Below are 230,686 nucleotides of genomic sequence, written 5' to 3'. Positions count from 1 at the left end.
CATCGATATTAACGCGCACGTTGGCAAGGACATCCGCGCGCGTGTCGCGGCCACGCTGGACGCCATGCGTCAGGGCTACGATGTCATCTACCAGGCAGCATTTCTCGACGCAAACCTTCTCGGCTACGCAGACTTCCTCGTAAAGGTTCCGACGCCCTCGGAGCTCGGCGACTTCAGCTATGAAGCCGTCGACACGAAACTCGCGCTTTCTCCTCGCAGCAAGTTTCTCGTACAGCTCGCCTTCTATTCGCACCTGCTCGCACAGGCACAGGGCCACTATCCAGAGCGCATGCGTGTCGTCCTCGGTTCGAACCGGGAAGCAACATACCGGTGCGCGGATTACCGATACTACTTCGACACCGCGCTCGCTCGGTTCCTCGCGCGCGTTGCAACTGATGCCGCCACGACCGAAACCTACCCGAACCCGTGCGACAAGTGCTCCCAGTGCCACTGGAGCCAGTTGTGCGATGCGCAACGCGTGAAGGACGACCACCTATCGCAGGTCGCTGGCATCGCGCGCGTTCAGGTCCGCAAGCTCGTCGGCGCCGGCGTGCCGACGCTTGAGGCGCTGGCGAAGATGCCGGCCGGTACTGCCGTCCCGAAGATTGCGCCCGGCACCGTTGAGCGGCTGCGCTCGCAGGCAGAGCTTCAGTACCAGTTCCGGGTGGACGGCCAGCGGCGTAAGGTGCTGCTCCAGAAAGACCCGAACGACCAACGCCTGCGCGGCTTCGAACGTCTGCCCGAGCCGAACCCGGGTGATATGTTTTTCGACATGGAAGGCAATCCGCTTGAGAACGGGGGCCTGTAATACCTTTTCGGCGTCTGGGAAGTTGACCTGGGGCAGGGCAATTTCCGCACGTTCTGGGCACACAACCGTGTGCAGGAAAAGCTTGCTTTCGAGCAGTTCATGGATTACGTGGACGCGCGCCTGGTGATTTACCCGGACGCGCACATCTACCACTATGCGCCTTACGAGCCGACAGCGCTGAAGAAGCTGATGTCGGTGCATGGGACGCGCGAGGAGTCGGTCGATAATCTCCTGCGCCGCGGCAAGCTCATCGACCTGTATGCGGTCGTGCGCGAGGCGCTGCGCGTGTCCGAGCCGAGCTACTCCATCAAGTACATTGAGCGCTTCTACCGCGGTGCACGCGCGGGTGACGTCACCAACGCTGGCGCAAGCATCGTTTTCTACGAGCGCTGGAAGGCCCTCGTCGGCGAGCCGGGCAAGGCCGCCGAAGCAGCCCGTCTGCTGCAGGACATCGCTGACTACAACGAAGATGACGTCGTATCCACGTATCAGTTGCGGGAATGGCTGCTCACGCTGCGACCGGTGGCGATGACGTGGTCGAATCGTCTTGCGCCGACTGCTGCCGCACCTGCGGCTGCATCCACCCCGAAGCCACAAACGCTTCGGGCGCAGGCATTGGTAGCGGCGATTCTGAAGCCGTTGCCACTGAAGGAAGAGCACTGGACGCCTGTCGACCAGTATCGTGCGCTTGTCGCGCACCTTGTGTTTTTCCATCAACGTGAGGCGAAGCCTGACTGGTGGGCCGTGTTCAAACGCATGGAAATGACGGACACCGAGCTCATCGAAGATGCCGAGTGCCTGGGCGAGTTGAAGCCTGACACTTCGCGCCCGCCGAAGCCAGAAGCGCAGTCCTTCCGTTACTTCTATAAGGTTCCGGAGCAGGAGACCAAGCTGCGCACTGGGGTTGCCGCGACGAACGCCAGCACGGGCAAGTCTCTGTCCAAATTCCATGTCGATATGCACGGGTTGAGCGTTTCGTTCACCGTGAAGGGAGCGTTCAACCCCAATGATGTGACGTCTATCGGACCGGGAATGCCTATCGCAACGACGGCGCATCGTGAGGCGCTGGAACACTTCGCGACCTGCATGCATGGCCATATCCCTGGCTACCGCGCCGTGGAGGCACTCCTTCGTCGAGAAATGCCCCGCATCAAAGGCATTCAGCCCGGGACCGCGCTTGTCGACGAAAACGCCGAGTTGCTGCCGCAGGTGATTCAGGTGGTCAAGGGTATGGACGAGACCTGCCTGTTCATCCAGGGGCCACCAGGAGCTGGCAAGACGTACACGGGCTCGCACGTCATCGTCGAGCTGCTGCGTCAGGGCAAACGCGTCGGCGTGACGTCCAACAGCCACCACGCCATCAACAACCTTCTGCAGGCGGTCGAGAAGCGTGCGGCAACCGCGAAATTCGTCTTTTCGGGGATGAAGAAATCCAACGGCGAGGATACAGAGCTGAAAGGCAGCATGATTGTTGATGTCACCAAGGACGATGAAATCTTCCACGGCCTGCCTCAGCTTGTCGCCGGTACGTCCTGGCTGTTCTCCAAGGAAGAGATGCGCGAGCAGCTGGATTATCTGTTCGTCGACGAAGCAGGACAGATGGCGCTCGCCAACCTCGTCGCAGTCGGCATGAGCGCGAAAAACATCGTTCTTCTGGGCGACCAGATGCAGCTGGCACAGCCGAGCAAGGGCATGCACCCGGGGCGTTCGGGCGATTCGACGCTCGAATATCTACTCGATGGCGTTGCAACCATCCCGGCGGACAAGGGCATCTTCCTGAAGACAACCTACCGGATGCACGGAGATGTGTGCGAGTTCATCTCCGACGCCGTGTACGAAGGCCGCCTGAAGCCGGCGCCGGGCACCGCCGCGCGCGTGGTGGACGTACCCTTCGAAGGTCGCGGGGCGGCGCCGATGACTGGTATCCGCTACGTGCCGGTCCTGCATGACGGCAACTCGCAGTCGAGCGAAGAAGAAGTCGAGAAGGTTGTCAGCATTGTGTGCGACCTTCTCAAGGGCACGCGCGACGACGGGCAGCGCATGGTTCCGATGGCGCTCGATGACATCCTGGTCGTGGCACCGTACAACGTGCAGGTCAACGAACTGAAGCGTGCGCTACCTGACGGTGCCCGCGTGGGCACCGTGGACAAGTTCCAGGGGCAGGAGGCGCACGTCGTCATCATGTCGATGGCCACGTCCAACGCTGATTACCTGCCGCGAGACATTGAGTTCCTGTTCAGCAAGAACCGCCTGAACGTGGCCATCTCGCGCGCGAAGGCGCTCGCCATTCTGGTCGCGAGCCCCGACCTGCTGACCGTGCCATGCTCAAGGCCCGAGGAGATGGCGCTCGTCAACACGCTGTGCGCTCTCGTGCATTACTCGAAGCGCAGTCAGCCAGCGCCGCAGCCCGTATTGATGCCAACAAATCCCTGAAATGACCCGGGCGTGGTGGGGAAGGGGACCGAAAGTGTCCCCGCTCTGTGGGTAGTGGACAACCACCGACACGAGAGGGCCGAAAATGGGGATTTCTGCACACTGTCGACTGGCAGATTGGAACGCAGTTTGGGCAATTTACGCCGTAAGAGGCTGCGCATCTGACTGAAGCGCAGCTCGAGACGGTCCTCCGCCTGTCATGCTGTTCCTGGAGTCGCTGGGCCTGCTGTCCTGCGAGGGCTTTGGCGCATTGCCGTCGGACGGGTTAGTGTCGACGTTGGCATCCAGATGAGCGGAGCGCTGCGGGGTTTGAGCGGCGGCGAGGCTTTATGACCGCAGTGGCCACGCTTCTTCGGCGCGCTAACCGCGGTCCTTCAAAGGCTGCTTTGAAATTCTCTGCGCGATGCTAGGCGTAGCGCTAGCTGCGAGCTTCGTTGTTCTGCTTATCATGCTCTTCGTCGGCGCCGTTATTGGCGGCATCACCGGGGACGGGAATGCCGCAGCCTGAACAGACGCGGCTTATTTTTCTCCGCGTGCCCGAGCCCAAGCCTCGTCGTGGAAGGCTTGGCCCCAGGTACAGGCCTTCTCGAGTGCGTCTTCGAAGGTGAGTGCGTAAAACCACTGGTCGCGACTCACTTCCCAGGAATAACCGAGTCGCTCGCCATCTATCTGGAAGTAAGGCTGGCGCGCCTTGACGAGGAAGCCGAGCACCTGCACCCGGTCGAATACGCTGTTATGCAGGATTTCCTCGAAGTTGTCGATGGTGTTTGCCGCTTCAAGGCCGGGCAGTTGCAAGCCGCCGGCGAGAAGGGCATCTCGCGCATCGGACAGTTCTGCTTCGATTTCCGAACGCGTCGGGTCGAAGAAGTGCCAGTCGACGAGCATGGAATCGAGATGCATGATGCGCTCGAGGCGCACCGAGAGGGCGTTGCAACGGATGAAGCATTCGATGGGCGTGCCGGTCATCTGGTCTCCTCTTGTCAAAAAACAGAATTGTCGGGCATAAATGAGACAAATTCTGTCCCTTTTCGCAGGCATTGTTGCTGGTTAGCGACCGCGACCGCGACCGCGACCGGTCAAGCGGTTCAGGCTTCGTCGTCCTCCGTCTCGCCCCAGACTTCTCGCGAATACTGTTCTGCCCACTCGAGCGCCGCGCGTTGTGCGGCCTCGTAGCTCGGTGCGTGAAACCAGGCGGTGCGCACCGGCGCCCATGAATAGTGAACTTCACCATTGCCGACTACGACGAACTCGCGCTGCCGGGCCTTGACCAGCCAGCCAAGCTCTCCGTTCTCGTCCTCGATAAAGGCTTCAATCTTCTGGCGCAACTGCTCCGCGTCGGCGGGTTGGTCTGCCTGTCCTTCGAGGAAATCGCGGCGCAGCGCGAGCATCACCGAGTCGAAATCATCCGTGAATGCCTTCCTGATATCCGCAGGCAGGCGCCCGTCGTCGAGCATCGCGTCGACGTGAAAGACGCTCTCGAATCGAAAGGCCAGACGACTGAACTCTGCGCTTAGGGCGGGGGTGTCGTTCAAGCTCGGTCCTCCTCGATGTGCAATGTTGTTGCCACTATTGTGCCCGTTCCGACGCCGCGAATGCCCGCGACGTCGAGACCGATATCGGTGTTTTCGTTGGCCGGGTTGCGGTGCCACGCCTCGAGTGCGGGCAGCACATTTGCATACTGAGTAGCGAGTTCCTGGTCTAACGCCATCAAGAATGGTCTCCTATCGTGGGCAAGACGCCAGTGTGCGCTGGGGTTGAGACATTCAGTGGCTCGATTCTTTTAATTTTCGTGTTTCAGGGCGAATGGCCGCTTTAAACATGCCGGCCACCAGAAGTGGGTCTGGCCGGGTTCCATACCGTCAAGTATGGGTTGGGCCTTTCGAATATACGATACTGACAACTTGCTGCGGGACTTCAGGAGGGTGTCCGCCATTCCGCATTACGGGCCACTGCCCAAGTGTCGAACTCTCAATCAATTAGCTACTTGCAGCCGGAAGCTCAGACCTGGCGGTGTGAGGAAAAAGGTACCTAAAAGTGGTAGCGTCTATCTTTCGGCGAAGCTAGAAACGGACGAGGGCAGCGTCGCACGCTGCGCACCGAGCTGCGCCGGGGGGCACCGCGCTCCGGCATGCAGAGCAAGTTTCCCTCTCGCCGAGTCCGCGTATTGCCAGTGCTTGGCCGGTTCCGTGAGAGCGCACCGTATGTTGAGTCCTGGCTGATACCTCCATACCCTGAAGGTTACTAACAACGCTCGAATCGGAACGAGGATTTGAATGGATGCCTTTCGTTATACGCCCGGTGCGGACTCGGGCCGTGCACTTCTCTTCTTCCAGTGCCTGTACCGCGATTCGTTGCAAGGTGAAGATGGCCAAATTTGCCGAGCACTGCAGCCAGCCCATCGTACCCGGACAGTAGCGCAATTCATACCACGTGCGGCGAGAAACCTCCGCTGGCCGCCCCGCGATAATATGAAAAAGCACCTGGCAACGTGGGTTCACTGCGTCGTCGAGTGCGGCATCTGTAGGCGATGGCATGTCCCCAAACGCGATTATTTTGAGATGACCCGCCAGCCAAGGGTGGCTCACGACAGACACTCTACCGCTCATTAAGACTTCCTCGAATCCACGCACGGTCAAGAAAAGAAAAGGATGCGTCGCATCCCAACGAGTGCTCGTGCTGCCTTTGCCAGCACTGGCAAAGGGCTTGCAAGCAAACCCGTAAGTATCCTGATTTCGACGAGTATCCTGTTTTAGAAAAGCGTTGCCTTAGCAACTCGGGGAATGTCGTTAGCCGGTTCAAGATTCGCGGCAGCCTTCGAGACGTCCGCGAGCAGGTCCAGCAGATGCTGTAGCCGCGCCCGGTGCGAGTGCCATAGTCCAGGCGTCGCGCTTATCTGTATAACTCGCATGTGCCAGTAAGTCCGACCGAACAAAGAATCAAGTCCTTCCAGCGATAACACTCGCTCGAGGTGAGCGAGTGCGCCGTCAACGTTTTGGGCGGTGTAAGAACTTCTGACGGCGCCGACTCCTTTTGTACTGGGTTTCATCTCGTTCTCTCAGGTTCTTATGTTTTGTTCGAACGCCCTCCGATGGGGTACCCGTCGGCTGTCAGACGATAGTGCACGGCGACGACAATAAGTCGCTCGTATTTGAGTTGCGTGCAGCAGCAATCAGTGTGGGCATAGCGCTTCCGAAACGTCCGAGCGGTATGACGACTGCTGATAACGTATTGTCCTTGTGTATTGCGACATTTGATGTCTCGATATGCAGGTCACCCTCGTTTGGTCAAAAACAACGGTGAAAATCTGATATGGAAGTCCTTCGCTCGCCTGTAGCGAGAGAACATCCCTACGAGACACGGATTGTCCTGATGCAGTTGCAGGATGTTGACAGGCATCCGGCGCCCGGTGCGGCGCATCGGACCGGTTCACTTATCAGGTGGTATCGGGAAGGAATATCATGCGACGCCATTTTGCAGGGGGGAGTCCATGTGAGGTTAGAACTACCGGAGACCTCACTTGCATGTCATCCCGCGTTCAGACGGGCCGTACACGCTTTTCGACCGCAATGGGAGCGTCTGGAGTTACTCCACAAAGGCGCGAGTCGTGAAAGCGCAGGGGGACACCAACGGCTTTGCTCGCAGCTTGAGCGCAACCGCCCCGGCTCTGTCCAGCAATGGCTGGCGCAGTCATCGGTCGCCTCGGTGTTCACGTTTCCCACCTGGATGCGCACGCGGTTTCTGCTGCTCAATACCGTTGGCCTGCCGCTTGCCCCGGAGGATTTCGCGGAGTTCTCGCCGCGTCAGCGGTCGCGCGTTCAGTGCAGCTATGGTGTTCAATACCAGGGAAGCAATTGCCGTGGTGGAGACGGGTACCGCCGGATGTGCACTGCGGCGGAACTGCGACTCAATGCGCTTGTCGTCTTCGAAGACGGCGAGGTTCCCGCGCGACCGTGTCGAAGCGGCAGAAACTTGCCCCACAGCTGGGACCTCGTGGGTCGTTCGTTTGAACGGAACTGGAAGCGCAACCGGAAGACGCAGTATCGGTCGGGCTGACCGCGCTCGCGTCGAACGTTACAATCGGTCGATTTCAGGGGCACACACACCGCTTGCGCACCTAGGCATCAAACAGCGGCGACTGGAAGATTTGAAAACCGTTGTTAACCCAACTCTGTTGTGACCTTGCTGGCGGCGCGCCGATACGCAGCCGATTCGCCCGCACCTCGGCGCTTGGGAGATATATGGAACGACTCATTTTCAAGGCTGGCGGAAGATTGGAATATTTGAGCCGCGTCGACCTTGACGATGCGGAGAACCCATTCACGCCGACATCCCATGCGCGGGCGTGTCGCGGCTTCTGTTGGCACCCGCCAGAAGCGTGGTTGCGAGCAGAAGTTAGCCAATATGGGCGACACAGCACAAGACTAGGAGCGCCGTGCCGCTTCCTTTCGGGTGTTTTCAATCGAAGTAGACGGGGAACTATTCTAGCCAGCTTATTTCCTTGGCGAAGCACGTGAGCGCAGGAGGCTCAAATCGATTTGGAAGGAGTTAGGTGCGTTGGAAGGAGCAAGGAAGTGTCAGGTTTTTAAGGGTCTCAAGGGCTCGCTCTGACCGGGCGTGACGCCATTCGACGCGCTGGGGCGAGCTGCAATAGCGTTCCGCGATTAAGTGGCATGAGAAACCGTCTGGATTAGGTGAGGACCACGTGTTCGTGTTGCACTCAGTTCTCCCCGCATTTAAAGAATTCACAATTAATGCCGCTAACCAGTTGAACGACAATTTTTCACGTATGTGGCTAATCAGCGGCCAACAAACGGCCTTTGCTGCACGATTTCCGGCCACCCTGCGGGTGGTCTTTTTCCAGCGTCCGTATTATTTTCAAAAAATTTATGTCCCAGAATAAAGAACTGTTTGCGGTCATCCGCCGCATCGTGGCGCACATAGACACCTTCCGCGAGGAGCCCAACTTCACGAACGAGCTCATCAGGCGGCGCAATCGCGTCGTCACGCCGCTGGTCAGCAACAGCGACTTCCTGCGGAATCTGGCGCACATCATCGCATATGCACATGCCGATTCCTCCCGGGTCACGAACATGATTGACAGCAACGGGTACGATGAGGTCTGGTTTGACTATGACGTTGACGCGGTTGCGGCCCTCAATCCGTGTGACGTCGTCGAAGAACACTGGGAAACGACGCTCAGCCCTATCATGAATGGCAGCAAAGCCTACTTCGTCGTGATGGCCGCCCGAGCCATCCAGCGTGTGGGAGCCATCTCGACCTTGTTCAATGACAGCATTCCGACCCGCATCCAAACCGGTGCAGACATTCCCGCATTCTGGAAGGGGTTCGCTGGGCTGAAAAATCAGATGAAGGAGCACGGCGTTCCTTATCTTAGCAGCGTCACTTCCCTGTCGCACATGCTTCTGCATTTGGGCTACGACTGCGTGAAGCCTGACGTCATCGTTATGCGCGTTGCCATGAAGCTCGGCATTGTCACGGAGAAGGAGGCGAAGACGGACAAAGGCTTGAAGAAGGTCGCCCGTCTACTACAGGAGTACGCGCTCGAATATGAAATTCGCCCGTCGGAAATCGACATGTACTTTCTGATTCAGGAGGGGCAATCCGAGGCCATGACGTGGGTCAGGCCAAACTTCGCCCCGGTCTATGACTTGGCAAGTCTTCCGGCGCTGCCCGAAATTCGTTCGTCCGTCAGCCTCGAGCCTGAGCCGGCAATGTAATAGGCGGTCCGTGTTGATTAAGTCATCGAGTTGAGCGTCCGTCGAAGTTTTGGACTGGATGACCGATACAAAACTATGGTCACGCTCGACAATAGCAAGTATTGTTAGCGGCCCGGCGCAGAACGGGCGGATATCTGCAGGGCGAATCGCCAAGCACGTTCCGCACGCGTGACGAGGTGTCTAGCCTAGCCGTCGACATTTTTGGCGAATCGAACATGCACAAGACGTCTCACGGGACGAGGTATTCAGCAACCGACCTTGTCTCTTTTCTCGAATGTGAACACTCCACAACGCTGGACGTCCGCAGTCTCTACGCGCCCATGTCGCGTACAGAATCAGATGACGAAGCCATACTCATTCAGGAAAAAGGCCACGCCCACGAAGCCGCCTACCTTGAGCGCTTGAAAAGGCAGTATCCCGACGGGGAAGTCGTCGACATCACCCAGCACGGCCGAAGCGCGAAAGGCCGCGAGCGGGCCACGCTGCTGGCCATGCAGGCAGGCGCTGACATCATCTATCAGGGCGTGCTTACGGACGGCCCGTTTGTGGGCTACATCGACTTCATGCGCAAGGTCGGAAAACGCTCGGCATTGGGTTCTTTCAGCTATGAGCCTCTCGACACGAAGCTCGGGCGCAGCACCCGGGCGAAATTTATCGTTCAGCTGGCGCTGTATTCCGCGCTCATTCGGCGGACTCAGGGCGTGCCGCCCGACTATCTGCACGTCGTGCTGGGCACAAACGACGAAGTGGCCTACCGTTGCGCCGACTATGCTCACTACTTCGACGTGCTTCGCGAGCGTTTTCTGGCCCATGCGGCTAGCGCCGATACCGCCGGGACGTATCCGGAACCCTGCTCCCGTTGCAACTTGTGCCACTGGCGGGATGGCTGCGAAAAGCAGCGACTCGACGACGACCATCTGAGTCAGGTCGCCAATCTCTCCAGACTTCACGCCAAGCGGCTCACCGCCGGCGGAGTTTCAACGATGGCGCAGTTGGCGACCAGCGCGACGCCGCCAGACGGCGTCAGGATGGCGCTTCCGACTTATCTGAAGCTGCACCGGCAGGCGGAGCTCCAGCATCGCGCACGGGCCACGGGTGAGCGCTACGTCGAGCACCTTCCGCTCGACCCGCAGGGCCTCCGGGGTTTCTACCGGCTTCCAGAGCCGTCGCGCCATGACCTCTATTTCGACATGGAGGGTGACCCGCTGGTTCCCGGCGGCCTCGAGTACCTGTTTGGCGTCTATCTGTGGGACGATGCGGGAGAGCCGAAGTTCGTCGCCTTCTGGGCGCATAGTCGCGCGGCTGAGAAGTGCGCGTTCGAAAACTTCGTCGACTTCGTCACGGCGCACCTGGTGAAGCATCCGGACGCCTACATCTACCACTACGCCGACTACGAGCGCACCGCCCTTCAGCGGCTCATGATGGTTCACGGCACCCGCGAGGCGCAGGTCGATGACCTGCTGCGTCAGCACCGCCTTGTGGACCTTTACAAGGTCGTCCGCGAAAGCATCGTCGTGAGTGAGCCAAACTACAGCATCAAGAGCATCGAGCACTTCTATTTTGACAAGCGTACCGTCGAAGTGAAGAGCGCTGGCGCGAGCATCGTGTATTACGAGGAGTGGCTCAAGACTCAGGAGCAGAAGCTCCTTGACGACATCGAGGCATATAACCTTGACGACGTAAAGTCGACCGCCGAATTGCATAAGTGGATGCTGGCGCAACGCCCCTCCATCGGCTGGGCGCGCTTCGGTGACACGGAGAAGGAGTCCACGACGAACCGGACTGCGCTGGAAGCGCGTCTTGCGCCGATGCGGCAGGCTCTCGTCGACAGCCTACCTCTCGACCCGAAGACCTGGAGCGCTGAAGAGCGCGTGCGTGAACTCGTCTATCAGTTGCTCAGCTTTCACCGGCGCGCCGCGAAGCCCGAGTACTGGGACTACTTCCGACGCAAGGAAGCGACCGTGACGGAGCTGATTGACGATGCCGAATGTCTGGGCGCGCTTGAGCGCGATTATTCGCGCAAGCCGGAAGTGGCTGACCGCTCGAGGCGCTACTTTTATACCTATCCGCCTCAGGAGACGAAGTTGCGCAATGATTCGCCCTGCCAGCGCACGGATGGATTCAACTCAGCAGGCGGCCTCGTTGTTGACACGTTGACACGAACCGTCAGCTTTAAGGTCGGAAATTCACAGCCGGCGCCCGCAGACAAGCTGAGCGTGATTCCCCCGGGACCGATTGACACAGAAGTCCAGCAGGCCGCGCTTCTGCGCTTTGCCCAATCGTTCGTTGCGGGCGATAAGACCTACCCCGCACTCGAGGCGTTTCTGCGCCATGAGCTGCCGCGTGTCGACTGCGTAACGCAGGGCGCAGCGCTGGTGCCCGATGTCGAGAATCCTCTGTCTCACATCATCGAGACGGTCACTGCTCTGCAAAACAGCGTGCTTTTCCTGCAGGGGCCGCCGGGCGCCGGCAAGACGTACACGGGCTCGCACCTCATCGTCGAGCTGCTCAAGGCCGGCAAGCGGGTGGCCATCAGCTCCAACAGCCATCACGCTATCAACAACCTTCTCGGCGGCGTCGAGAAGGTTGCCAAAGAAAAGGATTTCTTCGTTTACGGCGCGAAGCGCTCGGACAAGGGCCACGAATTCGGTGGGCAATCTATCGTTGATGTCCGCACGAACGACGACATTGTCGCGGGCGAATACGACCTCGTAGCAGGCACGTCATGGCTTTTTTCGCGACCCGAATTCGACCAGGCGTTCGATTACCTTTTTGTCGACGAAGCAGGTCAGGTTGCACTCGCCAACCTCATTGCGCTTGGTACTTGTGCGAAAAATGTGGTGCTGCTGGGCGACCAGATGCAGTTGAGCCAGCCTGTTAAGGGGGTTCACCCTGGCCGTTCGGGCGAATCGTCGCTGGATTACCTGCTCAACGGCAAGGCGACCATTCCGCCAGAACAGGGCATTTTCCTGAAGATAACGTATCGCATGCACTCGGACATCTGCCGCTTCATCTCGGACGCCATTTACGACGGACGCCTGGTCTCCGACCCGTCGACGTACGTGCAGGCGCTCGTGCTGGGGCCCGACGCGCACCCTGCGCTCAAGCCGACTGGCATCCAGTTCGTGCCAGTTGTGCACGACGGTTGTTCGCAGGATAGCGAAGAGGAAGCGAAGGTCATCCTTCAGCTGTTTAACAGCCTGCTAAAGCAGAAGTTCCGGGACAAGGACGGCGTCGAGCGCCGCATGTCGGTTGACGACATCCTGGTGGTCGCGCCGTTCAACGTGCAAGTGAACCGGCTGCGTGCAACGCTACCGACTGGTGCGCGCGTGGGGACTGTTGACGCTTTCCAGGGGCAGGAAGCGCAGGCGGTACTTGTCTCCATGACGACATCGAGCGGCGACTATGCCCCGCGTAACATCGAGTTCCTCTTCAGCAAGAATCGACTCAATGTGGCCATCTCGCGCGCTAAAAGTCTCACGGTGGTCGTTGCAAGTCCTGCTCTGCAAGGCATTCGCTGTTCAACGCCCGAGGAGATGAGCCTCGTCAATACGCTATGCTTTCTAGCGGCGTATGTGAACCACACAGACGTCGTTGAGGGCCCCAGGGCCCCGTTGACAAGTGCACTACCTGCGTGAAGGGCGAACTCCGAAAGGCCACGGCAGCTACAACCATTCAGTGAGCACCGGCCCTACGGCCTGCGGGCATGTCAACAGAACCTTACGCGGCTATGCCCGACTTCGCGAGATGCTCTTTACGTGCAATAGTATCGAAGATAACCGGAGTAGTCCCACGCTCTTTACAGAACTGCCGTATAGCACTTTGGGCAGCCGAATATTTTTGCCATGCTTGTACGTGGTTATCGGCATCGTCTTATACACAAGTCAGCCCTCCGCAACCGTAGGCCGGAACAAACCGTCGTCGGGCAATGAGATCGACGGGGGCTTGTAAACTTTCGGCGCATCGCGTTTACTCTCGCTTTTTGCGTGAACGCCTTGGCCCTGGAAGCACCGTGCTGGACGCAAACCGAATTTGCTGACCTCGACCTTGGCGACGCGCGCTTGAACAAGCGAGCGAGGACATTGATGGAACGATTGGCGGCCAAGCCGACGGCTGGCGTGCCGCAGGCGTGTCGGGGCTGGGGCGAGACGATGGCGGCGTACCGCTTCTTCGACAACGGCGAGGTCGAGTGGAGTGCGATTCTGGAACCGCACTGGCGGCAGACCGAGCAACGAATGGCCGCTCAGTCGGTCGTGTTGTGCCTGCAGGACACCACGGAACTGGATTTCAACGGCCGGCAGGCCGCGGGCCTTGGGCCACTGTCTTATGAGATGCAGCGCGGGATGTATTTGCATCCGACCTATGCGGTGACGCCTGAGCGGGTGCCGCTGGGTGTACTCGACGCATGGATGTGGGCGCGTGAGCCCAAGGACGCGCAGGGCCAGCGCGGCGGCCTCAAGGAAAGCCTGCGCTGGATCGAGGGTTACGAGCGCGTAGCGGAAACGGCATCGAGCCTGCCACACACGCGACTGGTGTACGTCGCTGATCGCGAGGCAGACATGCTCGCGCTGATGGTGCGGGCGCAGGAGTTGGGCACGCCGGCGGATTGGCTGATTCGCTCGACCCACGACCGCGCGCTGCCCGAGGGAGCCAAGCTATGGACAGCGACGACAGAAGGCACACCGCTGGGCGAGATTGCCTTCACGATGGGCTCGCGTCACGGCGTGAAGGCGCGCCAGGTGCGTCAGCACGTATGGTTGCGGCGCATCGAACTGCCGGCAGGCGTTGGTCAGAGCGTTGCGGCCACGTGTCTGGTGGCGCGTGAGTTTGATGCACCAGGCGGCGTCAAGCCGATCGAATGGCGCTTGCTGACCAACCGCGAAGCCACGACGTTGCAGGAAGCGATTGAACTGATCGACTGGTATCGGGCGCGCTGGGAAATCGAGATCTTGTTCAACGTGCTGAAGAACGGTTGCCGGGTCGAGGCGCTGCAACTGGGCGCGATCGAACGGCTCGAACGCGCGCTGGCGCTGTTTCTGGTCGTGGCTTGGCGAATCGTCCGTCTGATGCACATGGGTCGCAGTTGCCCCGATCTGGATGCCGAACTGTTCTTCGATGTCGATGAAATTCGTGGCGCGTATTTGCTGACCGACGTCAAGCAGCCGGACAAGCCCAAGCTCAACGAGGTGCTGCGCCTGATCGCGCGCCTGGGCGGATTCCTCGGCCGCAAGGGCGATGGCGAACCCGGCACGAAAGCTATTTGGCTGGGACTCAAAGAGGTTCATGTCGCTGCCAAGACATTGCAGAAGTTACGTGCCGGCGGTCACGCTGGAAATTGTGTATAAGCCGATGGGTTATCGGTCCCGCCAATCCTGTATCCTGGAAAAGCCATTTCGCCGCTTGCCGGCATCAATTTTGGGGCTAAATCGAGGACGGGTCCGTTAAGCGTGGCGTCGCCATAGTCGTGAATTGCCTTGGCGAGCTGCTCGCCGCCGACTGCCCACGCGCGAAGCGATTTGACGGACATGTTCATCAATCGGCGCGCGGAGTGCACGGAGAGGCGCACAGTTCCGGGCTCTTTGCGACTGTCCCAAAATTGGTGAAGTGCGGTTTCCTGCGCCGTTAGCGCTTCCCCGAACCCACCGCGACTTTCGCACATTGTTTCTATGCTGATGCACCCCGATTGTAATTCTTCCTTGAAGCCCTTGAGCCAGTCCTAGTGGACCCACTTAGCAGCGTTGGGATGCGGATACCGATATCCAGTACTGACCCGCAGTGACTTATAGTCAACCCCGGTTGCCGTCTTTTCGGTAGTCGGGTCGAAAAAGCCACTCAGTCGAGGTTGCAATCTCGTCCTTGAACTCTTCCAGATTCATTTCGCCGTCGCCTTTGTTTGTTTCGGGAGTATTATCGATTGATGGGTCGAAAATGTAAATTATGTCTCTGAGGATACAGCACCGAACTCGATGCGCGAGGCATTTCGTTCGCTATACCTATGTTCGCGGGAATGCGCTTGCCAAGCGCCCCGTCTTTCAACGACGCGTCGGATGCCTTTTGTGATTTTTGAGACAACGCCCAATCTCGACGGGTGCTCCCCGGGTAACAGGCTTGTTGCCACGTCAACCTTCTGCGTCGCAGCCGACTGAAATAGCTTTGCGCAGTAGGCCTTCCCAAGGTTGCCCCCAGACGTTCAACATGTTCCGTACTGTTGGGCGATAAGTCGCGCTTCCTCCGCGAACTCCGCACGTAGCTTTGCGGGCGCGAGAACTTCCACAGCCGGACCCAATGACCGTAACCACCACCGCAATTTGAGGCTTAGCATAACTGTGCCCGATGCCTTCAATCTGCCGTCTCGCATCTTCGTGAGAGTTTGGTCTGCTGACAGCCCAGTTTCCTTCAAATGCTCGCCCGCGTTTCCTCGAAATGCTATCTCCAATCGAATATGCCCTTGTGGTAGAAAGTCAAACTCACGTCGCTTACCAATGTATTCGGCGAGCTTGAAATCTCTTGGATAGCTAAACCTCTCAGGTAGTACCTCAAAATCTACAATGCGGTCCAGGCGATAGAGGGTCGGCTGGTCGAGGTATTTTTATATCGCAGCTACCATATAGAAGAGACGGCCCGATTCGACCATGGCCAACGGCATGACCGTCTTCGCCCCTGGCTTCTTGTCTGAATTACACCAGTACCCGGGGCGATATTTAACGCGGAGCAGTTGTTCATGAAACAGCGCATGCGTTACTTTTTCAAAAACTTCGGGCTGCAATTGCGGCCGGATGAGAGCAAAGCCACTGTCGACCACATCGGTTTTGTCCGCCCACGATAGGTACTTCAGGGTCCCTGATGCGCGCCTGTGTGAGACAGTCGTCGGCCGTCTCGAAAAGTGGGTCAATCACTTTTTGGACAGACCGGGAATCCGGTCTGTCGCAAATCGTTCCAAGACCTTGAACGCGAGTGCTTCATCGGATGTCATCATGCCGCTGCCTTTGGAAGCGATACCCGCGACCCCGAACTTGCGCTGCCACTGAAGTTCCCGGCCTGACTGCTGACAGACGACGACGTTGCCTTTGCCAGCGCCTCCAGTCTTCGCTGAACCGTTTTGGTATGGTTGACTTGGTGGTTGTCTGCCTCTAGTGCTCGGCGCACGCCAGGTGTCGATGGCCATGGCTGCGGAGACTGGCGCATATTGGGACATTTCATGTCTCAATATGCGGGGGCCATGATTTGACAACAAGAATAGCTGCCACTGATGCGACAGTACGGGTGACGTGGCTGAGACCTGAAATTGCCACAGTTGACGTATCATTGGATTGCGACACGAATTGTCTCGATAAGAGGCTGAGCCTACTTCGCCTGCGTAGTGCCGGCGTTCAGGTCCTTCAGGCCATAGAAGTCTCGTCGCTCTCAGAGCGGAGAGCCGATACGACAACTGGGAGACGCAGCGCATCAGAAGAGCCAATCCGACCTCGTGGCAATGCACGTGCCAGACGGTATCGAGGCATTGTGCACGGCGCTTGCGCAGGCGCTGGTGAGTCTCAGCTCCCGTCAGGAACGCCTGGTGAATTGCGCGAGGGTGGGACAGGGGCATCGAATTGCGACGGGAAACGTCTCGATAAGTGGTTAAGCTTGTATCCGTTCCGGAGTGCCGGCTACTACACTGCGACTATGTGCTTATTCGCTTCCAACGAGCAGTGCGGTAGCTTTTTGCCTAACGTGCCGCGGTAACTGGGTGGGTTTCGCTTCAAGGCTGCCGGAGGCTTTGGGGGCGAATTAATCCAGTAACTTGCGAGGAACAGAGTGAGCGCGCGTTCGCCGGAGTTCTACGGAAGAGTGACGCGCGTAGAGCGAATGTTGAGAAGTTATTGGTGTAAGGTAGAGCGTTGACAAACTCCTTCCTAGCAACATGCTGTCCGCAACGCACGCAGGCGGCCCACGCGTTAAAGGTTCTGTCAGTTCGGCCGATATACCAGCGTGGTTCGCGATTTAATCATGTACGGCTCCCGGTTATCGACCGAGACTCCGCCAGCGCGCTTTCATCTCTTGGGTGAAGGAGATTTGGAACTCGCCGAGAATTCAGACCTCGCTGTAGGTTTCGCGTGAGGTTTTCCGCTGAAAGAGTCGCGGGCACAGAGCGAACATGGCAACTTCTTATTTTGAATTTTTTGGGGAAAATATGCCGATTGATGAAGGTATTGCTAACGCTTACGAAGCGTTCGTGCCGGAGGGCGAGCAATGGCTCGCGTCCTACCCTGATGCTACGTATGGCGGTGTCGATAATTTTCAAGGCGTGTCAACGGGGATGGCAAAGGGAACCAAGGCGGCACACGAGCTTTGGATTTTCCGACTTATTAAGCAGTTTTGCAATGGTGTTTGGGATTTTAACGAACTCAATTCATTCGATGGTTTTGAAAAATTCCATGCTGCACAGGTTAAATCATACAAAGAATATTGGGTCAGTGAATATCAAAAGACCCTGAGTCATCACACTGCGTTGCGCCTTGTTGATTTGAGTATTAAGTGGTTTCGCCGAACGAACGATGAGCGTGTTCGCGCACTTGACAGCACGGGTCTTGCAGCCGCCGTTCGAAAGTACGGCCATACGGTTCTGAACGAGCCAGGACAGGGCCTGCTTAAATTACTCTTTATTGACGAGCCGCGATACCGTGAGACAGGAACAACCGAAGAAATCGAGGCATCGTATCAGGCGATGCAGGCCCGAATTCGGGAGTTCTGCGCGCTTTACGGGGGAAGTCCCTTGGTCGTTGATGTCTTCGCGCGCGCCCGTCACGTCCGCTGAGCGTCTGTTTTAACCAGCCGCCAGGACAGTCTCTCCGTGCGAATGCTGTCCACAGTCGGAGAGTCTGCCCGGATTCCGTTGTCGATAAAAATCTACCGCGGTGCACGTGCGGGTGACGTCACCAACGCTGGCGCAAGCATCGTTTTCTACGAGCGCTGGAAGGCTTTCGTCGGCGAGCCAGGTAAGGCCGCAGAAGCAGTCCGTCTGCTGCAGGACATCGCTGACTACAACGAAGATGACGTCGTATCCACGTATCAGTCGCGGGAATGGCTGCTCACGCTGCGACCGGCGGCGATGCCGTGGTCGAATCGTCTTAAGCTGACTGCTGCCGGACCCGCTGCTGCATCCGCCCCGAAGCAGCAAACGCTTCGGGCGCAGGCATTGGTAGAGGCGATTCTGAAGCCGCTGCCACCGAAGGAAGAGCACTGGACGCTTGTCGACCAGTATCGTGCCCTTGTCGCGCGCCTGGTGTTTTTCCATCAACGCGAGGCGAAGCCTGACTGGTGGGCCGTGTTCCATCGCATGAAAATGACCGACACCGAGCGCATCGAAGACGCCGAGTGCCTGGGCGAGTTGAAGCCTGACATTTCGCGCCCGCCGCAGTCAGATGCGCAGTCCTTCCGTTACTTCTATAAGGTTCCGGACTAGGAAACCAAGCTGCGCACCTGGGTTGCCGCGACGAACGCCCGCACGGGGAAGTCTGTGTCCAAACTCGAGGTCGATATGCGCGGGTTGAGCGTTTCGTTCACCGTGATGGGAGCGTTCACCCCGATGATGTGACGTCTATCGGACCAGGAATGGCTATCGCAACGACGGCGCATAGTGACGCGCTGGAGCACTTCGCGACCTGCATGCAGGGCAGTATCCCTGGCTACCGCGCCGTGGGGGCGCTCCGGCATGACGGCAACTCCCGCGACGACGGCGAGCGCATGGTCCCGATGACGCTCGACGACATCCTGGTCGTGGCGTCGTACAACGTGCAGGTCAATGAGCTCAAGCGCGCTGCCCAAAGGCGCACGCGTGGGCACCGTGGACAAGTTCCAGGGACAGGAAGCGCACGTCGTCATCATGTCGATGGCGACGTCCAACGCGGACTACCTACCGCGCGATATCGAGTTCCTGTTCAGCAAGAATCGCCTGAACGTGGCCATCTCGCGCGCGAAGGCGCTCGCCATTCTGGTCGCGAGCCCGGACCTGCTGACCGTGCCGTGTTCGAAGCCTGAGCAGATGGCGCTCGTCAACACCCTGTGCGCCCTCGTGCACTACTCCGGCCGCATCGCAAGCAGGGAGATGCCCGCCAGCGCCCGGGTGGTGGCTTGAAGGACGGCCGGCACAGGGAGCTAAAGCCACCCATTTCGGGTGGCTTTTTTTATTACCGCCTTCCGGCGTTCATGGTGTTAGGGGCATCGGGAGCGGAGGGGGGCACAAAACGTCCCCTGTTCAAAAATAGTCGAGGGCTCCAGGTCGGTATCTCCTGAAGCCGTCACGTGAGCCGGGCAGAATCAAACGACAGACTCCGACAAAAATGCAGAGGGCATAAACAATGAGAATACTGCACACAGCCGACTGGCAGATTGGCACCCAGTTCGGTCAGTTCACACTCTAAGAGGCCGCGCATCTGACTAAAGCGCGCTTCGAGACGGTTCCGACTGCAAAGAAAGCGGCGGTGAAGAAGGCCGTAGCAGCGAAAAAGTCGGCGGTCCGAGCAAAGAAGGTTACTTCGAAAAGAGTGCGGCCACCCGAGTTCGACAGCTTAAACCGATTTTCGGGGCAGTTTGCGGGCAAAGGCGCTGACAAATCAAACACTTGATGCGCGGACCTTGAATAACTCTGTAGTGGCACGCCGATACCACAATACAGCTTGAAACAAGCCATATTCGTGACTACAGTTGTGGCATGTTTATCAAAGTCACGTCTTCGGGTCCACGCCAGTACGTCCAGCTCATGGAATCCTTTCGCGATGAGCTGGGTGTGTCGCGTCAGCGCGTGATTGCTACCTTGGGACGACTGGAGAGCGTACAGGCCGGCGGTAACGATGCACTGATCAACGGGTTGCTGCGTGCGGCGGGCAAACCGACGCTCAATGAGGGCACCGGCGAGGCCGCCTTTACGTCGGGCCTGTCGGTTGGCGACACCTGGATGCTCACGGCGCTGTGGGAAGAACTGGGCTTTGCCGATGCGTTCCGTCGCGTGCTGCGACCGCATCACCAGTTCGACGCCGAGCGCCTGCTGCGCGTGATGGTGTTCAACCGGCTGTGCGATCCGGAATCGAAGCTGGGCATCACGCGATGGCTCGAAGCGACCATGGTGCCGGACGTTGCACCTGAGACGGTCACGCATCAACGGCTGCTGCGCACCATGGATACGCTGGTCGAGTGCGCCGATGCACTGGAGGAGGTGTCTGCCGCGCTGCTGCGCCCGCTGATCGACCAGGAACTCTCGATCGTGTTCTACGACCTGACGACGATCCGTACCGAAGGCCACTCGGAAATGGCAGGCGAGATCCGTCAGTACGGGCTTGCGAAGGAAGGGGACATCGCGCGCCAGGTGATGCTCGGCGTCGTGCAGACCGCCGACGGCCTGCCGATCCATCACGAAGTGTTTGCCGGCAACGCGGCAGAGACGCACACGCTCGTGCCAACGATCACCAAGGTGCTGGCGCGCTATCCGGTTCGCCGCGTCGTGCTGGTGGCCGATCGCGGCCTGCTGTCGCTGGATAACCTGGAAGCGATCCAGTCCATCAAGGTCCATGACCAGCCACTGGAATTCATCCTGGCCGTCGCGGCGCGACGCTATAGCGATTTCGACGAACTGCTCGCCAGCTTCCATAACGACACCTGCCTGAAGGCCAGCACCGAAGTCATCGGAGAATTCAAGTGGCAGGGTCACCGGCTGATCGTCGCGCACCGGCCGGACTTCGCCGCAGAAATGGGTGCCCGGCGCGATAAGCATATTGCCGAACTTGAACGGGACGCAGCGCGCTGGGCCGACAAGCTCGATGGACAGGACGGCGGGCGCAAGCACAAGGGCCGCAAGCTCTCCGACAGCGGTGCCAAGGCGCGTCTTTATCAGGCAGTCTGCGAAGCGAAGCTCGCATCGATCGTCAGGGTTGATCTGAAATCGGACCTGTTCACCTACGACATCGATGAGCGTGCACTGACCCGCGCCCGCATGATGGACGGCAAGCTGATCCTCGTGACCAACGTGCCGGAGCTCACCCCGATCGACGTCGTGAAGCGCTACAAGTCGCTGGCTGACATCGAGCGGGGCTTCCGCGTACTGAAGTCCGAAATCGAGATCGGCCCGGTGTTCCATCGCCTGCCCGACCGGATTCGCGCACACGCGATGATCTGCTTTCTGGCGCTCGTGCTGTATCGCGTGATGCGCATGCGTCTGAAGGCCCGCGACAAAGCCTGCTCGCCCGAGCGTGCGCTGGAAATCGTCCGGCGCATCCAGTTTCATCAGGTCGTCCTTCATCGGCGCCAAAGCGCAACCGGCCTGTCCACACTGACTCCTGAACAGAAGGAACTCTTCGATGCCCTAAACCTGCCGATACCGACAATCCGTAGCTTGTAGTGGCAAATTTGCACCCCCGGGTTCAGCAAAATCAATCACTTACACGAAAATCTGTCGAACTCGGGCGGCCAAGACGGCGGGTGCTAAACCGAACGCTGTCGTGAGCAAGAGCTTGCCGGTTGCGGCCAAGAGGATGGCGGCGAAGAAATCGACAATGCAAAAGGCCGCATCGACGAAGGCCATGTTGCCTGCAAGTTCGCAGGGGCGCCCCCGAAAGTTCTGGCCGCTCACGCCTCGTAGTGAGATAGGCGGCGCGGCTTTGAAGAGTTTGGCAGGGTCGCTTCTCCCATGTCGGTTCCGCCGCCGGCAAGCGGGCCCACGGTCAGTGCGGCCTATGCCGTTGGAAGCCCGCTTGTTGACCCAAGGGCACAGATGCGCGCGCGGAATCGCTAACCGGCACGCTCCTCTGATTCGGAGTTAGGATTTGTTATCGTCGACGTCACACTGACTTCAATAGCATTGGCTGCTTCGGACAGTACGCCATGAACCACGATAGGCCGGTCGTCTGCAAGCGCCGATTCCACAAGCGGTTGGGGCAACGACTTTGACGGCTTTACTCCCAGGTCGCGCAACATCTCGGCTTGACGGATGACATTGCCTCTCCCGCCGGAAAGCTTGCTGCGTGCAGCTTCGAAGGCTTGTTGAGCTTGGCCGATTCGATTGCCAACCGACTCCAAGTCGGCGACAAAGCCGGAGAGCTTGTCATAAAGCTCGGCACCGCGGCGAGCGATTTCCTGGGAATTCCGGTTTTGTGCTTCCTGCCGCCACAGATGGGCGACGGTACGAACGACGAAGAGCAGCGTGGACGGGCTTACGAGAAGTACGTTGCGACGCCACGCCTCCATGAATAGGTCGTTGTCGTTCGTTACTGCCAACATGAAAGCCGGCTCAATCGGTACGAAGGCGAGAACGAAGTCGAGCGACTTTCCATACAGGTCGTGATACTTCTTGTCAGAAAGAGATTTGATGTGGTTGCGAACTGAGTCCACGTGTTGGCGAAGGGCGAGGGCTCTTTCTTGTTCCGACTCGGAAGACGCATACCTTTCGTAAGCGAGAAGTGACACCTTGGAGTCGACGACGAGCTTTCTTTCTTCGGGCAGGTTAATGACGACATCCGGCTGCACACGAGAGCCATCTTCGCGGGTCTGACTGTCTTGGACGACGTATTCTTCGCCCTTCCGAAGACCGGATGCCTCGAGAACGCGTTCAAGAATCAACTCGCCCCAGTTACCTTGCGTCTTGGACGACCCCTTCAACGCGGAAGTTAGATTTTTCGCGTCTTCGCTTAGAACCTGGTTCATTGCAACGAGTTGCTTTACCTGCTCGGAGAGCGCCGAACGGTCCTTGCCTTCCTGAACATAGACCTCCTCAACCTTGCCTTGGAATTCCGTCAGGCGCGTCTTGAGAGGTTCGAGCAACTGGCCCAGATTAACCTGATTCTGTTCGGCGAATCGCTTCGACTTTTCTTCCAGGATTTCCGTCGCGAGAGATTTAAACTGGTCGCCGAGTGCCTCCTTCGCTTGCATCAAAAGGTGGAGCTTCTCCTCGGCATTCACGCGGTCTGCGTCCGCTTGAGTCCGGAGCTGTGTCAATTCACTGGTCAGTTGGCTTACTGTCCTCTCAGCCGCAATTCGTGCGCTCTTCTCAGTTGCGAGCTGGTTTCGAACCAACGTGGCAGCCTCTTGCTCAGCAGCAAGTTCGGCCGCAAGCTTTCCGTTTTGGCGACCACTTGATTCACGAAGCTCCGTCAGTTGGCCGCTGATGCTGGAGAGGTGCTCCTGTGTGGACGCTAGTTTGTGCTCCAGTTCCGGAATGCGGGATGCTTGCTCTTCCAAAGCAGCCTTGCGCTCGTTTGCGTCTTGGAGTGTGGCCACCGTTACCTTGAGTTTCTCCGAGAGGGAACGGCATTCGCTTCCCAATTGGTCTACCTGCGACGTTAGGGACTCGGCGAGTTGTTGTTTTTGTGCTTCGCTGGTGGACAAGCGACGCAGTTCTTCCTCTCCTCTTCGGACCTGTTCTTCAAGCTTGGAAATGCTGCTCTCAAGCGCAGGGAGGCGAGCGGCCTGTTCTTCCAATGCCGCTCTCCGCTCGTTGGCCTCCTGAAGAGCGGACGTGCACGACGCCAGCCGTCCAGTCAACTCACGAGCCTCTGTTTCAACTTGTGCCACCTGGCTGGTCAAGGATGCCACCAGTTGCTGTTTTTGAGCTTCGCTCGTTGCGACGGTCCGAAGCTCTTCTTCTTTGCCGTGGACTAGCTCATTGAGTTTTTGAATCTCAGCCTGAAGACCTGGAACGTGCGACGAGCGCTCTTCGAGTCGCGCCTGCTCGTCTCTCTTCTTGTCGAATTCCGCTCGGAGACTGCTGTACTCGCGTTCTGCAAGCTCACGAGAGTCACGCAGTGATTTCAACTCGTCAGTGGTGGCTCGCAGGCGCTCTTCCAACTGCGCAGTTTGAACCTGTGAAGCAGCCAGTGTCTGGGAAACAGCCGCCTGGACTTGTAGTGCTATACGTCCACGAGCCCAAATCCAGGATATGAACCCACCGAGAATCAATCCAACTACCAGAATTGCAGAGCCGACCAGTAGGTCCATTTTATATCCTTTGGAGTGAAACGTGAGAAACCCCAGCGAGCAATGCTGCTGATACCGGATATTGCTAGGGTAGCTGAGAAACGAATTCCAAGCAGCGTTGGAAATCGAGTTTCTTTTTCGAACCGCCTCGTGGCCGCCAAACAGGGAAACAATGCGTATCATTGTCTGCTGGGATTCGTTGATACAATGGGCATCGGAGATGTCGAAGACACCTCCGTAAGCTGCATAGGCGACAATTGAACCTGGTCGTTGATGCTCGCTGGCTTACCTCTTCTCCAGGTGCTGAAAGTCGAATGTCTTCCGAATCAGATGCAGAGCCGTCGGGCCGGACCGTTTTCAGGCTGGCGTCTTCGAAAGAGTGACCTAGTGTCTGCGTTATCGAGAAGGTCAAGCAGTCGCTGCAGACGCACGCGCTGAGAATGCATGAGCCCCGGTGTCACACTGAACCGAAAGCACGCGTTCGAGGTGTGCGATTGCGCCGTCGACGTTCTTGCACGTGTATGGCGCTCGATGAGCGCCGCTGTTCAGCCGCCCCTTTTTTCCTGTTGCCCGGCCCGGGTTTATGGCTCTTTTCCATGATTGCCTCTCCGTTCTTCTTTTCGTTCGCAATCCGGTGAGCTCAGGTTAAAATAAAATAAAGACCTATCACAATTAAGGGGCGAGAGTGAATATCGACGAATTCGAAGCTCAAATTGAGCCGGCTACCAGGTGGTTCTTCGACCCGACTGCCATTAAGCTCTCAACAAAAAGTGAATCTGTAGTCTGCCCCGAATCCCTGAAGGATTACATCGACATCGGCTTCAAGGGTTTGGGTATCGCGGGCCTTGAAGGCCAGCCACTCGTATTTCATCTTGTGCCAGAGCTTCTCGATGCGATTGAGCTCCGGGCTGTACGGTGGCAGGAAGTACAACGTCAAGCCTTTCGTTTGTAGCAGTCGGAGATAAGGCCGCAGTGCGCGGGCCGTGTGGACCGATGCATTGTCGAGAATCACGGTCAGCGGCTTGCCGACGTGTTCGACCAGCAGGCCGAGAAATCCGACGAACAGCATCGAGGTCATCGTCTCCCACAACTTCACTGCAAACAGCCCTCCCGAGGACAGCAGTGCTCCGACCACGTTCAGACGCTTACCGCGCCGGGCGTCAATCATGTGTTGCTCCCCGACTGGTGTCCAGGCACTTCGATTCGGCTGCGCTTGCGCGAAGCCCGCTTCGTCTACGTAGGCGAGTTCGATTTCGCCACGCTGGGCTTGCTGGACCAATGCCCCGATTTCAGATTGGGCTTGTCGGAACCGTTGTTCGTCCCGCTTTTTTTAGGCTATGCCGGGTTCGCTTCCATACCAGCCCCGCTCGCTTGAGAACCCCTGTCAGCGTATTGCGATGAACCCGAATCCCGAACTTTTCTTCGAGTCGTGCCAGCAGTTCCGGTGCCGTCAGCGCCTCCTGCGTCGCCCACACCTTCAACTGCTCAACCTGCTGCGGCGACAGCTTCGACGGCGCACCGCTACGCGGCGCGTCCGACAGCACTGCCATGCCTTTCTCCAACCAACGATAGCGCCTCTCGTACACCGCCTCCAACGTCAACTCCTGCCGCCTGGCTATCTCCTTGGCTGGCACGCCGTTGCTAAACATCAGAATCGTCCGGGACCTGTCTCGTGTTCTCCAATCACGGCGGCTTCTCGCCAGAACCTCAAGCTCGCTACGTTCTTCCTTCGTCAGTTCCAGCGGTTTCAATACGGCCATCGTTTATGTCGCGGTTCTTGTTCGGCCCGGGAGTATAGAGATACTTCTCATGAGGCGCTTAAGGCATTTTGTGCCAAGCATGGAACGAAGGCGGTGATTTTCGACGTCATCGCCCGCGCGGAACATCTCGCGAAGGCCGCGTAAGCAGTCCAGACGAGCGGAGCGCTGCGGGCTTTGAGCGGCGGAGAGGATTCGTGACCGCACTGGCCACGCTTCTTCGGCGTGCTGACCGCGGTCCTTCAAAGGCTGCTTTGAAATTCTCGGCGCGATGCTGGGCGTAGCGGTAGCTGCGAGCTTCGTTGTTCTGCTTATCATGCTCTTCGTCGGCGCCGTTATTGGCGGCATCACTGGGGACGGGAATGCCGCAGCCTGAACAGACGCGGCTTATTTCTCTCCACGCGCCCGAGCCCAAGCCTCGCCGTGGAAGGCTTGGCCCCAAGTACAGGCTTTCTCAAGTGCGTCTTCGAAGGTAAGTGCGTGGAACCACTGGTCGCGACTCACCTCCCAAGAATAGCCGAGCCGCTTGCCATCTATCTGGAAGTACGGCTGGCGCGCCTTGACGAGGAAGCCGAGCACCTGCACCGGGTCGAATACGCTGTTATGCAGGATTTCCTCGATGTCGTCGATGGTGTTTGCCGTTTCAAGGCCGGGCAGTTGCAAGCCGCCAGCGAGCAGGGCATCTCGCGCATCGGACAGTTCGGCTTCGATTTCCGAACGCGTCGGGTCGAAGAAGTGCCAGTCAACGAGCATGGAATCGAGATGCATGATGCGCTCGAGGCGCACCGAGAGGGCGTTGCAACGGATGAAGCATTGGATGGGCGTGCCGGTCATCTGGTCTCCTCTTGTCAATAAACAGAATTGTCGGGCACAAATGAGACAAAATCTGTCTCTTTTTTGCAGGTATCGTTGCTGATTAGCGACCGCGACGGGTCAAGCGGCTCATGCTTCGTCGTCCTCCGTCTCGCCCCAGACTTCTCGCGAATACTGTTCTGCCCAGTCGAGCGCCGCGCGTTGCGCGGCCTCGTAACTCGGTGCGTGAAACCAGGCGGTGCGCACCGGCGCCCATGAATAGTGAACTTCACCATTGCCGACTACGACGAACTCGCGCTGCCGGGCCTTGACCAGCCAGCCAAGCTCTCCGTTCTCGTCCTCGATAAAGGCTTCAATCTTCTGGCGCAACTGCTCCGCGTCGGCGGGTTGGTCTGCCTGTCCTTCGAGGAAATCGCGGCGCAGCGCGAGCATCACCGAGTCGAAATCATCCGTGAATGCCTTCCTGATATCCGCAGGCAGGCGCCCGTCGTCGAGCATCGCGTCGACGTGAAAGACGCTCTCGAATCGAAAGGCCAGACGACTGAACTCTGCGCTTAGGGCGGGGGTGTCGTTCAAGCTCGGTCCTCCTCGATGTGCAATGTTGTTGCCACTATTGAGCCCGTTCCGACGCCGCGAATGCCCGCGACGTCGAGACCGATATCGGTGTTTTCGTTGGCCGGATTGCGGTACCACGCTTCGAGTGCGGGCAGCACATTTGCATATTGAGTAGCGAGTTCCTGGTCGAGCGGCATCAAGAATGTTCTCCTATCGTGGGCAAGACGTTAGTGTGCGCTGGGGTTGAGACATTCGGTGGCTCGATTTTTTTGATTTTCGTGTTTCAGGGCGAAAGACCGCTTTGAACATACCGGCCACCAGAAGTGGGTCTGGCCGGATTCAATATCGTCAAGTATGGGTTGGCCCTTTCGAACATACGTTACTGACAACTCGCTGCGGGACTTCAGGAGGGTGTTCGCCATCCTGCATGATGGGCCACCGCCCAAGTGTCGAATTCTCAATCAATTAGGTACTTGCAGCCGGAAGCTCAGACCTGTCGGTGGGAGGAAAAGGTTACCTAAAACTGGTAGCGTCTACCTTTCGGCGAAGCTAGAAACGGACGAGGGCAACGTCGCACGCAGCGCACCGAGCTGCGCCGGGGGGCACTGCGCTTCGGCATGCAGAGCAAGTTTCCCTCTCGCCGAGTCCGCGTATTGCCAGTGCTTGGCCGGTGCCGTGAGCGCGCACCATATGGTGAGTCCTGGCTGATACCTCCATACCGTGAAGGTTACTAACAACGCTCGAATCGGAACGAGATTTCGAATGGATGCCTTTCGTTATACGCCCGGTGCGGACTCTGGCCGTGCACTTTTCTTCTTCCAGTGCCTGCACCGCGATTCGTTGTAAGGTGAAGATGGCCAAATCCGCCGAGCATTGCAGCCAGCTCATCGTACCCGGACAGTAGCGCAATTCATACCAAGTGCGGCGAGAAACCTCCGCTGGCCGCCCCACGATAATATGAAAAAGCACACGGCAACGCGGCTCCGCCGCGTCGTCGAGCGCGGCATCTGTAGGCGATGGCATGTCCCCAAACGCGATTATTTTGAGATGACCTGCCAGCCAGGGGTGGCTCACGACAGACACTCTACCGCTCATTAAGACTTCCTCGAATCCCCGCACGGTCAAGAAAAGGAAAGGACGCGTACCCGTCGGCTGTCAGGCGATAGTGCACGGCGACGACAATAAGTTGCTCATATTTTGATTTGCGTGCAGCAGCAATTAGTGTGGGCATGGCGGTTCCGAAACGTCCGAACGGTATGTTGCCTGCTGATAACGTATTGTACTTTTTTATCAGGACACGTTATGTCTCAATAAGAGGGTCGCGGTGGGGCGGCCGAAACGGTGTATTGCGTCGCTGTGACCAGCGTCAGCCTCCGGCCCAGAGAGTTCAGGAGAGGGCGAACTGCATGCTTGAGTTGGCGAACGCGGCGTATGGCTACGGATTTGAACAGCCAGATTGCGCTCAACAAGGCGGAAATCGACCGGCTGCGAGCGGCCATCGAAAAAACGGAGACCGCCAGCCGGGCCGCGCTTAAGGGAAGCCGGCATTAGATTCTGGTTTTCACGTGCCACCCGGAGTTATGGAGCGACTTGGGCATCAAACAGCGGCAACTAGCGGATTTAAAAGCCGCTGCGTAACCGAACGCTGTCCTGACCTCGCAGGCGGTGCGCCGATGCGAAGTTTAATGACAAATCGAAATCCACGCCCTATGGGCGTGGTCATCGCCTAACTGGCTATGCCTGTTAGAGCACCTGCCCATGCAGCTACCTTTCTGTGTGTTGTCCCCACAACGGGTAAAAAGGAAAACAAGCATGAGCAGGTTCAAGAGAGCATCGCATGTCATATGGCATTGCAATACCACATTGTGTGGGTGCCGAAGTATCGGTTCCGTGTGTTGTAAGGTCCGGTCGGCAAAGAAGTCTACAAATGTGTGATGGTGTTTAGTCAGCAACTGGGCTGCGAGGTTGTAGAACTCAATGTTCATCCGGACCATGTGCATCTTTTGGTGAGCATTCCGCCGAAGCTGTCGGTACCATGTTCGTGTGAGTGTTGTGGCGCGTTAACACGATAGACGCAGTGCTCTCGATATGACCAAATTCGTCGAGCCTGACGGGGTTACCCCGGGCGAGATATCGCAAGACAGCGACCATTGCGAGCGTATCTGATTTACAGTAACGAAGTAGGCCCGCGCGTATTTCTCCCGCTCCCTTGTCATCGCACGCCGGGTCGGCAAGGTCCCACCACGCGCGCTGAGCCGCGCCGCCATCGGCAACCCCGTCGAGTGCTCCGTAGTCGAGTTCCGCACACATCGTAGGCACGACGGCCTTTATCGAGAACGACCCCTTCATCGCGGGATGGTAATAGTATTTACGCACGAGAGGCAGCAGGTCTACGATTCGGTCAAGTAACGCGGTCAACTGTGCACTGTGCTCGGGAAGCAGTCCGGCTAGCTCACGGATGCGACTTGCCTCAAAACTCGCGTTGTAAACGAGAATAGGGCCCGTGCGACCCAAACTGGATAGCAGACTGCGAGCAAACTCCTCGACCGGCGAATTGCCTGAGACATCCAGGAATTCCTGATGCGTTAGCGTTCCCGCTTGGCTTTCGGTGTGACATGACCACTGAAAGGGGACCTGCTGATAAGGTCGAATCCCCGCCCAAAGCGGCACTGGCGAAGAGACGGTCTCAAAGTCCAGGAAGTACCGGGGATACGCGAGTGTTTTGATTTCCCTCTGTATGTCGGCATCGTAATAGACTTCGTTCAACCGAGTGGCACGCCAGATAACGCGCTGGCTTGCGCTCGGGATGGCTGCAGCCGGCACGGTGAGAAGGTCGTCGTAGCCGTCAGCACGCAGACGTCTTGCCGTGTTGCCGTGTAATATCTCGACAGGATGGTCGGGTGATACGGGCTCTTGAGCTGAGCAATAGTGCTTGAACGGACATTCGAAAGGTGCTCCGCAATGGTCACCGGTTTGAATGTCAGGTTCTGCTCCCGACAACATGACACGGAAATCCGTGACGCGGCTTTCTACGCCGCTCTTATAACTTTGGATTCGCTGCGTAACATCGACGAGTGTCAACAGACCTCGGTAGTCTCCATTGCCCCGATAGACGAACTGGTTGTTCAGATGCGCGAGATGCACTTCGCGTAAGGGGTAGCCGGCACCCTCGGCGACCCAGGACTGGACAGCACAGTCCTGCAGGTAATATTCCTTGATTGAAGTCGATGCTTTGACCTCGACCATACACCAGCCGTCCTCGAGCTTGACGAACCCGTCGGCACGCGAGACTACCCCCTTATACGAAAATGCCGCTTCGTACACGAAGGTCCGGCTCGCTGCGTTGCGTTCAAGGACGTGCGGTGTTTCAGACAGGGCTTGCGCAATCTCGGTCTCGTGTCGGATAAGTTCGCCAGGACCAAGGATTTCACGAGCCTTATCTCCCAGCACGTGGCCGAGTCGAAATATGTGTTCGCTCGCAGGTGACACTTGCGCAAGGTCCCGCCTATGCATCTCGAGCCACAGGCGTTTTGGACATTGGAGTCCGGAAAGGATTTTCGATTTGGACAGGCGATAGGGTTGATTCATTCGCGCTCGTAGATTGGTGGTGACTTGGTGGCGGGTAAGCTCACATTCCGAGTGTGCTAGCGGAGCTGCACTTTCCAATGCGTGGGGGCTGTCTTGGTCGGCACGCCATTCGCGTCACATCTCACCACCTTGTGATAGGCGGCTTCCATGGGTATCGGCAACCAGTCGAAGGAGCCGAAGTCTTCAAAGTCAGTGAGGACCTTCCGAAGCGCTCCGTTCTGGCGGTTCTCCACCCTTGGGTCGATGGGTGACATGAGAAGCAATTTGGTGCGGACGTCCGGGTTCGCCTTGAAGGCTGCTTGCATCGTACGGAAACGAGCAAGTTTCGACGCGAGTTGCGGCGTTCCCCAGTTCGTTACGCCTTTTGCCTCAATGAGAACGAGGTATGTGACAGGTTGGACGGCGTCTACCGACTTCTCGTCGACGGAGAAGCAGACCAGGAAGTCGATGTCTTCTTGCGAGCCTGTGACCGGCCCACAACCGTCTTCATCAAGGACGAGTGGCATTGGGCTGCCGACTTCTGGATTCAGAAGCGCTGCGTACAACCAGTCCAGATGGTAGTCCATCGCTCCATAGATGTCATACGGCTCGGAACTCACGCCGTATAGTTCTGTGATGTTCCTCATGAAACCGACGGCGGGTTCGAAGTGCGCATTCCCAAGAATGTGGCTGACGAGAGCGAAGCGTTCTTTCGCGTTGAAAAGTTTGAGGCGGCTTTGAAGGGTGCTCATCGAAAGATGGGTGAGTTTAGTGAGGTGTACTGTCAACAGCAGACACTCTTTTCTTAAGCCGCCTGTTGTTGTTTGCTGAACGCTTCGGCAAACAACGCTGGCGGAACATTGCCTAGGCGTGAGTGGCGCCGTTGGCGGTTATAAAAGCTTTCGATGTACTCCTGAATTGCCGCCTTCGCGTCGGCACGCGTGGCGTAGCGATGGTGATGTATCAGTTCGTTTTTTAGACTGCCCCAGAAGCTTTCCATCGGAGCATTGTCAAAGCAATTGCCCTTACGCGACATTGAGGCCTGCATGCCGAATTGTTCAACCAGCTTCCGATAGTCATGAGCACAGTATTGACTCCCACGGTCCGAATGATGAATCAAGCCTTTCTCGGGGCGTTTGTTGCGCACAGCACGCCACAGAGCTTGCGCCGTGAGTCCTTGTGTCATGCGCTCACCCATGGCGTATCCAACCAACTCACAGGTGAAGACGTCCTTAATACCGGCGACGTAGAGCCATCCCTCGTCGGTGGCACAATAGGTGATGTCTGTCACCCAGGCTTCGTTTGGCCGCGTTGGCGCGAACGTCTGGTTCAGCAGATTGTCGGCGACAGGCAAGTTGTGATTCGAATTCGTCGTGGCTTTGAATTTGCGCTTCTGCTTACACCGCAGATTGAGCTCTCGGCGCAGGCGAGCGATGCGGTCGCGGCCGGCTATAAAGCCTTGTGCCTCAAGCTCAGGCTTCACGCGTCGCGTGCCATAGGTCTCGCGGCTCTGCTTGTGCACAGCCTTGATGGCGACTTTCAGGCGTTCATCAACCTGCGCACGTGGAGACAGCTTACCTTTAGACCAGACATAGAAGCCGCTGCGCGAAACCTTAAAGGCACGGCACAGGACAGCAATTGGATAATCGAGTCGCATCGTATTCATGACCGCGTATTTGGCAGCGACTCCTGCGCAAAATACGCTGCCGCTTTTTTTACGATATCTCGCTCCATCTTGGTCTCCGCCAGTTCCCTACGTAGTCTGGCTACCTCGGCTTCTAATTCGGCAACCGTACGACTGCCTGGCGCCGTCACGGCGCCATTGCCACGCTTGGCTGCTTTGACCCACGTGGCCAAAGTCCCCATCGGAATGGCAATTCGCTTCGCCGCTTCATCCAGCGTCAGGCCCTGTGCAAGCACAAGCTTTACAGCTTCTTCACGAAGCTCTGGCGTGTATGTTCTTGGTTTCGTCATCTGTGCTCCCATTGATAAAGTTTATCAAAAAGGAGTGTCTTAAAAAGTCAGGCTACCTCATAGTGGTAGTGGCAGTTGCGGCGCCGTTTGGCCCGGCAGCCCGTTTGTACAATGGGGTGCGCGGTTTATGAAGCGCGCCTGGATTGAATCCGCGATGGCTTGCTCCGGCTTACCCGTTGCGTCTCTCTCGATAACAAGACCGATAGTAAGCACAAAAAGAGACAAATGGCGTCTTGATTTAAACGGCGCGCGGCATCGTTTTGAGCATTGCAGCTGTGACGGATGGCTACATGCTGAGCAGGCGTTCTCATTGCCGTTTGTCGCCGACGACTTCTATGACCGAAGGGCCCTGCCCGGCCTATGCGTCCTTGCCGGCATCTCGAAGTTAATGCAAGTGATTTTCCTAAGCCACTATGACCACATGGTTGGTCTCGTAAAAGAGGTCTTTGTGGCGGAAGCCAACATACGACACCTGAGCTAGTCCTGTTCGGCACCGATAGGTCTTTCGTGCTGCGGCCGAGCCGTCCAGGACTACTCCTCGTCGCAACAGACGGCGACCATAGCCTGGCCAAGGCCAGCAGTCGGGACGGGCGCGTACGGGTGACCGAAGCTTCGACTCCAGTGTCAATGAAAGTTGCCCGCAGCCAGCTGGCTGGCGTGGCAAATCAAGATAGCGTGCGACGCATTCGATATCCGTTTCGAGCGTTGAAGAAAATTTCGGCAGATTCTGCAATCTCGGGCGCACGGGCGAGTTCGGTGAATGTCAGGATGCGCGCGTCTTGCCAAAAAGTTGATGCCGCCAGTGCCTGAGCGAGCAAGTCGGGATACCCGGCAAAAAACCGTCGAAGGTCTTCTTCGTTCAGCCCAGGAAGGTACAACGGAGCAAATTTTTTATTGACGTCGAAGCCTTCTGTTCCGAGGAATCGTCCTATTGACTGAAGCAAGGCGGCTGGTACACGCTCGATGTCCTTGTGCTCACGGGCGTCCGAGACAGAGCAGACCACGACTGTATCTTCCATACCGAGGTCCACTTCCCAAACTTCGTAAGCTGCTCCGAATCTCGAAGAGGCGTTCTTTAGCGCAAGCTCAGGAGTAGGGCTCGCATAGGCGGCGTGCCGTCGCGAGGGCGCTGCGGTGGGCCGCAGATACTCCCAAACATTGTCGACGACGTACGGGACGTTGCGCGGAATACGGCGCGTGAGCTGTCCCTCGACCACGAGGGAAGCATTAGTTTGACCCGGATTCGCGGGAATGGCACGAAACAATTTCATCAATGTCTCTGTGTGAGGTTCAGATTCTATGTTCGTCTGACTTGGCGGACGGGGCGAGTCTGGACGCGTGGCGATAAGCAGAAGCATATCCTCTCGGTGGTCACCTGCTCGCTTCCGACGTTCAACTAAACTCAAATTGTATTCCGGACGCACCGTTCGAACGTGGCCTTCCAAATTCCGACCCTGCCCTGGCGTAAAGGCGGTCGTCAACACGCTTTGTGTGCTCGACCGATGCCTCGTTTTGACGCCAGAGCGACTCGCGGGCCTTGACGACTTGTGGCGCAGGACTCAGGTCGTACGGAGGCGCCCTTCGCATGTTGCGGCGTTCCGGTAGTTACGGGAATGCGGTAATTGGCGACAATTTTGTACGGGAGGGGGCAGGGTTGGGTTGCGACACGAAATGTCTCGATGAGCGCTTGCTCTCGTATTCGCATCGGCGATGCTGCCGGCATCTCGGCGACTATGTGCTTATTCGCTTCCAGCAACCAGCTGTTTCGCCGGCGCCCCGGCATTTGGGAGATATATGGAAAGACTAGTTTTCAAGCCTGGCGGCAGACTGGAATGCGTGGGGCGTGTTTAGAACGAGGAAACCGAGAGCGGCGAGGACGTCCGTTGCGACGTTACCGAAAGTGCGGCTGCCTACTTGTTTGAGCCGGTGTGCTTCGACGGCGAAATTTACGTGAAGAACGTATTTTCGCTTCCAGAGGCCAATCCTGTCCTGCTTGAGGTATTCGAGCGGCAGCGGGCGGTTGCATACCTGAAGGAAGCAAAAAGGGAATTTCGGTACCTTACACCGGCGAACACGACCCGGCGGGAAGAGAATATCTCGAGCTTTTCCACGATTGGAAGAACAACAGTCTCACTGGAGAACTTGCCGGAGGCCACCGCCTCTGGATTCGCGGTGTCGGCTACGAGTTGCGAGACGATGTCAAACGGGATGGCTGGGTTGAGTACAGGAAAGGAACCCGAAATCAATGGGCTTTCAAGTTTTCTCCGCTCAAGCAACTCATGAACGACCGACGCTCGCTCAAGTCATCCACGCCGTGCTGTGGGAACTGTCCTACGGCGGGGACCCTGAGCAGGCAGCCGAACTCGTGCAGACGGTGCTGGACTCGGCAAGCTGAATGAGCTATCCCATGAATATGGAAAGCTTCCGTATATGGCTGTTTTCGGGGAAGAAGGCCTAAGCCATTGTCGGCAAAGTATTATCCGGACGCCCGAGGGCGCGTGCGGGCAACACACGACTGACTCAGTTAAAGAAACGGCCTTCGTTGGCCGATAACCATCTAGACACGACACGCGGGGAATTTCTCGCAGCCACTTTGGGCGGCTACTTTGCCGCCCGCTGCTTTTCTTAGTCGAGGACGAGCCACATGAATCTGCAGGACAAAGTGAAACTTTACAGGTGTTTGCGTAAGCGGGTCTATGAAGACGCGACAGCGGGAGCTAACGCCAGGGAACACAAGGTCAACCAGAGCCAGCTTGAAAATAGGGTCCTCAATATCTGCAACGGTGCCTCCATCGCCAACTATCAGCGAAACACTCCGGCCGTGCAGTCAGCTGTCTGGGCGCACATGTGGCAGAAAATCCAATACGCGGGGATTAGGACCGGACTGGCGTCCAGCACTATTGCCTCAGTTGGCTTCTATTTCAACGACTGGACGAATTTTGACAATCCCGCGTGGGATGTTGGCGAGTCGCTTCATAAGAACTTTATGGAAAGAACAGGCGTCTTCAGCAATGTGGGACGTTACGTTGCGAACGAAGTGAAGCTGAACAAGACCGTCAAGCTCGCCCGAAAGTATGCAATGCATCTTCAGTCGCAGGCCCCTCTGTCGTTCGTGACCGGGAATCACCCAGCAGCCAACGTATGGGACATCCATGCTCACCTGTTAGACATCGGATATACCCGAGACATCACGGCGCTCCATCTGATGATGGACCTCGGATTCAAGGTCATCAAGCCGGATATCGTGGTCACGACGCTCTTCTTCAAACTCGGCTGGCTGCATCAGCACATCCCGGGTCTGCCGGCCAACCTCACAGTCGACGACCTGACGGGCGAAGGAAACTACGGTGGCATGTACGTCTACAACACGAAACAAACAATCTACAAGGCGGTAATTGACATCGCTTTGCAGATTGCAAACGCTGCTTCGCAGCAGGACCTGCGCAATGACATTGACTGGGTGTCGAACAATCCGACGCGTGAGCTGGACATCTTCTTCGTGAAGTTCGACCAGTCCCTGGAAACCGATTGGGGGCTCACTAGAACCCTGAGCAAGGAAGCGGAAGCAGGAGGCCGCAAGTTGCGGGACTACTTTGATTGCGACTTTTGCCTCCCCGCCGCTGCGTAAGGTGCGATTCCCGGCCGACGTCAAGTCTTCAGCGACTGGCGCAGCGGGAAAAGACGGTGCTCTTGTTCAAGGCCAGTCGGAGTCTGATTTGCGAAACTCGCTGGTGCGCTTGTGCGCACCAGCCGTTTGAGTGTGAGTCGTTCCGAGATTTTGCAGTAGGTTATTGTCGAAAGGACTCCAAGCCGCAGTATTCAGACAGAGGGGCGCGACAGTTCGGCGCAGTTGCATGCATCTGAAGGCAAGCTAAAGTTCCGGATGTGCTCGGGGCGCAATCTACTGGGCCTGCGGGGGGCTGGTTGAGGCGTTCCTGGATGCTCCATACTGCTCGGCGATAAGTCGAGCCTCCTCCGCGAACTCGGCGCGAAGCTTGGCCGGAGCGAGGACTTCGACGGCCGGACCCAATGACCGTAGCCACCGCCGCAATTTGAGGCTTAGCATAACCGTGCCCGATGCCTTCAATCTGCCGTCTTGCATCCTCTTGAGCGTCTGGTCTGCTGACAGCGGTGTTTCCTTCAAGTGCTCGCCCGCGTTTCCTCGAAATGCTACCTCCAATCGGATAAGTCCTTGGGGGAAAAAATCAAACTCGCGTCGCGTACCGATGTATTCGCCGAGCTTGAAATCTCTTGGATAACTAAACCGCTCAGGAAGCACCTCCAAATCTACAATACGGTCTAGACGATAGAGCGTCGGCTCGGCCAGATATTTCTCCATCGCAGCTACCATATATACGAGACCTCCCGATTCAACCATTGCTAATGGCATGACCGGTTTCGCCTCGGGTTTCCTGTCTGAGTCGCCCCAGTAGCCCGGCCGGTATTGAATACGCAGTAGCTGTTCATAGAACAGGGCGTGTGTCACTTTCCCAAGCACCTCGGGCGCCAAATCGGGCTTTAGGAGGGCGAAACCGCTGTCAACCACGTCGGTCTTGTCAGCCCAGGAGAGATATCTTGGGTCTCGAAAGCGCGCTTGTTTGAGACAGTCTTCGGCGGCCCCGAAAAGTGGCTCAATCACTTTTTGAACCAGACCGGGAATCCGGTCTGCCGCAAATCGTTCCAGGACCTTGAAAGCGAGTGCTTCATCGGACGTCATCATGCCGCTGCCTTTGGAAGCGACACCCTCGACCCCGCGCTTGCGCTGCCACTGAAGTTCGCGTCCCGCCTGCCGACATATCACTAGCTCAGCCTTTCTCAGCACCTCCAGCCTTCGCTGAACGGTCTTGGTATGGTTAACCTGTTGGTTTTTGGCCTCTAGTGCCCGGCGCACGCCAGGTGTCGAAAGCCACGGCTGCGGCGACTGGCTGGTGGCAGTACCGTAAGGATTGGGGAATCGAGTTCGGACACGGAAATTTATGGCAGATAGTCGGTTGCAGTCAGCGACCCTGTGGCTCGTTAGGGAGCCCCTAGCGAATATGACTAAGCTCAGTCGTTCGCTATTATCGCGGGCTGGCACAGCGATGCAAGCCTTGCGCTTGCCCTGACAGTCCGCAGCGTCAGAGCGACGTGTGGAGACGCCGGGAACGAGTTGTGAAATTATCCTTTGCCCTGGGGAAGGCACGGTTGACCGGGCGTATCAAAAGCAACAACCTTGAACATGCTCCGATTAGCAAGCGGTGTGGCTGGAGCACCGTTCTCTCGGACGTATCGCATTGCGTCAAACCCCTCCAGCGCGCGGAATACGTAAGCCTTTTGACGGCGCGATGCCTCTGCCACCGGCCCAAGTTTGCGAACAGCGGCAACCCACGCTCCCAAGACCTCCCGCCAGTACAGGTTGCTGCGTGATTGGATGGAAAGCGGGGCAAGCTCATCAGGGAGCACGGGTTTCATGGCGTGAATGACGCGATTTGCGCAAAACAGCGCCTGCTCATATCTTCCCGCTTCGATTGCCGATGAGCATGCGATTGCACCTGCCGCCAATAGGTCGTCACGATGGGCGAGGTGATGCATTGCGATGTCGGCACGCCTGTCCGCATCCCAAAAGGCTGTTTCCGCCTCAATTTCTTCTTCGGCAATCAATGCGGCAGCACTTGGCTCGAGGAATGCGACAGTTCCGTCGACGTTGACGCGCTCGCGATACTGGTAGAGCGGCGTGGCCGGACACATGACGACACGCGGTCCCGTCAGTGTGAACCAGTCCGGTACTCCGTACAGTCGCGCCGTGAGGTCGTGAGCAGCCGGCGCTTCGAGCCGGAGTGCTGCCTGCATGCCGGATGCGAAATCGCGGATGATAATGCGGCGCATCGCATTCAGCGGGATGTCTTCGGGCCTAGGTTCAAACGTTGCCGGCAGACTGCTGATGACGTCCCACGCTCCGTTGACCAGGTCCTGCTGATTGCGAATTGCTCCGTACGCCCTGGTCAACCGTGCCCAGTGAATGGACTGACAGGCTGCGGCCACTGCATCCCGGGCGCCCTCAAAGCTGAGACCTTCGACTTCCTGAGAGAGGCGCTCGCTCTTAATGAGAAGACGTGCTTCGATTATTGCTATCAACTTGCGGGCCTTGACGGTGCCGGGCGCAGGAAGGCCAACGACGTCACAGAGTGCACAGAATCGCTTGTAGCTCACGTTGTTCACTTCCTCCGTCTCGTGTCGATACTGAATCATAAGCTGAGAACGAGACAAGCTGTGTCTCAAATGCTAGGCGTTTGGTCAGCAGGGGCGTTCCTTGTGATGCGAACCACTGGCCCCCAGTCTCGCTTCTCGGGAGCCTTGGCGGATTGGCCATTTTGTTTGCTTTTGTCAATCACACTGCTCGAACCACGTTCCGCCAAAGTCCCTCATAAGCTCTTCGTCTGTTCTGTTTGTCCAATCGACGATGTCGGTCCCGCTTTCGGATAGCTTCACCTCGACTATGTCCCCGGGCTCGCTCGCACGAATGTCAGCCACGAGATATTGTCGTGGATTTGGGCCGACCATCGCCTCATGAGCAGATTGATTCTCTAGTTGGTATCGCACGCGATAGCGCGGGGTGCGATGGCTCTCGGTTTGGCGTCGCGTGCGATACTGCGCGGTGCGAACATACTCGACGCTAAGGAAAATCAGCTTGCCGGCGGTTACTGTCATGCTGCTCTCCATGTCGCGCCCTGCATCACAGGCACGTGGTTGCTTGCGGCCAAAGCCCCTGCGCTGGCCTATATTCGGCGAGCCACTGCGCTACCAACGCCTCGCCTGTCGCGCCTGCCTCGATGAGTTTTGCAACCAATTCAACTTTTTCATCGTCGGCATCGTCAAACCGCTCCAGCTGTCTCAGCGCGATGACTCGGGCGCAACGCAGTCTCCAGTATTCGATGTTCGCGGGGCTGCACGCATCAAGGCGTGCAGAGGTTGGGATGATGCTTCCCGATACGGCGCGCAATGTGCGATTCCCGCAGTCCAACGCTTCCTGGTCCGCCTCCTGTTCGATAAGCGCGTCCACGGCGATGCGTGCGGCGGTCAGAAAATCCGGCCTTCGGGTGAGTGCATGGCGCGCCGCGTGCGCTCTGGCTTCCGGGTGTGCAAGGTACGTGAGCGCTGTTAGCTCTGCAGCCAGTCGTACACATCCCCTCGAAGGGTGCAGTGCGGCCCTCGCATCTGTCCCGGGTTCAGTCTTTTGGTACGTGTATAGCGGTTCATCAGGAGCGAGGAACGGAATATTCCCGGCCAGAGCCAGCCAGCTTTCTGCTCCGTAAAGGCGCGCGGCCAGGTCGTGGGCAGCGGGCTGTTCGAGAGCAAGTGCCTTCGCAAGTCTCATGGCGAAGTGCCGCGCATAAAGTCGCTGACCGTCGTTCAACGGAAGTTCGATGCTGTCGACGTCGACGGCGGCCGGTAGAACGTCCGCGACAGACCAGCGCCCGCTTGGGAACCTCGTAAAGCATGCAGGTTCGGCGAGCTCGTGTATGAGTAGCCGCCATTTCGGAATGGCGCAAGCTCGCGCGATAGTCGCCTCACTCGCGGAAAATGTGAGACCGGGCAATTCATTGCGCAAGCGTTGGCATTTCTCCTCAAGTCTGCATAACAGTAGTTCCGTCAGGCCTCGCTCGCCGTCTCCTTCTGGCGGACGTAATCCGAGAAGGTCGGCCAGGAAGGCGATGCGGGGATGGAGTTGGGTCATTCTCTCAGGCTCCGGCGTGTGTCTTGAAAGTTATACTGGCCGCGTCGCGGCCAGCGGCGTTCTCTCGCGCCCTAACAACTATACGAGGACGTTTTCTTGCGCGGCGGCGAGGCGGGTACCTTCGTTTCGTGCGAAGACATCAAACAGCAGCGGCGTCCCGCCATACTGACTGCAAAATTCCCGCACGAGCCGCTGAATCAGGCGGTAGGCAGCGGTCGCATCGACGCGCGTCATCTGCATTGACCTGGTCGGTACCGTGTTGCACAGTGGGCGAAGCGTGTCCAGGCTCGGGCCATTTACGATGACGTGGCCGTGTTCCAGGATGGCCTGCCCCAATACGGGCCGGCGACCTGTGCATGTCCGCATCCATTTGATGAGCGAGTCGACGAGTCGGTACGCCTGATGGCGCGGCAGTTTCGGGAAACCCCGGCTTTGCCAGTACGCTTCAACGGATTCGACCAAAAGCGCATGCCACGTCTCAAAGCCTGCGAACGACGGGATGTTCCATACGCCGCGAATGAGATTGACCAACTATGCGTTTGCCCACGTGTTATAGGCGGCCAGCGGCCCGTTAATCTCGCCACGGTGGCCGGTGCCGACGCCGCGAATGCCCGCAACGTCGAGACCGATATGGGTTTTTTCTTTCGTCGGGTTGCGATACCACGCTTGCAGGGAAGGCAGGGCATCAGCATACTGGGCGGCGAGTTCCTGGTTGGCCGCCATTGAGAATGTCCTTCTTACGTGGGCGAGGTCGACAGTATTCATGCGGATTGAGACATCTGGTGTCGCAATTGCTGAATGTTTCTTCTTGGTAATGGTGTCGGTACGACCCGATGCGGCGCCGGAAGTTTATGTGGTCGACCGCAGGCGGCAAGGGCGATGCATGGTGGGGCATTCGAGCAGGGCGTTCTGCGCCTGACGCATTGGTCCGGGCGAGAGACAGCCACTGGCGCACCTGTCCGTCCGAGGCTATTTAGGCAGACCGATGCCGCAGCGGCTTTCGCTACCGCTATCAAGACATGAAATGTCTCAAACCCGTCTCATAATGCGTCAACTGGCCGCTGAAGCCTCCCTTCGTTTGCGTCAGGTGACGTCGGTCTCGCCAAAAGGATAGACGTGTGTCGCGCACACGATTGCATAACAGCGTGCGCGACGCCATCAGTCGTGGGCTCCAGTGAGCGTAACTATATAGAGACCATAGAGTCCGGATGCCGGAAGCTCAAATTCATACGGCGGTGAGCTAACCAACTGTGTAACCAGGAAATTTTCACGGGGGAAAGAGACAATGTCGGCTAATAACGTCGCAAGCTACGCCATCTGGTTTTCGATAACGGACGACATTCCCAAGACCCGCGCATCCAAGATGGAAGCGGCACTTCAGGCTTTGTGGGAGGCCACCCTGAAGTACTACACAGTCGAGCCGTCTCGCGCTCGCGCGACAGCGCGGTTTGAGCCGTACGTTCATGTCGAGGCGAACTTCTATCTGCTTCACACCGAAACCCATTTTTCGCCAGGCGACATTGGCGGATTTCTAAAGCACAATAAGCTGCTTGGACCCGAGGATGACGTAGTCGCCATCCGAATCGACCCCGGCTGGTACATTCCGCATCATGGCTTTGCCGACCAAAAGCGGGGAGAAGAACTGAATACCTGGAAACGTCAGGCTGATGACTTCTACTTCGAAAGTCGCGCCCGTAGTTGACCCGGTCGGCTATGCACCTTGCAGCTTTGCGTGCGGGGATGCGTGGAAGCTCAGCTGGGCTGCGCGACCACTTGGGATGCAAACTGCTCGGACCTGAAACTGTTTCGGGATGGGCAATAACGGAGGACCGGATTGTACGAACGCTTTTGTCTGCTCGCCACCGCGTTGAAGCTGCCAACGTGGAAGGCTGATGCAACGCACGATTTTCTTGGGGAGCTGAAACGGCGACTGGAAAGGAAGGCGTTGCGCCTGCAGAATTTGCTGCCAGGCCTCAGCCGAGAATCCAGTCTCGATGCCATCAGTGCAACATGTGTCATGCGGACCTGGAGCGAAACAGAGAAAGCGCTCGGAGCAGTCAGGACGCAACAAGACCTCGAAGACTACGCATGGGAGCTCATCGACGTGTTGCCGGGGTGCTTTGAGCCCGACCCGCGCGATTTGCCGGTAGCACCGGTGCCAAGAGTCAGCATTCGGACCTTCGCCAGACGCCTTGAGATAGCGCTGAGGATTGACGCGCCTACGGCCTGTCAACTGGTTGCAAAGCTCTTCGGGGCGACGCACTGGGAGGCCTTGATGGGGCCGAGCCGATTCTTGCCCATTGCAGAGCCGATATATAGCTATCGGACCGATACAGTCGAAGGTGAGCGCTATGCCTATCTGGAGCCGTGCCACGCGGCCTGTCTGGCTGACGAGGATTTCGAGGCGTTTAGCCTCTTGCGTCAGGACATATTCCAGTTTGACGCGGCCAATGACGAATTCATCGACCGGCCTGGCTTGCTTGCAGCGGCGGCATTCGGGGCTGCCGGACATATGATTGCTGGCGAGTACGACATCGCGGAATCAAAGGCGCGGTTGACGCTCAGTGCAAGCGGCGCCAGTTATCCGGAAGATTCCCGCCTGCCGCTGGCTCCCGATAGCAAGACGCACCTGCTATACATCCGGGTGAGGACGGCACTGTACGCTGCACTCATGTACGCTGGCAAGGACGATGAAGCCAAGGTCGAGCGCGAATGCCTCATTGCGCGTGGGCGCGAGTATCGGGCCGACTACGAGCAGCTTCTCAAAGAATGGGCGCCGCGAAACGCAACGGTCCGGCACAAGACTGTGCTTAAGCTTGTAAGCTGACTCGGGTTCCGGTGGGTCCATTGCAACTCGATTTCATCCAACCGCGACGGCACGCGAATCTTCCCGACTGACGCGTCTATATTTCAGGTTCTCGAAAACTGTCCTGCGGCGACACGTTCGCACTAGGGCCGTGTCTTCCTGAGCGGTCTTCATGCTTGCTGCCTACGGTGCTGAGGGCGGGGCATGGCTCGGCTTCCGGTTCCGTAGCACTTGAGGCGGTCCTGAGGGAGACAGATGCGCTGTTTGTATGAGACACGAAGTGTCCGAAATCCGCAGTACGATAAATCTTTGTCAAGGCGGGAGGTTGCGTTGGGTACAAACGAAAAGGTTATCGTCGCGGTTTCTGCAAGAGCGCTCTTCGATTTCGAAGAAGAGAACCTGGCTTTTCGGGAAGATGACCCGGCCGCGTACTGTGCGCTGCAGGAGAAGAAGCTCGACTTTCCCGCCCAGCCAGGCGCCGCTTTTCCGCTTGTGCGAAAGCTCCTTGCATTCAATGGCGAAGGACGAAATGATGTCGAAGTGGCCATTCTTTCCCGCAACGACCCGGTTACCGGCCTGCGGGTCTTCGGCTCTGCCCGTCATCATGGGTTGGCCATCGGCCGCGCAATTTTCACCAGCGGTGCCCCACCGCATCGCTACCTGCGTCCGCTCGGCGCGAATCTGTTTCTGTCGGTCAATGCTCTTGACGTGCGGGCCGCGATGGCGGCGGGGTTTCCGGCGGCGCGAGTCTATCCCGCGTCGGTGGCAACGGCCGTCCGCAATCCGGGTGAGCTGCGTATTGCATTCGATGGCGATTCCGTGCTGTTTAGTGATGAGGCGGAGCGAATCTTCAAATTGATGCAGTTGGAGCAATTTATCGACCATGAAATCCGCAACGCACGCACGCCTTTGCCGCCGGGGCCGCTGAAGCCTTTCCTCGATGCGCTTTGCTGGCTCCGGAGTGCGCAGAAGGCACCGGTCGCCGTGCGGACTGCGCTTGTCACAGCTCGAAGCGCGCCCGCGCATGAGCGCGCAATCCGCACGTTGATGGCGTGGGGCGTCACGGTCGATGAGGCGATGTTTCTCGGCGGTCGGCCGAAAACCCCGTTCCTGGCCGAGTTTGAGCCGGACATCTTTTTTGATGACCACTTGCAAAATTGCGAATCCGCATCAAGGCACGTCGCAACCGGTCATGTCCCGTACGGAATCAACAATGAACTCGGAGCCGTTGCCTGATGACGTCGCAAACTGAAGCGTTGAATCGAGCTGCGGGGTGGCTGCGCAAGGCGGATGGGTTGCTCATCACGGCCGGAGCCGGCATGGGCGTCGACTCCGGTTTGCCTGATTTTCGCGGCACGCAAGGCTTGTGGGCCGCGTATCCCGCGCTTGGTCATGCAAAAATCCCGTTCGAATCCATCGCCAACCCGAAGGCGTTCGCACAAGACCCGGCGCTGGCCTGGGGTTTCTATGGTCACCGACTCGCGTTATACCGAACAATCGAGCCGCATGAAGGGTTCACTATCCTGAAGCGCTGGGCGGACAGGATGGCGAAGGGCTCATTCGTCTACACGAGTAACGTGGACGGACAATTTCAGAAGGCAGGGTTCAGTGAAAACAGCATCGTTGAATGCCACGGGTCCATCCACTATTTGCAGTGTCTGCAGGCGTGCTCGGCGGATATCTGGTCAGCAGCCGGATTCTTCCTAGAGGTCGACGAACACGCGTGTCGGCTCACGAATCCGTTTCCGCGCTGTTCGCGCTGTAGTGCGCTGGCACGGCCAAACGTTCTCATGTTCGGCGACTGGGCCTGGCTCGAAAGCCGTACTGAGCGGCAACAGGCGCGATTGAAGTATTGGCTTGGAAGCATCGAGCGACTTGTTGTCGTCGAAATCGGAGCTGGAACCGGGCTGTCGACGGTGAGGCGCTTCAGCGAGCGCCATGGCCCGCGCGTTATCCGCATCAATGCGCGGGAACCAGCCATTGATGGCCCGAAGGGTGTCGGCATTCAGGGGCGCGCGGTCGAGGTCCTCTCGGCATTAAATCGGCTATGGGATATTTAGCGACAAGGGCGGCTTGCGGTCCAGTATGCGTATCATCTCGGATTTCCAGGACTACTATGACTCGGCACTCGCACTTGGGAGTGATGGTACGCGTATCTATCATCGTCGTTCCAGCACCGAAGAGCTGAAGACAGACAAAGCACCGGAGCCATGGTCCGGCCTTATCGCCTACGACATGCACGCGCCGGTAATTTTTTTCGAAGTACCTTTCCGTTCCATCTTTGTCTGCTTCTGCGGCAAGGTATATCCTGCTTTGCAGATGCCCGGCAGTACTCCAGATGCAGTGGGCAGGGAAGAAATTGGATATTCAACTTTCTATGACTTTCAATCTGCCTATGACGCTATCCGAGCGCGCGCAGTCGAGGAGCTGAAAACTGGTCTCTTGTCGCTGCGCAGGGAAAAGACACTGAAACAGCGTCTTACGAAGTTTTTCTCACTGCGCGGTTCCTCTATCATCGAGCGGCGCCTCGTAGAAAACAAGATAGCGGTCGCGATATTGATGCCGGGCTACTTCCGCTCAACACTGGTCGTCAATGCCCGGCTCGCAGACGTCCAGTTCTACAAGGCCATCGATGCCTGGACGGCATTTCAGGAACTCGAGATGTTTTGGGGTGGCGTTCTCGCACCAGAGTCAAAGCCGGCCCCGCCAGTCGCGGAGAAGGACCGCCTGTTTAAGCATGGGTTTGACCAGAAGAGCTTCCGAAAGCTGCCGTCAAAAAGGCGGCGGTAGGCCGCCACCTCGGCAACGGTACTACGGCCACGCTTGAGACGAGTCGGTGAGAACCAGACGTTTTCAGTTCGAATTGGCCTCTTGGTTGGTCCAGTCGTCAGCGTTCAGGCCGTGGACTAGCGTCGCGTCGGTCGACTGCATCGCGCCGGTGCAACGCATTGCCGTACGTCGGCCGGCTCAACGGCCGATGCGGTGACGAACGTTTTCAATCAAACCGCCATGAACAACAACGGGAGTTTTGTGATTTCCTCGATGCCTGACTATTCAGAATTACTCGCCAATGCGGAGGCCAACGTCGCGCGCGTTTCGGACGCCGTCAAGCTGACCCACCTGCAAACACTTGCTGACACGTCGGATGAGCGCTATTTTCGCGCGCTGATGGAATCGACCATGAGGCAGGACCCGCACTGGCCCGGGTACTCCTTCGAAACATCCCTCGGGAGCCAGTGGCGGTGTCGAATCATCGAAGTCCGCCTGGACAGGCTGCTGCCGCTCATGAAAGACATGTGGCAAGTCGCCACGTACTGCGAGTCTGACCGGAAGCGTATTTTCCGGCTGGCTGGCATGCCTCAGCGATTCAAATACGACTTCACAAGATGCGTCCAGTTCGCCCGTACGGCGGTGGATATTGTCAAAAACGGGGGAGTTGGCAGCCTTCACGCGCTTTTCAGCCGATTCATCCGCGTTGACGGCTGGGACCAGCAGCCGGAACTGCGGGCGGCGCTTGTGGGAACGTTCAAAGGTTTGGACAGCGAGCAGGCCGACTCGATTATCCGGGAGCTCGGCTTGACTTGCGACGTTACCCCGCCGGGGGTACTCATTCTGCAGCGCCTCGGAGTGGTCAGCGGTGGCGACACGCTGCGACTCCCGTCCGAAGCGGAATGCCGTGAGGCGGTGACTTTTTATGACAAAGTCTCCGTCGCGACAGGGAAGCCGTTTCGTTATGTTGAGGCCGTCTTCTCGTCGAACTTCACGTGGTCCCATCTCGACGCCTTGCGATGGTCCTCGCGGAAAGCACTGTGCGTCGGCGACGCCCCTGCGTGCAACGTCTGCGCGCACGCGAGTTACTGTGCAAAAAACGGTGTTGCGGAGCTCGTCGAGAGTGGGTGCGGTTGGTTGAGCCAATATTCGGATTTCTATGGCAACTTGGCAGGAAGCGGTTCAACGCTCGGTCGCTTGCCCAGCACGGCCAGTGAAGCGGTCCTGTTGGCTCTCCGTCATCAAAACGCCATCTGGTGGCAAGCGCCTGTCGCCATGCCTCGTGAAGAAAAGTTCTCTTCTGCCCGAGCATCGCTCGTCGACATCCCCGTCGATGCATTGCTTGAAGCCTATGCACGCAGAGCGGGTACAGGTTTGCCCGTTGACCACGCACTGGAGGAGTGTATGCCGGAGACGTGGCCAGTCGGCGAACTCGTCGGGCGAAGGGTTCCGTGTCTGCTGGACAGCCCTCCAACAATGCTTCTGGCGGGCGAAGGTGATGCATTGCTGGCGGAATATGTTCGACGTGGACATGCAACGGTGCCGCTGCTAGCAGTCAATTGGCGGGATGTTGCAGACGCAGTGGACAGGTGATGGCATCTCGCCGCTTCGAGTACGCATCCGAAGTCAAGAGTGAGCCTCTTCAACCTGAATCTATATAAAATGGGTTAAATTGAGCAATGCGTAATCGGCATCGGGTATCCATCGCTTGGGCTGTCGCTATGGCCCAGGCGGCAACCTGCTTTGCAACTGGCATCGACATTAGGCCGGTGCCTTTCCCCGTGGCAAACTCCCCGGCGAAAAGCGAACTGGTTGCAGCAGTGGAGGATTTAAACCAGAAACTCACGACGGATGCGAGCGAGTGTGGCGGTGATTACTGGTCGCGTGCCGCGGTTTTGTTCGACACAGCATCGATTTTTTCGGTCGAGGTGTCGGTCAGCGAGTACTGTGGTGGGCCGTATCCGGTGGATGACATTAGTCCGGTTGTGTTCGACGCTATTACCGGAAAGCGTTACTCGCCGCTATCGCTCTATCGCGCTGGGTGGCAGGAGAGTATCGATGGACCGGTGAAATGGCGCACGGACATTCGTAATGCAATTAAACGGCGTCTCGTTCTGAGTGCCAAGGCGATACACGGTGGTGGCGAGTGTTCATCGGTCATTCAGGGTGACAAAGCGGGAGACTCCGCGAGCGCAATAGACGCGGCCAAGGTCGGGTTGGGCCACGACGGGCTTTACGTCTACCCTGAACCCGCGCACGTTGTGCAAGCGTGCTACAAGACCGTTGTGCTGCCCTACGCCTCGGTTCGCCAGTACTTGAATCGGGCGGAAGCATCACGTATTGGCTGGATGGAGCCGTAATACAGGGGCAGCCGTCCATATTGCGGCCGAGCGCACCTTCGCTGACTGCTGGTTCGGCGCACGCATCCGCGCATCAGGAATAGTTGTGTCCGCGCCGACGAGACGTCTTGGCGCAACCCAGGAACGAATGAAACAGGAGGAACCGGTGGGCGAACTGACGTTGACGACGGGTGGCAAACTCGAATATTTTCATTGGGTCAGCGATGAGGTCACGGGCGATGGTGCATACGTCCCGTCCGACGTGACCGACACCGCCGATGCGTACATGATGGAGCCAGTACGATTCGGTAGCGAAATTTACGTGCGCGACATTTTTTCGCTGCTTGACCGTAACCCCGTGCTGGTTGGAATATTCAAACGCGTATATGCGGCAGAATATCTGGGCGAGTCGAAAAAGGGAAACGCTGTCCCGTACACGGGCGAATATGACCCTGAAGACATCGAATACCTGGAGTTGTTCTGCAATTGGGAAAAGGACAGCGGAACAAACGAAATTACCGGAATTCATCAGTTGTCGCTTCGCGGGGTGGGCTATGAGTTGCGCGATAACATCGTGAGCGGCGGAGACAAATATGTAAAGGGAACTCGCATCGACTGGGGGGTCGCATTTTCACCGCTCGGTCAAATTTTCAATCTGCCATTGCGCTTCAACTCTGAGGTTTCTGTTGCCGATAGTCGGAACCTCTCGCATTCGCTGCACAATTTTCGAGTTCCGAGTCCGACGCTCGCGCAGGTCATCCATGCTGTGCTGTGGGAGCTCGCGTGGGCCGGCAATCCCGACCAAACGGTCGAATTCGTGGAAAGGATTCACGAGGCCGCTGAAAACATGTCTGGGCCGACGACTACACAAGAATTTAGCTGTTTGCTTGGGCTGTCTGAAGAGCAAATGAATCGTGGACCCAAAAAATCCGAATCGCCTTGATTGGTTGTGTCAGGTGATTCGGAGGTCTCCCCTTGAACGGAAGCTCATTATCCTCGAAATCAGACTTTTTATTCGCGTGACCGGCTTGGAACGACCAAATTTGAGGGGGCGGCGGTCAGGGTCAACGTTACTTTTAAAGTTCGTAGCTTAAACACAACAGAGCAATCGACGAGGGAGGCCATTTGAAGCAACTCACGCTGAAGACGGGGGGCAAGCTCGAATATTCTCGATGGGTGAGCCATGAGGTTTCGGGCGCCGGTGTATATGTGCCGTCAGACGTGACCGATGACGCCGTCGCGTATGTGATGGAGCCGGTAAGCATTGTCGGAGAGATTTATGTCCGTGACATCTTTTCGCTGCTTGACTGCAATCCTTTGCTCATCGAGATGTTCAAAAGGGCGTATGCGGCAGAATACCTGCAGGAGACAAAAAAAGCCATTGCAGAGGCCTACACGGGCCAGTATGACCCGACGGGTATCGAATACCTCGAACTGTTCTACGACTGGGAAAAGGAATGGGAGACGGAGGAGCTGCGCGGAGTTCATCGGCTGTGGGTTGGCGGGGTGGGTTATGAACTGCGCGACGACGTGGTGGAGGATGGTTATCTTCGATACGAGAAGGGAACCCGCATCCGGTGGGCCATCAAGTTCGCACCGGTCGGACATATTTTTAACCTTCCGCTGCGGTTGAACCCCGAAGTGACCGTTGCCGACAGTCGGGACATCACGCGCACGCTCCATACATTTCAGTTGCCGAGCCCGACGCTCGCATAGGTCATCCATGCCGTGCGGTGGGAACTGTCGTGGGCGGGGAATCCTCAAGATACGGACGAGCTCGTAGAAGTGATTCACGATGCTGCAGACGATGCGAACTTGTCGGAGCCGGTGACTGCGCGCGAATTCATTCGAATGCTCGAGGAGCATGACGAAGCCATGAATAAGTTGACATCGAAAGTCGACGCAACACCGGAGGGGCCGGAAGATGCGTGAATCCCGTGCCGAGGACGAAGCCCCACTGAGTCGCTGAGACTTATCTCTCCGCTCAATGACGGAAGCAACGTCATCTCTCCGTTGGGGACGGCCATGGCGACCGAGTACGGACCATGCAGGCATCAGCTGGCGAAGGTTCGTTCGGGCGCTTGAGGCTAACGGGCTTCGCGTCGTCGTCCGGCTGGCGATGGTAAATGGCGCACATTCACCACTCGCCTCTCGTGGCTTGGTCAAGCCGAACTCGCTTCGCCGGCGGGAATTTGGACGCGGGGCGCTATGCGCCCTCCTCAGCTTACATCCTTTACAGTAATAAAGTACACGCCTTGTCTGACATCTGCGGCTTGAGTTTTCGAGGAGGGCTTCGGTCGGCTTGCCACACCTGTCCGGCCCACGGATAACCGGCAAGCTATCGACCTTCAGATTTCCTTCGACTTGCCGATAAGCTGAGGTCGGGAGCTTCGCAAACGAATTCATGACGACGCGATTGAGGTCGTCAAAATGTATTCAAATTTAATGGCCCGGCCAATAAAACTTGGTGCAACCGAAGGACACGCTAAACGGGGACTGCGATGAGCAAAATTGAACGATATTGGGACGCGGTTAGGAAACGGATTGAAGCCGATGAACCAATCGATGGTGATGTAGAGTTTTCGGTCGAGCACAAGAAAGAAACTGGTGCACGTGAAGACAACGGTGCAGGGACCTCTACGCATGGCGGGGGGCCAGGCACGGCATCGCGGCCGAACTACTACTTCTATCGGTCGATTCGATACCGGGACCGGGACCGGGAGCACGAGAAGAAGTGGGGCATCTATATTGTGCGGGGCGGTCGCAACATTGTCGCGGCACGGTTTGCCCGCTATTTCGACACTAGCGAGGAAGCCCAGGATGCGGCGGTTGAATTTCTCAAGACCTGCGGTCAGGCTCACTACGAGTTCGATATATACGCGATGTCTTGTGAGGCCATCCTGGGTCGCTGGATTTACGCCGCGTTTCAGAGCCAGTCAAGGCAGCCCCAAACCTTGAGACTCGAGGATGCTTTCGTTGTGCAGCGCGCCCGGCAATGGGCGTCACGTCACGGGCTGGTGGACGCCGTGTCGAGCGTTCTCAATGAGTTGTGGGCGGTCGAGAATCAGGCGAGCCGCTTACCTGCGCGCCGACTCGGCGCGTACCTTGCGACGGCCCTTCTTGAGGGCTACGGCAAGGTTGCGACTACCCTGCGGTTCGACCACGCCGAATGGGTGGCAACGGTTCCTGACGAGTTGAAAAATGAATGTCCGGGGCCGCATTTGATTGGCGACGATATACTCCCGGTACGCCCAGAGGCGTGTGAGGCTGAGGAACTGACGCACGAGCAGAAGCTCGAGTGGCTGACACAGCGAGGTATCCGCGTCCTCAGTTCGGCGAACGACGGCATTGTGGTCGGAAGCGTGCTGCTGTGTGGCGAGGAATTTCCTGGAGGGCAATTTCCGGTGAAGCTAGCTCAAGTGACGGGCACTTTCACCTGCACGCACTCCAATCTCAAGAAGGTCGAGGGTTTGCCCGAGGTCGTGACCGGGCATGTAGACCTTTCGTGGAATCCGCAACTCCAGTCACTTGGACGGATAAACAAGTATGTTACAAAAATCGATGGTTGCTTGCGACTCAGCGGAGACCTCGTTACATCAAATGTTCTAGGTTTGCTCTGGATAGGCGGGCTAGAGGCTGTGATAGATGCTTCACAAGATATGTCGAAGCCCGTTGACTGGGTTAAAACCGTGAATGAGTTTATGCCGAGTGGTAAGAAGGGGATGATGCAGTGCCAGACAGCGCTGATAAAAGCAGGGCTCAAAGACCACGCGAAACTTTAAGTAAAGAGTGGGGCGCGACCTAACCATCCTAGAATGGATTTTCGCTTCCTCGCTGAGTAACCAACGTGCGTTGTTCAACGGCCGGAGGAGCACGTGGCGTCTGCCGGGCGGTCGCTGAAGCAGGTCAGGGCGGGTCTCCTCAGACCCCGCAAATTCCTAATTCAGCTAACAACACCTGTCTAGTCAGCGCGTCGTCATCATGCTGGTGATGTGACTTGCCAGATTGCGCAGGCCAACAGTGGCATTCTGCCGCTCCACAACCCCAAAGAGCTCTGTTCGCCTTGGCGCCGGGTCAATCAGGAAATTCCTCTCATGCTGGCCCTGCCGCCCCCAAGGCAGCATACTTTCAGGCGAGACGACCTCGAACGCCGTCCCAATCGCGACGAACAAGTCGCTTTCGGTCATTTCCACCCTCATGCGATGCAGGTTCAGATATTCGGGGGCTGGCTCGTTGAAGAATACGACGCCGGGCTTGACTGCGTCCACTTCGCCGCACTTTGGGCAGGCTGCGTCCGAACGGAACTCATCACAATCCTTGGGGAATCGGAAGTCGCACGAGGTGCATCGCAGAGAGTGTATGTCGCCATGAAGATGCACAACGTGCTGCGCACCTGCCTTCTCAAGCAGGTCATCTATATTCTGGGTGACAAGCTGAACGCGCTCTGTGCCCCAGGTTCTTTGCCATTCGGCGAGAATCTGATGCGCTTCGTTGGGACGTGCGTCTCGCTTCTCCGCAATTCTTTCGTTATAGAAGCGGAAGACTGCTTCGCGGTTGCGTCGCCATGTCGTGAAGTTACAGACTTCGTCGATGCTCGCTTGGGTCCAGATGCCGTCTCCGGTGCGAAAGGTCGATATGCCGCTTTCTGCGGACAGTCCGGCGCCAGAAAATACATACAGTCGCGGACCATGAATGCGTTGAGCAGTAGACACTCTTCATCCTCTGATAAGACAACAGTTTCGTTGCGCGCAAATGCGCGGCAGCAGCCTTGTTACCAAGCTCGGAATAGCCGCCGATGGTTTGCCATCTTTCCGCTCAGCAGTCCCAGAAGCCCGGCTCGTCATGGTGCGCTTTTCTCACGGCGACACTAAGCTACAAGGCGAGGAGGGCTACCCCCGGCAAGCCACTATTTCCCCGGGAGTCCTTTTTCTGACTTTGGCGGAGCGGCAATGGTGCCCCTGTCGTCTGAGCAGCGCGGAAAAATGAATGGTGACAAATGGACGTTTTGTGACGCTCACAGGCTCTGCTCTGAAAGACAACATGGGTCTCGTTCTATCGGTACCGGTTCGCGAGATTAAGGTAGTCCGCGGCGAATTCTTCACGGAGCGATTTCGGCGCGAGGATTTCCACAGCGGCGCCAATCGAGCGCAGCCACCACCGGAGTTTCAAGCTCGGAATCACGGTGCCTGATACCTTCAGGCGACCATCCAGGAGGGTCTCGACTTCCTGGTCCTTGGCCATCGGTGATTCTTTGAGATGATTGCCGGCATTGCCGTCGAACGCCAGTTCCAGCCGCAAAGGTGGTTCCGTGAGGAAGTTAAACGCCTGTTCCGTCTCAATGTACTGGCGCAGTTTAAAATCATCCGGATAGTTGAACGTCTTTCCCGACTCAACGGCCGACCCCATTCGGTCAAGTCGATAGAGTGTGCGCAGCCAATCGTTCTTTCCCTTCTCCGGCTGCGGCGCACGAGTCGGGTCCTGCGCCACCATGTACATCACACCGCCCGATTCCACGAGCGCCAAAGGCCATAATGGTTTGGACTTCGGCTCTTCTGCCTGCTCACCCTTGTAAGCAGCGCGGTATTTGACAAGCAGCTCCCGTTCGAAGAACGTTGCAGTTACAACGGCCTGGAAGATTTCCGGACGCAGCTTCGGGCGAATCAGCGTGAACGTCCCATCCACCGAGTCGATTTTGTCTGGCCACGCGCGGTACACCCGGCTATCCGCCCTTTCCTGCGAAAGCCGAACCTCCGCAGCCTTGAAAAGTGGCTCGATGTCCTTGGTGACCGCATCGGGAAGCTTGTTGCCGGCAAACTGCTGCAGGATGTGAAAGGCAACCGCTTCGGACGCGCTCATCAGACTCACACCTTCGCGCGCTCCCTGTAGCCAAGGCTTGCGCTGCCAGAGCAGCTCGCGCCCGTTCTCGGTCGAGAGGACCAGATGGTCCTTATCTTCCAGCCTGGTCAGATGCCGCTGCACCTTCTTCGTGTATCCCACACGATGTCCACGCTCTTCGAGCTGTCGGTGTACTTCCGGTGTGGACATCCAGGGCACCGCGTCCTTTTCCGTGGGTAGGACTCGCAAGATTGCTTCATCGAGACTGGAGGGCATTGTCTTCGTGTCGTGTGGGTTGGCCGGGCGAAAAGCTGTGGGGGCGTGAAGGCTCCCTCACGTCGGCGCAGAAACGGGCTGCCTTAAAAGTCGCTTGACGGCACGGGGGGTACCGGTCCGCCCGGTGGGCATGGCGGTACATTCCCAATGGAAATCTGATAAATTTGGTTTCCGTGAACAGGGCCGCCTGGGAACGGCGTCGATAGGGTCGTGGAAAAAAACGCAGCGTATTGTTATGGCGTTCTCCAATTACCAAGCCGTAGACGCAATCGTCCGGATAGTATTGGAGGTGATTCGCCACCAATGAGCGCCACTTAGACAGTTGAGCTGCTGCATGACCGCCGTGCGACCAATGGTCTGACCACTCATCGCAGATAATCAAGACCTTCAGGCGCCCTGTGAGTGCGCAGAGCTTCCTAACCTCATGATAGGCGCTCCGAGCGTCGTTCTCAGACTCTACGTGAACAATGGGTACGAGACTGCATTTGTCATCCGTTTCGCCGATGCAAAACGTGGAGTCGACTCGGAATAATTCGTAGACGTCGGTCAGTCCAAGGCAACTGGTGACACGGGGGAGGAGAATGTTGCGATAGAAAGCTGTTCTGTTCGCTTGTGTCTGCCATGCCCATGCAAACTGACATTGCTGCGTCGAGTTTAAACCCGCTACAAAACATTCCAGAAATCGACTCCACAAACGTTCGCTCTGCTGCTTTGGCGAAGAATACGTCCACTGTGAGGGATTGGTCATTCTGTTCCGTAGTGTTGTTGTAAACGGGTTGATAAGCCGACATCGATTGAGTGTCTGGTTCGCTTGTCAATCCATTGCGATATTGTGCCTGTTTTGACTCGTGGCACCCGCCAAGGAGCATTCGACGGCAAAGCTGCCTTGCTTTCGCGGCTACTGCCGAAGGATTGTACGGAAAATTCAGGACACTTTGCGTCTTACTTGGCACACGTGGCGGAGCGTGAAGATTCCAGCGGAATGCTGGGAGAAGTGAGACGAAAACTGTCTCGTTTGCCTGCAATCATTCGCGGTCGCAGGCATCGTCAGCGCCAAGCCAAGCCAAGCCAAGCCAAGCCAAACCAAACCAAATCCGGTCGGAAGCAGACGGGTAGGGTGGGGCCGAAAGCAAACAACGGAAACGACCTCAGCCATGAACCTTGACCTTGAAAAATCTATTCTGATAGAGCATCCGACCATCTATCGGCTGCTTGAGCCGCGCTTCGGAGATGGGCAGCGCTTCGAGTGCGGCGACGGCTGGTACAACCTCATCGCGCAGCTGTCCAGCAGGCTTGAGGGCGAAGCGCGTAGGTCGGGCAACGCCGACCTTGTTGTGGTCCAGGTCAAAGAGAAGTTTGGGGCGCTGCGCGTTTATTGTCGAGGCTCGGTGACGGCCAACGTCCCGGACGGGGTTGCCGACGCCGAACGGCAAAGCGTACGCACATGTGAATTGTGCGGCTCCCTAGGAACCTTGCGCGAGGGCGCGGGTAGCCAATACCTCCGAACGCTCTGTGCTTCCTGCGCCCAAGCAGCAGGTTATTTGCACAACATGACGAACATGCGACACACAAGACTTGAGCCATAACAAGCGAGGTGAAGAGGAATGCCGGCGTTGCTTGAACACATCGATGCTATCGCAAGGAAGCTTCAGCGAGACGTGCTCTACCTCGCTTTTGTGCGGGGGTCCCGTCCGTTCTACGAGAATTACGAGAGTCTGGACAGTAGAAAACGCATTCTGCAATGGTTTGACGATGAGTCAATACCGTGGCGGGAGTGTGGCCGGTATGCGTCTGAAACGACGATGCGGTCGTACGCCGGGAAGGTTTTCATCGATGTTCCGTTCGACGAAACCAACCCGCAGTATCAGAAAGTACAGGCATTTCTCGAGCACTCAGCTGGCAGCATGCGCTTCGACGACGTGAAGTTCTACGTCGTGCCCCTTCAGGACGCGATGAAGAACGCGCACCACGACGAACCGGGCTTCTGGGAGCGGTGGGCCGAGAGTTTCTGATTCAACTTGTTTCGAGACATTAAGTGTCTCGACTGAGACATAGACTGGCTTGGGTGCGCGAAAGGGTCTCGGTTTGGGACCAACGCGAACGCAACGATACCTGACCAACTACGGGGGATTGCAATGAGCAAGGAATATCTGCGGGATGACCACTTCAAGGTTATTGGCAGCATCGAAACCGATTCGAGCGGCAAGCAGGTCGGGCGGGACGCCCACTTTAACCGCGTCGGCGAGTACGACTCGAGGACTGATAAGACCCGGGACAGCCATTTCCGGATTGTCGGCACGGGCAACCAGCTCGCCGCGTTGATTTGGCGAACGGTCAAATAGTCGCATACGCAACGTTATCAATCATCCCACGAGACCCGACATGAACACTCTAATCAGCGCCATTGCCTTCGCTGCGGACAAGCACCGCAATCAGCGACGCAAGGACCATGAGGCATCTCCATACATTAACCACCCGATTGCTCTCGCGAATGTGCTGGCCAATGAGGCCGGCGTCGAGGACGAGCGCGTTCTGATAGCTGCGGTCCTGCACGACACCATCGAAGACACGGAGACCACCGAGCAGGAACTGTTGCGCCTGTTCGGCAAGGACGTGGCGGACATCGTCATGGAAGTCACGGACGACAAAACTCTACCGAAAGCAGAGCGCAAGCGCCTGCAGGTCGAACACGCCGCTCATATCAGCCGCCGTGCCAAGCTCGTCAAGCTCGCCGACAAGATTTGCAATCTGCGGGACATCGCGACGAATCCCCCGGCGGACTGGTCTCTTGAACGGAAGCAGGAATACTTCGACTGGGCGAAGGCTGTCGTCGATGCGCTGCGCGGCGCTCATCCGGGGCTGGAAGCGTTGTTCGACGAGGTGTATCGCGCCGGCAAAGAGGCACTGGCCAAGTAAATTCGTGCCCACCGCAGCCAACAGGACAAAGATGATTGAGAGAACTGACTGCAAGTGCATGACTTTGCCGCTTGATTACGGCATCAGAATTCTGCTGCCCGGAGGCGACAGGTTGAATACTGACGTGACGGCTGGCGACGTTGAGCTGTTCGGCTGCTCAATGTGTGGCATGAAATGGCTGCGGCATTACGACGAGTGGCCGGCATTTAGCGAGTCCGGCCGTTGGCATCTGGCGCCGGTAACTGACGCTGAGCTTGCTCAGCTTCATTCAACCAAGGATGTTTTGGAGTTCCTTCATTCACGGCCGTGGCACTTCTATGGGGGGAGCTACTTCAGGACCGCTGGAGCTCTTGCTGAGCGCAAGGAATAAGGAGAGTCATGCAATTGGGCCGTTGCCACGTCTGCGGGGAGCAACTGGGCTCCCGCATTCACAATTTCTACACCCGTACCCAAAAGGTATCGCTCGACGGCGAGACGAAAACCATTACTGTCCTGTATGAACTACAGGAGATGACCTTCTGCGGACAAGAATGTTGGGAGGCCATGGAGGAGCCGATTACAGCGGGGCTCCATCCGCTTTACCAGCCGCTGCACTTGGTCGCAACGTGCTGTGATTGCCGGAAGCCGGTGGACCGAACCCAGCCGCATTACACGCTCTACATTGGCGAGCTGGAGGATGTGTCGCAGCCGTGGCTGGCATCAATGCGCATACTCGATGAGAAGGAAATCGCCGTCTTTTGCCCGGAGTGTCGGGTGCCGGAAGGGGATTTGACAGCAGGGTTGGGGCTGCTTGAACAAGAGGATGCGAGCGTAGCTGGGGCGGAACCGGAAAGGACGAAAGAGTCAGAGCCGCAGTCGTGACACGTGAAGTAACCATGAAGTCAATACAAGAGGCCGCATGACGGTACTTATTAGAAAAGATGCCCGCGACGGGGCGAGGCGAATCCATCTGCCACACCGGGGCCAATGTTCCCCTTCCCCACGCAGTAACAATGGAGACCAGCATGACCAATCGTAATCTAGAGCGTTCGGAACGCATCCGCGGCGGCCTCTACGGCTTGTTGGTTGGCGACGCGCTCGGAGTTCCGTACGAGTTTCACGACGCTTCCGAAATACCGGACGAGCACGAAATCGAGATGGAGCCACCGAAAGGGTTTCGACGTGCGCATTCAGGTGTTCCCATTGGTACCTGGAGTGATGACGGCGCGCAAGCGTTGTGTTTGTTGGACAGCCTGCGTCGGGATGCATCCTTGAACCTCGCGGATTTCGCCAGTCAACTGCTTGCATGGTACGAAACTGGGCACATGACCCCTGACGGCAAGGTGTTCGATGTCGGCATCCAGACGCGACGTGCCCTCGGCGCGTTGCAAAAAAGCGTCGATGCAAGCAAGGCCGGTCCGAGCGGTGAACGAGATAACGGGAATGGTGCGCTTATGCGATGCTTGCCCGTCATATTCGCTGCTAGCTCGCTGGATGAGGTCGTCGAGTTGGCGATGCGTCAGGGCGTGGTGACACACGGACATATACGTTCGCAGCTGTGTTGTGCGCTCTATGCTGTCGTTGGCGCCGGCATCCTCGGCGGCCTGTCTGCAATGGAAGCAGTAGGTCGCGCAGAGGAAGAACTCTTTCGGCGGTTCGCCGACACCGAGCATGACGACGAATTGCGGCTGGTGCTTGGTGCTCGTTCCGAGCCGTCTCGCGGGTCGGGCTACGTTGTGGACAGCCTGTGGTCAGCGATAGACTGCCTGCTGACGACAACGGACTATGAGTCATGTGTGCGCCGGGCAATCATGCTCGGCAACGACACGGATACTACTGCCTGCATTGCTGGAGGCCTGGCCGGCGTCCTGTACGGGTACGACTCCATCCCGAAGCGATGGCGGGATGCATTAGAGGGCGAGGAACTCGTGGAACGGCTTTTTGCAAATGCCTAGCGAGCGGCGAATTCTTTGCAACGCCCAACCCGGATACTGGCGTGCACTTCGTCCGCGGCTGGATAGACTAGCTAGAGCTTCAAGTTCCTATCTGCGGCGCCGTTATCCCGAGAAGGCCATAAATTGTCGTGCGGGGCGCCGCCCGTTCACCGAGACCACACGCCTGCTTGGAACGGTGTATCGCGTTAAGCGAGCTTGAACTCGCGCCCAGTGCGCGCTGGCATTCTAGGTCGTGCGAGGCTAGCTAACCATGATAGCAATCTCAGGTTTTGGTTTCGCGCGCTGCGCTGGCGAAATCGGTTTTGAAAAAATAGGGAAGTGTCCGCATGCTCACTGGTGAAATTCGTAGTCAAATCAATGCCATCTGGGACTCGTTCTGGTCCGGTGTGCGCGCGCGGTATCGCCCGGGCAAGCATCAGGCGACGAAATGAAAGCCGCCAGGTTCGGACTGCGCTCCGAACCGTACAATATCGGCCTTCAAGAGTCATATGGAATAACCGATGTCAGATGCCTCATCAAGCAACGCCAAAAGCGCCGAGCTGCTCGCCGCGTTCGCGGGTGACGTTTCACCGGAACAGCGACGCGATGCCCTGACAGGCCTGATTGCCGTGAAGTTTCTGCCGAAGGAGGCGGAGCATCCGGCTGTCATCGCGGGGCGGGACCGGCTGCTTCACGATGCCTGCCGGCATCCGGATGACCGGCTCCGCCTTGTCGCGATTGCCGAGTCGATTCGGCTCGCCCAGGTCGTCAAGCGATGGCTGCCCGACGTCACTAAGGCGCTCGAGCCTGCTTTTGCCAACGAGTTGCCAGCGCTGTCGCTCCTGCAGGACGCGGACGCCCGGCTCAACGTTGCTCGTGCCTGTGCACTCTTTGACCGAACGTGGTTGCCGGACTATCTGGCCCGCTCCGTTGCTGACGAGGAGCAGGGTGAAAAGGCACGCACGGAGCTCATTGGCGCATTGCTGTCCCGTTCGCGCACGCTGGCCGACGCGCTGATTGCGCTGTCGCAGCCGTTCGTGCGAGTGAAGCCCGTGACCGAATCTCCGGGCGACTCATTGGCGAGGAGACTGACCCGAACCCTTTCCAGCCTTCGTATGGCGCTGGTCGAATCGGACCTGGAGGCGGGAGCAGACCCCGGACAGGCTCTTACATCGCTGGTCACGGGGCCATTGAACGCCACTGGCAAGCCGCAGGATGACAAGGCGAAGACCGAGCTCACCCGAGAGGTGCTGCTAACCGTTCATGACATCGTGAGAACCCGCTTTTCGGTCGTGGCGGAGCCGACGATGTACCAGGTTGTCAGCTATTGTCGGCGGCTCTTCGGTGGAAGCGGTTGGCCAGACGACCTGGCGACGCCGCTTGAGCGCCTAGTGACGGATGTCACCGAAGCACTCCTGCTGCTCGGGCGGCAGGGGAAACGGAACCAGCCTTTGCGTGAGCAGCTCGACGTGTTGTGCAAATACCCGGAACGTGCCCGCGTCATCGCAAAGAACCTGGCAGCGCGGCATCCAGAGCTCGATGAAGATGTGCGTGTCTGGCTGGACACCGGACGCGTCCGACTCGAGCGTGACTTACGCGTTGCGGCTGTCGAGGTCGAGGCTGGCAGCGCGGATGCTGCCATTGGACTCGCCCTTGAGGCAGCAAGGCTGGCGCGTCATGCCAGTGACGGGGTGCGTGGGCAACTACTTTCGGGTCTGGAGATTTTCGAACCCTCGCTCGTGTCTCCCACACAGGGCCTACTCGACCGTGTCAAACAGGTGGCCGTGCAGGTGGAGCAGGTCGCTGCCCTGCGCAACGTTCAGTTGCTCGGCACGCCCGGAGAGGAGGTGGAGGTGTCGCCCAAGTTCTTTGAGGTGGTCGGCGACAGCCCTAGGGCGCGTATGGTGGTCCGGCAGCCAGCCGTCGTCAGGACGCGCGGGGATGGTGCGGTCGGGGACGTACTGCTCAAGGGCCTTGTCGAATAAATCGTTGTTTTGCAAAAAGAGGAAGGGGACCAGATGGACAAGAAGATTGCTGGCTATCTGCTGGCGAGTTTGCTGGACCGGACGAAGAACCAGCAGGTCGGGACCATCTCCGGTCCCGAAAGCGACGCACTGGCTCTTGCGGTCCACTACCTTATCGGGGAGTTGGCGCCCGCCGCGGCGGATGCGCCCGCAGAAGAAGCGCGTGCGACTTCACCGGAGCGTCCCGCTTCATCTGGGCCAAGCGGAACGACGCAGGATTGGGGTGCGTCCGGACAAGCGGCGGCAGCCGGTACCGCGTCCGTCCCGTCCTACGCTTCCCCGCCTGAGGTGGAGCTGGTGCTCGATTCCCTGCAGCACAAAGCGCCCAGCGGGCGCGATGTATTGCTCTGCCTGGATTTCGGCACCGCGATGTCCAAGGCCTTCGCTACGTCTAGCGGGGGCGACCATCTGGACCTTGAACTGGGAAAGGCCGCGGGAAAGGAGGGCTACACCTTGCCTTCATCGGTTTTTATTGGCGATGACGGGCAGGCGTACTTCGGTTACGAGGCAATCGAGAAGAGTATCAACGCACAGGAGGCCGGTCGTGAGCGGCTTGATTCAATCAAGAGCTGGTTGAGTTTCCGCGAGGACGGCAATCTGGATGCGGAATTGTTGCCGAAGACGTATAACCCGACGGATGTGAGGTTGACGGAAGGCGATTTGCTGCGCGCCTATCTGGCCTTTCTGACGGACATGACGGGCGTCAGCCTTGTCGCGCGGGACGTCGAAGGCAAGGCGGACGCCCGCTACGTCCGCCGGAGATTTGCGCGCCCCTGCGGCAAGGACCAGCAGCAGGCGCAATGGGTTGATAGCCTGATGAAGGGTCTCCTAGCTGAGGCCCAGGTACTCGCCGATACCTTTTCCGGGCAGTGGGCCGGTGGCATACCCGTTTCACGGCTGAAGGCTGCGATTGATGCGTTGAAGCGTCACGGTGAGCGCCCCGACCATCTGGTGGCTGAGGGCGTGCCCGAGCCTGTCGCCGTTGCTGCGACGCCGATTGAGGTCAGTGAGAATCGCATTGACGCCTACATGGTGGTGGATGCCGGTGCAGGAACAACTGACTTTGGCCTGTTCTTCGCGCTCCGCAATCAGAGCCTCGATGAACCAAAGGTATTTCAGGTCGCGGCATCCGTGCGGGGGCTCAATTACGCGGGCGACAAGATTGACCAACTGCTGCAGAAGTTCATCATGGACCGGGACTCGATTGATGCGACCACCCTGCAGGGCAGAATAGTTGCGCTCGACCTGCGCCGCCGTATTCGCGTGCTTAAGGAACTGCTATTCAAAACCGGGAAACTCGAATACAGGCTCTCCGACAGCACGTCTGGGATTATCACGCGAGAGGAATTTTGCAGTTGGGGGCCGGTGCTCAAATTCGCGGAGCGTCTGGAACAGGGATTCCGCGAAGCACTTGATGCAGTGGACGACACCTACCTCGACTACCTCACCATGGACCCCGTGCGCCTGCAGGTCATTCTGACCGGTGGTAGCTCCAGCTTACCGATGCTAGCCGCGCTGGGGCGCGGCTATGTCGAAGTCCGGGGGCGCAAGATTCAGCGCATGCCAGTGGATGCGACACCGGAATGGATTAGCCGGGATGCCGAGGAAATGCGTCCGGTGTATCCCCAACTGGCAGTCGCGATTGGTGGGGCCGCGGAAGAACTTCCCTCGACCGACGATGCACCGGAGCAGTGGATTCGCGCGACCCGCCCGTCTTACGTCGCCGGGCGGTTACAGATTACGGGAGCATGAGCACCGGCAAGCGGCTTGCGATGTACTCTAAACTGGCATTGCGGTCGGGCGCGTGTCGGCTGCCGTATTCTGGGCATCGCATAGACGCAAAGGCGACGCTTGTTCTCACACGAGTGGGGCGGGTCTGTATCGCCGCCCCGGAAGTGACAGTGGAGCGCGCAAAGCTTGACTATAACTGGTAGCCGTCGCAGGGCTCCGCGAAGAAACCCGCCACGGATGTGGCGGGTTCGTCGTCCCGGCTGGCTCTGCACCCTGATTGCGCGATTTCATCGCAGGTACGGGCTGGGCGGCGGTGGAGGGCTGCGTGTTCTTGTCCAGCCACAGGGTAACGAATGTAACGAAACGTTTGGCTAAGGCGGCGCGAGCCGCCAAAGCGAGACCACATCATGCCTGCGCGCGCCGGAACGGAAGGACGTTCGCCTGTGTCGGCGCTTCCGTATCGTCACTGCCATCGACCAATACTGACGCGGACTGCTGGTCAAAATCTCCGGCAATCGCCGCCAGCGTGAGCCCACTTCCGGTACGGAGGCGGCGGCGCCCGCGATGCACGACCGTCAGGTCCGAGGACTTTGCCTTCACTCCAAATGCGGCGTCGAGCCTCGGCGAGCTGCCTTGTGCACAGGTGCGCGTTGCGCAGCAGCATGCGCATGTCGCGGTGCCGTGGAAATGCCTGCAAATCCACTAGCGAAAACTTTCCCGTCGCCGCGACGCGCGAAATCCTGTCGTGCCGCATGTCGTGAATATGCAACTCGTCCAGTCGCGACCGCGCCGTCATCCGCGCCCATGCATGCTTGAGCGCATCCTCGCCGAGCGGGAAGAGGCGTGCGTCGTCGCGCCCCCATGCGTCTACAGGCAAAAGACGTTCGCTACTAGCCTTGGCCACGCCTTCCGCAACCGTGCCGGCACTATGTATGGAGCCCCCGGCAGCTCGCCGTCGTCCATCTTTAGCGCCGTTTGCTCCGGCTGATGCCAAAGCTGTCGTTCTAGTCCCACATGTTCGTAAAGCAGCGCCCATCGCCCATGCAACAGCTCTGGGGAGCAATTCGCGACATCTGCAAAAAGGTCGGCAGCTTGAACTGACCACGGCGCCGCGCCCTCGGGGTGGTCGTCGGCAATCAGACTGGCGACAGCGCGGTCCAGCCATTCGCGCAGGCCGAGGCCGCATTTTTGTGCGGACATGACAGCTGCCGCCATGACCGCTGGCGACATGTGCAGCACCGTGCGCACGCCGGGAGAGTTGGTGTCAAGGCAGGTTGTATTGATATCGGAGGACAGGGCTTCTTCTCGTGCCGTCTTTGCAATCAAACAAGCGGCGAAGCCGCTGAGGACAGCCACACACGGGAGGGGCTTGCTTGCGCACTGAAGAGGCCCACCATTGCGTGCAATTTGGGTGTGCACGTAGCGCAGGAGCGAGCGAAGCGAGGGGGACTGTCCGTTGCGCGATACGGAGGCTCTTGGCTGCGCCTGTTGATATCAAATCAAAAGCAAAGGCGGCCGGGTTTAACCCGCCGACGGGTGTCGTACGCTTGGCCGCCACCCGTTTGGTACCGGCGACAACCGCAGCACCCTGTTCGACAGCCTCGGCATCACGTCTGACCTCAATTGGACAGGCCATCGCGCGCCTCGACACTGCCCGCAGTGGCTGCATCGCAGACGCCGAGCTGAGCGCCGCCGATTTTCGCAAGCTGTGCAGCAACTTTACCGGCGAGCTGGACTTCGCCCGCCCGGCTAAGGGTGTCACTCCTGCACGGCACGCACGCGCGCTGCTGCGCGCCACTCAAGGACGAGCTGACCGCGCTCGAACTGCTCTCCGCTGAGTCTGAGCTGCGCGCCGGCGTGGACGTCGACTGAGCACAGGCGCAGCCGGAGCTGCGCAAGCAGCTTGCCCTGACGCAGGGATTCGCTAGGTGCGCATTGCGAGCTTTTTCTGCTGCATGCAGAACGCGGAATATGTGCAGGAGAGGGGGCAACACCGGGAGGGTGGTTTTTTGGAGGTGCCTATAGGCTATCTGCGGGGAGTGAACGCAGCGCGTGAACGCCGGCACGCCACAACCACACACTCCCTCGAGGTAACAAAATGCCCGCGCTGAAACAATTCACAGATTGAGCAGTACTGCGTCTTTTACGCACAGGCCTATCAAACGCCAGTGGAACGTGGCGAGCTGATAGAGGAGGTGCTGCGCGCATTCTTTGATGCCGACGCCGACTTCATCAAGTTTTCGAAGCGCATGTCGACGACCGACAAGGCTGCCGTCGACAAAGCGCTCGGCCTGAGCCGTCGGCCGGGCGGCGTCAGCGACACGCTCATCGACCAGGCTTGAGCATTGGCTGTACCAGCCCGACACAAAAACGGCCCAACGGGGCCGTTTTTACTTGCGGCAGATGACTGTCACGCCAACTGCTTAGGCAGCCCACCGAGACGCTCCGCGATGTCATGTGCCGTGTCCGCGTTGAGCGCCATTTGCGGCGCCTGAGCGACGAACTCGAGCCATCGCTCGGTCGAAAAACCACTCTCCAGCTGAAAGTCCTGGTCGACACGGAACACGGATTTGACTTTCGTGTTCCACAAGTCGAGTTGATACGGCGACATGTCGCGCTCCTTCAGCCGCCCGGCAAGCATCAGCAGCGCATCGCCATACGCCTCAATGAACGGCCGCCATGCTTCGCTGGGGTCAGCCCAGGCTTTCCGCACTTGCGCCGAGGCCTCGAACGAGCGCGGCAGCGCCGACACGTACAAAAGCCCCACGTTTTGGGCAGATACATTAGTGCCCTCGACACGATGGTCGAGCAGCTTTTCGGTAATCATATTTTTACCAAAGAGTGCCATCGAATAACTGCCGCACGTGTCTCGGAAGTCATTGTTGCGCAACTCGGGCATCCCCGTCAGCTCGCGCAGGCGGTCCAGCGAGCCGTTGTAGTGATATACGTATCCGCGCTTTGACCGTGCGTTTTTCGTCACTTCGGTGGTATCCCGTGACGACAGCGACGGAAACAGGTATTGAGAGCCAAAACCGCGCTTCGAGTGGTATTCCCGCAGTTTGCGAAGTTCTTCTGCAAGGAAGGGGTGCAGCGGATACTCCCAGCCTCCCCCTTTTTTAAAACCAACAGCCTCTGCCATTAACTGATACGTCGAGCCATCCGGCTTCAGCTTTAACAGATGCCACTCCATAGCCCGTGCACCTTCGCTTCGAAACCCTGTAAACAGGAGCGTGTAGAAGTAGGCTCGGGGGTAGGGGTCAAGCATGTCAATTGCATCAAAGAGGCTGCGCAGCGAACCTGCAAATAGCGGTCGCGCCCCCTCGACTTTTGACTGCTTCACGCGCTTGCGCATCCCAGCGGCCGGATTTGACGGCAGTTTTGCGTGATTCGCGAGCGCGCGGATGGTCTGAAACAGGTGGTCAGACTGCCGAGGTGCCTGGCGGTCTTCGGCGATACGCCTGCAAGCTGCCGTTAGCCATTCCCGTGTCAGCAGGCGCAACGGCTTGTGCAGCCATTCCGTCGCGTGCGTTTTAAGGACGCGCTCGTATGTGCGCAGCGTCGAATCCTTCGGGTGCGTTGTATTGCGCCAGTCCTCCAGAATTTGAAGGAGCGTCTTTCGGGAAAGGTCCGACACGCCTTCGGCACCCTCGGCGGCAATATCGGCGCTGACCCGTACGCATTCGCGGCGCGCGGTCGGCAGGTCCATTTGCGGATAGGCGCCAATCCGGCGCTGTACGCGCGTTCCGAGCGCATTGTCGCACTCGGCCAGCCAGGTTCGGGTTCCGGTTGCCATCACGCGCAGCAGCAGTTCGTTTTTGAGTGCGGCATCGTAGTAAATGGTCATACGCTTGCCGGCGTCGCACTTGAAAGCCGCAACGTCATCGGGAGTCATCGTTATAACGGGCATGGTCTCGCTCGCGAAGGTGTCTATGTTTTAGGTGTCTCGCAGCCTGTAAACTGTCTGAATTCAGGCCGTCTCGCAGCCGTACGAGACGAGGTGCAATTTTGGGGGCAAAATGGGTGTATCGCAAGGCGTCTCGTGCGATACATGCTGCGAGATGTGATTGCACTCACAAACGACCGTCAAATGGCCCTTGGATTCATCAATTAAAGTTGGTGTCCCGCTTCGTCTCGCAAGCGAAAGTTGGCGAAAATATAAAAAGAGCCTTGCTGGATAAGGGATTCAGGCCATACGTCTCACAGCGAGGAATTTGCACTGACCTGTTTATATTTCGGTAGCTGTTTTAGGTCCTGACGCCCGCAAGGGTGTAGGGGTTCGAGTCCCCTCCCTCGCACCATTCCTATGTAGCAGAGAACCCCGTTAAGTCTTTGGACTGACGGGGTTTTTTGTTTTTCAAGTGATTTGCGTCAGGCCGCGCGGGCCCGGCCGTGCTCAGGCGCCCGGCGCCGGCGATTGTTGATCCGCTTGTGTGCCTGGCAACTCGGCTTGCGCGGCGCCTTCCAGAAACCGGCGGGTCGATTCGAACGCCTGCAGCATCTGATCGGGCCACGGTGTTTGCAGCATGACCGCCTGATGGTTCTCGAACGCCGACGACAACAGTTTTACCAGTTCAGGCGAGCGCAGATGACGCAGCAGCACACTGACGGCGATCGCGGTTGCCTGGCTCGCGCCGGCGGTTTGAAGTTCTGAGGCGGTGAGAGCCGCTACCTGTTTGTTGATGTCCACTGATACTTCCTTGGTGAAATGTGGGAGATTGAAGGCTCGGTGGCCGATCCCGAATTTTGACACGGTTGACGGGTTGCCGCGAACGCTGCTGCCTCGCGCAGCGGCGTGGACGCAAAGCGCGGTGATGGTTTTCAGCACAGTTAATCCGTTAAGCGATATGCCGGCAAAATCATCGGCGGTGGATTGCTGGCGGCGGCCGTCGTCAAGCTGTTCCTGTTCGACTTGTCTCACGTGACGGGTATCGAGCGGATCGTGTCGTTCATCGGTAGCGGCTTGATGTTGCTGCTGATTGGCTACTTTTCGTCGTTGCCGCCCAAGGCGGCGGTTTTGGAAACCGGGCAATGAAACGTGTCTTCAGCGTGACGGGGTGGTGCCTTGCGATCGCCGCCGTGTGGGTGTCGACGGTAGCCGTGGCGGCCGATCATTTTTCGCAGCGCTTTGCGCTCGAACTTGAAAGCGGTGCGGCCCATTACACCGTGACGCTTCCGGCTGCCGTCTATGCGGCCAGCCAGCGCAGCGATCTTGGCGACGTGCGCGTGCTCAATGGCGACGGCGAACCCGTACCGTATTCGCTCGAGACGCCGCACGAGCCCGCCCGGACATCGCCCACGCTGCGTCCAGTGGGTTGGTTTCCGCTGCCGGCCACGGCTGCCGGCCGCACCGGGGTGCCACTCGGCGTAACGATTGCAGCCGACGGTTCGTTACGTGCGACGTCGGCCCCGCCGTCCCGGGCGCAACATGACGTGGACCTGGTCGACGTCGGGCGCGAGACGCGAGGGGAAACTCAGGTGGACGCATTGGTCGTACATGTGCGCGACGACAATTACCAGGGGCGTGTCAGCGTCGAAGCGAGCGACGATTTGCGCAACTGGCGACCCGCCGGCGAGGCGCAACTGCTCAAGGTCAACTACAACGGCAGCACGCTGAGCCAGGACCGCATCGAACTGAACGGCATGCGCGCGCGTTACCTGCGTTTGCGCTGGCTTGACGGCTCGCCGTACATCGAGTCGATCGACGCTCAGGTGCAGGCGGCCAGCACCGGCGCCGCGCAACGCGCGAATAGCCAACGGGAATGGCGCGAAGGCATCGCCGCACACGCGGGGCCGAAACCCGGCGAGTATTTTTTCGCGACTGGCGGGCCCTATCCTGTCGATCGATTGCGCCTGGATTTGCCACAGCCGAATACCGTGGCGCCCGCCGTCGTTTACTCGCGTGCGGGGTTGGAGGCGGCGTGGCGGCAAGTATCGGGCGCGACGCTATTCCGGTTGCACAACGGCACGGCGGAGCAAAGCAATCCATCGCTTGAACTGGCACCTGACACGGATCGTCAGTGGCGCGTGGTGGTGGACACGCGCAACGGCGGGCTGGGAAGCGGCACGTTGACCATTGCCGCGGGCTGGCGTCCGGCGACACTTACTTTCGTCGCGCGCGGGGCCACGCCTTTCACGCTGGCGGTGGGGAGTGCGGCCGCGGTGTCGTCGGCGGTGAGTCGGGCGGATCTGCTGATGGGCGCTTCGTCGGTTGCCGTGGCGGCGCGCCTGGGTGAGGCACTGCCCGTTGGCCAGGAGGCCGGCGCGCAGTCGCCCGGCAACGACCCCGATGCGATGCGGCGCTACATGTTGTGGGCGGCCTTGTTGCTGGCGGTCGGCTCGCTTGGGGCGATCGCCTGGCGGCTTGCGCGTGGCGCTCGGGTCCAGCCGCGGGCTGGTGGGGTGGCTAGGGGATTGGCCGCCGGGAGCGATACGAGTGGTGACGCGGGTGGCACGAATGGTGGCGTAGGCGAAGCGGATGGATTGGCCGGTGGTGTGCCCGGCGGATCAGGCACAGCGGGCGCTACGGTGAAAGATGCAGGCATTGCCGGTGCTGACGGTCAGGGCTCCGGAAAGAACTGATTTCGGCGCGGTGGTTTTTCGGCGCGAGACTGCACAGAACGACAGTTTGGGACGCGCCGGGCATGCGTGCTTCAAGGCACAGGAAGAGCTGACTTCGGCCGCAGGGGTATCTCGGCGGAACGGATTGCACGGAATCGAAAAATTGGGACGTGCCGAGAGATTGATTTGCATTGCGGGAATGTGCTCTCGTGGGCATGACCGGCGCAATGACCGGCGGGGCCGAATCGCAAGATGCGGTCCGCAGCGAGGATCGAAGCGAGCAATCGCGCAGCGCGGAAGATGCGCCCCGAGCCGGGATGCCATTGCTTACTCCTCGCGCTCCGCCATTGTGTTGATGATCTTGTCGAGCGCCTGGCCGAACGCGAGCTTCTCCTGTTCGTCGAGGCAGTGGAACATATCCCCGTTCCACTTACGGGCGATCGGCATCACCTTGCGATAGAGCGCGCGGCCCTCCGGGGTGAGCGATACCAGCACGACGCGGCCGTCTTCGGCGCTCGGATCGCGTTTCACGAGTCCTTGCTTGATCAATGCCTCGGCCGCACGGCTGGCCTGGCTCTTGTCCAGGTTGGCATGCCGCGCCAATTCCATGATCGAAAACGGTCCGAACGAGCCCACTGACGCAATTACCCGCGCCTCAGGCAACGTCACGCCGAGCTTGTCCTGATAGCGCTCGCCGATGCCACGCTCGGCGAGTTTGTTCAGGACATGCAAACGGTACGTCAGGAACTGCTCGAGTCCTGCTTTGGCGGAGGCCTTCATGGTCTTCCCGTGATGAGTGAAGCGGTTGTGGCGCTGTGATTGTTGCCGCAACCGTCCCGCCGGTCAACGCGCGCCGTATTTCAGGCGCGTCAATTGTTCGGCCTCGTCCGCCAGCAAACGCGCCGCGTCGCGAATCGCCACTTCGAGCGTGATCGGCCCGGGGGCCGGCGAAAAGCAGCCACTGAAGTGTTCGGCGAGGCGCGGCAGCGCCGCTGAATCGACCGCGCCGGACAGCAGCGTGGCCGGCACGCCCACTGCCTGCGCATGACGGCAAGCGATGAACGGCGCTTTGCCGTGTAGTGTTTGCACGTCCGAGCGGCCTTCGCCGGTGATCAGCCAGGTCGCGCCTTCAAGCGCCGCGTCCAGGCCGATCTGACGCGCGACGGTTTCCGCGCCCGGCTCGAACTGCGCGCCCAGCATGTGCAGCGCGAAGCCGAGACCACCGGCCGCGCCCGCGCCGGGTTGGTCGCGTGCCGTGCGCCCGAGCGCCGCCTCCAACAGATCGGCGAAGCGGCCGAGGACGGTATCGATAGCGGCAATCTGTTCCGGCTTCACACCCTTTTGCGGGCCGAACACCGCGGTCGCGCCGTGATCCCCGGTGAGTGGGTTATCCACATCCGACATGCCGACGAACTGAGTGTCCGCGAGGCGGGCGTCCAGCTGCGACACGTCGAGACGCGCGAGCCGGGCAAGCTGTTCGGGCGTCGCGTCGAGTTCCTGGTCTTGCGCGTCGAAAAGTTTCAGGCCGAGGCCGGCCAGCAAGCCGGCGCCACCGTCGTTCGTGCTGCTGCCGCCGAGTGCGACGAAAAAGCGCCGTACGCCGACGTCGAGCAATGCGCGAATCGCTTCGCCCATGCCACGCGTGCTGCGCGCCTCGACCGGCACGCCCATGCCCACCGGATCGGTGATGCCGACGATTTCCGCCGTTTCGATGATCGCGCTGCCGTCCGCAAGCAGGCCGGTGAGTGCCTCCCGCACCGGACCAGCCGCGCCGCGCACGCTCAGTTTGCGGCGCTCGCCGCCGCTCGTGAGCATCGCGTCGAGCGTGCCTTCGCCGCCGTCGGCCATCGGGCAGATGCGCACCTCGGCATCCAGCCGGGCGCGCAGGATGCCGGATGCAATCGCCTGCGCGACCTGTTCGGCGCTGAGCGAACCTTTGAAGGAATCTGGAGCAATGACGACGACGGGCGAGGACAGCGAATTCGGCATGGTGTCTCTGAATGGTTGGAGTCGTTACGAGGGCGGGTGACATGAATAGATGCAGGCGCAGCCCCGAGCACGTCCGTTAGCTTATCAGCATGGGCGCGCCGACTGAATATGTCGAACGGCATAGCCGGGATCGTCCGCAGCGGGGCGCGCGGAAATCATGGCGAGAACGCGCGCGGCGAACGCGGCGCTCTTGCCTGCGCGCGCTTGCGGCGGCAGCGGCACCGATGAAGGGCGTGTTACCAAATTAACTAACCTGACGCAGAACGCTGCAAACCGGCAGGGACTGATTGGAAAGCAGCCACTGAACAGCCACGGGCGAGCTGCAAAACAGGCGAAAAACAGCGCGGAAAGCGGCCCGAACACCGACAAAAATGCACGCAATCATCGAATCCCGGCTAAGCGCGCAAATAGTTTGCTAAAATATTCGGCTCTTTGGACCCAACCGTGCTGTCGGCGGCCTGCAAGCCCGCGGCGCAGGCGCGCAATCGATGCTAAACGAACGTCAACGTGACATCGAAAAGCGGCACGAGAAGATAACTGATTCGCTCGAATAATTTTAGGACGATTGAAGCCATGGCTAACGTTGTTGAAAACCTCGGCAAGCTCGAACGCCGCGTAACGATTTCCCTGCCGAAGGACGCCGTGCAGAAGGAAGTGGACTCGCGTATCCGTCAACTCGCGAAGAACGTGCGCATGCCGGGTTTCCGCCCGGGCAAGGTGCCGCTCAAGATGGTGACGCAACAGTATTCGGGTCAGGTGGAAGCTGAAGTCCTGAGCGACAGGGTCGGCAAGGAATTTTTCGACATCAGCCGCGCCGAAAACCTGCGTGTTGCCGGCCAGCCGAGCTTCGCGCCGAAGGCCGATGCTACTGAAGGCGACTACGCGTTCGACGCGACGTTCGAGGTCTATCCGGAAGTGAAGCTGGGCGACGTCGCCACGGCTGAAATCGAACGCACCACGACCACGATCAGCGAAGCGGAAATCGACCGCACGCTGGACATCCTGCGCAAGCAGCGCGTGCACTTCCACGCTCGCGGCGAAGCCGGCGAGCACGGTGACGGCGGCGCGGACGTGGCGGCGAAAGACGGCGACCGCGTAACGGTCGACTTCGTCGGCAAGATCGAAGGTGAAGTGTTCCAGGGCGGCAGCGCAGAAGATTTCGCATTCGTGCTGGGCGAAGGCCGCATGCTGCCGGAATTCGAAAAAGCAGCACTGGGCCTGAAAGTCGGCGAGTCGAAGGAATTCGATCTGGCATTCCCTGAGGACTATCACGGCAAAGAAGTCGCCGGCAAGACCGCGCAATTCACGATCACCATGAAGAAGATCGAGTGGCCGCATCTGCCGGAAATCGACGCTGAATTCGCGAAGTCGCTGGGTATCGAAGACGGCGATCTGGTCAAGATGCGCGCCGAGATCAAAGACAACCTGGAACGGGAAGCCAAGCGCCGTACGCAAGCCATCGTCAAGAACCAGGTCATGGACGCGCTCTTGAGGATTTCGGAGCTGGACGTGCCGAACGCGCTGATCGAGCAGGATCAGGAGCGCCTCGTCGGTATGGCGCGTCAGGATCTGGAGCAGCGCGGCGTGCCGAACGCCAAAGACGCACCGATCCCGGCTGAAATGTTCAAGGAACAAGCTGAGCGCCGCGTGAAGCTGGGCCTCGTGCTGGCCGAGCTGGTCAAGGCCAATGAGCTGCAAGCGAAGCCGGAGCAGATTCGTGCCGAAGTCGACGAATTCGCGAAAAGCTACGAAGACCCGAAGGAAGTCGTCCGCTGGTATTATTCCAACCAGCAACGTCTTGCCGAAATGGAAGCGTACGTCGTTGAAGCCAACGTCGTCGATTTCGTCCTCAGCAAGGCCAAGGTGACGGACAAGGAAGTAAGCTTCGAAGAACTGGCAAGCGCAACGGCGCAAGCATAAGCGTCGCTGCAACGGCGTGCCGGCTGTCGGAGCGACGGCCCGCACGCCGTTTTTTTGTGTTGTGAATGTGTATTGCGTTTTGCGTGATGTTGCATCGCGCGCGTGCACTGATCGCGCACTTGAATACGGGCTCGTCGACCACACCTGTCTAGCATCTAATATTTAGAATATTTCCAGACAAGGATCCATTGCATGACCTTTCGCGCCCAAATGCTGGACACGTTGACCTCCCAGTCGTCCCGGGATCTCGAAGCGCAGGCGCTCGGACTGGTGCCGATCGTCGTGGAAACGAGCGGCCGGGGCGAGCGCTCGTATGACATCTATTCGCGTCTGTTGAAGGAACGTATCGTGTTCCTGGTCGGCGAAGTGAACGACCAGACGGCTAACCTGGTGGTCGCGCAGATGTTGTTCCTTGAAAGTGAAAACCCGGACAAGGACATCAGCTTCTACATCAACAGCCCGGGCGGTTCGGTTTCGGCCGGGATGGCGATCTACGATACGATGCAGTTCATCAAGCCGGATGTGTCGACGCTGTGCATGGGGCTCGCCGCCAGCATGGGCGCGTTCCTGCTGGCAGCCGGCGCGAAGGGCAAGCGCTTTGCATTACCGAATTCGCGCGTGATGATTCACCAGCCGCTGGGCGGCGCGCGTGGCCAGGCGTCAGACATCGAAATCCAGGCGCGCGAAATCCTGTACCTGAAGGAACGGCTGAATCATCTGCTCGCACACCACACCGGCCAACCAGTCGAACGTATCGCACGCGACACCGATCGGGACAATTTCATGTCCGGCGACGATGCGCAAGCTTACGGTCTGGTTGACCAGGTAGCGCACAAGCGTCCTTGATCCGGTGCGGTCTTGCCCCAAAAAGGGGCGAGGCCGTCGTCGGATCGGTTGTGAAATAATCAAGACTCGTCCGAGCGCCTGCGGCAAACGCCGTCTTCGTGGCTCAAGCCCTGCCGCGCCCAAACTGCGAGGCTAGGGCAAACGGCGTATCATGTAATCGAGTGCCCGGAGGCTCACACATCTATGGCGGACAAGAAAGGTTCTAACAGCGAGAAGCTGTTGTATTGCTCGTTCTGCGGCAAGAGCCAGCATGAAGTCAAAAAACTGATTGCCGGCCCGTCGGTGTTCATCTGTGATGAATGTATCGACCTGTGCAACGAAATCATCCGCGATGAGGCTGCAGGTGCGGGCATCGAGGCGGGCTTGTCCAAGTCCGATCTGCCGAGTCCGCAGGAAATCCGTGAAATTCTCGACCAGTATGTGATCGGTCAGGAACGCGCGAAGAAGATTCTCGCGGTCGCGGTGTACAACCACTACAAACGCCTTAAGCACCTCGACAAGAAGGATGAGATCGAGCTGTCCAAGAGCAACATCCTGCTGATCGGCCCGACCGGTTCCGGCAAGACCTTGCTCGCGCAGACGCTTGCGCGCCTTCTCAACGTGCCATTCGTCATTGCCGACGCAACCACGCTGACGGAGGCCGGCTACGTCGGCGAAGACGTCGAGAACATCATTCAGAAGCTGCTGCAGAATTGCAATTACGAAGTCGATAAGGCCCAGCGGGGCATTGTCTACATCGACGAAATCGACAAGATCAGCCGCAAGTCCGACAACCCGTCGATCACCCGTGATGTATCAGGTGAGGGCGTCCAGCAGGCCTTGCTGAAACTGGTTGAAGGCACGATGGCGTCGGTGCCGCCGCAAGGTGGCCGTAAGCATCCGAATCAGGACTTCATCCAGGTCGACACCACCAACATCCTGTTCATTTGCGGTGGAGCGTTTGACGGCCTCGAGAAGGTCATCGTCGACCGGACCGAGAAGACCGGTATCGGCTTCGGCGCAAGTGTGAAGAGCAAGCAGGATCGCGACGCCGGCGAAGTGCTGCGGGAAGTCGAACCGGAAGATCTGATCAAGTTCGGGCTGATTCCTGAACTGATCGGCCGTCTGCCGGTGGTGGCTACGCTCGGCAAGCTCGACGAAACGGCGTTGATGAAGATCCTCGTCGAACCGAAGAATGCCTTGGTGAAGCAATACCACAAGCTGTTCAACATGGAACGCGTCGAGCTCGAAATTCGCCCGGCTGCGTTGCAAGCTGTTGCACGTAAGGCGATCCGTCGCAAGACGGGCGCCCGCGGTCTGCGTTCGATCCTGGAACAGGCGTTGCTTGATGTGATGTACGACCTGCCGCAAATGAAAGGTGTTAGCAAGGTTATCATTGACGACAACGTAATTGACGGCGACGGCAAACCACTACTGATCTACGAAGACGCCCCTAAAGTGGCGGGTTCGAACTGATCGGCTTTCGGGTTCTGCAAAAAAAGCCGTTCATGGCAACGTGAACGGCTTTTTTCGTTTATCGTGTGGTCAGCCTGGTTGTTTTCACTATGGAGTCACTGAACCTTCGGAGTCACTGAACTTTTCCCACACGCGCAGGCTTGCAATCTTTTTTGCTGGCCTCACCTATCGAACGAACTGATTCCACTCATGGGGAAATGAAATGTCAGGAACCCAACTCCTTCCGCCGGAACGCATTACGCTCCCGCTGCTCCCGCTGCGTGACGTAGTCGTCTTCCCGCACATGGTGATTCCGCTCTTCGTAGGCCGCCCGAAGTCGATCAAGGCTCTCGAAGCAGCGATGGAAGGCGGCAAGCACATCATGCTCGTCGCCCAGAAAACGGCTGCGAAAGATGAGCCGACCGAAAAGGACATGTACGAAGTAGGGTGTATCGCCAACATCCTGCAAATGCTGAAGCTGCCCGATGGCACCGTTAAGGTGCTCGTCGAAGGCTTGCAGCGCGCGAAAACGCTTTCCATCGAAGAACAGGAAACGCAGTTCTCGTGCGAAGTCATGCCGCTCGAACCCGACCACGCCGACAGCGCTGAAACTGAAGCGCTGCGCCGCGCGATCGTGTCGCAGTTCGACCAGTATGTGAAGCTGAACAAGAAGATCCCGCCGGAGATCCTGACGTCGTTGTCGGGTATCGACGAGGCTGGCCGTCTGGCCGACACGATCGCGGCACACCTGCCGCTCAAGCTTGACCAGAAGCAGCACATCCTCGAAATGTTCCCGGTCATCGAGCGCCTCGAGCATCTGCTCGCGCAACTCGAAGCCGAGATCGACATCCTGCAGGTCGAAAAGCGCATCCGCGGGCGTGTCAAACGCCAGATGGAGAAGAGCCAGCGCGAGTACTACCTGAACGAACAGGTCAAGGCGATCCAGAAGGAACTGGGCGAAGGCGAAGAAGGTGCGGATCTCGAGGAACTCGAGAAGCGCATCACGGCTGCCCGCATGCCGAAAGAAGCCAAGAAGAAGGCCGACGCCGAGCTGAAGAAGCTCAAGCTGATGTCGCCGATGTCGGCTGAAGCGACGGTCGTGCGCAACTACATTGACACGCTGATCGGCTTGCCGTGGCGCAAGAAGAGCAAGGTCAACAACGACCTCTCGAATGCGGAACGCGTGCTCGACGAAGACCACTTCGGTCTCGAGAAAGTGAAGGAACGCATTCTCGAGTATCTCGCGGTCCAGCAACGTGTCGACAAGGTCAAGGCGCCGATCCTGTGCCTCGTTGGGCCTCCGGGTGTCGGTAAGACGTCGCTGGGTCAGTCGATCGCTCGCGCTACGAACCGCAAGTTTGTACGTATGGCGCTCGGTGGCGTGCGTGACGAAGCAGAGATTCGCGGTCACCGTCGTACGTACATTGGTTCGATGCCCGGCAAGATTCTGCAAAGCCTGACCAAGGTCGGCGTGCGCAATCCGCTCTTCCTGCTCGACGAAGTCGACAAGATGGGTCAGGATTTCCGCGGCGATCCGTCGTCGGCTTTGCTGGAAGTGCTCGATCCGGAACAGAACCATACGTTCGCCGATCACTACGTCGAAGTCGACTTCGATCTATCGGATGTGATGTTCGTGGCGACGTCGAACTCGCTGAACATTCCGCCGCCGTTGCTCGACCGGATGGAAGTGATCCGTCTGTCGGGTTACACGGAAGACGAGAAGGTCAGCATCGCGCAACGTTATCTTTTGCCCAAGCAGAAGAAGAACAACGGCCTCAAGGATGGCGAGGTCGATGTGACGGAAACCGCGATCCGCGACATCATTCGTTACTACACGCGTGAAGCGGGCGTCCGTTCGCTCGAGCGTGAGATTTCGAAGATCTGCCGCAAGGTCGTGAAGATGCTTCTGCTGAAGAAGGCGGAAGGCGCGGTGAAGGTCGACGGCAGCAATATCGACACCTTCCTCGGCGTGCGCAAGTACGACTTCGGTTTGGCTGCGAAGGAAAATCAGGTTGGCCAGGTCACGGGTCTTGCGTGGACGGAAGTCGGCGGCGATTTGCTGACCATTGAAGCCGCGGTGATGCCGGGTAAGGGCAATGTGATCCGTACCGGTTCGCTCGGCGACGTGATGAAGGAATCCGTCGAAGCTGCGCGCTCGGTGGTTCGCTCGCGTTCGCGCCGTCTCGGTATTAAGGACGAAGCGTTCGAGAAGCAGGACATTCACATTCACGTGCCGGAAGGCGCTACGCCCAAGGACGGTCCTTCGGCGGGTATCGCGATGACAACCGCGCTGGTGTCGGTGTTGACCGGTATTCCGGTGCGGGCCGATGTCGCGATGACGGGCGAAATCACGTTGCGTGGCGAAGTTCTGCCGATCGGCGGCCTGAAGGAAAAACTGCTGGCAGCGCATCGCGGCGGTATCAAACTGGTGCTGATTCCGGAAGAAAACGTCAAGGACTTGACGGAGATTCCGGACAACGTGAAGAACGCAATCGAAATCGTGCCGGTCCGATGGGTCGACAAGGTGCTCGAGTTGGCGCTCGAACGTGTGCCTCAGGCATTGCCGGACGAAGAGCCGAAGCCGGCGGCGCCTGTCGCAGCGGCTGAGCCCGGCAAGGACGGCGCGGCGACGGACGTCGTGAAGCACTAAGGTAGTCAGCAGCGAACGCTGTTTGCTGTATAAAAACCCGCGACCCTGGTCGCGGGTTTTTTATTGTCGGCGAGCTACCGAAGAGTGCGTTTGAAACGCAGATAATCCCAACTTTTGAGCAATAGACATTCCGCGTTGCCGACTGATCATGCGCGCAGCGATTCGCGGCAAGATTTGGTTATAGAACCGCCCCTCAGAATCTTTCGAATCAGGCTCAACCCCGGTTGACACAAGGGTTTCGGCCAATTCTAATGAGTCGGCTCGGCGTTGCCCGCAGCCGCGTGATGTCAGGCGCTATAGAGCGTCGTCACGATTGCCATAATCAGCCATAAACATTCTCGGGGGTTGGAATGAATAAAACGGAATTGATCGATCACATTGCACATGAAGCCGATATTTCGAAGGCCGCGGCGGGCCGCGCATTGGATGCGGTGATCGGTGGCGTCAAAGGTACGTTGAAAAAAGGCGGGTCGGTGACTTTGGTGGGTTTCGGAACGTTTGCCGTCGGCAAGCGTTCCGCGCGTACGGGACGCAATCCGCGCACGGGCGACGCGATCAAGATCAAGGCGGCAAAGGTTCCTAAATTTAGGCCTGGCAAAGCTCTGAAGGATGCGCTAAACTAATGGGCTTGCTGCTTGAGGAATTGCGGATTCACTAAAGAAGTGCGGTGAATTCGGCGTGACCTGGTGTCGCATCGGTTGGATGCAGTTGAGGCACCCAGTTGATAAATCAGGCAGCAAAGGCAGAAGCACACTGAATCTTGAAACGGGTGCTTAGCTCAGTTGGTAGAGCGGCGCCCTTACAAGGCGTAGGTCGGGAGTTCGAGCCTCTCAGCACCCACCAGTTTCAGATTCGTTAAGTGTTTCAGCGTAGTTGCAGTATAAGGAGTGGTAGTTCAGTCGGTTAGAATACCGGCCTGTCACGCCGGGGGTCGCGGGTTCGAGTCCCGTCCACTCCGCCAGTATCCTCGAAAGGCGAACTACGGTTCGCCTTTTTTATTGCCCGCTGTTGTAAGATCGGGCGTTCTGTTTTTGGCACCCCTCACGCATGCTCGATTTTTTCCGCAATCACAAACGCCTGATGATGTTCATGCTCATCCTCGTCATTGTGCCGGGGTTGGGTTTTGTGGGTATTCAAGGCTTCCGCGGCTTCTTTGACGAAAGTGCAAACGTCGCCAGCGTCAACGGTCACAAGATTACTCGCGCAGAGTATGACGACGCGATGCGTCAGCAGCTCGACCGCGCTCGTCAGATGCTCGGCGCGCAGTTCGACATGAAGTCGTTCGATACGCCGGAGCGCCGTAGCGAGATGCTCGACGGTCTGATCGAGCAACGTGTGCTGGCTGATGAGACGCAGCGCCTGCATCTGACCGCATCGGACGACGCCGTGCGCCGTGTGCTGCTGAACGATCCGGTGATCTCGTCGCTGAAGAATCCTGACGGCTCGATCGACGTCGACCGTTACAAGCAGTTGCTCGCGATGCAGGGCATGACGCCCGATCAATACGACGAACGTGTGCGTTACAGCATCGCCACGCAGCAGTTGCCTGCGAGCATTCAAGGCAGCGCTTTCACGTCGAACACCCTCGCGCAGCATCTGACCGAACTCGCCGAACAGCAGCGCGAAGTGCAGGGTATCTCGTTCCATCCGCGTGACTATGCCGCGAAGGTGCAGCCTACGGATGCACAACTGCAGGCGTATTACGACGCGCATCGCAATGATTTCGCGACGCCGGCCACGGCAACGATCCAGTACCTTGTGATGTCGCCGGCAACGTTGGGTGCTGCTGTGCAGCCGAGCGACGCCGACCTGAAAAAGTACTACGACGACAACATCGCGCACTATCGCACGGACGGTCAGGTGCGCGCGAGCCACATCCTGATCGCCGCGCCGAAAGACGCCAGCGCCGCAGACAAGGCCAAGGCGAAGCAGAAGGCCGAAGAGCTGCTCGCACAGATCAAGGCGCACCCGGACCAGTTCGCGCAGATCGCGCTGCAGAACTCGCAGGATCCGGGTTCGGCGTCGAAAGGTGGCGACCTGGGTTACTTCGGTCGCGGCATGATCGCAGGCGGCCAGGCGTTCGACGACGCCGTGTTCGGTCTCAAGAAAGACGAAGTTAGCGGCATCGTGCAGACCGACTTCGGCTATCACATCGTCAAGGTTACGGACGTGAAGCCGGCAGTCACCAGGCCGTTCGACGAAGTGAAAGATCAGATCGCAAAAGACCTGAAGACGCAGCAGGCGAGCAAGGCATTCACCGACGACTCGGAAGGTTTCACGTCGATCGTCTACGAGAAGGCGAAGAGCCTGCAGCCTGCCGCCGACAAGTACAAGCTGCAATTGCAAACGGCCACGGTGACGCCGCAGCCGGATCCGAAGCTGCCGCCTGACAGCCCGCTGAACAACGCGAAGCTCCTGACTGCTGTGTTCGCAAACGACGCGGTCACCGCGCGCAACAACACGCAAGCGATCGACGTCGGCGGCAACACGCTGATCGCGGCACGCGTGACCGATTACAAGGCTGCGGCCGTGCCGGCGCTCGACGCCGTCAAGGACGCAGTGCGTCAGAAGGTGATCGCGGTTCAGTCGAACGAGGCAGCTCACAAGGAAGGCATCGCGAAGCTGGCGGAGTTCGACAAGTCGAAGGCCACAACGGGCTTCTCATCGCCGCTGAAGGTTTCGCGCAATGATGCGCAAGGCGTGCCGCCGGCTGCGTTGAGTGCAATCTACAAAGCGGACGCGCAAAAATTACCTGCGTACGTCGGTGTGGATCTCGGCAACGACGGCTATGCGATCTACCGCGTGAACTCGGTCGTTGCGGGTGCTCCGATCGATCCGCAGCGTTTGGCTGCCGCCCAGCAGCAGATTGCGCAAGTTGACGCACAGTCCGAAGCAGAGGCTTATGTTGAAGCGCTGCGTGCCCGTTCGAAGGTGAAGTTCTACGGTTCACTCGACAGCAGCAACGCACAGGCGAGCGGCGACTAAGCGCAAGCAAGTAAGCAACGCAAATTCAAAAAGCCCCGCAATCGCGGGGCTTTTTGTATTTAACGAGTGCAAGCTCGTTAAACGGTTGACCCGGAAGCTCTCGGCTCCGTTATACCGTCAGTCGCTTAGAGGCAAGCGCTGATCGAGCTGGTGGCGTCGCTGCCCGCAGCGCCATTCGCGCGGAACCCGACCCACGAACCCGGGCCGGTGTACGACGGACGTACCACGGCGGCTGCCCCGTTAGGCGGTTGCTGGCCCGGCACATACACATCCATGGCCTGGTCGTTAGCCAAGGTGTTTTGCGACACGACTTGCTGTTGGGAGCTATCGGCCCACTTTTGCGCGATGCAGGTACCGACGGCCTTCGGCGGTTGCTGGCTTTGACCTACGGATTGGACACCAGCAGGCGGTTGAGCGGCGCATGCGGAAATTGCCACGGTCAAAGCGATTAACGGTAAATATTTCACGTTATCTCCTCAGAAGTCGCTCAGAATCGAGCCGGGTTACACGGGATTACGAAAGTGTCAGATTGACCTTGCCGATCCGTGTTCCCAATTACCGGAAACAAGTTGTTAGCGAGCTTTTCAGTGCGGCGAACTTGTGCGAAGGAGTGGCTTGATAGCCGGCCACACGTTGTTGAGTAGCACTGGCTGTGCCTGCTGCGTGGGATGGAACTGATCGGCCTGAAACATATCGGGTTTGTCGGCGATTCCAGCGAGGAGGAAGGGCACCAGCGGCACCTTCAATTGCTTCGACAGTTCACCGTACAAGCCATGGAACTTTTGCGTGTAGTCGGGGCCGTAATTAGGCGGCACGTACATGCCAACCAGTACAACCTTCGCGTGGCTCTGCTGAGTCTGCTCGATGATCGTACGCAGGTTGTCTTCGGTGGTGGAAAGCGGCACGCCGCGCAACGCATCGTTGGCGCCGAGCTCCACGATCACGATGCTCGGCTTGAGACGTTGCAGTAGCGCCGGCAAGCGGGCCCGTCCGCCGCTTGTCGTGTCGCCGCTGATGCTCGCATTGGCGACGCTATAATCCATTCGCTCGTCGGTGAGGCGCTGGCGCATCAAGGCAACCCAGCCAGTGTCGCGGAGCAAGCCGTACTCGGCCGAGATACTGTCGCCGAGTACGACGATCACCGGCTTGGCCGGTTCGGGCGCGTTGGCCGCATCGGCTGGGAAGGGCAGCGAAAACAAGGTTGCGGCCAGCACGGCCGAGCCGAATGCCGTAGTTAGCGCCGGCGCGCGGGGCGCCACGGCGCGCACTTTCAACCTAAGCTTCACCATGCTAAACAAAACTGATCCAGTCATTGAAGTGCGGGGTTTGTGCAAGAAGGTTAAGGATGCAACGGGCGAACTGACGATTCTCGAGGACATCGATCTTGCTATCGATGCCGGCAGCAGTGTGGCGATCGTCGGTGCATCCGGGTCGGGCAAGTCTACGCTGCTTGGCTTGCTCGCAGGGTTGGACAGCGCGAGCTCGGGCTCGGTTCGGCTGCTCGGCCGCGAACTCACCGATCTGAACGAAGACGAGCGCGCCGCGTTACGCAGCGGCTCGGTCGGTTTCGTGTTCCAGTCGTTTCAACTCATGCCACATTTGACGGCGCTCGAAAACGTCACCTTGCCGCTCGAACTGCAAGGCGGCATCGGCACGCGTGAGGCTGCGGCGCGCGCGCGCGGTTTGCTGGAGCAGGTGGGTCTTGGCAAGCGCACTGGGCATTATCCGAAGCTGCTGTCGGGTGGTGAGCAGCAGCGAGTCGCCCTCGCTCGCGCGTTTGTTACGCATCCGGCAATCCTGTTCGCCGACGAGCCGACCGGCAGCCTCGATGCCGCAACCGGTCATGCAGTGATCGATTTGATGTTCGAGATGAACCGCGCGAACGGCGCCACGTTGATTCTCGTCACGCACGACATTGAGCTCGCCCGCCGCTGCGATACGACGGTGACGATCGACGCGGGACGGTTGGCCTGAGAACGGACTGCGTGCCGTTCAGGCCATCAATAGTCACTGGGCCAGAGCACCGGCCTTCTTCGTGTGAAGCAACGCGTCGCGCGGCAACATTCGAATCGCCTGAAAAACAAAACCCCACGCTCCGAAAAACGTGGGGTTGGTCAGCAGTCTGAAGCCGGCCGCAAAGGCCCGCTTTTTATCTCAACGAACGTCTCACCGCTTCAACGCAGCACGCGCCCGCGCAATCAACGCCGACGTCGACGAGTCATGCTTCTTCTCATCGACGCTTGCCGAGGTCAGATCCGCCTCGACCACTTTGCCGAGGATCTTGCCTAGCTCGACGCCCCACTGATCGAACGGATTGATGTCCCACACGGATGCCTGCACCAGCACCTTATGCTCGTACAGCGCGATCAATGCGCCAAGCGAACGCGCGGTGAGCGCTTCGACGAGCAGTGTGGAGGTCGGCCGGTTGCCCGGAAACACCAGGTGCGGCGCGAGGTCAGGCTTGTCCGCGCCGGCAACCTTCTTCGCTTCTTCGAGCGTGCGGCCGAGCATCAACGCTTCGCTCTGCGCGAAGCAGTTCGCCAGCAGCTTCGGATGATGACTGACGAGCGGATGCTCCGGCGTCAGCACGGCGATGAAGTCGATCGGCACGATGGTTGGACCTTGGTGCAGCATTTGAAAAAATGCATGCTGACCATTCGTGCCCGGTTCGCCCCACGTCACGGCGGCGGTCGGATAGTCGACCATCACGCCATCCAGACGTGCTGACTTGCCGTTGCTCTCCATTTCGAGTTGTTGCAGATACGACGGCAGGAAATGCAGCGCTTCCGAATACGGCGCGACCAGATAGCTTTGCGAGCCGAAGAAGTTGCGATACCAGATGCCGATCATGCCGAGCAGCACGGGCAGATTCTTCTCGAGCGGCGCGTCGCGGAAATGCTGGTCCATCTCGTTGGCGCCGGCCAGCAGTTCACCGAACTGTTGCGGGCCGATCGCGATCATGATCGACAGACCCACCGCCGACCACAGCGAATAACGTCCGCCGACCCAGTCCCACATCTCGAACACGTTCTCTTTCGCGATGCCGAACTTGACCACCTCGGCCGGGTTCGCCGACACGCCGACGAAGTGCTTCGCCAGTGCGTTTTCCGGGCAGCCTTTCTCGACGAACCAGTCGCGCAGCGAGCGCGCATTGGTCATCGTTTCGAGCGTAGTGAAGGTCTTGGAGACGATGATCGCGAGCGTTTCTTCGGGATCGATCTGCTGCATCACGTTGTACAGATCCGCGCCATCGACGTTCGACACGAAGTGCGTAGTGATCTCCGGCGTGGCCAGGTGATGCAGTGCCTGCACGACCATCTTCGGCCCGAGATCCGAGCCGCCGATGCCGATGTTTACGACATAGCGGATCCGCTTGCCCGTATAGCCTGTCCACTCGCCGCTGCGGACCTTGTCGGCGAAGGCCGCCATCTTCGCGCGCTCGGCCTGGATCTGCGCGTGGAACGGTGCCTTCGGGTCGCTGGCGCGCAGCGCGGTGTGCAGCGCGGCGCGACCTTCCGTCGGATTGACGATTTCGCCCGCGAACATTGCATCGCGGCGTTTCTCGACGCCGGCTTCGCGCGCGAGTTGCACCAGCAGTTTCAGGGTTTCGTCGGTGATGCGGTTCTTCGAGAAATCGGCCGCGAGACCGCCGCCCGCGAACGCAAAGCGCTCAGCACGGGTAGGCGCGGGATCGTTCTCGGGGGCGAACCAGTCGCGCATGTGCGCATCGCGAATCTTCTCGTAATGCGTTTGCAGCGAGGACCAGGAGGGGAGCGAGTTCTGGGTCATAGCGTCCGTCTAACGAAGGGGCACGAAGGATGGCGCGCGCGTGAAGCGCTGCCGAGGATGATGCAAACGATGCTGTTAGAGCGATGCCGCGCGGCCGGGTTCGTGGGTGGCTTGCGGGGAAACTCCGCGAGCCCGCCCGGAGATCGAACCGGCTCGCTGAAATTTCGTCGCAAGCCGCGCTGAATCCGACGCGCGGCGCAGTCATTCAGTATAGCGGCGTTGTGTGAAGGGCGGCAGCGGTTTGGCAGCCGGCGCAAAAGTTGGGATGAGCGGCCCAAGGTGTCCTGACCCGATCAGCCCATGTGGCTCAGCAAGGTTTGCGCCATTGGCGCGGGTGGCTTGGCATCACTGGTCTGCTGCCGGATAAAACAACCGGTTGAGCAAGCTACGCACCATCGGCGCCAGTTCGCCCGCGGTCAAACCGACCGGACCGTGGCCCTGCGCGCTCAGCGTGTCGGCGGCGAGGCCGTGCAGGTAGACGCCCGCCAACGCCGCTTCGTAGCGCGGCAGATGCTGCGCGAGCAGCGCACCGATGATGCCGCCGAGCACGTCGCCGGTGCCGCCCGTGGCGAGCGCGGCGTTGCCGGTCGGGTTGATCGCGAGGCGGCCGTCCGGCGCGGCGATGATCGTGCCGGTGCCTTTCAGCACCACGACGCTGGCAAAGCGCGCGGCCAGCGCGCGCGCCGCGCTGAGCCGGTCGCGTTGCACGCCCGGCGCGTCGGTGCCGAGCAGGCGTGCGGCTTCGAGCGGATGAGGCGTCAGGATGCACGGATCGCCTTGCACGCCGCGCGCGGTGACTTCGGCGGCGAGCGACGGGTCCTTCGAGATCAGATTCAGCGCGTCCGCATCGAACAGCTTGGGCACATCGAGCTGCAGCACGTCATGCATCACCTGAGTGGCGCGCTCGCGGTGACCCATGCCGCAGCCGACCGCGAGCGCGTCCATCTTGTCGAGCGGCAGATCGTCGATGGCGTGCAGCATCAGTTCGGGGTGCGGTGGATCGTAGGGCGGGGCGCCCTCGCCGAGCAGCGCGACATGGACTTTGCCTGCGCCGGTGTACAGTGCGGCGCGCGACGCGAGGATCGGCGCGCCGCACATGCCGGTGTCGCCGCCGACCACGGCGAGGCTGCCGAACGTGCCCTTGTTGGTCGCGAAATCGCGCGGCGGCAGGAACGCGGCGAACAGTTCGGGCGCGTTCAGTTGCACGACCGTGCGCTTGCCGCTGTCGACCCCGATCGGCGCGACGATGACCGTGCCGGCGAGATCGCGGCCTTGTGCGGTGAACAGGCCTGGCTTGGCGCCGATGAAGCTGATCGTGTGGGTGGCATGGACCGCGACGCCGTCGCTGCCGCCGATTATCGTGCCGGTGTCGCTGTCGAGGCCGCTGGGGACGTCGAGCGCCAGCACGCCGCCTTTTCTGGGCCGGGTTGTCGCGCGCTGCGACAACTGGCGGGCGATGGCGGCGAAGACGCCGTCGAGTTCACGCGTGAGACCGATGCCGAACATGCCGTCGACGAGCCACGTGTAGCTGTCGAGCGAAGCGGGCGGTGTCGACGTGATCGCAACCCCCGCCGCGCGGGCCGTGTCGAGCGCCCAGCGGGCGTCGTCCGGTTTCACGTCGACCGGCATGCAGAGTTCCACCGCGATGCCGTCCTGGTGCAACTGGGTCGCGAGGATCAACGCGTCGCCGCCGTTATTGCCGGGGCCGGCAATGAGCCACACTTTCTGCTTCGATTTTTCGACCGAGGAGTCGCGGGTGACCAACTCTTGCAGGAAGCTTGCCGCAGCTTTGCCGGCGCGCGACATCAGCGTGTGTTCGGGCAACCCTGCCATGGCCTGGGATTCGGCGATCCGCAGATCGGTGAGCGTCAGCAGGGGCAGCGCCCGGGTGTGGGGGCTGATGAGTGTCGGCGGGGTGAGGTCGGCTTCTGTCATGGCGGCGCTTCGCGGTTCACACCTTGGGCAAGGCGAGGGAGCTTGGGGAATCCGTATGGTAGTGCCGATAGGCGCAAGGCGCGCGCCCGCGGGTGTCGCAGTGAGCAGTTCCCGAGGCTCGCTGCACCGGGTGGTCGCAGCGGGTCACTGCGATCGCGGATCGCAGGGAAACGACCGACATTGGCCTGCGGCCTGGACGACCCCTACCGGCCCTCCGCCTCCCGGTCTTCCAGCCCGCAGGGCCGTCCTTTACTGGAACCGATCCGCACGCAGCGCGGCCAACGTGTCTTCGGGGACGCCCGGCGGCTGGCCCGATATCAGGTCGGCGATCAGTTTGCCCGAGCCGCAGGCGAGGCCCCAGCCCGCCGGGCCGTGGCCGACGTTGACGAACAGCCGTGGATGCAGCACGTTGCCGACCACCGGCAAGCCATCCGGCGACAGCAGCTTGACGCCTTCCCACGGCAAGGCCGCCGAAATCCGTGCCGCGCCCGGAATCCAGTCGTGAGTCGCCTGGCCGAGCAGCGCGAGCGCTTCCGTGGTGACCGCTTCGCCCAGCGGCTTGTCGAGCTGGCTCGCACTCTGCAACACCGCACCGCCCGCGATCCGCAGACGATGGTTCATCCGGCTAATGCCAATCCGCTTGACCGCGTCGACGATCGCCACATGCGGTGCGCATTCCTCATGCGCGATCGGCGCCACCAGCGTGTGCAGGCGCAGCGGATGCAGCGGCAGCCGCAAGCCGAGGCGCTCGAGCAGTGCGAGGCTGCCGTGCCCGGCAGCCACGACCACGGCGTCTGCGTGAATCACGTCGACTTCGCGCGAACGGGAGGCCGCGCCCGGTCGCGGCGCCAGTTCCACGGCGGCGCGCTGGCCTTCGAGGCGAATCGCCGACACTTCGCAGCCGAGCATGAATTGCGCGCCGCCCTGGTTGTCGAGCGTCTGCTTGAGGAGCTTGGCGAACAGCGGGGAATTGGCCGTGCGCTCCTGGTCGAACAGCACGCCGCCGGCGAATGCCGGTTCGACGCGCACCGAATGCTCGAACGCCGCGCATTCGGCGGGCATCAGTACATGGTGCGGGACTTCGTATTGATGCAGCAGATCGAGCGCCGGCCGGGTCTGCTCCCACTCCTGCGCCGAGCGCACCAGATACAGCAGACCGCTTGCCTGTTCGAATTCGAGCCCGAAGCGCGCTTCGACGTCGGCCATGGCGTCACGCGACAATTCGATCAGCGGGCGCAACCGTCCGTATTGACGGCTGAACGCTTCCGGTTCCTGCAACGCCGTCAGTTGCTTGACGAACTGACGCGCCGGTCCGTTGAAGCCGGTCTTGCTGATTACGCCGTTGCGGGCGTTGTGACGGCTCGCCATGAAGGTCGGGCCGAACCAGACGTCGAGCGGGGTGGGCAGGACCGTGCCGCCGTGGCCATAGGTCGCACCTTGCGCGACGGTGGCGTGGCGCTCGACGACGCATACCCGGTGGCCGGCCGCGCGCAATTGATAAGCGGTGGCGACGCCCGCAATCCCGCCGCCGATGACAATGACATCCATGTTTCTGATTCGATTTGCCGACGGGACGCCGAAGCCGCGCGTGCCCGTTGGGCGTGACATGCGGCGCGCTGCCCGGCTTGCTTCAGGCCGCTCGCGCCGATCTGGTGAAAGGGCGAATGATAGCAGTCAAACCGGCTCGCCTGCCACGCGCGGCGTGCGGGTGCGGCCGCGGCTGACGCGAGTCGAGGGGACGGGAACGCACGGGGTGCGGCCTCGTCCTGCGTGGGCAGCAATGCCGCCGTCGGCACCATCGCCTTGTTTCGCCGACAGCCGCACTTCGCTCGGATCTAGATCGGCGTCCCGTCGTGGCCGCGGTGAATGCCGGTGCCGCTCACGAGGCTCATGCCGTTGCCTGCGCGCGAATGAACATGCCGTAGTTTTCGGCGTTGTCGGTGGCGATGTCGCTGTTCCGTGCCGCAAGGTTGGCGACGGCGGCGGGACCATACAGGTGGTCCTTCGTGTTGCCGATGTACGGGAAATGGCTCAGCTCGTGGGCGATCGTCGCCTCCGGGGTATTGGCGCCGAACGCGTGATCGAAGAAGTGCGGCTTCAGGTTGATCTGATGGGGCGAATTCGATTGCACGTGAGCCAGTTCCGAGTTGTCGTGCGGCGCACCGAGGACGAAGGTGAACTGGTCGTGCGACATGGCGTGCTGCATGTGGGTCAGAACCTGTTCGACTTTCTGCACATTCCGCTGAGTCGGGTTGCCGAACCAGCGCGAAAAGTTGTCGTCCGGGTGACCGGATTCGAGCTTGTCGAGCGCGCTGTCGATCATGCGCTTCACGTGTTGATAGGCGCTGGTCACTATCCCGCCTTGCTCCGGCGTGAGCCCGACCAGCGCCGGGGTGCGCGCGGAGCCGGGGGCGGGTTGATCGTAGTTTGTGTAACCGGTGTTGTTGTCGGGCACCTGGATGTCGCCACTGCCGCCGCCGATGGGCGCGGAGGGTTGGGCGCCACCGCCGTCTTCAATGGGCCCGGAGGGTTGACCGCCGCCGCCACCGCCACCGCCGCCGCCGATGGGCCCGGAGGGTTGGGCGCCACCGCCGCCGCCGATGGGCGAGGAGGGTTGACCGCCACCGCCGCCGCTGATGGGCGCGGAGGGTTGACCGCCACCGCCACCGCCACCGCCGCCACCGCCGATGGGCCCGGAGGGTTGGGCGCCACCGCCGCCGCCGATGGGCGAGGAGGGTTCACCGCCACCCGCTCCGCCGACAGGTTCCGAAGGCGGGTTGCCGCCGCCATTGCCCGGGAGCGGCGACGACGCCGGAGCGTCGCCGACCACGGGTCGAGGCAGCGGATGTTCGTTGCGGCCTGCGGAGCCGGACGTGAGACCGTCGGCGTCCATCGCAGGAGGGATGTTGTTGGCGTTTTCGTGCCAGACGATGCGTTTGTGCTTGCCGTCCGCGTCCCAGACGTCTCGGATGTGGTTGCCGTTCTCGTCCCACGTGTCGCGTATATGGTTACCGCTCAAATCCCATCTGTCGCGAACGTGTTTTCCGCTTTCGTTTGAACTCTCGTGGATGTGTTCGCCGTCAGCGTCCCAACTGTCGCGGGTGTGCTTGCCGTCCGTGTCCCACGTGTCGTGAATACGCGTACCGTCGGCGTCCACGCTGTCGCGGGTGTGCTTGCCCTCCGCGTCCCACGTCTCGTGAACACGCGTACCGTTGGCGTCCACGCTGTCGCGGGTGCGCTTGCCGTCCGCGCCCCACGTCTCGTGAACACGCGTACCGTTGGCATCCATGCTGTCGCGGGTGCGCTTGCCGTCCGCGTCCCACGTGTCGCGAATCCGCGTACCGTCGGCGCTCACGCTGTCGCGAGTGTGCCGCCCATCCGCGTCCCACGTGTCGCGAACCGGATTGCCTTTGCCGTCCTGGACCCGCTTACCCGAATCGTCCAGCTTATCCAGCACCGCTTTTCCGCCAATGCGTTCAAGCGGCTGAGGCCCGCCTCCAATCCTCGGCGCCCGGCCGTCCGGCTCGCCTCGTGGGAGCCCGGCTGCCGCATTGCCAAGCGGCGCGCGCGGCGTCTCGTCCGGCGCATAGATGCGCGGCGTCGTCCGCGTGAGTGCGGCGCCCATGCCCGGGGGCGGCTGCATCAAAGCCGGCGGATACGAAGTCTGAGCGGTACTGCCATAGCGGTTGACGTTCATGACATGCCTGTTCGAATGAGTTTGCGGTTCGCGTGGCGGACGTGTTCGCGCATCGGGGGGCGCCGCCGCGATGCGCAGCGCCGCCGACGCGTCCGGGCGAATGAATTGCCCCACTTGCGCGTCGATTAAAGCATCGGCATGTCGACCCGATGTCGTATCGGGAGAACACATTCACGAGCACGCGGCAGTCGGGCGTCCCCATTCGCGAGCACGCGGCCGCGGCCGCCCGGACACGTCCCATGGCCGCCGGAAGTGCGTTCCCGGGGTATAATCCCGGACTTCCTTTGCGCCTCACGTCGCCTTCACGCGCGACTCATCGGCATCACTCATCGGCATCATTAGCGACGCAACGTCAAGTCCATGGCCCACTTCTCGTGTTTCCCCGGCGCTTCGGCCCTTTCCGATTTCCGTCAAACCCGCCTGCTCGAAACGCTTACGCGCATCGACGCCAACATCACCGGCGTGCGCGGCCAGTATCTGCACTTCGTCAACGCGCAAACCCCGCTTTCCGCGGAAGACACCGCGAAGATCGAGGCGCTGATGCATTACGGCGATCCGCTCGAAGAAACCAGAGAGCGCGGCACGGCCGAAACTTTCCTGGTGGTGCCGCGCTTCGGCACGGTGTCGCCGTGGGCCAGCAAGGCAACCGATATTGCTCATCTGTGCGGTTTGACGCAGGTTCGGCGAATCGAACGTGGCATCGAATACACGGTCACGCTGAAGAGCGGCCTGCTGGGCGGCAAGAAGGCGCTCTCCGACGAAGCCCGCGCGGCCGTCGCCGCGGCGCTGCACGACCGCATGACCGAAAGTGTTTCGCCCTCGCGGGACCACGCGTTGCATCTGTTCGACGAACTGCCGGCCAAGCCGCTGCAAACCGTCGACGTGCTCGGCAACGGCCGCGGCGCGCTGGAAGCGGCGAACACGGAACTGGGCCTCGCGCTCGCCGACGACGAAATCGACTACCTGGTGGACGCATTCACCAAACTCGGCCGCAACCCGACAGACGTCGAACTGATGATGTTCGCGCAGGCCAACAGCGAGCACTGCCGCCACAAGATTTTCAACGCGGAATGGACCATCGACGGCGAGAAGCAGGACATCTCGCTGTTCAACATGATCCGCAACACCGAGAAGCTGAACCCGCAGGGCACGATCGTCGCGTATTCGGACAACTCGGCGATCATGGCGGGCGGCGTGGCCGAGCGCTGGTTCCCGCGCACGCCGGCTGAACCCGGCGCCATGCCTGAGCACTATCGCCGCAACGTCGAATTGACGCACACCTTGATGAAGGTGGAAACGCATAACCACCCGACCGCGATCTCGCCATTCCCGGGCGCCTCTACCGGCGCGGGCGGCGAAATCCGCGACGAAGGCGCGACCGGGCGCGGCGCGCGTCCGAAGGCGGGCCTGGCGGGCTTCACGGTGTCGAATCTGGAATTGCCGGACGGCGTCGAAGCATGGGAGAACGCCCGCGATGCAGCGCAGCCGCTCGCGCACCGTAATCCGGACGACAAGCACGAAGCGTACGGCCGTCCCGACCGCATCGCGTCGCCGCTGCAAATCATGATCGACGGCCCGCTCGGCGGCGCCGCGTTCAATAATGAATTCGGCCGGCCGAATCTGGGCGGCTATTTCCGTGCATATGAGCAGAACGTCGCGGGTCTGGTGCGCGGCTATCACAAGCCGATCATGATCGCTGGCGGCATCGGCAATATTTCCGATCAGCACACGCATAAGCACGATCTGCCGGAAGGCTCGCTGCTGATCCAGATCGGCGGTCCGGGGATGCGCATCGGCATGGGCGGTGGTGCGGCCAGCTCGATGGCGACTGGCACGAACACGGCTGAACTCGACTTCGACTCGGTCCAGCGCGGCAACCCGGAAATCGAGCGTCGCGCGCAGGAAGTCATCAATGCGTGCTGGCAACTCGGCGAGAAAAACCCGATTCTGAGCATTCACGACGTCGGCGCGGGCGGCTTGTCGAACGCGTTCCCGGAAGTGGTGGACGGTGCGGGCAAGGGCGCGATCTTCGATCTGCGCAAGATCCAGCTGGAAGAGAGCGGTTTGTCGCCGCGCGAAATCTGGTCGAACGAAGCACAAGAGCGTTACGTGCTGGCGATTGCGCCGGCGGATCTGCCGGCCTTCGAAGCGATGTGCGAGCGCGAGCGCTGCCCGTTCGCGGTGGTCGGCAAGGCCACGGCCGAGCGTCAACTGAAGGTGATCGACTCCGAATCGAACCACGACGCCGCACACGAGCCCGTCGACATGCCGATGGAAGTGCTGCTCGGCAAGGCGCCGCGCATGCATCGCGACGTGAAGCGCGTCGAGCAGAAGCTCGAGCCTGTGGATGTCACCGGCATCGCCTTGTCCGAAGTGGCGGTGAGCGTGCTGCGTCACCCGACGGTTGCCAGCAAGTCGTTCCTGATCACGATCGGCGACCGCTCGGTGGGCGGCACGACCGCGCGTGACCAGATGGTCGGCCCGTGGCAAGTGCCGGTTGCCGACGTCGCCATCACCACGATGGACTATGCGGGCTTCCGCGGCGAAGCAATGACGATGGCCGAACGCACGCCTTTGGCGGTCATCAACGCACCGGCCTCGGGCCGCATGGCGGTCGGCGAGGCGGTCACCAACATCGCGGCGGCGCCGATCGCGTCGCTGGACAAATTGAAGCTGTCGGCAAACTGGATGGCCGCGTGCGGCGCAGCGGGCGAAGACGCGGCGCTGTACGACACGGTCAAGGCGATCGGCATGGAACTGTGCCCGGCGCTCGGCATCAGCATTCCGGTCGGCAAGGATTCGCTGTCCATGCGCACCAAGTGGGAAGACCGTGGCGTGGCGAAGGAAGTGGTCGCGCCGGTCTCGTTGATCATCTCGGCATTCGCGCCGGTTGAAGACGTGCGCCGCCACCTCACGCCGCAACTGCGCCGCGCGAGCGGAACGGACGGCGTGGGCGACTCCGTGCTGATCGCCATCGACCTCGGCCGCGGCAAGCATCGACTCGGCGGCAGTATCCTCGCGCAAGTCACGCAGCAGGTCGGCGACACGGTGCCGGACGTCGACGATGCGGAAGACCTGAAGCGCTTCTTCACGGCGATCCAGGCGCTGAACAGCGACGGCAAGCTGCTCGCGTACCACGACCGTTCTGACGGCGGTCTGTGGGCGACGGTGTGCGAAATGGCGTTCGCGGGTCACGTCGGCGTGTCGCTGAATGTCGACATGCTGGTGCTCGATCCGAATCACGAATCCGATTACGGCGACGCGAAAGACTGGGCGAAGCAGACCAGCGGCCGCCGCGAAGATCGCACGATCCGCGCGCTCTTCAACGAGGAACTGGGCGCCGTGATTCAGGTGCGCGCGGCGGACCGCGACGCGGTGCTGGGCGCGTTGCGTGAACAGGGTCTGTCGGCGTGCTCGCACGTGATCGGCAAGACCAACGAGCGCGACGCGATCGAAATCTATCGCGACGCGAAGAAGATCTACGAAGCGCCGCGCACGGAACTGCATCGCACGTGGAGTGAGGTGAGCTGGCGTATTGCGCGTCTGCGCGACAACCCGGCGTGCGCCGATGCCGAATACGATGCGCTCTCCGACGCGGCCGATCCGGGCATCTCGCCGGTTCTCACGTTCGATCCCTCTGAAGACATGGCTGCGCCATTCGTCGGCAAGAGCGCGCGTCCGCGTGTCGCGATCCTGCGCGAGCAGGGCGTGAACTCGCACCTCGAAACGGCCTATGCATTCGACCGCGCCGGCTTCGACGCGCACGACGTGCACATGAGCGACCTGCTGGCCGGTCGCGCCAACCTGGCGGATTTCGCCGGTGCGGTGGCGTGCGGCGGCTTCTCGTACGGCGACACGTTGGGTGCCGGCGAAGGCTGGGCAAAGGCGATCCGCTTCAACTCGCAACTGGCCGACATGTTCGCGGCGTTCTTCGGCCGCGAAGATACGTTTGCGCTGGGCATCTGCAACGGCTGCCAGATGATGAGCAGTCTCGCCTCGATGATTCCGGGCGCCGAAGCTTGGCCGAAGTTCACGCGCAACAAATCGGAAAAATTCGAAGCGCGCTTCTCGCTGGTCGAAGTGCAGGCGTCGCCGTCGATCTTCTTCGCCGGCATGGAAGGTTCGCGCATTCCGGTTGCAATCGCCCACGGCGAAGGCTACGCGGACTTCTCGCAGCAAGGCGATGCGTCGAAGGTGGCCGTTGCGATGCGCTTCGTGGACCACCGTGGTCAGGCAACGGAGCAGTATCCGTTCAACCCGAATGGATCGCCGAACGGCATCACGTCGGTCACGACACCCGATGGCCGCTTCAGCGTGCTGATGCCGCATACCGAGCGCGTGCATCGTGCGGTGCAGATGAGCTGGCATCCGGAAGGCTGGGGCGAGGGCAGCACGGACGCGAGCCCGTGGCTGCGCGTGTTCCAGAACGCACGGCGCTGGTTGGGTTGAGGTAGGCGGGCAGTCTGCTGCGCTATTTACGCGCGGCAGGCTGATGCCGGATCCGTATCCGCTCGGGTACGAGAGAGCCCCATATATCCCAATCCACCCTCTTCGTACCCGCTCGGGTACGAAAGCTCGATATTGGCATACACGACGCCTCGCTGGTTCCCGCTCGGGTACGAATTCGCGCCGCCAGCTTCGTCTGATGGCATAATGTTCCCGAGCGGGTACGAACGCGAGGGGCGAAGAATGGGGCAATCTGACGTTTTCATCAGCAACATGACGGTGTTGGGTGATCTGTTGCGGGCGTCACGGCTTGCACAGGGGCTGACGCGCGACGACGTCGCCATCGCCACGGGTCTGTCGCCAAAGTTCATCACGCATATCGAGGCGGGTAAGCCGACGGCTCAAATCGGCAAGGTGCTGCACCTGCTCGGCGAACTGGGCATTGTCCTGCGCGCGCAGGTGTCCGTAGACATTCCTCCCGGCTTCGCCACCCAACCGCGCCATCGCCGGCGGGTGACTCATGGCAGCTAGAACGCTCGTCGCCTACGCGAATGGCCAGCGCGTTGGCGTGGTGAGCGATGAGGGCGGTATCTGGTCATTTACCTACGATAAAACCTGGCTCGACCGCGAAGACGCGTTCGTGCTTTCACCCGCTTTCCCTCTGCATGCAGAACCTTTTGTCGATGGCTCGAGCCAGCGGCCGGTGCAATGGTTCTTCGACAATCTTTTGCCTGAAGAGGAGATGCGCACGGCGCTCGCTCGCGAAGCCAAAGTCAATGCGAGCGATGCATGGGGGCTGCTTGCGTACTACGGCCGGGAGTCGGCAGGCGCCTTGACGCTCCTCGCCGAGGGCGAACAGGAAGCTTCCGGTGGTCTGCAGCCTTTGTCGTACGTGGACCTGGAGGCTCGCATTCAGGCCATGCCGCAACGAGCGCTCACCGCTACCGCGCCCAAGCGCATGTCCGCAGCGGGTGCCCAACAAAAACTGCTGCTGTCCTTGCAAGGCGACGCGCCGAACTACCAGCTCTTTGAGCCCGTGGGCAATGAGCCGTCAATGCATCTGCTCAAGCCTGACATGCGAAGCACCGGCTATCCTCATTCAGCGATAAATGAATTTTTCTGCATGCAGCTGGCACGAGCGATGGGCGTGCGCGTGCCGCCTACGCATTTTATGCGCGTGCCCTCGGCCTGCTATGTGATCGACCGCTTCGACCGCGATACGGCCGCTGAGCCGGTTCGGCGCTTGCATACGGTCGACGCGATGCAACTGTTGAACTACGACCGCAACTTCAAATACCAGAACGCCACGGCGCAGGTACTCAGGGATGCGATTGAAAAGACAGGCACGCGGGCAATGGCACGTCTCGATATATTCCGCTGGGCGGTCTTCAACGTGCTCATCGGCAACGCGGATTCCCACCTGAAAAACCTCTCGTTCTTCGTCAACGCCCGAGGCTATAGGTTGGCGCCGTTTTACGATCTGGTCAGCACAGTCGTCTACCATACGCCGACCTATCAGCCGCAACAGCGGGACCGCTGGCCGCAGTGCGATCTGACAATGCCGATCGGAGCGGCCACTCAGTTCGCGGACGTTTCCAGAAAGAACATGCTGGCATTCGGCGAAGCGCTTGGCCTCGCGCCCAAAGGCTCGGAAAAATTGCTGGACGAAATGCTGGCCGTTGTCGGCACCCGGGTCGCGGACACCCGGCGAGCCGTCGACGAGGTCGCAAAGCCGAATGCCGGCGAAGTCCGGTTGCTCGACTCGATCGTTGCCATGCCGCTTGCAGAGATGAGCAGGGCACTGCGCAAGTGATACCGGCATTCTTGCTGAGTTAGTTGATTCCACATAAACAAGGCCCTGTTCAGTCGATGGCTGAACAGGGCCTTGTTTTATGCATCGAAAACGGTTAGCGCGGGAGCTGAAACGCTGAACAAGACGGAGCATAAAAAAAACCGCCACAAGGGCGGTCTTTTGCGAAGCAGCAGGCAAACAACGCTTACTGAATCTTCGCGTTCTTACGCAGACCTTCTTCGAACGCCTGCAGCTTTTCCTGCTGGATCTGCTGCACGATCTGCGGACGCACTTGCTCGAGCGGCGGCGGCGTGACGTTGCGCACGTCGTCGACACGAATGATGTGCCAGCCGAATTGCGTATGCACCGGCGTGTCGGTCATCTGGCCTTTCTGCAGGTGCGTGGCCGCGTCCGCGAATTCAGGCACGTAGGCCTTCGGGTCCGACCAGTCCAGGTCGCCGCCGTTCTTGCCCGATCCCGGGTCCTTCGAGTATTGCTTGGCCAGGTCTTCGAAGCTCGTGCCGGCCTTGATCTTGGCGATCAGATCCTTCGCCTGCTGTTCGTTGTCGACGAGGATGTGGTGCAGGTGATATTCCTTGCCGCCCGCGTCCTTGATCAGCGAGTTGTAACGCGCGGTGACCTCGGCGTCGGTCGGCGCGTTGTTCTTCACGAAGTCTTCGATCAGCGCGCGCAGCACGACGGTTTGTTGCGCCACGGCGATTTGCGCCTTGATGTCCGGACGATTCGGCAGGCCGCGACGCAGCGCTTCCTGCATCAGGATTTCGCGGTTCACCAGCTCTTCGCGCACGGCCATTTGCAACTGCGGCGTGTCTTGCTGGCCCTGATGAACCAGTTGATCGATCAGCGCATCGGCGCGCGCTTTCGGAATCGGCGTGCCGTTTACGACGGCAATGTTCTGTGCGAATGCAGGTGCGGCCGCAAAGGCAGCCAGCAATACCCAAAGGCGGGTTTTCTTCAAGGTCATCGAAAGGTTCCTAGCGGGGCAACAAAGCGAATTCTTCGGGCGTATACGCCGTGATTGCAAGGGCGTGAATGCCGCGCTGCATGGCATCGGCCAGCGCATCATACACCATGCGATGCCGCGCCACGCGGGCCTTGCCGGCGAATGCGGCCGCCACGATCGTGACACTGAAATGACCGCCGGCGGAGGCGCCTGCGTGGCCTGCGTGCTGCGCGCTGTCATCCGTGATCTGGATCGAGGCGATCGGCGCGAGCGCCGCGGTGAGACGCGCCTCGATCAACGCCGCGCGTTCCGCGGTGGTGGCGTGCATGAATACATCGCTTGTCATGTCATTCTTCCTTCATATACTTCGACAGCCACAAGCTCTGTCCGACGATGAACACCACCAGACATCCAGTGGCGCCGAACAGCTTGAAATTGACCCACTGATCGGTCGTGTAGTTATACGCGACGAACAGGTTAACCAGTCCGAGCAGCACGAAGAAAATCGCCCAGACGACATTGAGCTTGCCCCAGATCGCGTGCGGCAGCGTGATCTGCTTGCCCATCATCGCTTCGATCAGGTTCTTGTTGAAGGCCAACTGCGAGACGATCAACGCGACCGAAAACGCCCAGTACAACACGGTCGGTTTCCATTTGATGAAGGTGTCGTTGTGCAGCACGAGCGTCGCGCCGCCGAATACGGTGACGACGCCGAGGCTCACCCATAGCATTGGATCGACCTTGCGGTGGCGGAAGGCCACCCACGCGATCTGGACCAGCGTGGCGACGATCGCCACTGCCGTCGCCGTGAAAATGCCCCAAATCTTGAAGGCGACGAAAAACAGGATGATCGGGAACAGATCGAACAGGAATTTCATTATCTGGTCGGGAATTCGGAGAGTGGGTCGGAGAAAGAGGGACGCGATGCGCCGTGATGGGTGGCTGGTTGAACCCGCCGCGGCGGGCCGGTGCGTGGCGCTAGCCATTCGCACTGTGACTGCCGGCGCCGGATTGTCCGGTTTGCAAGCAGGATGAAGGGTATCGTGGCCGGCGGGCAGTGTGTGACACACTTTGGCGCCCTTAGGCGCCCGCCGGCCGGGACACCCTTCATCCGGCGCCGAACTCCGCGCTGCGTTACTTGGGCTCGAATTGTAACGCAGCCGAATTGATGCAGTAACGCAGACCGGTCGGCGCCGGTCCGTCTTCGAACACGTGGCCCAGATGCGCGCCGCAGTTCTTGCACTGCACCTCGATGCGCAGCATGCCGTGCGAGCGGTCGGTTTTCTCGGCAATCACTTCGCCGTTGATCGGCTTGAAGTAGCTCGGCCAGCCGCAACCGGCGTCGAACTTGGTATCCGATTCGAACAGCGGCGTGCCGCAGCACACGCAGTCATAGATGCCGCGGTCCCAGTGGTCGTGATAGCGGCCGGTGAAGGGGCGCTCGGTGGCGGCGTTGCGGGTCACCTGGTATTCGATGTCGGAGAGCTGGTTGCGCCATTCGGCCTCATCTTTTTGCACGGCGGGGGCGTCGGTCTTGATGTCGTCAGGTTTGTTCATGATTGGGGTTCCTGTCTCGGGCTTGTTTTTCGGGGCTGCATTCGGGGCTGCAAAGTGTTCAGGGAGATTTGGCTCATCACACGGATTCAGCGGATTCAAGCGTGTTCAAGTGGATTCAAAGCTGATTCAAGCGAGTTCGACTCGGCGTCACGAAGAGCAACTCACTTCCAGCGAGCTGGCCCAATCCGGCGGCAGCCCCGCATACGCCTCGTGTTCCGGCTGTTCGTCGAACGGGCGGCGCAGCACGGCCGCCAAACGCTCCACTTCGGAGAAATCCTTCTCTTTCGCGCGGCGGATCGCTGTTTCCGCCAGATGATTGCGAAGTACGAATTTGGGGTTCACACGGTTCATTGCAATGGCGCGCGCGGCGTCGTCGCGGGTTTCCTCGGACAGGCGCACGCGGTAGTCGTTCGCCCACGCATCGAACGCGGCGCGCTCGAGGAACAGGTCGCGCACCGGCGCGTCGCCGCTCGCGTCGTGCTTCGAAATACGCGCCAGATTGCGGAATGTCAGCGTGAAATCCGCACGGTTTGCGTGCATCACTTCGAACAGGCGGTTGATCAGAATATCGTCGCCATCGCGCTCGGTTTCGAGGCCAAGTTTGGCGCGCATGCGGTTTTCCAGGGCCGGCGCGAAACGGTCCTTGAAGCCGCCGAGCACACGCTGCGCGTCTTCGATCGACTTGTCGCCGCGTACGCTTTCCTCATGCTGAACGCCCAGCAGCGGCAGCAAGCCCTGTGCAAGACAGAAGAGGTTCCAGTACGCGATCTGCGGCTGCATCTTGTACGCGTAACGGCCTTGCGAGTCGGAGTGATTGCAGATGTAGCCGGCGTCGAAACCATCCATGAAACCGAACGGGCCGTAGTCGATCGTGAGACCGAGGATCGACATGTTGTCGGTATTCATCACGCCGTGGCAGAAACCGACAGCTTGCCATTCGACCATCAGATCGGCTGTCGACCTCACCGCCTCATCGAGCAGCGCAAGATACGGATCGTCGGCTTCGCGGCAGTGCGGATAGAAGCGTTCGATCACATGATCGGCGAGCGCGCGCAGTGCGTCGACGCGATCGTTCGAATAGAAATGCTCGAAGTGCCCGAAGCGCACGAAGCTCGGCGCCACGCGCGTGACAACCGCCGCGGTTTCGACTTCCTCGCGGCGCACCGGCTGGTCGGAGCCGATCACGCACAGCGCGCGCGTGGTCGGAATGCCGAGGTGATGCATCGCTTCCGAACACAGATACTCGCGGATCGACGAACGCAACACCGCGCGGCCGTCGCCCATGCGCGAATAGGGCGTGCGGCCCGCGCCTTTGAGTTGCAGCTCGAAGCGTTGGCCGTGGTGTTCGATTTCGCCCAGACCGAGCGCGCGGCCGTCGCCGAGCTGGCCGGCCCACACGCCGAACTGATGCCCCGAATACACCGACGCGTACGGCAGTGCTGCGGAAGGCCACTCGCGCGTTGTGTTGCCGGAGAAGAGTTCGGCGAAGCCCGGATCGTTCTGGAGGCCCGGTGCTAAACCGAGCAACGCAGCGGTTTCTTCGGAGAATCCGACCAGGTAGGGCGCACTGAGCGGCGCCGCGGGCAGGCGCGTCAGAAACGCGCTGCCGAGTCGCGCAAACGCGCTTTCGGGCGAAGTAACGAGTGCGTCGGAGAGAGCCGATAAAGGCCCGGATAACCCTGCAATGCTTGGGGAAAACGACATGTTGAGCGCCTCTGGATTAACCGATATTGTAAGTCGGCGCCCGCGGCGCTGCTGGCCGGCCCTTAGGCCGACGCCGCCTGTGTCCCGGGCGTCTCCCGCCAGAGTGCGCCTGCGCCGCTTCAAAACGCGCCACGCGAGCCACCGCAACGTCCCCTGCGACCAACGGTGCGCGCCGCACGGCCCCGAGCTGCACCCCAATGACGCACAAGGCGAGGAGAGTTCTCTTTATGACGATGACGACGCCGCTGTTTGGCCAGATGATGGACGTGCCGCTCACTGTGTCCTCGTTGCTCGCGCATGCCGCGCGGCATTTCGGCGACACCGAGATCGTGTCGCGGCGCATCGAAGGCGACGTGCATCGCTACACCTACCGCGACTGCGAAAAGCGCGCGAAGCAGCTGGCGCAGGCGCTGATCGCGCTCGGCGTCGAGCCCGGCGAGCGGGTGGCCACGCTGGCCTGGAACGGCTACCGCCATCTGGAAGCGTATTACGGCATCACCGGCTTCGGCGCCGTGTGCCACACGATCAATCCGCGTCTCTTTCCCGACCAGATCGCCTACATCGTCAATCACGCCGACGACGCCTACGTGCTGTTCGACACCACGTTCGCGCCGCTCGTCGATTGTCTCGCGCCACAGTGTCCCAAAGTGCGCGGCTGGATCGCACTGGCCGACGAAGCCCATGTGCCGAAGATGCAATCACCGGCACTCAGCTATGAAACGTTGCTGGACGCACAGGACGGCCATTACGAATGGCCGCAGCTCGACGAGCGGCAGGCGTCGTACCTTTGCTATACGTCCGGCACCACCGGCAATCCGAAGGGCGCGCTGTATTCGCATCGCTCGACGGTGCTGCACGCGTTCGGCGCAGCGCTGCCCGATGCCATGAGCCTGTCCGCGCGCGACTCCGTGCTGCCAGTCGTGCCGATGTTTCATGTGAACGCCTGGGGCATTCCGCACTCCGCGCCGCTGACCGGTGCGAAGCTGGTCTTTCCCGGCAAGGATCTCGACGGCAAATCGCTGTATGAATTGATGGAAACCGAACGCGTCACGTATTCGGCCGGCGTGCCGACCGTGTGGCTCGGCTTGCTCAGCTATCTGCGCGAGGCCAAGGTGCGTTTCTCTTCGCTGAATCGCACGGTGATCGGCGGCTCAGCCTGTCCGCCGGCCATGCTGCGCGCCTTCGAAGATGAGTACGGCGTGCAGGTGATCCATGCATGGGGTATGACCGAAATGTCACCGCTCGGTACCTTGTCGAAACTGACGTGGGAACAGAGTCAGCGTCCGTTGGCGGAGCAGCGCAAACTGCTCGAGAAGCAGGGCCATGTGCTGTATGGCGTCGATATGAAGATCGTCGGCGAAGACGGCCGCGATCTGCCGTGGGACGGTGTCGCGTTCGGCGATCTGCACGTGCGCGGGCCGTGGGTGATCGACCGGTATTTCCGCAAGGACGACTCGCCGCTCGTGGACGGCTGGTTTCCGACCGGCGACGTCGCCACCATCGACCGTGACAGCTTTCTGCACATCACGGATCGCTCGAAAGACGTGATCAAGTCGGGCGGCGAGTGGATCAGTTCGATCGACATCGAGAATGTCGCCATCGCGCACCCCGCGGTGGCCGAAGCCGCGTGCATTGCCTGCGCGCATCCGAAGTGGACCGAGCGGCCGTTGCTGGTAGTCGTCAAGCGAGCCGGTTTCGACGTGACGCGCGAAGAACTGCTCGCGTTCTACGACGGCAAGGTCGCCAGATGGTGGATTCCCGACGACGTCGCCTTCGTCGACGAACTGCCGCACACGGCCACCGGCAAGCTGCAGAAACTCAAGCTGCGCGACACCTTCCGCGACCATATCCTGCCGTCCGCGCTCGCAGACGAAAAGGATTGCCCACTCACGCCGCTCGCCAGGGGAAACCCCGTCCAAGGATAAATTGAACGAGCGTGCTTTTTTGTGTATTCTGCCTGCTGACCCCGGGAAAGTCGCAGAATGGCTCGACTCACGAGTCGATCTTTCTGTGGCTCGGTGAACTGGGACGGGCGGCGCGTCATGCGCCGCCTCATCGCATGGAGACAGGCAGATGGCAGTGGACTACACAACTCATGACGGCGTGGCCGTCATCACGCTGAACAATCCCCCCGTAAACGGCCTCGGCCTCTCGACGCGAGCTGGTATCGTCGAAGGGATCGAGCGCGCGCAGAACGATCCGGCCATCAAGGCGATTGTGCTGACAGGCGCGGGCAAAGCCTTCTCGGGCGGTGCCGACATTACCGAATTCAACACGCCGAAGGCGACCCAGGAGCCGACGCTCGCCACGGTCATCAAGACCGTCGAGGGCAGCGCGAAGCCGGTGGTTGCCGCGATTCACAGCGTCGCAATGGGCGGCGGGCTGGAGTTGGCGCTCGGCGCGCATTACCGCATCGCCGCACCCGGCGCGCAGATCGCGCTGCCGGAAGTGAAGCTCGGCATTCTGCCGGGCGCGGGCGGCACGCAGCGTCTGCCGCGCGCCATCGGCCTCGAAGCCGCGCTCAACATGATCGTCTCCGGTGCGCCGGTGATGTCGGAGAAACTGGCCGACTCGGGTTTGTTCGACGAAGTGGCGCAAGGCGATCTGGCCGAAGCGGCGCTCGCGTTGGCCCGCAAGGTCGGCGCGAAAGTGGGCCCGCATCCGAAGGTGCGCGAGCGCAAGATCGAGCATCCGAATGCGGCTGGCTTCATCCAGTTCGCGCGCAATACCGTCACGGCGATGGCGAAGAATTTCCCCGCGCCGCTGAAGTGCATCGACGCCGTGGAAGCGGGCGTGCAAAACGGTTTCGACAAGGGCCTTGCCTTCGAACGCGAATGCTTTATCGCGCTCGTACAGACGCCGGAAAGCCATGCGCTGCGTCATGCGTTCTTCGGCGAACGCGCGGCGAGCAAGATTCCCGATGTGCCTTCCGATACGGTTGCTCGTGAGATCAGACAGGTCGCCGTGATCGGTGCCGGCACGATGGGCGGCGGCATCGCGATGAACTTCATCAACGCGGGCATTCCGGTCACGCTGCTGGAAACAAGGCAGGAAGCACTCGACCGTGGCCTCGCCACGATCCGCCAGAACTACGAAGCGACCGTCAAGAAAGGCAAGCTCAAGCCAGAGGTGCTGGAACAGCGCATGGCGCTGATCACGCCGACGCTTTCCTACGACGACCTGAAGAACGCCGACCTGATCGTCGAAGCGGTGTTCGAAGAACTCGGCGTCAAAGAGCAGGTGTTCAAGCGTCTCGACGAAGTGGCGAAACAAGGCGCGATCCTCGCATCGAATACCTCGACGCTGGATGTCGACAGGATCGCCGCGTACACGTTGCGTCCGCAGGATGTGGTCGGCATGCACTTTTTCAGCCCGGCCAACGTGATGAAGCTGCTCGAAGTGGTGCGCGGCAAGGAGACGGCGAAAGACGTGCTCGCCACCGTCATGAAGCTCGCGAAGAAGATCAGGAAGACCGCGGTGGTCTCGGGCGTGTGCGACGGCTTTATCGGCAACCGGATGATCGAGCAGTACATCCGTCAAGCACTCTTCATGCTCGAAGAAGGCGCATTGCCCGCGCAAGTGGACAAGGCCATCGAGAAGTTCGGTTTTGCGATGGGCCCGTTCCGCATGAGCGATCTGGCCGGTAACGACATCGGCTGGGCGATCCGCAAGCGCCGCTATCAGGAACATCCGGACATGCACTACTCGAAGATCGCCGACCGGCTGTGCGAGACGGGGCGCTTCGGGCAGAAAACCGGTGGCGGCTGGTACGACTACAAGGCGGGCGACCGCACTGCGTATCCGTCGAAAGTGGTCGACGAGATGATTACGGCGTTCTCGAAGGAAGCCAACGCCGAGCGCCGCAAGATCAGCGACGAGGAAATCGTCGAGCGTCTGGTGTTTGCGCTCGTCAACGAAGGCGCGAAGATTCTCGAGGAGGGCATTGCGTCGAAGGCGTCGGACATCGACATGGTTTACCTGACCGGTTACGGCTTCCCGCTCTATCGTGGCGGCCCGATGCTGTACGCGGATACGGTCGGCCTCTACAACGTCGAGCGCGCGATTCGCCGCTATGCGTCGCGGCCGAATGGCGACGCGTGGCAGTTGGCGTCGAGCATCGTCGAGCTTGCGGCGAAGGGCCGTGGGTTCAACGGCTGAATCACCGCCGCCAGGGCGAAATGAGTGAAATGAGTGACGTGGGCGGCTGAGCGATCCGCAAGTGCCCACCATCAACATCTGGAAGTACCAACCGACTTGGATGGGACCAGAGTAGGCGCTGTGGGACCAGAGTAGGCGCTAAAGCGCCAACTCTGGTCGACACGCTAACTCGGGTCGACAACTTTGTATGGGACCAGAGTAAGCGCTAAAGCGCTAACTCTGGTCGACACAGGAGACATGCATGACTGACGCCGTAATCGTATCGACCGCCCGTACGGGCCTCGCCAAATCATGGCGCGGCGGTTTCAACATGACGCACGGCGCGACGCTCGGCGGGCATGTGACGCAGGCCGCTGTCGAGCGCGCGAAGCTGGACCCGGCGCGCATCGAAGACGTGATCATGGGCTGCGCGAATCCGGAAGGCGCGACGGGCGCCAACATCGCGCGCCAGATCGCACTGCGCGCCGGTTTGCCGGTCAGCGTGCCGGGCATGACGGTGAACCGTTTCTGCTCGTCCGGTTTGCAGACGATCGCACTGGCTGCGCAACGCGTGATCGCCGGTGAGGGCGACGTGTTCGTCGCGGGTGGCGTGGAATCGATCTCGTGCGTGCAGAACGAGATGAACCGCCACATGCTGGCCGAAGGCTGGCTCAGCAAGAACAAGCCGGAAATTTACTGGTCGATGCTGCAGACCGCCGAGAACGTCGCGAAGCGCTACGCGATCTCGAAGGAACGTCAGGATGAATACGGCGTGCGTTCGCAACAGCGCGCCGCGGCCGCGCTCGAAGCCGGCAAGTTCAAGGACGAGATCGTGCCGATGACGGTGCTGGCCGGTGTCGCCGACAAAGCGAGCGGACGTCTCTTCACGAAGGAAGTCACCGTCAGCGCCGACGAAGGCATTCGTGCCGACACGACGCTCGAAGGCGTGTCGAAGATTCGTACCGCGATGCCGGGCGGCGTGATCACGGCAGGCAACGCGAGCCAGTTCTCGGACGGCGCGTCGGCGTGCGTCGTGATGAACGCGAAAGTCGCGGAGCGCGAAGGTCTGCAACCGCTCGGCATTTTCCGTGGCTTTGCGGTGGCCGGTTGCGAGCCGGACGAGATGGGCATCGGCCCGGTGTTCGCCGTGCCGAAGCTGCTCAAGCAGGCAGGCCTGAAGGTCGAGGATATCGACCTGTGGGAACTGAACGAAGCGTTCGCGGTGCAGGTGCTGTATTGCGCCGACAAACTCGGCATTCCGCACGACCGCCTGAATGTCAACGGCGGCGCGATTGCGGTGGGCCATCCGTATGGTGTGTCGGGCGCGCGTTTGACCGGCCATGCGCTAATCGAAGGCAAGCGGCGCGGCGCGAAGCGGGTCGTCGTGACGATGTGTATCGGCGGCGGCCAGGGCGCGGCGGGTTTGTTCGAAGTGGTGTGATCAGGCGTCAGGGCAAAGCCGGGCCGAGCGACGGCAGGCTCAACGTACCTTGATTGACGAACCGTGTCGTGCCCGCCAGGCCGCCGGCGAGCTTACCGCGCAGGATGTACGGAATCTGGCCCGACTGCGCGGCGCCCGCTTGCACGGCGCCCGCGAAGGCGAACGCCTGGCGAACCGCGGTGAAGGCGGGCACCGTCAGCGGTACGTTGACGACCGTTTCGCCAAAGCGCGGCACGGTGCCGCTCTGATCGCTGACGCCGCTGGCGAACGGTTTGCCGTTCAGTTCGAGATCGAGCGACACGCCGTCGAACTGGACAGCGGAATCATTGGGATTCTGCACGCGCAGTTTGATGTTGAAGCGCATCTCCAGGCCTTGGCCTTCGACCGGTTCGATACCGGCCACGCTCACGCGCAAAGGGTCGCCGCCGAACAGACCGGCGCAGCCGTTGAGCGTCAGCGCGACGACGGCGAGGATGGCGGCCAGACCGGCGTGACGGCGGCACAGCAGAACGCGAAGGAAGGACATGACCGGCACCTCGAAGGAAGCGGGTTGGGTCATGCATTGTAGCGAGCTGGTTCTGGGCCGGTAGAGACGTTCGAGCAACGTAGCCGCATGCGGCGTGATCTGATAAGCAGCCGGTGAGCGCGCCGCCGTTACGCATTCGGCCTTATCCGTTAGGCGTTCGCGCGTGGCCCCCACGCATGCGCGAACGCCTTAGCGGTTATCATTTGAGGTCCCAGGCCAACGAATTGAATCGAATCAGATGACCACCGATTCACCCTCATCCAAAGCAGGCAGCGCGTCGCTGCCCGAAAGTCCGTTCGTCGACCGGCTCGGCGCGCAACTCGTATCGGCCGCAGATGGCGTCAGCGAAGTCGTGCTGCCGTTGCAGCCCGATCACATGAACACGTGGGATGTCGCGCATGGCGGCGTGACCATGACGCTCGCCGACGTCGCGCTCGCGATGGCCGCGCGCAGTCTGGCCGGCGACGGCGTCGGCGTGGTCACCGTCGAGATGAAGGTCAACTTCATGCAGCCGGGCCGCGGCGAATTGCGCGCCACCGGCCGCGTGCTGCACCGCTCGACCACCATGGCCTATTGCGAAGGCGAGATTCGCGACAGCGAAGGCCACTTCGTCGCCAAAGCGCTCGGCACGTTCAAATACATGCGGCGTCTCGCCGTGGGCCGCGACGTGACGCAACAGCGTCTGCGCACGGACCCTTCGGCGAAACCCGGTCCAAGCGACGGCTAATCACCGGATGGACAGCGCGTGTTGCGAGTCGCGCGCTGGATCCGTTTGTTGCTGACGCCGTTCGTTCGAATTACTCACCGATCACATCGGTAATCCATGGAGACGATCGTCATGCCCCAGATCAACCGTCAATTTGTGCTGGCTTCGCGCCCACAAGGCGCTGTTACGCCCGATAACTTCAAGCTCGTCGAAACGCCACTCGCACCGCTCGCCGATGGTGAATTCCGCGTGCGCAACCATTTTCTCTCGCTCGATCCGTATATGCGCGGCCGGATGAACGACAGCAAGTCGTACGCGGCGCCGCAGCCGCTGAACGAAGTGATGATCGGCGGCACAGTGGGCGAAGTGGTGGAGTCGAAGAATCCGAAGTTCGCGGTCGGCGATAAGCTTGTCGCGATGTTCGGCTGGCAGGAATATGGCACCTCGAACGGTGCGGGTGTGCAGAAAGTGGATGACACGCACGTGCCGCTATCGGCGTATCTCGGGCCGGTTGGCATGCCGGGCGTCACCGCCTGGTACGGCTTGAACCGGATCATCGCGCCGAAAGCGGGCGAAACGGTGGTGGTGAGCGCGGCGAGCGGCGCGGTGGGCAGCGTGGTCGGTCAACTGGCGAAGCTGGCCGGTGCGCGCGCGGTCGGCATCGCGGGCGGCGCGGACAAGTGCCGCTATGTGGTGGAGACGCTCGGCTTCGATGCCTGCGTCGACTACAAGGCCGGCAATCTGTATCAGGATCTCAAAGCTGTGACGCCGAACGGTGTCGATGGTTACTTCGAGAACGTCGGTGGCGAAGTGCTCGACGTGACGCTCGCGCGGATGAACGCGTTCGGACGTATCGCACTGTGCGGCTTTATCTCGGGCTACGATGGCCAGCCGGTGCCGCTCAAGCACCCGTCGTTGATGCTCACGCAGCGGCTGCTCGTGCAGGGCTTCATTGTCAGCGAGCATATGGAGGTGTGGCCCGAAGCGCTCAAGCAACTCGGCACGCTGGTCGCGCAAAAGAAGCTGCAATATCGCGAGACCATCGCGCAAGGGCTCGATGCGGCGCCTGAGGCGTTTATTGGTCTGCTGAAGGGTAAGAACTTCGGCAAGCAGCTCGTCAAGCTGATCTGATCGCGGCGGTTGTCAAGCGCCCTACGCGAGAAACGTTCGTGAAGGTTCGCCGGTGAACGTAAGCCGGTGGACCTGGCCCGATGCACTTAACCTGTTCCCCCGAAGCGCAAAACCCAGGAGCAAAAACCGATGTTCGAATTCGCAGGCAAGGTGGCGGTGATCACCGGTGCGGCAAGCGGCTTCGGCCGCGCGTTCGCGGAAAAGGGCGCGTCGCTCGGCATGAAACTCGTGCTCGCCGACGTCAATCCTGACGCGCTTGCGCAAACCGTCGACGCCTTGCGCGCCGGCGGCGCCGAGGCAATCGGCGTGCCGACCGACGTCGCCGACGCCGCCCAGGTCGAAGCGCTCGCGCAAGCGGCGCTCGAGGCCTTCGGCAAGGTTCATCTTCTGTTCAACAACGCGGGCGTGGGTTCGGGCGGCTTCCTGTGGGAAAGCTCGGCGAACGACTGGGCATGGGTGTTCAACGTCAACGTGATGGGCGTCGCGCACGGCGTGCGCGTCTTCACGCCGATCATGCTGCGGCAGAACGAACCCGCGCATATCGTCAACACGGCGTCGGTGGCGGGCTTGCTGTCGCCGCCCGCAATGGGCATCTACAACGCCTCCAAGCACGCGGTCGTGTCGCTCACGGAGACGCTCTATCACGACCTGCAACTGGCCCAGGCGGCAAACCCGGCCCAGCTGGCCGGTAGCGGCGAGGTCGGCTGCTCATTGTTGTGCCCGGCCTTCGTGCCGACCGGCATCGCCGACGCGGAACGCGCGCGGCCCGCGGAACTGCGCAACGACAGCGGCCCGACCCGCTCGCAGATCGCCGCCGGCAAGCAACTGCAACGCGCGGTGCAATCGGGCAAGCTGACTGCCACCGACGTCGCCGACATCACGTTCGAAGCGATCGCCGAGCGGCGTTTCTATATCGTCACGCATCCGGGCATCATGGCGACGGTGAGACTGCGTCACGAGGACATCGAGCAGTTGCGCAATCCGACCGATCCCATGTCGTTGAAGCCCGAAGTGAAGCGTGCGAGCTAGGCGCTCACGGCATCAGCATCACATCCACTCACATTCGGTGCCACGCGCCATCAGACGCAAAAATGCCGTTGAATCCCAAGATCGAGCAGGTGCTCGACATGATCGCGCGCGCGAAGCGCCCGCAGCTTCACGACCTGACGCCGCAGCAGGCGCGCGCGTCTTACGAGAAAAGCGCACCGATTCTGGAGATCGCGAGCGCGCCCATGTTCTCGGTGGAAGATCTGCAAGTGCCGACGCGCGACGGCGCGACGATTCGCGCGCGTCTTTATCAGGCGGTCGAGCCGAGCTGGGCCGAGCCCGCGCCGGCGCTGGTGTATTACCACGGCGGCGGCTTCACGGTCGGCAGTGTCGATACGCACGACGCGTTGTGCCGCATGTTGACGCGCGATGGCCGGTGTGCGGTGTTGTCGGTCGATTACCGGCTCGCGCCCGAGCACAAATTTCCCACCGCCGTTGACGATGCATTCGATGCATTGAGCTGGCTGCACGCGCACGCGGCGGAATACGGTGTGGATGCAGCGCGGCTGGCGGTGGGCGGCGATAGCGCGGGCGGCACCCTGGCCACGGTGTGTGCGGTACTGGCACGCGAGGCGGGCATCGAACTCGTGCTGCAATTGCTGATCTATCCGGGCGCCACGGGCTATCAGCAAACCGATTCGCACTCGCGGCTTGCCAACGGCTTCCTGCTGTCGGGCGACACGATTCAATGGTTCTTCAATCAATACGTGCGCGATAAGAGCGACCGCGACGACTGGCGGTTCGCGCCGCTCGACGGCCAGCGCGGTGCGCCGGATTTCAGCGGCCTCGCTCCGGCATGGATTGCGACCGCCGAATACGATCCGTTAAGCGATGAGGGCGACGCGTACGCGGAGAAACTGCGCGCAGCCGGCAATCAGGTCGCGCTGAAACGCTACCCGGGCATGATTCACGAGTTCTTCAAGATGGGTGGCTTCGTGCCTGGTGTTGCTGAGGCGCATGCGGATGCCGCGTCTGCATTGCGCACGGCGTTCGGGGTCGAGTAGTCAGCGCCTTGTAGTCAAACGTTCGTCAGGCGATCTCGCGTTCCACATTGAATGCGAAGCTGCGCTCGAAGTCGCCCGGCCGTACGATCCGGTGCGAGCCATTGTCGTCGCTGCGCTCAGCGACGGCTACGCCGATCACCTCGTCGTGACTGACCACACGCAATGCAGTCGTGCCGCGCGTGCCGTACTCGGGCGTTTCGATAAACGCCGCCGACAGCGCCCGTTCCCGTTCGAGTGGAATGCCGGTGGACGGCAATTCGTCGTCGCGGGCGAGGCGAGGGTCGCGCATCAGATCGATCAGGCGTTCGAGCGGCGGCATCGCATCACGCGTGAGCATGGTGCCGAGCTCCGCGCGCTTGTTGACCAGCTTCGGCCACGCGGTATCGAGCACTGCGTTCGAGATGCCGTGCGTGCCGGGCGCGAGCAGCATGGGAGCGGCGTTTGACCGGTTGCAGTACCAGGCGAGCTCGCGACGCGTCCAGTCGCCGACGAGCAGATTGAAGCCGTTGTAAATGTCACCGGTTCGCGCGACGTGTTGCAGATAGCCGAGCGGTGTTTCGTGCGTCCCCTGGGCCGCGCCATTTGCGGTGCCGCTGAGCCAGTCGCTGACAAGCGCGCCGCGGGTCGGCGCATCGGCGCGCATTTCATGGGGCGCGCGGTAATTGGTCAGCGCGGCGAACCGGCCGTTGCGCGACATACCGAGCCACGTGCCGCCGCCCACCAGATCGCGGCCGGCCAGGACGGTCGGCGTGTCGTGCCACCAACTGATCGGCTCAGCGGTGCGGCGGAAAAATTCGTCGCGATTCGCGGCGAGCGTGAAGAGCGGGCCGTAGACCGCAGCGGGTCGCCAGTCGAACACGATCAGGCACATCGGGTAGAGTCTCCCGGTGGGTAGTTAGAGTGCCGGCACCGACTGGGCCGCGAATGGATTGCAGATCTTTACTTGTCGCTCGATCACGAGACCATCCTGCATATCTTCGGAATAGAGCGTCTCGCATCCAGCAACCAGCGCTGCGGCCACGATCATCGCGTCATATACGCTCAGACCATAACGTTCGGCAACCCACCTGCCGCGCTCGTGGATTTCAATCGTTAATGGGTCCGTGGGGCATAGCGAGCGGATCAACGAAAGTACCTCGTTGATATCCGGCCACGACATACCGAGCTTGCGCCGCGCTACGTTCGCTACCTCGTTGAGCACTTGAACGCTGATGCGCCCTCCAGCACGGATGGTCGCTTCGGCTCGGTCAGCTTTTGCCGCATCCGCCGAGAGCAGGTAGAGCAATACGTTACTGTCGATAAATGCTTTCACTTCACTCATTCGCATCGTTCCGATCGAATGTGAAGTCGGCTGGAAGCTTGCCGCGGAAATCGCGCAGACGCGCGAGGAAATCTTCTCGGCCAGGTTTCTTTTTCAGCTCGAAAATACGAGCGCTGGCGACCACCACTTCAATATCGTCGCCTTCGTGCAATTCGAGCGCGTCGACCACCGCAGCGGGTAGCCGGATCGCGAGACTGTTGCCCCACTTTGAGACCACCATGGTGTCCCTCAGGAGTTGATATACATGAGAGAAAGTATATCAATTACTGACCGCAGGCTGATGCCTTTGTGAAGCCGGGCCCTGTTTAAACGTCGGTCGGCAGCCCATACGGCAACGTCAGAAACTTCAGCGCCGGGCCATCCGCCGCGCCCAGATGCACCGTTCCGCCTTCCAGCGCCGCGAGCTTGATCTCCACCAGCACATCGACACCGCCCTCCGGCGCCGACGCCGCGTTCACCACCATCCCGCATGGTTGGCCCGGATCGTCCGAGTGGAACAGCTCGGCACCGGCCTTGACCGTCTCCAGTTCGCCCGCCACATTCGCGAGCGAGGTACGCCGCTTGATCGTGCCGCGATACTGGCTGCGCGCCACCACCTCTTGACCCGGATAGCAGCCCTTGCGGAAATTGACCGCGCCGAGCACGTCGAAATTGACCATCTGCGGCACGAACTGCTCGACCACCGGCTGCGTGATGCGCGGTTCGCCCGCGCGAATGTCGAGCCAATCCCATACCGCCGGCGACACGCGCTTGAGCTTCTGGTCAAGCAAGGGCAGGTGCGCCTCGATCGCGGCCTGCGGGCCGACCCACAGATAGCGCAGCCGGCCGAGCGCGTCCGGCACACGAATCAGCGAACCCGCCGTGCCGTCCACTTGCACATGCACGCCGTCCGGCAGCGCATCGAACACGCCGGAGAGCGCCTTGCGCACATCGCCCGCGAGACCGACCACCGCCAGCTCGCTGCTTGCGTCGACGAGCCTGGCCTTGGCGCGCAGGACGAACATGGACAGCCGCTTCTGCACGGCGGCCTGCACGTCTTTCGACACCAGCAGGCGAATCGTCTCGCCCGTGCGCCACGTCAGGAACGACGCCAGCAGGCGGCCCTTGGCCGAGCAATAGCCGGCCAGGCGCGCGTTGGCGGCGTCGAGGTGCTGGGTGTCGTTGGTCAACTGGCCGTGCAGGAAGCTCGCCGCCTCGTCGCCGGTGGCGTCGATTACGCCGAACTGCGTCAGCGGCATGTAGGCGCCGTGTCGGATGACGGCGTCGAACTCATCGGCTTGCGGGCGCGGTAGCGTGGGAAGTCCGACAGGGGTGGAAGCCGTTGCCGGTGCAGCGGCGCCCGCGGACGCAACTGCGGGCGTTACTGGAGTTGTGCCTGAAGCGGTAGCGAGCGGTGTGTTCATGGATTCCGAGAACAGTCAATTCTGACTTTAGCTAAGGCAAACAAGTATTATATGAGGTCCAACCCAGCCACGTTTCGCATGTCCCTTCTGAAGAAATGTTTCGTCGCCGGCTCAATCGTCGTTGTGCTGGCCGCAGCCGCCATTGCAGGCGGATATCACTGGGCCAACAGCCCGCTCGATTTGACCCCCGCGCAACTCGATGTCACCGTCAAACCGCACAGCAGCTTGCGCAGTGTCACGCTGCAGCTCAACCGCGGCGGTGTGCTGGTCGAGCCTGAGCTGTTCGTTATCATGACGCGGCTGCTCGGGCTGCAAAGCGATCTGAAATCCGGCAACTACGAGTTCAAGACGGGCATCACGCCGTATGAAGTGCTGCAAAAAATCGCCCGCGGCGACGTCAACGAATACGTAGCGACCATCATCGAAGGCTGGACCTTCAAGCACATGCGCGCTGAACTGGACGCCAATCCGGCGCTCAAGCACGACACCATCGGCATGAGCGACGCCGATCTGATGAACGCGATCAACGCACCGGAAGCGTCGATCGGCAATGGCGAGGGGCTGTTTTTCCCGGACACCTATCTGTTCGACAAGAACACCAGCGATCTGGACATCTACCGCCGCGCGTACCGGCTGATGCGGCTGCGGCTGGACGAAGCGTGGACCGCGCGCGCGCCGAACCTGCCGTACAAGACCCCGTACGACGCATTGACCATGGCGTCGATCATCGAAAAGGAAACCGGCAAGCGATCCGACCGGCCGTTGGTGGCGGCCGTGTTCGCGAACCGTCTGCGGGTGGGCATGCCGCTGCAAACCGACCCGACCGTGATCTACGGCATGGGTGACAGCTACACCGGCCACATCAGGAAGAAAGACCTGCAGACGGACACTCCTTACAATACGTACACCCGGATGGGGCTTCCGCCAACACCCATCTCACTGCCCGGAGTCGCCTCGCTGGAGGCGGCGATGAACCCGGCGCAATCCACCGCGCTGTATTTCGTATCGCGCGGCGACGGCAGCAGTATCTTTTCTGACACCCTCGGCGATCACAACAAGGCCGTGGACAAATACATTCGAGGGCAATGATGGCGCGGGGCAAATTTATAACGTTTGAGGGCATCGACGGTGCCGGCAAAACCACCCACCTAGGCTGGTTTCGCGAACGACTCGAACAGAAAGTCGCGAGCAGCGGCCGCTCGGTCGTGATGACGCGCGAGCCGGGCGGCACGCCGCTTGGCGAACAGATTCGCGAGATCGTGCTGCATCAGAAGATGGACCTCGAAACCGAGGCGCTGCTGATGTTCGCACTGCGCCGCCAGCATCTCGCCGAAGTGATCGAACCGGCGCTGGCACGCGGCGACTGGGTGCTGTCCGACCGTTTCACCGACGCGACCTTCGCCTACCAGGGCGGTGGCCGCGGCCTGCCGCGCGACAAGCTCGAGACGCTGGAGCGCTGGGTGCAGGGCGGTTTTCAGCCGGACCTGACGGTGCTGTTCGACCTGGCGCCGGAAATCGCCAATGAACGGCGCAGCGCCGCGCGCGATCCGGATCGTTTCGAAAGCGAGTCGGAGGCATTTTTCAACCGCACCCGTGCCGAATATCTGCGCCGCGCGGAAGAGGCGCCGTACCGGTTCGCTATCATTGACTCCGCGCAGAGCATCGTCCGTATTCAGAAACAACTTGAAGAATTGATCACAGTTCTTTGATTTTAAAAGAATATAATCGGAAATTATAAAGGTAGACGAAGTTCGCCTGATGTCTCATCAGGCACTGTCAACCCATTGATTTAAAGAGAAACGATGATTTATCCGTGGCAAGCCGATGACTGGAACCGCCTGCAGCAGTTGCGCGGGCACTGGCCGCATGCCTTGCTGCTGCTGGGCCAGGCGGGGATCGGCAAGCTGCGCTTCGCGCAGCACCTGGCGCAAGGGCTCCTGTGCGAGGCCCAGCAGCCCAACGGCGAGCCCTGCGGCGCCTGCGTGGCGTGCAACTGGTTCACGCAGGGCAATCATCCTGACTATCGGATCGTCGTGCCTGAAGCGCTGGCCGCCGAAGCCGGTCTCGCTAACGCCGCAGACGAAAAAGCCGAGAAGGCCGAAGGCGACGAAGGCAAGAAGACCCGCGCGCCCAGCAAGGAAATCAAGATCGAGCAGATTCGCGGCTTGCTCGATTTCGTCGGCGTCGGTTCGCACCGGGGCGGCGCGCGCGTGGTCGTGCTGTATCCGGCCGAGGGGCTGAATATCGCCGCGGCCAACGCGCTCCTGAAAACGCTCGAAGAACCGCCGGCGGGCGTGGTGTTTCTGATGGTGTCGGCGCGCATCGACCGGCTGTTGCCCACCATTATCAGCCGCTGCCGCCAATGGCCGATGACGATGCCCGCGCCGCAAGTCGCTACCCAGTGGCTCGCCGCGCAAGGCGTCGCCGAAGCGCCCGCGCTGCTCGCGGAGGCAGGCGGCGCGCCGCTCACGGCTCTCGCGCTGGCGAGCGACGAAAACCGCGCGCTGCGTGACTGGACTCTCAAGCAACTGGGCGCCGGCGCCCAGTGCGACGCCTTCGCCTGCGGCGAGGCGCTGCAGAAGCTGCCGGTACCACTCGTGCTCGGCTGGCTGCAACGCTGGATGTACGATTTGCTGGCGCAGCGCACAGCCGGCGCGCCGCGCTATTTTCCGCAGGCGTCGGCGGCGTTGACGCGCTGTGCATCGCAAGCCGACGCCAGCGCGTTCGCGCGCTTCATGCGCACCGTGACGCGCCAGCGCGCTGTCGAGAACCATCCGCTGAACGCGCGGCTAGTGTTCGAAGAACTCTTTATCGGCTATCGCGAGCTGTTCGCGTAAGTCTGTTGATGGCGGACGGGGCAGGCCCGCTTTACCGCGCCGCGCCCGCCCATGCATAGGTCCGCTGATGCGCCTTCCATTTCACGTTCAAAGCACCATGAGCCTTTCCTACCGCGATGCCACGCTCGACGATCTGCCCGCGATCGTCGCCATTTACAACTCGACCGTGCCGTCGCGGCTCGTCACTGCCGATCTTGAGCCGGTGAGCGTCGAAAGCCGTCTGGCGTGGTTTCACGCGCACGGCCCGCAAAAGCGTCCGCTGTGGGTGGTCGAAGATGCGCAGCAGCGCGGCCGCGTGATCGCATGGCTGAGTTTCTCCGACTTCTACGGCCGCCCGGCTTATCAGCGCACCGCCGAAGTGAGCATTTATCTGGACGAAAGCGCGCGCGGCAAGGGTCTCGGCAAGCAATTGCTGGCGGCTTCGCTTGCGGCGGCGCCGGCGCTCGGCATCGACACGGTGCTGGGGTTTATCTTCGGCCACAATGATGCAAGCCTGCGCCTGTTCCGCGGCTTCGGTTTCGACACGTGGGGGTCGCTCGCGCGCGTTGCGGTGCTGGACGGGGTGGAGCGCGATCTGGTGATTCTCGGCAAGCGGCTCGACGCGGCCGCCGCCTGAGTCATAGCCGGATTCACGGCGAGGTCGTGGCCTGATGCACGGCCGGATTCGCGGCCGGATTTACGACCAGGTTCGCGGCGGATGCATGGCCGGATTCACGGCCGGATTCACGACCAGGTTCGCGGCGGATGCACGGCCAGATGCGCGGCCGGATTTACGACCAGGTTCGCGGCGGATGCACGGCCAGATGCGCGGCCGGATTTACCACCAGGTTCGCGGCCGGATGCACACCCAGACTCACGGCCGGATTCACCCCCAGCTATTTATCAGCAGGACATCATCATGTTTGTCGATTCGCACTGCCATATCAACTTCGAAGGACTCGCCGACCGCCTGCCGCAGGTGCTCGAGAACATGCGCAGCCATTCGGTCACGCATGCGCTGTGCGTCTCGGTCGATCTGGAGACGCTGCCCTCGGTGCTCGAAATCGCCAGCCAGCACGAGAACGTCTACGCATCGGTTGGCGTGCATCCGGACCACGAGGACATGCGCGAGCCGAGCCTGGCTGAACTGATCGAACTGGCCGAGCATCCGAAGGTGGTCGCGATCGGCGAGACCGGCCTCGACTACTACCGCCTCGAGGGCCGCACGATCGCCGATATGGAATGGCAGCGAGAGCGCTTTCGCACCCATATCCGCGCGGCGCATGCCACGCAGAAGCCGCTGATCATCCATACGCGTTCGTCGTCGGAAGATACGCTGCGCATCATGGCTGAGGAGCGCGCGAGCGAGCCGGGCGGCGTGATGCACTGCTTCACCGAGCCGTGGGCGGTCGCCGAGCAGGCGTTGGCGCAGAATTTTTACATTTCGCTGTCGGGCATCGTCACGTTCAAGAGTGCGACCGAGGTGCAGGATGTGGCACGCCGCGTGCCGCTCGACCGTTTGCTGATCGAAACCGATTCGCCGTACCTCGCGCCCGTGCCGTATCGCGGCAAGCCTAATGAACCTGCGTACGTAAGTTATGTCGGACGCTTCATCGCACAACAACGCGACATGCCGGATACGGCGCTTGCCGCCGCGACCACACAAAACTTCTTCCGGCTCTTCAAGATTCCCGCGCCGGCTGGCGCGTGACCGATCAAGCCGATAAATATCAAATGGATAGGGAAGCTTCCTAAAGCAAAATATGACGAATCATTCGACTTCGACCACCGCGTTTCAAGAGGCTTCAACCGTGCAAATCGCCCTCGCTTCGGCACGTCGCAGGGTGTCGCGCGCGACGCTGGCCGCCACGCTCGCCTGCGCCGCGCTGACCTCGCTGGTCGCTTCGCCGGTTCACGCCGCGCCGATCGACTCGCTTATCAAGTCGGTCAAATTCGACGACGTCGACGGCGTCAACAAGCTGCTCGCCAAGGGCATGGACCCGAACAGCGTCGACAACCAGGGTATGCCGCTGCTGGTGATCGCCGCGCGCGAGAAGTCGGACAAGGTGGGCGCCGCGCTGGTGGCCAATCCGAAGACCAACATCGAGATTCAGGACAAGGCTGGCGAGAACGCGATGATGATGGCCGCGTTGAACGGCGACCTCGATTTCGTCAACCTGCTGATCGCGAAGGACGCCGAGGTCAACAAGAAGGGCTGGGCGCCATTGCACTACGCGGCCGCGAACGGTCACGACGATATCGTCAAGGTCCTGCTCGACCATTCGGCCTACGTCGACGCCGGCTCGCCCAACGGCACCACGCCACTGATGATGGCCGCGCGTGGCGGTCATGTGTCGACCGTGAAGCTTCTGCTCGACAACGGCGCGGACCTCACGGTGAAAAACCAGATCGGCCTGACGGCGCTCGATTTCGCGAAGACCTACAAGGAGCCGGACGTGGTCGAAGGACTCACCGCGCGCCTGCAGCAGATGCAGCAGAAGTGAGTGGTGCGAAGAACCGGTGCGCCGGCTGCCGGAGCATCGGCCACCGGTACGCTGAATACCGAGGCATTGACCCTGGAATTACCGGCTGCCAGCCCCCGAATTACACAAATTTGCCTGAAGATAGCGCTTGCAGCCCTGCTGCCGCTTCGCAAAACAGTGCAGAATGACGACTCGGCGTGCCTCATGGCGCGCCGTTCGATGCGGCGCGAGACCGCCTGATAAACGACCCTGGAAAGGAACACCATGCTGCGGGCTTTGATTTTTACCAGCGCGCTTGCCGTACCGCTATCGGCAGCCGCGTTTACGGGAGGCGACCTCAACAAGCTGTGCACGAAGACCGATGTGGCATCGCGTAGTGCATGTGCCGCATACATCGAAGGCGCCGCCGACGGCATCTTCAACACGATCGACGCGATCGGCGGCACCACCGGGCCGCGCGTCGGCCAGTACTTCTGCCTGCCGGCAGACGCGCGTTCGGCGCAACTCACCGACGCGGTACGCAAGTACATCGCGGAAAATCCGATCGTCGCGGGCTACAACGCCAGCACGGCGATCTCGCTGGGACTCGGCAAGGCGTTCCCTTGCAGGAGCGGTAGTTGAACTGACGCGAAATAGAAGCTCTTCTGGGGCGCTTCAATTCCGCTTAAATCCCGGCCAGCCCTTTTTCAGAAATGGCTGGCTCGATCACCTTTCTCCCGTCCATACAGAAAACCGTCCTGGCTGTTTGAAGGGCCTTGCGCGTCGGCTGCATTGAGGCATCGACGGTGCTGTGTTTTGGCGCATTAATGCATTCAGCGCGAAGTGACCTTCGGATATGGACCGTTCTCTGCGACGCTTTGCCTCCTGCTCTCTCGTGGCGGTGAGACTGCAATTTATTAAAACTTAGCCAATACCAATATCAATACGACAACCGGCAGCGCGATATTAATCGTGACCGGAAATTTATTGGCGAGCGCATTTTATTTTCTTTCATTAGGCTCACCCGTGTAAGAAATCAGGATATAAATTTATATTCATATCCGAAACGTAGTTGTTTTCCATTGCTGGAATTGCTTGCAAAGGGAGTTGATATGAAGCTTTGCAAATATCTTTCAGTATCCATTTTTGCTGTGGCCATAAGCAATTTTTCTTATGCTTCTCCTGTTGGGCAGACACTTTCTTGTCCTTCTGTCGCGCAAATAAAGGAAATGTGCGACCACAAAGGCGGATGTTTCTATGAGGCTATTGCAGCCAACGGTCAAAAATGGCGTGGTGAGAATCCTATGGGCAGCAAAGGTGGGGTGGCGACTTTTGCTTTTAATGAGGATATATCAGGAATGACGGCACCAAAGAAAAATATATTGCTTGTGATTATTTCGGCAACACTCCTGCGTCGGGAGCACGTATGGCCTTATTTTATGATGTACGCATGAATGCTGCCCCAATCGGTAATTCATGGAAGAATGAAGAGCAGCCGTCTCCGAATAAAGGCCTGGTATTGGCACGTTGCCCTGAATACAGCCCCTCTCCCAACTCATCTCCTGTAGCATGCACCTTTAAAATCTCAAACTATTAGGCCATAAAATAGCTGGATAACAGCGTGTGGCAAAAGTAGTTCCCTCATTCTGCATCATAAGCCCTTCGCCTCACGTGCTATCTGACGTACAGCGTGCAGAAGACAGTACAAGGCGGATGGGCGGACAACAAGTCAGCATGCTACGTCTTTAACGGCAATTTCCGGATCGATAAGTCTTGTGTATGGACTTCCGTCAGGTTTCTCCCCGCCAGCCGCGCTTTAGCCGATACCCCGCTGCAACAGGCCTTCCGCAGAAGCAATGCGCCCTTCATTTCAACGCCCCACGATTTCAGCCGTATCCTCCGAAGCCTCCATGCATGGCTTCGTGCGTTGATCTTCCCGGTCATCGCCGTGGTGTTATACCGGTTGCAGATGGACCCAGCCGCTCATCCACGCGCCGATGAGTGCAACTGATCACGCACCAAAGCGGTCGAATGCCCATCTGACTCATGAACCGGGCCCGGTTTCGTACGCTTCACCTGTCTGACATCATCGGCGCGTTACAGCGCCTGAGGCATGCCGGGCGCATGAAGCGCAAAAACCGCGCTGTGCGAACCAGGGAGGACTACCAACATGGGCCGACTGATCGTCGTGTCGAATCGCGTCGCAACGCCGACGGAAACCAAAGGATCAGCAGGCGGCCTCGCGGTCGGCGTGTTCGGCGCGCTGAAGGACGCGGGGGGCGTGTGGTTCGGCTGGAGCGGCGACGTGGTGAGCGAGACCGTCGCCAACGCGGGTCCCACGCTGGAGCAGGACGGCGCGGTGACCTTCGCGACCGTCGGCCTCACGCGCAAGGATTACGACCAGTACTACCGGGGCTTTTCGAACGCGACGCTGTGGCCGGTGTTCCACTACCGCAACGACCTTGCGCGCTACGAGCGCGAAGAGTACGCAGGCTACCGGCGCGTCAACGCATGGCTCGCGCACAAGCTGATCAAGTTGCTCGAACCCGACGACGTGATCTGGATTCACGACTACCATCTGATCCCGTTCGCCGAAGCGCTGCGCGCCGCCGGCATCACGAACCGCATCGGCTTCTTCCTGCACATTCCGTTTCCCGCACCGCAGATTCTGCTCAACATTCCGCCGCACGAAGAGCTGGTGAAATCGCTGTCGTGCTACGACCTGCTGGGCTTCCAGACCGCGACCGATGAACTCGCTTTCCACGACTACGTGACGCGCCACGCGCGCGGCACCGTGAGCGGCGGCAATCACGTCGAAGCCTTCGGCCGCAAGCTGCGCACTGGCGTCTATCGGATCGGCGTGTTCCCCGATGAAATCGCCGAGCAGGCGCAACGCTACGAAAGCCGCCAGCACGTGCTCGACCTCAAGCAGAGCCTGGAAGGCCGCAAGCTGATCATGAGCGTCGACCGGCTCGATTATTCGAAGGGGCTCGTCGAACGTTTTCGTGCCTTCGAACAACTGCTGGAACGTTCGCCCGAATGGCGCGGCAATGTCACGCTGGTGCAGATCGCGCCGCCTACCCGGTCGGACGTCGCCACCTATCAGAAGATCCGCCAGGATCTCGAATACGAAGCGGGGCGCATCAACGGCCGTTATTCGGGCCTCGACTACACGCCGATCCGCTATCTGAATCAACAGTACGACCGCTGGAAGCTGATGTCGCTGTTTCGCGAGTCGCAGATCGGTTTTGTCACGCCGCTGCACGACGGGATGAACCTGGTCGCGAAGGAATATGTCGCCGCGCAAAATCCCGACGATCCGGGCGTGCTAGTGTTGTCGATTTTCGCGGGCGCGGCGGCGGAGTTGAGCGGCGCGCTGCTGGTCAATCCACACGATGCGATCGGCATGTGCGAAGCCTTGCAGCGCGCGCTGCAAATGCCGCTCGATGCGCGTCAGCGGCGGCACGAGATCAACATGGCGGCGCTACGCAAGAACGACCTTGGCGTGTGGCGCGATACCTTTCTGAACGATTTGCGCAATGTGCCCGTGCAGCAGCCGGGCAAGGGCGGCGGGCATAAGTGATGATGCGTTTGAACGAAGTGGTTTTACCGGGCGCGCGGCAGTGCGCGTTTGACCGAACGGCGGCCGCATGCTGAGGACCTTGGCCATCGCGGGCTATCGGTCGCTACGCGAGTTGATCGTGCCGCTCGAGCAGTTGAATGTGATCACGGGTGCGAATGGCAGCGGTAAATCGAGTGTGTATCGCTCGCTGCGGTTACTGGCTGAGACCGCGCGCGGCGGCGTGATTACGTCGCTCGCGCGCGAGGGTGGTTTGCAATCCACGTTGTGGGCTGGACCCGAACGCTTTTCGCGGGCGGTTTTGGCCGGTGAGTTCCCAGTTGAACCACTGCGCCGTAAGGAACCGGTGAGTCTGCGGCTCGGCTTTTCAGGCGATGAATTCGGCTATGCGATCGATCTGGGATTGCCGCCGCTCGATCGAGCCACCCGGTTCCCGCTCGACCCCACGATCAAACGCGAATGCATCTGGAGCGGGCCGGTGCTGCGTCCGTCGGCCTTGCTGGTCGACCGGCACGTCGCCGCGCTGCGCACGCGTGACGAGCAGGGCGACTGGCAAACCATCCCACAACCCGTCGCCAGTTTCGACAGCATGATGACGGAGTTCTCCGACCCGCGCACCGCCCCCGAGATGATTACGGTGCGCGAGCAGATTCGCTCGTGGCGCTTTTATGACCACTTCCGTACGGATGCCGACGCGGCCGTGCGTCTGCCGCAGATCGGCACGCATACGCCGGTGCTCTCGAACGACGGCGCGGATCTCGCCGCGGCCTTGCAGACCATCCGCGAGATCGGCGACCCCGTCGCACTCGATGCCGCCATCGACGACGCCTTTCCCGGCTCGCGCCTCGACATCGAGACGCAGGACGGCCGTTTCGAAGTGTCGATGCAGCAACACGGTCTGCTGCGGCCGCTGAAGGGCGCGGAACTGTCGGACGGTACCTTGCGCTATCTGCTGCTGGTGGCCGCGCTGTTGACGCCGCGTCCGCCCGCGCTGCTGGTGCTGAACGAACCGGAGACGAGCTTGCATCCGGACCTGCTGCCGGCGCTTGCGCGGCTCATCGCGCGGGCCTCCATGCATTCGCAGGTGCTGGTGGTGTCGCACGCGGCACGGCTGATCGCGGCGCTCGAGCGGGAGGACGGCAGCCAGTCGATCGTGCTCGAAAAGCACTTCGGCGCGACGCGCATCGCCGATGCGGACGATCGTGACCTGCCGGCCTGGAAATGGCCGACGCGGTAGGCATGGCTAAGGGCGGTGTTAGGACAGAGGCTAGCGACGCACCTAAGCGGCGCAGCTAAACCACGTACCCAAGCCACGCACCAAAGCGAAGTACCAAAGCGAAGTACCAAAGCGAACCACTGAGGGAACAAAGCCGACCCCACCGTATGTAAGCTGGATGTAACATCGCGCAGCAATTGCAAGGGCAAGCGCTTTTTGTTGCGCTGTGGTGAATAATGCTTTGATGCGAGTGGTGCAGGCAGACGCGCGGCGTTGCCTGACATGGATTGGGAAGAACTGGCGCGGCCCTATGCTCAGCGCCGCTGACGCGCACCGCCATCGGCGCAAGCCGTCAGTTCACGGAGACAAAATATGAAGATTGCGCAGATCGCCCCCTTGACCGAGTCGGTGCCGCCCAAGCTGTATGGCGGGACGGAGCGCGTCGTGTCCTATATCACCGAGGCGCTGGTCGACCTCGGACACGACGTGACACTGTTCGCGAGCGGCGACTCCGTCACCAGCGCAAAGCTCGAAGCGGTATGGCCGCGCGCGCTGCGTCTGGATCCGGGCATTCGCGACCGTGTCGCGCCCCACATGCTGTTGATGGAACTGGTGCGCCGCCAGGCGGAAAACTTCGACGTACTGCATTTTCACCTCGACTACTACTCCTTTTCAGTCTTCAAACGCCAGGACACACCGTTCGTCACGACGATGCACGGCCGTCTCGACTTGCCCGAGCAGCAGCCGGTGTTCGACACCTTCAACACCGCGCCGGTGATCTCGATTTCAAATGCGCAGCGTCATCCGTTGCCGCAGGCCAGGTGGCTCACCACTGTCTATCACGGTCTGCCGGAACAGCTCTACACGCCGCAGCCCGTCGAGCAGAAGTACCTCGCGTTTCTCGGCCGTATTTCGCCCGAGAAGCGAGTGGACACGGCGATCCGGATTGCCGGCCGATGCGGCATGCAGATCCGCATCGCCGCGAAAGTGGACGCCGCCGACCGTGAGTACTTCGAACGTGAGATCCGACCGTTGCTGGACTTGCCGTATGTCGAGTTCATTGGCGAAATCGCGGATAACCAGAAGGCTGAGTTTCTCTCGGGCGCCCATGCGCTGCTTTTCCCGATCGACTGGCCAGAGCCGTTCGGCCTCGTGATGATCGAAGCGATGGCATGCGGCACGCCCGTGATCGCGTTTAACCGCGGTTCGGTGCCGGAGGTGCTGGAAGACGGCGTGACAGGCTTTATCGTCGAAGACGAGATCGGTGCGGTGGCGGCGGTCAATCGCCTGCATAAGGTACCGCGCACAGGCGTGCGGCAACGCTTCGAGGAGCGCTTCACCTCGCATCGGATGGCGCAGCAGTATGTGGACGCGTATCAATCGGTGATTCGCGCGCAGAAGCGTGCACGCTTCAAGGTGATCGATACGTCGGGAAGTTGAGCGGCATTTCGCTGACGCAGGCGCCAGCGCAAAAAAGAACGGCGGTGCAGTGCGCATCGCCGTTTTTTATTGCCGCCGCAACGAGGCTAAAGAGTCTTGAGGGACCACGTCAGACCTGCCAGGGCAACCGCGCCACGGCGGGAAGCGGCTGCCTGGAACTACCGCAACTGTACCGAACCCATGGAGCACCGGCGCTCGCCTGACGGATTGGCCTGCGTCTGGCCCGGCTGCCGCCGCGTGCGAAACCGGCGGGTCAGGCGCAGGCCGTAAACCGGGCGCCCGCCTAGATCTTCAGGCGCGAAACCTTGGTGCCCTGCAGCGAGATATCGGCCATCAGGCCGGTATTGGTCAAGATGAATACTTCGACCGGTGCCGTCGCCGTGGTCGTGTCGATCGCGCCGTTGGCGCCCATCTTCACCAGCGCGACGGAGGCGTCGGCGCCTACCGACCAGCCGTCTGCATTGCGGAATTTGTCGAGCGCGTCCTGCGTCATGAACAGGAAGATGATGGCCTTCGACTGCGCGCCCGCCTGCAGACCGAACGAACCGGAAATCGTGCTGTAGTAGCCCACCGTGCCGCCGCCCACGCGCAGCGAACCTTCGCCGTACTGGCCGCCGACGACGAAGCCCGCTTGCAGAACCGACGGGAACACCAGCACTCCGCGCGCCTTGGAGACGAGTTCGCGCGAACCCTTCACGGTTGTGAACAGCCGCGACATGGTGCCGTCGACGCTGGCGTCGATCGACTGGCGTTTGGATGCATCAGTGGAGGGCGTATCGTGCTTGCTGCCGGTTGTCGTGCAACCAGCGAGTGAAAGGCCTCCGAAAGCGAGCGCAGCGGTAGTCTTCAACATGAAGTTTCGTCTTTGCATCGTTTTTCTCCATCATGGTTCCTGGGCACAACCTCGTGTGGTGTTGCCGGGTTGCCTTTGAGTTATATCACACGCAAGCCTAAACGGCGTACTTCGTCGTTTCGCGAAAAGCCTTGTGTGGCGGGGGTTTGCGTCCAATCGTAAGGTGCTTTGATGTAATTTTGACCGGCATCAGAAGCGTGTTGAAAGAAGCGCGGACAGCGCGTTCGAATGGGCTCCCGACGAGCAGTGCCTCGCATGGCTCAGCATGTCGGCGGCGGGGTCGACAGCGTATTAAGTGCCCGTTTTTACCGATTTTTTGCCGTTGCGATTCGCGTTGAAATCGAACTGAAAGTGTTGCCTCGACGCCGCATCCTCACCCGTGGTTCGCCGGACTCTTGACCGGCGGGCGCCGCAATGCACGGCGAATCATGCCGATCAACACGCCAATCACGAACAGCGTGACAGCCGGCACGATCCAGTAGCCGACGAATGCGTGCCAGAGGTAAGCCATGAGCGTAGAGCGGCGCATGCTGTATTCATCGCGGGCATCCTGCTGGCGCGGCGCATTGGCGGCCAGCACATCCGCCGGACAGCCGGCGGCTTGCGCCTCAGCGGGCTTGCCATGGCAGTGCGCGGGCGCGCCGGCCGCGCGTTGGGCGCCGGTGAAATTCCAGGTGGTCAGCGCCCGGTCGAGGTCGACGGCGTTGTACGCCATTTCCTCCCGGATCTCGCTGACCGCAACGATCGCCACGGGCACGGCCCAGAATACGATGACGACCAGCCACCGCCTCAACCAGCGGTTTTTATGCTTCGATACCATCCTTGCCTCCGATGGATGCTCTGCAGCACCAACGACAAGATGGCGGCCCGTTCAATGTTGTGTATGGGGTGGGCCGTCTCCGCAGCCATCATAGAAGAAAAACGACGCGCTCGGGCGGATGGACTCTGAGGGGTAGGGTGGCGCGAGGGCGAGGCATTACAGCGGGGAGCAGGAGTCAGGCAAGAAGCAGGGCAGCAGCCGCGCCGGACAATGGCGCGGCCCTGTTCGAGCAACACGTGGTAGGGCGCGCGGCGTGTGGGCCGCGCCGATGGTCCCGCGTTTAGTTTAGTTAGCGGGCTTCGACGACAGGCAGGTGCTCATGAAGGCCTTGCGGTCATCGCCTTTCTTGCCGGTAGCCTGGACATTGCACGCCTTCATCTTGTCCTGCTGGCTCATCGGCGCGGCAGCGGCCGGCTTGGCCGACAGGCAGGTTTTCATGAAGGCTGTACGGTCGTCGCCTTTCTTGCCGGCGGCCTGCTTGTTACAGTCGGCCATTTTCGTTTGCTGGCTGTTCTGCGCGAACACCGGCGAAACGAGGACCGCGCCCAGCACCAGCGTAGCGATAGCGGATTGGATTTTCATGTGACACTCCATCGGTGGTGAAAACGTTTTTGGTCGTTCGTGCGCGGGCTTTAACGGCGTGGAGGCTGCCCCGGCGCGTCCATTATGGCAAATGCTGTCTGCGAGAACGGACAGAAGCGCATTCCGGTTGACAAGCGCTCACGCTGGTTTTCCCCTACGCGGCGAGGCGCGGCAATACGCTTGCGATTGAAACGGCTGAGTTCGTAGCCGCGTCAAAATATGCTATGTAATCCGCACTAATTGGCGGGAACGCATGTAAATGAATTAGCACTTCATCATTCGATTCGGATGTCAAAATATGAAGCATTCAATCCGTATTGCTGCAGATGCAAATGAATAGGAAATCGGCAGAAAATCCCGTTGTCGATCATAAGGGTAATATTGACCAGAATCGCTGTTTCCGGACCCTGTTCGTCAACTTTGTCACCCAGGCCAAAGGAGACCCGCCATGCACTATCTGTTGATGTATGACCTCGTGCCGGACTATCTCGAGCGGCGCGGCACCTATCGTGACGACCATCTGAAACTCGCTTGGGCGGCGGTGGGCCGCGGTGAATTGCAGTTGGCCGGAGCGTTGACCGAACCGGTGGATACTGCCGTGCTGCTTTTCGAAGGCGACTCTCCCGCTGCCGCCGAAGCCTTTGCCAAGGCCGATCCGTATGTGCTCGCGGGGCTCGTGACGCGCTGGCGCGTACGCCCATGGATGACAGTGGCGGGTGAGGGCGCGGCTAACCCTGTGCGCTAGAAGCCAGCTCATCGGCCACACTTGTGTGGCATCGAAAGGAATGCGAATAGCATACGCGAGGCGCTGTGCTGACTTGCGCGACCATGGCGTCATGGCCTTAGCCGGGCGCTATCCATCCAGTGCGCCCAGGCACTGCGCGGCTACGCGAAAATACGTAAAAAACCCGGAAAAATGCGTTGCGCTCATGCGCTGATTTCATAAAAGCCATTCCCGGCTGTTACGGTGTCATTGTGCCGTGCAATAGCATGCTTCGCCGTCGGAACCGACAACGGTTCTGTTACAGCAATGCGTGAAATGACGCAGCAAAAATGACAAGTTTGTTTCCATCCGTAACACTTGTCTCAGTGATATTCACGCAAACCCTGGTGATGGTATGCTTCGTGCACAAATTCTCCCATGCACGAGTGAGACCACGTTTTGTGCTTCGCAATAGGGACAAACCGCACTAATGCAGTGCGACATTGCCCAACAACCAGAACGTACAAAACATATTTGTGCAACCGCGGGCTGCACACGGATCGTGAAAGTTGAATCCGTGGCTGTCCAAAGCCGCGGCCCGGCCAGGCTGCGTGGAGAAAACCCCATGTTTTTCGATGAGCTAAGCAATGACGAATGGGCGCTGCTGGCAGCGCTTGTCTCTGATGAGCCAGCCGTCCGTCTCAACCGACGCGGCCGGCCCCGCGCCGAACCGCGCATCGTGGCGAATGCGGTCCTGTGGATTCTGACAACCGGTGAACCCTGGTCGAAGCTGCCAGGCCGTTATCCGTCAGGTCCCACATGCCGGCGCCGTTTCGAAGAATGGCAGTTGAACGGCACCCTCCTCGAGATGGTTCGGCTGTTGTCGCACACCGGGCGTACCTTCGCGTACGTCCCCCAACCGGCGCCGCCCGTCGCGGCCAAACCCGCGGCGCCGGTAGCAGAAACCCCGAGCGCGCGTGACGAAAGTCTGCGTGGCGTGTCGTGGAAGAGCCCTGAGTCGTGGCAGGCGCCCGGCGTGTCGAGCAGCCTGAGCAAGTGGCGTTCGGCTGATCCGATCGCCGATATCACGCGCCAGTTGTCCGGGCTGACGAATGTGCCGCCGGTGTCGCGCGCACCCTCGGCACCGGCGGCACCCCCGGCGTCTTCGTCGCTCGCAACTCGGCCAGCAACGCGTGCCGATCTGCAAGGCATGGACGAAGCGCGGGCGGTGGGCGCGGCCATGCACGGTCTGGATACGGCGATCACGTCGGCACGCCGCGCGCATCAGCTCGATGATCAGCGCAGCCCGCTGACAATGAGTCTCGCGCCACGCGGCACCCAGATCGACGACTCGCGCGGCTATGTGATCTATGTTGCGGCGGAGCAGGTGCCCAACGTCATGTATCGCGCGTGGGCGGAGATCATGAGGGACGGCAAACGCGTCGAGCGTTCCGGCCTCGTCGGTCCGCGCTTTGCGCAAGCCAACGCGGCGGAGCAATACGCGCTCGAATGGGCGCGGCAGTGGATCGATCGTGAATCCCGCACGCAGGCGGCGGCCGAGGCCGCACCCGCGGTCAACCCGGCTGCGGCGGTGGCGCGTCCGTTGCCGGCCATGCGGCATGTGCCGGAGCCCGTCACGGCAAATCACGGCGGCCCTTTGCACGGTCCGCTCAATGCGTTCCGTGGACCACTGCGCCGTTATCCAGGCGAACCGGCCGCCCCCGGCCCCGCGCCCGCGACCGAAGGCAATGCGTCGGATCGTTTTCCGTCGTACCCAGAACTCATCTCCCATGCGGGATGAGCGCGGCTGCAAGCGCGGCGGCTAGCGCGGCTGCAAGCGCAGCGATACCGCAGCAATACCTCGCGGCCGGTAGGAGCAACCGCCGCAGGTTCCCGCTTCATCCGCAGTGAACCATTGGTGTTGCCCGATTGACGCAGATTGACCCCGCCAGAACGTCGCCTCGACGCGGAGTCAACGCTGATTCGATGCGGCTTCAACGTTGATTCAACGGCGACAACCAACGCTGACAACGTTACACGCCGGCATCCTTCACCGGCGGTCCTGATTGATGATTCGCGTGCATCAATTGCATCCGTCAGCCACGGGCTTCATTGGCGGCCGTACGTGTCGTCGAAGCGCACGATATCGTCTTCGCCGAGATACGACCCCGACTGCACCTCGATCATTTCGAGCGGCATCTTGCCCGGGTTCTCGAGACGGTGGGTGACGCCCAGCGGAATATAAGCCGATTCGTTTTCGGAGACGATGAAGCGCTCTTCACCCCGCGTGACGAGCGCGGTGCCGCGCACGACGATCCAGTGTTCCGCGCGGTGATGGTGCATTTGCAGCGAGAGCCGCGCCCCCGGCTTCACGACGATGCGTTTGACCTGGAAGCGCTCGCCGGTGTCGACGGAATCGTAGTTGCCCCACGGGCGATGCACCTTGCGATGGTTGGCCGCTTCCAGCCCACCATCGTTGCGAATCCGCCCGACGATCTTCTTGACGTCCTGCACCCGCGATTTGTCCGCGACCAGAATCGCATCGGCCGTCTCGACCACCACCAGATCCTGCGTGCCGACGCAGGCGATCAGGCGTCCTTCCGAATGCGCGAAGGTCGAGTGCGCGCCTTCAAACATCACGCGGCCGCGGCCCACGTTCTGATCGGCGTCTTTCTGCGAGATGTCCCAGATCGCGTCCCACGAACCCACGTCCGACCAGCCCGCGTGCAACGGCACGACCACGCCGGACGCGGCGGTCTGATCGTTGCCCAGTTGCTCCATCACCGCGTAGTCGATCGAATTGGACGGCGAGGCGCTGAACGCGTCGCGTTGCAGACGGAAGAAATCGCCGTCCGCCTTGCCGCCTGCGAACGCCGCTTCGCAGGCTTCGTAAATCGCCGGCTGGAAGTGGCGGATCGCCTTGAGCCAGGTTGATGCGCGCATGATGAAAATGCCGCTGTTCCACCAGTATTCCTGCGATTCGATGTAGCGCTGCGCCAGTTCCAGATGCGGCTTTTCGACGAAGCGATCGAGCTTGTGCGCGCCGATCTTGCCGGCTGCTTCGCCGTCTGCCGCGTGCAAGTCGTCAGGCGTGTCATTAGGCCTGCCAAGCGCTGCGCCGATGCGGATATAACCGTAGCCCGTTTCCGCGCGCGTCGGCACGATGCCCATCGTCACGATATGGCCGGCCACCGCATGCTCGACGCCGGCGGCGACCGCCGCACGAAAGCCGTCGATGTCGGTGACCGCATGATCGGCGGGCATCACCACCATGATGCCGTCCTCGTCCTGCGCGGCGATCGAAAGGGCGGCCACCGTGAGCGCCGGCGCCGTGTCGCGGCCGGTGGGTTCGAGAATCAGCCGGCTCGGTTTGCCGCTCGTGCGCAATTGTTCCGCAGTCGTGAAGCGATGCTCTTCGTTGGCCACCACCACGAGTTCCTCGGATAGAAGATGCGCGGTTTCGAGCCCATCGAGACGGCGCGTCGTGGACTGCAGCAGCGAGTCTTCGCCCAGCAAACCAATCAGCTGTTTCGGATACTGCTCGCGCGACATGGGCCACAACCGAGTGCCGGAGCCGCCCGCCAGAATCACGGGATGAACTTTGAGTTTGACGTTAAGGGACATAGCTTGCGTGGACCGGGTGTCGGCGGGGGTGGCCGTAACCGGAGCTGTCATGATGGACTCCTCGAGGCTGGGTGAAGACGGGGTGAATGCGTCGAGTTTTATCACGAAGTAAAGAATCAATAAAAGCGCGTTAAATAGAAACTATATAAAACGCCTGATAAAAGCTGTTCATTTCGTGAAGAAAAAATGTCCGCCAGATTTTTTAAAAAAGAAAAATTACCCGAAAAAAATCATGGGCAATTTTTTTATTCGTCGCATTGACGCAAAATAGAGACGAAAGGTGAGTCGTAAGCTTCGTAGGAGAACAGACAGATTAGCTCGCCGTGTGCTCCAGAAAGGCGCCAAATAGGCGCCTCAAAGGGCGAATCAGGTAAAATTTACCGAACAAAATTCAGAAAAAATGTCGAAATTTTGACCGATACAATTTGAGATATTTTGCGGTCTTGCAGTCCGAATTTTAATATCGCTTTATCTATACCTGTAAAAGGGTATTCACTCATTCCGACAGATGTTTTCGGGCTCGGCCGTTCAGCAATTTTCCAGAGCGGCTTTTAGAGCAGAAAGCGGCAAGGCAATTAGCACCGGTCCATTCCATTTCGCGTCGCGCATTGATTCGCGGACGCGGATACCGGCGTTGTGCGTGCGGCGGGTGGACCGATGTGCATAGCGGGAATCCAACCCGGGAACCGGGAATTCAACCAACCAGCGGATGGCACTTGACTGACGAACTGAGGGGCAGCGCATGCTGAGCGTTCTATCGAGAATCATCGACATCGCCATGGTCGCGCTCGGCGCCGCCATGGCGACGGCCGTGCACAGCGGGAAATTGGTGTGGCTGGACGATATCCAAAGCGTGTCGCTCGCGTTCGACTGTCTGCTGGTGGTGGTGTTTTTTCCCGCGCTGGGGATCTACCAGTCGTGGCGCGGCAAGCCGCTCTATGACCTGCTGTGCCGCGTCGCGGGCGGCTGGGTGCTGGTGGAAGTCACCGGCGTGCTGATCAGCTTCAGCCTGCACCGCTCGGACAGCCTGTCGCGGCTGTGGCTCGTCTACTGGGCACTCGCCACGATCGTGCTGCTGATCGTCACCAAGGTGATCGTCTATTCGATCCTGCGGGGATTACGCCGCGAGGGTTTCAATCAGCGCGCGGTGGCGATCGTCGGCGGCGCGCCGTATGGGCGCTTCCTGATCGAACAGATGCGCAGCCGTCCGGAAGCGGGCTTTAGCCCCGTCGTGGTGTTCGATGAGGACTGCACGATCAACCTGTATGAAGACCCGGATTCGAGCGACTCGATCGAAGGCGTGCCGGTCGAACGCGATTACGCGCGGATGCTGCAACTGGTGCGTCAACGCGCGATTCGCGAACTGTGGCTCGCGCTGCCGATCTCGAAGGAGAAGGCGATCCACCGCTTCGTGATGGACCTGAAGAACGACTTCGTGAACATTCGCTTCATTCCGGACGTGCGCAGCCTCACGCTCTTCAATCAGCCGATGGTCGATCTGCTCGGCGTGCCGGCGATCAATCTGGCCGCCTCGCCGATCACCGATCTGCGCGTGCTGCCCAAGCGTGTCTTCGACCGTCTGTTCGCGCTGGCGGCGTTGACCGTGCTGTCGCCGGCGATGTTGGTGATCGCGTTGATGGTGAAGGTGAGCTCGCCAGGGCCGGTGTTCTTCCGCCAGAAGAGGAAGGGCATCGACGGCAACCAGTTCGAGATCTACAAGTTTCGCTCGATGAAGATGCACAAGGAAGAGGCCGGCAAGATCACCCAGGCCACCCGGCGCGATCCGCGCATCACCGCGGTCGGCGCGTTCCTGCGGCGCACCAGCCTCGACGAATTGCCGCAATTCATCAACGTGCTGCGCGGCGAGATGTCGGTGGTCGGCCCGCGTCCCCACGCGCTCGAACACGACGACATCTACAAGGATCTGGTGAAGGGTTACATGCACCGTTACCGGATCAAACCAGGCATCACCGGGTGGGCGCAGATCAACGGCTATCGCGGCGAAACCGATCGCATCGAAAAGATGATGGGCCGCGTCAAGCTCGATCTGTACTACATGCAGCATTGGACCTTCTGGCTCGACATCAAGATCGTCGTGCTGACGTTGTGGAAGGGCTTCGTGGGCAGCAATGCATATTGAGGGCCCCGACCCCGCACTTCGCGCTAGCCCGCCCCGAGGGGGCAGGAAAACTTGGCGCGGCCCGGCGTTTTCCTGCGAGCCTCGCTCACGCATCGCATCGCGTGACTTATTTAGTGAATCAACTCCATTTTCCGAGGTGTAATAGATGAACCTGACGATCATCGGTAGTGGCTACGTAGGCCTTGTGACGGGCGCATGTCTGGCCGACATCGGCCATGACGTGTTCTGTCTCGACGTCGATCAACGCAAGATCGACGTGCTCAACAACGGCGGCGTGCCGATCCATGAACCGGGTCTGCAGGAAATCATCGCGCGCAATCGCAAGGCCGGCCGCCTGACGTTCTCGACCGACATCGAAGCCGCGGTCGCGCACGGCGACATCCAGTTCATCGCGGTGGGCACGCCGTCCGACGAAGACGGCTCCGCCGATCTGCAATACGTGCTGGCCGCCGCGCGCAACATCGGCCGCCATATGACAGGCTTCAAGGTGATCGTCGACAAATCGACGGTGCCGGTCGGCACGGCTTCGCGCGTGCGCGACGTGATCGCCGGGGAACTGGCCGCGCGCAAAGCCAGCCCCATGTTCTCCGTGGTGTCGAATCCGGAGTTCCTGAAAGAGGGCGCGGCCGTCGAAGACTTCACGCGCCCGGACCGCATCGTGCTCGGCTGCGATGAGGACGCACCCGGCGAAAAAGCGCGCGAACTGATGAAGCGCCTCTATGCGCCGTTCAACCGCAATCGCGAACGCACGCTCTACATGGACGTGCGTTCGGCCGAATTCACCAAGTACGCGGCCAATGCCATGCTCGCCACGCGGATCTCGTACATGAACGAGCTCGCGAATCTCGCCGACCGCGTCGGCGCGGATATCGAAGCGGTGCGCCGCGGCATCGGCTCTGATCCGCGGATCGGCTACGACTTCCTGTACGCGGGTTGCGGCTACGGCGGCTCGTGCTTCCCGAAAGACGTCCAGGCGCTGATTCGCACGGCGGCCGATCACAAGGCCAATCTGCGCATTCTCGAGGCGGTGGAAGCCGTCAACGACACGCAGAAGAAGATCCTTGCGCACAAGATCGTCGCGCGTCTGGGCGAAGACCTGTCGGATCGCACCTTCGGCGTGTGGGGCCTGGCCTTCAAGCCGAACACGGACGACATGCGCGAAGCGCCGAGCCGTCCGCTGATCGCCGAACTGCTGCGCCGCGGCGCGCGCGTGAAGGCCTACGACCCGGTGGCGATCGACGAATCGAAGCGCGTCTTCGCACTCGATCTGAAGGACGTGCCGCAACAGCACGCGCGCTTGTCGTTCGTGAATGAGGAGATGGACGCGGCCGTGGGCGCCGATGCACTCGTGATTCTCACGGAGTGGAAAGTCTTCAAGAGCCCGGATTTCGGTTCACTCAAACAGAGTCTCAAGACGCCGCTGATTTTCGACGGCCGCAATCTGTACGAGCCGGACGCGCTGCTCGAACTCGGCATCGAGTATCACGCGATCGGCCGTCAGCACGCGCTGCGCACCGCGCCGGCGAAGGTCGGCGCGAACGGCCTGCCCATCATGGCCGCCGCGGCCGGCATGGCCCATACGGTCGATTCGGTTGATTCGGTCGAGGCCGGCCAGTAAGCCGCCGCGCCTCATCAAGGAGCCCGCCATGTTCGCCAACGTTCTGATCGTCTGCCACGCCAACGTGTGCCGTTCGCCCGCCGCCGAAATGCTGTTCAAGGCCCGGCAGCAGCACGCGTCTTCGCGGTCGTCCTCAGCGCCGATCGCGTTTCATTCGGCGGGCATCCGTGCCGTGAACGGCCACGCCATGGACCCGGTGATGCGGCGCCTGCTCGCCGAGCAGGGCGTCGCCTCCGGCATCCATTACTCACGGCGCCTCGACCGCCAGCTCGTGCGTTGCGCCGACCTCGTGCTCGTCACCGAGCGCGCGCAGGTAAGCACGGTCGAAGCGCTCGATCCGGCCTCGCGCGGCAAGGTCTATCCGCTCGGCAAGTGGGAAGACGATTCCGACGTCGCCGATCCGCACGGCGGCGCGGAAGCCGACTATAGGGAGAGTCTCGTGCTCATCGAACACCTGGTCATGGGATGGCTGAAAAAAATATGCTGATGAAGAAACTCACTGCACACACGCTCGCGAACTTCAATGCGACGGGCTTTAAGTCCAAATTCGCCGCCACGCTTTTGCTGACGTCCTTTTTGTCGGCCTGCGCTACCGCACCTGGCAATTACCTCGACACGTCCCGTCTGAAAGACGACGGCCAGCACCAGAGTCAACAAGCCAACGAAACCTATCCGGTCCATCTGATCGACGGGCCGCTGGTGGCGGCCCAGGCGCAGGCGCAAGCCGCCGCCGCCGCGCAGCAGGCGCTGCCGACCTCGCGTTACAGCGATCCGTCGCAGTATGTGTACCGGCTCTCGCCGCAGGACATTCTCGGCATCACCGTGTGGGACCACCCCGAATTGACCACGCCGCAGGGCAGCACGCTGTCGGCGGGCGGCAACACCACGCAGTCGATCGGCGGCGCCTTGCAGCAGCCGTATACCGCCGCGCTGCCGGGCCAGGCCGATCCCTACGGCCAGACCATCGCCGCCGACGGCACGATCTTTTTCCCGTTCGTCGGCCGCATCAAGGCCGCCGGCAAGACCGTCGGCGAGTTGCGCGATCAGTTGAGCGCCGGCCTCGTGCGCTACATCCGCAATCCGCAGGTCGACGTGCGCGTGCTGTCGTATCGCGGCCAGAAAGTGCAGGTGACCGGCGACGTGAAGACGCCGGGCCCGCTCGCCATCAGCGACGTGCCGCTCACGCTGGTCGACGCGATCACGCGCTCGGGCGGCACCAACAGCGACGCGGACATCCAGCGTGTGCGCCTCACGCGCAACAACAAGCTGTACGTGCTCGACGCCAACCGCATGCTCGACCAGGGCGATACCACGCAGAACGTCATGCTGCAAAACGGCGACGTGATCAACGTGCCGGATCACAGCGACAGCCGCGTCTTCGTGATGGGCGAAGTGAAGACGCCGATCCAGGTGCCGATGATCAGGGGCCGCCTGACGATCGCCGACGCGCTCACCCTGGGGGGCGGCATTCTCGACACGGACGCCAATCCGCGCCAGATCTTTGTGATGCGCGGCCTGCGCGAGCATCCGACCACGCCGGACGTGTACCGCCTCGACATGACGCAGCCCGACGCGATCATGCTGTCGTCCCAGTTCCAGTTGCAACCGATGGACGTCGTGTATGTGGGCACCGCGGCTTCGACCACCTTCAACCGTGTGTTGCAGCAAGTGTTGCCGAGCGTGCAGACGCTGTTCTACCTGAAGCAGCTGACGCGCTAAGCGTCTGAGCCGTCGACAGGTCCCGCGCCGCTTTCAGAGGGCGCGGGACCAGAGAAAACGCCAAAGCAAACGCAAAAGCAAGCCCAAAAGCAAACGCAAAAAGGCATACGCCGAGGCACACGCCAACGCACATGCCCAAGCCCACGCCGAAGTAACCGAAACGGGATCGAATTGTGAGCACTCAAATCTCTCCACACATGGCTGGTCCGATCAAGACCGAAGAAGAGGACGTTGTCCTCGGGCAACTGGTGCAGGTGATCCTCGACGACATCTGGTGGCTGATCGGCATCGCCGCGTTGATCGTCGGACTGGCCGCCGCGTACTGTTTCCTCGCCAAGCCGATCTATTCGGCCGATGCGCACGTGCGGGTCGAGCAGTCCGACAACACCTCGCAGGCGCTCACGCAGACGCAGACCGGCGCGGCGATCACCAGCGGCTCGACTTCGCTGCCGACCGACGCTGAAATCGAAATCATCAAGAGCCGTGGCGTGGTCGGCCCGGTGGTCCAGCAGCTGAAGCTGAACTTCAGCGTCGCGCCGAAGACGCTGCCGCTGCTCGGCAGCATCGCCGCGCGCATGGCGACGCCGGGCCAGCCGGCGCCGCCGTGGCTCGGTTTGTCGTCGTACGCGTGGGGCGGCGAAGATGCCGAGGTCGATTCGATCGACGTGGTGCCCGCGCTGGAAGGCGAGAAGCTGACGATGAAGGTGTTCGACGAGCAGCACTACGAAATCTACGCAAAGAACGGCGCGCTGCTGTTGCGCGGCCAGGTCGGTCAGCAGGAACAGGGCGGCGGCGTGACGATTCTCGTCAGCAAGCTGGTGGCCCGTCCGGGTGAAGAGTTCACCGTGACGCGCTTTAACGACCTCGATGCGATCACCGCGTTCCAGTCGGCGATCACCGTGCAGGAGCAGGGCAAGCAGACCGGCGTGATCCAGATCTCGCTGGAGGACAAGAGCCCTGAACACGCAGCCGAAGTGGCCAACGCGCTCGCGCAGTCGTATGTGCGTCAGCACGTGTCGAACAAGCAGGCCGACGCGATCAAGATGCTCGACTTCCTGCGGAGCGAAGAACCGCGCCTGAAGGCCGATCTCGAACGGGCCGAAGCCGCGTTGACCGCGTATCAGCGCCAGTCCGGCTCGATCAACGCCAGCGACGAGGCCAAGGTCTACCTCGAAGGCAGCGTGCAGTACGAGCAGCAGATCGCCGGTTTGCGACTGCAGATGGCGCAGTTGACCGAGCGTTACGGTGACGACCATCCGATGCTCGTGGCCGCGCGCCAGCAGATGGCCGAACTGGAGGCGCAACGCGCCAAATACGCCGACCGCTTCCGCGATCTGCCGGCCACCGAAGTGAAGGCCGTGCAACTGCAACGCGACGCGAAGGTGGCGGAAGATATTTACGTGCTGCTGCTCAATCGCGTGCAGGAGTTGTCGGTGCAGAAGGCCGGTACCGGCGGCAACGTGCATATCGTCGACCAGGCGATGCGCCCGGGCGCGCCGGTCAAGCCGAAGAAGGTGCTGATCCTGTCGGCGGCGGTGATTCTGGGCCTGATCTGCGGCACCGGTTTCGTGTTCCTGCGCCGCAATATGTTCAAGGGGATCGACGACCCCGACCATATCGAGCGCGCGTTCCATCTGCCGGTGTACGGTCTCGTGCCGCAGAGCGCCGAACAGGCTTTGCTCGAAAGCGGCTTCGAGCGCGGTGGCGAACGTCTGCGCTCGGTGCTCGCGAATGCGCGGCCGAAGGACGTCACGATCGAAAGCCTGCGCAGCCTGCGCACCTCGATGCAGTTCACGATGATGGACGCGAAGAACCGCATCGTCATGCTGACCGGCCCGATGGCCGGCGTCGGCAAGAGCTTCCTGACGGTCAATCTGGCGGTGCTGCTCGCGAACTCGGGCAAACGCGTGCTGATGATCGACGGCGATATGCGTCGTGGCGTGCTCGAACGGTATGTGGGCGGCGCGCAGGAAAACGGCTTGTCGGAATTGCTGAGCGGGCAGATCTCGCTCGAAGAAGCGATCCGCGCCACGAACGTGGAGAGCCTGAGCTTCATCTCGTGCGGCCGCCGTCCGCCGAATCCGTCGGAACTGCTGATGTCGCCGCGCCTGCCGCAATACCTCGACGGCCTCGCCAAGCGTTACGACGTGATCCTGATCGACACGCCGCCGGTGCTGGCTGTGACCGATGCGTCGATCATCGGCGCTTATGCCGGTTCCACCTTCTTCGTGATGCGCTCGGGCGTGCACAACGAAGGCGAGATCGCGGATGCGTTGAAGCGCTTGCGTGCAGCCGGCGTGCACGTGCAGGGCGGCATCTTCAACGGCATGCCGGCGCGCTCGCGCGGCGGTTACGACCGCAGCTATGCAGCGACCCAGGAATACCTGAGCACCTGAGGCTCGGCCCATGGTTCTGAATCCAGCGCAAACACGATAAAGAAGGACATCACGATGAAAGTGACGGTACTGGTTCCGACTTACCGCCGCCCGGCCGACCTTGCGCGCTGCCTCGCGGCGCTGCAGCGGCAGTCGCGCGCGCCGGACGAAGTGGTGGTGGTCGCGCGCGCCGACGACGAAGCGACCCACGCCTGCCTGCGCGATCCGGCGATACCGGGCAGATTGCCGCTGTGCGTCGCGCTGGTCGACGTGCCAGGCCAGGTCGCGGCCCTCAATCGCGGACTGGATGCAGCGAACGGCGACGTGATCGCGATCACCGACGACGACGCCGCGCCGCATGTCGACTGGGTCGAGCGTATCGCTGCCGCGTTCGAAAACGATGCGCGCTTAGGCGCACTGGGCGGGCGCGACTGGGTGCATGAAAAAGGCCGTGTGCTGGACGGCGAGCGGCCGCTGGTCGGCAAGGTCACCGCGCACGGCAAGATCATCGGCAATCATCATCTGGGTGCGGGCGGTGCGCGCGAAGTCGACATCCTGAAGGGCGCGAACATGAGTTACCGGCGCGAGGCGGTTCGCACGATCCGTTTCGATCAGCGCCTGCGCGGTGCGGGCGCGCAGGTCCACAACGACATGGCTTTCAGCCTTGCCGTGAAGAACGCCGGCTGGAAGCTGATGTACGACCCGCGCGTAGCCGTGGATCATTTCCCCGCCGAACGTTTCGACGACGATCGGCGCGACGCGCAAACCATGGCGGCGTTGCGCAATGCGGCTTTCAATTTCCATCTGATCCTGCGCGACCAGTTGCCGCCGCTGCGGCGTGAAACCGCGTGGTGGTGGTGGACGCTGGTCGGCACGCGCGTCTATCCGGGGCTCACGCACGCCGCGCTCGCACTGGTGTCGAAACAGGCGAGCCTGCGGCTGTCGCGCTGGCGCGCGGTGCGCACCGGCGCGCATGAAGCGCGCCGCGCGCTGTCGCGGACCGTATGAGCCGCCGCTTGAGCCGCATCGGCCGCACAACCCCCATGAACCGTGCGCAACACCGCGGCTTCAACGTGTCCCGCGTAACCCAATCGTCCTGCACGTTCGTGCATCGGCACAGGCGCCAGTCCGCGCATGCCAATGCTCCTTTCCACCGGCAGAGCGGAGTGTCTGCATGAGTACGAAAGTTCACGTTCATCTGTTTTACGGCGCCGACCCGCGCTTTTACCGGCCGGGCGACAACATCGGCTGTCTGTATGGCTATCACCACGCGCAATCCGACGCGTTCGCGCTGACCTATTCGCAGGACGCGCGCGAAAGCAAGCCGGTGAAGCTGCTGCGCCGCGCGCTGAAGGCGGCGCTCGGGTTCGACTTCATCCATACATGGCGCAACCGCGCCGAGATGCTGCGCTCGGACGTGATCTGGACGCATACCGAGCAGGAATGGCTGTCCGCCGCGCTGATGCTCCTGCTGAGCGGCCGCAAGGCGGGGGCTGAGGCAGCACCTCTACTGCTCGCGCAAAGCGTGTGGCTGCTCGATAAATGGCCTTCCTATGGGATTCTGCGCAGATGGCTGTATCGCAAGCTGATGAGCCGCGCTGATCAACTCACTACGCTTGCAAGCGAAAATGCAGACTTGTGCCAGCGCTACTTCAATCGCGGCGCGACGCCTCTGTTGTACGGCCTGAACACCCAGGACTTTCCCGTGAAGGCGCCCACCGGGTGGACACCGCACACGCCGATCCGCATCGCCGCGATCGGCAACGATCGCGACCGCGACTGGGAGACGCTCATCAAGGCGTTCGGCAACGATGCGCGCTATACGGTGAAGCTTGCGACACGCCGGCGGATTCCCGCGTCGCTGCGCGCGCCGAATGTCGAGATCGCATTGTTCTCGGGCATCAAAAAGCAGCACGAACTGTACGACTGGGCCGACGTGATCGTCGTGCCGCTACGGCCGAATTCGCACGCCTCGGGCATCACGGTGATGCTGGAAGCCGCGGCGGTCGGCAAGCCGATGGTGGTCACGAACGTCGGCGCGCTGCAGGATTATTTTCCGGCGGGCGAGGCGGCTTATATCCCGCCGTTCAACCCGCAGGCGTTGCGTGAGACGGTGGCTCAGCTCGCGGCCTCGCCGATGGATGCGTTGCGCCAGGCGCAGGCGGCGGCTGCCGGTTTGCTGTCGCGCGATCTGACCACGCAGAACTATGCGATGCAGCATGTGAGGATCACGCAGGAGATGCTGCGGGCGCGCGCCGCGTCGCGTGGACGCGTGGTGCCTGGCGCAGCCGACGCCGACGCAACTGCGCCGCGTGTCGCGCCGGCCGCCGCCACCGTGAACCAGCCGGTGCGAGTTCGCGCGGGGAGCCACGGGCAAGGACAAGATCAACGCCAACGCCCTGCAAGCCAATCACGCGGAGGCCTCTGAACGATGTCGACCATCACGCGAGCCGGCGGCGACAACGCGGAGCGGTTGCTGTCCGGTTCCCGCAAGGAATGGCTGCCCGAAGCGCTGCTGTGGCTGATCACCGCGATGCTGATCATTGCGCATCAGGGCACGGTGCTCACGCTTGGATTCCCGGTGCTCGCGATCCTGACGGGACTGTGGCTTTACTTCAAAAGCCCGGCGCGCTACATCGGCTTCATGTGGTGGCTGTGGTTCCTGAGCCCGGAAGTGCGGCGTCTGGCCGACTGGTCCAAAGGCTCGTTCACGCCGACCAGCCTGATCCAGGTTGCACCGCTCGCGGTGACGATGATCAGTGCGTTCTCGTTATTGCGGTACTACAAGCTGCTTTCGCAACGGCGCGGCCTGCCGGTGCTGCTGATCCTGATGGGGCTTGCCTACGCGTTCATGATCGGCGTGATGTCGAGCGGGCCGCTCGCCGCGACCTATGACCTCGCGAACTGGCTCTATCCGATCCTGATCGGCTTTCACATCATGGCGCACACGCGTCAGTATCCGAAGTACCGCGACACCATCGTCAATACCTTCATCTGGGGCATGCTGGTGATGGGCGGCTACGGCCTGATCCAGTTCTTCATCATGCCGCAGTGGGACGCGCTGTGGATGCTCGGCTCGCAGATGAATTCGCAAGGCGATCCCGTGCCGATGGGCGTGCGCGTGTTCAGCACGATGAACTCGTCGGGCCCGTTCGCGTTCGCGATGATGGGCGCGATGGTCTACGTGATGGCGGCGACGCACCGCGTGCGCTGGATCGCGGCAGCGCTCGGCTTCTTCTCGTTCGCGCTGAGTCTCGTGCGTTCGACGTGGGGCGGCTGGGTCATCGCGCTGCTGATCCTGCTGGTCAAGTCGAACAACAAGGTGCGGGTGCGGATCGTAGCGAGTGCGATTTTGCTGGCCGGCCTGTGCGTGCCGCTACTCGCGGTCGGCCCGGTGGCCGAGCGGATGCAGGCGCGCCTCACCACCATCGTCAACCTCAACGACGACCAGAGCTACGCCGCGCGTAACGAGTTCTACGCAACCTTTGCGAAAACGGCCTTTACCGATGTCTCCGGCGAAGGTATGGGCGCAACCGGCACCTCCACCAAGCTCTCTAACGACGGCGGCCAGCTCGGCCAGTACGGCAACTTCGACAGCGGCGTGATGAACATCCCGTTCGTGCTCGGCTGGCCCGGCACCTTGCTGTACATGTCCGGCATCGTGTGGCTGGTGGTGCGCGCGGTGCTCGCGTCGTTCAAGCTGCGCAACGACAAGTTCGTGTCCGCCTGCCTGAGCCTCAGTCTCGCGACTTTCGCGATGCTGGTGTTCACCAATTCGCTGGTCGGCACCGGCGGCCTGCTGCTTTTCATGAGTGTTTTTTCGATCCTATCCGCGGTGCACTACGAAAAGATGAACCGCGGACGCACGCTATTTTTCCACGGAGGCACTGATTGAGAGTCGCCATTGTCACGCACGTCGTGCGCCATAACGACGGCCAGGGACGCGTCAACCACGAGATTGCGCGCGCCGCCCTCGCTGAAAATATCGCGGTCACGCTGGTCGCGTCGCACGTCGCGCCGGATTTGCTCGCGCATCCGAACGTCCGCTGGGTGCCCATGAAAATCGGCAAATGGTGGCCGACGAATCTGCTGCGCCAGCAGGTCTTCGCGTTCAGGAGCGCGATGTGGCTGCGCGCCCATCGCCGCGAATACGACGTGCTGCACGTGAACGGCTTCATCACGTGGATGCCCGCCGACGTCAACACCTCGCATTTCGTGCATAGCGGCTGGTTCGGCAGCAAGTACTACCCGTTCGGACTCACCAAGGGCGTGTGGTCCGCGTATCAGTCGGTTTATACGCGCTGCAACGCGGTGCTCGAACGCTGGGCTTACCGGCGCTCGAAGGTGATCACGGCGGTGTCGCAAAAGGTCGCCGATGAAATTCGCGCGATCGGCTTGACGCCTCATAACCGTGTCGACGTGATTTACAACGGCGTCGATACGCAAGGCTTCGCGGCTGCAACCGGCGACCGCGCGAAATTCGGGTTGCCTGCGGACGCCTTCCTGCTGCTGTTCGTCGGCGACTTGCGCACGCCGCGCAAAAACCTCGGCACGGTGTTGCAAGCGCTCAGGCATTTGCCCGACCACGTGCAGATCGCGGTGGCCGGATTCCTGCCGGGCAGTCCGTATCCGGAAGAAGCGAAAGCGCTCGGCATTGCGCATCGCGTGCATTTTCTCGGCCTGGTGAAAGACATGCCGGTGCTGATGCATTCCGTCGACGCGTTCGTGTTCCCGTCGCGTTACGAAGCGATGAGCCTGTCGCTGCTCGAAGCGATGGCCGCGGGTCTGCCGGTCGTCACCGCGCGTACCGCGGGTGGCGCCGAAATCATCACGCCGGAATGCGGCATCGTGCTCGACGACCCGGACGATCCCAAGGCATTGGCCAGCGCCGTCGCGCGCCTCGCCGACAACGGCGAGGCGCGCCGCGCGATGGGCGTCGCCGCGAACGAACTTGCGACCGGTTTCGGCTGGGCGCGCATGGCCGCGCAATACATCGCGCTGTACCGGCAACTGGCGGGGCAGCAGAAGGACCGCCGACGCAATGAGGCGGAAGCTTCGGTGGTCGCCAAGACCGATGCGCTGACGCTGAACACGCTGGCCGGGCAGAAGGGCGCGGAATGAACGTGCGCCTTGATTCGGAGCGCCGGCGGGGCCCGAGCGTGAGCCAACGCGCGGACTCGTTGACGAACCGGCTGACCGAAAAACGTGCAGCAATCCATCACAACTTTCAGAACGCACAGAGGCAACAATCATGACGACGAGCTCAATCAAATCGCTGCAGATCGGGATGCACTGGTTTCCCGAGCGCGCGGGCGGCCTCGACCGCATGTATTACTCGCTGGTCGGCGCATTGCCGGGCGCCGGCGTCGCGGTGCGCGGCGTGGTGGCCGGCTCGCCGAAAGTCGCCGCGGACACCAACGGCGCGATCAACGGCTTCGGCTCGGCCGCGCAATCGCTGCCGCTGCGCCTGATGGCGGCACGCCGCGCGCTGCGCCAGGAGATCAGCACCTCGCGTCCCGACGTGATTTCGTCGCACTTCGCGCTGTACACGTTTCCGGGTCTCGACGTGACGCGCGGCATTCCGCAGGTCTCGCATTTTCAGGGACCGTGGGCCGACGAGAGCCATGTGGAAGGCGCCGATTCGCTCGGCCAGCGGGCCAAGCGCTATCTGGAGCAATCGGTATATGCGCGCTCGTCGCGGCTGATCGTGTTGTCGGAGGCCTTCGGCAAGATTCTGACTTCGCGTTATCGCATTTCACCGGAGCGCGTGCGCGTCGTGCCGGGCTGCGTGGATGTCGAGCAGTTCAATCTGCCGATCACGCCGGCCGAGGCGCGCCTGAAGCTGCAATTGCCGCAAGACCGGCCGATCGTGCTGGCGGTGCGGCGTCTGGTGCGCCGCATGGGGCTCGAGGATCTGATCGATGCGGTGAAGCTGCTCAAGCGCACCGAGCCCGATGTGCTGCTGCTGATCGCGGGCAAGGGGCGGCTCGAAGGCGAGCTGCAGGCGCGAATCACTGAAGCCGGTCTCGAAGACAACGTGAAGCTGCTGGGCTTCGTGCCCGATCAGCATCTGGCGGCCTTGTACCGTGCGGCGAATATCAGCGTGGTGCCGACGGTGGCGCTTGAAGGCTTCGGGCTGATTACCGTCGAATCGCTGGCCTCCGGCACGCCCGTGCTGGTGACGCCGGTGGGCGGCTTGCCGGAAGCGGTGGCGGGGTTGTCGCCGAATCTGGTGTTGCCGGAGACGGGGGCGAAGGCGATTGCGGAAGGTCTGGCGGGCGCGTTGAACGGCTCGCTAAAGTTGCCGGATGCCGAGGCTTGCCGCCGCTATGCACGTGAGCACTTCGATAACTCGGTGATCGCGAAGCGGGTGGCCTCGGTGTATAGCGAGGCGATTGGGGCGGGCGGGGTGCATTGAAGTTTTCATGACGTAGTAGAAAAAAGGCCTGAATCATGACGATCAGGCCTTTTTTGCATCGGGCGACCGCACGCGGCCGCTCGTCGTCACACCGGTTCAGAACGTCTCGTGATGCTCGTTCCGTCCAAGATCCGCATGAACCATCATGTGGCACAGCTGTTCGAGCGTAGTCTCCGGCTTCCAGCCAAGCTTCTCATGGGCCTTATCCGCGCAGCCGATCAGCAGGTCCACTTCCGCCGGGCGGTAGAACTTCGGATTCACGCGCACCAGTGTCTTGCCGGTGGCGACGTCGATACCGGTCTCACGCTCCTCCTTGCCCGACCATTCGATCTGATAACCCGCGGCGGCGAACGCCATGCGCACGAAGTCGCGGACCGTCTCGGTGCGGCCGGTGGCGAGCACGAAGGTGTCGGGTTCGTCGGCTTGCAGCATGCGCCACATGCCTTCCACGTATTCGAGCGCGAAGCCCCAGTCGCGCTTGGCGCTCAGGTTGCCGAGTTCCAGCACGTCCTGTTTGCCGAGCTTGATCTTCGCGACCGTGTCGGTGATCTTGCGTGTGACGAACTCGCGGCCACGTAGCGGCGATTCGTGATTGAACAGAATCCCGCTGCTGGCAAACAGGTTGTACGACTCGCGATAGTTGATGGTCGACCAGTGCGCGAACAGCTTGGCCACGCCATACGGGCTGCGCGGATAGAACGGCGTGTCCTCGCGTTGCGGCACCGCCTGCACGAGACCGAACATTTCCGAGGTCGACGCCTGGTAGTAGCGCGTCTTCGGATTCAGAATGCGAATGCCTTCGAGCAGATTCAGCGCGCCGATGCCGGTCACTTCGGCGGTCGTCACGGGCTGGTCGAACGAAACGCCCACGAAGCTCTGCGCGGCGAGGTTGTACAGCTCGTCAGCCTGCGCGCCTTCGAGCAGGCGCAGCGTGGAGCCCAGATCGGTCAGATCGTGTTCGACCAGACGCAGATTCGGATGATCCAGCACGCCGAGCTCACGAATGCGCCAGAAGTTGACCGAACTCGTGCGCCGGTAGGTGCCGGTCACGTGATAGCCCTTGTCGAGCAGCAGTTTGGTCAGATAGGCGCCGTCCTGTCCGGAGACGCCGGTGATGATCGCTTTGCGTGGTTGGCTCATGGCTTGCCTTCGAGATGGGTAAAAGAGAAAGAGAAGTGCCCTTGAAAAAGCGCTTCAACGCGTGCCGTCAAGCAGTCGCCGCACCAGCGGGTCGATGACCTGAAAATCCTGTTGCGCCTTGAGCCGGTACAAGCCCGGCTTTGGATGCGCGCCGTCGGACATCAAGGTCTTCCAGTCCGGCAGGTCGCTGATATAGGCAAACTGATCGACGAGCGGCACCTGCTGTTCGGTGGCCACGCGGCGCGTCATCGCGACCATCGCGGCGAGCCGTGCATTGAGCCGGCTATCCAGCAGCGGATTCGAGGTCTGCAGAACCGGCTCCTTGCCGAGCGCGCGGGCGGTTTTCACAAGCGTCGTTTCGGCCGCGTAAAACTGCTCGGGCGTCTGGTTCTGCATCACTTCGTTGATGCCGTAGTTGATCAACACGATCTGCGCGGGCGAAGCGGCGAGGCGTTCCCGCCACGGCAGGCCGGCAGTCGGACCGGCGCGCCGGTTGCCGGTGCCGTCGCGCAACTGGCTGGCCATCGTGCCGCCCACGCCGTAGTTCGTGACGCGTACCCGTTGGCCATGCGCGGCCTGCAATTCGTCCTGCAGATACGACACGGCGTTTTGCGCTTGCGGTCCGCAGTGGCCGTCGCTGCACGTGATACCGAGCGTGGTCGAATCGCCGTAGGCGTCGACCAGCACCTGGCTCGCGGCCGGGCTGCCGGCATGCGCGTCGAATGCCACTGAGGCCAGCATCGCCGCAGCGGCCGACACACTCGCGGCGAGCCACGTGCGGCGCCTCATGCGCGGCTTTGCGGCGCTTGCGACGCGCTTCCTGAAACATTGCCGACGCTCGCATGGGCTTTGCCTGTCGAGCCGAAAATCAAACGTTTTTCGAACCCGAACCACGTGATGCTCGCGTAGGCCACGGTGATCGCGAGCGCGAGCGCCGCGGTCACATAGCGATTCAGATGCAGCGGCCACAGCGCGTACAGCACGCTCAGGTGGATCAGATAAATCGTGTAGCTGATGGTGCCGAGATAGACCAGCACGGGGTTGCACAGCAGCCGTTTGACGATGCCCTTGCTTTGCAGGGCGATGACCACGACGGAAGTACACAGCACCAACGAAACGCTGTAGAGCCCGGCGTTCGAGAGCGGCGTATTCGCCGCGCGGAATCGCGGGTAATGCAGATGCAGCCAGGCAAGCACGGCCAGCGCGGCAAAAAAGCCGAGCACGGCGAGGCCCTTGAATGGCTCGAGGGCATGGCGATCGCGCCGCACGGCGACCGCGAGCAGCGCGCCGGCTGCCAGCAGGTCCATGCGGAACGGCGTCAGGTAATAGATCGGCCAGAACGAGTCGAACCACGGCGTGGCGAGCGCGCGCAGCACCGGCACCAGAACGATCAACGCGGCCGCCACGTAGCCGAGCACGCGCTCGGGCAGCAACAGGATCACGAACGGCCAGAAAATATAGAACTGCTCTTCAACGGCCAGCGACCACAGCACGTTCAGGCTGTCGTGACCGCTCTGATTGAGCGTATCGCCGATATTGGCCGCGAAGAACGCGTACCACTGCCAGTGCTGCGCCCAGCCGAAGCCGAACAGAATCGACGACACCACCATCAGCAGCAAATACGGCGGCAGGATGCGCCGTGCCCGGCGTGCATAGAAATAGCCGAAATACGACTGCTGGCGCGCCTTGCGTTCGAGCAGGATGCCGGTAATCAGAAAGCCGCTCAAAACAAAAAACAGATCGACGCCCATCCACAGCGGCGCTTTCAGTGCGTGTTGCGCGAATACGGCAAGCACGGCGATGGCGCGCAGGCCGTCGAGCTGCACGATGCGGCGAGCGTGAGAAGGCGCTAAGGGCAGTGCGCTAGCAGTCATGAACCGTCCATGGTGTGAAGCGGATGAGCCGGGCGAAGGATCGCGCGGGTGTCCTGAAGAACACGGCCGCGCTCGCTTCGCGTCGCAACGGAAGTGCATTCGATTCTAGGGAAAAGAAATTGATGAAAAAACGGGAATGAATTCGATAAATGAATCAGATTGCAACAGGGTGTTTCGTTATCCATTTGAAATGGATTTTTATGCTTGTGTCCTGAAGGTGTCGTAATGCGTAAGAAGTGCGGACGGCTTCATGCTGGATCGGTAAGGATGGGCGAAAGGCGGTGCGGGACGAGCGTGTTCATGCCCATTTTCATTTAATTGATTTTTAAATCCTTTTCTTTCACCGCGCTTAAAGCGCCGAATATTTTTGAATTATTTTCGATTTTCGTCGCGGCATTTTTTCCGCGTAATGTGAGCCGTGGAGATTGGGTGCCGGAGCGCGCGTGCGTCGGCACGGCCCTGATTGGAGGAATGACTTTGGTCCGTTTCACGTTCAAAACCTGGATTGCTGTACTCGCCTGTGCGGCTGGAATGACGGCGGCATCGGTCAGCGTCACGGCATTCGCGGAAACCGTGTTGAACGCAAAAAATTCCTGGATTGGCAACACCTTCGGTTTCGGCGACGGCACGTGGACGCAGGTCAACATCACCGCGATTGCAGTGGCGCCGGACGGCAAGGTCTATACGAACGCGCCGTGGGACGAAAGCGGCGGCGAAGCGAGCGTCTACCAGAACGGCAAGATGCTCGGCTTCGCGGGCGGCACGCATGGTTGGGGCAACGGCGGCGGCAGCGCGATCGCGGTGAATCGTAAGTACGCCTTCGTGGCGATCGCGGTCGGCAACGAGAAGGGACATCTGGTCGAGCCGGGCGTATGGCCGGAGAAGGGTAAGCAATGGTTCGGCATTTCGCGTCGTCAGATCGCCGATCCGAAGCGCGCTGCGCCGTTCCAGCCGGCCGCGAAAAGCGCTGACCCGCATGCGCAACTGGCCGCCGGCTTTCTGATGATGAACGAAGTGCCGACCGGCACCAGCGCCGAAGTCGGCGGGTTGGCGGCGAACGACACCACGCTTTACGCGGCGAACACGGCGCGCGATCGCATCGAAGTCTATGACGCGGAATCGATGCAGCAGAAAACCACGTGGACCGTGCACGAACCGGGCCGCATTGCGCTGGCCCCCGACGGCACGCTCTGGGTGTTGAGCGGCACGCGCACCGACAAGGCCCCGCAGGTGGAGCACTACACCGCCGCGGGCAAGCGCATCGAGGAGACGTTTGAGTTGGCCGCCGGGACGATCGCGGTGGATATCGCTGTCGACGCACAAGGACGCGTTCTGATCGCCGACAACGGCCCGCGTCAGCAGGTGCTGTTCTTCAGCAAGAGCAATGGCCGTTTCGCGGAGTCGGGCTCGCTCGGCGAACGCGGCGGCATTTTCAGCGGCACGCCCGGCAAGCCGGGACCGCAGCGCTTCAACGGTTTGACCGGCGTGGGCGTGGATGCACGCGGCAACGTCTATGTATCGACCAACGGCATCGGTCCGCGCTACGACCCGATCGGCGCGGGTCTCGGCGCCACGCTTGAAAGTTATGCACCTGACGGCAAACAGAACTGGCAAGTGCAAGGCTTGTTGTTCGTCGACGGTGCGTGGATCGATCCGTCACGTCCGGATAGCGTCTATACCGGCAACAAACGCTTCGAACTCGATCTTTCGAAACCCGCGGGTGAGGACTGGAAATACGCGGGTTTTCTGTCGAACCGCTTCAAGTATCCCGATGATCCTGTGTTTCACACCGACCAATATCCGGGCTTGCCGATCGCCCGCAAGTTCAAGGGCCACACGTTTCTGTATCTGACGGACATGTACGCGGACCACCTGAAGATCTATCGCTTCGACCCGCAGCACGACGGCGAAACAGCGATCCCGTCGGGCTTCATCGCTGGACGTGAGCGCGCCGTGGCCAAGGTGCCGAATGCGCCGCCAGGCGGCGACTGGATCTGGCGCGATGCGAACGGCGACGGCAAGTTCGATACCGGCGAGTTCACGCTCAACACGAGCGGCACGAAGCTCGCGGGCGGCTGGGGCTGGTGGGTCGATAGCGCGGGCGATATCTGGCGCACGCGGGACAACAAAGGCATCTATCGATTCCGCTTCGGCGGTCTGGATGTGAAGGGCAATCCCATCTATTCGTATTCGAACCTGACGCAATACCCGGTGCCGCAGCCGTTCACCGAACTGCATCGCGCGATCTACGAGCCCGACACCGACACGATGTACGTGACCGGCTATACGCCCGATACACCGGTCGATCGCGGCTTCTGGAAAGAGGTGGGCCGCGTGCTGGTGCGCTACGACAAATGGTCGAGCGGCAATCCGGTGCAACGCTATGCGATCACGCTGCCGTGGACCACGCAGACGAAACCCATCGCCACGATCATCGGCCTCACGGTCGAAGGGCAATACATCTTCGGCGTCGAGCCGGTCGGCGCGGTGCATGTATGGGACAAGGACAGCGGCCGCGAGCTCGGCGTGATCCGTCCCGGCCCTGAGGTGGGCCGCGCGTCGGGCTGGGTCGACGTGCCCAACGGCATCAGCGCCGCGAAGCGCAGCAATAGCGAGTATCTCGTGTTCGTTGAAGAAGACGCACGCGGGAAAGTGATGATGTATCGCTGGAAACCTTGATGACGTGGCGTCGTGAAGGTTTTATTCGTGATACCAGGCAAATGAGCCACGCAAATGAGCCACGCAAATGAGCCAGGCAAATTCACCAGGCAACCGAACCTGGCAACTGATTTAACCCAAGGCATCCGATGGACAAAGGCATTCTCAAGAACGTAGCGATCAACTTCTTCGGGCTGGTGCTGCCGACTTTCGTCTCGCTCGTGACCGTGCCGTCGTATATCAAGCTGCTCGGGGTCGAGCGCTACGGCGTGATCAGTCTCGTGTGGACCTTGATCGGCTACTTCGGGATTCTCGATCTCGGCATGAGCATGGCCGCGCAGAATCACATTTCGAAGGCGCGCGCCTCGGGCGACCAGGGCGAGAGCGCGCGCGTGTTCTGGAGCGCGGCGTGGCTCAATCTCGCGACCGGTATCGCCGGGGGGCTGCTGATCTATTTCGGCGCGTTTCTGTACACCGCGTATTTCACCAAGGTGTCGCCCGAACTGCAGCATGAGGTCTATATGGCGCTGCCGTGGCTTGCGGTGGCGATTCCGATTGCCAATGTGTCGTGGGTCTTCGCCGGTGCGATCAACGGCGCGGAACGCTTTGGCGTCTACAACACCAATCAGACCATTGGCACATTTCTGTTCCAGTTGCTGCCGCTCGGCGCCGCGCTGTGGTTGGGGGCGACTTTGCAGAACGTGCTCGCCGCCGCGGTGTTCGCACGGATTCTGGCCGCGATTCTGCTAGGCCGTTCCGCGCTGAAAGTGCTGGAGATTCGCAGCATTCTGCCGCCGCAGCTCGGCGTGGCGAAGGGGCTTTTCAACTTCGGCGGCTGGATGCTGATTGCAAGCGTCACCAACATGATCGCGGAATCACTCGACCGCGTGATGCTCGGCACGAGTCTCGGCGCGCGTTTCGTCACGTATTACACCGTGCCGCAGAACCTCGTGACGCGTTTGAACATCGTGCCGACCGCGATGGTCCGCACGCTGTTTCCGCGCCTGTCGGCCGTGAGCCGCGCGGATGCGGACACCATCACGCAGCAGTCGCTCGAATTTCTCAATGGCGTGTTCACGCCGGTCGCACTGGTTGCGATGCTGGTGCTCGAGCCGTTCCTGCATCTGTGGGTCGGCAATGAAATCGCCACCGTGGCGGCCCCTGTCGGCCGGATCATGATCGTCGCCGTGTGGCTCGTCGGGCAGGCGAACGTCACGCGGATTCTGATCCAGTCGCAGGTCAATCCGGCCACCGCCGCGCGCGTCGGTTTGTTCGAATTGCCCTTGTTTGCAGGGGCTTTGTGGCTCGGCATCACCCACTTCGGTTTGACCGGCGCGGCGATCGCCGTGGCCGACCGGGCCCTGTTCGATTACGCCGTGTTGCTGCGCCTGTCGGCGATTCGTGCGCGCCAGATCGCGCTCGACATGCTCGCCCACCTTGCTTTTCTGCTGGCCAGCCTCTGGCTTGCCAGCTTCCTGCCGAGTCTCGCTGCGGCGATCGTCGCCGGCCTGTTGATGGTGGGCGCGAACGTCGCCTGGTCGATCACGATGACACCCGCCTTGCGCGATCTTGCGCGTTCACTGCTGTTGCGACTGAATCCGAGGAAAAGCGCATGAACCCCGAAGTCCTTGAAGAAGCCGTGCTGCAACCCGCGACGCGCAGTGCACTGGCTGAACTCACCACCGTACCCGGCGTTCAGGCGCCGCCGCGCCGAACGGCAATGCGCAGCGACAAGACGGTGCGCATTGCGATCGTGCACGACTGGCTCGTCACCTATGCGGGCGCCGAGAAGGTGCTCGAGCAGATCGTCGCGTGCTTTCCGGACGCCGACCTGTTCAGCCTCGTCGATTTTCTCGACGACCGCAGTTTTCTGCGCGGCAAGGCGGTGACGACCTCGTTCATTCAGAAATTGCCGCTTGCGCGCACCAGATACCGCGCGTATCTGCCCTTGATGCCGCTCGCGATCGAGCAGCTCGATGTATCGGCCTACGACGTGGTGATCTCGAGCAGTCACGCCGTTGCAAAAGGGATTCTGACCGGCCCCGATCAGGTGCATATCAGCTATGTGCATTCGCCGATCCGCTATGCGTGGGATCTGCAGCACCAGTACTTGCAGCAGTCGAAGCTGACCGCCGGGCCGAAGTCCGCGATGGCGCGGCTGATTCTTCACTACATTCGCAACTGGGATATCCGCACGTCGAATTCGGTGGATGGTTTTGTCGCGAACTCCGACTTCATCGCGCGGCGGATCAGGAAGGTCTATCAGCGCGAGGCGCAGGTGATCTTTCCGCCCGTGGACGTCGAAGCATTTTCGCTCTGCACCGACAAGGACGATTTCTATCTGACCGCCTCCCGGATGGTGCCGTACAAAAAGATCGACCTGATCGTCGAGGCGTTCGCGCGGATGCCGGAGCGCAAGCTGGTGGTGATCGGCGACGGCCCCGATATGCAGAAGATCCGCGCGAAGGCGGGGCCGAATGTCGAGATCATGGGCTACCAGCCGTTCAAGGTGCTCAAGGAAAAGATGAGCCGTGCGAAAGCGTTCGTGTTCGCGGCTGAAGAGGACTTCGGCATCTCAGTGGTCGAAGCGCAGGCGTGCGGTACGCCGGTGATTGCCTATGGCAAGGGGGGGGCGCTGGAAACCGTGCGCGATCTGTCGGAAACACGGCCCACCGGCATGTTCTTCGATGAGCAGAATGCCGAATCGATCATCGCCGCGGTCGAGCGTTTCGACGATCACGTGAAGCGCTTTTCGCCGCTGGATTGCCGCGCGAACGCCGAGCAATTCTCCGCCGCGAATTTCCGCGAACGTTTCTTTGCGCATGTGCGGGCTTCCGTGCCGGCATTGCGCTCGGCGACGCTGCCGCCGTACGTCCCTTACAAGGCAGAACAAGGTGCCAACGCGCCGCGCATTCTTGCCGTCGACCAGAGCGGTGTGCTCGGCGGCGCTGAGTTATCGCTGCTGGAAATCGTTAAAGCGTTGCGCTCGCGCATCGAAGTCGTGCTGTTCGACGACGGTCCGTTCCGCACGGCACTCGCCCAAGCTGGCGTGACCGTGAACGTGCTGGATGCCGGCGCATTGCGCAACGTGCGCAAGCAGGGTGGATCGTTGCCCAAGGGGCAGGCGCTTAAAGGCTTGATGTCGCTCGTGCGCGCCACCGCGAAACGTGCACGCAACGCCGAGGTGATCTACGCGAACACACAGCGCGCAATGGTGGTCGGCGCGATTGCCGGCAAGCTTGCAAGGCGGCCGGTGGTCTGGCATTTGCGCGACATCGTGAGTCCCGAGCACTTCGGCGGCAAGCAGCTGGCGATCATCAAGTGGTGCGCGCGTCTCGGCCTCGCACATGTGATCGCCAATTCGGCGGCTTCCGCGCGTGCCTTCGCGGAACTCACGCATTTCGACGAAAAGCGTATCGACGTGGTGTTCAACGGCATTTCTTCTGCACCGTTCGACGCATTGCGCACGGTTTCGCAAGCGACGCTGCGGCGGCGCCTGAACCTGCCGCAAGACGCGTTTCTGGTTGGTTCGTTCAGCCGCCTCGCGCGCTGGAAGGGGCAACATGTGCTGCTCGAGGCAATGGTCCTCAACCCGCAGATGCATGCGGTGCTGGTGGGTGCGCCGCTGTTCGGCGAGGACGCGTACGAGATCGAATTGCATGCCTTCGTCGCCGCGCACAACCTTGGCGACCGGGTCCATTTCCTCGGTTTTCAGCACGACATTCCGGCTTGCATGTGCGCGGTCGACGCGGTGGTCCATACGTCGATCACGCCGGAGCCGTTCGGCCGCGTGATCGTCGAGGGAATGCTGGCGCAGCGGCCGGTGGTGGCGGCCCGCGCGGGCGGCGTGCTGGAAATCATCGACGATTACGAGAACGGCGTGCTGTGCACGCCCGCCGACACGCACGGTCTCGCTGACACGCTCGCCGAATTGCGTTCGAACGACGATCTGCGTAACAGGCTGGTCAGGAACGGCTATCAGACGGCGCTGAGGCGGTTCGGCACTGCGACGTATGTGGAAGGTGTCGAGCGGATTCTGAAGCGCGTGGCGGGGCGTTAGGGGGCTGGGCGGGTACTTGAACAGAGGGTTGGGATGGTTTAGCCGAATATTCAACGCGGGGGTAGGCGAAGACTCGGCCGGTTCCTGCCGTTAGTGCAGCGGAGCGAAAGTCCTGTGGACCTTCGCTCCGTTTTTTTTAGCGCGCTTTTTATCGTGTTGCGTTCAAAACCTGTTTCAACGCGGCTTTGGATTTCTGGCGCGGGTTAATGAGAGGCGTGTCCGACTCGGAGGGCAGGATATTCCTACGTATGAAACTGAAACAGCTGATTCTTCAAGAAGGGTCAGTGCCGTATTGTTCGCAAACAGTTTGTAATACGTATTGATTGCGAGGAGATGCGGTGAGCGTTCTTGTTGAAAGTAGTTCGTCGACAGCCATCCGAGGCGCGGCCGTGGCAGCGCTGCTTGTCGGTGCGGCGCTGTTTTCTCCCTTCTGTCATGCCGACGATATCACCTACGGCTACGACGCATTGGGCCGGCTGGTGTCGGTCACCGTCGCGGGCAATGCGGCGTATTACGACTACGACGCGGCCGGCAATATGACGGCGATCCGGCGGCAGGGTGCCTTGTCTTCAGCGGTGTCGGTGAGCGGCGCGGGTTCTTCGCCTGCGTCGGAAGCCGGCAAATTGGCATCGTCGCCAGCCTCGGCTCAGGCCAGCGTGCGCTAGGCGCATAGCGCCTGATCCTTTTCCAGGTTCCAGCCAGATTCTTATGCAATCAATCGATGCCCTTGCGGCACGTCGCGCGCTGTTGCGTCCGTTCGTGCTGCTTTTCTTCGTGCTGATGTCGTGGTTTGTCGCGCCGCATGCGCGCGCCGAGACTGACTGTCCGTCGCTGTACATAGCAGTCGGCGCATATCCCGCAGATCCACTGTGTCCGATACAAGCGTCGACCGCTAGCTTCGGTATGGGCAGCTATAACTGCGCGGACCCGACCGTCATCGCTACCTACTGTAGCGGTCCCTCAAACGGCACCACGGATGAACCGCTGTCGCCCGACGAAACCGTCATCCTCGATGGTGACGGAACGGGCGGAGAGTCCGGTGATGCGGGCGGATGCTCAGGAGACGCCTCGGCGGGTTGCGGCAGCAGCACCTCGGGTGGCGATCCGGTCAGGTTGTACACGGGCCAGTTCCATCTGGTCAGCCACGACCTGCATGTGGCCGACACCATCGCGCTGGATCTGGCACGCGTGTACCGCAGCAGCGCCTACGATACGTCGGGCAGACCGATGGCCGGCGCCTTTGGCGTGGGCGCGACGTTCAATTACGACCAGTACCTGACGTTCAGCGCCGCCGATTCTAACGGCGTGCGACCCCTCGTCCAGCTGTACTTGCCGAGCGGCATCCGTATTCCGTTCACGGCGCGAGTCGGCACGACCACGGTCTGGGACAACCTGACGAGCCCGGGGGATTACTTCAAGGCCACGCTCAGCAACAGCGGCGGCAGCCGGGTGCTGACACTGCGTGACGGCCGCGTGCTGCGCTTCACGATGGCGGCCGGGGTCTACCGTCTGGGTAGCGTGCAGGACCGCAACGGCAATACGGTGACGATCGTGCGCAATGGCAAAACCGGTGCTGTCATGAGCGTTACCGGCCCGAATGGCCGCGCGCTGACGTTCACTTCCGTGGTAGGCGCACGTGGCACGCCGCTCGTCTCACGCGTGACCGATCCGCTAGATCGCCAGGTCAATTACGAGTACGACGGCCAGGACCGCCTCACGCAAGTGACGGACACGGGCGGCGGTGTATGGAAATACGGCTGGGACAGCAAATCGCGCCTTGTAACGGTCACGGACCCGGAAGGCAACCTCCAGGTCACGAACACCTATGACGAGAAAGACCGCATCGCTTTCCAGAAACTGGCCGACGACAGCACCTTCAGGTTTGCGTACACGGTCGCTAACGGCAAGGTCACGCAAACCGAAGTAACCGACCGACGCGGCAGCATTCGGCGCCTCGAGTTCGACGCGAGCGGACGGGTGGTGCGGAACACCTATCCAGCCGGCCAGCCGATCCAGCAGGTGCAGACCTACACATACGACACGACGGGCCGGGTGACGAACCTCACCACCGGTGAGCGCCAGTACATCTACGGTTACGACGCGAACGGCAACCGCATCAGCGAGGCCGATCAGTCCGGCACGCTGGTCACGCGCACGTTCGACAGCTACAGCCAGTTGCTGACCGACGCTCAGGCCGGCGACCCGCAGCGGGGCGTGGCTACGGTCTACACCTACGACGCGGGGGGCAATCTCCTGACGATCACCGATCGGCTGGGCAACCGCACGACGCTGACGAACGATGGCCAGGGGCGTCTGCTGACCGTAACTGACGCGCTCAAAGGTGTCACGCGATACACCTACACAGGCGCGGACCTGACGAGCGCCACCGATCCATTGAACCGCACCACCCAGTACACGACGGACGCAGCTGGCCGCGTGACGGCGGTGCAGGATCCGCTGGGCAATAAGACGAAGCGCACGGTTGACGCGCTCGGCCGCACCACGGACATCACCGATGCACTGGGCGGCGTGACCCGTTTCACATGGGACCGCAATGGCCGCCTGCTGAGTCAGGCGGATCCGAAGGGTGTGACGACGCGTTACGCCTACAACGCGGTCGGCCTGCCGACGAGCAAAACCGATCCGCTGGGTCACAGCGAGACGTACACGTGGAACAGCGCTGGACAACTGGCGTCCGTGACCGATCGCATGGATCAGACGAGGACGTATGGCTATGACGCGGCCGGTCGCCTGGACACCGTCTATTTCATGCCGACCGGAAATCCGCACGGCAAGCCTGTACGTAACTGGAGCTATGGCCGGGATGCGTATGGCAGGTTGCAGACGACGATTGATACCGGTATCAATCAGTCTCCGGCGTCGACGTATCGTTACTACGATAGCGTGACAGGCTACTTCAACGGGTGGTTTGAGCAGGGCAGCCAGCAGGGACGCTGTGGTTACGCTACGCGAGTGACAGTCGCGACCTGTCGCGCATCGAGATGAACGATGCGACGGTGGACTACAGCCGCGACGCCGAACACCGGGTCACGCAGATCCAGTATCAGGTTAATGGCGAGGCACCGCGCACGTTCGGCTATGCGTACGACGCGCTGGGCCGGCGCAGCCAGGCGACGCTGGCCAACGGTATCACGGCGACTTACACGTGGGACGCGGCCAGCCAGCTGACGGGGATCACGTACAAACGCGCCGACGGCAGCGTGCTGGGTGACCTGACGTACGGCTACGATCTGGGCGGGCGTCGTACGAAGGCGGGCGGGAGCCTCGGCAAGGTGGACCTGCCGCAGGCGGTAAACGACGCACAGTACAACGCGGCGAACCAGCTCACGCGCTGGTCGGGCAGGACGTTGGCCTATGACCTTAACGGCAACCTGAGCAGTGATGGCGTGAACCGGTACAGCTGGAACCCGCAGGGCCTGCTGGCCGGAATTACGGGTGGCGTGACGGCAAGCTTCAGCTATGACATCTACGGTCATCGCCGGGACCAGACGGTCAATGGTCACCGGACGCAGTCGTTCTGGATCGGCGATGAACTGAACTTGACGATTGTCGATGGCGACTACGCGCATCGCATGCGCCAGTTCTCGCCGTATCCGGAGAGCGGGCTGGACGAGTTGACGTACCGGCGGATCGGAGACGATGCGAGCCAGGACCGGTATGTTCTGCGCGACGCGAACACCAATGTGATTGCGCTGACGGATGCGAATCAGCAGAGTCAGACGCAGTACCGGTACGAGCCGTTCGGTGCGACGGTGCAGACCGGTCCGGCCGACCCGAATCCGCAGCAATTCACTGGGCGGGAGAATGATGGGACGGGGTTGTACTACTATCGGAGTCGGTACTACAGTCCGCAGACTGGTAGGTTTATCAGTGAAGATCCGATCGGCTGGGCGAGTGGGCAGACGAATGCGTATGCTTATGTCAACGGGAATCCGGTGCAGTTCACGGACCCTACCGGTGAAGCTAGCATTACCTTCGGCCATGGAGCACGACATCTTGCCGATACGGGGCTTTCGGCACAGTGTGTTGAAGGTGCGATATCTGCGCAGGTACAGCCACTGCTACCGCAAACCAGCATCGGCGCTGGCTTTTGGGGAACGGTAGTTGTTGACGGTACGAGAATCCAGTATCGAGGGATGCCTATCAACGGCGGCGTACATATAGGAACATATTTCCCATGGTGACTCCTGGCTATCGAGAGCCTACAACGCACGAGCGAGAACTGATGGATTTACTCGTTGCTCCCGATTTCCCGGGGGTAGAGGAGATCCGGGAGCAGCTAGGGTCGTGCAATGTGCGCGAGATCGATGATGAAGGTAGCCTTGGTTTGCAGATAAAAAACGCTGTAACGGCGTCGGTTATTGCCAGGGTGCCGGTTGAACTATATGCACCGGATACAGATGGTTTCGACGTGCATGTTCTGCTGCATGTGATCGACGGGATATGCCAGGAGATCGAAATTTATAAGGACACTCCCGGACCTATAAGGAAACTGCCAGAGAGATGGAATTACTTTGTGCCATCGTCTGGCGGGTCGAATCCTTGAAATTGCCTGATGCATCACAGAAGGGGCCGCATTCGCGGCCCCTTCTGTATTTAAAGCGGCGTAATGATGAGCTTCTGGTGTTCGACGGTGATACGCACGCGTGATCCGGGTTCAAAGCCGGCGGTCTCGATCCACCGTCCGGAGAGCTTCATCCACGGAAAGGTGGGCGGCTCCTTGCGCAGATGGGAGGGCATGCGTGCCTCCTTCTGGTAGCGCCAGGATTCCTGGATGGTGACAGACCGTTCGGTGACGGGTGGCGGTGGTGCTTTATGATTGGCGTCAGCCATGATCGACTCTCCTGATAAGAGTGGGTGGTGGTCAGCGGGCGGTGAGTGTTGGTAGCACTCATCGCCCGCGCTCATTTACGGCGTTACGTCACCGTCTTTACTGCTGCGCCTGCGCGAGCACGGCTTCGAGCATCTGCGCGACGAACTGCTGCTTCGCTTTGGGCAGTTGCGCAATGGCTTCGATGTGCTTCTGCCATCTGGGCATGGGGCCGCGTTTGCGAGGTGAGCTATCGGGCTCGCCGAACAACTCCTCCAGCGAAACCGACAGGGTTCGCGCCACGACCGGCAGCGCCGAGACCGGAATGCGCCTGCGCCCTACCTCATACGACTGATAGGTCTGCTGGGACACGCCAAGCGTCTCGGCGAGCTTGACCTGCGTGATGTTGCGCGTCTTGCGGAACTGGGTGATGCGTTCGCCCAGGGCGACAAAAAAAGCACGCTCGTCGTCGGAGATAGACATGGCTGATGTCGGCACTTCATGTATGAGGACAGCCACAAGATACCCCGGGTTCTACAAAACAATGTCCAGTATACTTCAAAACGAAGTATACTGGGTTGTAAGTTATTTTTATGAAAACCCCCTTGACAGGGTTTTAGCCAAAGGACGGTTTGATGGCCCGTATCCCCGAATCCGAGCTTGAGCGCATGAAGGCCGAGGTGTCGGTGGAGCAGCTCGTGCGCGCGCACGGCATCGGGCTCGTGAAGTCGGGACGCGACTGGCGCGGGCGCTGTCCGTTCCATGAGGACAGCACGCCGTCGCTGGTGGTGACGCCTTCGAAGAACCTGTGGCACTGCTTCGGCTGCGGGCTCGGCGGTGGTCCGGTGGACTGGGCGATGAAGGCGAACGGGATCTCGTTCCGGCATGCGGTGGAGCTGCTGCGCGAGGGGATTCCTGCCCTGGCGGCCAGGGCGGGTGAGCGCACGACGGTGCGCGCGCTGGAGTCGCCGGTGTCGGTGGAGGTGGATGATGCTGCGCTGCTCGATCAGGTGGTGGACTATTACCACCAGACCCTGAAGAGTTCGCCCGAGGCGCCGGCGTACCTGGAGAAACGCGGGATTGCGGCGGCGGTGGAACCGTTCCGGCTGGGGTACGTTCCCATACACACCGGTCCCTCCACCGCCCGGCGCAGGGTCAAACACACCGTCCTGGGTTTCTCCGCCGTGGGGTGCTCAGGGGGCAAGCGACTGGATCAGGGATACCGTTGGCGGGATATTCTCGAACGGTGACGCCGATGATCCTGTTGTTTATCCGAACAATCCGCAAGAATCGCCGGGGAGCTTTGAGCCTATTCGTGGAACGCGCGGAAAAAAATGTCTTGATGATGGTTCTGTTTGGGAGAAAGACACGTCGAGCCATGGCGGAGACCAATGGAAGCGCTGGAAGAACGAGAAAGACTGGAGCAAAGGAAGGACGCCAAATAGTATTTGGCCTGATGGACGCATTCGAAAATGAGAGAGGTCGTAATGGTGTCGTTCAGATTCAATGACTTGCTAAGACGCGCTCTCCTCGAATGGCCCGAGGTAGTCGACCTGAGCGTGTTGGTTCGACACGATCCACTATCAGATCGCTATTCAGTTAAAGGCTTGTACGATTTGTCTGATGCGAGAGAGGCGCACTATATCGGTTCGACAGAAGAAATTATCATGCGCAACCTACACAACTCGATCTTCGGGGTGTTGCACGAAGTCGCGTTGTGCGTCAGTCGAATAAGGCCGATCGATCTTAGGGAAGATGCGGTTCGCGTTCGATTTGAAAGGCATTTAAAGAATTGCATGGAGATGCCGGAGCTTCGGTTCTTGCCTGCTGACATCGAATTGGGCAAGCGCTACTTTGCTGAGAACGGCACGGAGGCGTAGGTTCGTCCCAGTTCGTTCGCTTTGAGGCTATCAAACAGCCGACACCAGAAGGGCCGCTTTGCGGCCCTTCTGCATTTAAAGCGGCGTAATGATGAGTTTCTGGTGCTCGACGGTGATACGCACGCGCTGTCCGGGCTCGAACCCGGCGGTCTCGATCCATCGCCCGGAGAGCTTCATCCACGGAAAGGTGGGCGGCTCCTTGCGCAGATGGGAGGGCATGCGTGCCTCCTTCTGGTAGCGCCAGGATTCCTGGATGGTGACAGACCGTTCGGTGACGGGTGGCGGTGGTGCTTTATGATTGGCGTCAGCCATGATCGACTCTCCTGATAAGAGTGGGTGGTGGTCAGCGGGCGGTGAGTGTTGGTAGCACTCATCGCCCGCGCTCGTTTACGGCGTTACGTCACCGTCTTTACTGCTGCGCCTGCGCGAGCACGGCTTCGAGCATCCGCGCGACGAACTGCTGCTTCGCTTTGGGCAGTTGCGCAATGGCTTCGATGTGCTTCTGCCATCTGGGCATGGGGCCGCGTTTGCGAGGTGAGCTATCGGGCTCGCCGAACAACTCCTCCAGCGAAACCGACAGGGTTCGCGCCACGACCGGCAGCGCCGAGACCGGAATGCGCCTGCGCCCTACCTCATACGACTGATAGGTCTGCTGGGACACGCCAAGCGTCTCGGCGAGCTTGACCTGCGTGATGTTGCGCGTCTTGCGGAACTGGGTGATGCGTTCGCCCAGGGCGACAAAAAAAGCACGCTCGTCGTCGGAGATAGACATGGCTGATGTCGGCACTTCATGTATGAGGACAGCCACAAGATACCCCGAGTTCTACAAAACAATGTCCAGTATACTTCAAAACGAAGTATACTGGGTTGTAAGTTATTTTTATGAAAACCCCCTTGACAGGGTTTTAGCCAAAGGACGGTTTGATGGCCCGTATCCCCGAATCCGAGCTTGAGCGCATGAAGGCCGAGGTGTCGGTGGAGCAGCTCGTGCGCGCGCACGGCATCGGGCTCGTGAAGTCGGGACGCGACTGGCGCGGGCGCTGTCCGTTCCATGAGGACGGCACGCCGTCGCTGGTGGTGACGCCTTCGAAGAACCTGTGGCACTGCTTCGGCTGCGGGCTCGGCGGTGGTCCGGTGGACTGGGCGATGAAGGCGAACGGGATCTCGTTCCGGCATGCGGTGGAGCTGCTGCGCGAGGGGATTCCTGCCCTGGCGGCCAGGGCGGGTGAGCGCACGACGGTGCGCGCGCTGGAGTCGCCGGTGTCGGTGGAGGTGGATGATGCTGCGCTGCTCGATCAGGTGGTGGACTATTACCACCAGACCCTGAAGAGTTCGCCCGAGGCGCTGGCGTACCTGGAGAAACGCGGGATTGCGGCGGCGGTGGAACCGTTCCGGCTGGGGTATGCGAACCGGACGCTGGGGCTGCGGCTGCCGGAAAAGAACCGTGTGGCGGGCGAGGCGATCCGCACGCGGTTGCAGCGGATCGGGGTGATCCGCGAGAGCGGCCATGAGCACCTGAACGGGTGCATCGTGTTCGGCTGGCGTGACGAAGCGGGACACATTGCGGGCCCGTACGGGCGCAAGATCGTGGAGAACCAGGCGCGCAACCTGCCGAAGCATCTGTATCTGCCGGGACCGCATCGTGGGGTGTTCAACGCGGAGGGTTTGCGTGGGCAGCGGGAAGTGATCGTGTGTGAATCGGTCATCGACGCGCTGACGTTCTGGTGTGCGGGGTATCAGAACGTGACGGCCGCGTTCGGTGCGGACGGGTTCACGGAGGATCACCTGGCGCTGTTCAGGGCGCAGGGCGTTGAGCGGGTGATCATCGCGTACGACCGGGATGCGGCGGGCGATGCCGGCGCGCAGAAGCTGGCGCAGCGGCTCACGGTCGAGGGGATCGGATGCTACCGGGTGCAGTTCCCGCATGGGCTGGATGCGAATGAATACGCGCTGAAGGTGACGCCAGCGGCGAAGAGCCTGGGTGTGCTGGTGCGGCGCGCGCAGTGGCTCGGCAATGGGGCGGCGCCTGTGCGTGAGGTGGTGGTGCCCGCGCCTTCGCTAGCGGCATTGCCTCAGGCGGAGGTGGCTCCGTTACCGCGTAACGCTGAACCGCCTCCTTCTTTAGCCGCTAAAGAGAGCGTGCTGTCCGCGAGCGTTGAGCCGGCCACGCCGGCATTCGATATCCCGTGCGAGGTGAGCGCAGCGGAAATCGTGTTCACGCTGGATCCGGTGCGCTACCGTGTGCGCGGGTTCGATGCGAGGGCGAAGGCGACGGCGGGGGTGCTGAAGGTGAATGTGCTGGCGAGCGTGGGCGAGCGGTTCCACGTCGACACGTTCGACCTGTACCACGCGAAGGCGCGGGCGAACTACATCGCGCGGGCGGCGGCGGAGTTGCGGCTGACCGACGATGTGGTGAAGGCGGACCTCGGACGGGTGCTGCTGAAACTGGAAATGTTGCAGGCCGCGGCCGATGCGCCGGCGGCCGGCGCGCAGATGACGGCCGATGAGGAGCGCGAGGCGCTCGAACTGCTACGCACGCCGGCGCTGCTGGAGCGGATCGTGTTGGACTTCGCGGCGTGTGGGGTGGTGGGCGAGGAGACGAACAAGCTCGTGGGGTATCTAGCGGCGGTGTCGCGCAAACTCGACACGCCGCTGGCCGTGGTGATCCAGAGCTCGAGCGCGGCGGGCAAGAGTTCACTGATGGATGCGGTGCTGGCGTTCGTGCCGGAAGAGGAGCGGATCAAGTACTCGGCGATGACGGGGCAGAGCCTCTTTTACATGGGCGAGACGAACCTGAAGCACAAGGTGCTGGCGATCTGCGAGGAGGAAGGGGCGAGCCGCGCGGCGTATGCACTGAAGCTGCTGCAAAGCGATGGTGAACTGACGATTGCATCGACGGGCAAGGATGCGCAGACGGGCAACCTGGTGACGCAGGAATATCGTGTCGAGGGTCCGGTGTCGATCATGCTGACGACGACGGCGATCGAGATTGACGAGGAGCTATTGAACCGCTGCCTGATCCTGACGGTCGACGAGGGCCGCGAGCAGACCGAAGCGATTCACCGGCTGCAGCGTCACAAGCGGACACTCGACGGGTTGAAGCTGAAGGCGCAGAAGGAGCGCGTGCTGTCGTTACACCGTAACGCGCAGCGGTTGCTCAAACCGCTGGCCGTGGTGAATCCGTATGCAGACCAGTTGACGTTCCAGTCGGAGCGCACGCGCATGCGCCGCGACCATGAAAAATACCTGACGCTGATCGACACGATTGCGTTGTTGCACCAGTACCAGCGGGAAGTGAAAACGGTGCATCACGCGGGCGCGGAGCTGGCGTACATCGAGGTGACGGCGAACGACATTGCGAGCGCGAATGCACTGGTGCATGAGGTACTCGGGCGCTCACTCGATGAGTTGCCGCCGGTGACGCGGCGGGTGCTGGAAGAGATTGCCCAGGCGGTGAAGGGCAAGCCGTTGCCGCGTGCGTCGGTGCGCTTCAGCCGGCGCGAGGTGCGGGAGTGGACGGGGCTCGGTGACACGCCGCTGCGCAAGCACCTTGAACGGCTGGTCGAACTGGAATACCTGCTGACGCACCGCGGCCAGCGTGGGCAGAGCTTCGAATACGAACTGATGTATGACGGTGACGGCAGCAACGCGACGCACCTGGCGGGTTTGCTGGATGTGACTACGATTGGCAGTTCGCCCCCCGGTGAAGGTGAGTTCGCTCCCGGTTCGCTCCGCCAGAACTCCCCTTCTGCTCCCCCATTGCTCCCTGTGCAAAACCGCGCAGATTCAGGCGGTGAAAGGCCGTGCGGCGATGAGTCGGGAAACGAAGCAGAACTGCACGTCTACGGGAATAAAAAACCGGATGTGGCAGTGCGTACGTCGTACCAGCGGGAGCCGATGTGATGGAAAGCGGTGAAGTAGTGCGACGCAGGAAGCGCAAGCTGCGGAAGAAGCGCAGCGACGCGGTGCACACGCCTGAGCACGTGGAGAGCGCGCTGATGGTGTTTGTTAAAGGGTATCTGGACTGGCTGGCGGTGACGGGTCGCACGGAGCAGACGGTGCGCAGCCGGTTCGTGGCGCTGGAGCGGTTCGTGCGATGGTGCGCAGAGCGCAGCCTGAGCCGTCCGCAGGAGCTCACACGTTCGGTGCTGGAAGCCTATCAACGACACCTTTACCTGTACCGCAAGCAGGACGGCAAGCCGCTGACGATCCGCACGCAGCAGACGATGCTCACGCCGCTGCGCGGGTGGTGCCGGTGGCTCTCGCGCGAGCGGCACGTGCAATACAACGCGGCGGCGGAGCTGGTGCTGCCGCGCGCGCCGAAACTGCTGCCGAAGGTGGTGCTGTCGGTGGCGCAGGTCGAGCGGCTGATGGACCAGCCGGACGTGGGCGGACTGACGGGCGCGCGTGATCGTGCGATCCTCGAGGTGCTGTACAGCACGGGGATGCGGCGTATGGAGCTGATCGGGCTGACGGTCTCCGACATCGATCTGTCCGGCGGCACGGTGATGATCCGGCAGGGCAAGGGCCGGCGGGACCGGTATATCCCGCTGGGGGAGCGGGCGTGCTACTGGGTGGAGTGGTACTGCGACCGGATACGGCCATCGCTCGCGGTGAGGGCCGACGAGTGGACGCTGTTCCTGACGGACTACGGCGAGCCGTTCGGCAAGGGGCGGCTGTCTGACCTGGTGAAGCGGTACATGGAGAGGGCGGGCATCCGCGAGGGGGCGTGTCACGTGCTGCGGCATGCGTGTGCGACGCACATGCTTGAGAACGGCGCGGATATCCGGTTCATCCAGGCGCTGCTGGGCCATGCGGATCTGTCGAGCACGCAGATCTATACGCAGGTGGCGATCGGCAAGCTGAAGGAGATCCATGCGGCGACGCATCCGGCGAAGCTGGAGCGTGATGCGCTCTCCCTGCTAGCTGCTATCGGGGCCGAAGCGGACGGGGACGTGGAGTAAGGGAGTGCGGGCCTGGCGGCCCGATGGTGAAGAAGGTCCAGCGGCCTGCGGCCGGAGGCAACGAGGAGCGGGGGTAAATGTTGGGCCGGCTGCGCCGTCCCAACATTAAACATAACGCCCGGAAATTAGCACCGTTTGGCGGGCCGGCCTCGCTCCACCTGTCCCGTCTGCCGGCCCGCCAAACGGTGCTAATTTGCGTTATGTCTTGCGCCCCCGGCCCGGCCGGGTGCGCGAAGCGCACAGCAATACATCAGGGCCGCTGTGCGGCCAGTCACCTGGTACACGCAACAGCCAGGCATGGCGCTACGCGCAAGACAAAGTCAGGGGCCGCGAGGCGGCCAGTGAATGGAGTGGGCCCCGCCCACCCGTCGGTCTGTTGCGCGCGGGCTGCGGCCGCGGTGCGGCCTTCGCGCCGAGCTCGCAGCCTGCCTCCCGTCCGCCCCCATGGGGCTCCCCAAAGTGAAGAACGAAAAGGCGCAAAGCGTGCTTCGCATGCGGTGCAAGCCGCCATGTCGTCTTGCACCGCATGTCCGAGCGTAGAACCCCGGTGGCCGTCAAGGCTGCCCTTCGGCGCGCGGTGCGCGGCCTTGACGGGGTAAGCGTGCGCGGTCGGGCATGCGCCGTTACCGCGTAACGAAGGCTTGCGCGTTTCTGGCGCAGTGGAGCACGACGGCCCGGTTCCGCCGGGTTTGCCGTCGCGCTGCGCGCGCCGTCAAACCCGGCGGGCGACAGCAACGTTATCCATCCGGCCAGGTGTCGTTACGCGGTAACGCCTGGCATGCTGGAGTTACTGCGTAACGATCAATGAGGAGGCTTCATGGCAATGAGTGGTGCAGAACGGCAGGCGGCATATCGTGAACGGCATCTGAAGGATGAAAACGGCAAGGGCGAGCGGCTGAGCCTGGTAATTGACCTGCATGCGAAGCGGGCACTGGAACGGGTGGCTGCGTGTTACGGCGTCACGCAGCGGGCGATGCTGGAGCGGCTGCTGGTGCAGGCCGAAGAGGCGGCGCTCAGGCGGGCGGGGAAGCTACCCAAAGGGCAGGCTGATTACTACGCTGGCCGGCTGAATCTGGATATCTGAGGCGTTACGCGGTAACGCCGGCCATGCGCCTGTTACCGCGTAACGACCCTGAAGTCACACTTGTTTCGAGATACGAATCAATCGAGAATCGCGTCTGGAAAAAATTCTCTGGCCGGCGAAGTCGATACACGTCAAAGCCTTGCCGGCTAAGGGAAAGCGGCCCGTGTGAGGGCGGATTCGTGTCGGGACGTTTGTTTACTATCGGAATCGGTATTACAGCCCGCAAACCGGCAGGTTCATCAGCGAAGACCCCATAGGCTGGGCCAGTGGGCAGACGAACGCGTATGCTTACGTGGGTGGGAACCCGGTGCAGTTCAGCGATCCGATGGGGTTGCAGGCAATTCCGCTTCCTGCACCCCCTCCACTGGCTGGGCCGAGTTGCAGTCCGGGCTCAGGAGGGGTTCCGAAATGGTTTAACGATCTCTTTGACGGGTCGACCTTTAACAGGCCAAGTAAAACGCCGAATAAGGGCGAGCCAGGGTCGGTTCACGTAAATCCGGGCAGTGGGCAGGAGCGAGGTTATGGTGCTGACGGATGGCCGGATTGGGATGTTGACTGGGACCAGCACCATGGTCCGAATACGCCTGTGCCGCACGGGCATGACTGGGGGCGTAAGGAGAATGGCGATCCCTCGCGCGGAGATCCCGTCCCTATTCATGGTCCGTGGCAACCGAAATGATGGACGGAAAAATGGATATCGGTAATGTTTCCTACAACGACTTCTCCCTGCACGATGCAGAAATAGTCTCAATCGGCATGGATCGAGGTACCTCGGTATACAGGATCGGCTTGTTGCGTGTGACGGGACAACTTTGCACAGTCGAGTTATTCGGCGTTAAAGCATTTCGCGCCGAAGACTTCGTGTTGCAAAACGTAGTAAGCCGAGTGCTAAGGTCCACCGCACGACAATTTTCGACGGAGGAGATCGATTACTGGGTGACTTGGGCTACCAGCTTTTCCGACACCGACTCCTGGTTGAAACCTGACTCTAAACACCATTGGTTAGCGGACTTCAATGATGGGAGGCTGGAGCTAGTTCTTTTCGAGCCATCGATCGGGGCGCAGATTGCCGTGGTCTGCAATCGGCTGCTATTTCGACCGTCCGCGTCTGAACACGCTCGGGCAGATAGCGCCTAGTCCAGAAGGACCCCAAAGCGCTGCCCCTCGAATTGGTGGATTTGGAGTTTGGGCTACCTATGGTCAATCGAGGAGCGTGGGTGCGTTCCGCCAAATGCAACTACGACGCGGTCGCCCAACTGTGGACAGTGACACGCTGTTGCAGTACCGATGTATTACTATCGCAATAGGTATTACAACCCGGCCACAGCACGATTCATCAGTGAGGATCCGGTTGGGTGGGCGAGTGGGCAGACGAATGCGTATGCTTATGTCAACGGGAATCCGGTTCAGTCCAGAGATCCGTTCGGCCTCGCAAAAGTGATGCCAGGAGGGCTTATCGATGACGGTGCATCTTGCAAGCCGTTGATCCCCCCGCCAAACATTGACGATAACGGCTGCATGGCGACAGGTGGCGGCGTCAGTATTTGTATCGCTCCGGGTACTGTGCGAACCGTTGCTGGCATTCTTGCAGAGCAATTGGCGCTTGATGCGGCAAAAGCCGGAGCAGGCGGACGTGCTTTATGATTGGCATCAGCCATGATCAACTCCTGGTGTGAGTTGGTGGTGGTCAGCGGGCGGTGAGTGTTGGCGAACCCACCCAAGTAAGTCCGGAGAGGCGGAAGGGTTTTGCTCACCTAGGGGCGGTGACGAATGGGTCAAAAATCCGAACGGAAGAGGGTATGGCTGGCGTGGGAAGGCCGGGCGCGTGTGGGTTCCGACTGGACCACATAACCCAAGCAAAGGGGAGTCACACCGGGGGTCACATTCAGACGTCGAAACGCCCGGTGGTGACTACGAGAATATCTTTCCTGGTGGAGCACGTCGTCGATGAATGGATCGCCAACAACGGTGGAACTTGAAGCAACAGGTGTGCGGTATTTTTCCAGAGGTGACGAGGACGCATTTTTTGCACGGCTTAACAGGCTACCGTGCGTGGTGCGATACGAAGGGCATCTCCGCACCGTGTATATCACTGTCAATCCAACTGCAGTCGATCAAGAGGGTCTCCGCGAACTACTTGCGTTGTTTCGTCGATACGGGGTTGGCCTTTGGCAGCTTGCCGTATTGGATCGCAGTGAGTTTAGTGATTGGTTTCGAAATAAGCAGGCCTTCTGGTACGACGAGATCTTTGGCTAAATTATCTTAGTCAGCGTTCGTTGTGAGTATCCAAGCTGTGTAGGGGTGCGAACGCGAATGACGGGAGGTTTGCGTTCGCTGAACAGGGAGTAGGTGTGAGAAATATACAGATCATCGATGGTGCAGTTAATTGCGTGTACGACATATTTTCGGCAACAGACGAAGAGTTCGACTTGATTTTTCCGCCTGGTCAGGACGTGGCATTCATTGATGATATATATCAATCGGGGGATCCGGACGAGTTGGACGAAGCATTTAAAAGAATTTGGCGCCGTCGGATAAGGAAAGTGGACGCTCAAGGCATACACGGAATGATTTTTTACGAGTTGGAAGAAAAGAAAGATTTCTACCCTACTCGTAGGGACGAAGAAGCGATTAACCCGGATGGAACATTTCTACGAAACCAATCCTGAGTTGCAGTGATGGGGAACGAGGTGGATCACCTGTATGAATGGCTAGGGGGCTCGCGCGAGGAGCCGGGCGTCCTTACTCGTCGTGGCCCCGAAAACCATGACAGACGGGAGCGCATCGATGATTGATTTCTCTGGTTTCGTGGAGGCGCATGTCACTAGGATCACCTTTACTGAGGACGATAAGGGCGTCAGCATTTTTTTCCGCGGACAAGCCAGGCAGCGTTTCACTCTGGTTGCGGAAGGAGTGGATCGCTTTGTTGCTGATGAATTCCGCGAGCAGAACATTGTTGACAGAGTTCATCTGTGGGATTCGGCGAGTGAGCCGAATGACTATCGGGATTCGCTAGCGCTTCTGTTGTCCGGAGTGAGTGGTGACCAGAGGGATGAGGCAGTCTGGTTACCGGTGATTGAGCGCGAAGTGGTTGCGATCGAACGAGCGGAAAAAGTGTTCGTCGAAATCGAGCTTGTATACGGTGGATGGATTGTTCTTCTTGCGAAGAGCGTAGCCATAAACAGGTAGATGTGTTTGGGGATGAAGTCGTGACAGAGGGGCCGCGTTTCGCGGCCCCTCTGTATTTAAAGCGGCGTAACGATGAGCCACTGGTGTTCGGCGATGATACGCACGCGAGATCGTGGTTCAAAGCCGGCGGTCTCGATCCATCGTCCGGAGAGCTTCATCCACGGAAAGAGGGGCCGCTGGACCCACTCCTTATTGCGCTTTGAAACCCGCCGACCACTTCATCGCCGGCAGCTCGACCAGCCGGTAGAACACATAAGCCACCGGCACGGCCACCAGCATATAGCCGAACGACGGCCAGATCGACATCTGCAGCGACGAGCGGAACAGGATCGACGACAGCAGCACGAAGATCGGCAGATGGATCAGATACAACGAAAAGCTGAAGTCGCCGAAGCGCGACAGCAGTCGCACACCCGGAGTATCAACATTGCGCCGCTCCAGCGCCTTGTACAGATAGAACGCGAATCCTATCGCCCAGAACTGGAATGCACCGTACTGCCCGAAATGGAATGCCGCGCAACCGAGCGCGATGAACGCCGCGGCGAGCACGTAGACCCAGCCCGGCGAGGGGCGCGCATCCGGAGCAGTACGGACCTTCGCATCTGCAATCCATGCGCCTAGCGTCCACGAAAACCAATACGACGTAAAGAACTGGATATCGTGGCGCTCCAGCACATAGGCGGAGACGATATTGACTACCGCGACGATCGCCAGCACGGAAGTCATGCCCAAACGCCGGCGTACCGCGAACAACAGCGGATAAATCGCATAAAACTGCACTTCGAGCGATAGCGTCCAGAGCGCGCCGTTCGACCCATACGTGTGACCCGCCACGCCTTGCAGCGAAAACAGATTGACGAGGAACGCCTGCAGACCGATCTCGCGGATCTTGTGATTGACCGGCGGCAACTGCAAGCTGACCCAGTCGAGTGCCAACGTCAGCACAAGCGCCGCGAGCAATACCGGATAAATGCGTGCGAAACGGCGTACCCAAAAATTGCCGGTGTCGAGCCGGTAGTCGGAATTGTTTGCAAGACGCAGCGCGCCGCCGCGATGAATGCAATAGCCGCTGATCACGAAGAAAATCGGCACACCGGCCGAGCCCCACGCAATCGGGAACGTCAGATAGGCGGCAATCGTACTCAGACTGAAAGAATGGCCGACGCTTTGATGAAAGGTCTGCATGCCGACCCATTCCACCTGACGGCAATGAAAATACGCGACCAGCAACGCGGCGAAGCCCCGCATCGCGTCGATCACATGTTCCTTGCCGGCGCTGTCGGCGCGCGCTTCGCTCTGCGCGCGCGGCGCGGCGGCCGGTCGTGACGGGGAGAGGGGCAGGGATGAGCCGGCGGCATCCAGTGCTGAGTCGCTCATGCGCGGTCCTTAATCTGACGGAGGAAAAAGCTTATTTCGGGTGCACTGCACGCGCCCGCGGTGCATCACATGCTAGTGCACCGCAGCGGCAAAAAATCGATAAAAAATTACCTCGCGCATCGAATTAAATGGCGATTTTGTGACGAATTGTAATTACGTATAAGCACGTGCTACAGCGAATTATTTGCCGGTTTTGTCGTGCTAATTTAAGGCACAGATTCTCTTGACCCGAGGTGAAGTCATGAACCTGCATCTACTCGCCGGCATTGCCGTGCTGCTCATCCTGGTCGGTGCCTCCGCCTACCGCGAAGCACTGCGCAACGAGCCGATCCGCCGTTTTCGCATCAACCCGGCCAAGCTGCCCCAGCTCGACGAGAATGAATGAGCGCTGCCGCATAGCGCCTGAGCGCGGCCGCAATTCGCTGCCCGCCGCACTCAGGCGCTGTCCGCGCTCCGTTTTGCCGGATACGTAAAATTTTCGGAATTACCGAAAATAATTCACTCAAGATACGTAATTGTTTCCTGAAACTTTCATGATCCTTTAATATTGAAAGCTAATCGAATTATTTGCCGGAATCGATAAGAATTCACGCGTGAAACGGATTAATTTTTTTTGTTAGTCTTTTCGGCGGCATCGATTGGCCGCGAGGCCCGCGACACACTAATTTCTAACCGATGTGGGAATGCCTACCATGCTGAAAGTCACCAAAGCCGTGTTTCCCGTAGCGGGCCTCGGGACACGATTCCTGCCGGCTACCAAAGCAAGCCCTAAGGAAATGCTGCCGATCGTCGACAAGCCGCTGATTCAATACGCGGTTGAAGAAGCGATTGCCGCCGGCATCACCGAGATGATCTTCGTGACGGGCCGCAGCAAGCGCGCGATCGAAGATCATTTCGACAAATCCTACGAGATCGAAGCGGAACTCGAAGCGCGCAACAAGCAGAAGCTGCTCGACCTCGTACGGAGCATCAAGCCGGCCAACGTCGACTGCTTCTATGTGCGCCAGGCCGAAGCGCTCGGTCTGGGCCATGCGGTGCTGTGCGCCGAGAAACTGGTGGGCGAGAGTCCGTTCGCCGTGATTCTGGCTGACGACTTGCTGCACAGCTCGAAGCCGGTGATGAGCCAACTCGTCGACACCTTCAACCACTATCACAGCTCGGTGATCGGCGTCGAAACCATTGCGCGCGAAGACAGCCGCTCGTACGGCGTCGTGGATGGCCGCGAGTGGGAAGACAATGTCATCAAGCTATCGGGTATCGTCGAAAAACCGGCGCCGGATAAGGCGCCGTCGAACCTCGGCGTGGTGGGGCGCTACGTGCTGATGCCGACCATCTTCAAGCATATCCGCGCGTTGAAGCCGGGTGCAGGCGGTGAATTGCAATTGACCGATGCGGTGCAGTCGCTGCTGACCGAAGAGCAGGTGCTTGCCTATCGCTACTTCGGCACGCGCTTCGATTGCGGCAGCAAGCTGGGCTATCTGAAGGCGACGGTGGAATTCGCGCTGCGTCATCCGGAAGTGAAGGCGGATTTCGAGGCGTATCTGCAAACGTATCTACAGGCGAATATGCAGGCCAGTGTACCGGCCCGGTACACGGCTGAAGCGGCTTAAGGTGACTTAAGGCGGCTTCGGCGGCAGGACGCCGCACATGCTTCAGCCGAAGCAACGCGCAGTACTACCGCGCAAATCAAAACGGGCGCCGCATGATGCGGCGCCCGTTTTTCTTATCGGCCTCTACCCGGGCGAGCCCGAAAGATCATCGAGCCTTATACCCAGGCCGCGGCTCAATAAGCCCTTACTGCTCCTGCTTCACTTCCAGCCGGAACTTGTGCAGCAGCGGTTCCGTATAGCCGCTCGGCTGCTGGCGTCCTTCGAACACCAGCGCTTGCGCGGCCTTGAACGCGATCGTGTCGAAGCCCGGTGCCATGGGTTTGTAGTGCGGGTCGCCCGCGTTCTGCTCGTCGACCACCTTCGCCATACGCTTGAAGGTCTCTTCGACCAGCTCGCGCGTCACCACACCGTGATACAGCCAGTTGGCGATGTGCTGGCTGGAAATACGCAGCGTGGCACGGTCTTCCATCAGGCCGACGTTGTGAATGTCCAGTACCTTCGAGCAACCCACGCCCTGGTCGATCCAGCGCACCACGTAACCGAGAATGCCCTGCGCGTTGTTGTCGACTTCGCTGCGAATCTCGTCCGCGCTCCACTTCGCCGATTCGACGACCGGAATCGTCAGCAGGCCGTCGAGCAGTTCGTCGCGCACCTTCGAGTAATCCGTGCGTTCGAGTTCCTGCTGAACCGCCTGCACGTCGACTTGATGGTAATGCATCGCATGCAGCGTCGCGGCGGTCGGCGAGGGCACCCATGCGGTATTCGCACCGGCCTTCGGATGCGCGATCTTCTGTTCGAGCATCGCGTGCATCAGGTCGGGCATCGCCCACATGCCCTTGCCGATCTGCGAGCGGCCACGCAGGCCCGCGCTCAAACCGACCAGCACGTTGCTGCGTTCATACGCGGCAATCCATGCGCTCGACTTCATGTCGCCCTTGCGCATCATCGGGCCGGCTTGCATCGCCGTGTGCATTTCGTCGCCGGTACGGTCGAGGAAACCCGTGTTGATGAACGCGACACGTTGCGATGCTTCACCGATACACGCGAGCAGGTTGACGGAGGTGCGGCGCTCCTCGTCCATGATGCCCATCTTGATCGTGTTGCGCGGCAGCTTGAGCAGATCTTCGACGCGCGCGAACAGCTCGCTCGCGAACGCGACTTCGGCCGGGCCGTGCATTTTCGGCTTCACGATATAGATCGAGCCGGTGCGCGAATTCAGCTTGTGCTTGCGGTCGTGCAGCGCGCACAGCGAAGTGATGACGGCGTCGAGAATGCCTTCCGGAATCTCCTGGCCATCTTTGGTGAGCACGGCCGGATTCGTCATCAAATGACCGACGTTGCGGATAAACAGCAGCGAGCGGCCATGCAGCACGACCGGCGCGGTGCCGTTTGCGGCTGTGTATACGCGATCGGCATTCAGACGGCGGGTGAAAGTCTTGCCGTTCTTCGTGACTTCTTCGGTCAGGTCGCCGTTCATCAGGCCGAGCCAGTTGCGATAGAGCTGGACCTTGTCGCCGGCATCGACGGCGGCAACCGAGTCTTCGCAGTCGATGATCGTGCTCACCGCGGCTTCGACCAGTACGTCCTTCACGCGCGCCGAATCGGTCTTGCCGATCGAATCGTTCGCGTCGATCTGGATTTCGAAATGCAGGCCGTTGTGCTTCAGCAGCACGGCCGACGGCGCGCTCGCTTCGCCCTGATAGCCGATGAATTGCGCCGGCGCCTTCAGTTCGGTCTTGCCGTTCTTTAGCGTGACGATGAGCTTGCCGGCTTCGACGCTATACAGCGTGGCGTCGACGTGCGAGCCGTTCGCGAGCGGGGCGGCCTGATCGAGAAACTTGCGGGCATAAGCGATCACCGCGGCGCCGCGCACCGGATTGAAGGCCTTCTGCTTTTCGGCGCCGTTGGTCTCGGGGATCGCATCGGTGCCGTACAGCGCGTCGTACAGGCTGCCCCAACGCGCGTTGGCGGCGTTGAGCGCATAGCGCTGATTCGACAGCGGCACGACGAGTTGCGGGCCGGCCTGTTCGGCGATTTCGGTGTCCACCTGGTCGGTCGTGGCTTTGACGCTTGCCGGCGCCGGCACGATGTAGCCGATGCCTTCGAGGAAGGCGCGGTACGCGCGCAGGTCGCGCACCGGACCCGGATTGGCGCGGTGCCAGTTGTCGAGTTCGGTTTGCAGGCGGTCGCGCTCGGCCAGCAGCGCACGGTTCCTGGGCGCCAGCTCGTGCACGAGGGCGTCGAAACCTGACCAGAATGCGGCGCTGTCGAGTCCGGTGCCGGGCAGGGCTTCGGTTTCGACGAACTGGTCGAGGTTGGCAGCGACTTGCAGTCCGCCGCGCGTGTTCATCTGAGTCATCAACTGCTCCATCTGAATGGGACCGATGAGGGGGCATCGGTCCGCGTTGTGTTCGTTATTGTGCTGCGAATCTATTGCCGCCGCTTCGAACGCAATCTGAACGAAAAATACGCACGAAAATGCCAACTTAAGCGACGATGGCCGGAATTAACCGCCGATGGCCTGAATGCCCGCCTTGGCGATTTGCGCGTCCTGAGCCGCCTTGACGCCCGACACGCCGACCGCGCCGACCACCTGACCGTCGACGATCACCGGCACGCCGCCTTCCAGCGTGCCTTGCAACGGCGCGCTCAGGAATGCCGTGCGGCCGTTGTTGATCATGTCTTCATAGTCCTTCGTTTCGCGGCGGCCGAGCGCCGACGTGCGGGCTTTTTCCGTTGCGATGTACGAGCTGACCGGCGCGCTGCCGTCCAGACGCAGCATGCCGAGTGGGTGGCCGCCGTCGTCGACCACCACGATGGCGACGGCCCATTGGTTCTTCTCGGCTTCCGCGCGGGCGGCCTCGAGGATTCGGGTCGTTTCGGCAACGGTCAACACGGGTTTGCTCAGCATAATGAATTCCTGTTTCGTTTAAGGTAAAGATGCTTCTACAAGTTCTATCCAATGGCGTACCGGCGTACGGCCGGCGCCGTCCAGATGCGTCTGGCAACCAATGTTGGCCGTGACGATCAGCTCCGGCTTGCCGCTTTCCAACGCATCGAGCTTGTTGCTCCGTAATCTTTCCGCAAGTTCCGGCTGGGTGATCGAATACGTGCCCGCCGATCCGCAACACAAATGGGCGTCGGGCACGGCGGTGAGATCGAAGCCGAGCCGTTGCAGGATCGACTCGACCGCGCCGCCCAGTTTTTGCGCATGCTGCAACGTGCATGGGCAGTGAAACGCGATTTTCTGCCGGGCCTGCTGCGACAACTGCTGGGGCATTTGCGTCGGCAAATTCTCTGGCGAATTCGCTGGCGAATCCCCTTGCGAATTCTCTGGCGAATGCCCTGGCAACTGACTCGCTTGCAACTGATCGAGCGGCTCGTTAGTCAATACCTCGACGAGGTCTCGCGCCAGAACGCTCACCCGCTGCGCTTTTGACGCATAGCGAGGATCATCGCGCAGCAGATGCCCGTACTCCTTGACGAACGCGCCGCAGCCGCTCGCGGTTTGCACGATGGCTTCGGCGCCGGCCTCGATGGCGGGCCACCACGCGTCGATATTGCGCCGTGCCCGCGCCAGCCCTGCCTCCTGCGCATTCAGATGATAGTCGGTCGCGCCGCAGCAGCCGGCACGCCCGACATTTACGATGCTGATGCCCAGCCGGTCCAGCACACGCGCGGCGGCCGCGTTGGTGTTCGGTGACAGCGCGGGTTGCACGCAGCCCTCCAGCATCAGCATTTTGCGCGGATGCCGCGGCGCCGGCCTCGGTTTTGTCCGATCATTAAACGGAGCGATAGGCCGAGCGCTTCGCTTGGGGATTTTACGTCCAAGCGCGGCCGGAAGAAACGGCCGCATGGCCCGGCCGGTTTTGAGCAGCGCGTCGAATACCGCAGGATTCGGGATCACCCGGCGCAAACCCTCGCGCAGCAGGCGTTCCGAGGCGGGCCGAACAATCCGCCGCTCCAGCTCGGCGCGGCCGATGTCCAGCAGCGCGTGATAGGTGACACCCGACGGGCAGGTGGTTTCACAGTTGCGGCAACTCAGGCAGCGGTCGAGATGCAGCTGGGTTTTCTGCGTGACCGGCTCGCCCTCCAGCATCTGCTTGATCAGATAGATACGGCCGCGTGGGCCGTCGAGTTCATTGCCGAGCAACTGATAGGTCGGGCAGGTCGCGTTGCAGAAGCCGCAATGCACGCACGAGCGCAGGATCTGTTCGGCTTCGTCGGCGCGCGACAGGGTTTTAGCATCGTCGCTGAGATTGGTTTGCATGGTGTCGTTCGCCTTCAGGGCTTCACAGGTCGATGGTCACAGGCCGATGGGCACAGACCGGTCGGCACTCGCCAGCATTCATTGGCCAGCATTGATAGGCCGCCGTTCGCCGGCATTCACAGGCCAGCATTGGCGGGCCGGCTTTGCCAGCACTCATAGGCCCGCATTGACGGACCGCTGTTCGCCAGCGCTCACAGGTCGGCATTCACAGGCCGGCATAGAGACGACCGGGGTTGAAGAGGCTGCGCGGATCGAGTTGCTGCTTCAACTGCCGATGAAAGCGCAGCAGCGCCTCTGGCGGCGGTGTGAACGGCTCGGCGTCCACCTGTGGCGTGAAGCAGGTCGCATGACCGCCCGCGGCGTGCGCGATCTGGCGGACCGTTGCCGCCGGGGCATCGCTTTTGAGCCAGCGTTGCGCCCCCGCCCAGTCGAGCAGCGTGTCGCCGGGCAAACGGCTCAGCGGCGAAGCATTCGGCAGCGAGAGGCGCCACAACGGGCGCGCGTCGTCGAAAAAGGCCAGACGATGCTCACGCAGTGCGTCCCAGAACTGCGGATCGAGTTCGGTTCCGCCGATGCGATCGACAGCCGAGGCCACCGATCCCGTGCCGCCTTCGAGCCGCACATGCAGGCGGCCGTCGACATGAGCCGCGCCACTGATCGGCAACGCGGCGCGGCGCCATGCGGACAGTTCGCGCAGCGCTTCGTGCGCATCGAGATCGAGCGTGAGGCTGCCGAGCGCGCGCGGCTTCGGCAAGACCTTCAGCGACACTTCGGTGATCAGGCCGAGGCAGCCGAAGCTGCCGGCTAGCAGTCGCGAGACGTCGTAGCCCGCGACGTTCTTCATCACTTCGCCGCCAAAGCGCAGATGCCTGGCGTTACCTGTAATGACGCGGCAGCCGAGCACGAAATCGCGCACCGACCCCGACCACGGCCGGCGCGGACCGGCGAGGCCGGCCGCCACCATCCCGCCGACGGTGGCCGTGCCGTCGAAGGTCGGCGGCTCGCAAGGCAGCATCTGACCGGCGGCGTCGAGCGCCGCATTCAGTTCGCTGACCGGCGTGCCGGCGCGCGCGGTGATCACGAGTTCAGTCGGGTCGTAGCTGACCACGCCGCGATGCGAGCGCGTGTCGATCGGCGTGCCTTGCACCGGGCGGCCCAGAAACGCCTTGCTATTGCCGCCACGAATCGTCAGCGGCGTACTGCTTGCCCATGCTTGCGAGACTTCGGCGACGAGCCGTTCGCTATCGTCCATCGATACCGTTTCGATCCGCATCAGAAACGCTCCAGTTCAGGAAAGGGCAGTGCGCCGTGGTGGACATGCATCGAACCGAATTCGGCGCAGCGGTGCAGCGTGGGCACGTTCTTGCCGGGGTTCAGGAGGCCGTCCGGATCGAAGGCGGCCTTCAGTGCGTGGAAGAAGCTCAGTTCGTCGCTATTGAATTGCGCGCACATCTGGTTGATCTTTTCGCGGCCCACGCCGTGTTCGCCGGTGATGCTGCCGCCCACCGCCACACACAGTTCGAGAATCTTCGCGCCGAGCGCTTCGGCGCGTTCCGTTTCACCGGGCGCGTTCGCATCGAACAGGATCAGCGGATGCATGTTGCCGTCGCCCGCGTGGAAGACGTTGGCCACTTTCAGGCCGTATTCGGTCGAGAGGTCCTCGATGCTCTTGAGCACGCGCGGCAATTCGCGGCGCGGGATCGTGCCGTCCATGCAGTAGTAATCCGGCGAGATGCGGCCGACCGCGGGGAACGCGTTCTTGCGGCCGGCCCAGAAGCGCTGGCGTTCGGCTTCGTCTTTGGCGAGGCGGATATCGGTGGCGCCCGCTGCGCGCAACAGTGCTTCGACACACTCCACGTCTTCCTGCACGTCGCTTTCCACGCCGTCCACTTCGCACAGGAGGATCGCTTCAGCATCGACCGGATAGCCCGCATGGATGAAGTCTTCGGCGGCCCGGATCGCGAGATTGTCCATCATTTCGAGGCCGCCGGGGATCACGCCCGCGCCAATGATCTGGGCGACCGCGGCACCGGCTTTCTCGACGTCGTCGAAACTGGCGAGCAGCACTTTCGCGCTTTGCGGCCTGGTGAGCAGCTTCACGGTGACTTCGGTGACGATGCCGAGCAAACCTTCCGACCCCGTGAAAAGCGCGAGAAAATCGAAACCGGGCGCGTCCAGCGCATCGGAGCCGAGCGTGATGCGCTCGCCGTCGATGGTGAGGATCTCGAGTTTCTGGATGTTGTTGACGGTCAGTCCATACTTCAGGCAGTGCACGCCGCCCGCGTTTTCCGCGACGTTGCCGCCGATCGAACAGGCGATCTGCGACGACGGGTCCGGCGCGTAATACATGCCGTGGGGCGCGGCGGCCTGCGAAATCGCGAGATTGCGCACGCCGGGTTGCACGCGGGCGATGCCGGCCTCGGGATCCACTTCGAGGATCCGGTTAAAGCGCGCCATCACCAGCAGAATGCCTTTGTCCAGTGGCAGGGCGCCGCCCGACAAACCGGTCCCGGCACCACGTGCGACCACGGGAATCTTTTGGGCGTTGGCGAATTTCAGCAATGCTTCGACCTGTTCGACCTTGTCGGGCAGCGCCACCAGCATGGGCGTGGTGCGATAGGCGGCGAGGCCGTCGCATTCGTACGGCCGCAAATCTTCCTGTTCATGGAGGAGTTGCAGGTCGGGGATCAGCGCTTGCAATTGAGTGACGACCGTGGATTTGTCGTGCGTCGCGAGCGCGCCATCGATGCGTTCGTCGTAGTGATAGCTCATGAGGTCTCCTGGTGCCGCGCCAACCCGGCGGTCGAACCCGTGGGCACGGGCGCGCGAGCATGTCTCAGAGGGGATTGTTGCGGCTACGGATGCCGCTGTCGATGGTGCGGCAAAGTGGTCGTACCAGTTTTTTTTGAAGCGCTTTGCGAGCCATCATAATGAACCCCAGCAAATGCAGGGATTACATGGATATCGCGGCTCCCGCGTGTTAGCATCAAAAGTGGTCATACCAGTAAAAAAGGCAATGAAAACAGCGGCAATGCAGACACCAGGTGTGGAAAGCACGCGGCAGGTGGCCGACGTCGTCGCCGATCGTATCGAACGATTGATCGTGGACGGCGTGCTGAAAACGGGGCAGGCGTTGCCCTCCGAGCGGCGCCTCACCGACAAGCTCGGCGTATCGCGCACGGCGTTGCGCGAAGGGCTCAAGCTGTTGCGGGCGCGCGGCATCATCGAAACCTCGCATGGCAGGGGCTCGTTCGTCGCCAGTCTCACCGCGCAACCCACGCTCACACCGATGATGCATCTGCTCGGCTCGCAGCCGCGCACGCTCTACGATCTGTTTGAAGTGCGCGCCTTGCTCGAAGCGGAATCCGCCCGGCTTGCGGCGCTGCGCGGCACGGCCGCCGACTTCGTGCTGATCACGCGCCGCTACGAGGAAATGCTCGCGGCGCACGGCAAAGACACAAACGCGTCCACCCACGCGCGCCTCGATCACGCGTTTCACCTTGCGATTTGCGAGGCTTCGCACAACCCGGTGCTGGTGCATACCTGGACCACGCTGACCGATCTGCTGTTGAGCTCGGTGTTTGCTTCGGTGAACAATCTCTATCACCGCGAGCCGCAAAAGCGGGTGATCGATCGTCAGCATGCACGGCTCTACAACGCGGTCACCGGCAAGCTGCCCGAACAGGCGCGCAAGGCGGCGGCCGATCACATCGAAAGCGTATGTGCGAATCTGCGCGAAATCGAACAGGAAGAGCAGCGGCTCGTGCGCGCGACGCTGCGGCTCGAAGGCTGGGAGTAGGGCGTAGTAGTTCAGCTGCAAGGTTCGGCATAGGCGGTGCAGCGTTCAACAGGCAATGGAAACCGGCGCCACGGCGCGGTCAATATGGCGCGTCGCAAGGCGCTTTACAAGCTTTACAATCGAGCATCAACACAAGAAAAACGCGTGTTCCCCACGCTCCACATCATGCCTACCATCAGCGAGCTTTTCGTCTATCCGATCAAATCCTGCGCCGGCATTGCGCTCAGTGAAGCGCGTCTGCTCGCCACCGGACTCGAATACGATCGATGCTGGATGGTCACCGAGCCGAGCGGTGCGATGCTCACACAGCGCGCGTATCCCCGCATGGCCCTCGTCAAAGTCGAACTCTGCGAACAGGAACTCGTGATTCGCGCGCCGGGCATGAGCGAATTGCGCACACCGCTTGATGCAGCCGGGCTCGGCGCCGCGCCTAAGGTGCAGACCGCGGTCTGGCGCGACGCGGCCTACGGGCTCGACACCGGCGAGCAAAGCGCCGCGTGGTTTTCGGACTTTCTCGGCGTGCCGGCGCGACTGCTGCGCTTCGATCCGGAGCGCGAGCGGATTGTCGATCCGGACTACACCGGCAGCGTCGGCGGCGCCACCACGCATTTCGCCGACGGTTTTCCGCTGCTGGTGATCGGCCAGGCCTCGCTCGACGATCTGAATGTGCGGCTGAACAACAAGGGCGCGCCGTCGATTCCGATTGACCGGTTTCGCCCCAACGTCGTGCTAACGGGGCTCGATGCGTACGAAGAGGACTACGTCGAGAGCTTGAGTGTCGACGGCGCTGAGAATGCAGCCGTCCAGCTGCAACTGGTCAAGCTGTGCTCGCGCTGTCCGATGCCGACCATCGACCAGGCGAAGGGCGCGCCCGATCCGGATTGGCCGAATGAACCCACCGACACCATGAGTGTCTACCGGGCCAGTCCGCGGCGAAACGGTGCGCTGACGTTCGGCAACAATGCGATCGTCGCGCGCGGAGCCGGGGCACGGCTGCGAGTCGGGCAAGCAGTGGAAGCGGAACTGGGTTTTGGCGACTAGACGGGGATGCCGGCTGGCGTTGAGCTGAACGGCAGAATCAGCGCGCAGAAGGACCGTACCGCGCTTGGCGCCTCGGGAGGAGGCACCCAGGTACGTCGCTCGCGGCGTCAATGCCAGGCACGCCCTGTCAGTGCCGCGAGGATCACCGGCATCGGCACGGGCTTGACGAAATGATGGTTGAATCCGGAGCGTAACGACTCGTTCTTGTCCTCGTCGCACGCAAGGCCGGTCACGGCGACCAGCATGGGCGCCGGCGTGTCGGCCACGTAGCGGATGCGCCGCGCGACCGCGCGCCCGTCGAGACGCGGCATTTCCACGTCGAGCAGCGCGGCATGCGGGTGCCACGCGCAATACTGCGCGAGGGCGTCGAGGCCGTTGCGCGCGGTCCGTACGTCGAAACCATGCGTGCTGAAGAAGAGTACGTAGGCGGCCAGCAGGTTCGGATCGTCGTCGGCGATCAGCAGGCGCGCGGCATCGTCAGTGGACATCCGGTTTCTCCAGGTTGCGTTCCTTGTATTGAGCAATTCGAAGTCCCGATAGAATCAAGGCTCAATATTTTGTTTTTTGGCCGTTCCGGCAAGGTATCTGGCACCCCTTCTTATGAATAAATTACCGCTTGGAGACGATGAGGCGGCACAAATCACACGGGACATCGAGACGGTCCGCCGCATCGATGCCGTGCCGTCGATCCTGCGCCTGATCTGCAAGAACACCGGGATGGGCTTTGCCGCTGTCGCCCGCGTCACGGAGCAAAGCTGGACGGCCTGCGCGGTGCAGGACGAAGTGAACTTCGGTTTGGCCGCCGGGGGCCAGCTCGATCTGCACACGACGTTGTGCTTCGAGTCGCGCGCCGCGCGCGCGTCGATCGTGATTGACAATTTCGGCAACGACCCTGTCTATAAAGGTCATCACACAGCGCGGATCTACAATCTGGGTAGTTATATTTCCGTACCGATCGTTTTGCCCGATGGCAGCTATTTCGGCAATCTCTGCGCGATCGATCCGAACCCGAATGAGATTTCGGACGCACGCACGCTGAGCATGTTCGAGGTGTTCGCCGAGCTGATCGCACTCCAGATCGCGACCGAGGGCCGGCAACAGGCGGCCGAAGAGGCGTTATCGCGCGAACGGGAAATTTCCAGCCTGCGCGAACAGTTCATCGCGGTGCTCGGCCACGATCTGCGCAACCCGCTATCCGCAGTCAGCGCAACCGCCGAGCTGCTGGCGCTGCGCAAGAACGAGCCGGATCTCGTAAAGATCGGTCAGCGCCTGAAAACCACCACCTTCCGCATGGCGCGCCTGATCGACGACGTGATGGATTTCGCGCGCGGCCGGCTCGGCTCGGGCATCGGCGTATCGATCGACGACGTCGACGATCTGGCCATGGCGTTGCGGGTGGTGGTCGCCGAATCGCGCGAGGCCAACCCGGAGCGCGTGCTGGTCGACGATATCGCGATCGGCACGCGAGTGCGCTGCGACCGCACGCGGGTCCAGCAGTTGCTGTCGAATCTGCTTGGCAACGCGGTGACGCATGGCTCGGCGGCGTTTCCGGTGGTCGTGCAAGCGCGCGTGGAGGGCAGCGAGTTCGTGCTGGCCGTGTCGAACGGCGGCAATGCGATTGCGCCGGATGCGTTGAACCGCGTGTTCGAGCCCTACTGGCGGCCGCCTACCAGCAAGCCGGGTGGTGGGCTGGGGCTCGGCCTGTATATCTGCAAGCAGATTGTCTCCGCGCACGGTGGCGCGCTGGAAGTCAGATCATCCGATGAGGATGGCACGGTGTTCGTAGCGAGATTGCCGGTCGGGATTTAAATTCGCGCGGCTTACGCGTTTCGCGCCGGCTGCGACTCGCTTTGACCTGCATTGCCGCCGGGTCTTCGCACCATTCTTCGCTTCGCTTACTCAATCGCGTGACGATCGTCGCCCGGGCCTTGCCACGTTTTGGGGGCAGGCAGGGTAATGCATCGTTAGTGCACCGATAGCACGCGTCTCACGTGCTCGCTGCTCGCACGGTCGTAGTGCTGCGTCGCACCATCCCTGTGCCTGGCTGCATCAAAACGTGCCGCGCGCGATGCTATCAACCCATCCCTCCCATTCGTCGCCAAGCCCCGCGCCACGGTGTTGTAACGGGCATTTCGCCTGATTGGCACAGGCTTTGCATTAAGCCCTCTCAGCGGATCAACGTGGATCCGTTGCGAGCGCAACAACAAAGCGCCCGCTGCAGCACAGATCAGGACAACGGCGTCCCCCGAATTCAGTCATCGACTGGGTTCGCGGGACGCCGTTTTTATTTCCGGAATCGCTTTCGCGCAGCAGCCTGGCAGCGGCAAAGCCGCAGCTAGCCCGCAGTTGAGCCGCAACAAGCTTCAACCAAGCCACAGGCGATTCCAGCCCAGCACATCGAGGAAGCCGCGCTCATGAGAATCATCGTTATCGGTCACGGGATGGTCGGCCACAAACTGGTCGAGTGCCTTGCACAAGACGCCGCGCATGGCCTCGACATCACGGTGCTGTGCGAAGAATCGCGGCCCGCCTATGACCGCGTGCATCTGTCCGAATTCTTTTCGGGCAAGACGGCAGATGATCTGTCGCTGGTCGAACCGGGCTTCTTCGAACGTCAGAACGTGCGGCTCCTGCTGAACGCGAAGGCCGTCTCGATCGATCGCGACGCGCGCACCGTGACGGTGTCGACGGGCCAGACGCACGACACGCTGCCCTATGACAAGCTCGTGTTCGCGACCGGCTCGTATCCGTTCGTGCCGCCCGTGCAGGGGCGCGAGCGGGCCGACTGTTTCGTGTACCGCACCATCGACGACCTCGAAGCCATGCAGGAATGCGGTACTCGCTCGAAGACCGGCACGGTGGTCGGCGGTGGTTTGCTCGGTCTCGAATGCGCGAAGGCGTTGCGCGACATGGGCCTGGAAACGCATGTGGTTGAATTCGCGCCGCGCCTGATGGCCGTGCAGGTCGATGACGGCGGCGGCCGCGTGCTGCGCAGCAAGATCGAAGAGCTCGGCGTGACGGTGCATACGCAGAAGAACACGACAGCGATCGTCGACGGGGAGAACGGCACGCATCGCATGCAATTCGCGGACGGCAGCTTCCTCGATACCGACATGATCGTGTTCTCCGCGGGGATTCGTCCGCGCGACGACCTCGCGCGCGAAAGCGGCCTGACGCTCGGCGCACGCGGCGGCATCGTGATCGACAACGCATGCCGCACCAGCGATCCGCACATCTATGCGATCGGCGAATGCGCACTGTGGAACGGTCAACTGTTCGGCCTTGTCGCGCCGGGTTATGACATGGCGCGCGCGGTGGCGAAACAACTGCTCGGCGACCCGGCGGAATTCGCAGGCGCCGATATGAGCACAAAGTTGAAGCTGATGGGCGTGGACGTGGCGAGCATCGGCGACGCGCATGGCAATACGCCGGGCAGCCGCGCCTATCAGTTCAGCGACGAGCGCAAGCAGGTCTACAAGAAGCTGGTGGTATCCGAGTGCGGCAAATATCTGCTCGGCGGTGTGATGGTCGGCGACGCGAGCGAATACGGCACGCTGCTGCAGATGATGCTCAACCGCATCGAGTTGCCGGCCTCGCCCGAGTTCCTGATCCTGCCGTCGTCCGACGGTCGGACGAAACCGGCGCTAGGCGTCGAGGCATTACCTGCCGGCGCGCAAATCTGCTCGTGCAACAACGTCTCGAAGGGTGACCTATGCGCCGCCGTCCGCGCGGGCGCGACCGACATCGGCGCGTTGAAAAGCGCGACCAGCGCGGGCACCTCGTGCGGCGGCTGCGTCCCGCTCGTCACCCAGGTGATGAAGGCCGAAATGAAGAAGCAGGGCATGGCCGTCAACAACCACGTCTGCGAGCACTTCCCCTATTCGCGCCAGGAGCTGTATCACCTCGTGCGCGTGGAGGGCGTGCGCAGCTTCGGCGAATTGCTGGCGAAGCACGGACACGGTCTCGGCTGCGATATCTGCAAGCCAGTCGTGGCGAGCATCCTCGCGTCGTGCTGGAATGAATTCGTGCTGAAGAAAGAGCACGCCTCGCTGCAGGACACCAACGACTACTACCTCGCCAACATCCAGCGCGACGGCACCTATTCGGTCGTGCCGCGGATGGCAGGGGGAGAAGTGACGCCTGACGGTCTGATCGCGGTCGGCCAGGTCGCGAAGAAATACGGTCTCTATACGAAGATCACCGGCGGTCAGCGGGTCGATCTGTTCGGCGCGCGCGTCGAGCAACTGCCGCTCATCTGGGAAGAACTGATCGCCGCCGGTTTCGAATCGGGGCATGCGTACGGCAAATCGCTGCGCACGGTGAAGTCGTGTGTCGGCTCGACGTGGTGCCGCTATGGCGTCGGCGATTCGGTGGGCCTTGCGGTCGAAATGGAGAACCGCTACAAGGGCCTGCGCACGCCGCACAAGATCAAGTTCGGCGTCTCCGGCTGCACGCGCGAATGCGCGGAAGCGCAGGGCAAGGACGTCGGCATCATCGCGACGGAGAAGGGCTGGAATCTCTACGTGTGCGGCAACGGCGGCATGAAGCCGCGCCATGCCGAACTGCTCGCCTCGGACCTCGATAAGGACACGCTGGTGCGCTACATCGACCGTTTCCTGATGTTCTACGTGCGCACCGCGGACCGTCTGCAACGCACCAGCGTGTGGCGCGATAACCTCGAAGGCGGACTCGAATATCTGATCGACGTGATCGTCAACGATCGCCTTGGCGTGGCCGCCGAGCTCGAGGTGGAAATGCAGCACGTGGTCGAGACCTATGAATGCGAATGGAAAAAGGCCGTCACCGATCCTGAAACGCGCAAGCGCTTTCGTCACTTCGTCAACAGCGGCGAGCCGGACAGCAACGTCAAATTCGTCGAGGAACGCGGCCAGATCCGACCCGCGACGCTCACCGAGCGGCAATCGAAGCTCGCTGCGATTCCCGTGGTTGTCGAAAACGTTTGATTCTTTTTTAACCTCATTCATCGAGGACTTGCGCCGTGAACCTTGACCGCCTTCCGCTTGCCTGGACGCCGATTTGCCCGCTCGACGACATCGTCCCCAACACGGGCGTGTGCGCGCTCGTCAACGGCGAACAGGTGGCCGTCTTTCATGTGAAAAACGGCGACGCGGACGGCGCCGTGTATGCAATCGAAAACTACGATCCAGGCTCGCATGCGGCGGTCCTCTCGCGCGGGCTGATCGGCAGTCTCGGCGAGCGCCTCGTCGTCGCTTCGCCAATCTACAAGCATCACTTCGATTTACGCACCGGTGAGTGTCTCGAGACACCGGCGTATTCCGTCAGTGCGTTCGCCGCGCGGGTGGAAAACGGCCAGGTGTGGGTCGCGGTTTGATCGGCTGATTGCTTGCAACTTCTTCCCACGATGCCATCGGCCATGCCCTCCACTAACGTAAAGACTGTGTGCCCCTACTGCGGCGTTGGCTGCGGCATGGTGCTGCACGTCGAGGACGGCCACGTCGTGAAGATTTCCGGCGACAAGGAGCATCCGGCGAATTTCGGGCGGCTCTGCACGAAGGGCCAATCGGCGCATGTCGCGTTACGCAAGTCGGGGCGTTTAGAAGGTGCGTTCGTGCGTCACGCACGTGACCAGGATCCGCTGCCACTGCCGATGGCGCAGGCGATCAGCGCCACGGCGACGCGTTTGCGCGGCCTGCTCGACGAACATGGACCGGACGCGTTGTCGTTCTACGTGTCGGGCCAGATGTCGATCGAGGCGCAGTACCTCGTCAACAAGCTCGCCAAGGGTTTTGTCGGCACCAATAACATCGAATCGAATTCGCGTCTGTGCATGGCGAGCGCGGGCAGCGGCTACAAGCTCTCGCTCGGCGCGGACGGACCGCCGGGATCGTACGAAGATATCGATCATGCCGACCTGTTCTTCGTGATCGGCGCGAATATGGCGGACTGTCACCCGATTCTGTTTCTGCGGATGATGGATCGCGTGAAGGCGGGGGCGAAACTGATCGTGGTGGACCCGCGCCGCAACACGACCGCTGAGAAGGCCGATCTCTTTCTACCGATCAAGCCGGGCACCGACCTCGCATTGCTCAATGGCCTGCTGCATCTGTTGCACGAAAACGGCCATACGGATGCGTCTTTTATAGCCGAGGCGACCGAAGGCTGGGACGCGATGCCCGCTTTTCTGGCGGACTACACGCCGGAGAAAGTGTCGGAAATCACGGGCCTTGCCGTCGCGGACATCCGTGAGGCCGCGCGCATGATCGGGGCCGCACCGGAGTGGATCAGCTGCTGGACCATGGGCCTGAACCAAAGCACGCACGGCACGTGGCACACCAACGCGATCTGCAATCTGCATCTGGCGACGGGCAAGATCTGCCGCCGCGGCAGCGGGCCCTTCTCGTTGACCGGCCAGCCCAACGCGATGGGCGGCCGCGAAATGGGCTACATGGGGCCCGGTTTGCCGGGACAGCGTTCGGTGCTGGTCGAAGAAGACCGCGCGTTTGTCGAAGACCTGTGGGGCATTCCGAAAGGCACGCTGAAGACTGAAGTTGGCAACGGCACGATCGATATGTTTGCCCGCATGGCCGCGGGTGAGATCAAGGCGTGCTGGATCATCTGCACCAATCCGGTGGCGAGCGTCGCGAACCGTCAGAACGCGATCGCCGGTTTGCGCGCCGCTGAACTCGTGATTTCGCAGGACGCCTTCCTCGACACCGAGACCAACCGTTACGCCGACGTGCTATTGCCCGGCGCGCTATGGGCCGAGGCCGAAGGCGTGATGATCAACTCCGAGCGCAACCTGACGCTGATGCAAAAGGGCATCGAGCCGCCGGGTGCTGCGTTGCCGGACTGGCAGATCATCGCGCGCGTCGCTTGCGAAATGGGGTTCGCCGCTGCGTTTTCCTATGCGAGCGCCGAGGAAGTCTTCGCGGAGATCACCCGTGCGTCGAATCCGAAAACGGGCTACGACCTGCGCGGCGCGAGCCATCGCCGGCTGCAGGAAACGCCGCTGCAATGGCCGCTTGCCGCCGCTGACGGCGCCGATCGCAATCCGGTTCGCTACCTCAACGACGGCGTCAGCCAGACGCTGAAGGAACGGCCCGACGGCAGCCGTCCGCGGCTCGTGTTTCCAACCGCAAGCGGCAAAGCGGCGTTCTTCGCTCGCGCCTTTGCAGCCCCGGCCGAATTGCCCAATCGGGAATTGCCGATCGTGCTGAACACGGGCCGCTTGCAGCATCAATGGCACACCATGACCAAGACCGGCAAGGTGGCGATGCTCAACAAGCTCAACCCTGGCCCGTTCGTCGAGATTCATCCCGAAGACGCCGCCACGCTCGGCATCAAGGCAAAAGATCCAGTCGAGATCCGTTCGCGCCGCGGCCGTGCCGTATTGCCGGCGGTCGTCACGGAGCGCGTGCAAGCCGGCAACTGCTTCGCGCCGATGCACTGGAACGACGTGTTCGGCGACGACCTGTGTATCAACGCCGTGACGAGCGATGCCATCGACCCAGTCTCGCAGCAGCCCGAACTCAAGTTCTGCGCAGTCGCGCTGAGCCCGGTCGCGCTCGAAGCCCTCGCGCCGGTTTCGAATGCCTGCGACGAGACGTTCACCGATGCCTCTGCCGTGGCAACTGCCGCTCTGCCGGCGCGCGCGATATCGACGAAGTCCGAGGAACTGGAAATGCCCCGCATCGATGCACTGACGAGTCTGTTGCAGCTTCCGCAGACACCCGCGCCATCGCTCACGGATGCCGAGCGCTTGTACCTCGCCGGGTTCGTTAGTGGCCTGCGTTCTTCTGAGGCACTGGGCATCGACAGCGTGCCGGTCCTGCCGGCCGGCGCACCGTTTGATCCGACAAGCCGTCTTTACGTGGATGGTCTGCTGGCCGGACTGTATAGCCGCAGTGGAACAGGTGTGGCCGTGCCAGCAGGTTCGATAGCGGCGCCGCCGCAGTCCGCCGCGGCGCAGGCGGCCGGCGTGCGCATCGTGCGCGCGCGACCCAAAGTGACCTTGTTATGGGCCTCGCAAACCGGCAACACCGAATCGCTCACTGAACGCTACGCCACGCGCCTGATGGAGTCCGGCTTTGAAATCCGCACGTCATGCATGGCGGACTATCAGGCGTCGGCGCTCGCCAAAGCGCAATACGTGCTGCTGATGTCGAGCACATTCGGCGACGGCGATCCGCCCGATAACGCGCAAAGTTTCTGGTCCCAACTGGCCGGCGATGCAGCGCCTCGTCTCGACGGTCTGCGCTATGCGGTGCTCGCGTTGGGCGACCGGAACTACGATCAGTTCTGCGGCCACGGCCGCCGGCTCGACGAGCGTTTCGCGGCTCAAGGAGCGCTGCGTCTGATGGATCGCGTCGAGTGTGACAGCGAGTATCAGGCAAGCGCCGACGCATGGCTCGAACGCATCATCGTGCGCATCAACGAAGAAGATGCGGCGCTGCACGCGGTGCCAGCGGGCGGCATGATCAACGCCGTGGTGCCCGGCGCCGTGCCGACCAAAACGCGTCCGGCCAGCTCGCGGCTCGTCACGAACCTGCAGCTGAACAAGCAGGGCGCCGCGAAGGATACGCGCTACTTCTCGTTGAGCACGGGCGACTCGGGCCTCGAATACGAAGCCGGCGATGCACTGGGCGTATGGCCGAGCAATTGTCCCGAACTGGTCGACGAATTGATCAGCCTGAGCGGCGTGAACGCCGATGCCGCGGTAAGCGTGCCTGGCGCGGGCGACATGTGCCTCGCCGAGGCGCTCGCCAAACACTACGAGATCGCCCGTCCCAACCCTGACGCGCTCGCGTTCATTGCCGCGCGTACCCGCAACGGCGCACTGCGCGATCTGCTCTCAGCGGAACGCAAAGCCGACCTCAAGCAATGGTTGTGGGGCCAGCAGCTCGCCGACGTGTTGCACGAATTCCCAGTGAACCTGACGGCCACCGAATTGACCGGCATGCTCAAGCGCCTGCAACCGCGGTTGTATTCGATTGCCTCGAGCCCGAAGGCGCATCCCGGCGAAGTTCATCTGACGGTTGCCGCGGTTCGCTACAACAATGGCCGCCGCCATCGCAAAGGCGTGTCGTCGACGTTTCTCGCCGACCGTGCCGGCGACGCGAATGTGCCGGTATTCGTGCAGAAATCCGCGCACTTTCGGCCTCCTCATGTTTCCGGTACGCCGATCATCATGGTCGGTCCTGGCACCGGCGTTGCACCGTTTCGCGGCTTCTTGCACGAGCGGCGTGCAAGGGGCGACAAGGGGCGCAACTGGCTGTTCTTCGGCGAACAACATGCGGCTACCGATTTCTACTACCGCGACGAACTCGAAGCGATGCGCGACAGCGGTGTGCTGACCCGGCTCGATGTCGCTTTCTCGCGCGATCAGACGGAAAAGATCTACGTGCAGGACCGCATGCGCGAGCACGGTGCGCAATTGTGGGCGTGGCTCGAAGAAGGTGCGCATTTCTACGTCTGCGGCGACGCAAGCCGGATGGCGAGAGACGTCGACGCGACGCTTAAGCAGATGGTTGCCCGGCACGGCGGCATGAACGAAGAAAAAGCCGCTGATTATGTGAGCCGTCTTGCGCAGGAAAAGCGCTACGTACGCGACGTTTATTGATTTTTAAAGCGACCGGTACAGGCGCCGTTTTCAAGGTTTCAAAAAGTACTCAGCAAAGCTTCAAGAAGATGGACCCGGATGGCATGGAGGTTGCATGTTCAGACCGGTATTCAACATCGTAATCATTCAGGTGCGACGTTCCAGCGCAATGTGTCAGCGCCCCGCACCCGGCAAGCGAACCACCAGCATATATGAGGATGTCTAATGAACAACGTGATGAGCTCCCTGAAACGTGGAGACTGGCGCACACTAGTGGCGTGTTTCCTCTATTTCGACACCGGCTTTACCGTGTGGGTGCTGTACGGGCCGCTCGCGCCGTTCATCAGCAAGAGCGTTGCGATGACACCCGCGCAGCAAGGTTTGCTGGTCGCCGTGCCGGTGCTGTCGGCGGCGATCCTGCGCGTGACGCTCGGTAACCTGTATCAATCGGCGCATGGCAAGCGCATCGCGTTGCTGGGCGTATTGCTCTCGGCGGTGCCGACGATCGTGCTGCCGCTGTTGCCGTTCGTGCCGTCGTACACCTTGCTGCTGGTGCTCGGCGTATTCCTCGGTGTGGGTGGTGCGAGCTTCGCGGTGGCGCTGCCGATGGCCGGCAGCAACTATCCGCCTAAAGTGCAGGGCCTGGTGCTGGGTCTTGCCGCTGCCGGCAACATCGGCGCGGTGCTCGATGGCTTCCTGTTCCCCCAGCTGGCCACGCACTACGGCTGGCAAATGGCGACCGCCGGTGCATTGCCGCTACTCGCGATTGCCGCGCTCACGCTGTATTTCTGGGCCAACGATTCCGGTATCAAATCGGGCAATGCGCTGCGCGCGTTCGGCAGCTTTGTGGTGACGCTCGTCGGTTTGATCGTGCTCGTACTGCTGGTCGAGGCAGGTCTGTTCGGTTCGGGCAAGACCGGTGTGCTGCTGTTGCCGGTGATCGGCGCACTGCTGGCGATCGCCGTGCTGCCCAGGCGCTATCGCTCGGTGTTGGCGGAGCGCGACACGTGGGCGATCATGCTGGTGTACAGCATCACGTTCGGTGGTTTTGTCGGCATGTCGTCGTATGTTTCGCTGCTGCTGACCAACCTCTATCAGCTCTCGAAGATCGATGCGGGTCTTTTCATGGCGCTGCTTGCCGCGACCGGCGCGATGGTGCGGCCGCTCGGCGGCTTGATTGCCGATAAGGTGTCGGGCGTGCGTGCGCTGACCTTCCTTCTCGCGCTCATTTCGCTGTGCGATTTCGTGTTCGCTGCCGCGATGCCGTCGATGGTGGGCGGGATTGCGCTGCTGCTATGCCTGTACGTGGCCTTCGGTCTCGGCAATGGCGCGACCTTCCAGTTGGTGCCGCATCGCTGGGCTGGCCGCACCGGCTTGATGTCGGGTATCGTCGGTGCGGCGGGCGGCATCGGCGGATTCTATCTGCCGGTCGTGATGGGCATCGCGAAGGAAAGCACGGGCAGCTATCAGATGGGCTTCGCGACCTTCGGCGCGTTGGCGGCTTGTGCGTTCCTCGCGATCGTTGCACTGCGCCGTCCGTGGATGGCGTGGTCGATGCACACCGGCGTGATTCATGCGCACGCAACGGAGTGAGGCTGTGGTGCGCGCGTTTGTGACGAAAACTTCGGCGAGATAAGTTTGTTGCGTTAGCCGTGCCGTCTGTTGCATTTGTTTCGCTTCCATCTGCCCGACCGGTGTGTTCACAAGCTATGCTGGGCACATTTCCGAATGTCAGGTAAATGTAATGGACAACTGGTGGCATATCGTCTGGACAACTGCTAAAGCAGAATTCTCCGATCTCGGCAGCCTGTCCGAAGTTACTCAGGTGCTGATGCGCCTCGGTCTCGCGCTGATACTCGGCGGCATCCTCGGATTCGAGCGCGAGATGTCGCGGCGCGACGCCGGGATGCGCACGCACATGATGGTCGCGGTCGGCGCTGCGCTCTTCGTGGTGGTGCCGCTGCAGGCCGGCTTCTCGCAGGACAACATGAGCCGGGTGCTGCAGGGGCTGGTGTCGGGTGTCGGTTTTCTCGGCGCGGGCGCCATCATCAAGCTCAGTGCCGAGCGCGAGGTGCGCGGCCTGACCACGGCGGCGAGCCTTTGGCTAAGCGCGGGCGTGGGTGTGGCGGCGGGTCTTGGGCGCGAAGCCACCGCGATTCTCAGCGTGGCGATTGCGCTGGCAATTCTGTCCAGTGCGCGCCTGTTCAAGAAGCACGAGCCGGATGAGCAGTAATGCCGCGCTGGCGTTTGCTGCGTGTCGGAGATCCGTGAACGGTTTCTGAGTGTGCAGCAAAACGCGCAGGTAAATCCTTGCATGTCGCCCCATGCGAGCCTAATATGCAGTCAGGAGGCTGCATATGAACTCATCAACCGATCGTATCGAAAAAGAGATTCTGCTGAAGGCGCCGCGCTCGCGGGTGTGGCGCGCGTTGTCCGACGCGGAGGAATTCGGCACATGGTTTTGCGTGGATTTCAGGGGCAAACAGTTTGTCGCCGGCCAATCCATCCGGGGCAACATCACCTATCCGGGTTATGAGCATCTCGTCATGGAGGCGCAGGTCGAGCGCGTTGAGCCCGAACATCATCTTTCGTTTCGCTGGCATCCTGCCGCGGTGGATGTGTCGGTCGACTACTCGTCGGAGCCCACCACGCTGGTCGTATTCGAGCTGACCGAGGTCGACTCGGGCACGTTGTTGAAGGTAGTCGAATCGGGCTTCGATCAGATTCCCGCCGCGCGCCGCGATGAAGCATTCCGCATGAACAGCGGTGGTTGGGAAGAGCAGTTGGTCAACATCGAAAAGCATGTCGCCAAGGGCTAAGCGGGCCGCCGCCCGGCCGGCTTCCGGCAATGCGCGTGTGAAAGAAGCCGTGTTGCGGAGTTCCGCGTCGATTTTTGCGGCGCTTGGCGACGAAACGCGCCTGCGTCTGATAGCCGTGTTGTGCGCCGGCAGTGCGATGTCGATCGCCCAGTTGACCGCCGGCACGGAGATGACGCGGCAGTCGGTCACGCAGCATTTGGAAGTGCTCGCCAATGCGGGCCTGGTGCGCGACGTCAAGGTGGGCCGTGAACGCTTATGGGCGTTCGAACCGGCGCATCTGAATGAAGCGCGGCGCGCACTCGAAACGATCTCGCAGCAATGGGATCAGGCATTGCTGAGGTTGAAGGCGGCGGTCGAGGAGTGAGAGGCGGGCTTGGCCCAATTTTGTTCGCAGGTCAGCCGGGCTTGCCGAAACCTTCGCGAAACGCATTGAAGGCGGATTCGATGAAAGCAGGCGTTGGCTCGAAAAGCCGGGCACGGCGCCCGATCATGTGCTCAAGAATGCGCGGATAGTTCTCGCCGAATGCCAGCACTTGCGCAATCAATCGGGTGGTTTCCGCAGAGGCGATCGCGGCCGTGTCTCGCCCCAGCAGCGCGGCACCCGCGAGTTCCAACTGATGGTCATATTGTTCGACGAGTTCGTAACTCTCATCGTAAAGACGCGCGTGATTGCCCGCCGCGGCATAGTTGCCAAGTAAAAACAGCAAATCCGTCGCATCCTTTCTGTCGGACGCATGACGGTCACGCCAGGCGACGATTTTCAGCATCGCCTGAGCCGGCAGCGACGCGACGGGTACCGCCAAATCCGTCGCCACGCGCACGGTCATGGCGCCGGCCAGCGCTTCGGCGAAGCCGGCCACGTTCATCCTGATCGCGTGATCCGGCGGCCAGGCAATTTCTTTTGCCGCAGCCTTGCCCCCATCGCTCTCCACGCCGCCAAAAGGAACAATGTCGAGCCACATCAATTCGCCGCTGCGGGGGGCGCGATAGTACAGCCGGTGCGCCTCATTGCGTTGCTCGAATGCACCGCCGGCGATCAGCGCCGCCTTGAGGGCGGCATGGCCAGTCCAGCTTTCCACGCTTACGCCGATATCGACGTCGGCGGTTGCACGCGTGGCCTCGATCCCGTGGACGTGAGTCAGCATGATGTCGCGTGCGGTTGCGCCGCCGACGAACCACTCGACGTTCGAAGCGTTTGCCGTTTCAGCGACATGCCGTAACAGTTCGACGACGAGCGCCGGCAACGGCCGGCTGTCGAGAAGATCAAGTGGAGAGGTATTGTTCACGTAGCAGCCGCGCCGTTTCGATGTTGCGTGAATCGCCGGTTGCGATCAGGTCGGCATAGATCAGCACGGGATGTGCGACAGATGACGGCAGGTTCGGCGTGCCGGCGGAGGAAAGCGGTGTAATCGCCGGAATCGGCATGTTCAGTACTTCTACCTCGCCGCGCGGATCGAGCCGCAGGCGGGCGTCTATCAGCCATTTACGCGGTATTGTGTGCTGGCAGTAGAGCGTGACGGTTGCCGGCTTCAGATAGCCGGTGAGAAGCGCCGCGGCGACTTCGCCGCCGAACAGGCATTGCTCACTGCGCGGATCGATGGCGCGCCACCATGCCGGATCTTCGGCCCGATAGCGATTGACCAGCAACTGATTACGAAGCCGGGAAGGGTACAGCGCTGCCCATTCATCTAGCAGCCGGGCCGTGTCGGCCAGAACATAGCCGTCTTTCCGTTGAACGATATCGCCCCGTTCAAGAAGGTCGCGAAACGTCGACTGGGCGGTGCCGAGACTGACGGCCGCGCGCTGCGCGATGAGGCGTTGCGCCGCATGGATGAGCGTTGGGTCGCAAAGCAGCGCCAATACGACCTTCATGCCTTTGGTGGTCCATGCGCGGTCTTTGATGCGGCTCGCCATGCCGGTGCGTTTTTCCCCGGAGATCATGATCAGGTTGCCGTCGCTTTGCATGATGGCGTTACCGGACATATCCAGGGCATCCAGGCCTAATTCCCGGCAATGCCGAAGCAGATTGGGCGACAGGTAGGGCGTGACGACCACGAACGGATCATCGGCGCGGATGTGAGCGGTGGATTTGATCGCGGCGAGCGTGGCGAAACGATCGACGTTGTCCACCAGCAGCACCGGACGCGACCAGCTTCTATCCGGCGCTGCCTGGAACTGTATCTTCGCTGCATAGTGGGCATGGCGCGGCGGCCGGAGAATTCGGGTGGACACGCCTGTCGCGGCAGAAAACGCAGCGGCGGCGGCCTGGATGGTCGGGTCAGGTACGAACGGCAGCGCGGATTTGCGTGGCATGGTCCACCTTGTTCAATTTTTCCCAGTGTATACGTAACGTGAACACCTTGCAAAATTGAACACCGGCCGTAAAAATCTCCCGTGTTCAGAAAATAAGAATGTATACGGCCCGTGAACATCAAAAATAATTGAACACGCGCGTTGCAACCACTGCCGACACGGCTCCAGCCCGCGAGCCCTAAACGTTCGAACCTGGCTTCAGAACTTATGGCGCAGTGCGACCCGCATGGCAACCTGATTCCCCGTCGACGACGGCGCCTGCACGCCCGGAATGAACGCGTTATCGAGAATCGAATTCGTCGAATCCCCCGCGACCTTCTGATATCCGCCCTGCACATAAACGTCCGTGCGCTTCGACAGGTTGTAATCCGCCATCAAACCGACCGAGTGAATCTTCGGCTTCACGCTGCCAGTCGACGCGTCGTAATTCTCCATCGTGTACACATACTGCGCGCCGACAAAGAAGGCCGGCGTGAACTGATATTTGCCGTTCACTTCGAAGTTCTGGTACTTCAACGTGTTCAACCTGACGCCGGCCGCCGCCAGCGGAATGCCGATATAGCCATTGCCGGTCGGGTCCTGATAGTTCGAATTGGTGTATGCAAACCCGGCGGTCGCCGAACCGAAGGTGTAGTTGATGCCGCCGCCGAACACCCGCATGCGCCCGGCGATGAAGCTCGCGTCGTTCGCGGTGATCGCCCCGCTGGACCCTGCACCCGGATTGTTCGCCTGTAGATACGCGGCCGCGATCAGCAAGCCGCCGTTCGCATACTGGCCGCCGAAACTATAGGCGCGGTTGTTGGCGAAGTTCGTGTCGTTGCTGAAGCTGTATACGCCACCGAACTGGAAACCCGCGATCGCCGGACTCGCGTACTTCACGCTGTTGCCGAGACGGAATGAGTTGTCGGTGTTGTCGTTGTCGTACGGATGCGCAAACAGGTAACCGGCCCAGTTGCCGTTGGCCGTGGTCTGCGCGAGGTAGTCGACCACCGAGTCGTACTGGCGCCCGAGCGTGACCGTGCCGAACCGGCTGCCGCTCAAGCCCACATAAGCCTGGCGGCCGAACATGCGGCCGCCCTGGCCGAGCCGCCCCGAGTTCACGTCGAAGCCGTTTTCCAGCTGGAATACCGCCTTCATCCCGCCGCCCAGATCTTCCGAACCTGTCATGCCCCAGCGGCTGCCTTGCGCATAGCCGCTCGCCATTTCCCAGACCGCGCCGCGCCCGGCGTTGTTGGTGTAGTCGATACCTTCATCGAGCACGCCGTACAGGGTCACGCTGCTTTGCGCGAAGGCCGACGGGACCGCCAGCGAGGCGAGTGCGGTGAATGCAGCGGTGGCGATGACATTCTTTTTCATTGTGAGCTCCAGACGTTGGTAATGAGCGGTCCGAATGGTTCGAGAGGGGTCGAACCGGCCCGGAAGGCCGCTGCTTTTAGGCAAAGCCCGGATTCTGCTATTCGAGATGGGAATCGCGTATGAGGCACATCCCTGGATAAACGTGATTTTTTCGAATGTTTGTCCCGCGAATTATTCGCTTGTGAGGTGCCGTGCCGCGGAGAAAAATTGGGTCCATGCACCTTTGGCATGAAGGCGATTGCCGAAGGCCATGCGCCACTGCACCAGATCTACAGGACGACATGCGACTCGATCGGAATTTTGTTAACGGCCGCTTTATCGATGCGGCAAGCGACGAGCTCATGGCCGTCATCAACCCGGCTACCGAAGCCGTGATTGCCCACGTCACGGGCGCCACCGAGGCCGAGGCAATGGCCGCGGTCGAGGCCGCCGCAGCCGCCCAAAAGGGCTGGCGCAAGCTGCCTTCGGCCGGGCGCGCGGTGTATCTGCACAAGCTCGCCGACGCGCTCACCGAAAGCGCGCCCGCCATCGGCGCGGCGCTCGCATTGGAGTCGGGCAAGAGCGTCGCCGACTCCATTAATGAAGCGATTTACGCCGGCCAGATCACCCGCTATCACGCCGAATGGGCGCGCCGTATCGAAGGCGAAGTGATCCCGAGCGACACGCCCGACGAAAATCTCGTGCTGCATCGCGAGCCGATTGGCGTGGTCGCGTGCCTGATCCCGTTCAACTACCCGGTCTATACCTTCATGCGCAAGGTGGCGCCCGCGCTGATCGCCGGCAACACCGTGGTGGTGCGCCCGAGCAACAACACGCCGACTTCTGCATTTGAAATCGCGCGCGCCGTTGAGAAAGCAGGGCTGCCCGCCGGCGTCGTGAACATTCTGGCGATGAATCATGCCACCGCCGAAGCGCTCTGCACGCATCCCAAGGTCGGCATGATCACGCTGACCGGCAGTGTCGGTGCGGGCCGCAAGGTGCTCGACTACTGCAAGGCGAACATCGCCAAGCCGTCGCTCGAACTGGGCGGCAAGACGCCCGCCATCATCGAGGCGGATGCCGATCTGGAGAAGGCCGCGCGCGATCTGGTCGCATCTAAAACCACGCACTGCGGGCAGCTTTGCACGGCGATCGAACGCGTCTACGTGCAGGAAAGCGCGCATGACCGTTTCGTCGCGCTGCTGAAGAAGCACATGAGCGCGGTGGAAAGCGGCGATCGCAGCAAACAGCCGTCGTTGATGGGGCCGCTCGTCAATGAAGCGTCGCGCCAGTCGATTCACGGCATGGTCGAGCGCGCGATTGCCGCGGGCGCCACGCTTGAAACCGGCGGCAGGCTGCCGCAAGGCAAGGGCTTCTTCTATCCGGCTACGGTGTTGTCGAACTGCCGTCAGCACATGGAAATCATCCAGGAAGAAACCTTCGGTCCGATCATGCCGGTGGTCAAATACCGCACGCTCGACGAAGCCCTGGAGATGGCCAACGACCATCAGTTCGGTTTGTCGTCAGTGCTCTACACAGAGAACTACCGCAGTGCGATGAAGATCGCGAACGGCATCGAGGCAGGCGAGTTGTATGTGAACCGCACGCCGGCCGATCCGTATCAAGGTTTCCACGCCGGCTGGAAGTGTTCGGGTCTCGGCGGCGACGACGGCAAGCACGGCATGCTCGAATTCACGCAGACCCGTCTCGTGGTCATGAAGTACTGAAACAGACGCGGTGCGCGCCGTGCCATGTGATTGATCGCGATGGCGCGCAGCTCTTTTGAAACTCGCGAAAACCCGCAGCCAGCACGCTGCAAATCCATAACAAAGCAGATTGGAGACCCGGCTTGGCGCTGTGTCTCTCAGGAGCGCTCACGTGTCATCTCAACCCGTTCAATCCGCCGCTTCGCTCGCCTCGAGCGCCGCGGAAACCGCGTTGCAAAGCAACAAGGCGCAACGCTATATCCAGCTCATGTTGCTGGTGCTGGCGGCCGGCGCGATATACCCGATTCTGTATCTGCGGCAGGTCTATCAGCCGACGATGCTCGAAGTGTTTCACATCACCGATAGCCAGCTCGGCTATCTGTATTCGTCGCTCGGCACGATCTTTCTGTTGAGTTATCTGCCGAGCGGCTGGCTCGCCGACCGGATCGCACCACGCCTGTTGATCTCTTTTTCGCTGATCGCAACCGGCGCGCTCGGCCTGTGGTATTCGACCGCGCCGTCGTTCCATGTGTTGATGCTGATCTTCGGTGGCTGGGGGGTGTCGACCGGTTTGACCTTCTGGGCTGCCATCATCAAGCGCGTCACGATGATCGCCGGCACGCACGAGCAGGGCCGCTTCTTCGGTTTGCTCGACGGCGGACGCGGCTTGATCGAAGCCATGCTCGCGACCATCGCGATCACGCTGTTCGCGTGGTTCACGCAGACCAGGGGCGAGCCGGTTGCGGCGGGTTTCAAGCTGGTCGTCTACATGTACGCATTTCTGTGCATCGCGCTCGGTGTGGTGCTCGCGCTTGTCAAAGACCCGCAAGGCGTTGAAGACGCCGCCGCCAACCGTGCAGCGAAGAAACGCCGCAACGTGCTGGTCGATCTGAAAACGCTCGCCTCGATTCCCGAGTTGTGGCTGGTCGCGGCCATCGTGTTCTGCGGCTATCAGGTGTTCTGGGCCACTTACAGCTTTTCCGCGTATCTGCATGAAGGCGAAATCGGTTTGACGGTAGTGATGGCCGGCACGATCACCACGCTCAAGCTGTGGATGCGGCCAATCGGCGGCATTGGCGGCGGCTTTCTCGGCGACCGTTATTCGAAGGTCTCGGTGCTGGTGATCGCGCTCTTCCTCGCCGCGCTATCGCTGCTCGGTCTGATGGCGGCGCCGCGTATCTCGAGCCACGTACTGCTGGTGTTCCTCGTGCTCTTCATCGGCATTCTGACTTACGCGATTCGCGGTCTGTACTGGGCGCTGCTGGATCGCTGCAATATCCCGCTCGAAACGATGGGCCTCGCCATTGGCCTGATCTCCGTACTCGGCTATTCGCCCGACGTGTTCCTGCCGTTGATCAACGGCTATCTGACGCAGAACTTCCCGGGCGTCTTTGGTTACCAGCTTTACTTCGGCTATGTGGCCGGAATGGCGGTGCTCGGCGGCTTTGCCGGCCTCGCGCTGCGAAACATGCTTAAAAGAAAGGGGTTGCGTAAATGAAAGTCGTCTCGCTGGAAACGCATATCGTCGCCGTACCGCCGCCGCACGTGGGCGGCATGTACTGGATATTCGTCAGGCTCAAGACCGATTGCGGTATTGAAGGCGTCGGCGAAATCTATTCGGCGACGTTTCATCCGAAGGCGATGACTCACATCATCGACGATGTATTCGGCCGCTATCTGCTCGATAAGGATCCGCATCATATCGAACGGCTCTGGCGCGAAGCGTATTCGAGCGGCTTCACGCAACGCCCCGATCTGACGATGATGGGCGTGGTCAGCGGGCTGGAAATGGCGTGCTGGGACATCATCGGCAAGGCGGCGAACAAGCCGGTGCACGAGCTGCTCGGCGGCATGGTGAACCCGCGTCTGCGCTCGTACACGTACCTGTATCCGAAGAACAGCCGTGGCGAATACGACTACGACGACCCCGATCTCGCCGCCGAATGCGCGGTTGAAAACGTGAAGCGCGGCTTCACCGCGGTGAAGTTCGATCCGGCAGGCCCCTACACGGCTTATTCGGGCCATCAACTGTCGATGGAAGTGCTCGACCGTTGCGAGACTTTCTGCCGCCGCGTGCGCGAAGCGGTTGGCAGCAAGGCCGATCTGCTGTTCGGCACGCATGGGCAGATGGTGCCGTCATCGGCCATCCGGCTTGCCAAGCGGCTCGAGAAATACGATCCGTTGTGGTTCGAAGAACCGGTGCCGCCGGGGCAGGAAGGCGCGATGGCGCAAGTCGCTCGGCACACGAGTATTCCGATCGCCGCGGGCGAGCGCCTGACCACCAAGTATGAGTTCTTCAAACTGCTCGAAGCGGGCGCGGCGTCGATCTTGCAACTGAATGTGGCGCGCGTGGGCGGCTTGCTCGAAGCGAAGAAAGTCGCGGCGATCGCCGAGGTGTATTACGCGCAGATCGCACCGCATCTGTACAACGGGCCGATCGGCGCGGCCGCCAGCATTCAGCTCGCCGCCTGCACGCCGAACTTCCTGATCCAGGAAAGTATCGGCACGTGGGATGGTTTTCATGCGGCGGTGTTGAAGAAGCCGATTCAATGGGAAGACGGCTACATCATTCCTGCGCGGGAGCCGGGCCTGGGCGTCGAATTGAACATGGACGTCGTCCGGCAGCACACGCCGTACACCGGCGAGCGTCTGCATCTGCAAATGGCGGCACAACCGGCCGACGTGAAAGACCTCGCGCCGGCCAGGGGTTGAACCGCGCCTGAACCTGCCGGGTTCTGACGGAGGGTTTCAAGTCGTGGGTTTCAAGCTGCGAGTTTCAACCTGTTTCACGCATTCAATGGATTGGGCGCCGTCGGGCGACATAAAGCATGAACTACGATTACATCATCGTCGGTGCGGGTTCGGCGGGCTGCATTCTCGCCAATCGCCTTTCGGCGTCGGGCCAACATTCGGTGCTGCTGCTCGAAGCGGGTGGCAAGGACAGCTCGTTCTGGTTCAGGATTCCGGTCGGTTTCACCAGGACGTACTACAACGAAACCTACAACTGGATGTACTACAGCGAGCCTGAAAAGGAACTCGGCAACCGGCCGGTCTATTGTCCGCGCGGCAAGGTGCAGGGCGGCTCCGGTTCGATCAACGCGATGATCTACGTGCGCGGCCAGCCGCATGATTTCGACGACTGGGCTAGAGCGGGCAACAAGGGGTGGGCGTTTCGCGACGTGCTGCCGTATTTCCGCAAGCTCGAGTCGCATCCGCTCGGCAACACGGAATATCACGGTGCGGACGGCCCGATCCGTATCTCGCCGATGAAGGACGCAGTGCATCCGATCTGCCGCATATTTCTGAAGGGCTGCGACCAGGCCGGCTACCAGCGTAGCGACGACTTCAATGGCGCGCAATTCGAAGGCGCGGGCATCTACGATGTGAATACGCGCAACGGACAGCGCTCGTCGAGCAGCTTCGAGTATCTGCATCCAGTGCTGACGCGCGAGAACCTCACGGTGGAGCGCGACGTGCTGGCAAGCCGCGTTCTATTCGACGGCAACCAACGGGCAATTGGCGTGAGCGTGACGCAGAACGGCGCGGCGCGGCAGTTCATGGCAAACCGGGAGGTGATTTTGTCGGCGGGCGCGGTCGATTCGCCGAAACTGCTGCAACTCTCGGGCGTGGGCGATAGCGCGTTGCTGACGAAGCATCGCATCGCGATGGTCAAGGAACTGCCCGCTGTCGGGCAGAATCTGCAGGATCATCTGTGCGTGAGCTTCTACTATCGCGCGAACGTGAAGACGCTGAACGACGAGCTGCGACCGTTGCTCGGCAAGCTCAAGCTCGGCCTGCAGTATCTGCTGACGCGCAAGGGGCCGCTCGCGATGAGCGTGAATCAGTCGGGTGGGTTCTTCAGGGGCAATGATCGGGAAGTGCAGCCGAATCTGCAGTTGTACTTCAATCCGCTGTCATACCGGATTCCGAAGAGCAACAAGGCGAATCTCGAACCCGAACCGTATTCGGGCTTTCTGCTCGCATTCAATCCGTGCCGGCCGACGAGCCGCGGATCGATCGAGATTGCGTCGAACCGTGCGGAAGACGCTGCGAAAATCCGCATCAACGCGTTGACTACGGAGAAGGATATCGACGAAGTGATCCAGGGTTGTGAACTGGTGCGCAAGGTGATGGCATCGCCGGCATTGAAAGAGATTACGATTGAGGAGATTTCGCCGGGGCCGCACGTGAATACGCGTGAAGGCTTCCTGCAGTATTTCCGCGAACAATCGGGTTCGATCTATCACTTGTGCGGCTCGTGCGCGATGGGTGACGATCCGCGCACCTCGGTGGTGGATGCGCGTTTGCGAGTGCACGGCATTGCGGGCTTGCGCGTGGTCGATGCGTCGATCTTCCCGAACATCACCTCCGGCAATATCAATGCGCCTACGATGATGGTGGCGGAGAAGGGCGCCGAGATGATTCTCGAGGACGCCGTTGCCGAAGCTGCCTTTGAACAGGAAGCGGTGGCGCTGGCTGACATTGTCTGACGGGCGGAGAGTTGTAGGTAGAAGGTATAGGCAGAAAAAACGCGCTGGCGCGATGCAATCGGCGCGTTTTTTTGCGTCACGCAGGACGGCTCTGACGTGATTCAAATGGAACCATGCGTCACTCGGACACCTGGAACTCAGGCGAATTTCGCCCGTATCGTCCGGCTTCGCCCAACTGTGCGGACTTCGACGAATCGACTGCACGTTCGGTCAGCCAGATTTCCTGGTGCAGCCAGTCGCGAAACAGCGCGACGTGTGGCAACTCGTCCTGTTCCGCACGCGTGACGAGCCAGTACGACTGATGGCCGTCGACATGCACATTCAGCACTTGCACCAACTGGCCCTCCGCCAGCTCACGCCCGATCATGTGACGATCGGCGATGGTCACGCCAAGGCCATCAATAGCGGCGCGGATCGCGTGATCGAGCAGATCGAATTCGTAGCCGCCGCGGGTATCGACGTTTTTGATGCCGGCCGCCTTCAGCCAGTGCTGCCAGGTCAGATAACGCTGATCGGCGCTCGCGAGCACGTGCAGCAGCGTGAACTGATTCAGATCGATGTCCGCGCCGCCGGCCTCGCGCGCGAGCAACGCGGGTGCGCAAACGGCGATATGTCGCTCATTCATTAGCAGACGGTTGTCGAAACCTTCCCACTCACCGTTGCCGAAACGGATCGCGCAATCGAGCACGCCGGATTCGGCGAGCTTGTCGTCGACACGCGTGGACAGGCTGAGTTCGAGATGTGGATGCGCTTCACGCAGACGCCCTAGACGCGGCATCAGCCAGCGGCTCGTGAAAGTGGGTGGGGCGTTGATGCGCAGGCGATTACGGTGGGTTTTTTCCTGCAGGCTGCGGACCGTCATTTCAATGCGGTCGAATGACTGTTGCAGCGCTTGCAGGAGGACGCGGCCTGCGGCCGAGAGTTCGAGGTGGTGATGATGACGCTGCAGCAGCGTCTCACCGAGTTGCGCTTCGAGTTGCCGGACTTGCCGGCTGACCGCGCTTTGCGTGACGTTCAGCAGCTCCGCGGCGCGGGTGAAGCTGCCCGTGCGGCCAGCGACTTCGAAGGCTTTTAGCGCGTTCAGCGCGGGCATTTTGCGTTTCAAGATTGATCACCCAAAGGTAGGCTCACGCGCGGTGTCGCGGGGGCCTGGTATTTTACTCGGGTCAGTGATCAACCCTGGACCGGCGCTGATACGCAAAGATCCCCTTCGATGGTGGCAGTTTGCTACCGAAGGGGACCGGTTACTCTGGGTCCAACAGGTCAGGCATTCTGGTTGCGCGTGGTGAGAGCCACTGGCATATCAAGGAAACGTACCGCTGTAAGGCGCTGACGGGAACGCTATCAATAGGCAATGCAAACAGACTTGCTCTCGGTATAAGTATCGATAATCGCCTTCCCGTGTTCGCGTCCAATTCCCGACGCCAATCAGCAGACGACGCTTGCCGACAGCAGCGCCAACGGTCATGCGAATGACCAGTTGGCGGGCGGCAATCCGGTGCCGTCGCGTTGGGGCTTGATGAGCACTGACGACATCGGCGGCGGCACCACGGTGAACTTCACCTTGGAGAACAGCTTTCTGAGCGGTAACGGCGCGGTGTCCAGCTTGTCGAAGCGGACGGCGGTCTATGCGGTGGCGATCGGCCAGAAATCTTCCGGCGTGGGGTTGGGGATCAATCCGTCGACGGGGCAGACGGAAAATCTGGCGCAGATTCCGAATATCGTCAATTCGGATACGGATAAGCAACTCGCCGTGATCGTCGGCGTGCGGCACAATTTTTGATCCGCCTGCGCGGCGTTGGCAATCAGATCGACGCAGAGAGACCGACGCGGAGATCGAGAGCCGGCGCCGCCCGGCGAACCCGCAACGTGCAACGCGGAAAAGACGTTAATCCGCCAACCGCTTGTCGGCCAGCGCGCTCTGGCAATCCGCCAGCACCTGCTTTACCAGCCGCGCCTGAGGGTCAAGTTCGTCCGTATCGAGAATTTCCTCGACGGCGTCGCGCGCCCAATCGGCATCGACAAACTTCGCGTGCCGCCGCGCGATCTCCAGCGCGGTTGCCGACAACCTGGCGATACTCAACCAGTCTGCCTCCCGCGACCGGCGGTCGAGCCATTTATGGGCGGCCTGCACGTGAAACGTCGCGTCAGGCCAGTCCTCGTTCAGATAATAAGCGCCAAGGCAGCCGCATGTGAGCCAGCACAACAGCTCCAAACGGTCCCGTGGACTCAGATGATGGCGTACATCACTCATGGCGACGCTCGCTGCTGTAATTTGCGTTCCAATGAGGGCGGCAGGCCGCCCCCCGCTTCCGTTACACAATATCACGCAGAATTCGCGAGCGGCAATTGCTGACTCACCCTATGCGCTCCGCACCACACACGCCACGCAGCAAGCCGCAGCGGCGCGGTTCCGCTAGCGCGTCGCGACGATAAACAGCCGCGGGAACGGCAGCAGCACGGTGCCGTCGGCGAGAGCCGGATAAGCTCGCGCGACCACATCCCGGTAGCGTTGCAGGAAGGGCGCTTTCTCACTGTCGTCGAGCGCGTCCAGGAAGGGTCTCAGTGCGCTGCCCTTGAACCATTCGACCACTGCGTCCGCGCCGCCCGCCAGCGGGTGATAGTAGATGGTGCGCCACACGTCGACCCGCGCGCACAGCGGCACGAGCCGCGTGTAGTACCAGTCGGCGCCGTGGCGCATGGTGCGTTCCACGCCCTTCAGCTTGTCCGCCCACGGCCCGTCCGACGCGATTTCGCGCAGCAGACGGTGCGCGGGTTCATCGAGGTTGTCCGGCATTTGCACGGCGAGATTGCCGCCCGGCGCAAGTTTGTTCACGAGCGACGCAAACACCTGCTCGTGATCAGGCACCCACTGCAACACGGCATTGGCGAGGATCAGGTCGTAAGACGCCGTGGGGGCCCACGTCGTAATGTCGCTCACGTCGAACTGGAATTGCGGCAGCCGCTTACGGGCCGCCTCGATCATGTCGGCGGAACTGTCCAGGCCGCTGACCGTTGCCCCCGGCAGGCGCGCCGCCAGCGCTTCGGTGGAATTGCCGGGACCGCAGCCGAGGTCCACCGCCGTACGCACTTCGGTTGCCGGAACCGCCGCCAGCAGATCCCTGACCGGACGCGTGCGCTCGCTTTCGAACAGCACGTACTGTTTTGCATTCCAATTCGTCGATGAAGTCATGTCACGTTCCTTTGTCTTGACTGCCAGTCCCTACGGGCGCTGAGATCACAAACCGCTTGCCGCGAGGTCAGATCCGGCCTGATCGCGCATCGCACGCCGGTCGCGTCACGCTGCGTTCTCTCGGCACGAAACGCCCGATCGTCAGCCATTGCCGCAGTGTTTCGTAGGTCTGGGCCTGCAGCGTGTGATGGCGCGAAGTTTTCATAAAGCTCGATGCGGGGGCCGCAAAAAATTGCAGAAAGACCGCAAAAAGACCGACATTTTAGCGCTGTCCGGGCTCGACCAGCGTCAATCCGAAAACGCTCCAGTCAGTTCGGCAACGCAGGTATCGAACGCGGAAATAAGTCTGTCGACATGCGCCGCCGACGTGTCGGGGTACACCAGGATCATGGTGTGAACGGGGTGATCAGCACGCCGCAATTGAGCAGGTACGATTGAGCAGGTATAAGTGCACGATATGTTCCAGTCGAGCGTTGCGCGGATCGCGTTCATTGCCAGCAGGTTCGACGAGATTTGATCAAATCCTCGCACGGAATCGGCTTTTGGGGAAATTTGATCAAATTTATGCCAGGCTATGGCACCCTCGCGACAAGCGCTGGCGTGCTCCGTACCCACGGGGCGAATTTGAGCATCGCAGCGGTTTCGAGCAGCGGCATCCCGAGGAGACAATCCATGTTGACTGTGTATAGCGATCGGCACCGGCTGCACCATGGCCACGCTGAATTGATCGACGGCGAAATGAAGCCTTGCTTCGAGATGCCGAGCCGCGCCGATTTCATCCTGGAACGGGTGCGCGAAACGCGGCTCGGCGAAGTGATCGCGCCCGCCTCATTCGGACTCGATCCGGTGCATCGGATTCACGACAAGGGCTTCATCGCGTTTCTTGGCAGCGCCTGGGAGGAATGGAGCGCACTCGGCCGCAAGCACGACGCGCTGCCGCTCGTGTGGCCGGTACGCGGTATGCGCCAGGACCGCGTGCCGGAAGATATCGACGGCAAGCTGGGCTACTACGCGATGGATGCGGGCGTGCCGATCACCTCGGGCACCTGGACGGCCGTGCGCGATGCGGTGAACGTCGCGTTGACCGGCGCACGCCACTTGAGCGACGGCGCGCGCGGCGCATTCGCGTTGTGCCGGCCGCCTGGGCACCACGCGGCGGCGGACTATATGGGCGGCTACTGCTATATCAACAACGCGGCGGTGGCGGCGCAGTCATTGCTCGATGCGGGCGCGAAACGCGTGGCGATTCTGGATGTCGACTATCACCACGGCAACGGCACGCAGAGTATTTTCTATCATCGTCCGGACGTCCTGTTCGCGTCGCTGCATGGCGACCCGCGCACCGAATATCCGTTCTTTCTCGGCCACGCTGACGAAACCGGCACGGGTGCCGGCCTCGGCTATAACGCGAACTTCCCGTTAAAGCCGGGTACGGCGTGGGCGGACTATACGGTGGCGCTCGACGCGGCTTGCGCGCGCGTTGCTGACTACGCGCCGGATGCGTTGGTGGTGTCGCTCGGTGTCGATACTTTCGAAGAAGACCCGATTTCGCAGTTCAAGCTGCGCAGCGACGACTATCCGCGCATCGGCGAGGCGATCGGTCGATTGGGAAGACCAACGCTGTTCGTGATGGAGGGCGGCTACGCGGTCGCGGCGATCGGTGTCAACGCGGTGAATGTGCTGACGGGGTTTGAATCGGTGTGAGGCGCCATCCCTGAACGCTATCTCCAGTTCGGCGAGCTGGCCCAATTCGGAGGACTAAAACTGTATCTGTCCGCTTGCTCGAACCATCGATACCCTACGATTCGTAGCCGGATTCCCGGTGAAATTATCTACAGCGACTGAAGAGCGGCCACGATCCCATGCTCCAGATACTAGGTAAAGCCTCATCCATCAACGTCCGCAAAGTACTGTGGGCATGTGCCGAACTCAACCTGCCATTTGAACGGGAAGATTGGGGTTCCGGATTCAAGACGACCGACGCGCCTGAGTTCGTCGCGTTGAATCCCAACGCGATGGTTCCGGTGATCAGGGACGGTGAGTTCGTGCTGTGGGAATCCAATTCGATCATCCGCTATCTGGCTGGCCGCTATGACGGCGAGTTTCTCTATCCGGGCGATCCTTGCGAGCGCGCGAAGTGCGATCAATGGATCGACTGGCAGGCGAGCGAGATGAACCGGGCATGGAGTTACGCGTTTCTTGCGCTGGTCCGGCGCTCGCCGGCTCATCAGGACCGACAGCAGATCGAGCTGTCGTGCGCGAACTGGGCAAAGCATATTGCGATCGTCGACAGGCAACTGGAGGCAACCGGTGCCTTCATCGCTGGACCAAAGTTTTCGCTCGCGGACATTCCGATCGCGCTGTCGATCAACCGTTGGCTCGAGACGCCTTTGCGACATACCGATTTTCAAGCGCTGACGGCCTACATGGAGCGTCTTGCCGCGCGCCCGGGCTACCAGGCGTACTGCCGCAACGGCACGCCGTGAACAGCGCATTCGTGCTGCATTCGTCACGCTATAAGGTCATGGTGGCGGCTCCGGTGGTGCGGGCTTCATTCGACCGAAATTCTTTCAAACTGTATTCTTGATGCTTACAAAATATTTAAAAAATCTGAGCACCGGGCGTTTGTGCGCACAATGATCCGACTCACCTACAATGGCCGCTTTTGCGACACAGATTGAAGGTTCAAAGATGCGGGTATCAAAATTTGCACTGGCTTTGCTTACGGCCGGTTTCACGCTCAATGCAAGCGCCGAGATGACGGCCTCGCAATACAAGCTCTGGGCTCATACCGACAACAACTCGGTCTACGCGGCTTACATTACCGGCACGATCAACGCGCTGGGGTGGGCGAACGGGGATCTGGTGTCGAAGAAGCGTCCGCCGCTGTTCTGCCCGCCGGAAAACCTGGCGATCGGCAATCAGAACGTCTATCCGTTGCTCGATCAGTTTTTCACCAACCATCCGGGCATCTCGGACGACTTTCCGGTCGGCCTCGCTATTCTGCGCACGCTGCAGGCGGCGTTTCCCTGCTGATCCTGGAGCACCGGGACGACTTCTTGCCGACGCTGTCTCGCGACCGCCGTCGGCAGCCCGGCGGTTCGATGCGGCTCAATGCTGCTCGACGAACTCGACCACCTCGCCGTTATCGCGCTTCAGAAAGATCGCGTCGCCCTTGATGCGGATTTCATTGCAGGAGCTGCCGATCTTGCGGCCTTTACTGCACACCTTGCCGTCTTCCGCTTTCCATTCGCCCTTGTCCGTGAAGCCTTTGTTGGTGCTGAAGTCGAATGCGCCGTCGGTGCTGTATTGGACGTGCCAGAGGCTCCCGTCAGCCAGTTTGATGTTGAAGGTCTTGCCGGCGAGCCGTTGCTGAATGTCGGAGGCCGATGCCGCCGCGGCATCGGCGGGGAATGCCGTTGAACCGGTGGTCTGCGCCATCGCAGCGAGAGCCGGCAGCATCATGACGGCAAGAACGAGCAGGGATTTCATCGAGTGTCTCCGCGTTATTGGCAACGACTGGCTTTCGGACGGCATTTTGGAAGGAAATGGGCCACTGTCCGCTGGCCGACGCTACACCGCTCGCATGGATCGATGTGTGGCATAACGTACAGACCGGCGCCGATTCAACTGAAACGCGCCGGCTCGTCCATTCACGACACCGTGCCAGTCACGACGTCGCAAGCGCATCCCGCTTGTCGTTCCTCGCAAAGGCGTTTTCCACACCAGGCAGAATCTCGACGATTTCGAAGAAGCGGTCCCAGAACGGCGTCTCACGCAACGCTTCAACCAGCAGTTGGTACGCGTGATGGCTCGTCGCGTCCCACACCCAGATGTCCGTCACCCGCGCCGAATAGAACTCGACGTCGTAGAAACGCAGGCTGACCTCATCGGCATGCGTCTCGAGGATCGGCTCGATATGTTCGCGCAGCAGGCGAAAACGTTCGTCGATAGAAAAGCCGAGCCATTCGGGCGTTGTTTTGACAAGCATGAATACGGTCAATACGGTTTCTTTCACAGATGAAGTCATGTCGTTGGATTCCAGTCGATGGCTGAGCGGTCGCTGAGGTTTCGCGAAACAGGTTTAGAATACGAGCGATCGCTCACATTCAAAACTCGCATTTCGGCCATGTCCAGATCGACTGCAGCGCAACGCCTGAAACCCCGTAAAGCGCCGGTTCAGCGGCGTTCGGTACAAACCGTCGAAGCCGTGCTCGAAGCGGCGGCTCGCATTCTGGAGACGCATGGCCTTGCTGCGTACACCACCAACGCGGTCGCCGAGCGAGCCGGCGTCAGTATCGGTTCGTTCTATCAATACTTTCCGAATCGCGACGCGTTGACGGTCGCGTTGATCGAACGGGAAACCGCGCAACTGATGGCGGACATCGAATCGGCAACGTTGGTGGAGCATTCGCGTGGCTGCGTGCTGGCGATGGTGCGCGCGGCGGTAGCGCATCAGATGCGCAGGCCGGTGCTGGCGCGCATCATCGATTTCGAGGAACGTAGATTGCCGCTCGGCGAGCGTGATCGGCGGGTTGCCGACACGATTCATGCGGCGCTTGTGGCGGCGCTGACCGGCAAGCCCGAAGCGCCCGATCTGGAAGATGCGCATCTTGTCGCGCACGATTTGCTGGCGATCGTGCACGGCATGGTCGACGCGGCGGGCGAGCGCGAGGAACGCGACGCCGCGGCGCTGGAAGTGCGGGTGATGCGCGCTGTAGATGGCTACGTGGCGCTGTCGCGGCGGGGGACAGAGCGCGGCGACTCCTTGTAGCGGGCGCGAGCCTGCGGGGCTCGCTAACGCAACAATGACCGAACCGGACCGGCCCGTGTGGCCCGGCTAACTCAACATGGTCGGAATTGGACCGGCGTACGGGGCCGCAGAGCCCCGTGTGCAAACATCAAAGTTGCACGAGCCTGGGAATCTGCACGTCCGGATTGACGTCGGCTTCGTAGTCCACGCCGGCGATCTCGAATCCGAAGAGGCGCAGGAAGTCGGTCTTGTAGCCGCTGAAGTCAGTGAGTTCGTAGATATTGTCGTTGGTCACCTGGCTCCAGAGTTCCTGGACGCGGCCTTGCACCTCGGGATCGAGTTCCTTGTAGTCGGCGCGCAGACGGCCTTCTTCGTCGAGCTGCGGCGTGGCGCCGTACAGGCTGTCTTTGTAGAGCCCGTAGACCTGTTCGATACAGCCTTCGTGCGTGCATTTTTCCTTCATCACCTTGAAGAGCAGCGACAGGTACAGCGGCATCATCGGGATCGCGGAGCTCGCTTGCGTGACGACCGCCTTGAGCACCGAGACGCGCGCATCGCCGCCTTTGGCCGCGAGTTTCTCGCGGATCCCGAGCACCTTCTGGTCGAGATCTTTCTTGGCCGCGCCGATCGAACCGTTCCAGTAGATGTCGCGCGTGATCTGTTCGCCGAGATAGGTGAAGGCGGTTGTCTTCGCGCCGTCGGCGAGCACGCCCGCTTCGAGCAGGGCGTCGATCCACATTTGCCAGTCTTCGCCGCCCATCACCGCGACGGTGTTGTCGATTTCAGCTTGCGTGGCGGGTTCGAGGACCGTTTCCTTGACGACTTCCTTGTCGGTGTCGATGCCGCGCAGGTTGACGGCCTTGCCGATCGGCTTCAGGGTCGAGTTGAACACTTCGCCGGTTTTCGGGTGCGTGCGCTTGGGCGCCGCGAGACTGTAGACGACGAGGTCGACCTGACCGAGATCGCGCTTGATGACCTCGATGGTGCGTTGCTTGACTTCGTCGGAGAAGGCGTCGCCGTTGATGCTGGTCGCGTAGAGGCCTTTTTCCGTGGCGAATTTTTCGAACGCGGCGGTGTTGTACCAGCCTGCGGTGCCTGCTTTGGTTTCGCTGCCGGGGCGTTCGAAGAACACGCCGAGAGTGGCGGCGTCGGCGCCGAATGCCGCGCTGATGCGCGCGGCGAGGCCGTAGCCCGTGGATGCGCCGATCACGAGCACCTTCTTCGGGCCGTTGGCGATGGGACCGCGTGCCTTGACGTATTCGATTTGTTCCTTGACGTTGGCTTCGCAGCCGGTCGGATGGGTCGATACACAGATGAAGCCACGCACGCGCGGTTTGATGATCATGAAGCACCTCTTGTCGGAATGCCGACATTATAGTGGGGTTGGGTTTGGGCCTGTTCGGCGGTTTTTTTTGGGGATGCCTGCGGCGGTTGGGGGACTTGGTTGCCTATGGCGTTGGGGGGCTTGATTTGTTTGCCCGCGCGGTGCTTCTGGGTGTTTGCCTTCGTGGTGCTTGTTGGATGGTTGCCTACGGTTTTTGGCCTTTCCTTGATTTGTTGGTGGTCTATTAGCGTTGCCCCTGTGCGGGGCGGCACTTACTTTCTTTGCCGCCGCAAAGAAAGATAAGCAAAGAAAGCGGCTCACACCGCCAGCGCATAAGCGGGTCCCCCGCACAGTCGCGGTAGTGGTGCATCTGGAATCCGTGTTCTCGCACATTTGGCGTGAGTGACAAAGGGCTCATCAGCGCCCACTCCGCACTGCGTGCGTCGCGGATGAGTCTGCCTGGAAAACCAGGGGCTTCGTTTGGGGACGGTGGGGGCGATGTGTCGCTACACTCATTGGTGGGGCATCCCCGCTTCGAATGGAATGCGGTGCTGGCGCGTTGGCGGATTCAGGTCTCGTCGCGCGGCAAGATCGATGCTCTGAGCCGAGGAGCGCGGCAATCGTTGCAATGAAGCTCGAGGACCGAACCTTAAGCGAGATTGCACTGGCGGAAACGCTGGGTGTTGCATTGACCGGTTGAATCCGCCCTGGCTTTGCAGCGCTCGCGCAGCGCAAGCTTCTGTGATTGCACTGAGTCTGAATCGACGCCCTCAAAAACACCCAGGATGGCGCCGGCCAGGCGAGCTCCTCATTAAAACTGCGCAAACAAGGTATGGCGGATTAAACCGGTTGTCACAGTTCATGCATATGTCTCCTTGCGACTCAAAGACACGCGCCGTGCCATCCGATCGGGCACTACACTGGAACAACTAAATCAGAGCTAACCGCGATTTTCAGCGCGAGCTTCTAAACACGTTTGACTCCAGGGAGTTCGCAATCCCACGACCGTTCCGATCGAGAATGCCCTCAGACAGGAATTGAAATTCCGTTTTTCTACAAACAGCAATTATCGGTAGCTACGATGTTGTGCAGTACATATTGTTTATTGAGCCATGTACCGTTCGGGACAGAAAGATACGCCGCTTTTTAGTCGTGGTGAGAATAGCTGAGCTACCGCGACGCCATATCGTCGAGATGATGTGATGCGAGTCGCTGAGTGGCCATTTTTTGAAAATTTAAGGAGTGTCTCGTGCTCGGTCTGATTAATGGTTTTGCAGATGGATTCGTGGCAACGCCCGTAATCGAGGCCTGTCGTCGGCACTCCCTGTTTGAGATTCTGGATGGTCATGCGGCTCTGACAATGGAGCAATTGGCCTTAGCAACCCGCGCAAATGACGGACAACTGCGAGTCGCCATGCGGTTGTTACTGGAGTTGGACTGGGTGGAACCGGTAGGGAGGGATACCTACCGGGCGATGTCTGCAGTGAAATCGGCATCGCGGTTGCCCGCTGACATTGGCGAGTTGATGCATTTGTCGACTAGTGCTGTATTCCAGGATCCGGCGAGCGTGGCATTGCGGAAATGGTTGGAACGTTCCATGAGCAATTGGGGCGACGTGGGGGAGCCTATGGCCGGATTGTTGACTGGAGCGTTACTGTCCCCGTTGCTGGTACAGATCGATCGCTCAGGAGGCGCGGCGGTATTGGAAGCGAAGACACATCCGGAGGTTTCGCCCGCTTCTCAGGCGATGCTGCGCCGTTATTTCGAAGCGCGAGGCTGGGGGAGTGTGGAGGGTTCAGATTTCAAGCTGAACGGTGCCGGTCAGTACTTGCTCAAGAACGGAGCTATCGCGCGTCAATCAAGATGAGAACAGCGCGTCAATCAGGATGAGAACTGGCGTGGCGGCAGCGGTGGAGGGCGTAGCCCGGAAACCGCTGCCGCCACGCCGCGCCGAACAGTCCCCCCGTCGTCGGGGAGCCTTGTCGGTGGTCGCGGTGGATCGGGTATGAAGGAACCTTCCATTTCACGGGAGGCTACGGTGCCCGGGCGTCACGTCAACGACCACCAGATGAGGCTCTATATGAAGTACAGAAGCAAGGAACAACCGACCAGGGCAGGCGCACGCGCCGGGTTCAGCGCCGCCACTGCCTATCGCATCGAACAGGACCCAAGACCGCCATCGAAGAAGAAGGCGCCACGCACGCGTCGCCGTGCTGATCCCCTGGCAGCAATCTTTGACGCCGAGATCGTCCCGCTGCTCCAGTCCGCTCCCGGCATCCGGCCCGTGGCCGTACTGGACGAGATGCTTCGGCGCCATCCAGACCTCCCGGGCAACGTGCGTCGCACGCTCGAGCGGCGTATTCGCGACTGGCGGGCACTCCATGGCGAGGAGCGTGACGTCATGTTCCGCCAGGTGCACGAGCCCGGTCGCCTCGGATTGTCCGACTTCACCGAGATGGACAGCCTGGGCGTCACCGTGGCGGGTGTCGCGCTGGACCACCGTCTGTATCATTTCCGGCTGGCCTGCTCGGGCTTTGAGCACGCTCACGTCATCCTCGGCGGCGAGAGCTATGTCGCGCTGGCCGAAGGGCTGCAGAACGCGTTGTGGGTGCTCGGTGGCGCACCGCGCGAGCACCGCAGCGACAGCCTGTCGGCGGCGTTCCGCAATCTCGAACGCGAAGCGCGCGACGATCTCACCACGCGTTACGAAGCGCTCTGTGCTCACTACGGAATGCAGCCTACGCGCAACAACCGCGGCGTTGCCCATGAGAACGGCTCCATCGAGAGCCCTCACGGCCACCTCAAGAACGCGGTGCGTGATGCGTTGCTTTTGCGCGGCAGTAAAGACTTCGACGACCTCGATACCTATCGCCGCTTCATCGACGAGCACGTCTGTCGCATCAACGCGCGCAATGGCAAGCGCATTGAGGCCGAGCGCCCGCAGCTTCAGCCACTGCCGCCGCAGCGCACGACGGACTACGAGCAAACGCGTGTGTACGTCAGCTCCACCGGCGGCTTTGTCCTGCGCAAGGTGTTCTATACCGTCCCGTCCCGGCTGATCGGTCATCGACTGCGCGTGCGGCTGTATGACGACCGGCTGGAACTGTTCCTGGGCAGCACCGCCCTGATGACGCTGCAGCGCGGCCGTCCGGGTCCCAGTGGCAAGCACGGCCACATCGTCAACTACCGGCACATCATCCACGCGCTGCGCCGCAAGCCCATGGCGCTGCTCAACCTGGTCTACCGCGATCAGGTCTTTCCGCGTGAGGCCTATCGATTGACCTTCGAACGCCTGTGCGAGCAACTGCCTGAGCGTGCGGCATGCAAGACCATGGTTGAACTGCTCAGCCTGGCCCACGAGCGCAACTGCGAGGCACAACTGGCGCAGGCACTCGAGCAGTGCCTGGCCGACGGGCAACTGCCCGATCTGCACGCGCTGAGTTCCCGTTTCGAAGCGAAACCCGCGAGCCTGCCGCAGGTGAACGTCCAGCTGCCTTCGTTGCGCGACTACGAGGCCCTGCTTGGCCTGCAAATGGAGGTGGCAGCATGAATCACGAATTCGACGCCACCCGCCTGTCGCTGCTGCTCAACGATTTGCGGCTGCCCGCCATCAAGCAGATCTGGTCGAGCTTTGCCGAGCGTTCCGACACGGAAGGCTGGCCCGCGGCGCGCCTGCTCATGGCGCTGGCCGAACACGAGATCGCCGAGCGCGATCGACGTCGCATCGAACGTCACCTCAGGGACGCCAGGCTGCTGCCGGGCAAGACGCTGGAGAACTTCGATTTCGACGCGGTGCCGATGGTGTCGAGAGCGCACGTCTCGGCGCTTTGCGCTGGCGACGGCTGGCTGCGCAACGGCGCCAACCTGATTCTTCTGGGGCCGTCCGGAGGCGGCAAGTCGCACTTGTCGTCGGCCATTGGACTGAGCCTGCTGGAGAACGGCTGGAAGGTCCTGTTCGCCCGTACCACCGATCTCGTGCAGCGGTTGCAGGTCGCACGCCGCGAGCTGTCGCTGGAGTCCGCCATCAACCGGCTGGATCGATTCGATCTCCTTATTCTGGACGACTTTGCATACGTCAGCAAGGATCAGGCCGAGACGTCGGTGCTGTTCGAGCTCATCAGCGCCAGGTATGAGCACCGCTCTCTTTTGCTAACTGCAAATCAACCATTTGGCGAATGGGACCGTATCTTCCCCGACCGGGCCATGACGGTAGCCGCCGTCGACCGGCTGGTCCATCACTCCACGATCTTTGAACTGAACGTCGAAAGCTACCGTAGGCGTACCGCCCTCGAGCGCAAGCAGCAGGGACCGGGACGCCCGGCCAGTATCGCGACACCAAACAACGTCGGCGTGCCGCCGCGCCCGGAGGATCAGCAATGAAGCACAACGCACATCTGCAGCTCGTAACGCGTGACGATACATCCGACAGTTCGACGACGAAGCCCATCGCACGCACGGCCGCACAACGGCAACGCGCATACCGCTTACGCCGCAAACGGGCCGTTATAGACGCCATTGGTGAGGAAGCCTGCGCGTCACGCGTTACGATGCTGGCCCTGCTCGGCGAAGGCTTGGCGGCATTGGATAACAGCGACACTTCGACAAGGCTCATTGAGAGCAAACGCCACTGCGTAAGGCGTGTGCTCCAGGCCATCGTCACGCGTTACGCAATCGATCTCACCGACTGACGCGCTGTTCTCATCCTGATTGTCGCGCGGCACAGAATGCCTGCAGCGTAACGCGTTGCGCTGCAGGCTCTGCCCGGCGACGGCTTGGCGGCATTGGACGCCGGCGACATTCCACGATGCTCATCGAGATCAAACGCGACAGCGTAAAGCGTGTGCTCCAGGCCATCGCCACGCATTACGCAATCGTCCTCACCGGCTCGGGCGCCGTTCTCATCCTGATTGTCGCGCGGCACACGCGCGCCAGCGTCAATCAAAAACTGCGCGTCAATCAATAAACGCTTGTCAGCGCCAATCAACATCGGCATCATCAACCCCGCCGCGACATTCTCATCCTGATTGTCGCGCGTCTCTCATCCAGATTGTCGCGCCACAACGGAGCGGCGCTCGGGACTGTGGTGTCCTATCAGCCAATGTTGGCACGCACGGAAGAGTTGCTATTTGGACATGCCGTAGAGGTGTTCGGTCGGGATGCGGAAGGGCACGAGCGCCATATCGATCGCCAACTGAACGTGACGTGCAGCGGCTTTCAGCATCGTTGGTATTTCGAGGCGTTCAGCGATCTTATCGTGGATCTGTTTGATCGAGAGGCACTCGATGCGCAGCCACGTTATATCGCCGACATGGGGTGCGGCGACGGGACGTTGCTGCGCCAGATCTACGACGTGATCCAAACGAGAACAAAGCGCGGGAAGGCGTTGGAGAGTCATCCGTTGTTGTTGATTGGTGCGGATTTCAACGAACGTGCGCTGGAGGTGGCCTCTCGAACTCTGGCGGGCCTGCCCCACTTCCTCGTGGTGGGCGATATCGGCGATCCGCACGGATTCATCGAATCCTTGAACGATCGCGGGATAACGGACCCAGAGAAGATTTTGCATATCCGTTCCTTTCTGGACCATGACAGAGACCTACGCTCTCCGCTAGACGAAGAGGCAGTGGTGCAAAGGGGCAATTTTCCCTTCACAGGCGTGTACGTGGACCAGGATGGCAAGAGTATCGAGCCGGCATCCGCGTTGCAGAGCCTGGTGGAGCATCTGGAACGCTGGCGAGAGGTGACGTCGCAGTATGGGTTGGCAATGCTTGAAGTGCACTGCCTGAGTCCGCAAATAGTGCGCAGGCTGGGGAGTCGAACCGGTGCCCTCCACTTTGATGCTTACCACGGTATGTCACGGCAGCACCTGTTTGAGGCTCCTGTGTTTTTGATGGCTGCGGCCGAAGCGGGGCTATACCCAGAACGAGTATCTTTTCGGCGGTTTCCGCGCGCGGCGCCTTTTACTCGTATCACGCTGAATCGGTGGCTCGCACGTCCCTATCGGATACGGCATCCGGTTGAGGCTGATATCGCCCGTTTGCGAGAGTTGGAGCAGATCTGCTGGTCAGAAGACCTGGCCGTGTCCGAGGTCGAATTGCGCCGTCGCATAGGTGTTTTCCCACAAGGACAAATGCTGCTGGAGCAAGATGGTCGGCTTGTCGCGGCCTTGTATTCGCAGAGAGTGGATGCGTTGGCGCAATTGCGTCATACACCATTCGCGGAATTTGCGCGCATCCACAAACCGGACGGTGTCGTCGCTCATCTGCTCGGAACCTGCGTTTTGCCGGAAATGCAAGGCACTGGAATAGCGGACGAACTGCTCGACTTCGCACTCGTTTACTTTGCCTGCTGTGAAGACGTCGAAACAGTTGCCGGCGTTACGCGCTGTCGTGATTATGCGCGATCGAATCCGACACTTGCCTCAATGGACCAGTACATCCAGCAGCGTGATCACGCCGGGTGGCCCGTCGATCCGATGCTGCGCTTTCATGAGTCGCACGGCGCCACGGTTCGTGAAGTCGTGTGTCCGTTTCGGCCGGAAGACAAGGCGAATGGTGGAGCTGGCGTTTTGATTGAATACCAGAACTTCCGCGATGTTCCGCTAGTGATGCCAGTGATGCCAGTGCGGGCGCCGGCGGGTTCAAGACGCGTGCTCGCGCGGAGTGCGGGAGCGGTGGAGTTGGCGACGCAGGTGCGGGACACGATAGAGCAGGTGCTAGGCAAGGGGCGAGTCGGTGCGTATGAACCGCAGGCGCCCCTAATGGAAATGGGATTGAGTTCGCTCGACTTGCTGGAGTTGCGTCATCGGCTCGGCGAACGCGTCGGGATCACGCTGCATCCGACTTTTTTCTTTCAATATGGGACACCCGCAGCGATTGTCGAATACCTTCAGGCCCACGATCTGACCAATGGATGCGCAGAGGAAGGGGAAACGTCGCGTGCCCAGTCGAGCGACGCAGCAATTCATAAGCAGAACATGCCGACGACAAGCTCCGCGCACGTGGAGTGCTCAAGGTGGGTGCGGAACACTATAGAGCAGGCGCTGGGCGCGGAGCGATCGGCAGCGTACGGGCCGGACGTACCGTTGATGGAAATGGGACTAAGTTCACTCGACCTGCTGGAATTGCGTCATCGTCTCGGCGAACAAATCGGGCTTGAGCTTGAGGCGACGTTTTTCTTTCAATGTGGCACGCCTGCGGCGATTGATGAATATCTGCAAAAGCAAGGTGTGGCATTTAAAGGGCGCTCGCCCGAAGACGTGGATGAGGCCAGCGAAGGACATGCGCGCACGAGCGTTGCGTCGGATTTTGCCGCCGACTCGCACAGCCAGGCGAGCAGCGGCGTTTCGGAAAGAGACAACATCGCTGTGATCAGTGTGGGTTGCCGTTTTCCAGGCGAAGCGTCGAGCCCGGAGCAATTCTGGGCGTTATTGGAGGGTGGGATCGATGCTATCAAAGAGCGATCACCGCGAGGCACATGTCGAAAGAATGATAAGGATGACCAGAACATTGGTGGAGAGGGTCAATTCGGCGGCTTTCTCGAAGATGTCTCCCAGTTCGATGCATCATTTTTCCGGATTTCGCCACGCGAAGCGGAATTGATCGATCCGCAGCATCGCTTCTTGCTGGAAGTCGTGTGGGAGGCGCTTGAGCGAGCCGGGATCGACCCTACGCGATTAGCGGGGTCGAACACGGGCGTATTTGTTGGCGTGATGGGCCACGACTACGAAACCTTGCTGAACCGGCAGGGCGCCGGACATGCTGCCGATCCTCACTTTGCCACCGGCAACGCGGCGTCGATCGCAGCCGGCAGGATCGCGTACTACTTCGACTTGCATGGCCCGGCCTTGTCGATTGATACGGCCTGTAGTTCTTCATTGGTGGCCACGCACCTGGCGTGCGAGAGCCTGCTCGCAGGGGAATGCGAACTGGCCGTGGCGGGTGGCGTAAACCTGTTGCTGAACGATGAGACGTTCGTCGCGTTCGCACGGGCTGGAATGCTGTCGCCGGATGGCCGCTGCAAGACCTTCGACGCATCCGCGAACGGCTATGTGCGTGGCGAAGGCTGCGGAATACTGATCTTGAAGCGCCTGGCCGATGCACAGCGGGATGGAGATCCTATATGGGCCGTGATTCGAGGCAGTGCGATCAATCAGGATGGGGCGAGCGCGGGGCTGACCGCCCCGAATCAGAAGGCGCAACAGGCGGTCATTGAAGCGGCGCTTGAGCGCAGTGGGATCGCTGCGCATGAGGTGAAATATCTGGAGGCACACGGGACGGGGACCACGCTTGGCGATCCGATCGAGGTGGAAGCCGCGGCAGCGGCGCTAGGTGTCGGCCGGGGCGCCGATTCGCCGCTGCTGTTGGGGTCGGTAAAAACCAATGTGGGGCACCTGGAAGCGGCGGCGGCCGTGGCGGGATTGATGAAAGTCATTCTGTCCATGCGGCATGGTGTTGTTCCGAAACACTTGCATTTCGAAACGCCGAATCGACACATTCAATGGTCGCGACTGCCAGTGAAAGTGACGGCTGAAGCGCAGCCGTGGCCTGACGGCAAGAAGGTGGCCGGCGTGAGCAGTTTTGGCTTCAGTGGCACGAACGCGCATGTAGTGGTGGAGGAATACGTGGCGCCGCCCGGCGTTCAGCGGGCATGGGCGGGGCCGGTGGCGGTGGTGCTGTCGGCGAGAAACGCGGAGCGTCTGCAGGTGCAGGTCGAGCAACTGCGCGCGTATCTGGAGACGCATGAAGTCAGGCTGTGGGATCTGGCGTACACGTTGCAGGTTGGACGCGAGGCGATGGGGACGCGCCTCGCGGTGGTGGTGGATTCGGTGGAGGCGCTCAAGGACAGGCTGGCGGACTATGAGCCAGGCGAAGCGCATCTGGAAGGCGTCTACCGGGGCGAACTAAAACGCAGCCAGCAGACCTTGGCGGCGTTGACGGCTGACGATGAGTTTCAGGAAACGATCGATAAGTGGCTTGAGCGCGGCAAGGTGGACAGGCTTGCGCAGATATGGGCGCAAGGCCTGACGGTCGAGTGGGAGAAGCTATACGGCGAGGCGAAACCGCAGCGCATCAGTTTGCCGACCTATCCATTTGCACGCGAGCGCTACTGGGTGCCACAGGATGACAGGGCAACGCCGGAGCCGGGTTCGCTTGACGAGCATCGACTTCACCCATTGGTCCATCGCAACACGTCGGATCTGAGCGAACAACGCTATAGCACAACGCTCAGCGGCGATGAGTTCTTCGTGAGCGAACATGGGGTGCGGGGACAGCAGGTGGTGCCGGGAGTGGTGCAACTGGAGTGGGCACGGGCGGCGGCAAGCATGGCTCTGGGGCGCTCGTCATCGGAGTTTGCGATCAGACTGACGCAGGTGAACTGGATGCGACCGTTGGTGGTGAACGAGCCGCTGGAGGTGCATGTCGGCTTGACGCAGGAGGAGGACGGTCGGGCTGGCTATGAGATCTACAGCGGGGAGGGCGACGACGCGGTGGTCTACAGCCATGGCTGGGCGCAGGTCGTGTCAGCGGGTGCGGCACCCCGAGTGGATCTGCTGGCCTTGCGGGCAAAGTGCGGGCGCACGATCGGGCGGCCCGAATGTTATGCCCGCCTGGCGGCAGCCGGCTTGCGCTATGGGCCGAGCTTCATTGTGTTGACGGCGCTGGAGGTCGGTGACGCAGTCGTGGTCGGGGCATTGCAGCGGGCGACCGATACGTTCGAAGAGGGCTATAGCCTGCCGCCGAGTTTGATGGACGGGGCGTTGCAGGCAAGCATGGAGTTGGCTACGACCGATGGCGGGCTGGCGTTGCCGTTTGCGGTGCAGGCAGTCGAGCAGTGGGGGGCTGTGCCGAGTCCTGCGTGGGCAGTGGTGCGGCCGGGAGCGGGCGACAGCGCGGCGATGCGCAAGCTCGATGTCGAGATCGTGGATGAGGCTGGCCAGGTGGCGGTGCGCCTGGCCGGCTTCAGTACCCGGATGCTGGAGCAGCCGGAGCAGACGCTGTTACTGGCCCCGCGGTGGACAGCGCAGGCGATTCCCAGGCCGGCGCAAGATCCGGTGTACGGCGCACACCGGGTGGTGGTGTGCGAGATGCGGGTACCGGATGGATTCGAGGCGGAACTGGCCCCGGCGCAATGTGTGCGGTTGAACGCTACCGGCTCGCTGGCCGAGCGCTATTGCGCGTATGCGGAGCAACTGCTGGCTCAGGTGCGGCAGATCACGGCAGACAAGCCCATCTATCCCGTGCTGTTGCAACTGGTGGTGCCGTTGAGTGGTGACGGGGCGGTACTACAGGGCCTGAGCGCGCTTTTGCTTAGCGCACGGGCGGAATTCCCGACGTTGGTGATTCAGACGGTGGCCGTAGAAGATTCAAGCGAACTCGTCCCCCGGCTGCGGGCGGAGGCCATGTCGCCGGCACCGGCAGTGCGCTACGGACCGAGGGGGCGTGAATTGCTCGACTTCACGGAGCGGCACACGTTTGATGCGGATGTGCCGTGGCGCGATGGCGGGGTGTACTGGATCACTGGCGGCTTGGGCGGGTTGGGGCAAATATTTGCTCGCGCACTGGCGCAGGGCGCGCGGGGGCTGACGCTGGTGCTGAGTGGGCGTAGCGCGTTGAGGGCGGAGCATGAAGTCATCCTGCAGGGATTGCGGGCGCAGGGTGCACGGGTCGAATATCGGGCGGTAGATGTCAGTGATGGTCGAGGAATGGCGCTGCTGGCACAAGACATCGTGGCCCGGTACGGGCAACTGAATGGGGTGATCCACTGCGCCGGGGTTTTGCGCGACAGCTTGCTGGTGAACGGAACAGTCGACGATCTCCAGCAAGTGCTGGAGGCGAAGGTGGCCGGGCTTGTCGCGCTGGACGCCGCGACCCGGACGATTACGCTGGACTGGTTGGTGCTGTGCTCGTCGGTGGCGAGTTCATGGGGCAACGTGGGACAGGCCGGCTATGCGGCGGCCAATGGCTTCATGGACAGCTATGCGGTCTACCGGGAGAGCCTGGTGGCGCAAGGCCAGCGATTCGGCCGCATGGTGTCGGTGAGCTGGCCGCTGTGGGCTGAAGGAGGAATGAAGGTCGATGCCGGTGTCGCGGCTCAGCTGCGGCGGGTGACTGGCATGCAGGCCATGCCTGAGGAAGTCGGGGTCAAGGCATTGGGGCAGGCGCTGGCCCGGACGCAAACGTCGCCCCATGTGATGGTGCTGTATGGCGAGCGGGCACGCTTGCTGGCACACACGCAGGCGGCTGGGGTCGTGCCTGCGTTGCAAGCATCGGTTGAGGCGGCGATGCCGGAACCGGGCATGCAGGAGGACGCAGAGTTGGCCGCGCGAGTGGAGCGCGTGCTGACGGGCTTGATCTCGACGCACCTGAAGATCGGGCAGGAGAAACTGGAGCGGGATACGCCGCTGAACGAATTTGGCCTGGATTCGATAACGCTGACGTCTTTCAGCCATGTGTTGAATGAACGTTATGGGCTAATGCTGAGCCCGACAGTGTTCTTCGAAGCGCCGACGATTTCGGCGTTGGCACGATATCTGGCGCGCGAGCACGGCAGGATGCTGTCGCCCGCATTTGCGCCAACGAGTACGCGGCGGGAGACCGTCGAACCGTCCCCGGTCATGCCGCGAGATGTGATCGGGCGTCGTCGCGCGCGCCGCTCGATAGCGCGTACATCGGCAGCACAGGGTGCGCCGGTACCGTCTACCCCGGAGCCGATCGCGGTGATTGGCATGAGCGGGAGTTTTCCGCAGGCGCCGGATATCGACACGCTGTGGACGAACCTTCGGGCAGGACGTGACTGCGTTGGTGAGCTGCCGGCGCGCCGCTTTGGAGAGGCGGCGGCACCAGCGATCCGCCACGCGGGGGTACTCGACGGGGTGGACGAGTTCGATCCGCTGTTCTTCGGTATTTCGCCACGCGAGGCACGCAGGATAGATCCGCAGCAGCGGCTGCTGATGACCTATGTCCACAAGGCAATCGAGGATGCGGGGTATTCGGTGCAGAGTCTGTCGGGCAGTGCCACCGCGTTACTGGTGGGCACCGTCACGAGCGGCTATGGGCAAATGCTTGCACAAGCCGGCGAGGCTGTGACGGGCTCGAGCGTAGCGGGACTGGTAGGTTCGATGGGGCCCAACAGGATGAGCTACTGGCTGAACTGGCACGGACCGAGTGAGCCGGTTGAGACAGCGTGCTCGAGTTCACTGGTGGCGGTGCACCGGGCTGTCACGCTGTTGCGCGGCGGCCAGTGCGCGCAGGCGGTGGTGGGCGGGGTGAATACGCTGCTGTCGAGCGAGGCGCACGAGAGCTTTACGCAGGCGGGCATGTTGAGCCCTGACGGGCGCTGTAAGGCTTTCTCAGCGCAGGCCAATGGTTATGTGCGTGCTGAAGGGGTTGGGATGCTGTTCCTGAAGCCGCTATCGGCGGCGCAGCGTGACGGTGACCATATTTACGGCCTGATTCTGGGCAGTGCGCAAAACCACGGTGGGCGGGCCAATTCGTTGAGCGCACCGAATCCATTGGCGCAGGCGCGGCTGGTTGAGACGGCATTCCGGCAGGCCGGGGTCGACCCGCGCACGGTGGGATATATCGAGGCGCATGGCACCGGCACGGCGTTGGGTGATCCGGTCGAAGTGCAGGGGCTTAAGCGAGCCTTCCGGAATTTGACAAAAGCCGGGAATTTGCCGGCGGCGAGCATCGGTCTCGGGACAGTGAAGAGCAACATTGGGCACCTGGAACTGGCCGCAGGCGTAGCGGGGCTGATCAAGGTGCTGCTTCAGATGCGGCACGGGCAGCTGGTCAAGAGCCTGTACAGCGAGCCGCCGAATCCACAGATCGATCTGAAGGGCAGTCCGTTTTACGTTGTGAACGATCTGAGGACGTGGGAAGCACCGGTGGACGAGTCGGGGCGCGAGCTGCCACGGCGAGCGGGCGTAAGTTCGTTTGGCTTCGGCGGGGTGAACGCGCATGTGGTGGTGGAGGAATACGTGGCGCCGCCCGGCGTTCAGCGGGCATGGGCGGGGCCGGTGGCGGTGGTGCTGTCGGCGAGAAATGCGGAGCGTCTGCAGGTGCAGGTCGAGCAACTGCGCGCATATCTGGAGACGCATGAAGTCAGGCTTTGGGATCTGGCGTACACGTTGCAGGTTGGACGCGAGGCGATGGGGACGCGCCTCGCGATGGTGGTGGATTCGATGGAGGCGCTCAAGGACAGGCTGGCGGACTATGAGCCAGGCGAAGCGCATCTGGAAGGCGTCTACCGGGGCGAACTGAAGCGCAGCCAGCAGACCTTGGCGGCGCTGACGGCTGACGATGAGTTTCAGGAAACGATCGATAAGTGGCTTGAGCGCGGCAAGGTGGACAGGCTTGCGCAGATATGGGCGCAAGGCCTGACGGTCGAGTGGGAGAAGCTATACGGCGAGGCGAAGCCGCAGCGCATCAGTTTGCCAACCTATCCATTTGCACGCGAGCGCTACTGGGTGCCACTGGATGACCGTGGGGCAGCGTGCAGCGCAACGCCGGAGCCGGGTGTTGCGGGATTATCGAGCGATACCGCCAGGCTGACGTTGCCGGGGCGGCGCCTTGAGCTGCCATTCTCCCGTGAGATTCGTTTCGAACTGCCGCTGAGTCGACGGAATCCCGCCTATCTGGCGGAACATTGTTTGTTCGGCGCGACTGTCGTTCCCGCAGCGTTTCATCTCTCCCTCGTGCTCGCCGCGCTGCAGGCACTGGCACCTTTCCAGGCGTGTGAGCTTGCGGACATTCATTTTTCGGAGATGCTGATACTGGACGATGAACCGACCATTGTGCAGTTGATCCTGGATACGGAAAACGGGCGACCCACTCGATTCGATATCACGAGTCAATCCTCGAGCGGCTGGACGGTACACGCGTCCGGCCGAATTGCCCCATTGACGACTGAAGCAGCGCCCGCCACCGCGCTGGCGTTGCCGCCCGCCGGCGATTCTCCGATTTCCGGCGCTGACTTCTATCACTGCCATGCAAGCTCCGGTTATATCTGGGGTCGCGCGTTTCAATGGTTGGAGCAGATCTGGCCCGGGGCGGACGAAGCCTGGGGGCGGATTTCCGTGGCACGGCCGGAACAGGCCGCGGGCGACAGTCCGCTGTTTGCCGGGCTGGTCGACTCCTGGTTTCACCTGATGATGAATACGGCGCAATGGCGGGCGTTGCCGGAAGACATCCTGCGCATTCCATTCAGTATCGAGAAATTCAGTTTCTGGGGAACCGCATCGAACAGTGAGCCGCTATGGGCGAGTGCAGGTGGAAAAGCCTTGGCGCTGTTCGATGATACGGGCCGGAGCGTGGCACAGGTTGAAGGATTTGAGTTTCGTGACCTCCATCGTGCCGATCTGGAGTCTGCACTCAGGGGGGACGTGTCCAGCCGGCTCTACGAAATCACCTGGCAGCCGGATGATCGGGTCGCGCAGGCGGCGATTTCCGGCGTGATCGTGCTCGCGGCGGACGGCGGCGAGAGGTTCGCCGAAAAGCTGAGGCTGCTGGGTGTCACCGTTACCGTGCTGGACAAGGACATGACGTTGAGCCGCCGTTGCGAGACGTTGGCGCAAATTCTTGCCGCCGCTTCTGGACCGCTGTGGCTTGTCACGCGTGGCGCAATCGACACTGACCCGGCACAGTCGGCGTTGTGGGGGGTAGCCCGCGCGGCGGCGGTCGAGCACACCACCGTTGCCTTGCAATTGATCGATCTCGATCCCTCAGCGGATGATGCAACCGACCTTGCCGCGCTGACGGATATGCTGGCGCATGGAGCCGACCGGGAGCAGGCCGCGTATCGCGACGGCAGGCGGCTGGTTGCGCGGCTGACCCGGCTTCCCCGCGCGCGCAACGAGACTCGTCCGGTGCCGGCTCTGCATGCCGACGCTACGTACCTGGTGACCGGTGGCCTGGGTGCGCTTGGCCACCATGTAGCCACGTGGCTGGTGGCGCGCGGCGCGAAAAATATCGTCCTGGCTGGTCGGCGAGTGCCGGACGAAAATGCCGGCGGCACCAGCAGCAATAGCCAGATCCGCCTCGTTGAAACCGACGTTGCGGACCCGACTCGCGTACAGGCATTGATCGCCCTGATTGCTGATGAAATGCCGCCGCTGAGGGGCGTGATTCACGCCGCGG

Annotated in this window: 193 protein-coding genes, 2 tRNA genes and 6 pseudogenes (2 of these 201 running past the window's edge); 126 read left to right on the top strand and 75 right to left on the bottom strand. The window is 60.9% G+C overall.

Annotated features, from left to right (window positions below; translation table 11 throughout):
- Together P0D84_RS10775 and P0D84_RS10770 are read left to right on the top strand one after the other, a co-directional pair.
- Positions 1–1,303, top strand: a pseudogene (locus P0D84_RS10775) (TM0106 family RecB-like putative nuclease); its annotated part reaches 209 nt to the left of the window's first position; the annotation flags it as partial.
- A gap of 33 nt (positions 1,304–1,336) precedes the next feature.
- Entirely contained in the window at positions 1,337–3,241 is a 1,905-nt protein-coding gene (locus P0D84_RS10770; protein WP_408339774.1) for a DEAD/DEAH box helicase, read from the top strand.
- A 519-nt stretch (positions 3,242–3,760) separates the two neighbouring features.
- Here the strand turns inward: P0D84_RS10770 and P0D84_RS10765 are convergent.
- From P0D84_RS10765 to P0D84_RS10755, 3 genes are all read right to left on the bottom strand, one after another.
- Complete coding sequence (locus P0D84_RS10765; protein WP_408335946.1) at positions 3,761–4,207, bottom strand: hypothetical protein; 447 nt, start codon at positions 4,205–4,207, stop codon at positions 3,761–3,763.
- 119 nt (positions 4,208–4,326) lie between these two features.
- Positions 4,327–4,773, bottom strand: a complete 447-nt coding sequence (locus P0D84_RS10760) for a hypothetical protein (RefSeq protein ID WP_408335943.1) — start codon at positions 4,771–4,773, stop codon at positions 4,327–4,329.
- On the bottom strand, positions 4,770–4,952 hold the full coding sequence (locus P0D84_RS10755) for a hypothetical protein (RefSeq protein WP_408335940.1): 183 nt from the start codon (positions 4,950–4,952) through the stop codon (positions 4,770–4,772). The genes P0D84_RS10760 and P0D84_RS10755 overlap by 4 nt, the downstream gene beginning before the upstream one ends.
- Positions 4,953–7,943: 2,991 nt before the next feature.
- Between P0D84_RS10755 and P0D84_RS10750 the strand changes: the two genes are divergently transcribed.
- The 4 genes from P0D84_RS10750 to P0D84_RS10735 all read left to right on the top strand — a co-directional run bounded on the left by P0D84_RS10750 (position 7,944) and on the right by P0D84_RS10735 (position 14,324).
- Positions 7,944–8,141 (top strand): hypothetical protein, encoded by a 198-nt coding sequence (locus P0D84_RS10750; RefSeq protein WP_408335937.1) that lies wholly within the window; start codon positions 7,944–7,946, stop codon positions 8,139–8,141.
- Positions 8,128–8,979, top strand: a complete 852-nt coding sequence (locus P0D84_RS10745) for a hypothetical protein (protein ID WP_408335934.1) — start codon at positions 8,128–8,130, stop codon at positions 8,977–8,979. The genes P0D84_RS10750 and P0D84_RS10745 overlap by 14 nt, the downstream gene beginning before the upstream one ends.
- Positions 8,980–9,194: 215 nt before the next feature.
- Entirely contained in the window at positions 9,195–12,617 is a 3,423-nt protein-coding gene (locus P0D84_RS10740; RefSeq protein ID WP_408335931.1) for a TM0106 family RecB-like putative nuclease, read from the top strand.
- 357 nt (positions 12,618–12,974) lie between these two features.
- Positions 12,975–14,324, top strand: coding sequence for an IS4 family transposase (locus tag P0D84_RS10735; RefSeq protein ID WP_459252212.1), 1,350 nt, complete (start codon positions 12,975–12,977; stop codon positions 14,322–14,324).
- A gap of 845 nt (positions 14,325–15,169) precedes the next feature.
- Here the strand turns inward: P0D84_RS10735 and P0D84_RS10730 are convergent.
- From P0D84_RS10730 to P0D84_RS10720, 3 genes are all read right to left on the bottom strand, one after another.
- On the bottom strand, positions 15,170–15,415 hold the full coding sequence (locus P0D84_RS10730; RefSeq protein ID WP_459252200.1) for a WCX domain-containing protein: 246 nt from the start codon (positions 15,413–15,415) through the stop codon (positions 15,170–15,172).
- Positions 15,416–15,568: 153 nt separating this feature from the next.
- On the bottom strand, positions 15,569–15,781 hold the full coding sequence (locus tag P0D84_RS10725; protein WP_408335928.1) for a hypothetical protein: 213 nt from the start codon (positions 15,779–15,781) through the stop codon (positions 15,569–15,571).
- Between the two features lie 90 nt (positions 15,782–15,871).
- Complete coding sequence (locus P0D84_RS10720) at positions 15,872–16,174, bottom strand: hypothetical protein (RefSeq protein ID WP_408335925.1); 303 nt, start codon at positions 16,172–16,174, stop codon at positions 15,872–15,874.
- A gap of 942 nt (positions 16,175–17,116) precedes the next feature.
- Here P0D84_RS10720 and P0D84_RS10715 point away from each other — a divergent pair.
- The 5 genes and pseudogenes from P0D84_RS10715 to P0D84_RS10695 all read left to right on the top strand — a co-directional run bounded on the left by P0D84_RS10715 (position 17,117) and on the right by P0D84_RS10695 (position 21,352).
- Complete coding sequence (locus tag P0D84_RS10715; protein WP_408335922.1) at positions 17,117–17,776, top strand: hypothetical protein; 660 nt, start codon at positions 17,117–17,119, stop codon at positions 17,774–17,776.
- A gap of 42 nt (positions 17,777–17,818) precedes the next feature.
- Positions 17,819–18,424, top strand: a complete 606-nt coding sequence (locus tag P0D84_RS10710; protein ID WP_408335919.1) for a hypothetical protein — start codon at positions 17,819–17,821, stop codon at positions 18,422–18,424.
- A gap of 339 nt (positions 18,425–18,763) precedes the next feature.
- Positions 18,764–19,096 carry a C-terminal helicase domain-containing protein gene (locus P0D84_RS10705; RefSeq protein ID WP_408335916.1) on the top strand — a complete coding sequence of 111 codons (333 nt, stop codon included), beginning with the start codon at positions 18,764–18,766 and terminating at the stop codon, positions 19,094–19,096.
- Positions 19,097–19,319: 223 nt separating this feature from the next.
- Positions 19,320–19,463: pseudogene (locus P0D84_RS10700) on the top strand (metallophosphoesterase family protein); the annotation flags it as partial.
- A 209-nt stretch (positions 19,464–19,672) separates the two neighbouring features.
- Positions 19,673–21,352 (top strand): IS1634 family transposase, encoded by a 1,680-nt coding sequence (locus P0D84_RS10695; protein ID WP_408331403.1) that lies wholly within the window; start codon positions 19,673–19,675, stop codon positions 21,350–21,352.
- A gap of 39 nt (positions 21,353–21,391) precedes the next feature.
- Here the strand turns inward: P0D84_RS10695 and P0D84_RS10690 are convergent, their stop codons facing one another.
- The 7 genes from P0D84_RS10690 to P0D84_RS10660 all read right to left on the bottom strand — a co-directional run bounded on the left by P0D84_RS10690 (position 21,392) and on the right by P0D84_RS10660 (position 27,247).
- A complete protein-coding gene (locus P0D84_RS10690) occupies positions 21,392–21,535 on the bottom strand; it encodes a hypothetical protein (protein WP_408335913.1) in 144 nt (47 codons plus the stop codon).
- A 206-nt stretch (positions 21,536–21,741) separates the two neighbouring features.
- A complete protein-coding gene (locus P0D84_RS10685) occupies positions 21,742–23,943 on the bottom strand; it encodes a DNA recombination protein RmuC (RefSeq protein ID WP_408335910.1) in 2,202 nt (733 codons plus the stop codon).
- Between the two features lie 739 nt (positions 23,944–24,682).
- Entirely contained in the window at positions 24,683–25,201 is a 519-nt protein-coding gene (locus P0D84_RS10680; RefSeq protein WP_408335907.1) for an IS630 family transposase, read from the bottom strand.
- 10 nt (positions 25,202–25,211) lie between these two features.
- Positions 25,212–25,682 carry a helix-turn-helix domain-containing protein gene (locus tag P0D84_RS10675; protein ID WP_408335904.1) on the bottom strand — a complete coding sequence of 157 codons (471 nt, stop codon included), beginning with the start codon at positions 25,680–25,682 and terminating at the stop codon, positions 25,212–25,214.
- A gap of 384 nt (positions 25,683–26,066) precedes the next feature.
- Positions 26,067–26,513: a hypothetical protein gene (locus P0D84_RS10670; RefSeq protein WP_408335901.1), complete on the bottom strand. Its 447-nt coding sequence runs from the start codon at positions 26,511–26,513 to the stop codon at positions 26,067–26,069.
- 108 nt (positions 26,514–26,621) lie between these two features.
- The gene (locus P0D84_RS10665; protein WP_408335898.1) at positions 26,622–27,068 is read right to left on the bottom strand and encodes a hypothetical protein; all 447 of its coding nucleotides are present in this window, start codon (positions 27,066–27,068) and stop codon (positions 26,622–26,624) included.
- Positions 27,065–27,247, bottom strand: a complete 183-nt coding sequence (locus tag P0D84_RS10660; RefSeq protein WP_408335895.1) for a hypothetical protein — start codon at positions 27,245–27,247, stop codon at positions 27,065–27,067. The genes P0D84_RS10665 and P0D84_RS10660 overlap by 4 nt, the downstream gene beginning before the upstream one ends.
- 1,612 nt (positions 27,248–28,859) lie before the next feature.
- Between P0D84_RS10660 and tnpA the strand changes: the two are divergent.
- Positions 28,860–29,080: pseudogene (tnpA, locus tag P0D84_RS10655) on the top strand (IS200/IS605 family transposase); the annotation flags it as partial.
- Here tnpA and P0D84_RS10650 read toward each other — a convergent pair.
- The 4 genes from P0D84_RS10650 to P0D84_RS10635 all read right to left on the bottom strand — a co-directional run bounded on the left by P0D84_RS10650 (position 29,022) and on the right by P0D84_RS10635 (position 33,859).
- Positions 29,022–30,050, bottom strand: a complete 1,029-nt coding sequence (locus tag P0D84_RS10650; protein ID WP_408339770.1) for a DUF2779 domain-containing protein — start codon at positions 30,048–30,050, stop codon at positions 29,022–29,024. The pseudogene tnpA and the gene P0D84_RS10650 sit on opposite strands and share 59 nt — an antisense overlap.
- Positions 30,051–30,691: 641 nt before the next feature.
- Entirely contained in the window at positions 30,692–31,366 is a 675-nt protein-coding gene (locus tag P0D84_RS10645) for a hypothetical protein (RefSeq protein ID WP_408335892.1), read from the bottom strand.
- Between the two features lie 53 nt (positions 31,367–31,419).
- A protein-coding gene (locus P0D84_RS10640; protein ID WP_408335889.1) for an IS3 family transposase occupies positions 31,420–32,588 on the bottom strand; the annotation gives its coding sequence in 2 pieces (ribosomal slippage) (positions 31,420–32,324 and positions 32,324–32,588; 1,170 coding nt in all).
- A 665-nt stretch (positions 32,589–33,253) separates the two neighbouring features.
- The gene (locus tag P0D84_RS10635; protein ID WP_408335886.1) at positions 33,254–33,859 is read right to left on the bottom strand and encodes a hypothetical protein; all 606 of its coding nucleotides are present in this window, start codon (positions 33,857–33,859) and stop codon (positions 33,254–33,256) included.
- A 974-nt stretch (positions 33,860–34,833) separates the two neighbouring features.
- Here P0D84_RS10635 and P0D84_RS10630 point away from each other — a divergent pair.
- Both P0D84_RS10630 and P0D84_RS10625 read left to right on the top strand, forming a co-directional pair.
- The gene (locus P0D84_RS10630) at positions 34,834–34,983 is read left to right on the top strand and encodes a hypothetical protein (protein WP_408335883.1); all 150 of its coding nucleotides are present in this window, start codon (positions 34,834–34,836) and stop codon (positions 34,981–34,983) included.
- 249 nt (positions 34,984–35,232) lie between these two features.
- On the top strand, positions 35,233–36,216 hold the full coding sequence (locus P0D84_RS10625; RefSeq protein ID WP_408335880.1) for a hypothetical protein: 984 nt from the start codon (positions 35,233–35,235) through the stop codon (positions 36,214–36,216).
- 273 nt (positions 36,217–36,489) lie between these two features.
- Here P0D84_RS10625 and P0D84_RS10620 read toward each other — a convergent pair whose 3' ends face one another.
- From P0D84_RS10620 to P0D84_RS10595, 6 genes are all read right to left on the bottom strand, one after another.
- The gene (locus P0D84_RS10620) at positions 36,490–37,308 is read right to left on the bottom strand and encodes a helix-turn-helix transcriptional regulator (RefSeq protein WP_408335877.1); all 819 of its coding nucleotides are present in this window, start codon (positions 37,306–37,308) and stop codon (positions 36,490–36,492) included.
- A gap of 437 nt (positions 37,309–37,745) precedes the next feature.
- Complete coding sequence (locus tag P0D84_RS10615) at positions 37,746–38,786, bottom strand: hypothetical protein (protein WP_408335874.1); 1,041 nt, start codon at positions 38,784–38,786, stop codon at positions 37,746–37,748.
- 165 nt (positions 38,787–38,951) lie between these two features.
- The gene (locus P0D84_RS10610) at positions 38,952–39,275 is read right to left on the bottom strand and encodes a hypothetical protein (RefSeq protein WP_408335871.1); all 324 of its coding nucleotides are present in this window, start codon (positions 39,273–39,275) and stop codon (positions 38,952–38,954) included.
- 25 nt (positions 39,276–39,300) lie between these two features.
- Positions 39,301–40,302, bottom strand: coding sequence for a hypothetical protein (locus P0D84_RS10605; RefSeq protein ID WP_408335868.1), 1,002 nt, complete (start codon positions 40,300–40,302; stop codon positions 39,301–39,303).
- A gap of 78 nt (positions 40,303–40,380) precedes the next feature.
- A complete protein-coding gene (locus tag P0D84_RS10600; RefSeq protein ID WP_408335865.1) occupies positions 40,381–40,833 on the bottom strand; it encodes a hypothetical protein in 453 nt (150 codons plus the stop codon).
- Positions 40,834–41,025 carry a hypothetical protein gene (locus tag P0D84_RS10595; RefSeq protein ID WP_408335862.1) on the bottom strand — a complete coding sequence of 64 codons (192 nt, stop codon included), beginning with the start codon at positions 41,023–41,025 and terminating at the stop codon, positions 40,834–40,836.
- Positions 41,026–41,587: 562 nt separating this feature from the next.
- On the opposite strand from P0D84_RS10595, the gene P0D84_RS10590 reads away from it, so the two are divergent.
- From P0D84_RS10590 to P0D84_RS10540, 11 genes are all read left to right on the top strand, one after another.
- Positions 41,588–42,004, top strand: coding sequence for a hypothetical protein (locus P0D84_RS10590; protein ID WP_408335859.1), 417 nt, complete (start codon positions 41,588–41,590; stop codon positions 42,002–42,004).
- Between the two features lie 132 nt (positions 42,005–42,136).
- The gene (locus P0D84_RS10585; protein WP_408335856.1) at positions 42,137–43,129 is read left to right on the top strand and encodes a hypothetical protein; all 993 of its coding nucleotides are present in this window, start codon (positions 42,137–42,139) and stop codon (positions 43,127–43,129) included.
- Between the two features lie 309 nt (positions 43,130–43,438).
- Positions 43,439–44,344, top strand: coding sequence for a 5'-nucleotidase (locus P0D84_RS10580; RefSeq protein ID WP_408335853.1), 906 nt, complete (start codon positions 43,439–43,441; stop codon positions 44,342–44,344).
- Positions 44,344–45,168: an SIR2 family NAD-dependent protein deacylase gene (locus P0D84_RS10575; RefSeq protein ID WP_408335850.1), complete on the top strand. Its 825-nt coding sequence runs from the start codon at positions 44,344–44,346 to the stop codon at positions 45,166–45,168. The genes P0D84_RS10580 and P0D84_RS10575 overlap by 1 nt, the downstream gene beginning before the upstream one ends.
- Positions 45,169–45,193: 25 nt before the next feature.
- Complete coding sequence (locus P0D84_RS10570) at positions 45,194–45,898, top strand: hypothetical protein (RefSeq protein ID WP_408335847.1); 705 nt, start codon at positions 45,194–45,196, stop codon at positions 45,896–45,898.
- Positions 45,899–46,117: 219 nt separating this feature from the next.
- Positions 46,118–47,470, top strand: a complete 1,353-nt coding sequence (locus P0D84_RS10565; RefSeq protein WP_408335844.1) for a hypothetical protein — start codon at positions 46,118–46,120, stop codon at positions 47,468–47,470.
- A 128-nt stretch (positions 47,471–47,598) separates the two neighbouring features.
- Positions 47,599–48,237 carry a hypothetical protein gene (locus P0D84_RS10560; protein WP_408335841.1) on the top strand — a complete coding sequence of 213 codons (639 nt, stop codon included), beginning with the start codon at positions 47,599–47,601 and terminating at the stop codon, positions 48,235–48,237.
- A gap of 127 nt (positions 48,238–48,364) precedes the next feature.
- Positions 48,365–49,159 carry a hypothetical protein gene (locus P0D84_RS10555; RefSeq protein WP_408335838.1) on the top strand — a complete coding sequence of 265 codons (795 nt, stop codon included), beginning with the start codon at positions 48,365–48,367 and terminating at the stop codon, positions 49,157–49,159.
- Positions 49,160–49,341: 182 nt separating this feature from the next.
- Positions 49,342–49,932 carry a hypothetical protein gene (locus P0D84_RS10550; RefSeq protein ID WP_408335836.1) on the top strand — a complete coding sequence of 197 codons (591 nt, stop codon included), beginning with the start codon at positions 49,342–49,344 and terminating at the stop codon, positions 49,930–49,932.
- Positions 49,933–49,944: 12 nt separating this feature from the next.
- The gene (locus P0D84_RS10545; RefSeq protein ID WP_408335833.1) at positions 49,945–50,148 is read left to right on the top strand and encodes a hypothetical protein; all 204 of its coding nucleotides are present in this window, start codon (positions 49,945–49,947) and stop codon (positions 50,146–50,148) included.
- Between the two features lie 569 nt (positions 50,149–50,717).
- On the top strand, positions 50,718–51,998 hold the full coding sequence (locus P0D84_RS10540; RefSeq protein WP_408335830.1) for a hypothetical protein: 1,281 nt from the start codon (positions 50,718–50,720) through the stop codon (positions 51,996–51,998).
- Between the two features lie 183 nt (positions 51,999–52,181).
- On the opposite strand, the gene P0D84_RS10535 is transcribed toward P0D84_RS10540, so the two are convergent.
- On the bottom strand, positions 52,182–52,928 hold the full coding sequence (locus P0D84_RS10535) for an SIR2 family NAD-dependent protein deacylase (RefSeq protein WP_408335827.1): 747 nt from the start codon (positions 52,926–52,928) through the stop codon (positions 52,182–52,184).
- Between the two features lie 340 nt (positions 52,929–53,268).
- On the bottom strand, positions 53,269–54,261 hold the full coding sequence (locus P0D84_RS10530) for a helix-turn-helix transcriptional regulator (RefSeq protein ID WP_408335824.1): 993 nt from the start codon (positions 54,259–54,261) through the stop codon (positions 53,269–53,271).
- 1,220 nt (positions 54,262–55,481) lie between these two features.
- On the opposite strand from P0D84_RS10530, the gene P0D84_RS10525 reads away from it, so the two are divergent.
- The 9 genes from P0D84_RS10525 (at position 55,482) to P0D84_RS10485 (ending at position 62,932) form a co-directional block, all read left to right on the top strand.
- A complete protein-coding gene (locus P0D84_RS10525) occupies positions 55,482–55,913 on the top strand; it encodes a hypothetical protein (RefSeq protein WP_408335821.1) in 432 nt (143 codons plus the stop codon).
- Positions 55,914–55,931: 18 nt separating this feature from the next.
- Positions 55,932–56,339 (top strand): hypothetical protein, encoded by a 408-nt coding sequence (locus tag P0D84_RS10520; RefSeq protein WP_408335818.1) that lies wholly within the window; start codon positions 55,932–55,934, stop codon positions 56,337–56,339.
- Between the two features lie 123 nt (positions 56,340–56,462).
- Complete coding sequence (locus tag P0D84_RS10515; protein ID WP_408335815.1) at positions 56,463–56,669, top strand: hypothetical protein; 207 nt, start codon at positions 56,463–56,465, stop codon at positions 56,667–56,669.
- Positions 56,670–56,709: 40 nt separating this feature from the next.
- Positions 56,710–57,243, top strand: a complete 534-nt coding sequence (locus tag P0D84_RS10510; RefSeq protein WP_408335812.1) for an HD domain-containing protein — start codon at positions 56,710–56,712, stop codon at positions 57,241–57,243.
- A 31-nt stretch (positions 57,244–57,274) separates the two neighbouring features.
- Positions 57,275–57,613 (top strand): hypothetical protein, encoded by a 339-nt coding sequence (locus P0D84_RS10505; RefSeq protein WP_408335809.1) that lies wholly within the window; start codon positions 57,275–57,277, stop codon positions 57,611–57,613.
- A gap of 8 nt (positions 57,614–57,621) precedes the next feature.
- On the top strand, positions 57,622–58,104 hold the full coding sequence (locus P0D84_RS10500; RefSeq protein WP_408335806.1) for a hypothetical protein: 483 nt from the start codon (positions 57,622–57,624) through the stop codon (positions 58,102–58,104).
- Positions 58,105–58,247: 143 nt separating this feature from the next.
- A complete protein-coding gene (locus tag P0D84_RS10495; protein WP_408335803.1) occupies positions 58,248–59,177 on the top strand; it encodes an ADP-ribosylglycohydrolase family protein in 930 nt (309 codons plus the stop codon).
- Positions 59,178–59,677: 500 nt separating this feature from the next.
- On the top strand, positions 59,678–61,141 hold the full coding sequence (locus P0D84_RS10490) for a hypothetical protein (RefSeq protein ID WP_408335800.1): 1,464 nt from the start codon (positions 59,678–59,680) through the stop codon (positions 61,139–61,141).
- Between the two features lie 33 nt (positions 61,142–61,174).
- A complete protein-coding gene (locus P0D84_RS10485; RefSeq protein WP_408335797.1) occupies positions 61,175–62,932 on the top strand; it encodes a hypothetical protein in 1,758 nt (585 codons plus the stop codon).
- A gap of 846 nt (positions 62,933–63,778) precedes the next feature.
- Here the strand turns inward: P0D84_RS10485 and P0D84_RS10480 are convergent.
- Positions 63,779–64,267, bottom strand: a complete 489-nt coding sequence (locus P0D84_RS10480; protein ID WP_408335794.1) for a hypothetical protein — start codon at positions 64,265–64,267, stop codon at positions 63,779–63,781.
- Between the two features lie 812 nt (positions 64,268–65,079).
- Between P0D84_RS10480 and P0D84_RS10475 the strand changes: the two genes are divergently transcribed.
- Entirely contained in the window at positions 65,080–65,253 is a 174-nt protein-coding gene (locus P0D84_RS10475) for a hypothetical protein (RefSeq protein ID WP_408335791.1), read from the top strand.
- Between the two features lie 68 nt (positions 65,254–65,321).
- On the opposite strand, the gene P0D84_RS10470 is transcribed toward P0D84_RS10475, so the two are convergent.
- Positions 65,322–66,755 (bottom strand): site-specific integrase family protein, encoded by a 1,434-nt coding sequence (locus P0D84_RS10470; RefSeq protein WP_408335788.1) that lies wholly within the window; start codon positions 66,753–66,755, stop codon positions 65,322–65,324.
- A 549-nt stretch (positions 66,756–67,304) separates the two neighbouring features.
- Positions 67,305–67,598 (bottom strand): hypothetical protein, encoded by a 294-nt coding sequence (locus P0D84_RS10465; RefSeq protein WP_408335785.1) that lies wholly within the window; start codon positions 67,596–67,598, stop codon positions 67,305–67,307.
- A gap of 171 nt (positions 67,599–67,769) precedes the next feature.
- On the opposite strand from P0D84_RS10465, the pseudogene P0D84_RS10460 reads away from it, so the two are divergent.
- Together P0D84_RS10460 and P0D84_RS10455 are read left to right on the top strand one after the other, a co-directional pair.
- Positions 67,770–67,943, top strand: a pseudogene (locus P0D84_RS10460) (DUF2339 domain-containing protein); the annotation flags it as partial.
- Positions 67,940–69,490 (top strand): DUF3999 family protein, encoded by a 1,551-nt coding sequence (locus P0D84_RS10455; RefSeq protein ID WP_408335782.1) that lies wholly within the window; start codon positions 67,940–67,942, stop codon positions 69,488–69,490. The pseudogene P0D84_RS10460 and the gene P0D84_RS10455, both read left to right, overlap by 4 nt.
- 306 nt (positions 69,491–69,796) lie before the next feature.
- Here the strand turns inward: P0D84_RS10455 and P0D84_RS10450 are convergent, their stop codons facing one another.
- A complete protein-coding gene (locus P0D84_RS10450) occupies positions 69,797–70,249 on the bottom strand; it encodes a MarR family winged helix-turn-helix transcriptional regulator (protein ID WP_408335779.1) in 453 nt (150 codons plus the stop codon).
- A gap of 63 nt (positions 70,250–70,312) precedes the next feature.
- Positions 70,313–71,458: a glycerate kinase gene (locus P0D84_RS10445; RefSeq protein WP_408335777.1), complete on the bottom strand. Its 1,146-nt coding sequence runs from the start codon at positions 71,456–71,458 to the stop codon at positions 70,313–70,315.
- A gap of 573 nt (positions 71,459–72,031) precedes the next feature.
- Between P0D84_RS10445 and tig the strand changes: the two genes are divergently transcribed.
- The 8 genes from tig to P0D84_RS10405 all read left to right on the top strand — a co-directional run bounded on the left by tig (position 72,032) and on the right by P0D84_RS10405 (position 81,293).
- Positions 72,032–73,378 carry a trigger factor gene (gene tig / locus P0D84_RS10440; RefSeq protein ID WP_408335774.1) on the top strand — a complete coding sequence of 449 codons (1,347 nt, stop codon included), beginning with the start codon at positions 72,032–72,034 and terminating at the stop codon, positions 73,376–73,378.
- A gap of 192 nt (positions 73,379–73,570) precedes the next feature.
- Complete coding sequence (gene clpP, locus P0D84_RS10435) at positions 73,571–74,224, top strand: ATP-dependent Clp endopeptidase proteolytic subunit ClpP (protein ID WP_007182010.1); 654 nt, start codon at positions 73,571–73,573, stop codon at positions 74,222–74,224.
- Positions 74,225–74,407: 183 nt separating this feature from the next.
- The gene (gene clpX, locus P0D84_RS10430) at positions 74,408–75,679 is read left to right on the top strand and encodes an ATP-dependent Clp protease ATP-binding subunit ClpX (protein WP_020065906.1); all 1,272 of its coding nucleotides are present in this window, start codon (positions 74,408–74,410) and stop codon (positions 75,677–75,679) included.
- Positions 75,680–75,881: 202 nt separating this feature from the next.
- On the top strand, positions 75,882–78,308 hold the full coding sequence (gene lon, locus P0D84_RS10425; protein ID WP_408335771.1) for an endopeptidase La: 2,427 nt from the start codon (positions 75,882–75,884) through the stop codon (positions 78,306–78,308).
- Between the two features lie 350 nt (positions 78,309–78,658).
- Positions 78,659–78,931, top strand: coding sequence for an HU family DNA-binding protein (locus P0D84_RS10420; protein ID WP_408335768.1), 273 nt, complete (start codon positions 78,659–78,661; stop codon positions 78,929–78,931).
- Between the two features lie 144 nt (positions 78,932–79,075).
- Positions 79,076–79,151: transfer RNA gene (locus tag P0D84_RS10415), tRNA-Val, on the top strand.
- A 41-nt stretch (positions 79,152–79,192) separates the two neighbouring features.
- Positions 79,193–79,269 (top strand) — tRNA-Asp (locus tag P0D84_RS10410).
- An 86-nt stretch (positions 79,270–79,355) separates the two neighbouring features.
- Positions 79,356–81,293, top strand: a complete 1,938-nt coding sequence (locus P0D84_RS10405) for a SurA N-terminal domain-containing protein (protein ID WP_408335765.1) — start codon at positions 79,356–79,358, stop codon at positions 81,291–81,293.
- Between the two features lie 125 nt (positions 81,294–81,418).
- Here P0D84_RS10405 and P0D84_RS10400 read toward each other — a convergent pair whose 3' ends face one another.
- Both P0D84_RS10400 and P0D84_RS10395 read right to left on the bottom strand, forming a co-directional pair.
- On the bottom strand, positions 81,419–81,760 hold the full coding sequence (locus P0D84_RS10400; protein ID WP_408335762.1) for a hypothetical protein: 342 nt from the start codon (positions 81,758–81,760) through the stop codon (positions 81,419–81,421).
- Between the two features lie 117 nt (positions 81,761–81,877).
- Entirely contained in the window at positions 81,878–82,582 is a 705-nt protein-coding gene (locus tag P0D84_RS10395) for an arylesterase (RefSeq protein ID WP_408335759.1), read from the bottom strand.
- Between P0D84_RS10395 and P0D84_RS10390 the strand changes: the two genes are divergently transcribed.
- Entirely contained in the window at positions 82,581–83,267 is a 687-nt protein-coding gene (locus P0D84_RS10390) for an ABC transporter ATP-binding protein (protein ID WP_408335756.1), read from the top strand. The two genes, P0D84_RS10395 and P0D84_RS10390, sit on opposite strands and share 2 nt — an antisense overlap.
- A 192-nt stretch (positions 83,268–83,459) precedes the next feature.
- Here the strand turns inward: P0D84_RS10390 and pgi are convergent, their stop codons facing one another.
- From pgi to P0D84_RS10370, 4 genes are all read right to left on the bottom strand, one after another.
- Entirely contained in the window at positions 83,460–85,082 is a 1,623-nt protein-coding gene (pgi, locus tag P0D84_RS10385) for a glucose-6-phosphate isomerase (protein ID WP_408335753.1), read from the bottom strand.
- 345 nt (positions 85,083–85,427) lie between these two features.
- On the bottom strand, positions 85,428–87,017 hold the full coding sequence (locus tag P0D84_RS10380; RefSeq protein WP_408335750.1) for an NAD(P)H-hydrate dehydratase: 1,590 nt from the start codon (positions 87,015–87,017) through the stop codon (positions 85,428–85,430).
- A 249-nt stretch (positions 87,018–87,266) separates the two neighbouring features.
- Entirely contained in the window at positions 87,267–88,565 is a 1,299-nt protein-coding gene (locus P0D84_RS10375; RefSeq protein ID WP_408335748.1) for an FAD-dependent oxidoreductase, read from the bottom strand.
- Between the two features lie 340 nt (positions 88,566–88,905).
- Entirely contained in the window at positions 88,906–90,714 is a 1,809-nt protein-coding gene (locus tag P0D84_RS10370; protein WP_408335746.1) for a M35 family metalloendopeptidase, read from the bottom strand.
- Positions 90,715–91,074: 360 nt separating this feature from the next.
- Here P0D84_RS10370 and purL point away from each other — a divergent pair, with 360 nt between their 5' ends.
- From purL to P0D84_RS10355, 3 genes are all read left to right on the top strand, one after another.
- Complete coding sequence (gene purL / locus P0D84_RS10365; protein WP_408335744.1) at positions 91,075–95,163, top strand: phosphoribosylformylglycinamidine synthase; 4,089 nt, start codon at positions 91,075–91,077, stop codon at positions 95,161–95,163.
- A gap of 240 nt (positions 95,164–95,403) precedes the next feature.
- Positions 95,404–95,691, top strand: coding sequence for a helix-turn-helix domain-containing protein (locus tag P0D84_RS10360; RefSeq protein WP_408335741.1), 288 nt, complete (start codon positions 95,404–95,406; stop codon positions 95,689–95,691).
- Positions 95,681–96,973 carry a HipA domain-containing protein gene (locus tag P0D84_RS10355; RefSeq protein WP_408335738.1) on the top strand — a complete coding sequence of 431 codons (1,293 nt, stop codon included), beginning with the start codon at positions 95,681–95,683 and terminating at the stop codon, positions 96,971–96,973. Before P0D84_RS10360 ends, P0D84_RS10355 begins: the two co-directional genes overlap by 11 nt.
- A gap of 184 nt (positions 96,974–97,157) precedes the next feature.
- Here P0D84_RS10355 and P0D84_RS10350 read toward each other — a convergent pair whose 3' ends face one another.
- From P0D84_RS10350 to P0D84_RS10330, 5 genes are all read right to left on the bottom strand, one after another.
- Positions 97,158–97,937, bottom strand: coding sequence for a peptidylprolyl isomerase (locus P0D84_RS10350; protein WP_408335735.1), 780 nt, complete (start codon positions 97,935–97,937; stop codon positions 97,158–97,160).
- A 10-nt stretch (positions 97,938–97,947) separates the two neighbouring features.
- Positions 97,948–98,262, bottom strand: a complete 315-nt coding sequence (locus P0D84_RS10345; RefSeq protein WP_408335732.1) for a BolA family protein — start codon at positions 98,260–98,262, stop codon at positions 97,948–97,950.
- A gap of 1 nt (position 98,263) precedes the next feature.
- Entirely contained in the window at positions 98,264–98,794 is a 531-nt protein-coding gene (locus tag P0D84_RS10340; RefSeq protein ID WP_091794362.1) for a septation protein A, read from the bottom strand.
- 256 nt (positions 98,795–99,050) lie between these two features.
- Complete coding sequence (gene msrB / locus P0D84_RS10335) at positions 99,051–99,473, bottom strand: peptide-methionine (R)-S-oxide reductase MsrB (protein ID WP_408339768.1); 423 nt, start codon at positions 99,471–99,473, stop codon at positions 99,051–99,053.
- 147 nt (positions 99,474–99,620) lie between these two features.
- Positions 99,621–101,177 carry a protein adenylyltransferase SelO gene (locus tag P0D84_RS10330; protein WP_408335729.1) on the bottom strand — a complete coding sequence of 519 codons (1,557 nt, stop codon included), beginning with the start codon at positions 101,175–101,177 and terminating at the stop codon, positions 99,621–99,623.
- Between the two features lie 233 nt (positions 101,178–101,410).
- Between P0D84_RS10330 and P0D84_RS10325 the strand changes: the two genes are divergently transcribed.
- From P0D84_RS10325 to P0D84_RS10315, 3 genes are all read left to right on the top strand, one after another.
- The gene (locus tag P0D84_RS10325) at positions 101,411–103,102 is read left to right on the top strand and encodes a 3-(methylthio)propionyl-CoA ligase (protein ID WP_408339766.1); all 1,692 of its coding nucleotides are present in this window, start codon (positions 101,411–101,413) and stop codon (positions 103,100–103,102) included.
- Between the two features lie 148 nt (positions 103,103–103,250).
- On the top strand, positions 103,251–105,335 hold the full coding sequence (locus tag P0D84_RS10320; RefSeq protein WP_408335726.1) for a 3-hydroxyacyl-CoA dehydrogenase NAD-binding domain-containing protein: 2,085 nt from the start codon (positions 103,251–103,253) through the stop codon (positions 105,333–105,335).
- A 241-nt stretch (positions 105,336–105,576) separates the two neighbouring features.
- On the top strand, positions 105,577–106,755 hold the full coding sequence (locus P0D84_RS10315) for an acetyl-CoA C-acyltransferase (protein WP_408335723.1): 1,179 nt from the start codon (positions 105,577–105,579) through the stop codon (positions 106,753–106,755).
- Positions 106,756–106,762: 7 nt separating this feature from the next.
- Here the strand turns inward: P0D84_RS10315 and P0D84_RS10310 are convergent, their stop codons facing one another.
- On the bottom strand, positions 106,763–107,281 hold the full coding sequence (locus tag P0D84_RS10310) for an LEA/WHy family protein (RefSeq protein ID WP_408335720.1): 519 nt from the start codon (positions 107,279–107,281) through the stop codon (positions 106,763–106,765).
- 238 nt (positions 107,282–107,519) lie between these two features.
- On the opposite strand from P0D84_RS10310, the gene P0D84_RS10305 reads away from it, so the two are divergent.
- From P0D84_RS10305 to P0D84_RS10290, 4 genes are all read left to right on the top strand, one after another.
- Entirely contained in the window at positions 107,520–108,008 is a 489-nt protein-coding gene (locus P0D84_RS10305) for a PaaI family thioesterase (protein ID WP_408335717.1), read from the top strand.
- A 111-nt stretch (positions 108,009–108,119) separates the two neighbouring features.
- Positions 108,120–109,118 (top strand): NADP-dependent oxidoreductase, encoded by a 999-nt coding sequence (locus tag P0D84_RS10300; protein ID WP_408335714.1) that lies wholly within the window; start codon positions 108,120–108,122, stop codon positions 109,116–109,118.
- Between the two features lie 129 nt (positions 109,119–109,247).
- Entirely contained in the window at positions 109,248–110,147 is a 900-nt protein-coding gene (locus tag P0D84_RS10295) for an SDR family oxidoreductase (protein WP_408335711.1), read from the top strand.
- A 62-nt stretch (positions 110,148–110,209) separates the two neighbouring features.
- Positions 110,210–111,169, top strand: coding sequence for an alpha/beta hydrolase (locus tag P0D84_RS10290; RefSeq protein ID WP_408335708.1), 960 nt, complete (start codon positions 110,210–110,212; stop codon positions 111,167–111,169).
- Positions 111,170–111,194: 25 nt separating this feature from the next.
- Here P0D84_RS10290 and P0D84_RS10285 read toward each other — a convergent pair whose 3' ends face one another.
- From P0D84_RS10285 to ygfZ, 4 genes are all read right to left on the bottom strand, one after another.
- Positions 111,195–112,040 (bottom strand): NRDE family protein, encoded by an 846-nt coding sequence (locus P0D84_RS10285; protein ID WP_408335705.1) that lies wholly within the window; start codon positions 112,038–112,040, stop codon positions 111,195–111,197.
- A 24-nt stretch (positions 112,041–112,064) separates the two neighbouring features.
- A complete protein-coding gene (locus P0D84_RS10280) occupies positions 112,065–112,490 on the bottom strand; it encodes a PIN domain-containing protein (RefSeq protein ID WP_408335702.1) in 426 nt (141 codons plus the stop codon).
- Positions 112,483–112,710: an AbrB/MazE/SpoVT family DNA-binding domain-containing protein gene (locus tag P0D84_RS10275; protein WP_408335480.1), complete on the bottom strand. Its 228-nt coding sequence runs from the start codon at positions 112,708–112,710 to the stop codon at positions 112,483–112,485. Before P0D84_RS10275 ends, P0D84_RS10280 begins: the two co-directional genes overlap by 8 nt.
- Positions 112,711–112,795: 85 nt before the next feature.
- Positions 112,796–113,893: a CAF17-like 4Fe-4S cluster assembly/insertion protein YgfZ gene (gene ygfZ / locus P0D84_RS10270; RefSeq protein ID WP_408335698.1), complete on the bottom strand. Its 1,098-nt coding sequence runs from the start codon at positions 113,891–113,893 to the stop codon at positions 112,796–112,798.
- Positions 113,894–113,971: 78 nt separating this feature from the next.
- On the opposite strand from ygfZ, the gene mltG reads away from it, so the two are divergent.
- The 11 genes from mltG to P0D84_RS10215 all read left to right on the top strand — a co-directional run bounded on the left by mltG (position 113,972) and on the right by P0D84_RS10215 (position 125,407).
- Positions 113,972–114,982: an endolytic transglycosylase MltG gene (gene mltG / locus P0D84_RS10265; protein WP_408335695.1), complete on the top strand. Its 1,011-nt coding sequence runs from the start codon at positions 113,972–113,974 to the stop codon at positions 114,980–114,982.
- The gene (gene tmk / locus P0D84_RS10260) at positions 114,982–115,602 is read left to right on the top strand and encodes a dTMP kinase (protein ID WP_408335692.1); all 621 of its coding nucleotides are present in this window, start codon (positions 114,982–114,984) and stop codon (positions 115,600–115,602) included. Before mltG ends, tmk begins: the two co-directional genes overlap by 1 nt.
- Positions 115,603–115,695: 93 nt before the next feature.
- On the top strand, positions 115,696–116,730 hold the full coding sequence (locus P0D84_RS10255; protein WP_408335689.1) for a DNA polymerase III subunit delta': 1,035 nt from the start codon (positions 115,696–115,698) through the stop codon (positions 116,728–116,730).
- 97 nt (positions 116,731–116,827) lie between these two features.
- Positions 116,828–117,346, top strand: coding sequence for a GNAT family N-acetyltransferase (locus P0D84_RS10250; protein ID WP_408335686.1), 519 nt, complete (start codon positions 116,828–116,830; stop codon positions 117,344–117,346).
- A gap of 282 nt (positions 117,347–117,628) precedes the next feature.
- The gene (locus tag P0D84_RS10245) at positions 117,629–118,420 is read left to right on the top strand and encodes a TatD family hydrolase (protein ID WP_408335683.1); all 792 of its coding nucleotides are present in this window, start codon (positions 117,629–117,631) and stop codon (positions 118,418–118,420) included.
- Positions 118,421–118,472: 52 nt separating this feature from the next.
- Positions 118,473–119,213, top strand: a complete 741-nt coding sequence (locus tag P0D84_RS10240) for an ankyrin repeat domain-containing protein (RefSeq protein WP_408335680.1) — start codon at positions 118,473–118,475, stop codon at positions 119,211–119,213.
- A 243-nt stretch (positions 119,214–119,456) separates the two neighbouring features.
- Entirely contained in the window at positions 119,457–119,813 is a 357-nt protein-coding gene (locus tag P0D84_RS10235) for a Rap1a/Tai family immunity protein (protein WP_408335677.1), read from the top strand.
- Positions 119,814–120,283: 470 nt separating this feature from the next.
- Positions 120,284–120,625 (top strand): hypothetical protein, encoded by a 342-nt coding sequence (locus tag P0D84_RS10230; protein ID WP_408335674.1) that lies wholly within the window; start codon positions 120,284–120,286, stop codon positions 120,623–120,625.
- A 716-nt stretch (positions 120,626–121,341) separates the two neighbouring features.
- A complete protein-coding gene (gene otsA, locus P0D84_RS10225; RefSeq protein ID WP_408335671.1) occupies positions 121,342–122,754 on the top strand; it encodes an alpha,alpha-trehalose-phosphate synthase (UDP-forming) in 1,413 nt (470 codons plus the stop codon).
- A gap of 67 nt (positions 122,755–122,821) precedes the next feature.
- A complete protein-coding gene (locus P0D84_RS10220; RefSeq protein ID WP_408335668.1) occupies positions 122,822–123,988 on the top strand; it encodes an AAA family ATPase in 1,167 nt (388 codons plus the stop codon).
- A 351-nt stretch (positions 123,989–124,339) separates the two neighbouring features.
- A complete protein-coding gene (locus P0D84_RS10215; RefSeq protein WP_408335665.1) occupies positions 124,340–125,407 on the top strand; it encodes a glycosyltransferase family 4 protein in 1,068 nt (355 codons plus the stop codon).
- 283 nt (positions 125,408–125,690) lie between these two features.
- Here P0D84_RS10215 and P0D84_RS10210 read toward each other — a convergent pair whose 3' ends face one another.
- The 3 genes from P0D84_RS10210 to P0D84_RS10200 form a co-directional block, all read right to left on the bottom strand.
- On the bottom strand, positions 125,691–126,278 hold the full coding sequence (locus P0D84_RS10210; protein WP_408335662.1) for a BPSL1445 family SYLF domain-containing lipoprotein: 588 nt from the start codon (positions 126,276–126,278) through the stop codon (positions 125,691–125,693).
- Positions 126,279–126,633: 355 nt separating this feature from the next.
- The gene (locus P0D84_RS10205) at positions 126,634–127,080 is read right to left on the bottom strand and encodes a hypothetical protein (protein WP_408335659.1); all 447 of its coding nucleotides are present in this window, start codon (positions 127,078–127,080) and stop codon (positions 126,634–126,636) included.
- Positions 127,081–127,365: 285 nt separating this feature from the next.
- Positions 127,366–127,662, bottom strand: coding sequence for a PsiF family protein (locus P0D84_RS10200; RefSeq protein ID WP_408335656.1), 297 nt, complete (start codon positions 127,660–127,662; stop codon positions 127,366–127,368).
- 448 nt (positions 127,663–128,110) lie between these two features.
- Between P0D84_RS10200 and P0D84_RS10195 the strand changes: the two genes are divergently transcribed.
- Both P0D84_RS10195 and P0D84_RS10190 read left to right on the top strand, forming a co-directional pair.
- A complete protein-coding gene (locus tag P0D84_RS10195; protein ID WP_408335653.1) occupies positions 128,111–128,407 on the top strand; it encodes a YciI-like protein in 297 nt (98 codons plus the stop codon).
- Positions 128,408–128,990: 583 nt separating this feature from the next.
- Positions 128,991–130,166 (top strand): DUF6566 family protein, encoded by a 1,176-nt coding sequence (locus tag P0D84_RS10190; protein WP_408335650.1) that lies wholly within the window; start codon positions 128,991–128,993, stop codon positions 130,164–130,166.
- Positions 130,167–130,474: 308 nt separating this feature from the next.
- Here P0D84_RS10190 and P0D84_RS10185 read toward each other — a convergent pair whose 3' ends face one another.
- Positions 130,475–132,040: a mannose-1-phosphate guanylyltransferase/mannose-6-phosphate isomerase gene (locus P0D84_RS10185; protein ID WP_408335647.1), complete on the bottom strand. Its 1,566-nt coding sequence runs from the start codon at positions 132,038–132,040 to the stop codon at positions 130,475–130,477.
- A gap of 691 nt (positions 132,041–132,731) precedes the next feature.
- On the opposite strand from P0D84_RS10185, the gene P0D84_RS10180 reads away from it, so the two are divergent.
- The 10 genes from P0D84_RS10180 (at position 132,732) to P0D84_RS10135 (ending at position 146,259) form a co-directional block, all read left to right on the top strand.
- The gene (locus P0D84_RS10180) at positions 132,732–134,129 is read left to right on the top strand and encodes an undecaprenyl-phosphate glucose phosphotransferase (protein ID WP_408335644.1); all 1,398 of its coding nucleotides are present in this window, start codon (positions 132,732–132,734) and stop codon (positions 134,127–134,129) included.
- Positions 134,130–134,274: 145 nt separating this feature from the next.
- Complete coding sequence (locus P0D84_RS10175; protein WP_408335641.1) at positions 134,275–135,747, top strand: UDP-glucose dehydrogenase family protein; 1,473 nt, start codon at positions 134,275–134,277, stop codon at positions 135,745–135,747.
- 28 nt (positions 135,748–135,775) lie between these two features.
- Positions 135,776–136,234 carry an arsenate reductase/protein-tyrosine-phosphatase family protein gene (locus P0D84_RS10170; RefSeq protein WP_408335638.1) on the top strand — a complete coding sequence of 153 codons (459 nt, stop codon included), beginning with the start codon at positions 135,776–135,778 and terminating at the stop codon, positions 136,232–136,234.
- Entirely contained in the window at positions 136,228–137,466 is a 1,239-nt protein-coding gene (locus tag P0D84_RS10165) for a polysaccharide biosynthesis/export family protein (RefSeq protein ID WP_408339764.1), read from the top strand. Before P0D84_RS10170 ends, P0D84_RS10165 begins: the two co-directional genes overlap by 7 nt.
- 197 nt (positions 137,467–137,663) lie before the next feature.
- The gene (locus tag P0D84_RS10160; RefSeq protein ID WP_408339762.1) at positions 137,664–139,862 is read left to right on the top strand and encodes a polysaccharide biosynthesis tyrosine autokinase; all 2,199 of its coding nucleotides are present in this window, start codon (positions 137,664–137,666) and stop codon (positions 139,860–139,862) included.
- 54 nt (positions 139,863–139,916) lie between these two features.
- On the top strand, positions 139,917–140,849 hold the full coding sequence (locus tag P0D84_RS10155) for a glycosyltransferase family 2 protein (RefSeq protein WP_408335635.1): 933 nt from the start codon (positions 139,917–139,919) through the stop codon (positions 140,847–140,849).
- Between the two features lie 166 nt (positions 140,850–141,015).
- Complete coding sequence (locus tag P0D84_RS10150; RefSeq protein ID WP_408335632.1) at positions 141,016–142,269, top strand: glycosyltransferase; 1,254 nt, start codon at positions 141,016–141,018, stop codon at positions 142,267–142,269.
- Positions 142,270–142,272: 3 nt separating this feature from the next.
- A complete protein-coding gene (locus P0D84_RS10145) occupies positions 142,273–143,736 on the top strand; it encodes a glucose-6-phosphate isomerase (RefSeq protein ID WP_408335629.1) in 1,464 nt (487 codons plus the stop codon).
- Positions 143,733–144,962: a glycosyltransferase family 4 protein gene (locus P0D84_RS10140; protein WP_408335626.1), complete on the top strand. Its 1,230-nt coding sequence runs from the start codon at positions 143,733–143,735 to the stop codon at positions 144,960–144,962. The genes P0D84_RS10145 and P0D84_RS10140 overlap by 4 nt, the downstream gene beginning before the upstream one ends.
- Positions 144,963–145,092: 130 nt before the next feature.
- Positions 145,093–146,259 (top strand): glycosyltransferase family 4 protein, encoded by a 1,167-nt coding sequence (locus P0D84_RS10135; protein WP_408335623.1) that lies wholly within the window; start codon positions 145,093–145,095, stop codon positions 146,257–146,259.
- 96 nt (positions 146,260–146,355) lie between these two features.
- On the opposite strand, the gene gmd is transcribed toward P0D84_RS10135, so the two are convergent.
- The 4 genes from gmd to P0D84_RS10115 all read right to left on the bottom strand — a co-directional run bounded on the left by gmd (position 146,356) and on the right by P0D84_RS10115 (position 149,830).
- Positions 146,356–147,399, bottom strand: coding sequence for a GDP-mannose 4,6-dehydratase (gene gmd / locus P0D84_RS10130; RefSeq protein ID WP_093633741.1), 1,044 nt, complete (start codon positions 147,397–147,399; stop codon positions 146,356–146,358).
- 54 nt (positions 147,400–147,453) lie between these two features.
- Positions 147,454–148,140, bottom strand: coding sequence for an SGNH/GDSL hydrolase family protein (locus P0D84_RS10125; RefSeq protein WP_408339760.1), 687 nt, complete (start codon positions 148,138–148,140; stop codon positions 147,454–147,456).
- A gap of 44 nt (positions 148,141–148,184) precedes the next feature.
- Positions 148,185–149,273 carry an acyltransferase family protein gene (locus tag P0D84_RS10120; protein WP_408335619.1) on the bottom strand — a complete coding sequence of 363 codons (1,089 nt, stop codon included), beginning with the start codon at positions 149,271–149,273 and terminating at the stop codon, positions 148,185–148,187.
- 314 nt (positions 149,274–149,587) lie between these two features.
- Entirely contained in the window at positions 149,588–149,830 is a 243-nt protein-coding gene (locus P0D84_RS10115) for a hypothetical protein (RefSeq protein WP_408339926.1), read from the bottom strand.
- Between P0D84_RS10115 and P0D84_RS10110 the strand changes: the two genes are divergently transcribed.
- The 7 genes from P0D84_RS10110 (at position 149,751) to P0D84_RS10080 (ending at position 160,558) form a co-directional block, all read left to right on the top strand.
- Entirely contained in the window at positions 149,751–151,952 is a 2,202-nt protein-coding gene (locus P0D84_RS10110) for an NHL repeat-containing protein (protein ID WP_408339758.1), read from the top strand. The genes P0D84_RS10115 and P0D84_RS10110 overlap by 80 nt on opposite strands.
- 128 nt (positions 151,953–152,080) lie before the next feature.
- Entirely contained in the window at positions 152,081–153,547 is a 1,467-nt protein-coding gene (locus P0D84_RS10105) for a flippase (protein WP_408335617.1), read from the top strand.
- Positions 153,544–155,991 (top strand): glycosyltransferase family 4 protein, encoded by a 2,448-nt coding sequence (locus P0D84_RS10100; protein WP_408335614.1) that lies wholly within the window; start codon positions 153,544–153,546, stop codon positions 155,989–155,991. Before P0D84_RS10105 ends, P0D84_RS10100 begins: the two co-directional genes overlap by 4 nt.
- A 338-nt stretch (positions 155,992–156,329) precedes the next feature.
- Positions 156,330–156,656: an RHS repeat domain-containing protein gene (locus P0D84_RS10095; protein ID WP_408335611.1), complete on the top strand. Its 327-nt coding sequence runs from the start codon at positions 156,330–156,332 to the stop codon at positions 156,654–156,656.
- A 43-nt stretch (positions 156,657–156,699) separates the two neighbouring features.
- Positions 156,700–158,997: a DUF6531 domain-containing protein gene (locus tag P0D84_RS10090; RefSeq protein WP_408335608.1), complete on the top strand. Its 2,298-nt coding sequence runs from the start codon at positions 156,700–156,702 to the stop codon at positions 158,995–158,997.
- The gene (locus P0D84_RS10085) at positions 158,994–160,196 is read left to right on the top strand and encodes an RHS repeat-associated core domain-containing protein (protein ID WP_408335605.1); all 1,203 of its coding nucleotides are present in this window, start codon (positions 158,994–158,996) and stop codon (positions 160,194–160,196) included. Before P0D84_RS10090 ends, P0D84_RS10085 begins: the two co-directional genes overlap by 4 nt.
- Positions 160,190–160,558 (top strand): DUF6984 family protein, encoded by a 369-nt coding sequence (locus P0D84_RS10080; RefSeq protein WP_407947507.1) that lies wholly within the window; start codon positions 160,190–160,192, stop codon positions 160,556–160,558. Before P0D84_RS10085 ends, P0D84_RS10080 begins: the two co-directional genes overlap by 7 nt.
- A 50-nt stretch (positions 160,559–160,608) precedes the next feature.
- On the opposite strand, the gene P0D84_RS10075 is transcribed toward P0D84_RS10080, so the two are convergent.
- Together P0D84_RS10075 and P0D84_RS10070 are read right to left on the bottom strand one after the other, a co-directional pair.
- Positions 160,609–160,845, bottom strand: a complete 237-nt coding sequence (locus P0D84_RS10075; protein WP_408335601.1) for a SymE family type I addiction module toxin — start codon at positions 160,843–160,845, stop codon at positions 160,609–160,611.
- 97 nt (positions 160,846–160,942) lie between these two features.
- Entirely contained in the window at positions 160,943–161,305 is a 363-nt protein-coding gene (locus tag P0D84_RS10070; protein WP_408335598.1) for a helix-turn-helix domain-containing protein, read from the bottom strand.
- A 152-nt stretch (positions 161,306–161,457) separates the two neighbouring features.
- Between P0D84_RS10070 and P0D84_RS10065 the strand changes: the two genes are divergently transcribed.
- Both P0D84_RS10065 and P0D84_RS10060 read left to right on the top strand, forming a co-directional pair.
- Positions 161,458–162,072 (top strand): CHC2 zinc finger domain-containing protein, encoded by a 615-nt coding sequence (locus P0D84_RS10065; protein WP_408335595.1) that lies wholly within the window; start codon positions 161,458–161,460, stop codon positions 162,070–162,072.
- A 222-nt stretch (positions 162,073–162,294) separates the two neighbouring features.
- Complete coding sequence (locus P0D84_RS10060; protein WP_408335592.1) at positions 162,295–162,702, top strand: hypothetical protein; 408 nt, start codon at positions 162,295–162,297, stop codon at positions 162,700–162,702.
- Positions 162,703–162,777: 75 nt separating this feature from the next.
- Here P0D84_RS10060 and P0D84_RS10055 read toward each other — a convergent pair whose 3' ends face one another.
- Positions 162,778–163,014 carry a SymE family type I addiction module toxin gene (locus P0D84_RS10055; protein ID WP_408335589.1) on the bottom strand — a complete coding sequence of 79 codons (237 nt, stop codon included), beginning with the start codon at positions 163,012–163,014 and terminating at the stop codon, positions 162,778–162,780.
- A gap of 97 nt (positions 163,015–163,111) precedes the next feature.
- Positions 163,112–163,474, bottom strand: a complete 363-nt coding sequence (locus P0D84_RS10050) for a helix-turn-helix domain-containing protein (protein ID WP_408335586.1) — start codon at positions 163,472–163,474, stop codon at positions 163,112–163,114.
- A 152-nt stretch (positions 163,475–163,626) separates the two neighbouring features.
- Between P0D84_RS10050 and P0D84_RS10045 the strand changes: the two genes are divergently transcribed.
- From P0D84_RS10045 to P0D84_RS10000, 10 genes are all read left to right on the top strand, one after another.
- Positions 163,627–166,605, top strand: coding sequence for a CHC2 zinc finger domain-containing protein (locus P0D84_RS10045; RefSeq protein ID WP_408335583.1), 2,979 nt, complete (start codon positions 163,627–163,629; stop codon positions 166,603–166,605).
- Positions 166,605–167,666, top strand: a complete 1,062-nt coding sequence (gene xerC, locus P0D84_RS10040; RefSeq protein WP_408335580.1) for a site-specific tyrosine recombinase XerC — start codon at positions 166,605–166,607, stop codon at positions 167,664–167,666. The genes P0D84_RS10045 and xerC overlap by 1 nt, the downstream gene beginning before the upstream one ends.
- Before the next feature lie 817 nt (positions 167,667–168,483).
- Positions 168,484–168,750 carry a hypothetical protein gene (locus P0D84_RS10035; RefSeq protein ID WP_408335577.1) on the top strand — a complete coding sequence of 89 codons (267 nt, stop codon included), beginning with the start codon at positions 168,484–168,486 and terminating at the stop codon, positions 168,748–168,750.
- 175 nt (positions 168,751–168,925) lie between these two features.
- A complete protein-coding gene (locus tag P0D84_RS10030) occupies positions 168,926–169,429 on the top strand; it encodes an RHS repeat-associated core domain-containing protein (protein WP_408339756.1) in 504 nt (167 codons plus the stop codon).
- Positions 169,426–169,887 (top strand): hypothetical protein, encoded by a 462-nt coding sequence (locus P0D84_RS10025; RefSeq protein WP_074300754.1) that lies wholly within the window; start codon positions 169,426–169,428, stop codon positions 169,885–169,887. The genes P0D84_RS10030 and P0D84_RS10025 overlap by 4 nt, the downstream gene beginning before the upstream one ends.
- A gap of 150 nt (positions 169,888–170,037) precedes the next feature.
- The gene (locus tag P0D84_RS10020; protein WP_408335574.1) at positions 170,038–170,394 is read left to right on the top strand and encodes an RHS repeat-associated core domain-containing protein; all 357 of its coding nucleotides are present in this window, start codon (positions 170,038–170,040) and stop codon (positions 170,392–170,394) included.
- Positions 170,395–170,422: 28 nt separating this feature from the next.
- Positions 170,423–170,701 carry a polymorphic toxin type 37 domain-containing protein gene (locus tag P0D84_RS10015; protein WP_408335571.1) on the top strand — a complete coding sequence of 93 codons (279 nt, stop codon included), beginning with the start codon at positions 170,423–170,425 and terminating at the stop codon, positions 170,699–170,701.
- Positions 170,698–171,006 carry a hypothetical protein gene (locus P0D84_RS10010; RefSeq protein ID WP_408335568.1) on the top strand — a complete coding sequence of 103 codons (309 nt, stop codon included), beginning with the start codon at positions 170,698–170,700 and terminating at the stop codon, positions 171,004–171,006. The genes P0D84_RS10015 and P0D84_RS10010 overlap by 4 nt, the downstream gene beginning before the upstream one ends.
- Positions 171,007–171,101: 95 nt before the next feature.
- On the top strand, positions 171,102–171,419 hold the full coding sequence (locus P0D84_RS10005; RefSeq protein ID WP_408335565.1) for a DUF8220 family protein: 318 nt from the start codon (positions 171,102–171,104) through the stop codon (positions 171,417–171,419).
- Between the two features lie 118 nt (positions 171,420–171,537).
- Positions 171,538–171,939 (top strand): hypothetical protein, encoded by a 402-nt coding sequence (locus tag P0D84_RS10000; protein ID WP_408335562.1) that lies wholly within the window; start codon positions 171,538–171,540, stop codon positions 171,937–171,939.
- 56 nt (positions 171,940–171,995) lie between these two features.
- Here P0D84_RS10000 and P0D84_RS09995 read toward each other — a convergent pair.
- Together P0D84_RS09995 and P0D84_RS09990 are read right to left on the bottom strand one after the other, a co-directional pair.
- A pseudogene (locus tag P0D84_RS09995) lies at positions 171,996–172,106 on the bottom strand (SymE family type I addiction module toxin); the annotation flags it as partial.
- A 22-nt stretch (positions 172,107–172,128) separates the two neighbouring features.
- Positions 172,129–173,316 (bottom strand): acyltransferase family protein, encoded by a 1,188-nt coding sequence (locus P0D84_RS09990; protein ID WP_408335559.1) that lies wholly within the window; start codon positions 173,314–173,316, stop codon positions 172,129–172,131.
- Between the two features lie 241 nt (positions 173,317–173,557).
- On the opposite strand from P0D84_RS09990, the gene P0D84_RS09985 reads away from it, so the two are divergent.
- Entirely contained in the window at positions 173,558–173,701 is a 144-nt protein-coding gene (locus P0D84_RS09985; RefSeq protein ID WP_408335556.1) for a hypothetical protein, read from the top strand.
- 307 nt (positions 173,702–174,008) lie between these two features.
- Complete coding sequence (galU, locus tag P0D84_RS09980) at positions 174,009–174,926, top strand: UTP--glucose-1-phosphate uridylyltransferase GalU (protein WP_408335553.1); 918 nt, start codon at positions 174,009–174,011, stop codon at positions 174,924–174,926.
- 184 nt (positions 174,927–175,110) lie between these two features.
- Here the strand turns inward: galU and P0D84_RS09975 are convergent, their stop codons facing one another.
- The 5 genes from P0D84_RS09975 to glcD all read right to left on the bottom strand — a co-directional run bounded on the left by P0D84_RS09975 (position 175,111) and on the right by glcD (position 181,968).
- The gene (locus P0D84_RS09975) at positions 175,111–177,285 is read right to left on the bottom strand and encodes a malate synthase G (protein ID WP_408335550.1); all 2,175 of its coding nucleotides are present in this window, start codon (positions 177,283–177,285) and stop codon (positions 175,111–175,113) included.
- Positions 177,286–177,432: 147 nt separating this feature from the next.
- Positions 177,433–177,837 (bottom strand): heme-binding protein, encoded by a 405-nt coding sequence (locus tag P0D84_RS09970; protein WP_408335547.1) that lies wholly within the window; start codon positions 177,835–177,837, stop codon positions 177,433–177,435.
- 18 nt (positions 177,838–177,855) lie between these two features.
- A complete protein-coding gene (glcF, locus tag P0D84_RS09965) occupies positions 177,856–179,196 on the bottom strand; it encodes a glycolate oxidase subunit GlcF (protein WP_408335544.1) in 1,341 nt (446 codons plus the stop codon).
- Positions 179,197–179,401: 205 nt separating this feature from the next.
- Entirely contained in the window at positions 179,402–180,469 is a 1,068-nt protein-coding gene (glcE, locus tag P0D84_RS09960) for a glycolate oxidase subunit GlcE (protein ID WP_408335541.1), read from the bottom strand.
- A complete protein-coding gene (glcD, locus tag P0D84_RS09955; protein WP_408335538.1) occupies positions 180,469–181,968 on the bottom strand; it encodes a glycolate oxidase subunit GlcD in 1,500 nt (499 codons plus the stop codon). The genes glcE and glcD overlap by 1 nt, the downstream gene beginning before the upstream one ends.
- A 244-nt stretch (positions 181,969–182,212) precedes the next feature.
- Here glcD and glcC point away from each other — a divergent pair, with 244 nt between their 5' ends.
- Entirely contained in the window at positions 182,213–182,995 is a 783-nt protein-coding gene (gene glcC, locus P0D84_RS09950) for a transcriptional regulator GlcC (protein WP_408335535.1), read from the top strand.
- A gap of 165 nt (positions 182,996–183,160) precedes the next feature.
- On the top strand, positions 183,161–184,036 hold the full coding sequence (locus P0D84_RS09945; RefSeq protein ID WP_408335532.1) for an MOSC domain-containing protein: 876 nt from the start codon (positions 183,161–183,163) through the stop codon (positions 184,034–184,036).
- Positions 184,037–184,143: 107 nt separating this feature from the next.
- On the opposite strand, the gene P0D84_RS09940 is transcribed toward P0D84_RS09945, so the two are convergent.
- Positions 184,144–184,524, bottom strand: coding sequence for a response regulator (locus tag P0D84_RS09940; RefSeq protein ID WP_408335529.1), 381 nt, complete (start codon positions 184,522–184,524; stop codon positions 184,144–184,146).
- A gap of 112 nt (positions 184,525–184,636) precedes the next feature.
- Here P0D84_RS09940 and P0D84_RS09935 point away from each other — a divergent pair, with 112 nt between their 5' ends.
- The 8 genes from P0D84_RS09935 (at position 184,637) to P0D84_RS09900 (ending at position 196,799) form a co-directional block, all read left to right on the top strand.
- Entirely contained in the window at positions 184,637–185,845 is a 1,209-nt protein-coding gene (locus tag P0D84_RS09935) for a GAF domain-containing sensor histidine kinase (RefSeq protein ID WP_408335526.1), read from the top strand.
- A gap of 605 nt (positions 185,846–186,450) precedes the next feature.
- Entirely contained in the window at positions 186,451–189,000 is a 2,550-nt protein-coding gene (gene nirB, locus P0D84_RS09930) for a nitrite reductase large subunit NirB (RefSeq protein WP_408335523.1), read from the top strand.
- Between the two features lie 35 nt (positions 189,001–189,035).
- Entirely contained in the window at positions 189,036–189,389 is a 354-nt protein-coding gene (nirD, locus tag P0D84_RS09925; protein ID WP_408335520.1) for a nitrite reductase small subunit NirD, read from the top strand.
- Positions 189,390–189,431: 42 nt separating this feature from the next.
- Positions 189,432–193,637: a bifunctional nitrate reductase/sulfite reductase flavoprotein subunit alpha gene (locus P0D84_RS09920; RefSeq protein ID WP_408335517.1), complete on the top strand. Its 4,206-nt coding sequence runs from the start codon at positions 189,432–189,434 to the stop codon at positions 193,635–193,637.
- 204 nt (positions 193,638–193,841) lie between these two features.
- Positions 193,842–195,209, top strand: coding sequence for an MFS transporter (locus P0D84_RS09915; protein ID WP_408335514.1), 1,368 nt, complete (start codon positions 193,842–193,844; stop codon positions 195,207–195,209).
- Positions 195,210–195,360: 151 nt separating this feature from the next.
- A complete protein-coding gene (locus P0D84_RS09910) occupies positions 195,361–195,849 on the top strand; it encodes an MgtC/SapB family protein (RefSeq protein ID WP_408335511.1) in 489 nt (162 codons plus the stop codon).
- A gap of 124 nt (positions 195,850–195,973) precedes the next feature.
- Positions 195,974–196,435 (top strand): SRPBCC family protein, encoded by a 462-nt coding sequence (locus P0D84_RS09905; RefSeq protein WP_408335508.1) that lies wholly within the window; start codon positions 195,974–195,976, stop codon positions 196,433–196,435.
- On the top strand, positions 196,419–196,799 hold the full coding sequence (locus P0D84_RS09900) for an ArsR/SmtB family transcription factor (protein ID WP_408335505.1): 381 nt from the start codon (positions 196,419–196,421) through the stop codon (positions 196,797–196,799). Before P0D84_RS09905 ends, P0D84_RS09900 begins: the two co-directional genes overlap by 17 nt.
- A 31-nt stretch (positions 196,800–196,830) precedes the next feature.
- Here P0D84_RS09900 and P0D84_RS09895 read toward each other — a convergent pair whose 3' ends face one another.
- The 3 genes from P0D84_RS09895 to P0D84_RS09885 form a co-directional block, all read right to left on the bottom strand.
- Positions 196,831–197,721, bottom strand: coding sequence for a nucleotidyl transferase AbiEii/AbiGii toxin family protein (locus tag P0D84_RS09895; protein ID WP_408335502.1), 891 nt, complete (start codon positions 197,719–197,721; stop codon positions 196,831–196,833).
- On the bottom strand, positions 197,699–198,748 hold the full coding sequence (locus P0D84_RS09890; protein WP_408335499.1) for a type IV toxin-antitoxin system AbiEi family antitoxin: 1,050 nt from the start codon (positions 198,746–198,748) through the stop codon (positions 197,699–197,701). The genes P0D84_RS09895 and P0D84_RS09890 overlap by 23 nt, the downstream gene beginning before the upstream one ends.
- Before the next feature lie 198 nt (positions 198,749–198,946).
- Positions 198,947–200,104: a porin gene (locus P0D84_RS09885; RefSeq protein ID WP_408335496.1), complete on the bottom strand. Its 1,158-nt coding sequence runs from the start codon at positions 200,102–200,104 to the stop codon at positions 198,947–198,949.
- Positions 200,105–200,385: 281 nt separating this feature from the next.
- Between P0D84_RS09885 and aldA the strand changes: the two genes are divergently transcribed.
- From aldA to P0D84_RS09865, 4 genes are all read left to right on the top strand, one after another.
- Positions 200,386–201,810, top strand: a complete 1,425-nt coding sequence (gene aldA, locus P0D84_RS09880) for an aldehyde dehydrogenase (RefSeq protein WP_408335493.1) — start codon at positions 200,386–200,388, stop codon at positions 201,808–201,810.
- 151 nt (positions 201,811–201,961) lie between these two features.
- A complete protein-coding gene (locus P0D84_RS09875) occupies positions 201,962–203,287 on the top strand; it encodes an MFS transporter (protein WP_408335490.1) in 1,326 nt (441 codons plus the stop codon).
- Positions 203,284–204,501 (top strand): mandelate racemase/muconate lactonizing enzyme family protein, encoded by a 1,218-nt coding sequence (locus P0D84_RS09870; RefSeq protein ID WP_408335488.1) that lies wholly within the window; start codon positions 203,284–203,286, stop codon positions 204,499–204,501. Before P0D84_RS09875 ends, P0D84_RS09870 begins: the two co-directional genes overlap by 4 nt.
- 116 nt (positions 204,502–204,617) lie before the next feature.
- Positions 204,618–206,279, top strand: coding sequence for a GMC family oxidoreductase (locus tag P0D84_RS09865; protein WP_408335485.1), 1,662 nt, complete (start codon positions 204,618–204,620; stop codon positions 206,277–206,279).
- Between the two features lie 118 nt (positions 206,280–206,397).
- Here P0D84_RS09865 and P0D84_RS09860 read toward each other — a convergent pair whose 3' ends face one another.
- Positions 206,398–207,372, bottom strand: coding sequence for a LysR substrate-binding domain-containing protein (locus P0D84_RS09860; RefSeq protein ID WP_408339754.1), 975 nt, complete (start codon positions 207,370–207,372; stop codon positions 206,398–206,400).
- Positions 207,373–207,798: 426 nt separating this feature from the next.
- On the opposite strand from P0D84_RS09860, the gene P0D84_RS09855 reads away from it, so the two are divergent.
- On the top strand, positions 207,799–208,062 hold the full coding sequence (locus P0D84_RS09855) for a hypothetical protein (RefSeq protein ID WP_408335482.1): 264 nt from the start codon (positions 207,799–207,801) through the stop codon (positions 208,060–208,062).
- A gap of 105 nt (positions 208,063–208,167) precedes the next feature.
- Here the strand turns inward: P0D84_RS09855 and P0D84_RS09850 are convergent, their stop codons facing one another.
- On the bottom strand, positions 208,168–208,533 hold the full coding sequence (locus tag P0D84_RS09850; RefSeq protein ID WP_408335479.1) for a hypothetical protein: 366 nt from the start codon (positions 208,531–208,533) through the stop codon (positions 208,168–208,170).
- Positions 208,534–208,695: 162 nt separating this feature from the next.
- The gene (tam, locus tag P0D84_RS09845) at positions 208,696–209,472 is read right to left on the bottom strand and encodes a trans-aconitate 2-methyltransferase (RefSeq protein ID WP_408335476.1); all 777 of its coding nucleotides are present in this window, start codon (positions 209,470–209,472) and stop codon (positions 208,696–208,698) included.
- A 672-nt stretch (positions 209,473–210,144) separates the two neighbouring features.
- Here tam and P0D84_RS09840 point away from each other — a divergent pair.
- The 3 genes from P0D84_RS09840 to P0D84_RS09830 all read left to right on the top strand — a co-directional run bounded on the left by P0D84_RS09840 (position 210,145) and on the right by P0D84_RS09830 (position 212,508).
- Complete coding sequence (locus P0D84_RS09840) at positions 210,145–211,176, top strand: histone deacetylase family protein (protein ID WP_408335473.1); 1,032 nt, start codon at positions 210,145–210,147, stop codon at positions 211,174–211,176.
- A gap of 158 nt (positions 211,177–211,334) precedes the next feature.
- Entirely contained in the window at positions 211,335–211,958 is a 624-nt protein-coding gene (locus P0D84_RS09835) for a glutathione S-transferase family protein (RefSeq protein WP_408335470.1), read from the top strand.
- Positions 211,959–212,163: 205 nt separating this feature from the next.
- Positions 212,164–212,508 carry a hypothetical protein gene (locus P0D84_RS09830; protein WP_408335467.1) on the top strand — a complete coding sequence of 115 codons (345 nt, stop codon included), beginning with the start codon at positions 212,164–212,166 and terminating at the stop codon, positions 212,506–212,508.
- Between the two features lie 75 nt (positions 212,509–212,583).
- Here P0D84_RS09830 and P0D84_RS09825 read toward each other — a convergent pair whose 3' ends face one another.
- Together P0D84_RS09825 and P0D84_RS09820 are read right to left on the bottom strand one after the other, a co-directional pair.
- Complete coding sequence (locus P0D84_RS09825) at positions 212,584–212,964, bottom strand: hypothetical protein (RefSeq protein WP_408335464.1); 381 nt, start codon at positions 212,962–212,964, stop codon at positions 212,584–212,586.
- A gap of 178 nt (positions 212,965–213,142) precedes the next feature.
- A complete protein-coding gene (locus tag P0D84_RS09820; protein ID WP_408335461.1) occupies positions 213,143–213,502 on the bottom strand; it encodes a darcynin family protein in 360 nt (119 codons plus the stop codon).
- A gap of 99 nt (positions 213,503–213,601) precedes the next feature.
- On the opposite strand from P0D84_RS09820, the gene P0D84_RS09815 reads away from it, so the two are divergent.
- Positions 213,602–214,246, top strand: a complete 645-nt coding sequence (locus P0D84_RS09815; RefSeq protein ID WP_408335458.1) for a TetR/AcrR family transcriptional regulator — start codon at positions 213,602–213,604, stop codon at positions 214,244–214,246.
- A gap of 127 nt (positions 214,247–214,373) precedes the next feature.
- Here P0D84_RS09815 and fabV read toward each other — a convergent pair whose 3' ends face one another.
- Positions 214,374–215,570: an enoyl-ACP reductase FabV gene (fabV, locus tag P0D84_RS09810; RefSeq protein ID WP_408335455.1), complete on the bottom strand. Its 1,197-nt coding sequence runs from the start codon at positions 215,568–215,570 to the stop codon at positions 214,374–214,376.
- A 1,228-nt stretch (positions 215,571–216,798) separates the two neighbouring features.
- On the opposite strand from fabV, the gene P0D84_RS09805 reads away from it, so the two are divergent.
- The 7 genes and pseudogenes from P0D84_RS09805 to P0D84_RS09775 form a co-directional block, all read left to right on the top strand.
- Positions 216,799–217,416 (top strand): hypothetical protein, encoded by a 618-nt coding sequence (locus tag P0D84_RS09805; RefSeq protein ID WP_408335452.1) that lies wholly within the window; start codon positions 216,799–216,801, stop codon positions 217,414–217,416.
- A 171-nt stretch (positions 217,417–217,587) separates the two neighbouring features.
- A complete protein-coding gene (istA, locus tag P0D84_RS09800; RefSeq protein ID WP_459252211.1) occupies positions 217,588–219,099 on the top strand; it encodes an IS21 family transposase in 1,512 nt (503 codons plus the stop codon).
- Positions 219,096–219,929, top strand: a complete 834-nt coding sequence (gene istB, locus P0D84_RS09795) for an IS21-like element helper ATPase IstB (RefSeq protein ID WP_115531504.1) — start codon at positions 219,096–219,098, stop codon at positions 219,927–219,929. The genes istA and istB overlap by 4 nt, the downstream gene beginning before the upstream one ends.
- Entirely contained in the window at positions 219,926–220,237 is a 312-nt protein-coding gene (locus tag P0D84_RS09790) for a hypothetical protein (protein WP_096509064.1), read from the top strand. The genes istB and P0D84_RS09790 overlap by 4 nt, the downstream gene beginning before the upstream one ends.
- Before the next feature lie 116 nt (positions 220,238–220,353).
- Positions 220,354–220,512: a hypothetical protein gene (locus tag P0D84_RS09785; protein WP_162826291.1), complete on the top strand. Its 159-nt coding sequence runs from the start codon at positions 220,354–220,356 to the stop codon at positions 220,510–220,512.
- Positions 220,513–220,647: 135 nt separating this feature from the next.
- Positions 220,648–221,466, top strand: a pseudogene (locus tag P0D84_RS49050) (AprA-related methyltransferase); the annotation flags it as partial.
- Positions 221,467–221,625: 159 nt separating this feature from the next.
- Positions 221,626–230,686, top strand: partial view of an SDR family NAD(P)-dependent oxidoreductase gene (locus P0D84_RS09775; RefSeq protein WP_408335445.1) — the 5' portion only. Its footprint extends 938 nt past the window's final position; 9,061 of the gene's 9,999 nt are visible here — the first part of the coding sequence; its start codon is at positions 221,626–221,628; its stop codon lies off the right edge, out of view.

The organism is Paraburkholderia sp. RL17-337-BIB-A, from assembly GCF_046025895.1.
GTDB classification, from domain to species: domain Bacteria; phylum Pseudomonadota; class Gammaproteobacteria; order Burkholderiales; family Burkholderiaceae; genus Paraburkholderia; species Paraburkholderia fungorum_C.
The sequence above is the reverse complement of the archived record's forward strand: the minus strand, read 5'-3'. Positions and strand labels throughout refer to the sequence as shown.

Coding starts and splice junctions, on each gene's coding strand:
- P0D84_RS10055 (WP_408335589.1), bottom strand. CDS start 163,014: ATGGCTGACGCCAATCATAAAGCACCACCGCCACCCGTCACCGAACGG.
- P0D84_RS09815 (WP_408335458.1), top strand. CDS start 213,602: ATGTCCAGATCGACTGCAGCGCAACGCCTGAAACCCCGTAAAGCGCCG.
- P0D84_RS10215 (WP_408335665.1), top strand. CDS start 124,340: ATGAAGATTGCGCAGATCGCCCCCTTGACCGAGTCGGTGCCGCCCAAG.
- P0D84_RS10770 (WP_408339774.1), top strand. CDS start 1,337: ATGACGTGGTCGAATCGTCTTGCGCCGACTGCTGCCGCACCTGCGGCT.
- P0D84_RS10355 (WP_408335738.1), top strand. CDS start 95,681: ATGGCAGCTAGAACGCTCGTCGCCTACGCGAATGGCCAGCGCGTTGGC.
- P0D84_RS09835 (WP_408335470.1), top strand. CDS start 211,335: ATGCTCCAGATACTAGGTAAAGCCTCATCCATCAACGTCCGCAAAGTA.
- P0D84_RS09985 (WP_408335556.1), top strand. CDS start 173,558: ATGAACCTGCATCTACTCGCCGGCATTGCCGTGCTGCTCATCCTGGTC.
- P0D84_RS10715 (WP_408335922.1), top strand. CDS start 17,117: ATGGCAACTTCTTATTTTGAATTTTTTGGGGAAAATATGCCGATTGAT.
- P0D84_RS10240 (WP_408335680.1), top strand. CDS start 118,473: ATGACGAATCATTCGACTTCGACCACCGCGTTTCAAGAGGCTTCAACC.
- tmk (WP_408335692.1), top strand. CDS start 114,982: ATGGCGCGGGGCAAATTTATAACGTTTGAGGGCATCGACGGTGCCGGC.
- P0D84_RS10605 (WP_408335868.1), bottom strand. CDS start 40,302: ATGACCCAACTCCATCCCCGCATCGCCTTCCTGGCCGACCTTCTCGGA.
- P0D84_RS10180 (WP_408335644.1), top strand. CDS start 132,732: ATGCTGAGCGTTCTATCGAGAATCATCGACATCGCCATGGTCGCGCTC.
- P0D84_RS09900 (WP_408335505.1), top strand. CDS start 196,419: ATGTCGCCAAGGGCTAAGCGGGCCGCCGCCCGGCCGGCTTCCGGCAAT.
- P0D84_RS10575 (WP_408335850.1), top strand. CDS start 44,344: ATGACGTCGCAAACTGAAGCGTTGAATCGAGCTGCGGGGTGGCTGCGC.
- P0D84_RS10075 (WP_408335601.1), bottom strand. CDS start 160,845: ATGGCTGACGCCAATCATAAAGCACCACCGCCACCCGTCACCGAACGG.
- P0D84_RS09945 (WP_408335532.1), top strand. CDS start 183,161: ATGCCTACCATCAGCGAGCTTTTCGTCTATCCGATCAAATCCTGCGCC.
- P0D84_RS10280 (WP_408335702.1), bottom strand. CDS start 112,490: ATGAGTGAAGTGAAAGCATTTATCGACAGTAACGTATTGCTCTACCTG.
- P0D84_RS10315 (WP_408335723.1), top strand. CDS start 105,577: ATGACTGACGCCGTAATCGTATCGACCGCCCGTACGGGCCTCGCCAAA.
- P0D84_RS10450 (WP_408335779.1), bottom strand. CDS start 70,249: ATGAAGGCCTCCGCCAAAGCAGGACTCGAGCAGTTCCTGACGTACCGT.
- P0D84_RS10530 (WP_408335824.1), bottom strand. CDS start 54,261: ATGTCCACACCGGAAGTACACCGACAGCTCGAAGAGCGTGGACATCGT.
- otsA (WP_408335671.1), top strand. CDS start 121,342: ATGGGCCGACTGATCGTCGTGTCGAATCGCGTCGCAACGCCGACGGAA.
- P0D84_RS10045 (WP_408335583.1), top strand. CDS start 163,627: ATGGCCCGTATCCCCGAATCCGAGCTTGAGCGCATGAAGGCCGAGGTG.
- P0D84_RS10290 (WP_408335708.1), top strand. CDS start 110,210: ATGCCGTTGAATCCCAAGATCGAGCAGGTGCTCGACATGATCGCGCGC.
- P0D84_RS09785 (WP_162826291.1), top strand. CDS start 220,354: ATGCTCATCGAGATCAAACGCGACAGCGTAAAGCGTGTGCTCCAGGCC.
- P0D84_RS10175 (WP_408335641.1), top strand. CDS start 134,275: ATGAACCTGACGATCATCGGTAGTGGCTACGTAGGCCTTGTGACGGGC.
- P0D84_RS09920 (WP_408335517.1), top strand. CDS start 189,432: ATGCCCTCCACTAACGTAAAGACTGTGTGCCCCTACTGCGGCGTTGGC.
- P0D84_RS10000 (WP_408335562.1), top strand. CDS start 171,538: ATGATTGATTTCTCTGGTTTCGTGGAGGCGCATGTCACTAGGATCACC.
- P0D84_RS10540 (WP_408335830.1), top strand. CDS start 50,718: ATGAGCAAAATTGAACGATATTGGGACGCGGTTAGGAAACGGATTGAA.
- glcD (WP_408335538.1), bottom strand. CDS start 181,968: ATGAGCTATCACTACGACGAACGCATCGATGGCGCGCTCGCGACGCAC.
- P0D84_RS09940 (WP_408335529.1), bottom strand. CDS start 184,524: ATGTCCACTGACGATGCCGCGCGCCTGCTGATCGCCGACGACGATCCG.
- P0D84_RS10395 (WP_408335759.1), bottom strand. CDS start 82,582: ATGGTGAAGCTTAGGTTGAAAGTGCGCGCCGTGGCGCCCCGCGCGCCG.
- glcC (WP_408335535.1), top strand. CDS start 182,213: ATGAAAACAGCGGCAATGCAGACACCAGGTGTGGAAAGCACGCGGCAG.
- P0D84_RS10085 (WP_408335605.1), top strand. CDS start 158,994: ATGAACGATGCGACGGTGGACTACAGCCGCGACGCCGAACACCGGGTC.
- P0D84_RS10350 (WP_408335735.1), bottom strand. CDS start 97,937: ATGACCTTGAAGAAAACCCGCCTTTGGGTATTGCTGGCTGCCTTTGCG.
- P0D84_RS10675 (WP_408335904.1), bottom strand. CDS start 25,682: ATGGCCGTATTGAAACCGCTGGAACTGACGAAGGAAGAACGTAGCGAG.
- lon (WP_408335771.1), top strand. CDS start 75,882: ATGTCAGGAACCCAACTCCTTCCGCCGGAACGCATTACGCTCCCGCTG.
- P0D84_RS10525 (WP_408335821.1), top strand. CDS start 55,482: ATGAACCTTGACCTTGAAAAATCTATTCTGATAGAGCATCCGACCATC.
- ygfZ (WP_408335698.1), bottom strand. CDS start 113,893: ATGAACACACCGCTCGCTACCGCTTCAGGCACAACTCCAGTAACGCCC.
- fabV (WP_408335455.1), bottom strand. CDS start 215,570: ATGATCATCAAACCGCGCGTGCGTGGCTTCATCTGTGTATCGACCCAT.
- P0D84_RS10710 (WP_408335919.1), top strand. CDS start 17,819: ATGCTGTCCACAGTCGGAGAGTCTGCCCGGATTCCGTTGTCGATAAAA.
- P0D84_RS09830 (WP_408335467.1), top strand. CDS start 212,164: ATGCGGGTATCAAAATTTGCACTGGCTTTGCTTACGGCCGGTTTCACG.
- P0D84_RS10170 (WP_408335638.1), top strand. CDS start 135,776: ATGTTCGCCAACGTTCTGATCGTCTGCCACGCCAACGTGTGCCGTTCG.
- P0D84_RS10010 (WP_408335568.1), top strand. CDS start 170,698: ATGAATGGATCGCCAACAACGGTGGAACTTGAAGCAACAGGTGTGCGG.
- P0D84_RS09790 (WP_096509064.1), top strand. CDS start 219,926: ATGAAGCACAACGCACATCTGCAGCTCGTAACGCGTGACGATACATCC.
- P0D84_RS09840 (WP_408335473.1), top strand. CDS start 210,145: ATGTTGACTGTGTATAGCGATCGGCACCGGCTGCACCATGGCCACGCT.
- P0D84_RS10490 (WP_408335800.1), top strand. CDS start 59,678: ATGTCAGATGCCTCATCAAGCAACGCCAAAAGCGCCGAGCTGCTCGCC.
- P0D84_RS10590 (WP_408335859.1), top strand. CDS start 41,588: ATGTCGGCTAATAACGTCGCAAGCTACGCCATCTGGTTTTCGATAACG.
- P0D84_RS09975 (WP_408335550.1), bottom strand. CDS start 177,285: ATGACTCAGATGAACACGCGCGGCGGACTGCAAGTCGCTGCCAACCTC.
- P0D84_RS10685 (WP_408335910.1), bottom strand. CDS start 23,943: ATGGACCTACTGGTCGGCTCTGCAATTCTGGTAGTTGGATTGATTCTC.
- P0D84_RS10035 (WP_408335577.1), top strand. CDS start 168,484: ATGGCAATGAGTGGTGCAGAACGGCAGGCGGCATATCGTGAACGGCAT.
- P0D84_RS10285 (WP_408335705.1), bottom strand. CDS start 112,040: ATGTGCCTGATCGTGTTCGACTGGCGACCCGCTGCGGTCTACGGCCCG.
- mltG (WP_408335695.1), top strand. CDS start 113,972: ATGTCCCTTCTGAAGAAATGTTTCGTCGCCGGCTCAATCGTCGTTGTG.
- P0D84_RS10720 (WP_408335925.1), bottom strand. CDS start 16,174: ATGTCCCAATATGCGCCAGTCTCCGCAGCCATGGCCATCGACACCTGG.
- P0D84_RS09990 (WP_408335559.1), bottom strand. CDS start 173,316: ATGAGCGACTCAGCACTGGATGCCGCCGGCTCATCCCTGCCCCTCTCC.
- P0D84_RS09885 (WP_408335496.1), bottom strand. CDS start 200,104: ATGAAAAAGAATGTCATCGCCACCGCTGCATTCACCGCACTCGCCTCG.
- P0D84_RS10125 (WP_408339760.1), bottom strand. CDS start 148,140: ATGCTGGCCTCAGTGGCATTCGACGCGCATGCCGGCAGCCCGGCCGCG.
- P0D84_RS09825 (WP_408335464.1), bottom strand. CDS start 212,964: ATGAAATCCCTGCTCGTTCTTGCCGTCATGATGCTGCCGGCTCTCGCT.
- P0D84_RS10405 (WP_408335765.1), top strand. CDS start 79,356: ATGCTCGATTTTTTCCGCAATCACAAACGCCTGATGATGTTCATGCTC.
- tig (WP_408335774.1), top strand. CDS start 72,032: ATGGCTAACGTTGTTGAAAACCTCGGCAAGCTCGAACGCCGCGTAACG.
- nirB (WP_408335523.1), top strand. CDS start 186,451: ATGAGAATCATCGTTATCGGTCACGGGATGGTCGGCCACAAACTGGTC.
- P0D84_RS10105 (WP_408335617.1), top strand. CDS start 152,081: ATGGACAAAGGCATTCTCAAGAACGTAGCGATCAACTTCTTCGGGCTG.
- P0D84_RS10635 (WP_408335886.1), bottom strand. CDS start 33,859: ATGAAATTGTTTCGTGCCATTCCCGCGAATCCGGGTCAAACTAATGCT.
- P0D84_RS10505 (WP_408335809.1), top strand. CDS start 57,275: ATGATTGAGAGAACTGACTGCAAGTGCATGACTTTGCCGCTTGATTAC.
- P0D84_RS10220 (WP_408335668.1), top strand. CDS start 122,822: ATGCTGAGGACCTTGGCCATCGCGGGCTATCGGTCGCTACGCGAGTTG.
- P0D84_RS10470 (WP_408335788.1), bottom strand. CDS start 66,755: ATGACCATTTACTACGATGCCGCACTCAAAAACGAACTGCTGCTGCGC.
- P0D84_RS10150 (WP_408335632.1), top strand. CDS start 141,016: ATGAGTACGAAAGTTCACGTTCATCTGTTTTACGGCGCCGACCCGCGC.
- P0D84_RS10195 (WP_408335653.1), top strand. CDS start 128,111: ATGCACTATCTGTTGATGTATGACCTCGTGCCGGACTATCTCGAGCGG.
- P0D84_RS10120 (WP_408335619.1), bottom strand. CDS start 149,273: ATGACTGCTAGCGCACTGCCCTTAGCGCCTTCTCACGCTCGCCGCATC.
- P0D84_RS10630 (WP_408335883.1), top strand. CDS start 34,834: ATGGGCTTTCAAGTTTTCTCCGCTCAAGCAACTCATGAACGACCGACG.
- P0D84_RS10230 (WP_408335674.1), top strand. CDS start 120,284: ATGAAGCTTTGCAAATATCTTTCAGTATCCATTTTTGCTGTGGCCATA.
- P0D84_RS10595 (WP_408335862.1), bottom strand. CDS start 41,025: ATGGCGGCCAACCAGGAACTCGCCGCCCAGTATGCTGATGCCCTGCCT.
- P0D84_RS10705 (WP_408335916.1), top strand. CDS start 18,764: ATGAGCTCAAGCGCGCTGCCCAAAGGCGCACGCGTGGGCACCGTGGAC.
- P0D84_RS10305 (WP_408335717.1), top strand. CDS start 107,520: ATGACCACCGATTCACCCTCATCCAAAGCAGGCAGCGCGTCGCTGCCC.
- P0D84_RS10645 (WP_408335892.1), bottom strand. CDS start 31,366: ATGAGCACCCTTCAAAGCCGCCTCAAACTTTTCAACGCGAAAGAACGC.
- P0D84_RS10205 (WP_408335659.1), bottom strand. CDS start 127,080: ATGGTATCGAAGCATAAAAACCGCTGGTTGAGGCGGTGGCTGGTCGTC.
- P0D84_RS10555 (WP_408335838.1), top strand. CDS start 48,365: ATGAAACAGGAGGAACCGGTGGGCGAACTGACGTTGACGACGGGTGGC.
- xerC (WP_408335580.1), top strand. CDS start 166,605: ATGGAAAGCGGTGAAGTAGTGCGACGCAGGAAGCGCAAGCTGCGGAAG.
- P0D84_RS09890 (WP_408335499.1), bottom strand. CDS start 198,748: ATGCCACGCAAATCCGCGCTGCCGTTCGTACCTGACCCGACCATCCAG.
- clpP (WP_007182010.1), top strand. CDS start 73,571: ATGACCTTTCGCGCCCAAATGCTGGACACGTTGACCTCCCAGTCGTCC.
- clpX (WP_020065906.1), top strand. CDS start 74,408: ATGGCGGACAAGAAAGGTTCTAACAGCGAGAAGCTGTTGTATTGCTCG.
- istB (WP_115531504.1), top strand. CDS start 219,096: ATGAATCACGAATTCGACGCCACCCGCCTGTCGCTGCTGCTCAACGAT.
- P0D84_RS10370 (WP_408335746.1), bottom strand. CDS start 90,714: ATGAACGTCAACCGCTATGGCAGTACCGCTCAGACTTCGTATCCGCCG.
- P0D84_RS10380 (WP_408335750.1), bottom strand. CDS start 87,017: ATGACAGAAGCCGACCTCACCCCGCCGACACTCATCAGCCCCCACACC.
- P0D84_RS10250 (WP_408335686.1), top strand. CDS start 116,828: ATGAGCCTTTCCTACCGCGATGCCACGCTCGACGATCTGCCCGCGATC.
- P0D84_RS10340 (WP_091794362.1), bottom strand. CDS start 98,794: ATGAAATTCCTGTTCGATCTGTTCCCGATCATCCTGTTTTTCGTCGCC.
- P0D84_RS10495 (WP_408335803.1), top strand. CDS start 58,248: ATGACCAATCGTAATCTAGAGCGTTCGGAACGCATCCGCGGCGGCCTC.
- P0D84_RS10190 (WP_408335650.1), top strand. CDS start 128,991: ATGTTTTTCGATGAGCTAAGCAATGACGAATGGGCGCTGCTGGCAGCG.
- P0D84_RS10070 (WP_408335598.1), bottom strand. CDS start 161,305: ATGTCTATCTCCGACGACGAGCGTGCTTTTTTTGTCGCCCTGGGCGAA.
- P0D84_RS10200 (WP_408335656.1), bottom strand. CDS start 127,662: ATGAAAATCCAATCCGCTATCGCTACGCTGGTGCTGGGCGCGGTCCTC.
- P0D84_RS10345 (WP_408335732.1), bottom strand. CDS start 98,262: ATGACAAGCGATGTATTCATGCACGCCACCACCGCGGAACGCGCGGCG.
- galU (WP_408335553.1), top strand. CDS start 174,009: ATGCTGAAAGTCACCAAAGCCGTGTTTCCCGTAGCGGGCCTCGGGACA.
- P0D84_RS10300 (WP_408335714.1), top strand. CDS start 108,120: ATGCCCCAGATCAACCGTCAATTTGTGCTGGCTTCGCGCCCACAAGGC.
- P0D84_RS10620 (WP_408335877.1), bottom strand. CDS start 37,308: ATGATGACGTCCGATGAAGCACTCGCTTTCAAGGTCCTGGAACGATTT.
- glcF (WP_408335544.1), bottom strand. CDS start 179,196: ATGCAAACCAATCTCAGCGACGATGCTAAAACCCTGTCGCGCGCCGAC.
- aldA (WP_408335493.1), top strand. CDS start 200,386: ATGCGACTCGATCGGAATTTTGTTAACGGCCGCTTTATCGATGCGGCA.
- P0D84_RS09820 (WP_408335461.1), bottom strand. CDS start 213,502: ATGACTTCATCTGTGAAAGAAACCGTATTGACCGTATTCATGCTTGTC.
- P0D84_RS09850 (WP_408335479.1), bottom strand. CDS start 208,533: ATGAGTGATGTACGCCATCATCTGAGTCCACGGGACCGTTTGGAGCTG.
- P0D84_RS10245 (WP_408335683.1), top strand. CDS start 117,629: ATGTTTGTCGATTCGCACTGCCATATCAACTTCGAAGGACTCGCCGAC.
- gmd (WP_093633741.1), bottom strand. CDS start 147,399: ATGAGCCAACCACGCAAAGCGATCATCACCGGCGTCTCCGGACAGGAC.
- P0D84_RS10210 (WP_408335662.1), bottom strand. CDS start 126,278: ATGCAAAGACGAAACTTCATGTTGAAGACTACCGCTGCGCTCGCTTTC.
- P0D84_RS10375 (WP_408335748.1), bottom strand. CDS start 88,565: ATGGATGTCATTGTCATCGGCGGCGGGATTGCGGGCGTCGCCACCGCT.
- purL (WP_408335744.1), top strand. CDS start 91,075: ATGGCCCACTTCTCGTGTTTCCCCGGCGCTTCGGCCCTTTCCGATTTC.
- P0D84_RS09915 (WP_408335514.1), top strand. CDS start 193,842: ATGAACAACGTGATGAGCTCCCTGAAACGTGGAGACTGGCGCACACTA.
- msrB (WP_408339768.1), bottom strand. CDS start 99,473: ATGAACAAACCTGACGACATCAAGACCGACGCCCCCGCCGTGCAAAAA.
- P0D84_RS10695 (WP_408331403.1), top strand. CDS start 19,673: ATGTTTATCAAAGTCACGTCTTCGGGTCCACGCCAGTACGTCCAGCTC.
- P0D84_RS09970 (WP_408335547.1), bottom strand. CDS start 177,837: ATGCTGAGCAAACCCGTGTTGACCGTTGCCGAAACGACCCGAATCCTC.
- P0D84_RS10485 (WP_408335797.1), top strand. CDS start 61,175: ATGGACAAGAAGATTGCTGGCTATCTGCTGGCGAGTTTGCTGGACCGG.
- P0D84_RS10295 (WP_408335711.1), top strand. CDS start 109,248: ATGTTCGAATTCGCAGGCAAGGTGGCGGTGATCACCGGTGCGGCAAGC.
- P0D84_RS10080 (WP_407947507.1), top strand. CDS start 160,190: ATGGTGACTCCTGGCTATCGAGAGCCTACAACGCACGAGCGAGAACTG.
- P0D84_RS10570 (WP_408335847.1), top strand. CDS start 45,194: ATGCGTATCATCTCGGATTTCCAGGACTACTATGACTCGGCACTCGCA.
- P0D84_RS10740 (WP_408335931.1), top strand. CDS start 9,195: ATGCACAAGACGTCTCACGGGACGAGGTATTCAGCAACCGACCTTGTC.
- P0D84_RS10020 (WP_408335574.1), top strand. CDS start 170,038: ATGTATTACTATCGCAATAGGTATTACAACCCGGCCACAGCACGATTC.
- pgi (WP_408335753.1), bottom strand. CDS start 85,082: ATGACCCAGAACTCGCTCCCCTCCTGGTCCTCGCTGCAAACGCATTAC.
- P0D84_RS09935 (WP_408335526.1), top strand. CDS start 184,637: ATGAATAAATTACCGCTTGGAGACGATGAGGCGGCACAAATCACACGG.
- P0D84_RS10255 (WP_408335689.1), top strand. CDS start 115,696: ATGATTTATCCGTGGCAAGCCGATGACTGGAACCGCCTGCAGCAGTTG.
- P0D84_RS10510 (WP_408335812.1), top strand. CDS start 56,710: ATGAACACTCTAATCAGCGCCATTGCCTTCGCTGCGGACAAGCACCGC.
- P0D84_RS10560 (WP_408335841.1), top strand. CDS start 47,599: ATGGCCCAGGCGGCAACCTGCTTTGCAACTGGCATCGACATTAGGCCG.
- P0D84_RS10025 (WP_074300754.1), top strand. CDS start 169,426: ATGATGGACGGAAAAATGGATATCGGTAATGTTTCCTACAACGACTTC.
- P0D84_RS10325 (WP_408339766.1), top strand. CDS start 101,411: ATGACGACGCCGCTGTTTGGCCAGATGATGGACGTGCCGCTCACTGTG.
- P0D84_RS10565 (WP_408335844.1), top strand. CDS start 46,118: ATGAACAACAACGGGAGTTTTGTGATTTCCTCGATGCCTGACTATTCA.
- P0D84_RS09905 (WP_408335508.1), top strand. CDS start 195,974: ATGAACTCATCAACCGATCGTATCGAAAAAGAGATTCTGCTGAAGGCG.
- P0D84_RS10155 (WP_408335635.1), top strand. CDS start 139,917: ATGAAAGTGACGGTACTGGTTCCGACTTACCGCCGCCCGGCCGACCTT.
- P0D84_RS10145 (WP_408335629.1), top strand. CDS start 142,273: ATGTCGACCATCACGCGAGCCGGCGGCGACAACGCGGAGCGGTTGCTG.
- P0D84_RS10690 (WP_408335913.1), bottom strand. CDS start 21,535: ATGGCCTTCGTCGATGCGGCCTTTTGCATTGTCGATTTCTTCGCCGCC.
- P0D84_RS10060 (WP_408335592.1), top strand. CDS start 162,295: ATGAGAGAGGTCGTAATGGTGTCGTTCAGATTCAATGACTTGCTAAGA.
- P0D84_RS09870 (WP_408335488.1), top strand. CDS start 203,284: ATGAAAGTCGTCTCGCTGGAAACGCATATCGTCGCCGTACCGCCGCCG.
- glcE (WP_408335541.1), bottom strand. CDS start 180,469: ATGCGGATCGAAACGGTATCGATGGACGATAGCGAACGGCTCGTCGCC.
- P0D84_RS10065 (WP_408335595.1), top strand. CDS start 161,458: ATGGCCCGTATCCCCGAATCCGAGCTTGAGCGCATGAAGGCCGAGGTG.
- P0D84_RS10310 (WP_408335720.1), bottom strand. CDS start 107,281: ATGTCCTTCCTTCGCGTTCTGCTGTGCCGCCGTCACGCCGGTCTGGCC.
- P0D84_RS10765 (WP_408335946.1), bottom strand. CDS start 4,207: ATGACCGGCACGCCCATCGAATGCTTCATCCGTTGCAACGCCCTCTCG.
- P0D84_RS09855 (WP_408335482.1), top strand. CDS start 207,799: ATGAGCACTGACGACATCGGCGGCGGCACCACGGTGAACTTCACCTTG.
- P0D84_RS10275 (WP_408335480.1), bottom strand. CDS start 112,710: ATGGTGGTCTCAAAGTGGGGCAACAGTCTCGCGATCCGGCTACCCGCT.
- P0D84_RS10360 (WP_408335741.1), top strand. CDS start 95,404: ATGGGGCAATCTGACGTTTTCATCAGCAACATGACGGTGTTGGGTGAT.
- P0D84_RS10625 (WP_408335880.1), top strand. CDS start 35,233: ATGAATCTGCAGGACAAAGTGAAACTTTACAGGTGTTTGCGTAAGCGG.
- P0D84_RS10745 (WP_408335934.1), top strand. CDS start 8,128: ATGTCCCAGAATAAAGAACTGTTTGCGGTCATCCGCCGCATCGTGGCG.
- P0D84_RS10185 (WP_408335647.1), bottom strand. CDS start 132,040: ATGACAGCTCCGGTTACGGCCACCCCCGCCGACACCCGGTCCACGCAA.
- P0D84_RS10100 (WP_408335614.1), top strand. CDS start 153,544: ATGAACCCCGAAGTCCTTGAAGAAGCCGTGCTGCAACCCGCGACGCGC.
- P0D84_RS10420 (WP_408335768.1), top strand. CDS start 78,659: ATGAATAAAACGGAATTGATCGATCACATTGCACATGAAGCCGATATT.
- P0D84_RS10445 (WP_408335777.1), bottom strand. CDS start 71,458: ATGCCGAATTCGCTGTCCTCGCCCGTCGTCGTCATTGCTCCAGATTCC.
- P0D84_RS10165 (WP_408339764.1), top strand. CDS start 136,228: ATGCTGATGAAGAAACTCACTGCACACACGCTCGCGAACTTCAATGCG.
- P0D84_RS10330 (WP_408335729.1), bottom strand. CDS start 101,177: ATGTCGTTTTCCCCAAGCATTGCAGGGTTATCCGGGCCTTTATCGGCT.
- P0D84_RS10160 (WP_408339762.1), top strand. CDS start 137,664: ATGGCTGGTCCGATCAAGACCGAAGAAGAGGACGTTGTCCTCGGGCAA.
- P0D84_RS09865 (WP_408335485.1), top strand. CDS start 204,618: ATGAACTACGATTACATCATCGTCGGTGCGGGTTCGGCGGGCTGCATT.
- P0D84_RS10515 (WP_408335815.1), top strand. CDS start 56,463: ATGAGCAAGGAATATCTGCGGGATGACCACTTCAAGGTTATTGGCAGC.
- P0D84_RS10235 (WP_408335677.1), top strand. CDS start 119,457: ATGCTGCGGGCTTTGATTTTTACCAGCGCGCTTGCCGTACCGCTATCG.
- P0D84_RS10500 (WP_408335806.1), top strand. CDS start 57,622: ATGCAATTGGGCCGTTGCCACGTCTGCGGGGAGCAACTGGGCTCCCGC.
- P0D84_RS10090 (WP_408335608.1), top strand. CDS start 156,700: ATGCAATCAATCGATGCCCTTGCGGCACGTCGCGCGCTGTTGCGTCCG.
- P0D84_RS10320 (WP_408335726.1), top strand. CDS start 103,251: ATGGCAGTGGACTACACAACTCATGACGGCGTGGCCGTCATCACGCTG.
- P0D84_RS10455 (WP_408335782.1), top strand. CDS start 67,940: ATGAAACGTGTCTTCAGCGTGACGGGGTGGTGCCTTGCGATCGCCGCC.
- P0D84_RS09860 (WP_408339754.1), bottom strand. CDS start 207,372: ATGCCCGCGCTGAACGCGCTAAAAGCCTTCGAAGTCGCTGGCCGCACG.
- P0D84_RS10520 (WP_408335818.1), top strand. CDS start 55,932: ATGCCGGCGTTGCTTGAACACATCGATGCTATCGCAAGGAAGCTTCAG.
- P0D84_RS10135 (WP_408335623.1), top strand. CDS start 145,093: ATGACGACGAGCTCAATCAAATCGCTGCAGATCGGGATGCACTGGTTT.
- P0D84_RS10610 (WP_408335871.1), bottom strand. CDS start 39,275: ATGACAGTAACCGCCGGCAAGCTGATTTTCCTTAGCGTCGAGTATGTT.
- P0D84_RS09910 (WP_408335511.1), top strand. CDS start 195,361: ATGGACAACTGGTGGCATATCGTCTGGACAACTGCTAAAGCAGAATTC.
- P0D84_RS10670 (WP_408335901.1), bottom strand. CDS start 26,513: ATGACCGGCACGCCCATCCAATGCTTCATCCGTTGCAACGCCCTCTCG.
- P0D84_RS10390 (WP_408335756.1), top strand. CDS start 82,581: ATGCTAAACAAAACTGATCCAGTCATTGAAGTGCGGGGTTTGTGCAAG.
- P0D84_RS10650 (WP_408339770.1), bottom strand. CDS start 30,050: ATGTTGTCGGGAGCAGAACCTGACATTCAAACCGGTGACCATTGCGGA.
- P0D84_RS10050 (WP_408335586.1), bottom strand. CDS start 163,474: ATGTCTATCTCCGACGACGAGCGTGCTTTTTTTGTCGCCCTGGGCGAA.
- tam (WP_408335476.1), bottom strand. CDS start 209,472: ATGACTTCATCGACGAATTGGAATGCAAAACAGTACGTGCTGTTCGAA.